The sequence below is a fragment of the Tateyamaria algicola genome (genome assembly GCF_047715485.1).
Classification (GTDB): domain Bacteria; phylum Pseudomonadota; class Alphaproteobacteria; order Rhodobacterales; family Rhodobacteraceae; genus Tateyamaria.
In genome coordinates, this window is the sequence record NZ_CP180422.1 from 445,895 (window position 1) to 667,129 (window position 221,235).

The following is a 221,235-nucleotide window of genomic DNA, read 5'->3' on the forward strand; positions in this document are numbered from 1 at the left end:
CGCAGAGCGGGGTCGGACGGCAGCAGGCTGTGCGGGTGGTCGGAATGATCATGGGGCATGGGCGCGATCATGGGGTGGTGCGGGCGCAATTGTCCAGACCCCCAAAGCGCCACTTGCCCCGCACCGGAAACTTGCATAGATACCGCCCATCGCGCAGCTACAGGGCAAACCTCCCGCATGGAAAACGTCGTTCTCATCGTCCACCTGATCCTCGCCCTCGGCCTTATCGCCGTGGTGCTGATGCAGCGCTCCGAAGGGGGCGGTCTGGGCATGGGTGGCGGCGGTGGCGGCGCGATGACGGGCCGGGCCGCGGCCACGGCGCTGTCCAAGGTGACATGGGTGCTGGCGATTGCCTTCATCATCACCTCGATCACCCTGACCATCATCGCCGCACAGAACGCATCGGGAACCTCCGTGATCGACCAATTGGGCATCACGCCGCCTGCGCAGAACGCGCCGGCCGACGACCTGATCCCGCCGGGTGGCGACCTGCTGCCGCCCTCGACAGGCGACAACGCGCCGCTGGTTCCCAGCGCCGACTAACGAAATCTTGAGGGCAATCAAGCGGCTACAACATCATGTTGCGGCCACCTTGCCCCATGCAACCGAATCCTGTTAAACTGAGGTCCCGTGGGGAACGTATATTTGCGTGTCCTGCATCCGGGCCTTGAGCCTGACTGAACCACGGGGGACTGCACCAAATGGCGCGCTACATTTTCATCACCGGCGGCGTTGTATCATCGCTGGGCAAGGGCCTTGCCTCGGCCGCCCTCGGCGCACTTTTGCAGGCGCGTGGCTTTTCAGTGCGCCTGCGCAAGCTGGACCCCTATCTGAACGTCGATCCCGGCACCATGTCGCCCTTTGAACATGGTGAGGTGTTCGTGACGGATGACGGGGCTGAAACCGACCTCGACCTTGGCCATTACGAACGCTTTACCGGCGTGGCGGCGCGCAAGACCGATTCCGTGTCTTCGGGCCGCGTCTACTCCACCGTGCTCGAGAAAGAGCGGCGCGGCGACTACCTGGGCAAGACGATCCAGGTGATCCCCCACGTCACGAACGAGATCAAGGATTTCATCAACATCGGGGATGACGAGGTCGACTTCATGCTCTGCGAGATCGGCGGCACCGTCGGCGATATCGAGGGCCTGCCTTTCTTCGAAGCGATCCGCCAGTTTTCTCAGGACAAACCACGCGGCCAGTGCATCTTCATGCACCTGACCTTGCTGCCTTACATCAAGGCATCGGGCGAGTTGAAAACCAAACCCACGCAGCACTCGGTCAAGGAACTGCGCTCCATCGGTATCGCGCCCGACATCCTCGTCTGCCGATCCGAGGGGCCAATCCCGGTCAAGGAACGTGAAAAACTCGCCCTGTTCTGCAATGTGCGGCCCGAGTCGGTGATCGCGGCACAAGACCTCTCCACCATCTACGACGCCCCCCTCGCCTATCACCGCGAGGGCATGGACCAGGCCGTTCTCGACGCCTTCCAGATCAGCCCGGCGCCCAAGCCGGATCTGACCAAGTGGGAAGATGTCAGCGACCGCATTCACAACGCCGAGGGCGAAGTGAAGGTCGCCATCGTCGGCAAATACACCCAGCTTGAAGACGCCTATAAGTCGATTGCCGAGGCGCTGACCCATGGCGGCATGGCCAACCGAGTCCGGGTCAAGGTTGAATGGGTCGATGCAGAGCTGTTCGACAAGGAAGACGCCGCCCCACATCTCGACGGGTTTCACGCGATCCTCGTGCCGGGCGGCTTTGGCGAACGCGGCACCGAAGGCAAGATCAAGGCCGCCCAGTTCGCGCGCACCCACAAGGTGCCCTATTTGGGCATCTGTCTGGGCATGCAGATGGCGGTGATCGAGGCGGCGCGCAACGTCGCGGGCCTCAAATCCGCAGGGTCCGAAGAATTCGACCACGAGGCGGGTAAGAAACGGTTCGAACCGGTGGTCTATCACCTCAAGGAATGGGTGCAGGGCAATCACAAGGTCGAACGCAAGGTGGGCGACGACAAGGGCGGCACCATGCGGCTGGGGGCGTATGACGCGGTACTGAGTGACGGGTCCAAAGTGGCGGAGGTCTATGGGACCACGGCCATCGACGAACGCCACCGCCACCGTTACGAGGTCGACATCAAGTATCGCAAACAGCTTGAAACGGCCGGGCTTTGCTTTTCCGGCATGTCGCCGGATGGCCGCCTGCCAGAGATTGTGGAGTGGCCCGACCATCCGTGGTTTATCGGGGTTCAGTTCCACCCCGAACTGAAATCCAAACCCTTCGACCCGCATCCGCTGTTCCAGGACTTCGTGCGGGCAGCCCGGGACAATTCCCGACTGGTCTAAGGTGCACACGGGTGCGTGCAATGTTGGTGTGAACCACTGAACCGGAAAGCGGCATGGCGCGCTATGTGGTGACAGGAGCATCTGGGCGGATCGGCAGCGCAATTGTTCGGCTGCTGAGCGCTGATCATCACAGCGTGATCGGGGTCGACAGGGTGGCCTCTGCGCACACAAAGGCCATTGGCGACATCCGCGATCTGGGCTTCATGGCGCGTGTCAGTACAGGGGCGGATGCCGTGATCCACACGGCTGCCCTGCACGCACCACACGTGCCTGTCACCTCTGAAAAAGAGTTCGTGCAGATCAATGTGGACGGCACGGACACCGTCCTGAAGGCCATGCAGGCCAACGGCGTCAAACGCATGGTGTTCACCAGCACGACAGCGCTCTTCGGCTACGCATCGCAACAGGACGCCCGCGCCAGCTGGATCGACGAAACCACACGGCCCAGACCACGCACCATCTATCACCGCACTAAGATCGAAGCGGAACAGATGCTACACGCAGCGGCAAATGCGGATTTGACCGTGCGGATCATCAGAATGTCGCGTTGCTTTCCCGAACCGGCCCCCCTGATGGCGCTCTACCGTCTGCACCGCGGCGTGGATGCGCGCGACGTGGCGCAGGCACATGTCCGCGCACTCAAACAAGATGGTGCAGCGTGCGACGTCTTCATCATCTCCGCGCGCACCCCCTTTCACAAAAGCGATGCCGAGGCGCTTTGGTCAGACGCGGCAAGTGTCGTGCACCTGCGGGCACCGGATGTCGCAAAGGCGTACGCCCAACGCGGCTGGGACCTGCCCCAACGGATCGACCGTGTGTATGACAGCGCGCGCGCCCAGGCCGAGCTGGGTTGGCAGGCAGAGTACGGCGCGCATGCGGTCCTCGACCAGCTCGACGCAGGAAGCCCGGAAGTATTGATGCCCGATGCTGCGGGCAGCGCGATACAGGAATAGTCAGCCCGATAATGTCGCGCGCGCCGTTTGTCGGATCACGACCCCGTGACAGCGGTTTATCTCGCGTGATACGCTCTTACCTCAGTCTCGACACGCCAAACCGGGAGACTTGTATCATGCCTCACTTGCCCCGCCGCACCGTTCTGGCCACCGGCGCCGCAGCGCTGCTTGCCCCCACAACCGGCCTTTTGCCTGTCCGCGCCCAAGGGGTCGCGCCCACGCCAACCATGCGGGGCGGGGCCAACAATTACCGCCCCGGCGCACCCATCGTCGAGCGCATCGGCGGCGGGGGTTTTCTGATGACGGGCACCGTGCGCCGCGCCGGCGACGGCGCGCCCCTGCCCGGCCTGCGCATCCAGATGTGGGCACACACGACCGAAGGACATGAACGTGACGCGCGTAGCCACGGCGCCACGCTGACGGATGCCAACGGGGTCTTCCGGATGGACATGCCCCAGATCGTCCCCGCCTTCGGGCAGGCCCACGGGCACCTCACCTATGACAGCGACTATGGGACAGGCGGGTTCAAGACCGTCTTTTTGCGGCCCGTGATGCGCAGCGCGTCGGACACGTCCCTCGACGTCGCCTTTGTCCTCGAACCGGTCTGACCGGCCTGCGGTGCCCCTGACATCACAACTGCGCACCGCCCTGATCTGGGCCGCACTCGGGCTGGCCATGCTGGCCCCGCTTGTGGCCGCCGCGGCCAGCCCCTTCTGGCCTGGCGCGACGCGATCTACATCGCGTCCGGCTTTGCCGGCATCTTTGCAATGACGCTTTTGCTGTTGCAGCCGCTTCTGGCGGCGGGCGATCTGCCGGGGATCACCGGCGGGCGGGCGCGCCGGGTTCACCGCGCGACGGGGGTCCTTCTTCTGGGTGCGGTGCTGGTTCATGTGGGGGGCCTCTGGATCACCAGCCCGCCGGATGTGGTTGATGCGCTGCTTTACGCGTCGCCCACACCATTTTCGGCCTGGGGTGTGACGGCGATGTGGGCGATGTTCTGTGCCGCCGCCCTCGCATTGTCGCGGCGGCGCTTGCCCTTTCGGCCTGCAACGTGGCGCAGCGGGCATGTGCTGTTGGCCACTGCCGTCGCCCTCACCACCGTGCTGCATGCCGCACTGATCGACGGCACGATGGAACGGGTGACCAAGATCGGCCTCAGCGCTTTGGTACTTCTGGCGACAGGGCGTGTGATCTACCTCAAGTTTATCCTGCCAGCCCGCCGGCGGCGCGGCTGACGCATACGCTTTTTCCGATGCTTTCCGAGCCAATGCACCATCACCCCCTCACATGGTGTTCGGGAGATGAGAGGCCGTTGGCGCCGATTCGCACCAATTGCCGTTAATCGTTGCGCGCAGGCTGCATTGCGATACACCCGGGCGCATGCTCAGCTATCAACATATCTACCACGCTGGAAATCTCGCGGATGTGCATAAGCACAGCCTGCTGGCCTGGATGCTCGACTACCTCACGGCCAAGGACAAACCCGTCAGCTACATCGAGACACATGGGGGCCGCGCCCTATACGATCTGACTGCAGAAGAGGCGCTGAAAACCGGGGAGGCCGCGCAAGGCATCAACCGGGTCAAACACTGGTTCGCGCCCGATCACCCTTACATCAAATCCCTGCGCCAAACCACTGAGCAGGCAGGCGAAAATGCCTATCCGGGTTCTCCGCTGATCGCCACACAGCGGCTGCGCGACACCGACACAATCACCATAGCCGAGCTGCACCCGCGCGAGCACAACGCGCTGGAACTGGCGCTGCCCTCCGCCACGTGTCGCCAAGTCGATGGCTTTGACATGGCCCATTCCATGCTGCCGCCCACACCGCGCCGGGGCCTCATGCTGATCGACCCGAGTTTCGAGGTGAAGGACGACTATGGCACTATACCCGCCCATATCAGGAAGTACGCGCGCGCCTGGAATGTGGGCATCATCATGCTCTGGTATCCGATCCTGACATCAAGCGCGCACGCCAACATGCTGAAAACGCTTGCCAAAGATCACCCCGATGCCCTGCGCCACGAGGTCCGCTTTCCCCCTGCGCGCCCCGGTCATGGCATGGTCGGCTCGGGCCTGTTCATCATTCGACCGCCCTTTGGTCTTGCAGCAGAGGCCGCAAAACTGAAAACTCGCTTTGATGCATTAAACTAAAGGCAATTACCCGTGTTCGAACGCCTCTTTCCCAAACGTCCAAAGGAGACGACACCCCTGCCCGAACCCACGCCGCAACTCGCGCTTGGCGCATTGCTGGTGCGGATCGCCATGGCCGACCGCGACTATCAGGCCGCCGAAGTGGGGGCGATCGACAAGATCCTGTCGGGTACTTTCGACCTCAAGCCGCTGGAGGCGGCCAAGCTGCGCGCCACCTGCGAAGCGCTGGAGCGGCACGCCCCCGGCACACCGGAATTCGCGGATATCCTCAGGGAAACAGTGCCTTACGCAGATCGTCTTGGGCTGGCGCTGGCGATGTGGCAGGTGCTGCTGGCAGATGGTGAGCACGCCGCCATCGAAGAGAGCACGCTCCACCAGATCGAGGCGGCCATGGGGATTACGCCCGAAGACAGCGCAGCCATCAAATCACGGGCGCTTGGCTAACCCAAGCTTAACGCATATATGCCAATCATGTTTCAAGACTTGCTCAAACGGTTGATTCAACCCGATCCCGCCCCCCTCAAAGACGCCGATGCCCGACTGGCCTTGACGGCCCTGCTGGTGCGTGTGGCCCGGTCCGACAACGACTACAGTCAGGACGAACGCGACCGTATCGATCAGATCACGCGCGACCGCTACAACCTGAACACTCCAGACGCCACCGCCCTGCGCGGAGAGGCGGAGGCCATGGAGGCCGAGGCCCCCGACACGGTACGCTTTACCCGCGCCATCAAGGATGCGGTCGCATACGAGGACAGGGTCGCCGTGATCGAGGCGCTGTGGAAGGTCGTTCTGGCCGATGGCCAACGCGCTCAGGAAGAGGATGCCCTGCTGCGTCTGGTCGCGAGCCTTCTGGGCGTCTCCGACCCCGACAGTGCAAAGGCACGACAACGGGTGACTGGGTGACAGCATCCTTTGGCATGTATGACATGCCGCATGCCAGCGCTGCATATGACCGTTTGTGGCAATCCATCCGTGCAGAGCTGGGCGCGGGCCCTGAAAAACTGAACCGAACCAATGACTTGTGGACCCAGTGGCACAGCCGCGATCTGGTCGTCTCGCAAACCTGCGGCCTGCCCTTTCGCGCCCGGCTGTACTCCGAGGTGACGCTTGTGGGCACGCCTGATTACGGGCTGCGGGACTGTCCGCCGGGCTATTACTACAGTTACATCATCCGCCGCCGCGGCGAGGGGCGCAGTCTGCGTGATCTGGCGCGGTTCGGCACTATCGCCTTCAACGATCCCCTGTCGCAATCGGGCTGGGCCGCGCCCGTCGCGCATCTGGCACAACACGGCCTGCGCCCGGTCGAGACGATGGAAACGGGCGCGCACATCGCCTCGGCCCGTGCCGTGCAACAGGGGCACGCCGACTATACCGCCATTGACGTGATCACCTACCAGATGTGGAACCAGGCCGACCCGGAGGTCTTTCACGGGCTGGAAGCGTTTGTGCGCACCGAACCGACCCCGGCTCTGCCCCTGATCACCGCGCGCGCACGCGATCCCAAACCCATTGCGCGCGCCGTTACAAACGCCATCGGGGCGATGTCGGATGCAGATCGCGATATCCTGCACCTCAGGGGGCTGATCCAGATCGACGAAGACACCTACCGCGCCCTGCCCATCCCGCCACTGCCCTGATCAAACCGGCATCACTTGGCGTCAAATTGGGCATTTGCCCGTCCAATCCGTCGATTTGCCCGTGGACATGGCCCACAATTTGCGCCCTTATACCCGCTGACCAAACCAGCGCAGCGTGCCCCTTGACCGACCAACCCGTTATCGAGATCCGCAATCTTCACAAGGCCTATGGCGCCCTCGAAGTGCTCAAAGGCGTTGATATCGCGGCCAAGCGGGGGGATGTGGTTTCGCTCATCGGCTCATCCGGTTCCGGCAAATCCACGCTGCTACGCTGTTGCAACCTGCTTGAGGACAGCCAGCAGGGCGAGATGCTGTTCAAGGGCGAGCCTGTGACATGGAAAGGCGCCGATCATGGCCGTCGCCCGTCAGACCCCACACAGGTGCTGCGCATCCGCACTAACCTGTCCATGGTGTTTCAGCAGTTCAACCTGTGGGCCCACATGACCATCCTGCAAAACGTGATGGAGGCGCCGGTCACCGTGCTGCGCTGCGATCCGGCCGAGGTCGAAACATCCGCCCGCGCCTATCTGGACAAGGTGGGGATCGGCGACAAGTGCGACGTCTATCCCGCGCAGCTATCAGGCGGGCAGCAGCAGCGCGCCGCCATCGCGCGCGCGCTCTGCATGGAGCCCGAGGCGCTGCTGTTTGACGAGCCGACCAGCGCGCTCGACCCCGAGTTGGAACAGGAAGTTGTGCGCGTGATCAAGGACTTGGCCGCCGAAGGACGTACCATGCTGATTGTCACCCATGACATGAAACTGGCCGCTGATGTGTCTGACCACGTGGTCTTTCTCCATCAAGGGCTGATCGAAGAACAAGGGGCGCCCGAACAGCTGTTTGGCGCACCCAAATCCGAACGTCTGCGGGGGTTCCTCTCTGCCACCCACGCCGCGTAACCAAAACAAATAAACGGGAGTAAACACTCATGAAATCCATTCTCTTCAGCACAGTTGCCGTTGCCATGACGGCTACATTCGCCCTTGCCGACGGCCACTCCGTCGTGCGCATGGGCACCGAGGGCGCCTACCCTCCTTACAACTTCATCAACGACGCCGGCGAAGTCGACGGGTTCGAGCGCGACCTGGGCGATGCCCTGTGCGAGCGTGCCGAACTGACCTGCGAGTGGGTCAAGAACGACTGGGACAGCATCATTCCCAACCTCGTGTCTTCCAACTACGACACGATCATGGCCGGGATGAGCATCACGGACGAGCGTGACGAAGTCATCGACTTTACCCAGGATTACTTCCCCCACCGCCTCGGCCTATGTTGCCGCATCTGACGGCGCGGACTGGGAAGGTGGCGTTGTGGCCGCACAGACCGCAACCATCCAAGCCGGTTACATCGCTGAAGGTGGCGCAACGCTGGTTGAATTCGCCACACCCGAAGAAACCGTGGCCGCCGTGCGCAACGGCGAAGCCGACGCCGTCTTTGCCGACCGCGACTATCTGGCCCCCCTGGTCGAAGCCTCGGGCGGTGAACTGGTGTTCCTTGGCCCCGACGTGCCCCTTGGTGGCGGCATCGGCATGGGTCTGCGTGAATCCGACACCGAGCTGAAGGAAAAGTTCGACGCCGTGATCACAGAAATGAAGGCCGACGGCTCGCTGAACGAACTGCTGGTCAAGTGGTTCGGCGAAGAAACGGCCCAGTACTGATATGCGACGGGGGCGGGTCACGGGCCCGCCCCCTTTTCGCACTGTTGCGCCATGTGGCATCTCAACGACAGCTTTGACACCTCCGCCGGGCGCGTGGCCGCAGGCAGCGCCGGGACGGGTCCAGCCCTTGTGCTGGCCCATGGGTGGCCGTGGTCGTCGTTCAGCTGGCACAGGGTGATCCCGACACTCGCCGCGCACTACACGGTGCATTGGTATGACATGCCGGGCTTTGGCCGCTCTGACCCGAGCGGGCCTCGCAGTCTTGGGTTGGACACCCAAGGGCAGGTGTTTGGCGAGATTCTTGACCATTGGGGCCTCGATCAACCTGTTGTCATCGCACATGATTTTGGTGGTGCAGTCAGCCTGCGGGCGCATCTTCTGCACGGGCGCGACTATGCCAGCTGGGTCATGTTCAACGTTGTGGCCATGCGCCCCTGGGGCTCTGCCTTCTTTGACCATGTGGGCCGACACACCGAGGCCTTCCTGGGCCTGCCCGATCATATCCATGCGGCGGTTGTCGGCGCTTACATCGATGGCGCACTGGCCAACCCCATCGCGCCCGAAGATCGCGAAGCCCTGATTGCACCCTGGCTCGGCACCGCAGGCAAGGCGGCGTTTTACGCTCAATTCGGCCTTGCGGATGAGGCATTCACCGCCGCGTTCGAGCCCATGCTGCCAGACATCCGCTGCCCGGTCTCGATCCTTTGGGGCACGGCCGATCCATGGATACCGCTGGCGCGCGGGCAGGCACTGGCGGACGCCGTTGGCTTGCCCCTGTCCCCGCTTGATGGGCTGGGGCATCTGCCGCAGCTGGAAGACGCGGCGCGGATGTCTGCCGCCCTCGCCTCTGCATTAAGGGCCGTCTGATGTTCTCTTATTGCACCGAGCCTGATCTTCTCAGCACATTCCGATGGCTGACCTGCTACCTGACGACGGGCGTGCATTTTTCATTCTACCTCAGCTTCCTCAAGGTCATCGGCATTCTTGCCGTCACCGCCCCCGTGGCGCTGGCCTTCGGCTTTGGCGGGGCGATGGCGGCGCGCTCGTCGATCCTGCCGCTGTCGTGGTTCGGCAAGGGCTATATCGCCATCGTGCGCGGCGTGCCCGACATCGCCTTTTTCCTCTTTTTCGTGATCGCGCTGGATCAGGGGTTCGAGTGGTTGCGCCATCAGGTCCTGTGCCCCGACTGGACTGACCCGGTCCGGCAAGGCAACGATTTTCTTGTCTGCCCGCAGGCCAAACTGCCGCTGGGCACCGCCCCACAGGCGGTGCACCAAACTTACGCGTTCGGCCTTGCCGTCATCACCTTCGCGCTGGTCTTTGGCGCCTTTGCCGCCAACGTGATCTTTGGGGCGATGCGCGCCGTGCCCAAGGCGCAACTGGAAACGGCCGAAGCCTACGGTATGTCCCCGCGCCAGACCTTCTGGCGCATCCTTGTGCCGCAAATGTGGGTTTTTGCCCTGCCCGGCCTGTCGAACCTGTGGCAGGTGCTGATCAAGGCAACGCCGCTGCTGTTCCTGCTGGGGATCGAGGATGTGGTGTATTGGGCGCGTGAGTTGGGCGGGACCAAGACCGCCCGTTTCACAGCCTATCCCCACGGGGATTGGCGTATGTGGTACTTCCTCGCATTGCTGGTGTTCTACCTGTTCATGACATGGGGGTCGGAAAAGATCCTCGGCCGCCTCATGTCCCGCCTGACACGCGGACAAGCCACAAGCGGCGGTGAGGCACAGCGCAAAGGGGCGGTCGCATGAGTTGCGTCCAGACCATACAGGACTATGCCCTTCGGTCGGTCGGGATCGGAGAGCGGCTGTTGCCGCGCAGCGATTTCACCTTATGCGAACAGGTCGTGCTGATCGGATCGGGCATGATCTGGAACGTCTATTTCGGCGCAATGGCACTGGCCACAGGCTTTTTCCTTGCGACCGCCATTGCCATGGCCAAGGGCGCGGCAAACCCGTGGATCCGCAAACCGGCGGACTGGTTCATCTTTCTGTTTCGCGGCTCGCCGCTGTTCATCCAGTTCTTCTTTGCCTACTTCCTGTTTCTGAGCCTCAAGGGCGTCTACCCGTTCTTTTCGCCCTTTACGGCGGCATGGCTCGGTGCGCTGATCGTGTTGTTCCTGAACACCGCCGCCTACTCGGCGCAGATCTTTTATGGCGCACTGCAATCCATCCCCAAGGGCGAGGTCGAGGCGGCGGATGCCTATGGCCTGTCGGGCTGGTCGCGGTTTCGCCGGATCGTGTGGCCGACAATGCTGCGCCTTGCCTGGCCCGCCTACACGAACGAGGCGATCTTTCTCTTTCACGCCACCACGCTGGTCTATTTTTCGGGCTTTCCGGCATGGCAGCAGCGGGGCGATGCGCTCTACTATGCGAGCTATTTCGCGGACAAGACGTTCAACCCGTTCATCCCCTACCCGATCCTCGCGGCGTACTTCATCTTGCTGACGCTGGTCATCATCGGTGCCTTTGGCCTGGTCAACACGCGGCTGAACCGCCATCTGCCCGCCAACACGCGCCAGAAGATGAAGCTGCGGCTGAACCTGATACGGTGAAGATTTCAATGCCTCCGGCGGGCATATTTCCTGGAACAATGAAAGACACGTGATGCACGATTGGCTGGTCGACAACCCCGAAATCCGCGCCATCCGGGTGGCCGCCGCCGATCTCAACGGGGTGGCGCGGGGCAAGCGCATGCCGGTGCGCTTTGCCGACAAGGTGACGCGGGACGGCACGCGCTTTCCCTTGTCTGTCCTCAACCTCGACATCTGGGGCGAGGATATCGAGGACAGCCCGCTGGTGCTGGAATCCGGCGATCGGGATGGTGTTCTGCACCCGACAGAGCGCGGGTTTGTGCCGATGCCATGGCTCGACACACCCACGGGGCTGTTGCCGATCTGGATGTATCACGAGGATGGCCGCCCCTTTCTGGGCGATCCGCGTCATGCGCTCGCGACCGTCGAAAAACGATTTAAAGACAAGGGCCTGACGCCCGTTGTTGCGGTAGAGCTTGAATTCTTTCTGATCGATGATGCAGGCACCCGGTTGCGCGTGCCGCCCTCGCCACGCTCGGGCAAGCGCCGGGTGGCGGGTGACATCCTGTCGATGCGGGCGCTGGATGCCTTCGATGATTTCTTTACCGAGCTTTATGACGCCTGCGAGGCGATGGACATCCCCGCCGATACCGCCATTTCCGAGGCCGGGCTGGGGCAGTTCGAGATTAACCTGATGCATCAGGCCAATGCGTTGAAGGCGGCCGATGATGCCTGGCTGTTCAAGATGCTGGTGAAGGGCATGGCGCGCAAACACGGCTTTGCCGCGTCCTTCATGGCCAAACCTTACGAGGACTACGCGGGCTCTGGTTTGCATATGCATTTCTCGGTGCTGGACACGGACGGGAACAACGTCTTTGACGATGGGACAGAGGCAGGCAGCGATCTGTTGCGCCACGCGATCCACGGCTGTCTGCAGGGCATGCCCGGATCAACGTTGATCTTTGCGCCCCACGCCAATTCCTATGCCCGTTTCGTGCCCGGCGCCCATGCGCCCACCGGGATCGCCTGGGCCTATGAAAACCGGACTGCGGCGATCCGCGTGCCTTCGGGCCCCGCGCCCGCGCGCCGGATCGAACATCGCCTCGCCGGGGGTGACGTGAATCCGTACCTATCCATCGCCGCCGTGCTGGGCGCGGCGCTGACGGGTATCGATGATGCAACCGACCCACCCGCCCCGATCACCGGCAACGCCTATGCGCAGGACCTACCGCAGGTGCCCGGCACGTGGGAGGCCGCGATTGACGCTTTTGAAACCTGTCCTCGTACCGCCCGCATCTTTGATGCCGAGTTGATCCGCAACATGGTCATGACCAAGCGGCAGGAGGCGCGCGAGATGGTGGACCTGAGTGCGGATGAGCAAACCGAAATCTACCTCGACACCGTCTAGGGCGCGCATTATCGTCGCCCCGTAACACTCAGGTGATCCATGAAAATCGGCATTCTGCAAACCGGCCACGCCCCCGACGAAGTTCTGGGGCCGATGGGGGATTATGACGCCATGTTCGCGCGGCTCTTGGGCGGGCACGGCTTTGTCTTTCAGACGTTTAACGTGGTCGATATGGACTTTCCCGATGGGCCCGAGGTCTGCGACGGCTGGCTGATCACCGGTTCCAAACACGGGGCCTATGACGATCTGCCCTTTATCCTGCCGCTTGAAGATCTGATCCGCGCCATTCACGCCGCTGACCGCCCGCTTGTTGGCATCTGCTTTGGCCATCAGATCATCGCGCAAGCCATGGGCGGCAAGGTGGTGAAATGGGATCAGGGCTGGTCGGTCGGGCGCAAGGAATACTCCTATCGCGGGCAACCCATTGCCCTGAACGCCTGGCATCAGGACCAGGTCGTTGACGTGCCCGAAGGGGCCGAAGTCATCGCCTCGAACGACTTTTGCGCAAACGCTGCGCTCGTCTATGGGGACCGTATGTTGACGATCCAGCCTCATCCTGAATTCGGTGCCGACATGGTCGAGGCCCTGGCCACACACCGCGGTCCCGGTGTCGTGCCCGACGACCGGCTGGACGCAGCGCGCGCGAGCCTCGACACGCCCATAGATCAATCCGACATCGCTGCCGATATGGCCGCCTTTCTCAAGCGAGGAGCCTGAGCCATGAGCAATCCCCTGATCCCGGGTCTGCCCGAAGCGGCACAGCTTTACCTCGAGGGCAAGCGGCTGGATGAGGTCGAATGCATCATCTCGGACTTGCCGGGCATTGCGCGGGGCAAGGCCGTGCCCGCCTCGAAATTCGCCAAGCAGGACTATTTCCACCTGCCTGACAGCATCTTTTACCAGACCATCACCGGCGATTGGGGCGAGGCGGCGGACGAGGACGGGTTCATAGAAAAAGACATGATCCTGAAGCCGGACATGACCACCGCAACCGCCGCGCCGTGGACCGGCGACTGGACCTTGCAGGTGATCCACGACGCCTATGACCGCAAGGGCGCGCCGGTGCCGTTCAGCCCGCGCAACGTGCTGAAACGGGTGGTTAAACTCTATCACGAAAAAGGCTGGACACCGGTGGTCGCGCCCGAAATGGAATTTTTTCTGATCGCCCGCAACCTTGATCCGGCGCAGGAAATCAAGCCGATGACCGGCCGTTCGGGCCGCCCGGCGGCGGCGCGGCAGGCTTATTCCATGACGGCCGTGGACGAATTCGGACCCGTCATTGACGACATTTATGACTTTGCCGAGGCACAGGGGTTCGAGATCGACGGCATCACGCAGGAAGGCGGCGCGGGGCAGTTGGAAATCAACCTGCGCCACGGCGATCCGGTCAAGCTGGCGGACGAGGTGTTCTATTTCAAGCGGCTTATCCGCGAGGCGGCGTTGCGCCATGACTGTTTTGCCACCTTCATGGCCAAACCGATCGAGGACGAGCCCGGCTCGGCCATGCACATCCACCACTCGATCCTGGATAGCGAGGCGGGGCAGAATATCTTTGTCGGCCCGCAGGGCGGCGACACGGATGCGTTCTTTCACTTCATCGCAGGCTTGCAAAACCACCTGCCTGCCGCGCTCGCCGTCATGGCACCCTTCGTCAATTCCTATCGCCGCTACGTCAAGGATCACGCCGCGCCAATCAACCTTGCCTGGGGGCGTGACAACCGCACCACCGGCATCCGCATTCCCCTGTCGGATGCGCAATCGCGGCGCGTGGAAAACCGGATCGCGGGGATGGATTGCAATCCCTATCTCGGCATCGCCGCCTCGCTGGCCTGCGGTTATCTGGGCCTCGTGCAGGAAGAACGCCCGTCGGCCCAGTTCAAGGGCGACGCCTATGAAGGCGACGGCGATATCCCCCGCGTGCTCGGCTCTGCCCTTGATCTGTTCGATGAAGCCTCCGATCTGCACGAGGTGCTGGGCACGGATTTTGCCCGCGTCTATTCCATCGTGAAGCGCGCCGAATATGACGAGTTCCTGCAAGTCATCTCGCCGTGGGAGCGCGAGCATCTGCTGCTGAACGTCTAAGGGCCGGGCCGACCCTGCGGGGCGCATATTTGTCGGAACAATGAAGATGAACCTGCTCTATTCAAACGACAAGACGGCGACTTATCCGGACAGTTGGTATGCGGCGACGGCTGACATTGCGCCAGAGCGTCCGGCCTTGCGGGGTGAAGTGCGGGCAGATGTCTGTGTGGTTGGTGCGGGCTATACCGGCCTGTCCGCAGCGCTGCACCTCGCACAGGCCGGTCGGCGCGTGGTGGTTGTCGAGGCGCATCGCGCAGGTTTTGGGGCCTCCGGGCGCAATGGTGGGCAATTGGGCTCGGGTCAGCGGGTGGAACAGCCCTATCTGGAAAAGATGGTGGGCAAGGAGGATGCGGCCAGGTTCTGGGACTTGGGGCAAGAGGCCAAGGCCCTCGTCAAATCGCTGATCGCGGCCCATGACATCGACTGCCATTTGCGCCCCGGCATTGCGTGGACGGCAGAGACGGCTGGCGATGTGGACGATCTGCACCGTTATGCTGGGCACATGGATCAGCACTATGGCTACAAGGTCGACGTGCTGGACGCGGATGCGTTTCGAGCCATCTGCCCTTCGCCTGCCTACAAGGGTGGGGTGCTTGACTGGGATGCGGCCCATCTGCACCCGTTGCGCTTGGCCCTGGGTCTGGCCCGTGCTGCCGAAACAGCAGGCGCCATCATCCACGAGCGCAGCGCTGTGCATGACATCACCTATGGCGCCCCTGCCTGCGTGCGCACCGACGCCGGTGTGATCACCGCCGACCACGTGATCCTTGCCTGCAACGGTTATCTCGGCGGGCTCGACTGCAAGGTTGCGGCGCGCGTCATGCCGATCAACAACTTCATCGCCGCCACAGCCCCGCTGGAAGAACCCGAACGTGTGCTTGCTCGCGACATCGCCGTCTCCGACAGCCGATTTGTGGTCAACTATTTCCGCCTCAGCAATGACAACCGCCTGCTGTTCGGGGGCGGCGAAAGCTATGGCTACCGCTTTCCAGCCGACATCGCATCGCTGGTGCGCAGGCCGATGACGGAGATTTTTCCCCACCTGGCAGAGACGCCCATCGACTATGCCTGGGGCGGCACGCTGGCCATCACGATGAAACGCCTGCCGTATCTGGCAAGGCCTGCGCCCAACATCCTGTCCGCTTCTGGCTATTCCGGTCATGGCGTCGGCACCGCCACCCATGCCGGGCAATTGATGGCCAATGCCGTCGCCGGGCAATCCGACGGGTTCGACACCATGGCCGCGATCCCCACAGCGCCCTTTCCCGGTGGCACCGCCCTGCGCAGCCCGCTCCTGGCGCTTGCCATGACATGGTACAGCCTGCGCGACCGTCTCGGCCTCTGAGCCAGCGCAAACACATCGCACAACCGGCATAGACCCGCGCTTTTGTCACAAAACCGTTTCCTTTTCTCGCTAACGGATTTAGAAAAACAAAAACCGAGCATAAGGAATCTGAAATATGACCCTGCCTGACATGCACAGTGCCGAAGCCATTCCCGCCGACGCGCGCGCCGAAATCGACCGCCTGCTGAGCTCCGGTGACCTCTTCCGCTACACCGCTGCGGCCGATGCGCCCGTGTCCCTGCTCGAGGCTGAGTTTGCCGAGATGATGGGCAGCAAATTCGCCCTCGCCGTCTCGTCCTGCTCTGCTGCGCTGTTCCTGTCGCTGAAGGCGCTGAATCTGCCACGCGATGCGCGCGTGCTGATCCCCGGGTTTACCTTCGCCGCTGTGCCATCCTCGGTCATGCATGCGGACTGCCTGCCGGTGCTGTGCGAGGTGGGCGAAAACTACCGCATCGACATCGACGACTTCATCGCCAAGCTGCCAGAGGTGAGTGCTGTGATCGTCAGCCACATGCGCGGCCACACGTCGGACATGGATGCGATCATGTCACTATGTGATGCCGCCGGTGTTCCGGTCATCGAAGATGCCGCACACTCGCTCGGCACAACGTGGAACGGGCAGAAAATCGGCACGATGGGCAAGATCGGCTGCTTTTCCTTCCAGTCCTACAAGATGATCAACGCGGGCGAAGGCGGGATCATGATCACAGACGATGCTGACCTGGTTGCGCGCGCCATCATCATGTCCGGCGCGTACGAGCATAACTGGAAAAAGCACCCCGTTCTGCAAGACGCCTTTGCCGCGCACCAGAACCGCCTGCCGCTTTACAACCTGCGCCTGTCCAACCTCAGCGCCGCCGTGATCCGCCCGCAACTGCCTCACCTCGCGCGGCGTGTAACGGACGGGCGGCGCAACCATGACCACGTGGCCAACCTGCTGGAACAAAGCCTGCATATCCATGTCCCCGCCCCGCTCAAGGGCGAGGTGCGCGCACCGGACTCGATCCAGTTCAACCTTGTCGACATGAATGATACCGAGGTCGAGGCCTTTGTCGCCGCCGCAGGGGCGGACGGGGTCAAGGTGCAGGTCTTTGGCGCCAGCGCGGACAATGCCCGCGCCTTCTGGAACTGGCAGTTCATCCCCGACCTGCCCGAATTGCCGCAAACCCGCAAAATGCTTATGCGCGCCTGCGACGTGCGCCTGCCCGTCCACCTGCCCACTGACACGCTGAACACCGTGGCCGATGTGCTGCTGCACGCGGTCGCATCAGCCACCGAGCCGGAACAGGCCTACGGCACCTGAGCCATTCTTCTGACCAAAAATACCACGGGGGAGGCCGCAGGCCGGGGGCAGAGCCCCCATTCCCAACGGCCCCAACCGGCGCTAGCCTGCGGTCATGACAGACCTTTCACATGGGGCCGCCTGGATGGGCGGCCAGATCATCCCCATCGCCGATGCCGCGATCCCGGTCACCGATTGGGGCCTGACCCATTGTGACATCGCTTATGACGTAGTGCCAGTCTGGCAGGGCGCCTTCTTCCGGCTGGACGACTACGTCGCGCGGTTCATCGCCTCGCTCACCGCCGGGCGCTACCAGATCGACATGAATCACGGCCAGATTTGTGACGCGCTCCACCAGATGGTCGCCGCAACAAGCCTGCAAGACGCCTATGTCGCCATGGTCGCCGCGCGTGGTCGCAACCCCGTGCCGGGCAGCCGCGATCCCCGCGACTGCGCCAACCACTTCTACGCCTGGTGCGTGCCCTATGTGCATATTGTCAAACCCGAGGTCGCCCAACTGGGTACCTCAGTCTGGATCGCCAAATCCGTACGCCGCATCCCTGCCGACAGCGTGGACCCCAGGGTCAAGAACTACCATTGGGGCGACTTCACATCGGGCCTGTTCGAGGCGAAGGACCGCGGATACGAAACCACCCTGCTGCTGGATCACGCGGGCAATGTGACCGAGGGGCCGGGGTTCAACGTGTTTGCAGTGTTCGGGGACCGCGTCGTGACATCGGATCACGGCGTGTTGCACGGCATCACCCGGCGCACCGTTCTGGACATGTGCGCAGAGGCCGGGCTCACCACCGAAACCCGCCCCCTGCCCTTGAACGAGTTCTGGGAGGCGGACGAGGTCTTCCTCTCCTCATCCGGTGGGGGCGTGATCCCGGTTGCGAAAGTGGACGACCGGCACTTTTCCAACGGCACTGCCGGGCCTGTCGCCACGGATTTGCGCAAACGCTATTTCGACTGGATCATGCGCGATGCGCACCGCACGCCAGTAAGACGCAGCTCGCTGCGCCCGGCCACGCCAGCCGCTTCGCGGTGAAACCCGGTAAGGCGCACCTGATGGTGCGCCTGCACTGATCAGGACAGTTTGGACAGCTTGTCCTGCAACTCGGCCAGCTGCTTCTTGATGGCATCAAGGTCCTCGCCGCCCTCTTTCTCTTCAGGCTCCCCCGACCCGCCGGTCCAAGGGGCAGACATGCCGCCGGTCATGGCCTTCATAAAGGCCTCCTGCTGCGCCTGCATCAACTCGAACCCCGGCATCTTCGCCATCGGGTTCATCGCGCTCATGTTCTCGATCGCCTTGCTCTGACCATCGCGCAACATCTCGAAGGAGGCCTGCAAGAACTGCGGAACCACGGACGCCCCACCGCCCATGTAGCTGCGCACAAGGTCATTCAGCACATCCACCGGCAACACGCTTTCGCCCCGGCTCTCATGCTCTGCTATGATCTGCAACAGATACTGGCGCGTCAGGTCATCTCCGGTTTTCAGATCGACAATCTGAACCTCGCGCCCATCCCGGATAAAGCCGGAGATATCCTCGAGCGTCACATAATCGCTGGTTTCGGTGTTATACAGCCGTCGGCTCGCATACCGCTTGATCAACAAGGGTGCTGGTTTCTCTGTCACGTGCCTGATCTCCCCGATGCCGCGTGCTGCATTGCAGCTTAGGCGCGGCGCGGGGAAAAAGAAAGGGTGTGTGCAGATGCGGCAAATCAGGCACGGGCCGCCGGGATTGCATACGCATCCGTGCGCTCGCAAACGGCGTCCCGAATTGCTGCCTCCACCGGCGTTGCACGAAACGCGGGCAAGGCGCGGCGCAGTTTGGCACCGTCGATGACATGCGGCCGCCGCCAGATGTACCGCATCTCCAGCGTTTCACGCATCAGCGGCGACCACAGGGCCATCACGCGCACGGCGAACCACGGCAATCGCGACACGCGCATCGGCTTGCCCACCGCCCGCGCCACCTGATCGACCAGCGCGGCACCGGTCAGCCCGTACCCTTCAAACCCGAACTCCTCGTATCCGGAAAACTGCGCACGCCGCTCTGCCAGGCCAGCCATAGCCCGCGCCATATCGGGCAGGTAGGCCCAGGCATGCGGCTGATCGAGGGGGCCGGGATACATCATCTTGCCCTGCTGTGCCTTGGGCGCGATGTAGCTTTCAAACCAGTTGCCGGTTTGTGCCGCTTCGATGAAATCGCCGCCACGCAGAACGATGGTACGCACGTCGCTGTCACGATAGGCGCGCTCCATACGGATACGAATGCCAGCCTTGCGCGTATCAGCGAGCCAGGGCGTGTCCTCGCGCAGCACGGGCGGCAAATCCGCCCCGTAGTTGTAGACATTACCGGGGATCATCACCGTCGCCCCTGCTGCACGCGCTGCCGCGATCACCGCTTGCGTAACGCGCGGCACGACCTTGGCCCAATGATGATAGGGCGGGTTTACCGCGTTCACGATCACATCGTGACCCGCGCAGGCGCGCATCACAGCCCCCGCATCCGTGGCGTCCACATCGACAGAGCCCGGTCCGCTCAGCCCACGGCCCGCGCAGGTCACATCCCACCCGGCCGCACCAAAGGCCTGCGCCGCAGCCCGTCCAAACCGACCCTTGGCACCCAAGATAATCACCGATCCCATGTTCTAGCTCCTGTGGTTGTTTGATCTTCCCCCTATCTAGCTCACATCTTTTCAAATAGGATTTGTCATATTCTGAAACTTGCAATTCGGAAATGAATAGATGAGCCAACCCGACTGGTCCCAGATCCAATCCTTTGCCGCCGTTGCCGAGCACGGATCGCTTTCCGCCGCGGCCCGCGCGCAAGGCAGCAGCCAGCCCACGCTCAGCCGCCACATCGCCCAGTTGGAGGCAACGTTGGGCACGCGCCTGTTCGAGCGCAAGAGCGGCGGCATGGTGTTGACCGACGAGGGCGCTGACCTGTTGGCGCATGCTACGGCCATGGCCGATGCGGCCGCGCGTTTCAGCACGGACCGGGACCGGCACGGCAAAGAGGTCGCGGGTACGGTTCGGCTGACGGCGAGCCATGTCGTGGCGAACTTCATCTTGCCGCCTATCCTGTGCGATCTGCACGCGGCCTATCCGGGGCTTGAGATCGAGGTTCTTGCCTCGGACACCACCGAAAACCTGTTGCGGCGCGAGGCTGACATCGCGCTGCGCATGTACCGCCCGACCCAGCCAGACGTGATCGCGAAGCACGTGGCCGACCTGCCGCTTGGTGCCTATGCGGCCCCCAGCTATATCGACACGCACGGCGCACCCGCCACGCTTGATGATTTTGCGCGGCACAGCATCATCGGTTACGACCGCAGCCCCCTGATCATCGACGGTTTTGCCAAGCGCGGAGTCAAGGTGGGCCGGGATTTCTTTGCCTTTCGCAGCGACGATCAGGTGCTGTGCTGGCACATGGTGGTTGCAGGCTACGGCATCGGTTTTGGCCAGCGCCGCGTCGGTGACGCGGACCCCCGCGTGGTGCGCATTTCAGGGGATGAGGATGTCGGGGCCATGCCGCTGTGGCTGACAGCGCATTCCGACCTGCGGCGCATTCCCCGCATACGGCGTGTCTATGACTGGCTGGCCAGACACCTTGCCCAATAGGCAACAAAAAAGGCGGGCCCGACTGGGGCCCGCCAAAGTCATCGCACCGTTTCAGGGAGGAAAGATGGCGCGATATGTCGTAAGCGATTACTTCGCAGCAGCGGCCTTCTTGGCAGCAGCTGTCATGTCGCCTGTGGCTTTTTTCACGGCGGCAGATGCGTCTTCGCTCATGTCCTTGCCTGCGGCCATCATCAGCTCGACAGTGTCCATTTGCACTTTCTTGGCAACTTCGGCGAAGGCGGCCATGTGCTCGGCTGTCACTTCAGCGTAGGACGACGCGAAGTCGGTCATCGCTTTGGCGTAGTCGGCAGGCTCTGCCTTGGCTTTGGACATGTCGGCCATTTTGGCCAGTGTCTCTTTTGTCCACTTGGACGAGATTTCTGTCGATTTCTCGGCGGCGTCGATGGCCACTGTGCTCAGTTTCTCGTTGAGCGATGTCGCTGTTTTGAACGCGTCTTCCATGGCGGCTGTGTCCACCGGGAACGAACCCATTACGTCTTTGAACATCGCTGTCATGTCTTGTGTCTTAGCCATTGTCTTCAATCCTTTTGATCGCTGTGGGATCATCCCCACGTTTCTGCGTCTGGAATTGAATATACATGCTGCACCGCAGCATTTCAAGACTTTTGCTGCGCTGCGGCAAAAAGCACTCATACACGGAAAGCGTGAATAATATCAGGGCCTTGCCTTGACGGAAACGTATGTTCCGGGGGCGTCACACAGGACGGGATGGGCAGAATCGCCCGGCTCCCGGGCGGGCACTTGGGCCCCTGCCCGCTTTTTCAGCCAGGCGCCCCAGCGCGGCCACCAGGATCCTTCGTGGAAATCCGCACCCTCCTGCCAGGCCTGATAATCGAGGCTCAGATCGGTGTTGGTGTAGTGCCCATACTTGTTCTTGCTGGGCGGGTTCACGATGCCCGCGATATGGCCCGACTGGGTCATGATAAAGGTCTTGTCCTTTGAGCCCATCTGCTGCACGCCGCGATAGCTGTCCTTCCACGGGGCGATGTGATCGGTCTCGCACGCAATGGCGCAGAGCGGCACGTCGATATCACCCAGTGTCAGGTGGTGACCCATCAGGTCAAACCCGCCCTCGGCCAGTTCGTTGCGCTGGCACAACCCGCGCAGATATTGCATCGCCATCTTGGCAGGCAGGTTGGCCCCGTCCCCGTTCCAGTAGAGCAGATCGAAGGCGGGCGGCGTTTCCCCCATCATGTAGCTTTTGACGGCAGGCCCGTAGACCAGATCGTTCGAGCGCAGGAAGGTGAAGGTGCGGGCCATGATGACGCTCGGCAGGATACCCTTGTCTGCACACTCCGCCTCTATCCCGTCGATGAAGTCGTCCGTCAGGAAGGGTGTGAATTCGCCCTGATCGCCGAAATCCGTGAGTGCCGTAAAGAAGGTGGCCGACTTGATCGACTTGTCCTTCTTCTGTTTGAGCAGGCTGAGCGTCAGGGACAGGGTTGTGCCCGCAATACAGTAGCCGATGGCGTTGACCTGTTTTTCCCCAGTGATCGCCTTGGCCTCGCGGATGGCGGCCAGATAGCCGTCCTGGATATAGTCCTCCAGCCCGACCCCGGCATAGGCGGCATCCGGGTTGACCCAAGAGACGACGAACAGCGTGTGCCCCTGCTCCACGATCCATTTGACGAGGGAATTCTGCGCCTTGAGGTCGAGGATATAGTACTTGTTGATCCATGGCGGAAACAGCACGACCGGCGTCTTGCGCACGGTCTCGGTCGTCGGGCTGTACTGGATCAGCTCCATCATGCGGTTGCGATAGATGACCTTGCCCGGCGAGGTGGCGATGTTTCCACCCAGCTCGAACGCGCTCTCGTCCGCCAGCTTTACAATCAACTCGCCATTGTTGGCCTCGAGATCGGCAATCAGGTTTTCCAGCCCCTTGACCAGCGACTGCCCCTCTGTCGCGACCGCCTTTTCCAGCGCATCCGGGTTGGTGGCCAGAAAGTTGGTGGGCGACATCATGTCGACGATCTGTCGCGAGAAATAGGCCAGGCGCTGCTTTTCGATCGGGTCCAGATCGCTGACATCGGCCACGGCCTGATGCACGGCGTCCGCGTTGATGAGATACTGCTGCTTGACGTAGTTGAAATAAGGGTGCGTGTCCCACAGCGGATTGGCAAAGCGGCGGTCCTTGGGGCCGGGATCGGCCGGGGCCTGCAACTTGCCGGAGGCCAGCGCCTGCCGGGCCTCGACGAAATGGGTCACGGATTTCGACCAGAACTGCAACTGGTGCTCCAGCACCTTGGCCGGATCGCGAAACGCCTCGTGCCAATAGGCGGTCGCGGCCTTGGCGAACAGCTCCTGATTCGGCCCGTCCAGTGCCGCGTTATGCGTGCTGCGGTGCGTCAAAACCTGGGTGAGTCGCTGCGTCAACTCCTCAACTTTACGGAGATTTGTGTTCAATTTGTCGAGGTTTTCGCCCGAGACCACACCATCGGTTGTGTCGTTGGTTGTCATATTAACGTCTTCCTCGTAGTGTTCGCACGTGCAGCATCTGCTCAAGCCACAGTTGCCGCGTATGTATGGTCGCATGTTTCAGGGGGCAAAGCGACAAACCGTCCGATGTGTAAAGTTTCACACACCGGGCCCCTAGGGTACGAAGGAAATGCAATGCGCTATATGGCAAGCTACGACTTCATGGAAACCATGCGGAACACCAACCAATGGCTTGGTGCGACCGCACAGGCACTTGGGGCCTACCCCGCCTTTTCGATGATCCCGAACCCCGCGATCGAATGGATGCGCGCCTGGGGCGAGGTGACCGAGCGCACGTTCCAACGCATGGTGGTCAAACCCGATTGGAACATCCCCTCTTTCACCGCCGAAGATGGCAAGGATCACCTTGTCAGCATCGACATGGTGGTGCCCGGCGCCTTTGGCGATCTGATCCATTTCAACGTCACGGGGCGCAAACCGCGCAAGCGCAAGGTGCTGCTGGTTGCGCCCATGTCGGGGCACTACGCGACGCTGCTGCGTTCGACCGTGATGTCGCTGATGCCCGATTGCGAAGTTTACGTGACCGATTGGCACAATGCGCGCGATATTCCTGTCAGCGCGGGCAAGTTCGATGTCGAGGATTATACGCTCTACCTTGTGGACTACATGCGCCACCTTGGTCCCGACACCCATGTGATCGCCGTCTGCCAGCCTGCGCCTCTGACACTTGCCGCCACGGCCTACCTGGCCGAGGAAGACCCGGCCGCACAGCCTCGCTCGCTTACCCTGATCGGTGGCCCGATTGATCCGGATGCGAACGCCACCGACGTCACAGACTTTGGCCGGCGCGTCACCATGGGTCAGCTTGAGGAAATGATGATCCAGCGGGTCGGCTTCAAATATCCGGGTGTGGGCCGCATGGTCTATCCCGGCCTGTTGCAGCTTGCCTCGTTCATGTCGATGAACAGCGAAAAGCACAGCCAGGCCTTTTCCGACCAGATCAGCGCGGTCGCCCGCGGCACAGCCGCAGATCACGACAAGCACAACAACTTCTACGACGAATATCTGGCCGTCATGGACATGACGGCGGAATTCTACCTGTCCACGGTCGAGCGTGTTTTCAAACGCGCCGAAATCGCCAAGAATATCTTCACAGTGGCTGGAAAGCGCGTGGACATGGGCAAGATCACAACCGTGGCTGTGAAAACCGTCGAAGGGGCGAATGACGATATCTCTGCCCCCGGCCAATGTGTCGCCGCGCTGGATCTGTGCACGGGCCTGCCCGACAGCAAAAAGGCCAGCCATGTCGAACCTGACGCGGGCCATTACGGTATCTTTGCCGGGCGCAGCTGGCGCAACAACATCCGCCCACTGGTGCTGGATTTCATCGACGCCAATTCGCCGAAACCGTCAAAGAAGGCGGCCAACAAAAACAAGGCTGCCTGATCCATGGCAGGCGATGATCTTCCCTTCGCCTGCGACTGCGGCAAACTGCGCGGCACACTGTTGGGCATCAGCCCACGCAGCGGCAACCGCATCGACTGTTTTTGCAGCGATTGCCGGGCCGCCGAACTCTATGGCAACCAACCCGATCCCGCGCCGGGGCCTGTGAAAATCTTCCAGACCACCCCGGACCGGGTCCGCTTTGATGCGGGCCTCGACCAACTGGCGGTGTTTTCCTTTTCGGACACAGGCATCCTGCGTTGGCAGGCGCGTTGTTGCGGGGCGTTGCTGTTCAACACGCTGCGCACGCCGAAGGTCTACTTTGCCGCCTTCCGGACCGACCGCTTGGAGGATGACAGTGTGCTTGGGCCCGTGCGCACCCGCGCCTTTGTCAGCAAGCCGAATGGCAAGACAGGCCATGAAGGGTTCGCCAACGCGTTCTTCAACCTCGCCAAACAGGCCATTCCTGCGCGGCTGACGGGGCGCTGGAAAAAGACACCATTCTTTGACGTCAGTACCGGAGCGCCGGTACGGGATGTGCACGTGGTCACCGCCTCGGAACGGGCTGCCCTCGAAAGCTGACGCCGCTCCCCCTGCCCCTACCGCAGGATCAAGGGTTGTTTCATCCAGTCGCGCAGCGCCTGCGTCGTCTCGTCCGGCATCTCGAGCGTGGGCAGGTGGCCTGCATGTTCAAGCACTTTCAGTTCCGCGCCGTGGATCAGTTCTGCCATGAACGTGTGCCGCTTGACCGGACACAGCGCATCATGTGCGCCGCACAGGATCAGGGTCGGCACTTTGCACTTTCGCAAGGTGCCCTGCTGATCGCGGCGGCGCTGCAAGGCGCGCGATTGGCGGATGAACACCTCGGGGCCCAGCGCATCGGCCATGTCCATGACCAAGTCCATGATTTCATTGCGATAGGGGCCGGGCGCGAGGTAGTGCGGCTTCATCTCTTCACGCATCACATCCAGCATCTGACCGGTGCGCACCTTGACGATCTGCGGCTCGCGCGCTGCGGCAACTTGCGGTGTTTCGGCCAGCGGGTTGGTGTCCATCAACGCCAGCCGCGTGATGCGATCCGGCGCGCGGCGCAATATCTCCATCGCCACGATCCCGCCCATGGACAGGCCCGCCAGCGCAAAGCGTTGGGGCAGTTCATCCAGCAGGCCGCTCGCGATCTCCTCGATCCGCTCGCCGCGTGTAACCGGTGACACCATAACGGAAAAATCCGGCGAAAGCGCCGCAATCTGCGGGCCGAACAGCCGCGCATCGCACATCATGCCGGGAAGGAATACCAAGGGCTCAGCCATGCCCCTGCCTCGCGTTCAACGCCATCTGCTGCCTGCCATTTTGCCTTTGGCGCACAATGGCTTACCCTGCCCTGCCCGGCAAGCCCCTGTTCGCGGTTTCAGCTTTTGATCTGGTCCCAGAACAGGGCCAGATGGCGGCTGACGATCTCATTATAGCGATCCGTCTGCTTGAGTTTGGCCAACCCCGCGTTGAAGCGATACAAATGCGCGGTTCCCCGCCAATGTTTTTTCGAGATCAGCACATGCAGCCCCTCGACCGACAGGGGCCGAGACAAGGGGGCGACCTGATCGGTCAGACCCATCTCGAACATCTTCTGCACGCCCAGAAACTCGTTCAGCGCCACGGCATCGACATCCCCTGCGAGCAGCATGTTGAAACAGTCATCCGGCGTCGCCGGTGTCTCGAGGCTGACCAGGCCGTTCGTTAGCCACTGCCGGTCCGCGCGGTCCAGATCATGGGTAAAGTAGCCCGCCGGGCGGCACAGCGTCTTGCCATGCAGATCGGCGTCTGTCTCAAAGGTCAGCAGATCATCGCTCCTTGAAAACAGCAGGATAACCAGATCAACGAGCGGATCGGAAAAGTGGAAGTTGGCGCAGCGTTCGTGGCCCGGGTTGCCTGCGCAATCAGGCTTGTACCATGGAAACCCCATATCGAATTCCTTGGAATCGAGCATCGGGAACAGGTGTTTGGACCAATCGTTTTCCCATGTCACCGAATAGGTCACAGGGTTTGGTGTCGCCTCGAGTGCTGCGTTGACCAACTCGGTCAGCATCCCCTGCCCCGGCCAGTCCAGATCGGTGAACGGGGCGTAGTTTGACCCGGTCACCAGCTTCATCTCTGCATCCGTATCCGGCTGTTGCAGCGGCGTTGGATCGGGCGCGCGCACCGCATCCTCGGGGCATGGAATGGCCAGCACCGTACCTGGCGCCAGATCCAGCAGGCTGCCGCCCTGAATGTCGGGGTTGTTGTAAAAGATCAGCGACCACCGCGAGAGGTCGCCCAACTGCTCTTCGGCAATCGAGAACAGCGTGTCACCCGGGCTGACGACCAGCGAGGGCTGGCAGGCCAAAGCCGCAGTGTTGATCCCCAACCCTGCGGCCACGCTCAGTAAGATCGTGCGAAACATCGCGCCCCTCCTCAGAAGTCGGCCCAGATTTTCGTCATGTGACGGTCGATGACCTGCTGGTAGGCGCCGGACGCCTTGATCGCATCCAGCCCGCCATTGATGGTCGAGAGCAGCGCGTCGGCCTCGGGGTGGTCTTTGTGCACAAGCACGTGCAGACCCTCGATCGAGATGGGCCGCCCCTGCACCACCTCGACCTGATCCTTGAGGTTCAGCGACTTGATCGCGGCGCGCCCGGTGAATTCGTTCATGGCCACCGCGTCGACCTCGCCCGCGACCAGCATCTCGAAACAGGCCGCGACAGTCGTTGGCTGCTTGAGGGTGATCTTGCCGTCACTGATCCAGCGCCGGTCGGCACGGTCCAGATCATGGGTGAAGTATCCGGCGGGGCGGCACAGGGTTTTCCCTTCGATGTCCGCGTCTTGCGCGAAGGGCACGGGCCGCGTCTTGTCCACGAACAGCAGGATCAGCATCTCGAACATCGGGTCCGAGAAATGAAAATTCGCGCAGCGATAGTTGTCTGGTGAGCCAGCGCAATCCGGTTTGTACCACGGGAATGCCATATCCATCATCGCTGCGGTCATCAGCGGATCAAGGTGCGAGGACCAATCATTCACCCAATGCACGCGGTATGCATCGCCAACGGCGGACTGGCGCATGGCCGTATTCACGACATCCGTGATAAGCCCTTCGTTTTCCAACGATTTATCTGTGAAAGGCGCAAAGTCACCGGCTGTCACCAGATTGACCGTCTGTTCCAGCTTGCGGCGCGTGGCAGGTGTCGCGGTGGGCGTGGCTGCGGCCGCAACCGGTGTCGCTGTCACCCCGCCTTCCAACCCGACGGGCAGCCCATCAATACAGCCCAGGCGCAGCCGCATCCCGATCCGCAGCGCGTTCGGGTCTTCGCCGATCACGGAGAGGTTGTTGCGGTGCACTTCGGTCCATGTGGAGACGTTTTTGTACTGTCTGTCTGCGATCAGCGACAGGCTGTCCCCGCGTTCAACCGTGTAAATGCCGCCGCAGGATTGCGCGGCTGCAGATACCGCCGACAACGCCAAGGCAAGGACGGCCCCTCCCAAGAATCGTTTCATGAATCCTTCCCCCAGATCGGATTTGGGGGAAAATCCCTTATTTAGCTGGGCATCGTCAACGTCTAAACAATATATTGTGGATAAGTATATATGTTGACAGGTCCCCCACAGGCGCCTGCCGTCAGGGATAAGCGATTCCCCTGAAAGTTGGGAAATCGGCGTAGCGTTTTGCGCGCGCTTCCCTTGGCTCACGCGGTGCATCCCCCCGGCGCAACAGCAAACCCTTGGGCGCGATGTAGCTGCCGATCATGCGGTGCGGTATGGGCCGCCAATCGAGGTTGAAGGCACAGAGTTTCGGAAAAAACCACATGCCGGAATAGGGCAGATGGTCGTGGATCCACCACGCGATGTCACGCCAGTCGCGCCCCTGTTCGTACTGATCGGTGAACCACGGGATGGCCAGCGACGTGCCCGCAATCGCGGCATCGCCGGTGCCCCAATCCCAGATGTGACACTCGATCGGATTGTCGTTACGTGCGCAGTTCAGCTTGTTGTCATTGCCGTATTGATTCAGCTCGGGCGAGCGATAGCCCGAGCGGATGGCCAGCCTGCCGAACGTCTCTTCCAGCGGGTCCAACAGTTCCGTGCACAGCATGCGCCCATTGGCAATGGCAAGGTCAGGATCACGCGGTACGTTCCTGATCTGATGGTAGTTTCCGATTTCCGAGTACAGGAAATCGCGCATGTAAAAGTGTTTCGACAGCCGCACGCGGCCCAGGTTTTCAAGGCTCCACATGCTGGCCGGGCGGCGCATCAGGCAGCCCCGTTCCAGAATACATCCCGCGCAGGGTTGAGCAACCTGGCACCCGCAGCTCGCGCAAAGACCGGAAGGGGTGCGGCATCCGCCTTGGCCCCGACGCTTTTGGCCGGGGTCACAGCACGCGGAGTGATCAGGGAAAGACATCGCTCCATCACTGCCCCTTCAGCCCACGCACCCAGTCGAGCATCCCGGTCACAGCGGCCTCCGTCTGGCCCGGCGACATGATATCGCCTGCGATCACGTGGGCTTGCACGTCATCACTAGCCCCCATTGTCGGGTTTACGACAGTCGTCGGACCGCCCCAGGATGCTGCGATTTGCGCAGAGATATCGGGGCGCACAACCGCGTCCTCTTTCGCAAACCAGAACAGCGCGGGAAGGGTTTGGGCAGAATGATCCATCGCAACCGTTGCATCAATCAGTGCCGCCATAGGCATGACCGCGACACTTGGGTATTCGGTCGTCCAATAGGTGCCATGCTCTGCGTTGCGCGGCTCAAAACTGCGTCGCGCCCCGGCGAGTGGCGGCAACCAATAGCGCGCAGCCGGCCAGCTGAGCAGCTTTGCCACAGGGTTGTTCAGCCCGAAGTTGGGCGACACGAACACCAGCCCGGCGACGTCCTGCATCATGTCGGCGTCCTGTGCTGCCGCGGCCACCAGCGTGCCACCAGTCGAGGTGCCCATGACCAGCACCTTTTGGCCCGCAATGCGCGCCGCTGACAGGCCCTCGGCCAGATCATCGATCCAGCCCTGTACGGAACCGTCCGCCATGGCATCAGCCCCGCGCCCATGCCCCTTTAGGCGGGTGTAGATCAGATTTGCGCCCAGCGCCTCGGCCACTTGGTCGGGCACCGGGCGGATTTCTTCGGATGTGGCGGAAAACCCGTGCACATACAGGATCGCCCATTCGGTCTGCGCGCCGGGTTCGCCTGCCCAGACAACCCGCTTTTCGACGCCGGGCGTAATATCGTCATAGGCGCCTTCGGCTCGCGCGAAATGAGCATCAAGATCCGGATCAACCGTCGCGGCATCCGCACGCGGCGTCAGCGTTGCATCCTCGTAGGGGCCAAATGCCCACAAGGCTCCGACCACAGCCGCCAGAGCAAGCAGCACCCGGCCCAGCATTTTTCCGAACCATCTCATGCGCTTGCCCCCAATACTTCACTGATCGCCGTTTCGATCAGCCCCAAGCAGGGGCCGTCGGAAAACCGGTGATCCGCATCCTTGACCAACAACAGGCGCATGTCCGGGCTATCGGCATGTTCCAGCAGGCGTACCGCCGTTTCAGTGCTCACCGCCGTGTCCGCAGTGCCCTGAAGACAACGCACCGGGAACGGCAGCGGCAGGGGTGCGCGCAGGACCAGTTGCTTGCGCCCATCCTCGATCAAGCGTTTTGTGATGATGTAGGGCTCCATGTAATCCGAGGGCATTTCGACCTGCCCGTCGCGGGCGAGCGCCGCCTTTTGTGCATCCGTGAAAGACTCCCAATAGCCGTCTTCTGTAAAGTCGGGTGCGGCGGCGATGGTGACCAACCCCGCCACGCGGTCAGGATGCGCCCGCGCAAACAGCAGCGCCTGCCAGCCCCCCATGGAACTGCCCACAACGATCAAGGGACCCGAGGTGAGATTTGCCAGCGCCTCGGCCGTATCTTCGGCCCAGTCACCGATGCACCCCTCTTCGAATGCGCCCGAGCTTTCGCCATGCCCGGAATAGTCAAAACGCAGAAAACCGCGGCCTTGCGCCTTGCACCACGCCTCCAGATGCACGGCCTTGGTGCCCATCATGTCCGATTTCAGCCCGCCGAGGAACACGACCCACGGGCCCGTACCTTCGCTGCGATGATAGGCCAGCCGCCGCCCGGCTGATGTCTCCAGATAATCTGGCCCGCTCATGGCCACCTCCCCCGTCGTTTTGCGGGATCATGCGCGGTGCCTCAAACACTGTCCATCCTGACGCTGGGGGATTTCTATAGGTGACCATCTTGTCACGTGACTAAAGAATCACATATAGAGGAGATATGGATACCCTGTTCAAAGCCCTCGCCGACCCGGCCCGCCGCACCTTGCTGGACAGTCTGCGCGACACCGATGGCCAGACCCTGCAGGACCTGGCCGGCCAGCTGGACATGACCCGGTTCGGGGTCATGAAACATCTCGGCGTGCTGGAAGAGGCAGGGTTGATCACCACGAAGAAGGTGGGGCGCTTCAAGCATCACTACCTCAACGCCCTGCCCTTGCAGCAGGCCATAGACCGCTGGATCGAGCCTCTGCTCGTCAAACCGGCGGCCCGAGCAGTCCTGGACCTCAAAGCTCAGCTCGAAGGAGACACACCCATGTCGAAACCCGATTTCGTAATGCAGACCTTTATCAAAACCACCCAAGACCGCCTGTGGGACGCTCTGTCGGACGAAAAAAACGTCGCGCATTACCATTTCATGGCCAGCCACGCGACGCGCGATGGCGACCGCACAACCCTGTTCCTGCCTGACGGGACCGAGTTGATGTCGAACGTGATCCTGAAAACCGACCCCAAAAGCCGGATGGAGTGCACGTTCGAGCCCAATTGGGACGGCGGCGGCGCCCCCAGCCGCGTGGTTTACCTCGTGAAACCCGAGGGCGATTTCGTCTGCCTGACAATCGAACATTACGACCTGACCTTCCCGGTTGTGGCAGGCGAAGGTGTGGCCGATGGCTGGGCGCGGTGGGCGGCAGGTCTGAAGACCTGGCTCGAAACCGGCGCCGATGCGCATTTCGGCTCAATGCGTCAGGGCTGACCTGCTTTCTCACTTTGCCAGATAAACTCCGGGGGTGCGCATCAGCGCGTGGGGGCTGGCCCCCTCCTCCGATGCAATGGAACGCGACACATGACCACTGAACTGACCTATCTGACCCTGACACTCCTTCTCGCTGCGTCGATGTGGATTCCCTACATCGTGGGCGTGAACATGCACCCCCAGACCGGCATCGACGACTTTGAACGCCCCCCGGCGCTGACCGGCTTTCCCCCTTGGGTGCACCGATCCCACCGGGCCCATCTGAACCTGATCGAAGCGGCCATGCCCTTTGCCGCGCTGATCCTGCTGGCCCACATGCTCGGGGTCTCGACAATGGTAACCGTGTGGGCGGCTGCTGCATTCTTCTGGCTGCGTGTGATCCATGCGGCGGGCATGGTGTCGGGCGTTGCGCGCTTTCCGCTGCGCCCGATCATCTTCAGCCTCAGCTGGATATGCACGCTGGCGATTGGAATTCAGCTATTGCTTGCCTGATCCGGCTTGACCATCGCCGCACCGCGCGGCAGGGTCTGACCATGACACGGATGACACGCATTCAGTATTACCCGCAGGCGCATACTTCGCGTGCCTGTGCTGTGTCCGTTTCCTGACCCCACCCGCCGCGCCCGCGGCACTGTCTTGTGATCCCCTTGCCGCGTGCCAAGGAGAGACCCCATGACCATCCAGACCCGCCTGATCCAACCCGACGATCTGCCACAGCTGCACCAGATGATCTGTGCTTTGGCCACGCATCACGGCGATACGCCTGACATAAACCCCAACCGCCTCAAGGAGGACGTGTTGGGGCCTTGCCCCTGGTACACGGTGATCGTGGCGCAGGACGCAGACGTCACGCTGTTGGGCTATGCCGCCCTGCAGGCGCGCGGCCAGTTGCAATACGGGGCGCGGGGCATGGACATGCACCATTTGTTTGTGAGGAAGTCAGCGCGCGGAATGGGCATCGGTGCCGCCTTGGTTGCCGCGGCGCAAGCGCATTGCCGCGAAAACCGGTGCGCGTTTCTGACAGTGGGCACCCATCCTGACAATGTGTACGCCGCACGCTTCTACGAGCGGCGCGGCTTTACCCGCCGAGACGGCGCGAGCCCGCGCCTTTTCGTCAGGCTGGATCAGCCACCGACATAGGTGCCTTTGGCCGGGCGGAAAAACGTCTTTTGATTGTGCAACCGGCCCAGCAGGTCGTGGATTTGGAGGACTTCCTCATCCGCGGCCCGTGCCTTGATATCGGCTTGTGTCTTGGCGAGTTTCGAGGCACGCAAAGCGTCCTCGATCAGGTCCAGATCTTCGACAGACAGTTCGAATGTGGTGTTGTACTTGGGCACTGCGCGTTCCTCTAGCAACCAGAAGTTTCCGATAGTGAACTTACCTGCAAAATAGGCGTTCCTGCCCCAAGGTCCACCCCAAAACGTCGCAAAATGACCGGCAGATGTCGGTTTTTCGGCATGCCGTTGTATGCGATGCAACGCCCTCGTCTCTTTTGCCCAAAGCTGCATCACCATGCTTGACGAATGGGCGGCAGGGTGCCAAATCGCGCCCACACACTTACCCGCAACCGGGCGTTCCGTGGGCGCCAAATTGACGAGGATGCCGATATGGCCCAAATCTCTCTGACTTTCCCCGATGGTAATGCGCGCGACTACGAGGCCGGAATCACCCCTGCCGCCGTCGCGATGAGTATTTCCAAATCCCTGTCCAAAAAGGCGATCAGCGCGACCGTGAATGGTCAGCACTGGGATCTCGCGTGGCCGATCGAGGCAGACGCCCAGATCGCCATCCACACCATGCAGGACGAGGAACAGGCCAACGAACTGGTGCGCCACGACCTCGCGCACATCATGGCCCGCGCCGTGCAGGAAATCTGGCCTGATACGCAGGTCACCATCGGCCCTGTGATCAAGGATGGCTGGTATTACGACTTTGACCGGGCCGAACCGTTCACCCCCGAAGACCTCGGCGTGATCGAAAAGAAGATGAAAGAGATTATCAACAAGCGCGATCCCGTCCGCACCGAGGTGTGGGAGCGCGATGTGGCGATCCAATACTACAAGGACCGGGGCGAGCCCTATAAGGTCGAGCTGATCGACGCCATTCCGGGCGACGAGCCGCTGCGCATGTACTGGCACGGCGACTGGCTGGACTTGTGCCGCGGCCCGCACCTGCAACATACCGGCCAGGTGCCCGGCGATGCGTTCAAGCTGATGTCGATTGCCGGTGCCTATTGGCGCGGGGATTCCAGCCGCGCCATGCTGCAACGCATCTACGGCGTCGCCTTCACCGGCAAGGAAAAGCTGCGCGCGCATCTGAACATGCTGGAAGAAGCGGCCAAACGCGACCATCGCAAGCTGGGCCGCGAGATGAACCTGTTCCACATGCAGGAAGAGGCGCCGGGCCAGATCTTCTGGCACCCAAACGGCTGGTCGATCTATACCGGCCTGCAAGAGTACATGCGCCGCAAACAGCGTGCGGGCGGCTATCAGGAGATCAACACCCCGCAGGTCGTGGACCGCAAGCTGTGGGAGGCCTCGGGCCACTGGGACAAGTACCAGGAGCACATGTTCATCGTCGAGGTCGAAGAAGAACATGCCAAGGAAAAGGCCGTTAACGCGCTGAAGCCGATGAACTGCCCATGCCACGTGCAGGTGTTCAATCAGGGCCTGAAATCCTATCGCGACCTGCCGCTGCGGCTGGCCGAATTCGGGTCATGTTCGCGCTATGAACCTTCGGGTGCGCTGCATGGCATCATGCGCGTGCGCGGTTTCACGCAGGATGATGGCCACATCTTCTGCACCGAAGACCAGATCGAAGCGGAATGCGCCAAGTTCATCAATTACCTCGCCGAGGTCTATGCCGACCTGGGCTTCGAGAAGTTCGAGATCAAATTCGCCACGCGCCCCGAAAAGCGCGTTGGCAGCGATGAAAGCTGGGATCACGTCGAAGGCGCACTTGAGAGCGCGATCAAGGCGACCGGTCGCGAGTTCACACCGGAGCCGGGGGATGGCGCGTTTTACGGCCCCAAGCTGGACTTTTACCTGACCGATGCCATCGGCCGGGTCTGGCAATGCGGCACCTTTCAGGTGGATCCGAACCTGCCCGAGCGGCTGGGTGCGACGTACATCGCGCCTGATGGGTCGAAACAGCGCCCCTTCATGCTGCACCGCGCCTGCCTTGGCTCGTTCGAACGCTTTATCGGCATCCTGATCGAGGAACACGCAGGCAAACTGCCATTCTGGCTGGCCCCGCGTCAGGTGGTTGTGGCGTCGATCATTTCGGATGCCGACGACTATGTGGCCGAAGTGGTCGAAACCTTGCGCGCCGCAGGTGTGCGGGCCGAGGCCGACACCCGCAACGAAAAGATCAACTACAAGGTCCGCGAACATTCGGTCGGCAAGGTGCCCGTCATTCTGGCCGTGGGTGCCCGCGAGGTCGAGGAACGCACGCTGTCTGTCCGCCGATTGGGGGAAAAGCAGACAAGCGTGCAAGCCCTTGGCGATGTGGTCGACGCCCTGCGTATCGAGGCGACACCGCCCGACATGCACTGAGCCGCAGGGCTGAAACACTTTACCGATGATACTGCAACAAACGGGCCGGATTTCGCGTAAATCCGGCCCGAATTCTAACAACTCATAACGGCTCTGTGACACACAGGCTCGTGAGTGGTAACTCTGTGTCATCGCGCCCTATCTAAGGGCCACCACTGTTCTGTAACCGATATCCAAAAGGGAAGCTGAAGATGTCGAACACCATGAAAACTGTTGCTATCGTTGGCGCCGTTGCCGCTGCTTTGACCGCACAATCCGCCTCCACCGCCGAAGCCGCTGGCAAAGAGAAATGCTATGGCATCTCGCTGGCGGGCGCGAATGACTGTGCCGCCGGTCCCGGCACCACATGTGCGGGCACCTCGACCGTTGACTATCAGGGCAACGCCTGGACGCTGGTCGATGCGGGCACATGCACCGAAATCGAACTGCCCGCGATGGCGGATGGCACCGCGCGCGTCGGGTCGCTCGAAGAGCTGAACCGCGACCTGCCTGCCTAAATCCCAAGGGCGCGCGCCGGGCCAAACCCTGCCCGGCGCTGCCCCAACCACCACACCGGAAGCCTTGACATGCTGGACGCGACCCTGACCCCGCCCCGCCTGCCCGCCGCCCCCGGTGTTGGCTACAAGGCGCAGCATTTCGCAGACCTTCGCGCCGCCCCAGGCCCGGTCAAGTGGCTGGAAATACACGCAGAAAACTACATGGGTGATGGCGGGCGACCGCATGCGCAACTGCGCGCCCTGCGCGAGGATTTTGCCATCTCGGTCCACGGTGTGGGCCTGTCGATCGGTGGTGAAGGGCGCCTGGACCAAGCGCACCTTGCGCGCCTGAAACATCTGGTGGAGTGGCTGAACCCCGCCAGCTTTTCCGAACATCTGGCCTGGTCGACGCATGGTGCCGAGTTCCTCGATGATCTGCTGCCCCTGCCCTACACCGACGCCACGCTTGCACGTGTCGCGGACCATATTGACGAGGTGCAAGAGACATTGGGCCGCCGCATGCTGTTGGAAAACCCCTCCAGCTACCTCGCCTTTGCAGAGAGCACGTGGAGCGAGACCGATTTCCTCGCTGAACTGGTGCGCCGCACGGGCTGCGGACTGCTGCTTGATGTGAACAACGTGTTCATCTCGGCCACCAATCTTGGCTACACCCCAACCGGCTACCTCGACGCCTACCCCCTTGGCGCCGTTGGAGAAATCCATGTCGGTGGCCATGATGAGGACAGCGACGACCACGGTGCGCCCTTGTTGATCGACAGCCACGGGCAGGCAACAGCCGATCCGGTCTGGGACCTGCTGGATCATGCACTCGGCGCGACCGGCCCTGCGCCGGTGTTGGTCGAATGGGATAATGACGTGCCCGACTGGACAACGTTGCGAGCCGAGGCCGACCGCGCCGCCCACGCGCTTGGCGCGATTGCAGCAGGCTGATCTCATGCCCGCCGATCAATCCCAGTTTCGCGCGGCATTGCTTGACCCCGACCACCCCGTGCCGCCCGGCCTGACGAACGGGTCTGGCCAGCCCACCACCAAGCGGTTCAACGTCTATCGCAACAATGTCACCGTCGCGCTGACAGAGGCGCTCCGGTCCGCCTTCCCCATACTGGCCAAGCTGATCGGGACAGAGAATTTCGACCACCTCGCGCGGCTCTTTGCCCGCACGCACCCGCCCACCTCTCCGCTGATGATGCATTACGGCGTTGAAATGCCTACATTTCTGGACGGGTTCGCACCGCTGGCCCATATCGGCTACTTGTCGGATGTCGCGCGACTGGAACTGGCGATGCGCCGATCCTATCACGCAGCCGACGCCACGCCCTTTGATGCCACACGGCTTGGCAGTGTCGCGCCCGAAGTCTTGATGGCGTCACGCCTGCACCTAGCGCCGAGCGTCCAACTGATCCCTTCGGCCTGGCCGCTCTATGACATCTGGCGCTTCAACACCGTGTCCGGCGCAGACAAACCACGCGCAATCGCGCAGCCCGTGCTGATCACCCGTGCCGAGTTTGATCCGGTCCCCCACGGGATCACCCCTGCGCAAGCGGCCTGGATCAGCGCCACCATGAACGACGCCACACTGGCAAATGCCCAGGACGCGGCAAGCGCGCTTGCGCCCGACTTTGACCTCTCTGCCCTGCTCACGCTGCTGATCCAGCACGGGGGCATCACCGATTTCACGACCCCAAAGGACTGACCCATGACTGCCTTGACCCGCCTGCATGACGCCATTTTCGCACCGCTCGAACGGCAGGAGTGGATCCTGCCAACGCTGGCCCGCTTTCTGTTCGCGGCCGTGCTGGCGGTCTATTTCTGGGTGTCGGGCATGACCAAGCTGGGCGACGGGGTGTTCGGAATTTTCCAGCCCTCGCTTGGTGCCTATGCCCAGATCTTTCCAAGGGCGATGGAGGCGGCAGGCTACGACATCACGCAATTGACGCTGTATCACTGGGCGGTCGTGACACTGGGCACACTTGCTGAATTCATCCTGCCCGTCCTGATCATCATCGGTCTGCTGACGCGCCTTGCGTCGCTGGGCATGATCGGATTCATCGTCGTGCAATCGCTGACGGACCTCAACGGCCACGGGCGCTGGGGCGACGGATTGGTGCTGGGCGCGTGGTTCGACGCACCTTCAAACAGCCTGATCATGGACCAACGCGCGCTCTGGGTGTTCCTGCTGCTGCTGTTGGTGATCAAGGGGGCCGGGCCGCTGTCGTTCGACCGTGCCCTCAGCCCCCGCAAAGAGGACTAGGAGACGCCCAAGGCCGCCTGCACATCCTTGGTCCAGCCCAGATGCATGGTGGCACCGTCCACGATCAACGGGCGCTTCATCAGCGTCGGATGGGCCGCCAGCAACGCGGCGGGTTCCCCGCCCCGCTCTGCCTCGCTCAGCCCGCGCCACGTGGTTGACCGTGTGTTGACCAACGCATCGCCAAACGCGGCGCGCGCAGCCTCCATGACATCAGCAGGCACACCTTCGGCACGCACATCGACAAATCGCGCCTGCGGCAAAGCCTTGATGGCCTTGCGGCAGGTGTCGCAGGTTTTCAAACCGTACATTTCCATACCATCCCTCACAATTTCGTTGAATTAAGCAGCATGATCGGCGGATTGCATCCCACTCATCTTGATTTTCGCGCCACAAGATCAATCTTTTAACTGCGGCGGTACATGAGGCGATAGTTAGCATGTGCAGGCGTGGTGACGACCCCCCTTGTGGGGCAGACTTCAATGCAAAAGGAGGCACGGGATATGCCAACTGGCACCGTGAAGTGGTTCAACACCACAAAAGGTTACGGATTTATCGCTCCTGATGAAGGCGGCAAAGACGTTTTTGTTCACATTTCAGCAGTAGAGCGATCCGGTCTGACCGGACTTGCCGACAATCAGAAGGTCGGTTTCGAATTGCTCGAAGGGCGCGATGGGCGCCAAATGGCCGGCGATCTGAAACTGCTCTGATCGCACACACACCAATTTTGCGGCGCAGGACATTTTGCCTTGCGCCGCAGTTCGTGCCGTCATGGCAGGATCAGATTTAGTTACAGCCCTTGGTGCCAACCGGGCAGTTGGACTGGCGCGCATGGTAGACGCGTTTCGCCTTGTGCCGCTTCTTGGCTACCGGATGCGCCATCACTTGCTGATAGCTCATCGACTGGTTCGGACGGCCGCAGCAAATCACCCCATCCATCGTCACAGGTTGCAGACCCGCAGGGCAAAAGTTGTGGCTGCTATGGTAGCTGTAAATCTTTGGCCCGTTCGCCAGCGCCGAAACTGTCCCCAGTACGGTCAAAGCGGCCGCAGCGGCAATCACTCGTGTGAAACGCATATCTTCCCTCGTCTTGTCAACTTACCACGAAATCTATGGGTCCAACTTGCCTTTGGGTCGGTCACAAGTCCAGAAAATTTGCGCGATCTCGGCAGCGCACGCATGATTTACTCTTAATTGTCTCAATTGTGTCTAGTCTGGAAACACATCCACAGGCGTCGGAGGCCAGGTGATGACTGAACTGTTGCGTATCATGGTGTTGTACTATTCCTGCGACATGGCGGCCGCCGTTCAGCCGTTGACCCCGGACGAGGCCGCGCGCTGCATCGCCCATTACCGCGAAATCAAACGCCATTTCGCCCAGGGTGAGACAGGCCCCCGCGCCAATGTCACAGGTTATCTGGGGTTCAAGACCTGGGAAGCGGAAAACGCTGCATTGGTAGCAGACTTACGCGCCCGCTCTGCCCGTTAGGCCGGGTTTTCAAGCGCCGTCCAGTGATCGCCCATCGCGACAATGCAGGACGTACCGGTCGCATAACGCACGACCATGGTCCAACTGCCCCGCTCATCGGTCCACACCTCCATCACCTGTTCCGGGCCGCGCAAACCCGACGCAGTGCGGGTCGTGCCGAGTTGTTGTTCAAGCCGGCTCTGCATCTGCTGGGACGGCGCGCAGATCACCTCGGCGATCGGATTGGCCGCCACGGGTGTCGCCAAGAGCATCAGGAAAAGCGTGAATCGCGTCATGCCCCGAGCGTAACAGTTTTATGACAGCATGTGGATAACTAAGCGTGTGCACTATCACCAATTCTGGCAGACAGCCGCGCAAATCCGCGAAACCGCACGCGCCCACCGTGGATGCGGGTGGTGATCGTGTAGTCCGGGAAACGGGCCAGGAACCGCGATAGCGCCACGCGGCCCTCGAGGCGGGCGAGGGTCAGACCGACGCAGACATGGGGCCCACCGGCAAAGGCGAGGTGGCGATTGGGTTTGCGCGTGATGTCGAAATTCGATGGTTCATCAAAGGCTTGGGGGTCGCGATTGGCTGCGCCGATGCAGAGGTGCAGGTTGGTGCCTTTGGGGATGGAGACGCCCCCGATCTCGGTATCCTGCGCCACTTCGCGGTTGCCGAACTGGTTGGGGGAGGCCATGCGCAAGACCTCCTCTACACAGGTGTCGATCAGGGCTGGATCGCGCGTAAGTCGTTGTTTTTGTGATGGATTGTCGTGCAGCAGGGCGAGGCCATTGCCGATGAGATTGGTGGTGGTTTCGTGGCCTGCGTTCAGGATGAAGATGCAGTTCTGGATCAGCTCGATTTCGGAGAGTTGTCCACTGGCGTCGCCCGCGATCAGGCGGGTCAGGACATCCGTTTCGGGATCGCCGGGATGGGTACGGCGATGGGCGATAAGGCATTGTAAATACTCCTTGAATTCCTTGACGGCCTTGTTCCCCCGCGCCATCTGGTCGGGAGTCAGGGTCGGTTCGAGGGCGCCGAGGATGGCGAGGGACCAGTCGCGCAGGGGGGCGCGGTCAGCGAGGGGGATGTCGAGGAGGTTGCCGATGATCTGGATGGGGATCTGGGCGGCGAAATCTTCAATTAAATCAGCGTCTTGGGGGAGGTTGTCGAGCAGCGCATCGACGGTCGTGATCAGGCCGGGTTCGAGGCGGTGGATGGCGCGGGGCGTGAGGGCGGCGGACATGATGCGGCGCACACGGGTGTGCAGCGGCGGATCGTTGAAGACGAGGGAGGTGGTGTGGTGCTCGTAGAGCGGACTGCCGGTCCCGAATTTCGGTTTAAAAACAATACGTTTGTCGGAGGTGAAGGTGGCGGTGTCCTTGTAGATACGCTCAAGATCGGCGTGGCGGGACAGCAGGATGGAGCCGTCTGGCTGGGGGCAAATGGGGGCCTCGGCCAGCAGACGGTCATAATGTGGGAACGGGTTTTCGTGGAAGCCCTCGGGCAGGTTCTGGAGGTCTAGCATGGATGGGTTCACGACCGCTTGGGGGTGCGGGCGCTGTGTTAACCCCCGCTTTGGGGCCGAGTTTAGCCGCAGAATGGGCCCCGTCACGTGCGAAAATGTGTAGTTTGGGTGGGGATGTGTACGTTTTCAAAAGGGGGTAATGGGGGGATTTTGGCCGGATTTTCGAGTTCTGTGCAGATTTGGGGGGAAAGTGTACGTTTTTGAAAATGTTGGCAGAAATCGGCCCAGGAAAGGGTTAATCCGCTGCGATATGTCGCGGTGTTTGAGGGGTGTGTTGGGGTGAAACCTCACCCTACGGCACGTGGACATGCTCCGGTAGGGCGGGATTTCATCCCGCCATGCGACGGTGATTGTGCGCCCGAAGCCGTGACAGCGCCGGACCGCGGGGTGGCGCAGCGACGGTGCTGCAGCGCGGTTTATGGCTGTCATGTTGATGAGTTTGGTGGGTCGGTGTGCTGGTGTCGACGTTGCGCCGGCCCGGGCGGGGTGATTGCCGGTTCACGCAGTGACAAACGATCCGGCGGATCGTTTGAGGCAATCACGGGCGGAGCCCCGGGGTCGGCGCTTGCACGGCGGCCTTTGGCTTTGATTCCACTCACCAATTAGTTCTGGAAAGTAAAATTTTGCTTTTTTAGTGTAGAACAAATAGAATCTACTCCCGGGAACAGAGTTGCTTCTGTAATCCCCATAAGACGGAGATTTGAAAGCGCAACGTGCGCTTCCGAACGTGGAATATCAAACGCTGTCAAGAACTCACCGGTGTAGTGCTCTAGTTGCAAAAGATGCATTTCTACATCCTCAATATTGGTTAGCGTCAAGACAGCCTGCTGCGGTACAGCCCTTTCGTTTTCGATGGACAAAGCTTCGACAATTGAGAAGTGAGGAGCCTGAAATGTTAAGTTATTATACTGCTGGACTGACTTTCTGTAATGCTCACTTTCAAAACAGAATATACGTACACAGTCATTGCCGGAACCCTTAGCATCTCTAAACGCAAAATAGGCGGCAATAAAAGGTGACAGCGTCCAGTCCAACAGAGGCGTGGGGTATCCGTGATGCTGTACCAGATTCATAAACGCACCAGTCTCAATCGCATTACCCAGATTGAATACATGCTTAGTTCTGGCACTAAGTGCACGATGCAGTTGAGGAATATCCTCATCAAAATAGCGCTTCAGATCACGTCGAGCCGTTCTATGGAATCCGGACTTGAGTGACCAAGGCGCGCCTTGTCCGCGGTATACCTTACCGTTTGATGGGTTGCTGGTAATGTGGTCCATGAAGCTTTGCCATGTATCAACTTGTTCCACTTTCGAAATTCTAGAAAGAGATGGCGTAATGCTCTTAGTCAATACACCAGTTCCGTACGATCCGACCGATGTTTTCCATTTCAATTGGATAGTGTTTTCGCCTGTTACCTGGATAACTCCTTCTACTTTCGTTGGAAAATCTATATCAGGGAACTCTTTGTGCAACTCTGCCCAAGATGGCACATAGCCTGTTCCAGCCAGAAAGTGGCTAGCTGGGGCACTTACTTCGGCAGCAGATACGTTATCGTCAATGTCGATGGGCGCACATGAAGCGGGAATGGATCGGTCGTCTGGATAAAGATAGATAAGACCCCGGAGCCGAGACCCAACCTTATCTAGATCCATTACAATTCTGCCTTCCGGCTCACCTTCACTCGACCCTATCCACTGGCCGTACAGTGAACCGGGATACTCGGCACTCAACCAATAACCCCCATAAACTCCCGCCATTCCCCCTTGGACATGCCGGAATTCTCCTGCGTTACCTCTTCACCTTTCAACATCCGCTGCACACACGCAATAGCTGTGGCACTTAATGTCGCGCCGCCCATCCGGTAATCCTCGAACGCCTTATACGCCGCGGGCACCCAATCCTTGACCACTTCGCAGATCGCATCGGCGTAGACGCGGATTTCGTATTGGGCGTGGGCGTCGGCGCGCAGGCGCAGGAAATGGAAGAGGTTGTGCAAATCCACTTTCCAATACCATTGGGTGTAGATGTTGGCGGGCAGGTTCATGCGGGCGAGTTCGCGGGCGAGGCCCTGTTGGTCGTCCTGGCCGATCATCTCTTCGTAATGATCATAGGCGCGGTTGCTGTCGGATTTGAGGATTTCGAGGACGCGGGCGGCCTCGGCCCCTTGCAGTGTTTCCCCCCGGCCCTGGTTGTTGATCACGGATTGCGCGGCGAGCGCGTCCGGTTCGGGGATGTAGAATTCGCGGTCGAGGATGGAGTAGCGGGCGGAGTATTCGTTGACGTTGGCGGTGCGGTGGCGGATCCACTGGCGCGCAACGAACACGGGCAGTTTGACGTGCAGCTTGATCTCGCACATCTCGAAGGGGGTCGAGTGCCAGTGGCGCATGAGGTAGCGGATCAGCCCCTCGTCATTCTGGACGGATTTGGTGCCTTTTCCATAGCTTACACGGGCCGCCTGACAGATCGCTGAATCGTCGCCCATGTAGTCGATGACGCGGATGAAGCCGTGGTCGAGCACGTCATGGGCGCGGTAGAGGTGCGCCTCCATTCCCGGAACGGTGGCGCGCAGGGTGGGCTGGGGATTGGCGCGCAGGTCTTCGATTTCGGCAAGCTGGTCGGGGCTGAGCGGCATGGGTGGCGTCCTTTATCCACAGAATCTATCAGGGCCCCACCTTATATTGGGGATTGGCCCGCGTGAACCACTATATAGGGGTCGTTTTTTGGCAACGGTTCCCGTGTGCGTCGAAGCGGTAGCGTCAAGATTTCGTTGACTTTTGCGGGTTTGGGGCGGAGTCTTGCCGTAAAAGAGGCAGACACATAAACCGCAAAAGGTTTTTCAGGCATGAAACGGACAGCAGCAGTTTGCGCGCTCGCTATTTTGGCGGCTGCGTGCGGGGACGGTAACCCGTTCACCGAAGAAGAGGTGGTTACAACACCGACGACTCCGACCACACCGACCCCCACGACCCCCAGTGTACCGGACAATATTCTGAACGATCTGGAGAGCATCAGCTTTAACGCCGATGACAACACGCTGACCGTGACGGGCCTGACCCAGGACGGTGTGCCGCTGGTGAACGAGTATCGCCATGTGGCTGCGACCTTTGCCCCGGGATTTGAGACGTTTACGGGCCAGAATGACCCGATTGGCCGGCATGCGACGGCCTTTGTCGCCAGCCGCGACGGCGGGATGCAGGCAGGCGTTGTGATGACGGGCCCGCAGTTCAACCGCTTTTTCGGCGGCACCTTTTTCGAGCGCACGGGCGAATATGAGGCCCCGACCGCCCCCGAGAGCCGGTTCGACGTGACCTATGTGGGCAATTATGCGGGTGGTCTGAACTCTGCCGGGCCGGTCACCGATCTGTTCCCGATCATCGGCACGGTCGACCCGGACGTCGATTTGCCCACCCAGACCGCCTATGTGCGCGGCCTGATGTTCGTGAACGTCGATCTGAACGACATGTCCGTCGAGGGCGAGATTTACAACCGGACGGCTGTGTTCGGATCCGATGGTGCGGGTGGTTTCGCCCCGCGTTCGACCATTCCCGGCTTCATTGGCTCACCCGACATCTTTCTGGTCGATGGCACATTGACCGAAGACGGCACATTCAGTGGCAACCTCGAGGTCGATGGCCAGGTCGGCGAGGACATCGGCGACTTTTCCGGTGTGATCGGTGGCCCGGGCGGTGCATCGATCGTGGGCGGGACCACGCTTGAGAACTACGACGACCGCTTTGAAAACGAGATCGAATACGGTGTTTTCGTGCTGGACCTGTGCACCGCGGCGAGCACGGACCCTATCTGCATCAACGCGTTCACGCCCTGATCCATGTATCGCGATGGGTGTTCCATCCCTGCCGCGCGGGCGGTGTGTCACACCGTGCGCGCGCTGGCTGTCGGGCTGTGCCTGACGGCCCCTTCGGTCCTGGCCGATCCGGCCGCCGCATCCGAGCCGAGCACCACGATCACGCTGGAGGATGCCCGCCTTGTCGCGCGGCAGGCGCTTTATGCCGGGCGGTTTGATCTGGCCCGGCAACTGGCGATGGCGCTGTTGGACGCGGATCCGGAGGATGCCTATGCCTACGGTGTTCTGGCCGCCGCCCACAGCCAGTTGAACGACCCGCGCCTGGCCCGCGCCGCGGCCCGCCTGTCCTACAAGTACAGCGAGACGCCGGACCAGAAATTCGGCGCGGCCCGAACCGCCGCCAGCATCGCCTATCAGCAAGAACGCCCGACCGTGTCACAGGCCTGGCTGCGTCTGGCGGCCACCCATGCCGACAGCGAACAACAGGACAAGGCCCTGGCCGAGGATTACAGCCGCGTGCGGTCGGCCAATCCGCTGAGTTTCAACATCAACCTCTCTGTCGCCCCCTCTGACAACGTCAACAACGGCACCGACAACGTGCTGGAGGTGGTGAACGGCATTCCGACCTACGGCTTTTTCGGGGGCGGATCGCGCGCCCTGTCCGGGGTGGTCACGACCCTGGACACGAGCCTGCGCTATCGCCTGTTCAGCGGACAGAACGCGCGCACCACGGCCACGGGGCGGGTCTATACCCGCCGGGTCGAGTTGTCGGACGAGGCCGAGGCCATGCTGCGTCGGCTGGATGACGAGGATTTCGCCTCGACCTATGTGGAGGCGGGCGTGAACCACCTGTTCGGTGCGGGCAAGCGCGGCAACACGATCACCGTGGGCGGGGCCGTGGGGGCCAGTTGGTCGGGGGGCGACCGGTCCTACGACTTTACCAAGCTGTCACTGGCCCGTGGTCTGCGTCTGTCCCCGTCAAGCTACCTGTCCCTGTCCGGCATCGCCGAGCGGCGCCACTCGACCATTTCGAACCTGCGCGACGTGGATGTGACGACCCTAGCCGCCACGTTCAGTCACAGGCTGGAAAGCGGGGGGCGGTTCAGCCTTGGCGTCACGGTGCAGGATGTGCGCGGCGACTTTGTCAATGCCGACTACCAGACCGCCAGTTTCCGCGCGAGTTACACGTTTGGCCAGTCGCTGGGCCCGGCGCGGGTCACCACGGGCATGACGTTGGGCTACACCGACTACGATGTCTATCGCGTGGCACGCCCTGTGGCCGGGGGGCGCGAGGATCAGTCGATTTACGGCGACGTCTCATTCTTTTTTGCCGATTACGACTTTGCCGGGTTTGCGCCGCGTTTGCAGGTGCGCACCGGCAGCCGGACCTCGAACGTGAACCGTTTCGAGATCGACGAGACGACGATCACGCTGGGCATTCAATCAAAGTTCTGAGAGGCGCTGGCCCCCGCGCACGGTATGCTAGGGTCATCCGGACCGCATATAGCAAGGGAGACGCGCAATGGCGCTGACATATCTGCACACCATGGTCCGGGTAAAGGATCTGGACGCCTCGATGGCCTTTTACAAACTGCTGGGTCTGGAAGAAACACGCCGCCATGACAGCGAGGGCGGGCGGTTTTCCCTGATTTTCATGGCGCCTCCAGGCCAGCCGGACTGCCCGATTGAGCTGACATATAACTGGGATGGCGATGAGGGGCTGCCGGACGACAGCCGCCATTTTGGGCATCTGGCCTATCGCGTCGACAATATTTACGAGACTTGTCAGCACCTTATGGACAATGGCGTGACCATCAACCGCCCGCCGCGCGACGGGCATATGGCCTTTGTCCGCTCGCCCGACAACGTGTCGATCGAGCTGCTGCAAGCCGGGGATAACCTGCCCCCCGCCGAGCCCTGGGCCAGCATGGAAAACACCGGCCATTGGTAAGGGGCGCGGCCATATTGGCCACGTGCCTGGCTGCATCTCCGGCGGCGGCCTGTCGTCTGGCGCTTTTGCTGGCGCTGGATGTGTCGTCGTCGGTCGATGCGGATGAGGATGCTTTGCAGCGGGGCGGATTGGTGTCTGCCCTGACGGCCCCCGAGGTGCGCGCCGCCTTTTTCGCCAACGATCTGCCGGTGGCGTTGGCGGTTTACGAGTGGTCGGGCCGCTACAATCAGGAAGTTGTGCTGGACTGGACGCTGATCGACAGTCCCGCCGCCCTGCTCTCGGCAGCCGAGACTGTGGCCGCAAGCAAGCGCAGCCATAACGAATTTCCGACCGCCATGGGATATGCGCTGGGATATGGCGCCGAGATGCTGGCCCGCGCGCCGCAGTGTTTGTACAAGACCATCGACATGGCAGGCGACGGGCAGAACAACGAGGGGTTCGGCCCCAAACTGGCCTATCGCGAGTTCGCCTTTGACGATGTGACGGTGAACGGGCTGGTGGTGAACGCGGCTGAGTTCACATCCGAGACCATGCTGATCGAATTCTATCGGCGCGAGGTGTTGCGCGGCCCCGGTGCCTTTCTGGAAGTGGCGCAGGGGTTCGAGGATTACGAGCGCGCGATGCGCCGCAAGCTGGAGCGCGAGTTGACACCGCCGGTGATCGGGGCGCTGCCCGACGGGACGCGGGGTGTGCGCGCAGGGCGGCAAGAGGGATGAGGCGCGCGCGTCTGTTGCCCGCCCTTGCCTTGTGCGTTTTGGGTGGTGCGCTTGAGGCCGGGTGCCGACAGGCGCTGGCCCTGGGGCTGGATGTGTCCGGGTCGGTCGATGCGCGGGAGTACCGCTTGCAGATGGATGGGCTGGCTGCGGCGCTCGACAGCCCGAAGGTGCGCCAGGCGCTGCTGATGCTGCCGGACACGCCGGTGGAATTGCTGGTCTATGAGTGGAGCGGGCCGGAAGACCCGACCGTGATCCTGCCCTGGACCGCGATCACCAGCGCCCCTGTGCTGAATGCCGTGATAGGTGAATTGCGCGCAACCGAGCGGCGGCAGGCGACACCGGGCACCGCGCTGGGGCTGGCAATGCGCGAAGGGGTGGCGCATTTGCAGGACCGCGCGGAGTGTTGGAAGCTAACGCTGGATTTGTCGGGGGATGGGAAATCCAACCTCGGGCCCCGCCCGGTGGATATCAAACCCGAGGTGGAAGACACCGGGATCACCATCAATGCGCTGGTGATCGGGGCAGATGCGCCCGCCCTTGGTGATATTCGGCAAGCAGAGATTTCAGGGCTGTCCGCCTATTTCCACGCCAATGTCATCGTGGGCTCAGACAGTTTCGTGGAAACGGCCCTTGGTTTTGAAGACTACGCCGATGCGATGGCGCGCAAACTTGAGCGCGAACTGGAAACGCTAATCCTCGGCGAGGCGGCGCAAGGTGAGCGCCCCTAGTAGATGTAGCGGATCTGATCCGTCCAATACCGCTCCATCCGTTTGAGCGAGGCGGTGATGTCGATGATCCCTTCGGGACCAAGCACGCCCTTGGCCTGCAACCCTTCGGCATGGCGCCCGAAGAGTTCGGCCACCACATCGCGGATATGCCGCCCTTTTTCGGTCAGCTTGACCCGGACCGAGCGGCGGTCAATCTCGCACCGCTGGTGGTGCATGTAGCCCATTTCCACCAGTTTCTTGAGGTTGTAGCTGACATTGGAGCCCTGGTAGTACCCACGGCTTTTCAATTCGCCCGCAGTTACCTCGTTGTCGCCGATGTTGAACAACAGCAGCGCCTGCACCGCGTTGATTTCCAACACGCCCACACGCTCGAATTCGTCCTTGATCACGTCCAGCAGCAGCCGGTGCAACCGTTCGACCAGTGACAAGGCCTCAAGATACCCGATCATGAAGCCAGCGTCTTTTCTCGTGCCTTCGACCGAACCAGGGATCTGGCTGATCGGGTCCTGAATGCTCATCCGCGTTCTCCGACATTTCTGCTCGGGACAGAAAATGCGCGTGATTCGGAAATATTCAGTTAAACGCTGTGGATATCGCCCTATTCGCCCTGAAACGTGAGGGAAATATCTGAAATCATGGCGGAAAACCGATCCGGTGCAGGTTCCTGCCCCGTCACCCAGCGATAGAGATCCTGATCGTTTTCGGCCAACAGCGCGTCATAGGTGTCGAGCGTATCGCCGTCCATTTGCGCCAGATTGCGCGCCGCATAGGCCGTCAGGATCAGGTCCATTTCCTTGATCCCGCGCCGCATGGAGCGCATGTGCAGCCGTTTCAGGCGGTGTTCGCGCAACTCCTCAGGCATTGTTGGCCGTTTCGAGCGCGGCGCGCAGGCGCTTTTCCAGACGCCCGACCTGTTCGGCCCGCGACAGCAAATCGGCGCGCAGATCGCGCACTTCGGTCAGGATATCGCGCATCTCGAGGCTCATCGGCTCGCCTTCACCCGGTGCGCTGACGCCTTCGCCCTCGCCGTTGATCAGCCACATCATCGAAACATTGAGCAGCCCGGCCAGGATCGACAGGCGGTTGGCGCGCGGTTCGCTCAGGTCATTTTCCCAGGCGCGCATGGTGGCCACACGCACGCCAAGACGCTTGGCCAGTTGCTTTTGCGTCATGCCCGCCTGTTCGCGCGCGCCTGCAACCCGGTCCCCGAATGTTGACGCCTCGGCGCTGTACCAGTCCTGGTTATCGTCCATGCGTAAACTCCTCGTGTTGCAAATGCTTGCCCGTGGCTCGCCCCACCCCTATGACAGACCGCGCAGACATTCCAGCCAACCGAGGCCAATATGACATTCCTTTCCGCGACACTTGACCGCGTCAAACCGTCTCCGACCGTCGCACTGACAGGTCACGTGGCCGCCCTCAAAGCCCAGGGCAAGGACATTATCGGCCTTGGCGCGGGCGAGCCCGATTTCGACACGCCCCAGAACATCAAGGACGCCGCCGTGGTGGCCATTGCCCTTGGCAAGACGAAGTACACGCCCGTGGACGGCATCCCGGAGCTGAAACAGGCCATCGTGGACAAATTCAAGCGGGACAATGGCTTGGACTATACCCCGGCACAGGTCACCGTGGGTACGGGCGGCAAGCAGATCCTCTATAACGCGCTGATGGCGACGCTGAACGAGGGCGACGAGGTTGTCATCCCCGCCCCCTACTGGGTCAGCTACCCGGACATGGTGCTGCTGGCCGGTGGCACGCCCGTCATCGCCGAAGCCTCGTTGCAGACCGGGTTCAAGCTGACCGCCGATCAGCTGGAATCCGCCATCACCGACAAGACGAAGTGGCTGATCTTCAACTCGCCCTCGAACCCGACGGGCGCTGGTTACACCCGGGAAGAGCTGAAAGAGATCACCGATGTGCTGATGCGCCACCCGCATGTCTGGGTGATGACGGATGATATGTACGAACACCTTGTCTATGACGATTTCGAATTTACGACACCCGCACAGATCGAGCCGCGCCTTTATGACCGCACCCTGACTGTGAACGGCGTCAGCAAGGCCTATGCCATGACCGGTTGGCGCATCGGCTATGCCGCAGGCCCCGAAGAGGTGATCAAGGCGATGCGCAAGGTACAGTCGCAATCGACCTCGAACCCCTGTTCGATCAGCCAGTATGCAGCCCTTGAGGCGCTGAACGGACCGCAGGACTTCATCGCGCCCAACAACGCGGTGTTCAAGCGCCGCCGCGATCTGGTCGTGGACATGCTGAACGCCGCCGAGGGCATTTCCTGCCCGGTTCCGGACGGGGCATTCTATGTTTATCCGTCCATTGCAGGCTGCATCGGCAAGACATCCGCAGGTGGGGCCGAGATCGCCGATGACGCGGCCTTTGCCACTGCATTGCTGGAGGAAACCGGCGTTGCCGTGGTCTTTGGTGCCGCGTTCGGGCTATCGCCCAACTTTCGTGTCAGCTACGCTACGTCCGATGAGGCCCTGAAAGAGGCCTGTACCCGCATTCAGACGTTCTGTGCCGGGCTAAAATAACGAGGGGATTATGGGCGCGGAGCTTCCTGACTACTACTTCCGTGTGCGCGAAAACGGCGCGGCCGTGTTTCGTGTGGACACGGAGAACCGGCAGCGCCGGATCGAGATGGACCAGATCGCGGTGATCAACATCCGCAATGGCGAGATCAAGCCGCATGGCGACCGCACCCTGTCCGAGGATGATCTGGCGCGCATCAAGGCCTGGATGGCCGAGCGCGCCGACATCCTGGCCCATCGCGACATCGACGACATCCACCGCGCGGTGGACTATCTGAACCTCACCACCCAATGGGCGCAGTCGCGTGCCAGCGAGGCGCAGCTTGAGGATGTGACGGATGCGTTGCTGCTGGCGATGCACGATTTGCGCTCGGTCCTGGTGCGCAAGAAGGCCGATCGCCTGATGAGCGGCCAAAGCGGGAAATAGCAATCCCGTCCGCCCCCGTCTGGCATAGGCGGATCGCAACTTAGATTATGTTCGCAAACGGGCCTGTTTTGACGGGTTTCCGCCGACACAACGGCGCAGCCTTGTTGGTGCTTGGTCGCTGGGGATGGGCGTGGCAGCGGGATGGATGACACATCAAGCATCAGGAGAGTCACCATGCCAGCCACCGCCAGCACCACCGACGGACTTGAAACCATCGCCCGCCTTGTCGAGATCGACCCCGGGTTGACCGCCAATATCTATCCCGAGGACATCCAGGCCGGGGCGGATGCCGCGCGTCTGATGAATGACGTGATCGAAGAGGCGCTCGACGCCACCGGCGTCAATGATGACAGCAAGCTGACGCCCGGCGACCTTTACACCCTGTCGGCCTATATCCGGGCGGATGCGGACCTTTATGCCCAGTTCCTCGAGGGTCACGGCGATGACGAGGGCAACCTCGAGACCGGGTTTCACCGGGTGCAGGGGGATGGCGGCGCGTTCATCTTTCAGGGTCGCGATTTCATCGACACGGTGGCGGACGCGATCTACCACGTCGGCTTTGCCATTGTGGATGGCCGGTTTCAGAACGAGGACGGCAATGCCAATGAAACGGTCGAGGATGTGGCCGGGTGGATGAACTACTATGTGAACGGCCACAACCGCGTTTATGGCACCGACGCGGGCGAGACGCTGCATTCGGGCCATTACAGCTTTGCCCTGGCCGATGCCCATGACGAGATTTTCGAGGCTGGCGCCGGGGACGACCGCATCTGGGCGGGCATGGGCAATGACTGGGTCTATGCCGGAACGGGCAACGACCGTTCGGGCGGTGGCGAGGGCAATGACCGCCTTTACGGGCAGGAGGGCGACGACCATCTGAGCGGCCAGGAAGGCGCGGACCGCCTCTATGGCGGCGCAGGCAACGACACGCTGGGCGGTGGCACCGGCGCGGACCGCGCCGAGGGCGGCACGGGCGAAGACAAGCTTTATGGCGATGCGGGCAACGACACCCTGTGGGGCGGCGCGCAGGACGACACGGTCAGCGGCGGCAGCGGCAATGACGTGCTGGCCGGAGAGGGCGGCGCGGATCGCATCTGGGGCGGCGGCGGCAGCGACCGCATCTATGGCGGCACCGGCGATGACAGCGTGGACGGAGGATCATCCGCAGACCGCATCTGGCTGAGTGACGGAGACGACGACGCCTATGGCGGCAGCGGGCGCGACCGGATCGAGGGCGGCGACGGCAATGATGACATCAACGGCGGCACTGGCGCGGACATGCTCTATGGCGATGCGGGCAACGACTCTTTGATCGGTCAGGAGGGCGCGGATTCCCTTTATGGCGGCATCGGCAACGACACCTTGCGCGGCGGAGACGACGATGACCGTCTGTCCGGCAGCGCGGGCAGTGACAGTCTGCGCGGCGATGCGGGCGATGACTCCCTCTTCGGTGGCAGCGGTGCGGATGATCTGAATGGCGGCGACGGGCGCGATGTACTGTCAGGCGGCAGCGGCAACGATGTCGTGTCGGGCGGGGACGGCGAAGACCGCGTTGCGGGCGGATCGGGCGCGGATGAAATCCTCGACTACGAGTCCGTCGAGGCGCGCGATGTCTTTGTCTTCAACGTTGGCGACAGCGGCACAACGGCGGCGACGATGGATGTGATCAAGGGCTTTACCTCGATCATCGACAAGATCGACCTGACCGATTTTGGCGGCCTGACCTTTGTCACCGGCACGACCTTTTCCGGCACGGGCGCGGAGGTGCTGTTTGACGGGGATTACGTCCAGATCGACAGCGACGGCGACGGCACCGTCAACGAGATGATCGAGCTGGAATGGGTGAACGCGGTGGAGGCGGCCGATTTCATCCTTTGACCCGCACGGCACGGTCCACCCCGGTTACGGGGTGGACACCGCCTCGGCCTGTGCCGCCCCGTTGAGGCGCGGCAGAGAGACCATCCAGAACCGCATCATCAGCGCCACCCCGGCAAAGGCGAGGCCCAGCACGAGGCCGAGCCAGACGCCGACCCCTTCCCATCCCAGCACAAAGCCCAGGAAGTAGGAGGCAGGCATCCCAATCAGCCAGTAGGACACGCCCGCCAGCACCATGGGCACCTTGGTGTCCTGCACCCCGCGCAGCAGCCCCAGCGCGATCACCTGCGCCCCGTCCACCAGTTGGAACAGCGCGGCCAGCGCCAGCAGCACGACGCCGATGGCCATGATCTCGTCACGCGCATCGACATCGCGCCCGATGAACAGCGCAACCAGAGGCTCGGGCATCGACACGAACAGCACGATGGTGGCCAGCGCCATGGCAATGGAGAGCACCGTCACCGTCTGCGCCCCGCGCACGAGGTGATCCAGATCGTGCCGCCCAAGTGCGTTGCCCGCCCGGATCGTGGCCACGTTGGACAGCCCCAGATGCACCATGAAGGTGATCGAGGCCAGTTGCAGGGCGATGCCGTGGGCGGCCTGGGGCACCTCGCCCAGCCACCCCATCATGAAGGCGGAGGCGGCAAAGAGGCCAACCTCGCTCAGGCTCGTCAGCCCGATGGGCCAGCCCAGGCGGAAGACGCGGCCCAGCATCTCCCAATCCACCCGCCAGAGCCGTTGGAACAGGCTGTGTTCGGGCAGGGTCACAACCGCGTAGACCCAAACCCCCACCAGCATCACGAATTGTGTGCACAGCGACGCGATGGCCGCGCCGCGAATGCCAAGCTCGGGCGCGCCCCAGTAGCCGAAGATGAAGACATAGTTCGCAACCACGTTGATCACCGCACCCGCAAGCGTGATCCAGAACACGATCTGCGTGCGTTCCAGCGCGGCGAGGTAGCTTTTGATGGTCATCACGATCAGCGCCGGGATGATCCCCCAGCCCGCGATGCGCAGGTACTGGCTGCCCAGCTCGGCCACGGCCTCGGTCTGCCCCAGCGCCAGCAGGATCGGTTCCGACCAGATCATCAGCGGCATGGACAGCGCGGCAAAACCGAGGCTGAGCCACAGCCCCATGCGCGTGGCGCGCCGCACGTTCACCTCGTCCCCTTCAGCGGCAAAGGCGGCCACCATGGGCATCACCGCCCAGGCAAAGCCCGACCCCATCAGGAACAGCACAAAGAACCACGATCCAGCCGCTGTCAAAGCGGCCAGTTCGACAACCCCGTACCAGCCCAGCATCATGGTATCGGTCACCCCGATGGCGACCTGCCCCAGATGCCCGCCGATCAACGGCAGGCCAAGCACCAGAGACGCCCGCGCATGGGCGGGATAAGAGATTCGGGATGTGGACATCCCTCACCCTTACGCCTGCTTTTTGGGCAAAGAAAGCCCCCCATGTGCAGGAAAGTGCGAAGGGTGGCGGGATGTCACCCTTGGGGCTTGATCCGGGTAGTTGGCCTTAGATCAGCGGCAGCAAAAGGGTGACCGCCACCAGCGCGATGAGGCCGCCTGCCACCACTTCGACCAGCGCCATGGCCCGCGCGGCCCCTGCCCCGCTCAAGCCCGACAGCGCCGAGGCGCGCGCGCTGACGGCGGCGATGGCCACCAGCACGGTGACACTGGCCGTGCCCAACCCCATCACCAGCGCACCCGCAATCCCGGCCCAAGGAATGCCGAGGCCAAAGCACAGGATCAGCAGGAACACGGCCCCTGTGCAGGGACGGATCGCGATAGAGCCGACTATGGCCGCCGCATCGCGCCAGGACGTGACCGAGGCCGCCTGATCGACGCTGGGGCCGTGGGCGTGTCCGCATGTGTGACATGTGCCGTGTTCATCGACGGCATGGGCGTGGACGTGGGCATGTGTCCTGCTCGACCAGACCCGGCGCGCGCCGCGCAAGGCAAGCCAGAGCCCGACCAGCGCAATCGCACCGTAGCTGGCCGGGGCCAGCACCTTGTCAGCCGTATCCGTCATCTCGGCCCGCCCCCAGCCCAGCACGAAGGCGCCCAGCGCCACCAGCAGGATTGCCGCAAGCGCTTGCGCGATGGAGGAGGCAAGCGCGAGGCCCGACAACCGCCAGGCCGTGACACGTTCTGCCGCGCCGTAGCCGCCAATCACCAGCTTGCCATGTCCGGGACCCGCAGCATGAAAGAAGCCATATGCCGCACACAGCCCCATCAGGGCCATCCACGCCCCCGGCTCGCCCGCGCGCACGGCGCGCAGCCCCTGGGCCAATGCATTCTGGGTTTCGCGTTGCTGCGCGGCGGCCCAGACCGAGATGTCAGACATGCCACCAAAGCCGAACAGCCAGAGCAGCGCGGCGGCAGCGGCCACAAGGACGCCGATCCTCAGCCCGCGCAAGACAGGGTCACCGTGTCGGCAAAGGCTTCGCCCACTTCCGGGTACCCTTCCTCAAGATCGCTGGATGGGGTGACGTAGAGCAGTTCTTCGACCAGCGTGTAGGCCGCGTCGAGGTCTGCGGGGATCTGGGTCGCACGACAGGGCCCATCGATCTGCACCTCGCCCACGAGGGTGTAGGCGGTGTAGAACGTGGGATCGAACGCCTTGATCACCACCCCGTCAGCGGGGGCGGAGGCCGGGCGGAAATGCGTCGATGTGATCTGGCCATTGGTGACCTCGACGCCGCGCCCTTCGGGTGCGCCAAGTTTCACCGGTGTGCCGTTGCGGGTGGCGTAGCTGTCGCCCTCGAACCCGTCGATCCATTGCAGATCGAACCCGTCCAGTCGCGCCAGTTCGTTTGGATCAAGCGCGCCGTCGCCGTCATTGTCGAGCCCGTAGTCCGACAGCAGCAGGAGCGAGTAGAAATCATCGTAGGTCCAGCTGACCTCGACCCCCTGGAACGTGCCATCGTTGCCCACCACCACGCGCAACTGCGTGTCCACGAAGACATGCGGATGTGCCACCCCGACGATGGGGGCGGCGGCAAGGCCAAGGGCGAGGGCAAGGGTCGCACGCAATTGCATGGGGCAGATGTAGTGAGTGGCGGCGGGTGGCTCAACCCTATAAGGGTGACAGGGCGCATGTGAGCGCAAGATTGCGGACCGACCGGATGATGGATCACCGCTTGATCCCGGCCACACCCCTCTGTCACACTGCTGGCGTAGACGGTGAAGTGTTGCCCGCGCCCTGTTCGTTATCGGCCAAACAAAGGAAGACCCCGAATGACACCGCATACTGCGCCGTCTCTTGCCCTTGCTGCCGCGCTGGCGCTGAGCGCCCCGGCCGCTGTCGCAGGGCCTTCGAACCCGATTGACCGCATTCGATCGGACGCCCCCGCATTGGCCCCATACGGCAGCCACCCGATTGGCGTGCAGACACTGAACGTGACCATCCCCGACAGCATTGATGTGCTGAACATCGATGGCAAGGACGAACCCCGCTATGACCGCCCGCTGACGCTGGAAGTGTGGTATCCCGCCGCGACCACCGCAGGCCGCGGCGGCACCTACCGCGCCATGTTGCGTGACGGTGCGACCGAGGTCACCCTGACCGGACGTGCGGTGCGCGACGCCGAACCAGCCCCCGAGGGGCGCTATCCGCTGATCGTGATCAGCCACGGCTACCCCGGCAACCGCTTTCTGATGAGCCATCTGGGCGAAAACCTCGCCTCCAAGGGTTATGTCACCGTGTCCATCGACCATACGGACAGCACCTATTCGGATCAGGCGGCCTTTGGCTCGACCCTGTTGAACCGCCCCCTCGACCAGGCCTTTGTGGTGGATCACATGGCCAGCCTTGCCGGGCCCTTGGGCGACATTGTCGATGCCACGTCCACCGGTGTGATCGGGTATTCCATGGGCGGCTATGGTGCCCTGATCCTGGGCGGTGCGGGCGTCACCGAAGCCTCGACCGAGTTCAGTTGGGGCACGCCCAACGGGCTGCTGGAACAGCACCTCGCCATGTCCGAAAGCCACGAGGCCCTGATGGATCCGCGCATCAAGGCCGTCATCGCGATCGGTCCCTGGGGCAACAATGCGGGCTTTTGGGACGCCAACGGGCTGGCCGGATTGCGGGTGCCGACGATGCTGATGGCGGGCGGTGCGGACGACGTGTCGGTCTATGACGCAATCCGCCAGATTTTCGACGGGGCCGTGGGCGCGGACCGGCATTTGCTGACCTTTGACCACGCCAACCACAATGCCGCTGCCCCCATCCCGGCCCCCGCAGAAAGCTGGGCACCGGTCGAGAACCTCGATTTCGCCCCGTTCGAACATTACGCCGACCCGGTCTGGGACACGACGCGGATGAACAACATCGCCCAGCACTTTGCCACCGCCTTCATGGACCTGCACCTGAAGGGTGACCCGGAAAAGGCCAGCTACTTCAACCTGTTGCCTGTGGCAGGTGATGGTCTTGTCGATCTGGACGAGAACGGGCAGCCGACCGAGGACCACACCTATTGGAAGGGCTTTCCTGCGCGCACGGCCAAGGGCCTGCGGTTCGAGACCAAGGCGCGGAACGAGTGATGCGCGTGCGCACGCAGGATCTGGGCGGTCACCCTTTCACCATCCGGGAATGGGGGGACGAGGGCCTGCCCAAGCTGCTGATGCTGCACGGATTTCCTGAATATGGCGGCGCGTGGGACGACCTGGCCACGTTGCTGTCGGACCGGTTCCACTGCATCGCCCCGGATCAGCGCGGATATGGCGCCAGCTATGCGCCCCAAGAGGTCGACGCCTACGCCATGCCCGAACTGGTGGGCGACATGACCGCCCTGATCGGAGAAGACGGCCCGCTGGTCGTGATGGGCCACGACTGGGGCGCATCCGTGGCCTATGCGCTGGCGATGTTCCGCCCTGACCTGGTGCGCCGCCTGATCATTGCCAACGGAGTCCATCCGGTGCCGTTCCAGCGGGCCATGGCCTCGGGCGGGCCGCAATCGGAGGCATCCCAATACATCAATCGCCTGCGCAGCCCCGGATCGGAGGATGTGCTGGAAGCCGATGATTTTGCCCGGCTGATGCAGTTGTTTTCGGCCCATATGGACAACAGCTGGCTGACCGGCGACCGGCTGGAGGCCTACAAGGCCGTGTGGCGGCAATCGGGCCTGCGCGGCATGATCAACTGGTATCGCGCCACCCCTCTGGTCGTGGCTGATCCGGGCAAGCCGATCGACATGCCCGACCTGCCGCTGGAGCGCTTGAACGTCACCTGCCCGCACCTTTTGATCTGGGGCGATGGCGACACCGCGCTCTTGCCCGATCTCGACCGAGGGGCTGGAGGAATTTGCCCCCGATCTGACCCGCGTGGACGTGCCCGGAGCCGATCACTGGCTGCTGCATCAGCGCCCCGAAGAGATTGCAGGCATCATCCGCGACTGGATCGACTAGACGCACGCCCCCTTCACAGGTGCCTCCTTTCGCGTCATAGTCGCATCCATTCAAAACGGACTGATTGCTGTGAGCTTTAGATACGACATCGCACTGGCGGCCAAGATGGTCGAAGCGTCTTATGACCTGTTCGACCGCAACCCGGACCCCAACAATTCGCTGATCCCCCATATCAAGGGCAAGCTGGATCGCAACGATGTGCAGGCGGCCTATCTGACGAACGGTGTGCTGCTGATCCCGGGATCGAATTCGATCAAGGACTATGCCAAGTTCAACCTGCGTGTCCTGAACTTTGGCGGGCGCAGGTTTCGCCTGAACGATACGCTGACCCAGAAATGGGGATCGAACGTGACCTGGCATCAGGGGTTCCTGCACCATGCCAAGGTTGTCGCCGACTGGCTGCGGCGCAACGGCTATCGCCCGAAATACGTGATGGGGCATTCGCTGGGGGCTGCGGCCACGCAGATCCTTGTGCGCACCCATGACATCCACGGCATTGCCTTTGCCGCGCCGCGCGTGACGCGGGGCACGGCGATCCCGCCCCCGGCCTCGAAATGCCTGTGTCTGAACCGCAAGGATGACAGCGTGTGCGATCTGCCCTCGTCCTTTCAGCATCTGGGCAACATCCATGTGGGCGAAGGCGACCGCAGATTCCTGCGCTTTGACCACAAAATGGCGCGCTACCGCGAAATGGTGGCGGCGCAACAGGCAGCGGGTCATCTGGGCTCTCACTGGCCTGCGCGCTGACGCACACGCGCCCTTCCCCCTTTGCACTGCTCTGGCATACTCTGCCCCAACCAACAAAAAGAGCAGCTGCCATGACAGACCTTTTGAGCGGGGCCAAGTCGGCCTCGGACTATGACGCCTCTTCCATCCAGGTGCTGGAGGATATGGAGCATGTCCGCCTGCGCCCCGGCATGTATATCGGGGGCAAGGATGACCGCGCGCTGCACCATATGGTCGCCGAAATCATCGACAACTCGATGGACGAGGCGGTGGCGGGCCATGCCACCTGGATCGAGGTCGAGCTGCACGAGAACGGCCATGTGTCGGTGCGCGACAACGGGCGCGGCATCCCCGTGGGCCCCCACCCCAAGGACCCGAGCAAGACCGCGCTCGAGATCATCTTTTGCACGCTGAACGCGGGCGGCAAGTTTTCCGGGGATTCCTATGAGACATCCGGCGGTCTGCACGGCGTTGGCAGTTCGGTCGTGAACGCATTGTCGGACCATTTGCGGGTCGAGGTGGCGCGCAACAAGGAACTGTTTGCGATGGAGTTTTCGCGCGGTGTGCCGCAGGCCCCGCTGGCCAAGATCGGCGCCGCCCCGAACCGGCGCGGCACCTCTGTCACCTTCCACCCGGACGCAGAGATTTTCGGCTCTCTCAAGCTGAAGCCTGCGCGGCTGTTCAAGATGGCGCGGTCAAAGGCCTACCTGTTTTCGGGCGTGGAAATCCGCTGGAAAACGGCGATCAATGACGGCGAGACACCGCAAGAGGCGACGTTCCACTTTCCCGGTGGTCTGGCCGACTACCTGACCGAAGCCATGGGCGGGGCCACCACCTATGCCGATGCGCCCTTTGCCGGGTCGGTGAGTTTCGAGAAGTTCAAGGTGCCGGGCAAGGTCGAATGGGCGATCAACTGGACGCCGGCGCGGGATGGGTTCATCCAATCCTATTGCAACACCGTGCCGACACCCGAGGGTGGGACGCACGAGGCCGGGTTCTGGGCCGCGATCCTGAAGGGCATCAAGGCTTACGGCGAGTTGGTCAACAACAAGAAGGCCAGCACCATCACCCGCGAGGACCTGATCACCGGGGCGGGCGCGCTGGTGTCCTGTTTCATCCGCGAGCCTGAGTTCGTTGGCCAGACCAAGGATCGGCTTGCCACCGTCGATGCGCAGCGCATGGTCGAGAATTCGGTGCGCGACCACTTTGACAACTGGCTGGCGGCGGATACGAAATCCGCCGGGGCCATTCTGGACTTTCTGGTGCTGCGCGCCGAGGAACGGCTGCGCCGCAGGGCCGAGAAGGAAACACAACGCAAGTCCGCCACTAAGAAACTGCGCCTCCCCGGTAAACTGGTGGACTGCGCCAACTCAACGCGCGACGGCACGGAATTGTTCATCGTGGAGGGGGATTCCGCCGGTGGGTCGGCGAAAATGGCCCGCGATCGCAAGACCCAAGCGCTGTTGCCCCTGCGCGGCAAGATCCTGAACGTGCTGGGGGCGGCCTCGTCCAAGCTCGGTTCGAACGCGGAGATTTCCGATTTGACTCAGGCCCTTGGCGTCGGGTTGGGGACCAAGTTCAACATCGACGACCTGCGCTATGACAAGGTCATCATCATGACCGATGCGGATGTGGACGGCGCGCATATTGCCGCCCTGCTGATGACGTTCTTTTACACACAGATGCGCCCCATGATCGATGCAGGCCACCTGTATCTGGCCTGCCCGCCCCTGTTCCGCCTGACCCAGGGCGCGCGCCGGGTCTATTGCCTGGACGAGGTGGAAAAGAACGCGCTGATGGAGAAAGGTCTGGGCGGAAAGGGCAAGATCGACGTGTCCCGTTTCAAGGGCTTGGGCGAGATGGACGCGAAGGATCTGAAAGACACCACGATGAACCCCGCGACCCGCAAACTGATCCGGGTGTCGATTGATGATGACGAACCTGGGGAGACCAGCGATCTGGTCGAGCGTTTGATGGGGAAGAAGCCGGAGATGCGGTTTCAGTATATCCAGGAGAATGCGCGGTTCGTGGAGGAGTTGGATGTTTGAATGAGGCTGCGTCTTTAGCAAACGAGCTGCATCGAACAGATTGGCTAGAGTACATTTCGGCACTTGGGCCAATGCTAATTGCGACTTTCATTGCTTACATCGCGTACCAACAATGGGTGGTGAACAAAACCACCCTTCGCGAAAAGCTGTTTGAACGCAGGCTTAAAGTATTCGATGAAACTCATGACTTTCTTGCGCACGTGATGCGTAACGGGAACTGCGAAGATGATGCCCTTGTCCGGTTCGGCGGGACAGAACACCGAGCACGTTTCCTGTTTGGACCTGAAATCCAAGAGCGGCTTCAGTCCGGTAGGAAAGATGCGGTACAAATTCAATATCTTCAGAAGGTCTGGGACAAGCCGGAAAACAGCGCTACGCGTGCCGAAATGATAGAACAAAACGGTTAGCTTCTGATGAAGCTGACAGAAGAACTCGGAACAATTCCGAAGCTGTTTGATCCATATCTTGGGTTTGGGAATACAAGGTCGTAAGGCGAAAGTTCGAGCCGCGCCATCGTTGGGCCACGGTGCGGCGATCTGACCGGTCAGCTACAGCGCTTTATGGCTGCCACGTACATCTTCGCTCAGAGCAATGCGCCAATGCCAACCATATCGCCGTGCCGGGGGGCGGCCCGGCGATGGGGCGGCGGCCTTTGGCCTTGATTCCGCCCTCGGGTGTAGCAGCGACGGCTGGCGAGGTGGTCTATCGCGCTGTGCTTGAAAAGCGCTGACCCTCTCGTGCATTGCTTTGCAATACGCTGCCGGGTGACGCGCCCGCTTTGCGGACGCTTACAAAAAAGCGGAGGCTTTCGCCTCCGCCGGTACTCACTAACAAAACCACCGGACCAATGTGTCGTCCGTGTCCCCTTCCTTATGCCCTCCAAATGGTTAACCAGCGTTTACCAAATCGGGGCATCTCGGGGGCAATTCAGCGGCGGCGGGCAGGCACATAAGGGGGGACACATGCGCACCACCCGCCGCCGACAGGGTTGCCCGCGCGTGACGTCCAGACATCGCGCGGGCAACATCTCAGGCGGCCCTTAAACCGCCACGCCAACCACGGCCCACAGGCTCATCATGGCGGCGAACCCAAATACGGTGGGAATGATCACCTTTTCCATCTCGTCTCTCCTTTCCAGGCAGGCCGACAATCCGTGAGTGGTGGCCTGCGGTGCGTGCCGCGAAGGTCATCCTCCGCGATCATGGTTAAGACGTGGGGGACCCAAAGCGGCACATCCAGCCCCTGCCCCATCACCTCTGATCACGCCCGCGCGACGGGCTTGCCAGCGCCGCCCCGTCCCGGCAGGGTGGTGAAATGATCGAACTGACTGATGTACAACGTTTTCTTGACGACAGCTTTGCCCCTTGGGTGCTGGCCCTGTCGCCGACCGTCACAAGCGCCGGCGCGGCAGGCGTTACCCTCGACATCCCCATCACGGCTGACATCGCGCGCGTGGGCGGCATCGTGTCAGGCCAGGCGCTGGCCACCCTTGCCGACACGGCCATGGTGCTGGCGGCGGGTGCGCATCTGGGGCGGATGGTGCCGGTGGCGACCGTGACGCTCGACACCCAATTCCTGCGCCCCGGATCGGGTGAGACCATACGGGCAGAGGCCGAGATCACGCGTGCGGGCCGCGCCCTGATCTTTGCCCGCTGCACCCTGAGCGCGCTGCCAGCGGGCAAGCCCGTTGCGCTTGCCACCGCCACTTTTGCGGCACCGGGCTGATCCTCACGCATTCTCGTCTTGAACCCAGTGTCAATCTGCCCCCTACTGCGCCCATGATCCTGCGCCTGTTCCTGATCCTGACCCTGATTGCCGGGTGCGGCCGTCCGCTGACCGAGGCCGAGATCGCCTTTACCCGCACCATCCACGGCGATGCGCTGGATGTGAAGCGGGTGCGCCTTGTCAACGGATCGCCCACGCGCGCGGTCACGTTTCGCCGCAAGGCCCGCCCCCGCACCACCTGTCGCGAGTTGATCCTGCCCCCGCCCAAGGACGAAATTGTGACCGCCAAGCCTGCGGCCGTGGCGCTGTGGACCCATGTGCTGTTCGACAAGGACTGGTATCTGGAGGACTACGTTCCCGACTATCCGGGCGAGATCAACCTGATCGCCGCCATGCTGCTGGCCCATGAGCTTACCCATGTCTGGCAGTGGCAGAACCGCGAGGTGACGGGCTATTCCCCGCTCAAGGCCGCGACCGAGCATCGGTTCGGCACCGACCCCTATCTGTTTGATATCGCAGGCGATCGGAAGTTTTCTGACTTTGGGTTTGAGCAGCAAGGCTCCATCGTCGAGGAATTCGTGTGCTGCCGGGCACTGGCCCCGCAAGCGCCGCGCACCCAACGTCTGCACGCCCTGATCGCCGAGGCGATGCCGGTGGCTGCCCTGCCCCAGTCCCGCCAACATGATGTGCGCCTGCCCTGGGACGGGGTCGAGGTGAACGGCATTTGCGGCTGACGTGACATGCCATGGCGGGCGGCCCTGTCGCCTGGCCTGCAATGAGGAGGAGCCGAGATGGCCCAATATGCGCTGATCATGCTTTTGGCGGGGGTTGGCATCCCGATCCTTGCGGCCCTGAACGCAGCCCTTGGCACACGGCTTGGCAGCCCTGCCGCAGCGGCAGTCGTGTTGTTCCTGATTGCCCTGACGGCCTCGGCCCTCGTCTTTGCCGCCACGGGGGCGCAAGGCATGGCGCGGTTGGCTGCGGCCCCGAAGCACCTGTTTCTCGCCGGTGTGCTGATTGCGTTCTACGTGCTGTCCATCACCTATATCGCGCCCCATTTCGGGGTCGGGAATGCCGTGTTCTTCGTGTTGCTGGGCCAGTTGATCAGCGCCGCGGCCATTGATCATTTTGGCCTGTTTGGCGCGCAGGCCACGGCCCTTGGCGCGGCGCGCATCGGTGGGATTGCCCTGATGGCGGCGGGTGTGTGGCTGACGCAGCAGGCCTAGCGCGCCGCCCTCAGGCGGGCAGCGCAGCCAGGTCTTGTGCCTGCGCCCAGGCGGCTGGATCCACCTCGACCGGGTCATTCAAAACGTGGTGCTGCCCGGGCAGCCGCGCGCCTTCATCCTCGCCCACAAGCGCGGAGAGGGCCGTCAGCCGGTCGGTAAACGTGTCAGAGGTGCTTGGGTCGATCAGGATGTAGTATTGCCCCAGATCATGTGGCGGCCCGTCCGGAGCCTTGAGCGGTTTCACATCGCGGCTGAGCACGCCTCCGGCCATGCCTGCGGTCAACAGCTCGGCCATCAGCCCGAACCCCCAGCCCTTGTAGCCGCCCATGGACACGAGCGAGCCCCTGAGTGCCGCCTCGGGGTCTGTGGTGGGCTGGCCGTCCGCATCCAGCGCCCAGCCTTCGGGGATGGATGTGCCTGCGGCCTTGGCCATGGTGATCTTGCCCAGGGCGACGGTGGTGGTGGACTGATCGAACTGCATCGCCAACCCGCCGTTGCCATCGGGTACGGAAAACGCAATCGGGTTGGTGCCGATCATGCGGCTTTTGCCACCGGGAGGTGCGACGATGGGCGAGGCATTGGTCATGCCCAGCCCGATCAGTCCGGCCTGGGCGATCTGTTCTGTGAAGTACCCCAGCGACGTACAGGTATGGGCGTGCCCCACGGCCAGGGTTGCCACACCGAACTGCCGCGCGGCATCGAGCGCGGGGGCCAGCCCGTAGGCAAAGGCGGGTTGGGCAAAGCCCATCAGCGCGTCCACATGGATCGCAGCCGGGCGCAGCGCGCTGACCACGGGCACCACGTCCCCCTGCACGCGGCCCGTGCGCAACTGCAAACAGTAGCTTTCCAGGTAGTAGAGCCCGCAAATGCGGTTGCCAGCGGCCTCGGCGCGGGCGGTGGCGCGGGCCACCTCGGCAGCGGCAAAAGCCCCGGCGCCATGACGCATCAGTGCGGCCTGTACGGTACGTTCAATTTCGGCCAAGGCAACGGCTGGCATCTTGTCTTTCTCCCGCGGCAAGGGCCGCGACGTAAAGTCAGAGCAAAATCATGGCGTTGCGTCAAGCGGTCGTTGATGATCCGGGCGTTTCGATCAGGATGTGGGACGGATTGATCGGGTCTGTCACCCCCGCCAGCAGCACGGCCGCACCCGAGGACAGGCTGACCACGATGCCTTGGGCCGTTGGCGTCTGTCCCAATACGGTGACGTCGCTGGTGTCTTCGGCCTCGATCACCAGAAAGTCTTCGGCATCGTCGAAATCGCCCACTGTGACCGTGTCGTTCACGTCCGGGCGCAGCGCAAAGATGTCGACCCCCTCGCCGCCAGTGGCGATGTCGCCCACGCCCAGCACCAGCGTGTCATCGCCCAGCCCCCCATCGAGGCTGTCGATATCCGTGTCCGAGGCTGCGCCGGGATCAGTGCCGGTAGACAGGATCAGATCGTCGCCCGCAGCACCGACGAGCGTGTCGGCCCCCGCGCCGCCCGCAATCGTGTCGTCCTGCGCATCGCCCGTGGCGCTGTCATCGCCCCCTTGCAGATCGGCGTTCAGCGCCTGGTCCGGGCCTGGCGCGGTCAGCGTCTCGGCACTGTCGGTGCCCGTGAAGGTTTGGGTATCACCTGCGGCGGCCTCGACACTGTCTTCGCCCTCGCCTGCGGTGACTGTGTCTTCGCCCTCTGCGCTTGTCACCGTGTCGTCGGCGACAGGTGTGTCCGGTGTTGGGGTGGGATCGGCGTCGATGATGGTGATCGCGTCATCCGCAACCGGCTCTGTCAGGCCGGACAGCAGAACCGTCGCGCCACTGTCGAAGGAGACGACAACGCCGTCGGTTGTGACGGTCTGGCCCAGCAGGGTCACAGGGGTGCCCGTGGCCTGTTCGACCACCAGCACATCCTCGGATGCATCGAAATCGGTGATCTCGATGGCGCCGGTTTCGCCGTCATCAAAGGTAAAGCTGTCCGCGCCCGTGCCCCCGGTGCCGATATCCGCGTCCGACAGGAACAACACGTCGTCGCCGTCGCCACCGACCAACGTATCTGCGGCGCCGTCAATGGTCGCGCCCGCAGCACCGCCAATCAACGTGTCATCGCCTTGCGAGCCAAGCAGTTCGTCCGCGCCCGCGCCCCCGATCAGGCTGTCATCGCCCTCGCCACCGTCAACGCGGTCATCGCCGGTGCCGCCGTCCTGGGTGTCGTTGCCCAGATTACCACTGACATTGTCCGCACCCGCGCCTCCGATCAGGGAGTCGTCGCCATTGCGCCCTTGCAGCACGTCATCGCCGTCGCCCCCGTCGACGATGTCGTCGCCGTCAAACCCGTTGAGCGTGTCGTTGCCACCCAGCCCGCTGATCGTGTCGTTGAAGAGCGTGCCCAGCAGGTTGTCATCGTCCGTGTCACTGCCGGTCAGTTCGGACCCGGCTGTGCCGGGATCAACTGTGTCTTCGCCGGTGTCTTCGGGTGTGCTGGAGGATGTTGCGGTATCATCGCCGCTATCCAGTACGGCGATAAGGGGCCCCAATCCGATGATCAAAAGGGTGAGAAGCGGGGACATGAAATAACCTGTGGCAGCAATTGTTAACCCTGTTGCCGTACCACAGCGTCGGCGCATCACCCAACTCGGATGACAAAACACTCTGTTTCCAATTGCGACCCAAAGTGGTCAGGCAGCCGCCAATCGCCCTGCATCCAGCCGTACGGTTCTGTCCATACGCGCAGCCAGATCGAGGTTGTGCGTGGCGATCAGCGCCGACAGGCCCGTATCGCGCACCAGCGACATCAGCGCGCCAAAGACCTGATCGGACGTGTCGGGATCAAGGTTGCCCGTCGGCTCATCCGCCAGCAGCAGCTTGGGCGCATTGGCCAGCGCCCGGCAAAAGGCCACGCGCTGCTGTTCGCCACCCGACAGTTCCGCCGGTCTGTGCCCGGCGCGATGTGCCACGCCGACGCGGTCCAGCAACATGCGCGCGCGCTCTTCGGCTGCGGATTTGGCGGTGCCGTTGCTGAGTTGCGGGAGCGCGATGTTTTCCAGCGCAGAGAATTCCGGCAGCAGGTGGTGGAACTGGTAGATGAACCCCACATCCGCGCGCCGCGCCAATGTGCGCCGCCGGTCGGACTTGCCCGTCAGGTTTTGCCCGGCCAGTGACACCGTGCCCGCATCGGGCGTGTCCAGCAGACCTGCGATGTGCAGCAGCGTCGACTTGCCCGCACCGGAGGGGGCGACAAGGGCGACGACCTCGCCCGGCTCTACCGTCAGGTCTACGCCGCGCAGCACATCCACCTGACCCGGCAGACCCGGATTGTAGGTCTTGGTGATGCCCGACAGGGCCAGCACAGGATCACTCATAGCGCAGCGCCTCGACAGGGTTCATGCGTGCCGCGCGCCGCGCGGGAAAGATCGTCACGACAAAGGACAGGCCCAGCGACAGGGCCACGGCACTCAGCACATCGTCCAGATGCAGTTGCGCGGGCAGCGCATAGATCCCCCGGATCGACGGATCCCAGACCCCGCCGCCCATCACGTAGTTCACAAAGGAAAACAGCGGGTCGATGTAGATCGCGAACAGGCAGCCCAGGATCACGCCCATGGCGGTGCCGATGATGCCCGTGAACGCCCCGCAGATGAAAAACACCCGCAGGATCGACCCCTCTGTCAGCCCCATCGTGCGCAGGATACCGATATCGCGCCCCTTGTTCTTGACCAGCATGATCAGCCCCGAGACGATGTTCATCGCCGCGATCAGCACGAGGATCGACAGGATGATGAACATCACGTTGTCCTCGACCTCGAGCGCGCGCAGAAAGCCCCCCGAGGCGTCGCGCCATGTCCAGACCTGCGCCCGTTCTCCTGCCGTTTGCAGGATCGCGGGCAGGTAGCTGTCGACGGCTTCGGCGTCTTCGACCATCACCTCGATCTCGTCCACGACGCCCTCGCGGTTGAAGAACGACTGCGCCTCGGCCAGCGGCAGGTAGACCCGCACGCGGTCAATGTCATAGCGCCCGGCGGAAAAGATGTAGGTGACCTCGTAGGCGTTGATGCGGGGGCTGGTGCCAAAGGCCGTCTTGACCCCGTTGGGCGAGATCAGCTTGATCCGGTCGCCCACCTGCACGCCCAGTTCCTGCGCGACGCCGGACCCGATGGCGACACCCTGGTCAAAGCGGGCGATGTCCCCTTCCGAGGTTTCGGGATCGGCGATGCGCGGCAGCCCGGCCAGATCCTCGGCCCGCATCCCGAACACCTGCACGCCCGCATTGCGGCTGCGCAGATTGGCCATGACCTGCCCGCGCACCAGTGGCGCGCTGCGCGTCACGCCGGGCACTGCGGCAAGCGCCTCGGCCTTGGCCTCGTAGTCCGCGATGGTGCGATCAATGCGCCCCGTCTCGGTCACTTCGCCAATCTGGTAGACGGTGACATGGGCATTGGCCCCCAGGATCGTGTCGACAAATTCGGCCCGAAAGCCCGAGCGCACGGCCAGCGTGGCAATCAGGGCAAAGACGGCCAGCGTGATGCCGATCAGGCTGATCCAGGTCATGGTGCTGACCCCGCCCTCGGCGCGGCGGGCGCGCAGATAACGCCAGGCGATCATCCATTCAAACGGGGCAAAGGGGGCTGTTGGGGCGGCCATTTTTTGGCTCCTGCTCGGGGCGTTGATCACAAGTGGCGGGGCATGCGCGGCGCGTCAAGCCCTTGAGGCGGTCCGCCGCCGCCCGAAGGGCCACAGGATCACGCGGATCAGGGCCCAGATCGTGGCCAGCCCTGCAAGGAAGCCCGATGCAGCAAAGACCAGGCCGGGCATGTTGAGCGGCACGGCAGGTTCGTAAACGGCCAGGGCGGCGCGCGCCACATCGCGATCGCGCATCCGCGTGGCATGATAGGCCCGCATGAAGGGGCCGGCGGTTTCCAGAACCGTCAAATCCGCGCTTAACCTGTCGTGACGCGCAAAGGTGCGTTCCATGTCGCTGCGACGTCGCTCCAGAAAGGCGGTGCCCGCCATTTGCGCCAGTGCCGCCTCTCGGTCCAAACCAGCCGCCTGCGCCGAGGCGTCGAAATCCGCGACCACTTGGCCCAGCGCGTCCACGGCGCCGCCAAGGCGTTGCGTGTATTGCTGCGAGAATTCCGGGAATTGCGAGGCAGACGCCGCACCCAGAACACCGCCCGCAAGGACCAGCGCCCGCACGATCATTGGAATGGCCCATAGGCTGCGCGGCTCATCACGCGGTCAAGCTCTTGTCGGGCCGCGTCATCGACGCAGCCGTTGTATCCCAGCACGGCCGTCCATTCGCCGCCCCATGTCACCGCGAAGGCCCCGATGTTGAAGCGGGACGGGAAACACAGCGCGCCGAAATGCCAGAAGTTGAAAGTGCCGTCATCCGCACGGTTCTTGCGAAAGGCCGTGCCGAGACCGTAATACACCTCCGTCCCGTCCAGTGCGACATGGGGGTAGGCAAAAGGGTCCCGCCCCGTCGATGTCTGGGGTCCGAACCAATGGCTGTGCACACGCGCAAGATCGCGCGGTGACACGGCCCATCCGCCCCAACTGATGAACCCGCCGCTGCGTGGCGAGGCTTGCCCGCGCGCGCCTGCCGGTTCCAGCACATAGCGTTGGCAAATCTCTTCATATGTTCCGTCTGCGCTGGCTTCGATCACGAGGCCCAGCAGGGCGTAGTTGACGTTGTTATAGGCAAACACGCCGGGCTTGCCGACAGGTGCCTTCATCATGGTCAGTACCACGTCGGCGCGATCCCCTTCGGTGTCGAGCCAGAGGAACATCAGCCCCTGGGTGATGTCCGTGACGATGCCGCTGGTATGGGTGACGAGCGACCCAATGCTCACATCCGGGCCCTGCCCCAACACGTCGCGCACGCTGTCGTCGAACGCCAGTTGCCCACTGTCTGACAAGGCCGCCGCACAGAGCCCGGTGATGGACTTGCTGACACTTGCCAGCTCGATGGGCGCCGAGGCATTGCCGATGGCCGTCGCAGGCACCCCCCGATAGGCCAAAGCGCCCGTGCCCGTGATCTCGTGGCGCACCAGCCAGTCCGCATAGGCGGACCGCATCGCCGTCATCCGATCGGCATCCTGCGCGGCGGCCATGACCGGCAGCAGCATCAGGATCAGGACTGTTCGAACGCTTGCCTGCATTGCGTCCACTCTATCACGGGGCGCGGTTCAATGGCGCGCGTAAATCTCCGCCACGCGCTTGACAGCGTCTTCGGGCGGCAGTTCTTCGCTGACGCCAGTACGGCGCGAGGTCAGTTCAACCACTCCGTTCTTGAGGCCACGCGGGCCGACGGTGATGCGCCAGGGCAGGCCGATCAGATCCATCGTGGCAAATTTGCCCCCCGCACGCTCGTCACGGTCGTCATAGAGCGGCTCGAGCCCCAGCGCGGTGAGGCTTTGGTAGAGTGCATCGCAGGCGCCATCGGCCTCTGCATCGCCCTGCTTGAGGTTCACGATCCCGCAGTGGAACGGTGTGACGCCCTCGGGCCAGATGATGCCCTTGTCGTCATGGCTCGCCTCGATGATGGCGCCCAGCAGGCGGCTGACACCGATGCCGTGGCTGCCCATGTGGATCGGCACCTGCTTGCCATCGGGGCCTTGCACGACCGCGTTCAAGGGCTCGGAATACTTGGTGCCAAAATAGAAGATCTGGCCCACCTCAATCCCGCGCGCCACGCGACGCCGCTCTTCGGGAATCGCGTTGAACAGGGCCTCGTCATGGGTTTCGTCGGTGCGGGCATAGAGGTTGGTGAACTCCTCCATCACACCGGCACATTGGGCGCGGTCATCAAAGTCGATGTCGCGGTCGCCAAAGGTCAGGTCGGTGACCTTGCTGTCATAAAACACCTCGCTTTCGCCGGTGTCGGCCAGCACCAGGAACTCGTGCGTGTCGTCGCCGCCAATGGGTCCGCTGTCAGCGCGCATCGGGATGGCCTTGAGGCCCATCCGCTCGTAGGTGCGCAGGTAGGTGACCAGGTGGCGGTTATAGGCGTGCAGCGCATCTTCCTTGGTCAGATCAAAGTTGTAGCCGTCCTTCATCAGGAACTCGCGTCCCCGCATCACGCCAAAACGCGGGCGGATCTCGTCACGGAACTTCCACTGAATCTGATACATGGTCAGCGGCAGATCCTTGTAGCTGCCGACATGGGCGCGGAAGATGTCCGTGATCAGCTCTTCGGCGGTAGGCGTGAACAGCATGTCACGCTCGTGACGATCCTTGAAGCGCAGCATCTCCGCCCCATAGGCATCATAGCGCCCGCTTTCCCGCCACAGATCGGCGGACTGGATGGTGGGCATGAGCATGGGCATGTGGCCCGCGCGCTGCTGTTCCTCATGCACGATGTTCTCGATCTTGCGCAGCACCTTGAAGCCCATCGGCAGCCACGAATAGATGCCTGCGCTGGCCTGCTTGATCATCCCGGCGCGCAGCATCAGCCGGTGGCTGACAATCTGCGCCTCGCTGGGGTTTTCCTTGAGAACGGGCAGAAAATAACGGCTCAAACGCATTGCGCGGCACTCCATCAGACGTTTCGTCCTGATTAGGCCAAAGGCGCAGGCCCCGCAACGTCCCTTCTCTGTTCTTGAAAAATCCCGGGGGTTTGGGGGCAGAGCCCCCATTCCACAATCAAATCATGCGCGCGCCAGCGCTCAATTTGGGAAGTTGCGCGACACCATGGGGGTTGCGGCGCGTGCCAAAACCCCGCATCTCTAGGCCCATGCGCAATCCGGAGTGACCATGGCCCTGCCCGTCCGCGAACAGTTCAAATATTGGGGGATCGCTGCGGCGATCTTTTTCGTTCTGCTCTATGCTTTGGGCGACCAGTTGCTGCCCTTCTTTCTGGGTGCGGCCATTGCCTATTTCCTGGATCCGGTCGCCGACTGGCTCGAGGCCAAGGGGTGCAGCCGTGCCTTGGCCACTGCCCTGATCACGGTCAGCGCGGTCATCATCTTTGTCATTCTGGCGCTGCTGGTGATCCCGACGCTGGTGGAACAAGCGATCCAACTGTTCAACGCCGCCCCCGAAATCGCGCGCAATATCGGCACGTTCCTGTCCGAACGCTTTCCTAGCCTGCTGGATGAAGGCTCGACCATCCGCCAGTCGCTGAACGGGTTGGGCCAGACCATTTCCGAACGCGGCGGTCAGTTGCTGAACTCGGCCCTCACATCGGCGGCCAGCCTGATCAATGTGGTGGTGCTGTTCGTGATCGTGCCGGTGGTGGCCGTCTATCTGCTGCTCGACTGGGATCGCATGATCGCGCGGGTCAACGACCTGCTGCCGCTTGACCACGCGCCGGTCATCCGCCGTCTTGCGGGCGAGATTGATGCAACGCTGGCCGGGTTCATCCGGGGCATGGGCACAGTCTGCCTGATCCTCGGCACCTATTATGCCATCGCGCTGATGGTCGTGGGGCTGCAATTCGGCCTTGTGGTGGGTTTTGTCGCTGGTTTGCTGACCTTTATCCCTTATGTCGGCGCGTTGGTGGGCGGCGCGCTGGCCATTGGCCTTGCCTTCTTCCAGTTCTGGGGCGAGTGGCACTGGATCGCCGCTGTCGCCATCATCTTCGTGATTGGGCAGGTGGCCGAGGGCAATGTTCTGACCCCGAAACTCGTGGGCAACAGCGTTGGCCTGCACCCCGTCTGGCTGATCCTGTCACTGTCCGTCTTCGGCGCTCTTTTTGGTTTTGTCGGCATGCTTGTGGCCGTGCCCATGGCTGCGGCCCTGGGCGTGCTCGTCCGCTTCCTGATCGAGCTTTATCGCGACAGCCGTCTATACCTTGGCCTAGCCGCCGAGCAGGATGATGAGCCCGAGGCCAAGGCCGGAGAGTAGCATCATGGCCACGCAGTTGGGATTTGACCTGCCAGCGCGCGCCGCGCTGGGGCGTGACGATTTCATGGTCGCGCCCTCGAATGCCGTTGCGCTGGCGATGGTGGAAAACTGGCGCAACTGGCCCCTGCACAAGCTGGTGCTGACCGGTCCGCCCGGTGCGGGCAAGACACATCTGGCCCATGTCTGGGCCAACGAGAGCGGCGCGCGTATCGTTGACGCACGCGACCTGGGCACCGCTGACATCACGAACCTTGCCCAACAGCCTGTCGCGGTCGAGGACGTCGATACAATCGCCCAGGACACCGAGGCGCAGACCGCTCTCTTTCACCTTCACAACATCCTGCAAGTGGCGCACCTGCCCCTTCTGATGACGGGCACGCACGCGCCGAACCTGTGGCAATTGTCCCTGCCCGATCTGCAAAGCCGGGTGGATGCGGCCGGCCACGGCGCCGTCGATGCCCCTGATGACAGCCTATTGGCCGCCGTGATCGCCAAGCTGTTTGCCGACCGTCAACTGACCCCGCGCCCGGATGTCATCCCCTATCTCGTGACCCATATGGAACGCAGCTTTGACGCCGCACGCCGGATTGTGAGCGATCTGGACGCCACCAGCCTTGCGCGGAAAAGGCCCGTGACGCGGGCGCTGGCGGCCGAGGTGCTGGACAAGGGCACCACCTCTGAGGGATAAACGTCACTCAACCGTCACACCTGATTGACATAAGCCCCACATGACAAACGCAGATTTCCTTGCCTCGCCTTTCCCCGACGCCATTGATCTGCCCGAACTGGACACCACCGGTCCGGGCCGTTTCTTCAACCGCGAGCTCAGCTGGCTCGGGTTCAACTGGCGTGTTCTGGAAGAGGCGGAAAATCCGCGTGTACCGCTGCTGGAACGGCTGCGGTTCCTGTCGATCTCGGCAGGCAACCTCGATGAATTCTATACCGTGCGCGTCGCGGGCCTGCGCGAACTGGCCATTGCGGGCAACACGACACCCGCCGCGGACGGGCTGACCCCGGCCGAACAACTGGTCCTCATCAACGAGGATGCGCGCAAGCTGATCACAAGCCAGACCCGTGTTCTGGCAAGCCTGACCACGGCAATGGAAGCCGAAGGCATTTCGATCCTGATGGCGCAGGATCTGACGGATGCAGACATTGCGCATCTTGATGACGTGTTCCTGAGCCAGGTCTTCGCGGTCCTGTCCCCGCTGGCGATTGACCCTGCGCACCCGTTCCCCTTTATCCCGAACACAGGCTACGCGCTTGCCCTCCAGCTCGAGCGCAAGTCAGACAAGCGCAGCTTGCAGGCCCTGTTGCCGATCCCCGCACAGATCGACCGTTTCATCGCCCTGCCCGGCCCCGGCCAGCGGTTCCTGCCGCTCGAAGAGTTGCTGGTGATCCACATCCCCAACCTGTTCCCGGGCTACAAGCTCAAGTCGCATTTCGGGTTCCGGGTGCTGCGCGACAGCGACCTCGAAGTCGAGGAAGAGGCCGAAGACCTTGTGCGCGAGTTCGAAGTCGCCCTGAAACGCCGTCGGCGCGGCGAGGTTGTGCGTCTGACCCATTCAGCGGGCGCGCCCGAGGCCCTCAAGGCTGTCATCATGGAAGAACTGGGCGTCAGCGACGCCGAGGTGATCGAAGTGGACGGCATGATCGGCATGTCCGATCTGGGCGAACTGGTGCTGGATGACCGCCCCGATCTGCTCTGGCCCCAGTTTACCCCACGCGTGCCTGAACGGGTCACGGATCACGAAGGCGACATGCTGACCGCCATCCGTCAGAAGGACATGCTGCTGCACCACCCCTACGAGACATTCGATATGGTGGTCCGCTTTCTTCAGCAGGCGGCGCGCGATCCAAATGTGGTCGCGATCAAGCAGACGCTGTACCGCACGTCCAAGAAGTCGCCCATCGTCGAGGCGCTGTGCGAGGCGGCCGAAGACGGCAAATCCGTCACGGCACTGGTCGAACTCAAGGCCCGCTTTGACGAGGCCGCAAACATCCGCCAGTCCCGCCGCTTGGAACGCGCAGGCGCGCATGTGGTCTATGGCTTTCTCGACCTCAAGACGCATGCCAAGATCAGCACCGTGGTGCGACGCGAGGGCAAGAACCTGGTCACCTACACACATTATGGCACCGGCAACTATCACCCGATCACGGCGCGCATCTACACCGATGTGTCGCTGTTCACCTGCGATCCCAAGCTGGGGCGAGACGCCACCAAGGTGTTCAACTATCTCTCGGGCTATGCGCCGCCCGAAGGGCTCGACAACCTTGCGATCTCGCCCACGACCCTCAAGGCGCGCCTGCTGGACATGATCGCCGCCGAGGCCGAGCATGCCCGCGCCGGCAAGACGGGTGAAATCTGGGCCAAGATGAATTCACTCATCGACAGCGAAGTCATCGACGCCCTTTATGCCGCCGGACAGGCAGGCGTGAAAATCAGCCTCGTGATCCGCGGGATTTGCGGTCTGCGTCCGGGCATCAAGGGCTTTTCCGACAACATCCGGGTCAAATCCATCGTGGGCCGGTTCCTCGAACACTCGCGCATCGTCTGTTTTGGCAACGGCCACGGGCTGCCCTCGAAAAAGGCGCGTGTCTTCATCTCGTCCGCGGACTGGATGGGGCGCAACCTGAACCGGCGCGTCGAAACGCTGATCGAGATCGAAAACGCCACCGTCAAGGCGCAGATCGTGAGCCAGGTCATGGCCGCCAACCTCGCCGATGTGGCGCAGAGCTGGGTCATGGGGCCAAGTGGCGAATTCATCCGCCCCGATCTGCGCGAAGGCACGTTCGCATTCAACTGCCACCGCTTTTTCATGGAAAACCCGTCGCTGTCGGGGCGCGGGTCGGCCGGTGCATCAGACGTGCCAAAACTGACCCATACAGAAGACTGAGACGCACCCGAGGGTCGGTGGGTGGGCGCCTTTGCCGACAGGCAAACAGTGCCACCCGCCGTGCCTCGCGCATTGACCCAAGGCCCGTGCTGGTCCATCACTTGAACACTGCATGCACCACGGGGGGTCCATGAACGCTTTGATCGAGCCGCGGCCGGAGACCGGTCTTTTTGGTCGTCCGCTGTTTGAGGATCCATCCGCGCGGGCGCTGGCCCGTGTGGGCGTGGTCGATGTGGGGTCGAACTCGGTTCGCCTTGTGGTCTTTGACGGCGCGGCGCGCTCGCCCGCATATTTCTACAACGAAAAGATCATGTGCGCCCTTGGCGCGGGCCTGTCCGACACCGGGCATCTGAACCCCGAAGGCCGCGTGCGCGCCCTGAACGCGTTGATCCGTTTCCAGCGGCTGGCCGAGGGGATGGGCCTGTCCCACCTTACCGTCGTGGCCACCGCCGCCGTGCGTGATGCCAGCGATGGCCCCGCCTTTTGCGCGGATGTGCTGCGCGACACCGGCCTGACCGTGCGCGTGATCGACGGGCAGGAGGAAGCGCGCCTGTCCGCCCAGGGCGTTCTGCTCGGCTGGCCCGGCTCTTACGGTCTTGTCTGTGATATCGGCGGGTCGTCCATGGAGCTGGCCGAGATCTCGGGCGGGGATGTCGGGCGGCGCGTGACCTCGGACCTTGGTCCGCTGAAGCTGCAAACCGTGAAGGGTGGCAAGAAGGGGCGCACCGCCCACATCAAGGCCACGATGGAGCGTTTGCAGGCCGAAATGGGCACGCAGCGCGACCGTCTGTTCCTGGTTGGTGGATCGTGGCGCGCCATCGCGCGGGTCGACATGCACCGGCAGGGCTATCCCCTGCACGTGCTGCACGAATACCGCATGTCTGCCAAATCCGTGCAGCGCACTGCCAAATTCATCGCCGAGCATGACGATCACGAGGCGCTGCGCAGCGCCTGTGGCATCTCGTCGGCGCGCATGGCGCTGGTGCCGCTGGCTGCCGAGGTTCTGTCCCGCCTCGTGAAATCCTTCCGCCCCATCGACATCGCCATTTCCAGCTACGGCATCCGCGAGGGGATGCTTTACGAACAGATGCCCCAACGCCTGCGCGACCGCGACCCGCTGATCGAGGCCTGCCGCTTCATCGAGGCCAAGGACGCCCGCATGCCGGGATTTGGCAAGCTGTTGTTCCAGTTCATCGAGCCGCTGTTCAAATCCGCCCCTTTCCACCGCAAGCGCCTGATCAAGGCGGCGTGCCTTCTGCATGATGTCAGCTGGCGCGCCCATCCCGATTACCGGGCCGAAGTCTGTTTCGACAACGCCACCCGCGCCAACCTGGGCGGGCTGAAACATTCCGAGCGTATCTTCCTCGGCCTGTCCCTCATGCACCGCTACACCAACAAGCGCGATGGCACCCATTTCGAAAACCTCTATGATCTGATCGACGAAAAGACACAGAATGACGCAGAAATCCTGGGCAAGGCCATGCGCTTTGGCGCCATGCTGTGGATGGAAAAGGATGCGGATCGTGGCGAATTCCGCTGGTTCCCGAAAAAGAAACATCTCGAACTGCACCTGTCGCCCGATGCAATGCCGCTGTTTGGCGAGGTGGCAGAGGCGCGGCTGAACTCGCTTGCCGCCTCTCTGCATGCGGATGTGGAGGTCAAGCGCCGCCGCCGCTAGATGTCGATCTGTTCGTCCGGGTCAGGCGTTGCGGGAACATCCTCTTTGGGGGGCTTGCGCCGGATGATGATATCGCCATTCTCCAGCATCTCGGGCGGGTGATAGACGCTCCAGTCCTCGACCTCATCCAGCAAACCACGCAAGGCTGGCCCCATCTGCGCCATGAAATCGCGCATGGGCGGGCCGAACTCTTCCGCCATGCCCTTGAGGTCGCCCAAGGTGGGCTCCATCTCGCGCATCAGGCCTTCCATAAGCATCTGCGCGCCTCGCTCCATCAAGGACAGGCCCGTGTCACTGTCATCCAGCGGTACGTCCCCTTCCTGCGCAAGGGCGGGTGTGGCAAGGCATAGGCACAAGACAACTGGCAGATGTTTCATGACCCCAATATGGGGGATCAGAGGTCAATATCCAAGCTCACCGGGAAATGGTCCGACGCCGTGACCAGTGCGTCGCGCAAGGCCGGGCGCGTCCAGCAATCGGGATCATCAAGTGGATGCCAGATGCGCCAGTGCGGTTTTTTGGCGGCCAGTTCCGGCGACACCATGATGTAGTCCAGCAGCGCCTGCAGAAACCGCTGTTCCGGCCTGATCCAGAACCGGGCCGTCGTCGGCGTGGCGCCCAGGCGGCGCTGCAAGGCCTGGCGCGCATGGGGGTCAAACAGGGCTGTGTCGCCTTCCCCCAGAATGATCTCGACCGAGGAGCGGCCGAACAGGTCCTCGTATTCATCAAGGCCCGGGCCGTCGTTCAGATCGCCCATCAGCATCAGCGGCGTGCCCTCGGCCAGATGCGCGGCAATGCGGGCGCGCAGCCAGATGGCTTGCGCCAACTGCTTGCGCCGGTTCGCGATCGAGATGCGCATGACCTCGTCCCGCGTCGTTGCCCCATGCGGCGCCTTGGATTTCAGATGCGCACCGATCATGCGAAACTGCGCACCAGTCGTCGTCTCGACCGCCAGCTCAAGCGGTGGTTTGGAAAACACCACCGTGTCTTCGGTCGCATCAATGTCGAGGTCGATGGCAAAGCTGCCGTCAAAACGCGGTGCATCCGCGTGGATTTGAGGATCGTGGCGCACCTGCAGCACGTCCGGGTCATAAAGCAGTGCAATTTCCTGCTGGGTATCGTTTGCAAACCCGACAATCGCCCGGCGCGCCCGAATGCCTGCATGGGCCGCAAAACCGATCAACGCCTGCGCGCTGCTGCGCGTGCCGTTTTCATCGGGAGCCTCGATGATCATCACGGCATCCGCATCAAGCGTGCGGAACACGTGTACCAAGGCCGCAATCTGGTCTTCGCGGGTAATGTTGTAGCGTCCCGACCACTCATTGTCGTCCAGCAGATGGCCATCCTTGCCGAACAGGCTGTTCATCCATTCGACGTTGTAGGTGGCCAGCCGCATCAGGCCCGCCCGCTTTGCACGTCGTCCCACGCCCTGTTGATGTCGATCATCCGCTTTTCGGCAAGGCGCACCGCCTCTTCGGGCACGCCGCGCGCGATCATGGCGTCAGGGTGGTTCTCGCGCACCAGCTTGCGCCAGGCGGCGCGGATGTCGGCAAGGTCTGCGTCCGGCTGCACCCCCAGAACCGTGTAGGGATCGGGTGCTGCATCCGGCACGAAACGCGCCCGCAAGCCCCGGAAATCCGCATCGGCCATGCCAAAGATATGGGCCACTTCCTCGAGGAACGCATCCTCGTTCGGGTGATAGAATCCGTCCGCCATGGCGATGTGGAACAGACCTTCGAGCAGGTCGGTCAACGTCTCGGGCTGGCTGGCAAACATTGCGTGGATGCGGGTTGCGTATTCTTCGAACCCTGCCACGTCCTGCCGGGCGAGGTTGAAGACCTTGGCTGCACCCGCTTCGTCCTCGGCGGCGATATGGAACACTTCGCGAAAGGCCGTGACCTCGTCGCGGGTGACGTGCCCATCGGCCTTGGCCATCTTGGCGCCCAGCGCAATGACGGCAATGGCAAAGGCCACGCTGCGCTCGGGCGGGGCGCGCAGCTTGTCGAAAATGGCCGCCAGCCCCTCTCCGGCAGAGAGGGCGGCAAGCGCGTCGGATATGCGGGTCCAAAGTGACATGTGATCAGCTTATAAGGAATTGTCAGACAAGGCGTTAGCACCCTTCGCCGCACCGAGATGCTTTTGCATCAGGATCAGGTCCAGCCACTGACCGGCCTTGCGCCCCACCTCGGGCATATGCGCAACCGTGTCAAAGCCGAGGGCCGCGTGAAAGGCCACCGCACCGGGGTTCGCCGCACTGATGCCCGCCACCATCACGTGGCGGTTGTCACTGCGCGCTTTGTCCATCAGCGCGTGCATCACCGCGCGGCCCAGCCCCTGCCCTTGCGCCTGCGGTGCCAGCAAAACGGTGTGTTCCACCGTGTCAGCATATCCCGGACCACCCCGAAACGGGCCATAGGTGGCAAAGCCGCCCTGTTCGGGCAGCACCAGAACCGGTTGCGTCGCCACGATATCGGCGACTTGCGCGGTGGTCTTGAGGTCGGTGGTGAAGGTCACCAGCGTATCGGCGATCACTGCGTTCCAGATGTCCGCGATCCATTTGGCATCTTCAACGCGCGCAGGTCGGATCACAGGCTCCGGTCTCCGTGCGGGGTGGAAAATTCTGCGTGCATGGCGACCGGACCGACCTCTATGGCCACACGATCATCGGCCATGTGCTGCGCAAAGGCTGCGGCAAAGGCCGCGCCGTCGGGGTGAGTCAGGGTAAAACGTTTCAGACGCACGCCTGTCGGGGTCAGTTTCCCTGCGGGATGCACATCCGAGGGCCACTCGATCAGTGCGGGCCAGAGGTTGTCATAAGGCGTCGTACCCGCCTCTGATACGGCCATCCGCCACGCAAGATCACCGCGCCGCACGGCGACCGGCGCACCGGCACCGTCGGGGGACGCGGCCAGGGCCGCCTCCATATCCTCTACCGCGCAGGCCCAGTTGGACAGGCGCGCCGGGCCGGAAAACTGGTCCAGATCATACCAGCGGGCACGGGTCGGCGGGGCAACGGCGGGATTTGGGGCAATCGCCTCAAGATAGAGCCCATCCTCAAGCCCCATCAGGGCGTTGTGGGTGTGAAAGACTTCGTGTGCGCCACCGGCCTGCATTGCAACGCCAAGCGCCTCTTCGACATGGGCCTGGGCACTGGCCAGGTCGCGCCCGCCCACCACCAGATGATCAAATTTCATGATGTCCGCCGCTCCATCCCAGATCTCGCCTGTCACCTCTCATCATATGCAGGCCGGGTGCACAAACTGAATAGTGAATACGGTTGCGTATGGCTCCGCAAAGCACCGAAACCTGTCGTTGCGTCAATGCTTTGGCCTGAAACGAAGAATTCTTCGGCACGGATTACAACAGGTGGTGGGTGAACAATCGTTGACACACAGATTTGGGGATGCAACTGTTGGTTGGCGGATTTCCGCGCATACCTTTTTAACTCGATTGGCCAATGTTTTCAGGTTTGTTTTTTTGAGTTTGTCCGGCCAGTCCAACGACGGAGTTCGTCATGAGACTATCCTTTTCCACCCTTTTGAAGTCCGGTGCTGCAGCCTTGGCCATGACGGTCGGCCTGACAGTCGCACCGCAAAAAGCAGAAGCCCAGACTGAGCCTTTCCTGGGTCAGATCATGTTCTTTGGGGGCAACTTCTGTCCACGCGGATGGTCGGCGACCAATGGTCAGCTTTTGGCAATCTCGCAGTATTCCGCTTTGTTTTCAATTCTCGGCACCATGTATGGTGGCGACGGGCGCACAACCTTCGGATTGCCTGAAACACGCGGCCGCGCCATGGTTGGCGTTGGCACGGGCCCCGGCCTGTCGCCAGTGGGATACGGCCAGCGCTATGGCGCGGAAGACGCACAAATCACCAATCCCCAAAGCATTCCATCGCACAGCCACGCATTGCGCGCCGTTGGCCGCGAAGGGACGAAACCCGGCCCCGGCAGTGACTACCTCGCAGAAAGCTCGGATCCGGATATCGTGAAAATCTACCATGACGGTCCGCCAAACCGTACGATGGACCCAGGCTCGATCGAACCGTTCGGTTCCAGCGTGCCCTTCCCGGTGATGACGCCCCGGATCGGGATCCAAACCTGCATCGCATTGCAAGGTGTCTATCCGTCGCGCAACTGATCCGCGCCACATGATGAAAAAGGGGCCTCGCGGGGCCCCTTTTTTGCGCGTTGCCTAGGCCCGGACGTCGCGAATGATGCCAAGGATGTCCTGCGCAGCCGACGGGATGTTCGTGCCCGGGCCAAAGATCGCCTTGACCCCGGCATCATAGAGGAACTGGTAATCCTGCTGCGGGATCACACCGCCACAGATCACGATGATATCCTCGGCCCCTGCATCCTTGAGGGCCTGCACCAGTTGCGGCGCCAAGGTCTTGTGCCCGGCGGCCTGCGACGAGATGCCGATCACGTGCACATCGTTGTCAACGGCATCCTGCGCGGCCTCGGCCGGCGTCTGGAACAGCGGTCCCACATCCACGTCAAAGCCGATATCAGCAAAGGCGGTAGCGATCACCTTGGCGCCGCGGTCATGGCCGTCCTGCCCCATCTTGACGACGAGCATGCGCGGGCGCCGCCCCTCGGTCTCGGCGAAGTCTTCGACCGACTTCTGGATCGCGGCAAAGCCCTCGTCGCCCTCATAGGCAGCGCCGTACACTCCAGCCAGCGTCTTGACCTCAGCCCGGTGACGCCCGAACACCTTTTCCATTGCCATGCTGATCTCTCCCACCGAGGCGCGTGCGCGCGCAGCTTCGACTGCCATTTCCAACAGGTTGCCCGACGCCGCTGCCGCATCACTGAGGGCCGCAAGGGCCGCCTGACAGGCCGCTTCGTCGCGCGTGTCACGGATGCTGTTCAGCCGCGCGATCTGACTGTCGCGCACGGCGGCGTTGTCGATATCGAGGATGTCGATCTCGTCCTCTTTTTCGAGGCGGAACTTGTTCACGCCCACGATCACCTCATCGCCCTTGTCGATCAGCGCCTGACGGGTCGCTGCGGCTTCTTCGATGCGCAGCTTGGGCATGCCGGAGGCGACTGCCTTGGTCATGCCGCCCATCTCTTCGACCTCTTCGATCAGCGTCCACGCGGCCTCGGCCAGATCATGGGTCAGCTTTTCGACGTAGTAGGAGCCTGCCAGCGGATCGACCACATTGGTCACGCCGGTTTCATTTTGCAGGATCAGCTGCGTGTTGCGCGCGATCCGTGACGAGAATTGTGTCGGCAAAGCAATGGCTTCGTCGAACGAGTTCGTGTGCAGCGACTGCGTGCCGCCAAGAACGGCGCTCATCGCCTCGAACGCGGTGCGCACGACGTTGTTGTAGGGGTCCTGCTCTTGCAGGCTCACGCCCGAAGTCTGGCAATGGGTGCGCAGCATGGAGGATTTCGGATTCTTTGGCTCGAACTCGGACATGATGCGGTGCCAGAGCAGGCGCGCCGCGCGCAGCTTGGCCGCCTCCATGAAGAAATTCATGCCGATGGCAAAGAAGAAGGACAGACGCCCCGCGAACGCATCCACGTCCATGCCCCGCGCAATGGCCGCGCGCACATATTCGCGCCCATCCGCAAGGGTAAAGGCCAGCTCTTGCACGAGGTTCGCCCCCGCCTCTTGCATGTGGTAGCCCGAGATGCTGATCGAGTTGAACTTGGGCATCTCGGCGCTGGTGTATTCGATGATGTCCGCAATGATCCGCATCGAAGGTTCGGGCGGGTAGATGTAGGTGTTGCGCACCATGAATTCTTTCAGAATGTCGTTCTGAATGGTGCCCGACAGCTTGGCCTTGTCCACGCCCTGTTCTTCGCCTGCGACGATGAAGCTGGCGAGGATCGGGATCACGGCGCCGTTCATGGTCATCGACACGCTGACCTTGTCGAGCGGGATACCGTCAAACAGGATCTTCATGTCCTCGACACTGTCAATGGCCACACCGGCCTTGCCCACGTCGCCCTGCACCCGCTCGTGATCGCTGTCATAGCCGCGGTGCGTGGCCAGATCGAAGGCGACCGACACACCTTGCTGACCCGCATCCAGCGCGCGGCGGTAAAAGGCGTTGGATTCTTCGGCCGTGGAAAAGCCTGCATATTGGCGGATCGTCCAGGGACGGCCCGCATACATCGTGGCCTTGACCCCGCGCGTGAACGGCGCCTCGCCCGGAATGGTGCCCAGATGGCTCACATCGGCCAGGTCATCCTCGGTGTAGATCGGGGCAACCTCGATCCCCTCGAGGGTGTTCCACTTCAGATCATCGACGGGCCTGCCGCGCAGTTCCGCCTCAGCGCGGGCGCGCCATGCGTCTTTCTTGGCTGTCATTGTGTTGTCCTCTTGTCGGTGGACCTTGTGGCAGGGTGTGCCCCGCGCGTGTCTGGTCCAGGTTCTCTGTCAGTGTTGCCAACCCGTTGGCACCGGCCAGCAGCCAGTGCATGTCGTCGGCATAGGCCTCGCGCAGTTGCGCGCGGGCGGTTTGGTCAAAGGGTGTCCAGCGTTCCGACGTATCGGCCACGTGGCTTGTGTCTTCGTTCCGGGCGTCGAGGATGTCGCGCAAATCCTGCGCGCTCGGGCCACGGTTCAGCCAGCGCGACACGGGTTCGCGGGGGGCCGTGACACCGGTGCATGCGCCCAGCATCAGATCGGGCCGCGCCGCGCTTTTCTCGAACGGGATCACCTCGATCCGCGCCTTGGCCACCGCGCAGGACACATCCCCAATCACATCGCGCCATGTGCGCGTGCTGTCGGCAATATCGGCGCAAGCGGCGTGATCCGGCACCGCGTGCCCGCGCGACACGCCGTAGGCGGCCGCCGATGCCCAGTAGTGATCCAGCGCGCGCACCGACATCACCATCTTGTCGATGCGGCCGTCAAAGGCGCAGTTGTAGCGCGCCATGCGCTCGCCTGCGTCGGGGTACAGTTTGCGCTTGCGCAGGTTCATGCGGACAGAGCCGAGCATGTTCTCGTCACTGACCAGCAGCGTTTCAACGCCGTTGCGTTCGGCCCGGTCCAGTTGCAACAGGATACGCCCACGCGCCCGGCGCGCCGCGTCTGCCCCCAGGCCCGGCACAGGCTGAATGCCCGCAAACAGCCCCTTGCGCGTGCGCGCGGGCCCCCAGAACCCGATGCGATTTCTCTGCAACGCCTCTGCGTGATGCCGGATATAGGCCTGAAAGCTGGTTGTGGCGGTGCGATGCGCCCCGATGTGCAGGATAACTTTCATCTGTGCCCTCTTGCGGATCATGCGCACCTTGCGCGCTCTTTGATCTCGCATGTGAGGGCTTGCCGAGCGATTAAAGCTAAAATTGATGTCTCTGCCCGTCGCAATTGGCGAAAAAGCGGCTACATTACCCCCAGCAGGAGAGTATATGAAACACGCATTACCCTTTGTTCTTGCAGGGCTTTTGGGCGGCTCACTGGCCGCTGCCCAAGGCGATCTGCCCCCCAGCGCATCCGTCTTTCTTGACGGAAACACAGCCGATTTGAGCGAATTTGTATGGGAAAAACGCCCCATCATCGTATTCGCGGACAGCCCGAACGACCCCAACTTCGGTCTGCAGATGGACAATCTGGAAAAGCAGATGGAAGAGCTGGCCAAGCGGGATGTTGTGGTGTTGACCGACACCGATCCAAATGGCGAAGGACCGCTGCGGCAGAAACTGCGCCCGCGCGGCTTCATGCTGGTGCTGATCGGCAAGGATGGCGCGGTCAAGCTGCGCAAACCCTTCCCGTGGGACGTGCGCGAGATCAGCCGCACCATCGACAAAATGCCCATCCGGCAACGCGAAATCCGCGAACGGCGCGGGGCAAGCGACAGCTGAAGGCCGACATCATCGAATGTCAGGCGACGCGGGCGCAAGGGCGCGACATCACGGCAAACAGATGCAAAACGATCCGCTTGCGGGGTGTGGATACACAGATCACCCCCCGCAATCCGACTGCTTATGCCCTGCGTAGATGTCACTCGAACTCCATGATCACATCGTCAACGGCAAGGCTATCGCCTGCCCCGGCGTTGATCTTGGCCACCACGCCCTTCTTCTCGGCGCGCAGGATGTTTTCCATCTTCATCGCCTCGACGGTACACAGCGCCTGACCTTCCTGCACTTCGTCGCCCTCGGCCACGTCCACTTTGACGATCAGGCCGGGCATCGGGCAGAGCAGCATCTTGGACGTATCTGGCGGCGTCTTTTCCGGCATCAGCCGGGCCAGTTCGGCCTGACGGGGCGTGCGCACATGGACCTTGAGGTCGGCACCGCGTGTGCGGATGCGGAAGCCACCCGACACCTTGCCGACCTTCAGCACCAGCGGCGCGCCATCCACGGTCATTTCCGCCAGTTGATCCCCCGGCGTCCAGGCACCTGACACACGCATGTCGGTGCCGTCCTCAAAGGTGACAGTGGCACCGTCATGGTCCGCAGCGATGCTGACGTCATAGGACTGCCCGTCAATGGCGACATTCCAGTCCGAGCCGACCTTACGTTCGTGGTTGTCCATGCGGCCCGACACCCGCGCCCGGCGGATTTCGGCAACACGGTGCATCGCGGAGCAGGCGGCAGACACGCGGCGCAGATCGATTTCGGGCAGCGTCACCCCTTCGAACCCGTCAGGATACTGTTCGGCGATGAAGGCGGTGGTCATGCTTCCATCCACAAAGATCGGGTGATCCATGACCGCACTCAGGAACGGCAAGTTGTGACCGATGCCCTCGACCTCGAAACTGTCGAGCGCGACGCGCATCGCTTCGATTGCCGCCGCACGATCAGGGCCCCATGTGCACAGCTTGGCGATCATGGGGTCGTAATACATACTGATCTCGCCCCCCTCGTAAACGCCGGTGTCATTGCGCACGGCTGTCGGACCAGCAGGCGCATCGCCCTGCCATTTGCCGCTGTCCAGCAGCGGGCCAGCGGCCACCTCCATCGGGGGGCGGTAGCGGGTCAGACGGCCAATCGAGGGCAGGAAGCCGCGATAGGGATCCTCGGCATAAAGCCGGTTTTCAATGGCCCAACCGTTCAGCGTGACATCGTCCTGGGTGATGCTCAGCGGCTCGCCCGCCGCCACGCGGATCATCTGTTCGACCAGATCGACCCCGGTGATCAGCTCGGTCACAGGGTGTTCCACCTGCAAACGTGTGTTCATTTCGAGGAAGTAGAAATTTTTGTCGCCGTCCACGATGAACTCGACGGTGCCCGCGCTGGCATAGCCTACGGCCTTGGCCAGCGCGACGGATTGTTCACCCATTGCCTTGCGGGTCGCCTCATCCAGGAAGGGCGATGGCGCTTCTTCGACAACCTTCTGGTTACGGCGCTGGATCGAACATTCGCGCTCGCCCAGGTAGATGCCGTTGCCATGGGTGTCGCAGAGCACCTGGATTTCGATGTGACGGGGCTGGGTTACGAATTTCTCGATAAAGATACGGTCGTCGCCAAAGGAATTGGCCGCCTCGTTCTTGGACGACTGGAACCCCTCGCGCGCTTCCTCGTCGTTCCAGGCGATGCGCATGCCCTTGCCGCCGCCACCAGCAGAGGCCTTGAGCATCACGGGATAGCCAATCTCGTTCGAGATCTTGACCGCCTCGTCCGCGTCCTCGATCAGGCCCATATAGCCGGGCACGGTAGACACATTGGCCTCTTGTGCGATCTTCTTGGACGTAATCTTGTCGCCCATGGACTCGATGGCTCCCTTGGGCGGACCGACAAAGGCGACGCCCGCCTCTTCCAACGCTTCGGCAAATTTGGCGTTCTCCGACAGAAAGCCATAGCCGGGATGCACGGCCTCGGCCCCGGACTGCTTGATCGCCTCCATCACCTTGTCGATGACGATATAGGACTGGTTGGCGGGCGGCGGACCGATGTGGACCGCCTCGTCCGCCATCTGGACATGCAGCGCCTTGGCATCGGCATCCGAATAGACGGCAACGGTGGGAATGCCCATCTTGCGGGCGGTCTTGATAACACGGCAGGCGATTTCGCCCCGGTTGGCAATTAGAAGCTTCTTGAACATGGGGCCTCACTGGTGGTTCGTGGTCTGAAACACAAAACACCGCCCTGCCGGTTGGCAGGACGGTGCGTGCAATAGATGGACGTCCGGACAGCCGGACGGGTCAGGGTGTTAGCAATTGGCGATGTCGAGTTCGCAGGCAAGCACATTGGCGCCTGCACCGATGGCCGCGCCGGATATAACACTGCCACTGGTGACGGCTGCCGCACCTGCGCCAACGGCGCCGCCGATGATGGCCTGTTCACCCGGGGTGTCGCCACAGGCCGCAAGGCCAAGAAGGGCAACAGTGGCCAGAGTAAGTGTTTTGGTCCGCATGATCCGTCTCCTGTATTGATCTCGGTCGAGATGAGACCAACCGGGTTCGAGATCAATGGTTCCATGACCACGGCCCCAACCTGCGCAAACCGCCGCCCAAAACGGGCCATGCGGGCGCGTATTTGCCGACCATGCGGCACAGAACGATCACGACTGCGTGCAAAGAAAAAGACGGGCAGCATAACGTCGCGAAACGCATGCTGCCCGCCAGGGGAAGGGGTACGGAAATGGTACACAGCGACGGGATAAACCTGGGGAACCGCCGCTGTAACACCACACTCACATGACGCAGCGCCGGATTCATAGCGCGTTTTCAACTGACGTGTAAAATGAGCCGGGTTTCGCCAAATCCGGGAACTTCTGGGCGAATTTGCGCCGATGAAGCCAACAAGCATCAGGGCCACTCCCCGTCAAAAGCGTCCGGAAAGGAGGCGCGCGCCACCGCTTCGTCGATGACCAGCAACGCCTCGTAATCGGCAGGATCAAAGGGATCGGTCGCAGGGATGACTTCGCGCCCGAACAGCCAGGACAGGCGGCCCGCATCGAGATTGCCCCGCTCGAACGGTTCATCCCCGAAATGCGCCCAAAGCGCTGCGAAAAAGGCCGCATCAGCCCGTTTGTCCGGCGGACGCCGGTCGGCAAAACGCTCGCGCCGGGTCAGCGGCGTCACCCCTTTGGGGTTGGGTCGGCGGATGGTAAATTGGAAATCTGTGCCGGTCAGACGACCGGGGAACCCGCGATGTTTCAGCATGCGCTGCCCCCCGCGAAAAGGGGTGTCAGGGCGGACGCAAACGTCCGCCCTGCTGAATTACTTGAACTTGCCCGTGTGGACAGGCTCTTGGCTGATGGGCTCGGGCTCAACGACCACAAACTCTTCGGTGTTGTTGTTGCGGCCACAGGCTGCAACCAGAACCATGAGGCTAACCATGCCCAATACTTTGATGCTCTTCGACATCTGTCTCTCCTGTAATCAACAATTGAACGCACGTCACCGCACGCCCTCTGCGAGGTAAGGTGGTCTTGGGGACCCCTCGCGCACCGTATACGTGATTTGGCGCCAAAAAGAAACGGCGCGACAAAGGCTTGCGCGAGTTGTGGCCACAATGCCGCAGCGACAACCAGACGGCTAAATATGGGTGAAGTCATCAGAATGCCTCCCAGATACAGGCATCATCCTGGATGCGGAAGGCTTCGATGAACTGCGTGGCGTTGGGATCGGCCTGCCCAAACGCCACGGCCCGGTCCATCAATGTGATGACAATCACATCCGGCGCAAGGTTATGTTGCGCCAGATACGGGCGCGCCGTTGTCTCGCACAAATGGGTGAAATCGGCCTCTGCATCGGCCCAGGTGATGTCGCCCCCGTCGCGCGCGATTTGCGGCGCAAGAAAGCGGAAGCGCAGCCAGCTTTCGCTGCCCACCGTGTCGATCAGCACCTCGCTCAATGTCAGGGATTGCCCCGATGGGACGTCCTGCGCCCAGACGGGCGTGGCCACGAAAGCCAGCGTAGCGCAGCCCCGGACCCAGCGCTGTTTCCAGCTGCGGGCTCCTCCCTCCGGGGCTGCTGTGCGTGCGGTGATAACCCGTCGCACTGTTCTACGCGGCGAAATACGCGTCCGTCGGGGCGTCATGGTGCATCTTCTTCTTGCGTTGTAAAGGCCGCAGGTGAGGTGATTTCAATCAATTCCATATCGTCGGAGTGGCGCACCTCTCGGTGCACGATGCCGGGGGGCTGCAAGACGCAGGAGCCTGCGCGCAACACATGCTCGCCCTGCCCCTCATATTCGAACACCACCCAGCCCTGGGTCACATAGACAAGCTGGAACTCAAGGTCGTGGCTGTGCCAGGTTGCCGGGCTTTCCATCCCCGGCACGGCGCGGATCACGTGGGCCCCGAACTTGCCGTCTGTCGCCTCGGGAATGCCCATGTGGCGGTATTCAAAGAACGGGCGCAGGCCCGCCCCCTCGAACGCGCTGCTGTCGGCATGGGAAATGGCAAAGGCCTGATTTTTCCAAGGGCTCATATCGCACCCCCTGCATGGCGTATCCAGCGCGCGCGATTTGCAGGGTCCTCGAGAACACCCCGCGCCCGTGCAAACAGCGCATCCGCGATGGGGCGCGGGGCGCGCCCACCTGCCGTCACCGCCCAGCCCTCGGGCACGGGATCAAGCCGCACGACGGGCGAGAACCCCCGCACCTGTCGCAGGGCGCGCCACAGGTCCTGCCGGATCTGATGGGCCAGGCGCACAGGATCGACACGCGGCAGCACGGATTGCACGGCCAGTTCCAGGCGTGGCGGCAACTGGCGGCACAGGGTCAGGCTGTCGCCTTCGCGCAGGATATGCCAGCGCGCGCTCATGGGCGGCGCGCCACGCAATCAATCTCGACCAGCGCGCCCACCGCCAGGGCCGTGACGCCGACTGTCGTGCGCGCAGGGCGGCGGTCTTCGGGAAAGTAGGTCTGATAGGTGGCGTTGAACCCGGCATAGTCGCGCTCAAACGCGGTGAGGTACGCCCGACACTGCACCACGTGGGACAGATCGAGGCCAACACCGTTCAACACGATCTCGAGGTTCTGCATCACCCGCCGCGTCTGCGCTTCGACTCCTTGCGGCAAGGGTGCATCCGGCGCATCCGGGTCCGTTGGCATCTGCCCGGTCAGGATCACCCAGCCGTCACTCTCCACCGCGTGGGAGAACGGGGCAACGGGGCGCGGGCCGCCTGTGATCATGTGGAACTCAGGCACTACGCACCCCACGGTCTGACACCGTCTGGCAAAGGTTCAGCGGCAACACCCCCGCCCTTGCTGGCCGCGACAGGCCCAATGCAGCTCCAAAGCAATTTTGCGGCGCTGCGATCATCGGAAGTAATTTACGCTGCGACACGACTTGCTCATATACGCCGTCTGATTTGCAAATCTGGACTTCCGAAGAAGATGTTTGTGTTTGGAAGGGTTCGGAACATCCGGCCAGATCATCTGCACGACGATCGACTTTGGGTTGCCGTTCGGCACTGACTTAATCGCTGCATCAGAGAACAATGTGCACACCTCTTTCATGCGCGGCGTACTCACCCGCCATTTCGGGTTGAATTGCCCGAACATCGCAACCCCGATTGTGGCCGCTCCGCGCGTATTGGTTTTGGATATCTGACCATCACGCAAGACTGACCTTTTGATGGTGGATTCTCCGGCTCCCAACAGGCAACCAGATGAACCGTCGCTAAGTTTAAAGCTCTGCTTGCCACGGCAAACGGACTGCTGCTGCGCCATCGCAGGCAACGCCAGACACATCAGCACAATCGCCAGAAGGTATCGCGCACATCCTACTGTACTCGCTTTAGACATCACCTGTTGCGCCCCCTAAAGCGGAATGTTGTCGTGCTTCTTCCACGGCATCTGCACCGACTTGCGGCGCAACGATGCAAAGGCGCGGCTGACGCGTTTGCGGGTGCTGCGGGGCTGGATCACCTCGTCGATGAACCCGCGTTCGGCCGCGACAAACGGGTTGGCAAAGCGGTCTTCGTAATCTGCCGTGTGCTGTGCAATCTTGTCGGCATCGCCCAGGTCGGCGCGGTGGATGATCTCGGTCGCGCCCTTGGCGCCCATCACCGCAATCTCGGCCGTGGGCCAGGCATAGTTGAAATCGCCCCGCAAATGCTTGGACGACATCACCACATAAGCCCCGCCATAGGCCTTGCGGGTGATGACCGTCACCTTGGGCACCGTTGCCTCGCCATAGGCGAACAGCAACTTGGCCCCGTGCTTGATCACGCCACCATATTCCTGCGTGGTGCCGGGCAGAAAGCCGGGCACGTCGATCAGCGTCAGGATCGGGATGTCGAAACAGTCACAGAACCGCACAAAGCGTGCCGCCTTGCGCGCGCTGTCGATGTCCAGAACACCGGCCAGCACCATGGGCTGGTTCGCGACCACGCCGACGGTCTGCCCCTCAAGACGGATGAAGCCGGTGATGATGTTCTTGGCAAACTCCGCCTGCAATTCGTAAAAATCGCCCTCGTCGGCCAGCTTTCCAATCAGCTCTTTCATGTCATAGGGCGAGTTGGGGTTGTCCGGCACCAATGTGTCGAGGCTCGTCTCGACCCGCGCAGGATCGTCAAAGAACGGGCGCACGGGCGGCTTTTCCCGGTTGTTGAGCGGCAGGAAATCAACAAGGCGGCGCACTTCGGCCAGCGCCTCGACATCGTTTTCGAAGGCGGCGTCGGCGACCGAGGATTTCTTGGTATGGGTCGTGGCCCCGCCCAACTCCTCGGCTGTCACTTGTTCGTTGGTCACGGTCTTGACCACGTCGGGGCCGGTCACGAACATGTAAGAACTGTCTTTGACCATGAAGATGAAATCGGTCATTGCCGGGCTATAGACAGCGCCCCCCGCACACGGCCCCATGATCACGCTGATCTGGGGCACCACGCCCGAGGCCTGGATGTTGCGTTGGAACACTTCGCCGTAGCCGGCGAGGCTGTCGACACCTTCCTGAATGCGCGCGCCGCCGGAATCGTTGATGCCGATCACGGGCGCACCATTCTCCATCGCCATATCCATGATCTTGCAGATCTTGGTCGCGTGGGTGGCCGAGACAGAGCCGCCCAGCACCGTGAAATCCTGGCTGAACACATAGACCATGCGCCCGTTGATCGTGCCCCAGCCGGTCACAACCCCGTCGCCCGCAGGCTTTTGCGCGTCCATCCCGAAATCGGTGCAGCGATGGGTGACGAACATGTCGAACTCTTCGAACGACCCCTCGTCCAGCAGCAGGTCAATCCGCTCGCGTGCGGTCAGCTTGCCCCGCGCGTGCTGCGCATCGATCCGCTTTTGGCCGCCACCCAGACGCGCTTGCTCACGCCGCGCTTCCAACTCGGTCAGGATATCTTTCATGCTGTCCCCGCTTTTTGGTTTGGCGCACCATACATGGGGCGCGCACGGGGGTGAATGGCCGTTTCGCATATTTGCAAATTGTTTTCCAATACATCACTGCAAACTGCAAATCAGCAAAGCACAAGTATCCGTGCATAACTGCACTGGACAGTTCAGTTTCACAGGCCTACCTCCGATGGTATGCAAGCGCCGCCCAAGGTCCGCTTTCTGGACCGCACAACACCGCCCCACATTTCGACACTGATCCTTTTGGCCGGGGTATCGGCGATGGTCATGAACATGTTCCTGCCCAGCCTGCCGAACATGACCGCCTATTTCGAGACGGATTACAGCTTGATGCAGCTGTCGGTCGCGCTCTATCTGGCGATGTCCGCAGTCATGCAGACCGTGATCGGTCCGGTGTCCGACAACCTGGGTCGGCGCAAGGTGCTGATGTGGGGGATTGGCCTGTTCATGCTCGCCACATTGGGCTGTATCTACGCCCCCAACGCCCAGGTTTTTCTGGCCTTGCGCATGTGTCAGGCGGTGATTGCCGTGGCCATGGTGCTCAGCCGCGCGGTGATCAGGGACCTTTACGATCAGGATCACTCTGCCTCCATGATCGGCTATGTGACGATGGGCATGGCTGTGGTCCCAATGGTCTCCCCCTTCCTTGGCGGTTTGCTGGAAGAGGCGTTTGGCTGGAAATCCGTCTTCTGGTTCTTCTTTGTCATCGGCGGCCTGCTGTTGTGGCTGGTCTATGCGGATGTTGGCGAAACCGCGCGCCCCTCGTCCAAATCCTTGATCGGGCAGTTCCGCGAATATCCTGAACTCCTGCGCTCGCCGCGCTTCTGGGGTTACTCGCTGGCGGCGGCTTTCTGTTCGGGCTCTTTCTTTGCCTATCTCGGTGGTGCGCCCTTTGTCGGCACCGAGGTCTTCGGGATGAGCCCCTCTGTGCTGGGCTTCTACTTTGGCGCGCCTGCCATTGGCTATTTCATCGGCAACGGGCTGAGCGGGCGGTATGCAACCCGGTTCGGGGTGAACCGCCTTGTGCTCTGGGGGTCCATCGCCAACGCCTTTGGCACGTTCGTGTCCCTTGCGATCTTTGCCGTCGGGATCGGCACTCCGATTACGTTTTTCGGGATGATGACCTTTGTCGGTCTCGGCAACGGCCTGGTTATTCCAAACGCAACGGCGGGCATGCTGTCCGTGCGCCCGCACCTTGCAGGCACGGCGTCGGGCCTTGGCGGGGCGATCATGATCGGGGGCGGTGCAGCACTGTCCGCACTTGCAGGCTTCCTGCTGACCCCGGAAACCGGAGCGTTCCCCCTGCTTTACATCATGTGCGCCACTGGCATTTGCGCCCTGCTGGCCATCGGCGCGGTGTACCGGCGCGAACGGCGCCTTGCGCGCACGGCTTTGCAAACCTAGCCTGTCCGTACTGCAAACCTGCAAATACGGAATCACATGGCCGCCCCAAAACTCTATGCCGGTGCCAAGCTGCGCGAGGTGCGCACGCGCGTTGGCCTGACGCAAAAGGACTTTGCCGCCAAGCTTGGCGTCTCCCTGCCCTATCTCAACCAGATGGAAAACAACAACCGCCCCGTCAGCACATCAGTGGTGCTGAGCCTTGCGCAGGAGTTCGGGCTGGATGTGACCGAGCTCAGCTCGGGCGATGGCGAACGGCTGGTGTCGGACATGCGCGAGGCGCTGGCTGACCCCGTGTTCTCGGGCGATATGCCCCCGCTGGCGGATCTGCGCCTTGCCGCCTCCAACGCGCCTGCACTGGCGCACGCGTTTCTAGACCTGCACCGCGCCTATCGCCAGACCCATGAACGCCTTGCCTCGCTGGACGAGGCATTGGGGCGCGAAGACGCCCGCGCACGGCCCTCTCCGTGGGAGGAGGTGCGCGATTTTTTCCACTACTGTGACAACTACATCGACGCGGTGGACCGCGCCGCCGAACACTTTGCTACAGCCGAAGGACGGCACAACAACATCCGTGTCGCCGCCGTAGCGGCCCTGTCAAACGCGGGCGTCACCGTTTCATTTGACGACACCGACACGCTGCGCCGCTTTGATCCCGAAACGCGCAGCCTGCACATTTCGACCCGCGCCACGCCGCCCAGCCAGACCTTTCAGATGCTGCTGCAAGTGGCCCTGATCCGTCAGAACGCGCTGCTGGATGCTACGCTCGATCTTGCGCGGTTCCAGACCACCGAGGCGCGCGCCATCGCCAAGATCGGGCTTGCCAACTATTTCGCAGGGGCCGCCCTGATGCCCTACGCCGCCTTCCAAAAGGCGGCCCAGACCACGCGGCACGATCTGGAACAGCTCGCCACCGGCTTTGGCGCGTCCATCGAACAGGTCTGTCATCGCCTCTCGACCCTCCAGCGCCCCGGGGCCAAGGGCATCCCCTTCTTCTTCGTGCGCGTCGATCAGGCGGGCACGATCACCAAGCGCCACTCGGCCACCCGGCTGCAATTTGCCCGCTTTGGCGGGGCCTGCCCGCTGTGGAACGTGCACCGCGCCTTTGAACAGCCCGGGCAATTCCTGCGCCAGTTGGCCGAAACGCCGGACGGGGTGCGCTATATCAGCCTTGCACGAGATGTGTCGAAAACCGGCGGGCGCTTTGACGCGCCTGTACGCCGCTATGCGATTGCGCTGGGATGCGAGGTGAAACACGCCCCCGACCTCGTCTATGCCGACGGGATGGACATCGCGCGCGATCACGCGTTCGAGCCTATCGGGATTTCCTGCCGTATCTGCGAACGTAAGCATTGCCACCAGCGGTCGGTGCCCCCGCTTGAGCGGCAATTGTCGGTCGATCCCGACACGCGCGAGGTGCTGCCCTACACGGTCAACTAAAGCGTTTCGACTTTATGTCGAGACACCCGGCATCGCTTTTCGCGTTCGACCGAAGGGAGAGGCAGCGAACAAGCGATTCAAGGTTAAGTCCAAACGCTCTAACGCCGCGCGGCCCGCCAGCCCGCGGCCTGCGCTTCTGTGGGCGAACAGAACCAGCGCTCGCCCCGTGCGAGGTTGATGCCCGTCTGCTCGTAATACTCCTGTCCGGGGACGTGAAATATCTGCCCGTTCTTGGAAATGTTGCCCTTGATCCGGCAGTCGGGATCGATGGGAATGCGCCCCTTGGCCCGGGTCTTGCGGAATTGCGCGGGGGATTGCACGCGAAACCCGTGCAGGCCGCGATCACTGACATAGGCCGCTTTTTCATCCAGATCGTAATCCATGCCGTAGCGGCGATAGGCAAAGGCCCAGCCCTGCGCGACAATCTCTTGGCCCATATCCACGCCCGCCGCATCGCATTTGGCCACGATGCGCCCGTACTTGTCGGTGTCGATGGCCGCGCAACGCGCCGCCCGACCACTAAAGCGATCCACCACCTGCTGCGTCGCCCAGGCCCCGCAGGCAAAGGGCAATCCGTGTTCGGTGACACAGGTCTGATCCTGTTCGGGGGCGTCAATGGCATGCAGACGGATGCGTGTGGCGCCCACATCAACCGTGTCCGCATCGATCACGCGGATTGTCCCGGATACATCGGCAAAGGAAAACAGAGGCGTGCAAATCAGAACAAGAATAGAACAAAGTCTTAACATGCCCCCTACTTGGTAAGGATGCGTTAAGAAATCAATGTCTTTCGGCGGGTATACTTAACGCTGCGCCGTCTCCCACTCCGGATGCACCCAGGGCATGTCATTGCTCCGCGCCAGCGCATCGCGGCCCAAGATATGATCGCTCATCTTCTCTCCGGTCATGATGGATGGGCCATTGAGGTTGCCATTGGTGATGCGGGGAAAAACGGAACTGTCCACCACGCGCAAGGCATCGACACCGATGACACGGCCCTGCGGGTCCACCACCGACATCGGGTCATCCACCGCCCCCATTTTGCAGGTACCACAAGGATGGTAGGCGCTTTCGGCATGTTCACGGATGAAACCATCCAGTTCACTGTCGCTTTGCAGCGCCGCCCCCGGCTGGATCTCGTGTTTGACGAAGGGCGCAAAGGCCTCTTGCGCAAAGATCTCGCGGGTCAGCCGGATGCAGGTGCGGAAATCCTCCCAATCCTGCGCGGTGCTCATGTAGTTGAACCGGATGACCGGATCGTCTGCGGGGTTGGCGGAGCGCAACGTGACCGCCCCGCGCGAGGGCGAGCGCATGGGCCCGGTATGGGCTTGAAACCCGTGCCCCTCGGCGGCTGCCTTGCCGTCATAGCGCACGGCGATGGGCAGGAAGTGGTACTGGACATCGGGATAGGGCACGCCCGCCCTGCTGCGAATGAAGGCCGCACTTTCGAACTGGTTCGACGCACCAAGGCCCCGGCGCAGGAACAGCCATTGCGCCCCGATCACCGCCTTGGACAGCAGGTTCCAGTGTTTATAGAGGGTGATGGGCTGTTTCGACGCCATCTGAATGTAAAGCTCAAGGTGGTCTTGCAGGTTGGCCCCCACACCAGGGCGGTCGGCCACCACGTCGATGCCATGTTCGGCCAGATGCTGCGCAGGGCCGATCCCCGACAGCATCAATATCTTGGGTGAGTTGATCGAGGATGCGGCCAAGATCACTTCGCGGCGCGCCTTGATCACCCGGCCCCCGGCCAGGGCGACACCTACCGCGTGCCCGTCCTCAATCACGACACGCTCGACCAGCCCGCGCACCAGATCGCAATTGGCCCGCTTGAGGGCCGGGCGCAGATAGGCATTGGCGGCCGACCAGCGCGTGCCCTTGTGCACGGTCTGCTCCATCGGGCCAAAGCCTTCCTGCTGCTGGCCGTTATAGTCGTCGGTCACCTGATATCCCGCCTGCGCGCCCGCTGTCACAAAGGCGGAAAACAGCGGATTGTCGCGAGGCCCGCGCGACACATGCAGGGGCCCATCCGTGCCACGCCAATCCGCGTCGCCCCCGTGGCCACCATCGTGCCAGCTTTCCATCCGTTTGAAATAGGGCTGCACGTCAGCATAGGCCCAGCCATCCGCCCCCGCATCGGCCCAATGGTCATAATCCATCGCGTGTCCGCGCACATAGACCATCCCGTTGATCGAGGACGAACCGCCGATCACCTTGCCGCGCGGACAGACCAGACGGCGGCCCCCCAGATGCGGCTCGGGCTCGGACATATAGCCCCAGTCATAGCGCTTCATGTTCATCGGATAGGACAAGGCCGCAGGCATCTGGATGAAGGGGCCCGCATCCGTGCCGCCATGCTCGATCACCAGCACCGACTGGCCCGCCTCGGCCAACCGGTAGGCCACTGCGCACCCGGCGCTTCCCGCGCCCACAATCACAAAATCCGCTTCCATCACGTTCCCGCCTTCTCGTGATTCCTCAAAGGGTCAAGACGGGCCAGAGGCCCCCGCGCCTTGCGCGGCTTGGTCTTGAGGCTTTGGGGAATCGCATCTCATCCTTGATGAGGTGTCTTGAGGCGCAAATCGCGCCCTCAAGCACCTCTCAGCAAAAATCCATTTCTCTCAACACACGCGACATCCCAATGGCGCGCCGCCCTTTTTGGCGCGCGGGGTGGGTGGGCGGGCGCGTGCCAAAAAGGGCGTCCCGACCTCTCAACCCGCGCGTCAAAACGGGGCCTCCAGATCGCCCATGCGCACATAGACCGACTTCAACTGGCTGTAATGTTCAATCGCGGCCTTCGAATTCTCGCGCCCCACGCCCGACTGTTTCGAGCCACCAAAGGGGGCCTCGACCGGCGCATCGTTATAGGTGTTGATGTAGCAGGTGCCCGCTTCGAACTCGGCGGCCACCCGGTGCGCGCGCGCCAGGTCGCGGGTGAACACGCCTGCCGCCAGACCGAATTCGGTCGCATTGGCGCGCGGCATCACCTCCGCTTCGTCCTCGAAATCGAGCACAGCCATCACGGGGCCAAAAATCTCTTCGCGCGCGATGGTCATCTCGTCGGTCACATCGGCAAAAACTGTGGGTTCCAGGTAAAACCCCTCCCGCTCGAGCCGCTTGCCGCCATAGACCAGCCGCGCGCCTTCGTCCTGCCCCTTGGCGATATAGCCTTGCACGATTTCCATCTGGCGCGCACTGACCATGGGACCAAAGGAGGTCGCAGGATCCTGCGGATCACCGATCACCGCGTCCGCCAGACGCTCGGCCAGACGGGTCAGAAACGCCTCCTTGATGCCTTTTTGCACAAAGACGCGCGTGCCGTTGGAACAGACCTGCCCCGAGGAATAGAAGTTGCCAAGGATCGCGCCCGACACCGCGTTTTCCACATCTGCATCATCAAAGACGATCATCGGGGATTTGCCGCCCAGCTCCATCGTCACGTGTTTGATGCCCGCGGCCGCAGCGGCATAGACCTTGCGCCCCGTCGGCACCGAGCCGGTCAGCGACACCTTGTCGACACGTGCATCCGTGACCAGCGCCGCGCCCACATCGCCCAGCCCCTGGATCACGTTGTAGACCCCTGCAGGCGCGCCGGCCTCGTGCAAAATCTCGGCCACTTTCAATGCGCAAAGCGGCGTCGTTTCCGATGGTTTGAACACCATCGTATTGCCACAGGCCAGTGCGGGCGCGCCCTTCCAACTCGCGATCTGGGTGGGATAGTTCCACGCGCCGATCCCGACGCAGACACCCAGAGGCTCCCGGCGGGTATAGACCCAATCCTCGCCCAGCTGGATATGCTCGCCTGTCAGGGTCGCGGCCATGCCGCCGAAATACTCCAGTGCATCCGCCCCGCTGGTCGCATCCACGACTGAAGTCTCCTGATAGGGCTTGCCGGTGTCATAGGTCTCCAGCACCGACAGATCATGGTTGCGCGCGCGCATGATGTCGGCGGCGCGCCGCAGGATGCGGCCCCGTTCCGTGCCCGTCATCACAGCCCATGCGGCCTGCGCGGCGCGTGCGGCGCTCAGGGCCTGGTCGATGATCGCGGGCGTGGCGGAATGCACGCGGCCGATCACGGCGCCGGTCGCGGGATAGATCACGTCGATCGGTGAGCCATCCGTGTCTTCGACATATTGGCCGCCAATGAAATGGCTGGCGGTGGGTTGGGTTGGGTAGGTCATGATCGCCTCCGGCGGGCATATTTGTGGAACAATGAAGAGGTCATTCGCCTCTTGGAAAGCGTTGGTTTTCTTCAAGAACGTTGAGGTCCATGTGATTGCGCATGAAGCGTTCGGACGCTTTTTGCAGGGGCTGGTAGTCCCACGGGTAATACCCCCCTCGCGCAGCGCCTCGTAGACAACCCAGCGGCGGGCCTGAGACGCACGGACATCAGCGTCAAAGCGGGCAAGGTCCCAGCGCGCATCGGCCTTGGCCTGTAGTTGCGCCAGCGTGCCCTGATGGGCTGGTACATCTGCAAGGTTGGTCAACTCGTGCGGGTCCGCCTCGAGGTCGAACAGCTGGTCGGGATCAAGTGCGCAGCGGTTGTATTTCCACTTGCCATAGCGCAGCGACACCATCGGGGCGTAGGATGCCTCGGCCGCATATTCCATCGCGACAGGTTCCGTGCGCGCAACTCCCTGCCCTTGCGGGACAAGCGATTGCCCGGTGGTCCAGGACGCGACCTCGGACATGTCCACGCCTGCCAGATCACACAGGGTCGGGCAGACGTCGATGTTGGACACAGGGTCTGCCACCAGTCCCGGCGTCATCGACGGGGCCGCGATCATCAGCGGCACCCGGGCCGAACCCTCGTAGAACGACATTTTGAACCACAGCCCCCGCGCGCCCAGCATGTCGCCGTGATCGGACACGAACAGGATGATCGCCTCTTGCCGCGTGCCCTCCAGCGCCTCCAGCACCTCGCCGATCTTGTCATCGAGGTAAGAGATATTGGCGAAATAGGCGCGACGCGAGCGTCGGATATCCTCGTCGGAGATGTTGAAGTTGTCGCGGTCATTGGCATCGAGGATGCGCTGTGAATGCGGGTCCTGATCCTCGTAAGGGATTGGGCCGACCTCGGGCATCAGGTGGTCGCGGTCCTCATAGAGGTCCCAGTACTTTTTGCGCGCCACGTAAGGGTCGTGGGGATGGGTAAAGCTGACCGTCAGGCACCACGGCCGCGCATCATGCCCGCGCCCGAGGTCATAGAGCTTGCGCGTGGCGTGATAGGCCACCTCGTCATCATATTCGAGCTGGTTCGTGATCTCGGCGACGCCCGCGCCCGTGACGGACCCCATGTTGTGATACCACCAGTCGATCCGCTCGCCCGGTTTGCGATAGTCCGGCGTCCAGCCGAAATCGGGCGGATAGACATCCGTCGTCAGCCGTTCTTCGAACCCGTGCAACTGGTCGGGACCAACAAAGTGCATCTTGCCAGACAGACAGGTCTGGTAGCCCGCGCGGCGCAGGTGGTGGGCATAGGTCGGGATGGACGAGGCGAACTCGGCCGCATTGTCATAGACCCCCGTCGCACTGGGCAACTGGCCAGACATGAACGCCGCCCGCCCCGGCGCACAGAGCGGCGAGGCCGTGTAGGCATTGCGAAACCTGGTTGACCGAGCCGCCAGCTTCTTGAGGTTGGGGGCGTGCAGCCAGTCCGCCGGACCGTCGGGGAACAACGTGCCGTTCAACTGGTCGACCATGAAGATCAGGATGTTGGACTGGCTCATGCGTGCGCTCCGGTCAGGGTATCAAGGGCGCGTTGTGCCGTGGCCTTGGCCGCCTCGACCGAGGCTTCCGCATCCAGCGCCGCGCGCAGGTACAGCCCGTCGATCAACGCGCCCAGCATCTCGGCATCGCCGCGCGGATCGCGGCTGAGCGGGCGCAACGCGTCCGTCAGGTTCGAGCGCAAGCGGCGCTGGTAGAGGCGCAGCAGGCGGTGGGTGTCGGGTTGCGTCGTGGCCTGCGCGTAAAGGGTCATCCACGCACTGACCGTGGCCGGATCAAAGCACGAGGGTGCGAAACTGGCCGCAATCAGCGCCTCGGCACGGGCGCGCGGCGTGTTGGCTGCGCGCAGGCCGGCCACGACTTCGACACCGAAATCACGCAGGATCTGGCGCATGGCTGCGAGAAATATCTGATCCTTGCCGCCGAAATAGTGATGCGCAAGGGCGGTGGACATGCCCGCTCGCTTGGCGATCTGCCCAACGGTGACATCCAGCGAACCAGCTGCGCCTATTTCGGCAATCGTGGCCTCAACCAATGCGGCCCGCCGAATGGGTTCCATCCCGAGTTTTGGCACGTCTCATTCCCCCGTTTCGCAACGGCGCGAAACGTGGCGGTTTTTTATTGATCCGTCAATCAATAAAAACTCAGAGCTTGGTCGCAGGGCTCGGCGGGGTGATGGGCGTACGTTTCAACACCGCCTCGCGCCATGTGATATAGGTGACTGAGGCGAGGATCAGCGCGCCGCCCAGCACCACCCAGACATCCACCGGCTCGGCAAAGACAAGGGCGCCCAGCAGCACCGCCCAAACCAGTTGCAAAAACGTGATCGGCTGTGTGACGGTGACAGGTGCAGCGGCAAAGGCCAGGGTCATGGTGTAGTGCCCTGCGGTCGCAAAACAGGCGACGGCGAACAGCAGGCCCAGATCGCCCCACGTCGGCGTGACCCAATCGGCCAGCGCAAAAGGCGCAAGCCCAATGGTGACAAAGATCGACAGCATCGCCACAACGACCGCCGGTTTCACCTCGTCCGCCATGATCTTAGCCAGCAGGTAGGATCCCGCAAAGGTCACGGCACAAAACAGCATCGCGATATGGCCCGGCGCGACCTCTCTGAACCCGGGGCGCAGGATCACGGCGGTGCCGATCAGGGCCACAGCGATGGCCGCAATCCGGCGCGCCGCCAACCGCTCGCCCAGAAACAGGGCGGCACCAATGCTGACATAGACCGGGGCGAGGTAGTTCATCGCCGTCACTTCGGCGATGGGAATGCGCGTCATCGCATAAAACCACAGGATCACGCCGCCCGCATGAAAGGCCCCGCGCAAGGTGAACAGACGCCATTGGCGCGGCGTCAGATGCGCCGCGCGCACCGCAGGCAGCATGGGCAGCAGGAACACAAGACCCAGCAGGTAGCGCAGGAATGCCGCCTCTGCCGGGGGCACGCGTGGCCCCATGTATTTAACCAGCGCCGTCACCGCGACAAAGCAAAAGCCCGTCATCAGCATCCAGAAGATTCCCTTTAGTGGGTTTTGCGCGGCGCGTTCCATGACCGCATCAATGCGGGGTGCGCGCGGCGCATGCAAGCCTTGTCAGGCACCCTTCAAAGAAACAGCAATTTCAACGCGATGGCCCACATGGTCAGGGCGATGATCCCATCCAGCACACGCCACGCCCCCGGCTTCGTGAACAGCGGGCCCAACAGGCGCGCGCCGTAACCGAGGCTAAAGAAGAACACGAAACTGGCCAGCACGGCCCCGGTGCCGAACAGCAAGCGATCCGGGTACTGGGCCGAGATCGAACCAACCAGCACAACGGTGTCCAGATAGACATGCGGGTTCAGCCAGGTCAGCGCCAGAACGGTCAGGACCGCACTGCGCAGCGATTGCACCTCTTGCCCGCCGGTCTCAAGCGCCGCACCACCGCGCCAGGCAGAGCGGGCATTGCGCCAGCCATACCACAGCAGGAACGTCGCCCCACCATAGCGCATGGCCTGCTCGAACCAGGGCACCGCCTCGGCCAATGCACCAAAACCCGCCACACCGGCAGCAATCAAAATCGCGTCAGACAGCGCACAGGTCAGGCACACCCAGAACACATGCGCGCGCCGCAATCCCTGACGCAGCACAAAGGCATTTTGTGCCCCGATCGCCAAAATCAACGACAGAGACAGGAAGAATCCCGGAACGAATGAGATCATGATGCGGCCTGTGAATTACAACGTAACGTGCCTAGTCGCGTGAAGGTCGAAGGGCAAGCATGCACGAGCTATACGTTTTTTGCACAGCAGGTTTGCGAAAACAAACGGCGCAATTTGCTTGAGCCATACCCATCTAGTTGCCATAGAGAACAACCCACGAACCAAGGGCCTCGGCAACAAGAGGCCTACTGCCGGCAAATGTCACCTGACGCAGGTATCACGTTGATCTGATCTTTGATGATTGGCGTATCTCTTTGCAGACCCCATATGCTGGTCAACGATAACAAGGAAGCAATCCAATGCTTGACGACACACACACCGTTGATCTGACCAAGCAGGACCTTGAGCTGATCGAAGCCGCTTTGCAGACGCAGGAAAAGATCCTGTCCGTCCAGAGCCGCGCGGGCGGCAGTGCCGCGCGCACGCGCCTCAATGATCTCAAGGGCCTGATGCGCCGCCTGCGCCGTCAGACCCCCGCGCCCCAAGGGGCCACCGGCGGCAGCTGGAGCCAGGTCGCGCGACAACTGTTTTTCTGATCTCAGGGAAACAGCCCGAAGGCAAGATCAAACGCCGCGCCTGGCGACAGGGCGGCGTTTTGCTTTCTTAAAGAGAGACCTTAGCGGGTACCCCGCTGAACACCGCCTAACCGGCGATCAGGACATCAGCCTGTCTCAAGCCGAAACTTCAAGAACCGCTCACCGTCATAGTCGATGTCGCCAATTTGCCGGGCGCCCAACCGGTCCAGTGCACCCAGTTTTTTCCGCGAGGGCGGCAAAAGGAACGTCACATAGGGAATCCGGTCGTCCGCAATTGCGAATTCAAGTGCCTTGGCCGCAATACGCGCGCCCAATCCAAACGCATCGGGCCGCAAAACCAGACCGAAATCCCATTCATCGCCCTCTTTCTGAAAACCGCCCCATCCGACATAGCGGCCATCGGCCAGAAACGCCCAGTGGCCCAGACCATCGCGGCGCCAGCACGCTTCCTTATGCGCCACAAAACTGTCCACGGCCGCCGCGTCCCACGCAAAGGTCAAAAGCGGCATATGCTCGGCCACGCGGGGGCCCGACATATGGGCCTGTATTTCGCCCGGGTCTATCTCGGGCAACCGGGCAAAGGTGATCTGATGTTTCAACGACGACATCCTTTACAGCCCGCCGCGCCCCCGGGGGCGCGCCTCACCCGTCCAGCTGGGCCATCACCTCGTCGCTGGCTTCAAAGTTGGTGGTGACATTCTGCACGTCATCATCATCTTCCAGCGCATCGATCAGCTTCATCAGCTTCTGCATGCCGTCCAGGTCCATCTCGGTCGTGGTGGTGGGGCGCCACACGAGCTTCGTGCTCTCGCTCTCGCCCAACTCCGCCTCCAGCGCGTTGGACACCTCGTTCAGGTCCGTGTCCGCACACCAGATCACGTGCCCGTCCTCAGTGCTTTCCACGTCATCGGCCCCGGCCTCGATCGCCGCCATCATGACGGTATCGGCATCTCCCACCTCAACCGGATAGCTCACCGCGCCCTTGCGGTCGAACATGAACCCGACACTGCCGGTTTCGCCCAGGTTGCCGCCATTCTTGGTAAAGGTCGAGCGCACGGTCGACGCGGTGCGGTTGCGGTTGTCGGTCATCGCCTCGACGATGACGGCCACACCGTTGGGGCCGTAGCCCTCATAGCGGATTTCCTCGTAATCCTCGCCCTCACCGGCAATGGATTTCTTGATCGCGCGGTCGATATTGTCCTTGGGCATCGACTGCCCCTTGGCCTCTTTGACAGCAAGACGCAGGCGCGGGTTCTTGTCGGGGTCAGGGTCGCCCATCTTGGCGGCGATGGTGATTTCCTTGGACAGCTTGGAAAACAGCTTGGCCCGGATCTTGTCCTGACGCCCCTTGCGGTGCTGGATGTTTGCCCATTTTGAATGGCCTGCCATGAAAGCCTCCTGTCTGCTGACATGTGCGAAACATGTGCGGAAATTTCGTTCCGCGTTGCTATAGGACAAGGGCGCAGGGCGGGGCAAGTCCGGCCTGTGCGGTCACGCAGGGCCCATGCGCGTGGCCCCTGCCCTCAAATGCCATAGCTTGATCCGGGCAAGCAGCACGGAGCGCGACACATGGGCGTGATGATCAAAGGCACCTACAAGGTCGATGACCCCGGCCCCGATACAGTGGCAAGCGGCGCCTATGAGCGCGCGAAATCCACCTTGCGCAACTGGATCACGCCCGACGGCCCCTTTAAGCCCGATCCAGGGCGCTACCACCTCTTTGTCGCCTGGAATTGCCCCTGGGCCCACCGCACGCTACTGGTGCGTGCCGTGCTGGGGCTGGTGAACGCCATCACCATCAGCATCGCCAAACCCCGCCGCACCGATCAGGGCTGGGTGTTTGACGCGGACGGTGCATACACCGACACACTCCTTGGCGCGCAGGCGGTGCACGCGGTCTATGCCCGCCAATCCCCGCCCTATACGGGGCGCATCACCGTACCCGTGCTCTGGGACAAGAAAACCGAACAGATCGTCTCGAACGAAAGTGCAGATATCGTGCGCATGCTGGCGCTGGCCTTCGATCCAGCCCGACGATTGGTGCCCAAAGACCACGAGGCCGAGGTCGACAATTGGAACGCACTCATCCACCCGCGCATCAACAACGGCGTCTACCGCGCAGGCTTCGCCCGCACGCAAGAGGCCTATGACAGCGCGGTCACCGACCTCTTTGCCGCACTGGACGAGGTCGAGGCCCATCTCGGCACCCACACCACCCTGGTCGGCAACCGCGTGAGCGAGGCGGACCTGCGCCTCTTTCCCACCCTCGCCCGCTTCGATGTTGCTTATCACTACGCCTTCAAATGCAATCTCGCCAAACTCAGCGATTACCCCAACCTGTGGGACTATGCCCGCGCGCTCCATGCCTTGCCGGGCGTGGCAGACACGGTCAAACCGGAGATCTACAAAGCGGGCTATTTCTCTCCATCCGAATTGCGCAACCCGCTCGGCATCATCCCAAAAGGGCCAAAGGTCGACTGGTCCCGCCTAAGCACGCGCACACTTGCCCTTCCCACATCTTCTTCTGACTGAAAATACCATGGGGGAGTCCGCAGGACGGGGGCAAAGCCCCCTGAAAAATAGTATCGCCGCAAGGCGTCCTTCGGATCACTGCAAGGTGCGATACCCCGCTCCCAAACCACGCCACCGCAGCTCAGGGTGCATCACCCGGCGATCTCGAAAATCGGCGCAACAAAAACAACTGGCCCCCCCTGACCCCGCTCCCTAGGGTGCGGGCATGACCACAGACCAGATTATCCTCTTTTCCCTGTTCGGTGCCGTCTTCGGCCTTCTGCTCTGGGGCAAGTTCCGCTATGACATCGTCGCCTTCTCCGCGCTCATGATTGGGGTGGTGCTGGGCGTCGTGCCCAGCGCGGATGCCTTCTCCGGTTTCGGGCACCCGGCAACGCTTGTGGTTGCGCTGGTGCTGGTCGTGTCGGCGGGCCTCGTGCGCTCAGGCGCCGTGTTCCTGATTACCCGCACGCTGGTCGATGCCAGTCGGTCGCTGGGGGCGCATATCACCCTGATGGGCGCCATTGGCGGGGTGCTCTCGGCCTTCATGAACAACGTGGCCGCCCTTGCCCTGCTCATGCCCGTCGACATTCAGACTGCGCGAAAAGCCGGGCGAAACCCCGGGCTCAGCCTCATGCCGCTCAGCTTTGCCACGATCCTCGGGGGCATGGTCACGCTGATCGGCACACCGCCCAACATCATCATCGCCACGATCCGGCAGGACGCGCTCGGCGAACCCTTCCGCATGTTCGATTTCGCCCCGGTGGGCGGCGTGGCCGCCATCGCGGGCCTGCTCTTTGTCGCGCTGATCGGCTGGCGCCTGATCCCTGCGCGCGAGGACGGCGCAGGCGCGGTCGAGGATCTGTCCCAATACATCGCCGAACTGACCGTGCCCGAAGGCTCGAAACTGATCGGCAAACGCGTGGGCGAGCTGGAGGAAGACGCGGAACAGGCGGACGTCGCCATCATCGGCCTGATCCGCGACGGCCAGCGCCGCTATGGCCGCGCCCGCAATGCAGTGCTGCAGGCCGATGACGCGCTGGTGCTCGAGGCAACGCCCGACGCGCTCGACGAATTCCGCGCGGCCCTCAGCCTTGCCATGGCCGATGCCAAGCGAGAGGAACAGCTGAAAGCGGCAGGTGAAGGCGTCGAGATCATTGAAGTTGTGGTGACGGATCAATCCCGTCTGATCGGACGCACAGCGCAAACGGTGGGGCTCAGCTGGCGGCAGTCGACCGTGCTGATGGGCATCTCGCGCCAAGGCAAACGCATCACCCAGCAAATCCGCAAAACGCCAATAAGGGCCGGGGACATCCTGCTGCTGCTGGTGCCGCGCGACACTGGCCCTGACGTGACGCAATGGCTTGGCACCCTGCCCCTGGCCGAGCGCGGGCTGTCGGTCACCGCCGATGAAAAGGTCTGGCTCGCAATCGGTCTGTTCGGGGCCGCCGTGCTCGCGGCGAGCGTCGGCCTGCTCTACCTGCCCATCGCGCTGGGGCTTGTGGTCGTGGCCTATGTCCTGTCGAAAATCGTCCCCCTGTCCGAACTCTACACCCATATCGAATGGCCTGTCGTGGTGTTGCTCGGCTCCATGATCCCGCTTGGCGCCGCGCTGGAAACCTCCGGCGGGACCGAGCTGATCTCGGGCTGGTTGATCACCCTGACCCAAGGGCTGCCCGCCTGGGCCGTGCTGACCGTGCTGATGGTCGTGACGATGAGCCTGTCGGACGTGCTCAACAACACGGCCACCACCATCGTTGCAGCCCCTGTCGGCATCCAGATGGCACAGACGCTTGGCGTCTCGCCCGACCCGTTCCTGATGGCAGTGGCAGTGGCCGCGTCCTCGGCCTTCCTCACCCCCATCGGGCACAAGAACAACACGCTGATCCTCGGCCCCGGCGGCTACCAGTTTGGTGACTATTGGCGCATCGGCCTGCCGCTGGAAGTGATCGTGATCGCCGTGTCCATCCCCGCCATCCTGCTGTTCTGGCCGCTTTGAGGCTGGGCGGTGACGGAAACCGACTTCGGTTTCCGGCCCGTTTTCCGAAGTCGGAAAACGCCCTGACCAAGCGTCAACGTTGCGCCAAACGGGCGCCCGCGCCTAACCTGCCCCGCAGGGAGAGACGAAAATGGACATATTGATCGACGTTGTATTGCCGCTGTCGCTGGCAATCATCATGCTGAGCCTCGGGGTGGGCCTCACCTTTGGTGACTTTGGCCGCGTGCTGCGCATGCCGCGCGCCTTTGCAATCGGGGCCGTAGCGCAGGTTTTGCTATTGCCGCTGGTCACTTACGTGACTGTGCGCGCCTTTGGGCTGGGCACCGAGATCGCCGTCGGCTTCATGCTGCTCAGCTTTTGTCCCGGCGGGGTTACCTCGAACATGGTGTCGCGCCTGGCGCGTGGCGATGTGGCGCTATCGGTGTCCCTGACGGCAGTGATCAGCCTGCTCAGCATCCTGACGGTGCCGATCCTTGCAGCCTGGGCCGTTGTGCATTTCATGGGCGATGCCGCCCCCGCCGTCTCTGTGACCGAACTTGCCGTCGCCATGTTCCTCATCACCACGCTTCCTGTCCTGCTCGGGGTTCTGTTTCGCCATTTCGCCGCCCAGACCGCGATGCGGATCGAACCCTATCTGACCCGGCTCGCCACGGTGCTCTTTGTCGTGATCGTCCTTGCCGCGCTCGCCAGCAACTGGTCGCTCTTTCTCGAGAACCTCGCGAGCCTTGGCCCCGCACTGATCGTGCTGAACGCGATCCTGCTCATCCTTGGCCTTGCTTTCGCACGGGCCGCGGCCCTGGCTTGGGATCAGGCCAAGACGATCTCGATCGAGACTGGCATCCAGAACGCCACGCTGGGGATCACGCTGGCTGCGCTGATTTCCGGTCAGGCCGACGGGTTCAGCGCCATGGCCTTGCCCTCGGCCGTTTACGGGATCACCATGTATCTTGTCGCCGCGCCATTCGTGGCGTGGTTTCGCAACCGCTAAGAGGCAACCATGGACCAAGCTGACGCCATCGTCGTAGGATCGGGCCTCTCGGGCCTTGCTGCCGCCGCAGAACTGGGCGACCGGGGCAAAAAGGTCATCATCGTCGATCAGGAGCCCCGCAGTTTCCTCGGCGGTCAGGCCTTCTGGTCGCTGGGCGGTCTGTTCATGATCGACACACCCGAACAGCGGCGCATGGGCATCCGCGACAGCCGCGATCTGGCCCTGAACGACTGGATGGGCAGTGCGCAGTTCGACCGGGACGAAGACGCCTGGCCGCGCAAATGGGCCGAGGCCTATCTGGACTTTGCCGCAGGCGAAATGCGCCCCTGGCTGCACGACATGGGCCTGCGCTGGTTCCCGGTGGTCGGCTGGGCCGAGCGTGGCGGCAGTTTCGCGGATGGCCACGGCAACTCCGTCCCGCGCTTTCACATCACATGGGGTACCGGCCCCGGCATCATCGAGCATTTCGTACGCCGCTGCGAAGAGCATGAGAAAGCGGGGCTGATCCAGTTCCACTTTCGCCACCAGGTCGACCGGATCGACATGGAGAACGGCGCCGCCAAGGGAGTCAGCGGCACGCTGCTGGCTGACGACAGCGCCGAACGCGGCCAAAAAACCAACCGCGACACCGTGGGCGATTTCGCCCTGCGCGCACCGTCCGTCATCGTGACCTCCGGCGGCATCGGCGGCAATTTCGAGATGGTGCGCAAGGTCTGGCCGACCGACCGTCTGGGCCCCGCACCCAAGGAGATGGTGGCCGGTGTGCCCGCCCACGTAGATGGCCGCATGATCGCGATTTCCGAGGATGCGGGCGGGCATGTGATCAACGGCGACCGGATGTGGCACTATACCGAAGGGGTCAAGAACTGGGATCCGATCTGGCCCAGCCACGGCATACGTATCCTGCCGGGGCCGTCCTCGATGTGGTTCGATGCGACAGGCAACCGCTTTGCACCCCCTGCCCTGCCCGGCTTTGACAGCATGGGCACACTGCGCGAGATCCTCGCCACCGGCTACGACTACAGTTGGTTCGTGCTGACCCAAAAGGTCATCAAGAAGGAATTCGCGCTGTCAGGGTCCGAACAGAACCCCGATTTCACATCCAAGAAATGGATCGAGGTCATCCGCCAGCGCATCCTGTCCGGGGCCAAGGCCACGGCACCGGTCGAGGCGTTCAAGGAAAAGGGCGAGGATTTCGTCGTCGCCAACGACCTCACAACCCTCGTCAACGGCATGAACCAGGTCGCGGGCGGCAACCTGATCGATGAGGCCAAGCTGCGTGCCCAGATCGAGGCGCGCGACGCGCAAGTCGACAATCCGTTTTCCAAGGATGCCCAGATGATGGCCATCCACGCCGCACGCAACTACCGCGGAGACAAGCTGATCCGCACGGCCAAGCCGCACAAGTTTCTCGATCCGGCCAATGGCCCGCTGATCGCCGTGAAACTGCATATCCTGACGCGCAAGACACTGGGCGGGCTGCAAACAAACCTCGACAGTCAGATGATCGGGGCCGATGGGCACACCGTTCCCGGGCTGTTTGCAGCAGGCGAAGTTGCCGGGTTCGGGGGCGGCGGATACCACGGCTACAACGCGCTTGAGGGGACGTTCCTGGGCGGATGCATATTCTCGGGGCGCAACGCGGGGCGTTCTGACAGCATCGCCTGACCCTCGCCAGACCCAAAAAAATTGACACAAAATCTTTGCGAAATGTGGTCGTTCGCGGACGGTGAACGCTTGATTAACCACTATGAGTTGAATATTTGTTGACAGCTCAAGGAAACAATACAGATCACACGCATGGGCCAGCAGAGCAAATTTGACCACATCAATCCCGATGCCACCTCGATGCGGCAATTGGGCTATCAAAACCCCGAACGCTCGGCGGTGCTGATGTCGTGCAGCCTGGACTGCATCAAGTTGATGACCCCGGACGGCATCATCTCGTATATGAGCCACAACGGCATGTGCGCGATGGAGGTCGACGACCTCGACGCCGTTACGGGACAGCCGTGGTGGGCGTTCTGGCCCGACGTGCAGCAAGACACGATTCGCGCAGCAGTCAGTTCTGCGCGGGCTGGCAAGATCGTGAACTTTATCGCCGATTGCCCCACAGCGCGTGGCACCGATGCGCGTTGGGACGTGACCGTTCAGGGCGTGTTCGAGGAAGACGGTGCCTTGCGCGAGATCATCGCCGTGTCGCGCCGCACGAGCGAACCTTTGCGCGACCTGTCAACATACTGACGGTCACAGCGGCCAAATGAACGGGATCACAGCCGAGGCCAACAACCCAACGCTCAGGTTCAGCGGGATACCGACCCGCATGAAATCCGTAAACTTGTATCCCCCGGGACCATAGACCAGCATGTTGGTCTGATAGCCGATGGGCGTCGCGAACGAGGCCGAGGCCGCGACCATCACCGCCACAACCAGCGGGCGCGGATCAATGCCAAGTGCCGTTGCGAGGCCAATCGCGATCGGCGTCACCACCACGGCCACGGCGTTGTTGCTGACCAGTTCCGTCAACACAGACGTCAGCAGGTAGATCGCCCATATGATCAAGAAGGGCGGCAATGTGCCGAGCCACGGGGCAATCACCTCGACGATCAAAGCGACCGCGCCCGATGCCTCAAGCGCCGCCCCAATCGCCAGCATGGAAAAGATCAGCGCCAGCAAGCGCCCATCGACAAAGGAAAACGCCTCGTCCGCGTCGATGCAGCGGGTGACTAGCACCAGCGCTACGGCCAGCACCGACAGCATGAAGATCGGGGCGACACCAAGGGCCGCCAAAACGACGATGCCCAAAAGGGCCACCAAGGCAATTGGGGCGTGGCTGCGCCGGAACGCGCGTTGCGAGGGTTTGGAGACGTCGACCATGTCCATGTCTGCCGCCAGACGCTGGATGTCTTCGGGCGCCCCTTCAAGCAGCAGCGTGTCACCGATCCGCACAACCAACTCGTCCAGTTGCCGCCCGATGTTCTGGTTCCGCCTGTGCACCGCCAACGGATAGACGCCATAGCGCCGCCGCAGCCGCAACGCGCCCAATGACCGGCCCACCATCCTGCATCCGGGCGTGATCAACACCTCGACTGTTGTGGTTTCGACTGCACCCACCTGGTCCAGACGCTTGAGTTCCTTGTTGCGCTGCAGGCTCAGCAATTCTGTCATTTGCGTGCGCAGGACCACACGGTCACCCACTTTCAACTCGACCCCCGACAGGTTGCGCCGCAACGATTGATCCCCGCGCACGACGTCGATCAGGCGGACACCTTCGCGCTTGAACAGCTGCACGCCGGTGACTTCGCGCCCCACAAGGTTCGAGTCCGGGGGAATGACCGCCTCGGTAAAGAACTTCATGCGGCTGCGATCACTCAGCAACCCGGCCATGCTATCGCGGTCGGGCAGCAGCATCGGCCCGAAGAACCGCAGATAGATCATGCCCCAGATCACAAGGATGATGCCCAGCGGCGTGACCTCGAAAATCGTGAAGGGCTCCAACCCCTGCGTGCGCGCGACACCGTCCACAAGCAGGTTGGTCGACGTCCCGATCAGGGTCAGCGTACCCCCGAGGATGGCGGCATAACTCAGCGGGATCAGCATCTTGGACGGCGAAACACCCATCGTCTTGGCCAGCTGGATGAACACCGGGATCATCACGACCACCACGGGCGTATTGGACACGATGGCCGAACTGATGATCACAAAGGCCATCAGCAGCACAATCGCGATGACGGGATTGGTGCGCGCCTGACGGTCCGCAAGACCCGTAAACGCCTCAAGCGCGCCCGTGCGTACCAGTGCGCCCATGATGATGAACATCGCTGCAATGGTCCAAGGTGCGGGATTCGACAGCACGGCAACCGCATTGTCATAGGGCAACGCGCCCGAGATCAGCATCAGCCCCACACCGGCAATCGCCACGACTTCGGCGGGAAAGCTTTCGCGCAGGAACAGCACGAACATGATCAGAACAACCGTCAAGGTGAGAACGGCATTGCCCGTCTCGGAAAGCTCAATCAAACCCATGGGCGGTTCTTTGCTGTGGCTCGCATCAGCGGCCACTGTCCCCCATCACGGCAGGGGCTTCAAGCGATGCTTTGCGCGGTTGCACCAGGTACATGCCCACCAAAAGCAGTGCCAGGGCGCCCCAGATGACCGCCGGATAGGCCTCGTCCAGGATCAGCTTGGCCCAGAAAATGCCAAACAGCGTGACGAGATAGCTAATCTGCACCGCAAAGACGGGCCCGGCCCGCCCCACCAGCCAGACATAGCCCGCATAGACCAGCACATGCGATGTCGAACTGAGGACGAGCGCCCATTCCGGCGCACCAAAGGAGATGCGCGGATCGATCCACTGACCGCTTGCCAGCGCCAGCGGCAAGGCCAGCACCGACCCCACCAGCGACGCCCCCCACAGCACCTGAATGGGGTCCAGCCCCGCCGTGCCCCAGCGGGCCACGTAATTGCCCTCGAATGCATAAAACAGGCCTGAAACGAGGCCAACCAGCAGCCAGATCGTGGGGATCGCCCCCGACATGTCCGCGCCCGGCAGAACAAGCAGCATCACCGCGCTCAGGCCAGCCACCAGCCCGGTAAAGCGGCGCCATTCGAACCGGTCCAGTGCCAGCAGCAGCGCAACGGGAAAGGCCCAGATCGGGATCATCGACAACAGCAGCGACATGACCCCGGCTGGCAGATGGACCGCCGCCTGATAGCTGGCGGAGTTCGGCAGGAGTGAGCCAATCAGCGCAATCACCACGTAGACCCGCAGCTGCGCCCGCCCCAGGGGCAAGCGCGTGCCGCGCAGGACTGAAATCACCGACATCACGATCACGCCGATGGCCAGTTGCCAGAAAATCAGGCCGAAATGCCTGTATCCTGTGCTGACCGCGATCTTGGTCAGCGGCATGGTCAGCCCCCACCCCGCACCCAGCAGGATCAGAACGCCCACATAGGTCAGGCGGTCGCGCTGTGTCACGGCCCGGCTGGAGCCAGCAGCCCGCCCTGGCGCACCATTTCGATCCGGGTGGCGTGGCCTGCATCATCCGTCTCGACATAGACGCCCGACAACGTGGCCGGACCAAGCGCGGGGGCAAAACGCTCCTTCGGCATCCCGGTGATGAACCGGCGCAGCGGCTCATCGCGCTGCATCCCGATGACCGAGTTGTAGTCGCCGCACATGCCTGCATCGGTGAGGTACGCACAGCCCTTGGACAGGATCATCGCATCGGCCGTCGGCACATGCGTATGCGTGCCCACCATCAGGGTGGCGCGCCCGTCGCACCAATGGCCCATGGCCATCTTCTCGGATGTCGCCTCGCAATGGAAATCGACGATCACAGCGTCTGCCTGCCCGCCAAGGGGATGGGCGCGAAACACGGTTTCGAGCGCGGAAAACGGATCGTCAAAGGGGCGCTTCATGAACACCTGGCCCAGCGCTTGTGCCACCAGAACCTTTTTGCCACCGCGTGCTGTAAACAGGCGCGCGCCCTTGCCCGGCGATGCCTTGGAAAAGTTCAGGGGGCGGATGATGCGCGGTTCGGCCTCGATGAATTGCAACATGTCCTTCTGGTCAAAGGCGTGATCGCCGAGCGTGATGCAGTCGGCCCCCGCCTCCAGCAGCGCCTTGGCATGTGCGCCCGACAGCCCCATGCCCGAGGTCGCATTCTCGCCATTGACCACGACGAAATCGAGGTTCCAGTCATTGCGCAGGCGGGGCAGATGATCGGCAACCGCATGACGGCCCGCCCGGCCCATCACGTCACCCAGAAAGAGAATGTTCATGCTTTCCCATATGCCGCCCAGCGCGCAAACGGCAAGCGCAAAGACGCAGCATGGCGCTCCTCATCTTGCCAGACAAACTCCGGGGGTGGCGCGTCAGCGCAAGGGGCTGGCCCCCTGCCGACCTCGATCACCTCGGTGTCGGTGACGATCATGTCCAGTGGCTGATCCGTCGCCTCAAGCGGCAATGCAGGCGCTTCCTGCGCGCCATAGGCGAACCCGATGGCCAGGGTCGCGCGGCGCGCGCGCAACCTCTCTAGCGTGCGGTCATAAAACCCGCCGCCATAGCCCAACCGCCCGCCTGCCCGCGTAAAGGCCACGAGGGGCACGATCACGATCTCGGGGTCCAGAAAGTCATCCACGTCCGGCACCCGCGCCCCGAATGGGCCGTCGCACAGCGCGCCCTCGGGCGTCCAGCGCGAGAACTCCAAGGGTTGGCCTGCGCCGATGATCACCGGCACGCAGACAGGCCCATGTGCGGCGGCCTCGGCCATTGCGGGCAAGGGGTCAATCTCGGACCGGATCGGCATGTAGCCCGACAGGGGCACTCCGCGATAGCCCGCCAACACCGAGGACAGCAAGCCACAGGCCCCGCCCGCATCCAGATCAAAGGCCGCCTTGCGCGCGGCAAAGGCGGCCTTGCGTGCGGCCGCTTTCGCCTCATCCAAGCCCATAACGCGCCCCCATGGGTCGGTGGGCGGGGCGAATTTGCCAAGGGCAAACAGCGCCTGACCAGCGACACGTCATAGCAGCACCAGTGCGGCAAGCCCCAGGAAGGCAAAGAAACCCACAACATCCGTCACCGTCGTAACGAACGCACCAGAGGCCAATGCCGGGTCCACGCCCAAACGATCCAGCACCACGGGGATAACCGTACCCGCCAGGCCAGCCACCACCATGTTCACAACCATCGCTGCTGCAATCACATAGCCGAGCGCGGGCGAGCCGAACCAGATGACGCCCACAACCCCCATCACGACGGCAAAGACCATGCCGTTGATCAGGCCCACCAGAACCTCGCGCCGGATCACGCGCCAGACATTGGCCCCGGTCAAATCCTTGGTCGCCAGCGCGCGCACCGCGACCGTCAGCGACTGAGTGCCCGCATTCCCGCCCATGGACGCCACGATCGGCATCAGCACGGCCAGCGCCACAAGCTGCGCGATCGCCGCCTCGAACTGGGCAATCACCAGCGAGGCGAGAATGGAGGTGACAAGGTTCACCATCAACCAGGGCAAGCGCCGCCGCGTGGTCTCGCGCACATTGTCCGACAGGGCGGATTCTTCGCCCACACCGGCCAGACGCAGGATGTCTTCCTCGTGTTCTTCATCCAGCACGGCCATCGCGTCATCTATGGTGATCAGACCGATCAGCCGCCCCTCGTCATCGACAACCGGGGCCGAAATCAGGTGATACTGGTTGAACGCATAGGCCACGTCACTTTCGGCCTGCGTGGCGGGGATGACCTGAAACGTCTCTTCGACCAGATCGCTCAGCCGCACGTCGCGGCGCGAGCGCATCAACTTGCCCAGGGTCACATTGCCGATGGGGTGCAAGCGCGGATCGACCAGCACGATGTGATAGAACTGCTTGGGCAATTCGTCCTCATCCGCGCTGCGCAGCCTGTCGATGGCCTCGCCCACCGTCCAGTGTTCGGGCGCCATGACCACTTCGCGCTGCATGAGGCGCCCGGCGGAGTATTCGGGAAAGGCCAGTGCCTGCTCGACCATCGCGCGGTCTGAATCTTCGAGCGCGTCGAGGATCTGCTCTTGCTGGGCGTCGTCCAGATCCTCGATCAGGTCGACCACGTCGTCGCTGTCCAGATCGCGCACCGCGTCGGCCAGAATGGTCGGCTTCAGGACACCGATCACCTCTTCACGGATCGATTCGTCGAGTTCGGACAGGATGTCGCCGTCAAATTCCCGGTCATAGAGGCGGATCAGGCGCGAGCGGTCAAAGGCGTTGATCTGTTCCAGAAGGTCCGCAATGTCCGCCGCGTGCAGCGGTTCCATAAGCGCGGTCAGTTGATCACGATCCTCGATATCGACGGCGTAGAGGATGGCAGAGACATCTTTGCGCTCAAGCACATAGGCGTTGTCGTCGCCTTGCGGGTCCATCACATCACTCTCGTCTGACATGAGACCCCTCCGTTCTGCCCAAGACCTGCGCGCAGACCATAGGACGCGCCCCGGCCAGTGACAATGGGCACCAAATTCGCTTTGCGCCCCCGCAGCCGTGCGGCCATAAAGCATGCATGACCACCCGACATCTCCTTACCGGCCATGTGCTGCAGTATTCCGGCAATCCGTTTGTTGAGCCTTGGGAAAATGCTGTCAAAATCCTCGAAAACAGCGCCGTTTTGATCCAAGACGGCACAGTGCGGGCCGTAGGCAACGCAGCTTTTGTCGAGGGTGCCGACGTCGTGCACCATGACCACCGCGGGCGGCTCATCATGCCCGGATTTGTGGACGCCCACGCACACTACCCGCAGACGGCCATCATCGCCTCTTGGGGCAAGCGCCTGATCGACTGGCTGAACACCTACACGTTCCCCGAGGAAATGCGGCTGAGCGACCCCGCCTATGCCGATCAGATTGCCAATCGTTACCTCGATCTGGTGCTGGATCACGGGACCACCAGCGTGGCGAGCTTTTGCACGATCCACCCGGCCAGCGTCGATGCGATTTTCTCGGCCGCTGCCACGCGCGGGATGGCGGTTGTTGCCGGCAAGACGTGCATGGATCGCAATGCGCCCCAAGGTTTGCGCGATACCGCACAGACGGCCCATGATGACAGCGAGGCGCTGCTGACGCGCTGGCACCGCAAGGACCGGGCCGTCTATGCCATCACGCCGCGATTTTCGCCCACCTCCACGCCCGAACAGCTTGAGGCGCTTGGTGCACTTTGGGCCACGCATCCAGACGCGCTGATGCAGACCCATCTCAGCGAGCAGGTGGATGAGGTGGCGTGGATGCGCGATCTTTATCCCGGCGCGCGCGACTATCTGGACACCTACGAGGCGCATGGGTTGTTGGGCGCGCGTGGGGTTTATGGTCACGCCATCCACCTGACGGGCCGCGAAATCGACCGGCTGCGTGAGGTGGGGGCAAGCCTGGTGCATTGCCCCACATCGAACACCTTCATCGGGTCGGGCCTCTTTGATCTGATGGGGTTGGCGCGCGCAGGCCAAACCGTTGGCCTTGCGACCGACACCGGCGGCGGGTCGTCCTTTTCCATGCTGCGCACGATGGCGGCCGCCTATGAGATCGCGCAATTGCGTGGAGACGCGGTACATGCCGCCCAGCTTTTGTGGTTGGCGACGACGGGTTCGGCAACCGCGCTGCACCGCGCAGATGAAATCGGCGCGCTTGCTCCGGGTTTGGCTGCTGACATCTGCGTGCTTGACCTGGCCTCAACCCAGGCCATTGCACAGCGGGCGCGCGAGGCGGGAGACATCTGGGATGCCGTATTCCCGACCATCATGATGGGCGATGATCGCGCCGTGGCCGAAGTCTGGGTGAACGGCCAGCCTTTGCGCGGCGGAAAATGACTTCATTTTCCGGCCCGTTTTCCGAAGTCGGAAAACGTCACCGCTCAGCAAGGGGCCGCGAGCACCATGACCCAGCGATTGCCCTCGACGCGCGCTACACCGACCGCTTGTGCCTTGCGGTGCAGGATGTTCTTGCGATGCCCGCGCGATCCCATCCATGCCGCCATCACAGCCGCCAGAGATGTTTGCCCCATCGCGATGTTTTCCGCACCAAAGCAATAGGCGTAGCCAACCCGGCCTAACCGCGCGCCGATATCCGACCCGTCCGACCCCGTGTGATCAAAGAACCCGCGGGCGGCCATATCCGCACCATGTGCCTGCGCTGCCGCCTCCAGCCGCGCATCATAGACCAGCGCTGACCGCCCCTGAGCTGCACGTTCCGCGTTCACGGCCGCCAAGACCTCGGGATTGGCCGCACCCATCCCGGCCCAGCACAGGCTCACCATAATCGCCCGGATCATCCACATCACATCGCCTCGCTCAAATCGCGTGCCAGCGCATTCTGGCGCGCCACCACCGTGTCCAGATCGATTGTGGTGACATGCCCATCCCGCACGATCTGCTGCCCTTCGACAAAAAGATCGCGCACGGTCGTCGGCCCGGCCAGCAGCAGCGCCGCCGGATCCCAACTGCCTGACGACGCGACGCCTGAGACATCCCAGACGGCGAGATCGGCGCGTGCGCCGACCTGCACCCGACCACAATCGGGACGGCCCAACACGTCCGCACCGCCGCGCGTTGCGATCTCCAGCGCTTCATGCGGTGACATCGCATCGGCCCCTTCAGCCACGCGTTGCAACAACATGGCCTGCCGGGCCTCGGCGACCAGATTGCCTGCATCGTTGCTGGCGGACCCATCCACGCCCAAGCCCACGGGCACCCCCGCATAGCGCATGGCCCGCACCGGGGCGATGCCCGATCCAAGCCGGCAATTGGAACAGGGGCAATGCGCCACGCCCGTGCCCGTGCGCGCGAACAGGTCGATTTCGGCGCGGTCGAGCTTGACGCAATGCGCGTGCCACACATCTGTCCCGACCCAGCCCAGATCTTGCACGTATTGCCCCGGACGACAGCCGAACTTGGCCAGCGAATAGGCGATATCCTCGTCATTCTCAGCCAGATGGGTGTGCATCATCACGCCCTTGTCACGGGCCAACAGGGCTGCGTCGCGCATCAAGTCGCGGCTTACGGAAAAGGGCGAACATGGCGCGACGCCAACCCGGCACATGGACCCCGGGGCGGGATCGTGGAAGGCGTCAATCACGCGGATGCAGTCCTCGAGGATCGCGGCCTCGCTCTCGACCAGATCATCCGGGGGCAACCCGCCGTCACTGACGCCGATGCTCATCGCGCCGCGGGTCGGGTGAAAACGCAGGCCAACCTCTGCCGCCGCAGCGATCGTGTCGTCCAAACGCGCGCCATTGGGATAAAGATAAAGGTGATCGGAGATCAGGGTGCAGCCCGATAGGGCCAGTTCCGCAAGCCCGACTTGGGCCGAGACAAACATGTGTTCGCCCGTAAAGCGCGCCCAGATCGGGTACAACGTCTTCAACCAGCCAAACAGCAGGGCGTTTTGCGCCGCCGGCACGGCACGTGTCAGTGTCTGGTAGAGGTGGTGATGGGTGTTGACGAGGCCCGGCGTGACAACACATTGCGCGGCCTCGACAACCGCGCCATCCGTGCGCAGATCGACGCCAATCTCGGCAATCACTCCGTCACGGATCAGGATATCTGCGTCCCGCAACACCCGGCGGTCATCATCCATCGTCACCACGTGACTGGCGCGCCGGATCAGGCAACTCGTCATATGGTGTCCGCCAGAATGTCCAAGGCCGCGCGGTGGACATCCGCGTTTGCTGCGGCCAGAGCGCGCCCGCCATCATGCACCGGGCGCCCCTCCCAATCCGTCACAATGCCACCTGCGGCCTCGATCAGCGCGATGGGCGCCTGGATGTCATAGCTGTTCAATCCAGCTTCGATCACCAGATCAACCTGCCCTGCGGCGACCAGCGCGTAGGCATAACAATCCATCCCGTAGCGCACCAATTTGACGTGGCGCGCGACAGCCTCAAAACCCGCGCGGTCCTGTGCGGTGCCAACCTCCGGGAAGGTGGTGAACAGGATCGCGTCATTCAGCGTCGATGTCGCACGCGTGGTGATGGCGTGCAATCCGCCAGGGCCGTTCAGTTGCGCCTGCCCTGCCGCACCGACAAAGCGTTCGCCGATATAGGGCTGATCGATCATGCCCAACACCGGACCGCCCTCGGGGCCCACCGCGATCAACACGCCCCAGGTGGGTGTGCCCGCAACAAAGCCGCGGGTGCCGTCAATGGGATCAAGAACCCAGGTCAGACCGCTGGAGCCAGGTTGGCGGCCGAACTCTTCACCCAGAATGCCATCTTGCGGGCGTTCTTCCGCCAGCACGGCGCGCATCGCCTGCTCTGCCGCGCGGTCAGCAACGGTTACGGGGTCATAACCGCCCTGCAACTTGTTTTCGGTGTTCAGCGCGGTGCCGCGAAAGTAGGGCAAGATCGCCGTGCGCGCCGCATCCGCCATCGCGTGGGCGACGCTGGTCAACTCTTGAATGTCGTAAGTCATGTTTCAGCGGTGCCAGAGGACGCATGGCAACGCAAGCCCTCACGACGGCCGTATCGCGCAATGCTGCACAGGTCTTAACCTTTAGGCGACGTCGCTGAGAACGCGCGCCAGTTCAAACAGGCGGCGGCGCTGATTTTCGGGAATGGCGTAGTAGGTGCGCACCAACTCCATCGCTTCTTTGTCGCTCAGCATATCCTGAGGCGCATCGCTGCGTGCGCCGTCAAACTGTGCACCATTCTCCTGGATACCTTCAAAGAAGAAGGCAACAGGAACGCCCATGGCCTCACCGATATCCCACAGGCGGGACGCGCTCACGCGGTTTGCACCTGTTTCGTACTTCTGAATCTGCTGGAACTTGATGCCCACGAGGTCGGCCAGCTTTTGCTGTGTCATTCCGATCAGCCAGCGCCGTTGACGAATGCGCTTTCCAACATGAACGTCGACCAAATGTGCCATCGGGTGTCCTTCTTTCTGTTGCCGCGCTTGAAACCTGAAGACGGCATGTCTTCGCTGCTGTAACAGAAGACCACACGCGCCAGCCTCCTTCAGGTTGTGCACACGTTACGCGCAGCACACGTGCATTTCAACGAAAACCACCCGCATGACGCGAGTTGCGCACCGTCGCACACCAATTTGTTTGCTACGAAATAGTTAATACTTTTTTTAATTTTTTCAAAAGGTTGGCGAAAAACCAGTCGGGCCGCATAGGGCAGAATCGGTGTTTGTGTGCCTGCAATCAACACCTTAGCGGTGGTGAAACGCGCTGCAATCAGCGGCAGAGTGCAACGCGTTTTCTGCGATCAAAGTCGCTATCGGGTGATCCGGACGGCACAATCCTGTTTTCGCGGATTTTCGCCAATTTGGTCCAAAAATTCAGTCTTTCGATCCGAATCGCCCTGTTTCACAGCTTGGAAACCGCGCGCAACTGCACGGGTTCCGGCGCTTGAAAGGCCCGCCGCAATAGCGACACCAGCGCATCATGCACCTCACTGGATGCACCCGTGGCCCCGTAGAGGTTGATCCGATGCGCCGGCAGATCGGGCAAGCTGCCGCCGTGGTCGATCTTGTCGAGATGCGGCGGCTCGGTGCCTTCGATCATCGTGTGCACGGCCAGATCGGCGCTCACGGTGGCCTCGATCGTGCGGTCGCTTTCGGTTTCGACCACCACGTCCCAGGGAATACCCGCCTCGTCCAACTGCTCGACCACACGCGGGCGGAAGGTGCATTGACGACCAAAGGCCAGCTTGAGCGGACGTTGGCGCCACGCCGAACCGCCCGGGGCGCCAATCCAGACCAGCGGTTTGGTACAAAGCTCTTCGCCGCCGCTATCAATGCCGGTCTCGGTTGTCAGGATGACATCACATGCTCCCTTTGCGAATTCGGACTTGAGCCTGAGTGTGTTGGAGCTGTCGAGTTGCACCTTTACCCGCGGAAACGCAGCGTGGAACTGTTTCAACACGCGGGGAATGGCCGGATAGACGATGTCATGGGGCACACCCAACGCGATCTCGCCCTCGTAGGCCTGATCGGTCAGCCGCGTGATCACCTCGTCGTTCAGGGCCACCATCCGGCGGGCATAGACCAGCAACTGCTCGCCCGAGGCCGTGAGGGCAATCGTCCGGCCCGACCGGTCAAACAGATCAAGGCCCAGCAGTTCCTCAAGCCGTTTCAGCTGCATCGACACGGCAGATTGCGTCAAATGCAGAAATCCGGCGGCGCGTGTGACGCCACCGCTTTCAGCGACGGCAACAAACGAGCGCAGGGTCGTTATGTCCAAATTTCTCATATCAACGTTCCTGATGTATTAGGCCACAAACATTCGTTTTCAAAATGTGGCATGGCTTGTCATATACATCAAGAGCTTTGATGAAAGCCTGACAAACCATCACTTCCGCCAAAGGAGAAACACCATGGCCGCCACTGATTACACCACCCGCACCACCCGTATGGCGGCGCCCGCTGCGCCCCGCTTTTCCTTGTGGACAATGATTGCCGTGTGGCGCTCGCGTCGCGCGCTGGCGCACCTCGATGCCCGCGCGCTCGATGATATCGGCGTCAACCGCGACCGCGCCGCGGCAGAAGCCGCAAAACCCATCTGGGACGTGCCGTCCACATGGCGCCTGTAAGAGACGGAGACCGGACTGCGACAAAAAGCACCGATTTATGACAAAAACAGTCGGAATGTTGCAGTCCGGACCCGCTTAAACGTCGAAAAAACCTTGAAACACTGGTCACCTGACACGATATTTGACGCAATGCGGGCGTAAATCCGCGCCCGGTGGCATTCCCACCGTAATTTGTATCAATTTGGAGGTCATAATGGCTGAGTTGAATACGATCCGGTCTACGGCTGGAGTACAAGCCGCCCAGATCGACGCTGGGCTTCGTGCCCACATGAACAAAGTCTACGGCACAATGTCCGTGGGCATGCTGATCACTGGCGCAGCTGCCTGGGCCATTGCCGGGCTGGCTGTGACATCCGATCCGACCAATGCAACCATGGCACTGCGCGATGGCCAGTATCTGACCGGTCTGGGTGAGCTGCTTTATGCCACGCCGCTGCGCTGGGTTGTGATGTTCGCCCCCCTTGCCTTCATCCTGTTCGGCTGGGGCGCACTGATGCGCCGCGGCTCGGCTGCGGCCGTGCAACTGGGCTTCTTCATCTTTGCGGCCGTCATGGGCGTCTCGATGAGCTCGATCTTCCTGGTCTACACACCCTACTCGATCACGCAGACGTTCCTGATCACCGCGATCGCCTTTGCGGGTCTCAGTCTTTGGGGGTACACCACCAAGAAAGACCTGAGTGGTATGGGCACCTTCCTCATCATGGGTGTGATCGGCCTGATCGTGGCGATGATCATCAACCTGTTCCTGCAGTCCGGTCCGATGATGTACGCGATCTCGATGATCGGTATCCTGATCTTTGCCGGTCTGACCGCGTTCTACACGCAGGACATCAAGAACACCTATGTGGCGCATGCGGCACATGGCGATCAGGAATGGCTGGACAAGGCCGCCTCTGACGGCGCGCTGAGCCTCTACATCTCGTTCCTGAACATGTTCCAGTTCCTGCTGATGTTCATGGGCCAACAAGAGTAGCGTGCATCGCGATACGCTGAAACGACAGGGGCCGGTCATTGCGACCGGCCCTTTTTCATTCGAAAGGAGCGCACATGACCGTTGTCAAACGCGGCACCGCCGAGCGTGATGCGGGCGGGGAAGGCTCAACACTCGGCCCCTACTCTGCCGAGTTGATCAGCGACACCGCTGGCCTCAGCCAGTTCGGCGCCTTCATCGAAGAACTGCCGCCCGGCTCCCACTCGTCACATGCGCACTGGCATCAGGCAGAAGACGAAATGGTGCTGATCCTGACAGGCTCCATCATGCTGATCGAAGACGGGGTTGAAACCGAATTGACCGCAGGCGACGCCGCCTGCTGGCGGGCAGGCGATCCCGTCGGCCACACCATGCACAACCGCAGCAAAGAACCCGCGCGCTACGTGGTAATCGGAACGCGTGCGCCATCCGACTGCGTCACCTATCCCGACCTCGACAGGGTACTGCATCGCGACCACGCCACCGGCACACGCCGTTACACCACACTGGATGGCGCGCCCGCAGACGCACCAGGCTAAAGGTCACGCATCATGCGCAGGGACGGAAAAGAGATGCCGCCCTGCAGCGTCACATCCATCGGACCAAGCGTCTCGAAACCTACAGCCTGATAGAACCGCTCTGCCGTCAGGGTGGCCCAGCACTCCATCCGTGTCATCCCCGCCGCCCGCGCCTCGGCAAAGCTGCGCTCCATCAGGGCGCGCCCCACACCCCGGCGCAAGGCGCGGTCATCTGTCACCACGTGGCGGATATGGCCAAGGCCCGCGACTTTGCGATCCGGTGTCCAGCCGCCAGCACCCAGAATGGCGCCGCCCTCGTCCGCCACGTAATACGTACCGCACGTCAGCAGTTGTGGCTGTGCGCGGCTGATGATGGGCAGCGCAGTCACCAGCACCGACGGCGGATAATCCGCTTTCAGCAGCTTGGGATAGGTCCGCGCCAGCAGCGCATCCACGGCGGCCATGTCGGCCTTGGTCGAGGGTCGGATCAGCATGGCAGGTGCTCCAGAAACAGGCGCACCTGCGCGCGGGTCGTCAGATGGTGCAGCGTGACGCCGTCATGCGCCCCGGCCATCAGCTGTAGCAGGCGGTCGCGGTTGCTGTTACGCGTGCGCCAAATCCAGCGGTAGAAATCCAGCGTTTCGCCGTGAAACCCCTCCGGGCAGCCATCGGGCAAATCCGGGCGCGTCCGGCCCCAGTGCATCACCATCCGTCTGGTCACGCGCCACAGGCGCAATGACACCGGCAGGTCGATCCATATGAACGTATCCGCACGCGACAGGCGGTGGGCCTGCGTGGTCGAAAACCCACCCTCGAAAATCCACGCATCCCTGTTTTCCACCTCCAGCGCCATGGCCTTGCGCGCCGCAGTCGGGCGCGGCTGCCATCCCGGTTGCCAGTGGATGTGGTCCATGTGGTAAACGGGCAGGCCCGTGCGCGCACCCAAGGCCCGCGCCAGCGTGCTCTTGCCCGACCCGGAACCGCCTACGATCATCACCCGTTTCATGCATCCTCCCTCGGCGCGCCGCGGCGCAGATCGTAGATGTAACTCTTGTCACCCTTGGCGGTGACCCAGACGGTGGCTGGCGGTTCAGCGGGTTGATCCGCAACGTCAATGTCCCACACCCGCCCGACCAGCGCCCCCGTGAGCGGATCGCGCATGACCCAGCCCAGGGTATCCTCCCACGTGATGGTAAGGTCCGGGCGGTCGGCCCGGCGATAGACCCGTGCCGCCTTCGGATCAGCGGCAAATCGGTAGATCAAGCCGTCCATGCGGCGGATCAGGTGAAACTCGGCCATGTCATGCCCTCACAACGAAAAGGCCGCGTCCTTGCGGCGCGGCCTTTGAAATAGCGAAGAAGAGGCGATCTTACTTGATCTTGCCTTCCTTGTATTCCACGTGCTTGCGCGCCACGGGATCATACTTCCGTACGACCATCTTTTCGGTCATGGTGCGTGCATTCTTCTTGGTCACATAGAAGTGGCCGGTGCCTGCGGTCGAGTTCAGGCGGATCTTGATCGTGGTTGGCTTGGCCATCGGTGTGCTCTCCTGCATCGCCGGGTAAGCCAAAGTGGCCCGCCAGCGGGAAATTCGTAATGAGCGCCGCTTGTACCCGCACGGCCCCCTGAGTCAACCCCAACTTGGCGCCTTTGGCGCAGGGCCGGTGGATTTTGCCCACCCGCCCTTTGTGCGCCGCCCAAGGCGGGCCTTGATCGGTCCGACCCGTGTCAAAGTGAAGAGGCGCGCGGAGGGGCTGTAAGCCGGATTCTGTCTAGGGCGGTTGCCCGCCCCGAGATGACCATTCCTCTTGAGATGCTGTTACCAACACCCCTCTAGCTGCCAACCCGGACCTGCTGGGGCAAAAGCAGCCCCGTTGCTTGCGCAACACGCGGTCCCTATTTGGCATTGCTCCCGGTGGGGCTTGCCGTGCCCGGTCTGTTGCCAGCCCGGCGGTGGGCTCTTACCCCACCGTTTCACCCTTACCGATCCTGAGACCGGCGGTTTGTTTTCTGTGGCGCTTTCCGTCGGGTTGCCCCGCCCGGGTGTTACCCGGCACCGTTTCTTCTTGGAGTCCGGACTTTCCTCTCAGGGTATTGACCTCAGCCAATGCCCCAAGCGGCCATCCGCCCCTCCGCGCAAGCGTCGCCTTACGGGGTGCAGGTGGGGCGCGTCAATGGGGGCGGCGCGCCTGGGGCAGATTCGGGAGCCTCCGGCAGGGATTTTTTGGGAACAGAGAAGGGGCGAACCAGCGCTTAACTCTACCGGGCTGTGCGCCCCAGAGGGGTGAAATCCGCACCTGTCAAAGGGCCGGTCGCAAATGCGCGGTAGCGCAAGCGCACGGCTGCGAGCCGCGTGGCATGGTCGGCCTCAGCCGTGTAGCCCGCGTGTCGTGCAACCTGGTCAAAGTGGTCGGGGTCGGGATCTGGCGGGGCAAGGTCCGTGCCGCGCCGCTTGGCAAGCCCCGACGCCTCGAGCCGGGGCCAGTCAAACCACGGGCCTGGATCGAACTTGCGACCGGGCGCCATGTCGGAATGGCCGATTACATTTTGCGGCGGGATATCCCAAGCGGCCATCATCCGTGCCAGCAGCACCTCAAGGCTGTGCATCAACGCCTCGGTAAAGGGGCCCTGCCCGTCATTGTCCAGCTCAATCCCGATCGAGCGCGAGTTGATGTCGCGCAATCCACACCACTCGCCCGCCCCCGCATGCCACGCGCGCATCCCCTCGCCCACCAATTGGATGACGCGCCCCGTCTTGCAGACTACATAGTGGGCTGACACCTCGCATGCGGGATCACACAACCGGTCTATCGCAGCCTCTGCCGAGGCCATCGCCGTGTAGTGCAGCACGACATATCGGGGGGTCAAACCGTCCCGGCGTGGTCCGCAATTGGGTGAAGGATGCTGGTGGATCTCCACCGGGAGTTACCCGCCAGAGGCGCGCCGAAACGGTGCCGGGTCCCAGCCACAGGCATATCCATCGCCGTCCGGGTCGATCCCACGCCGATCCCGTTCGGGACCACCCCGCGCCAGAAAGTCGATCTGTGCCTCATCGGCCGAGTTGTATTCTGCGCAGTTGCGCTGGAACTTGGACGGTGAGGCCAGGCTGAGACGACGATGCACCCGCGTGCCTTTGGGATGGTTTGTGCTGAGCGCGTATTGCACAACGTTGGGCTGCGCCCCTTCGGTGCGCGAGGGCAAGGCGGTGGGCTGAACCACCTGGTATTGCTGGCGATTGGCCTGAATGCGCGCCGCATCGCTTTCGATGGACTGGCGCGATGCCACCGCGTCAAAGTCGTTTTCGTCCGAAATCCCCGGGTTGTTCAGGATCACAGGCGCTGCGTTGGACGGGCTGGCATTCAGCACGGACTGACCGGAATTGCCTTGCGCCGCCGCCGTATCGTTCTGACGGGCAATCTGCGCCAATTCTGCATCCAACCCCTGGGGGTCAGAAACCGCGCGCGACGTTGTGCGCGTCGCGGAGGTGGCCGTTGCTGCCGTCGTGCTGGAGGACGTCACGGGGGCGCCGGTGGCGGGTGGCAGCGTCTGTGCGCCAACCGCAGGGGCCGCCGGTACAGTTGAGGATGTCAGTTCTGCGGCGCGCGCCTCGCGCTCGGCCAATGTGTTTGGATTGTCAAACCCCACGCCGCGACCCGGATCGACGATACCGGCCCCACTGTCGGGTATGGCGGGTTGGCACGCGGCAAGCGCGACAACGCCGCCCAGTGCAAGGAAACTACGGAAACTCATCATCTGCTCTACCCTTTTTGGGTGCTGTTTGACGCCGTTTACCACCATTTCTGCGGCTTGGCCACAAAACCGGCGCGGGCCTCGAGGGCGTAAGCGGTGTTCAGCAAATCCCCTTCTTCCCATGGGCGGCCAATCAACTGCAGACCGAGCGGCAGGCCATTGGCATCCGTCCCCGCAGGGACAGCGATACCCGGCAGGCCCGCCATGTTCACCGTCACGGTGAATACGTCGTTCAGATACATCTGCACCGGATCGTCCCATGCCTCACCCAGACCAAAGGCTGCCGACGGGGTCGCAGGTGTCAGGATCGCGTCGATCCCTTGGGCGAACACATCCTCAAAATCCTTCTTGATCAGCGTGCGCACCTTGCGCGCCCGATTGTAATAGGCGTCATAGAACCCGGCAGAGAGCACATAGGTGCCGATCATCACCCGGCGCTGCACTTCGGCCCCGAACCCCTCGGCGCGGGTCTTTTCGTACATCTCGGTGATGCCATCGCCCTGATCCAGCTTGGCGCGGTGGCCATAACGCACACCGTCATAGCGCGCGAGGTTGCTGGACGCCTCGGCGGGCGCGATCACATAGTAGGCAGGCAGCGCGTACTTGGTATGAGGCAGCGAAATATCGACAAGCTCGGCCCCGGCATCCGCCAGCATCTCACGCCCTTGTGTCCAAAGCGTTTCAATCTCGTCCGGCATCCCGTCCATGCGATACTCGGCTGGAATACCGATCTTCTTGCCCTTGATGTCACCGGTCAGCATCGCCTCGAAATTCGGGACAGGCAGGTCGGCGCTGGTGCTGTCCTTGGGATCGTGACTGCACATCGCCTCGAGCATGATGGCCGCATCACGTACTGATTTGGTCATTGGCCCGGCCTGGTCGAGGGACGAGGCAAAGGCCACGATACCCCAGCGCGAACAGCGTCCATAGGTCGGCTTGATCCCCGTGATGCCGGTGAAGGCCGCAGGCTGGCGGATCGACCCACCCGTATCCGTGCCGGTCGCAGCCAGGCACAGATCCGCCGCAACGGCAGAGGCCGAGCCGCCCGAAGAGCCACCCGGCGTCAGAGCGGCCTCATCATTGCCGCGCCGCCACGGGTTGATTGCATTGCCATAGACAGAGGTTTCGTTGGACGAGCCCATGGCGAATTCGTCCATGTTCAACTTGCCCAGCATCACGGCACCCGCATCCAGCAGATTGCCACTGACCGTGCTTTCATATTCCGGCAGGAATCCTTCCAGAATGCGCGAACCCGCCTGGCTCGGCACGCCCTTGGTGCAGAACAGATCCTTGATGCCGATGGGCAGGCCGCACATCGCAGGCGCATCGCCCGCCTTGATCCGCGTGTCCGCCGCCGCTGCCTGATGGCGGGCGATGTCGGGTGTGTTGTGCACAAAGGCGTTCAGCGCCCCGGCCTCATCAATGGCCCCCAGACACGCATCCGTCAGCTCGACGCTTGTCACGTCACCGGCGCGCAGCGCATCGCGCGCCTCGGCCAGACCCAGTTTGTTCAACTCACCCATTATTCAACCACCTTCGGCACGGCAAAGAACCCCTCGCGCGCATCCGGCGCATTCGACAGAACCTTTTCCTGTTGGCTCCCGTCCGTCACCTCGTCCACACGACGTTTCAGCCGTTGGGGGGTCACGGATGTCATGGGCTCGACCCCCTCGACATCGACCTCGCCCAGCTGTTCGATAAAGCCGAGGATCGTGTTGAATTCAGACGCCAAGGCGGGCAAGCGGTCTTCTTCCACCTTGATGCGGGCCAGTTTCGCGACACGCGCGGCAGTGGTTTCGTCGATGGACATGGGCACCCTCGAATTTGTTTCGTTCGGCTTTAGCGCGCAGGCCCGGGGCCTTCAAGCCTGTGGGCACGGCAATATGTCACGTAAACAGCGATCATCCAGCCCAGCATCACGGCATTCAGCAGGTGCCAGCCAAAATGCGTGCCTACGGGCAGCTGTGCACACAGGCTTTCATCTAAGCTGCGCGCCAAAAGCGAGAGGATCAAAATCCCCGCACCAATCACGAACCCCCGCGCCAATTGCGGATGGCGCGACCACAGAAAGACTGCGTAAATCACGATCAGCACCGGCACGGGCACATATCCCGCCGAGACGCCGAGGATGGGCACCCGCTCCCACAAAGGTACGGTGAGGGCGGCGTAAGGCAGAAACAGCGCGGTGGCGATCAGGGCCACCCACCACGGCAGACCCAAAACATCACGGTTGATGGCAAAGAGATAGAGCAGGATAAACAACGCAATCGGGGTCACATCGGCAATCGCCGCCCAGACCTGCGCATGGGTGTGAAACAGGTAACTGCCCACACCGATACACCCGAGTATCACGCACAAAGCCCGCGCAATCGGCACACCGCGACTGCGCCGCCACATGATCAGCGCCGCGATGACAAAGGCCAGATTGGTGACAGCGTTCACAGGCTCGGCCCAGTAGCCCGGCCCCAACCGCTCGCAATATCCGTCAATCTCGCGCAGCATTTCCATTCCCGGCAAATACCCCCTTGCTCTGCACATTCAAGAGCTGCGGTCCTCCTTCTCTGTTCCAAAAAATCCCCGCCGGAGGCTCCCGCACCACGCCACACGCGCTACACTCGATCACAGGAGGACATGTTTCATGAACATCATCTGGCTTGGACACGGCAGCTTTCGCATCGAAATCGGGGATCAGGTGCTGCTGATCGACCCGTGGATCAACGGGAACCCGATGCTGGACGCCGATCAGGTACCCGCCGCTATCGCGGATGCCACACAGATCGCGGTGACGCACGGCCACTTCGATCATACGCAGGACGTTGCGGAGTTGAGCAAGGATACGGGCCTGCCCGTCTCAGGCATCTACGAGTTGGCGCAATACATGTACGGCCAGGGCGCGGTGGAGGGGCATGCCTACAACCGGGGCGGCACCGTGGAATTCGGGAATGTGTCCGTGACGCTGGTGCCCGCATCGCACTCTTCTTCCATCGTGGTGGAGGGGCGCGCGGCCTATATGGGCCAAGAATGCGGGCTGATCATCCGGGGCGAAGGCAAGTGCCTGTACCTGTCGGGCGATACTGACATCATGGCCGACATGGACTGGATCGGGGACTACTACAAACCCAGCATCGGCATATTGTCAGCCGGTGGATACTTCACCATGGACATGGCCGGCGCGGCCTATGCGGCCAAACGGTACTTCCAGTTCGACACCGTGATCCCTTGCCACTACCAGACCTTTCCGCTGCTCGAACAATCCGCGCAGGTCTTGATCGATGGTTTGCCGGGCGTGGATGTCATCGAACCCGAACCGATGACACCCATCGCGCTCTGATCCCGGCGGTGCGCGGAAAATGACTTCATTTTCCGGCCGTTTTCTGACTTCAGAAAACGCCTAGCGGCGCGCGGCAAAGAAATCCCGCAGCAAGCGCTCTGCCTCACCTGCGGCAATGCCGTCATAGACCTCGGGTGCGTGATGGGATTGCGAATGCGAAAACACCCGCGCCCCATGCAAGACCCCGCCGGACTTTGGATCGGAGGCCGCAAAATACAGGCGCGCAATCCTTGCCGCTGCCAGCGCCGCCGCACACATCGCGCAAGGTTCCAGCGTCACATAGAGATCATGGCCCAACAGCCGCTCGGACCCTGCGGACGCGCAGGCCGCACGCACCGCCAGCATCTCGGCATGGGCGGTGGGGTCGTGCAACTCCCGCGTCCGGTTCCCGGCGCGTGCCACCACGTCACCGGCAGGCGAAACCACAACCGCCCCCACGGGCACCTCACCTCGGGCGCCTGCCGACCGCGCCTCTTCCAGCGCCTGATCCATGAACGAGCGAAACTCCATACCGCTCACGTGCCACGGCCACGCCCCCTTCCGCAAGGTCCGCCAATCCGCTAGAGCCACCCGCATGAGCACAGACACACCAAAGGGCGACCGCATCGCCAAGGTCCTGGCCCGCGCAGGCCTTGCCAGCCGACGCGGCGCCGAAGCCATGATTGCCGCAGGCCGCGTCAGCGTGAATGGCAAGCGCATCGACAGCGCCGCGCTGAACGTGACGGATGCAGACAGGATAACGGTGGACGGCAAAGCGCTTGCCCCGCCGGAGCCTGAGCGGATGTGGCTGTACCACAAGCCCGCTGGCCTTGTGACCACGGATGCCGACGAAAAGGGGCGGCGCACGATCTATGATGCACTCCCCGAGGACATGCCCCGCGTGATGTCCGTGGGGCGGCTCGACATCAACTCCGAAGGATTGCTGCTGCTGACCAATGACGGCGGCATCAAGCGCAAGCTCGAACTGCCCAGCACTGGCTGGATGCGCCGCTACCGGGTGCGTATCAACGGACGGCCCACCGACCCACAACTCGACCCCTTGCGCAAGGGTGTCACGGTCGAGGGCGAGCGGTTCCAGCCCATGCAGATCACGCTGGACCGCCAACAGGGCGCGAATGCCTGGCTGACCGTGGGCCTGCGCGAGGGCAAGAACCGCGAAATCCGCCGCGCCATGGAAAGCATCGGCCTTGTCGTGAACCGCCTGATCCGCATCAGCTACGGCCCCTTCCAACTGGGCGAATTGAAAGCCGGAGACGTCGAGGAAGTGCGCCGCCGAATCCTACGCGACCAACTGGGCCTCGAAGCCGAAGAACAACACACAGGCACCGCCAAAAAAGCGCCCCGCGTGTCGCGACCACCGCGCAAGCCATCCTCGCGCACCAGCTCAGCCAAGCCAGCAACATCCCCAAAGGGCCGCCCAAACGGGCGCAAACGCTGAATTTTTCCCCCTTGCGCCCACACATCACCGTTACAATCTTGAGGCAAGCGACCAGCATAGCGGGTTCAAGGGGTGACATGACCAGAGGCGAGACGACAACACGTGGCGAAATCGCGCATATGCGCCGAACGGGGGCAGACTGCTGCGCCTCTAGTGCCGCATCTGCAAACGCCCTATAGTCGCACCAGCCAACCGGGGACGATAATGCAACCAACCGCCTTTCAAAAGATCGCCTATGCCGTTCTTATCGCGCTGATGTTCGGCGTGACGACCGGCCTGCTGGGAGGGCTCTGAGCAATGGCGCAACGTTATGGTGGCAAGTACAGCCCCGATGGGTCCGATGACGGCACCAAGGCGCCCGAGCGCGGCGCCTTTGACCGCGCGCGCGTAGATCCGGTGGGCGCACGCGCCAACATCCTGTTTTTGCCCGCGATCCCCATGGTCTTTCTCGGCCTGAATGACGGCGCCATCGGCATGACGCTGGCCCTGGTGTCCGCTGGTATCCTGACGCTCGCCGCCTGGCTGCTGCGCGGCGGGTTGCAGGCCGAGGCCGCCTATCTCGACCGCAAGGTCGCGCGCCGTCCCGCCGTGCCGCGCAAGCTGTTTTCCTCTGTCCTGACCGGCATTGGCATCGCCATCGCGGCCTACCGGTCGGAGCCGGGCCTGATCGCACCGCTGCTCTTTGGCCTTGCGGCAGGTGGTCTGCACATGGCCGCCTTTGGCATCGACCCGCTGAAAGACAAGGGCATGGAAGGCATCGACACCTTTCAGCAAGACCGCGTGGCCCGGGTCGTGGACGAGGCCGAAAGCTACCTGCGCGCCATGACCGATGCGATGAAACGCGCCGAAGATCGCAAGATGGAGCTGAAGCTGGAGCAGTTCCAGACCGTCGCGCGCGATCTGATCCGCACGGTCGAGGAAGACCCCCGTGATCTGACCGCCGCGCGCAAGTATCTGGGCGTCTACCTGATGGGTGCGCGCGATGCGACGGTCAAGTTTGCCGACATCTACGCCCGCACCCGCGACACGCAGGCCCGCACCGACTATGCCGCCCTGCTCGACGATCTGGGCGACAACTTTGCCGCGCGCACGCAAAAGCTGCTGGTTGATGATCGCAGTGACCTCAACATCGAAATCGACGTGTTGCGCGACCGCCTGCAACGCGAAGGGGTGCGCATCGCACCCTCGACAGACACATAAACAGTAAGGTGATTGAACATGTCTGAAACAGTCCGCCAAAAGGCTGAAACCGCCCTCGCCCAGGTCGAGGAAGTGACGGCCGTCGTACTGGCCGAACCGACAGAGGCCACCGCCATCGTGCCACTGGCCGAGGCCGACGCGCCCGTGGGTGCCGAGATACGCGCCCGCATGGACGAGATCGACATGGGCGACACCAATTCCATCGTGTCCTTCGGCTCTGCCGCGCAGGCAGAGTTGCAGACGATTTCCCAGGCCATGCTGCAAGACGTGCGCAACAAGGATGTGGGCCCTGCCGGTGACAGCCTGCGCTCCATCGTGACGACGATCCGGGGCTTTTCCATCTCGGAACTCGATGTGCGCCGGGACCGTTCGTGGTGGGAAAAACTAATTGGGCGCGCCGCCCCCTTTGCCAAGTTCACGGCCAAGTTCGAAACCGTGCAGGGCCAGATCGACAAGATCACCGACAACCTGCTGTCCCATGAACACACGCTGCTCAAGGACATCAAATCGCTCGATCTGCTCTATGAAAAGACGCTGCAGTTCTACGACGAACTCGCCCTATACATCGCCGCGGGCGAGGAAAAGATCAAAGAGCTGGACGACACCGTCATCCCCGGCAAGGAAAAGGATGTCGAGGCCGCAGCCGAGGACGACAAGGTCATGGTGGCGCAAGAGTTGCGTGACCTGCGCGCCGCGCGCGATGATCTGGAACGCCGGGTGCATGACCTCAAACTGACCCGTCAGGTAACGATGCAATCGCTGCCCTCAATCCGGCTGGTACAGGAAAACGACAAGTCCCTCGTGACCAAGATAAACTCGACGCTGGTCAACACCGTGCCGCTTTGGGAAACGCAACTGGCGCAGGCCGTCACCATCCAGCGCAGCGCCGAAGCGGCCGCCGCCGTGCGCGACGCCAATGATCTGACCAACGAGCTTTTGACCGCGAACGCGGCCAACCTGCGCGAAAGCAACAAGGCCATCCGCACCGAGATGGAGCGCGGCGTGTTCGACATCGAAGCGGTCAAGAAGGCCAATGCCGACCTGATCGGCACGATCGAGGATTCCTTGCGCATCGCGGACGAAGGCAAGGCCAAGCGCGCTGCCGCCGAAGAGGACCTCAAGAAAATGGAAGCCGACCTGCGCGACACCCTGGCCTCGGCCAAGGCGCGCAAAGACGGGGTTGGCGACACTGCCGGCACCGCCGTGCCCGGCTGACGATCACGTGCTGCGGACAGGCGTCACAAAGAGGGGAACGTTCTGGGGCGGTCTTGCCGCCCTCACCCTTCTTGCGGCCTGCGATCTGTTCAACCCGGTCGAGCCTGTTTTGACACCGCGCGTGCGCCCGGCGGGGCTGGTGCAGCCCCCTGCCCCCACGGTGCAACCCACATCCGAGGCCAGCGCATCCCTGCGCCGCTACCTCACGCAGGTGCAATCCAGCCAGCTGACCGCCGGGCTTTTGCGTCAGGATGGCGGTGGGCCTGACACGCCGTTCACGGCCTCGATGCTCGCGCGCAACTTTGAACAGATCGTGTTCTTCAACGAATACGCGAGCGGCGGCCAGAGCGTGGGCGTGTCCGGGCAATTGCGCCGCTGGTCCGCCCCTGTGCGCATCGGCGTCGAATTCGGCGCCTCCGTTCCGCCCAGCCAGCGGGCACGCGATATGGCGGATGTGCGCACCTATGCCAGCAGGCTCGCGCGCAGCACAGGGCACCCGGTTTCGGTCGGGTCCAACCCGAATTTCCTCGTCTTCTTTGTCGGGGAAGACGACCGCGCAGCCACGCTCAACCAAAGGGCCACCCGCCTGCCCGGCGTGACCACGATCAACCTCGCGCCCGTGCGAAACCTGCCTGAAGACGCCTATTGCGCCGTGGCGGCCTATGCCTCGGGTGCGAACCGGTCGACCTACACGGCTGCGGTGGCCGTGATCCGTGCGGAAAACCCGGACTTGCTGCGCTTGTCCTGCATCCACGAGGAACTGGCACAGGGTCTTGGCCTGGCCAATGACAGCCCCGATGCACGCCCGTCGATCTTCAACGATGACGACGAATTCGCGCTGCTGACAGACCATGACGAGCTGCTCTTGCGCATGCTCTATGATCCCAGCCTGCAACCGGGCCAATCCATGGCCGATGCACGCGCCACCGTGAATCAACTGGCGCTCAAGGCGCTTGGGCAAAACGGCCCCTCATGACCGCCTTGCCCGCCATCCCGCGCGCATGCCCACACAGTGCGCCAATCCGCATTCGGGGACGTACGGACTGCGCGCATACCACGCGCCCGTCCCCCCACTCAGCCTGACAAAAGGAGACCCCAAAATGGGTATTTTCGACTTCCTCTCCGGTGAATTCATCGACGTCATCCACTGGGTGGACGACTCCCGTGACACCATGGTCTGGCGGTTTGAACGCGAGGGGCACGAGATCAAGTACGGTGCCAAGCTGACCGTCCGCGAAGGGCAAGCGGCGGTGTTCGTGCACGAAGGGCAGCTGGCGGATGTCTTCACCCCCGGTCTCTACATGCTCGAGACCAACAACATGCCGATCATGACGACGCTCCAGCACTGGGATCACGGCTTCAAAAGCCCGTTCAAATCCGAGGTTTATTTCGTCAATACCACCCGGTTCAACGATCTCAAATGGGGCACCAAGAACCCGATCATCTGCCGCGACCCGGAATTCGGGCCTGTGCGCCTGCGCGCCTTCGGCACCTATTCGGTCAAGGTGGCGGACCCGGCCAAGTTCCTGGTCGAGATCGTCGGCACCGACGGCGAATTCACGATGGACGAGATCAGCTACCAGATCCGCAACATCATCGTGCAGGAAATGTCGCGCAGCCTCGCCAAATCGGGCATCCCCGTGCTCGACATGGCCGCCAACACGCGCGAACTGGGCCAGATCGTGGCCAAGGAAATCACCGCACAGATCGCAGATTACGGCCTGATGCTGCCCGAGCTTTACATCGAAAACATCTCGCTGCCCCCAGCGGTCGAGGCGGTGATGGACAAGCGCTCTTCGATGGGTGTCATCGGAAACCTGAACGAATACATGCAATTCCAGGCCGCCGAGGCGCTGGGTCGTGAGGGCGGTGATGCCAGTGGCGCGATGCAGGCGGGCCTTGGCGCTGCCATGGGCATGCAAATGGGGCAGATGGCCTCCTCTGGCCCCTGGGGCGCGCAACCGGCCCGCGGCGCGGCCACTCCGCCGCCTCCCCCGGTCGAACATGTCTGGCACGTCGCCGAAAACGGCGAGACCAAGGGCCCGTTTTCCAAGGCGCAGTTGGGTCGCATGGCCGCAGCGGGAGAGTTGAGCCGCGAAAGCTATGTCTGGACAGCGGGACAGGACGGCTGGATGAAGGCCGAGGACGTGACCGAACTGGCGCAGCTGTTCACCATTCTGCCCCCACCACCCCCACCGGGCGTCTAATTCTCAGGACATGTGGCAGGTGCCGCGCAGCGCGTGGGCGGCCCTTTTTCAGGCGTCGCCGCTTACGTCCTGCCCGCACTAAAGAGCGCGCCGAGGATGGCAAGCACTGCGCCCATCAGAGTTGCAGCCGTCACCGCCCCCAGACCAAAGGCCGCCAGCAGGCCCATCGCCACAAGCGGCGTGAGAAAGGCGAGGCTTGAAAGCGTCGCGGCCGATCCCTGACGGGTGGCCTTGTCCCAAAACACGTTTGCCACGGTGAACGGACCAATCCCCATCAGAACGATCGCACACCATTCCGCCTGCGTCGGCCAATAGGCAGGCTCAAGGACGAGGTGCGCCGCCAGTGCACTTGCGCCCGCAAGCCCGAGGGATGGCCCGATCACATCCGTCTCGACCCGCGCAAGTGATCGGCCAACCGAGTAAATGGCAAAGGTCAACGCACCGCAAACGCCCAGCAGCACGCCCATGCCGTCCAGATTGCCGCCCATATGCGGCGACAGCGCGACCGCGACACCGACAAACCCACACCCAATGCCCACCATCTGACGCAGAGAAGGCGAGCGCCGGTGCAGCAGGGATGCAAGCGCAACAAGGAAGACGGGCCAGAGATAGTGGACCACATTGGCCTCTGCCGGTCCGATCCGCGCAATGGCGGCCAGATAGAATGCGTTGTTGCCCATCAATCCGATGGCCACGAACAGCAGCGTGCGCAATGGCACAGAGGTGAACGTGCGCACCGCGCCGCGGCGCACGGCCAGTCCGAACGAAAGCATGCAGCCGACCAGAGCCGACGCCCCCAGAACGAGAAACGGTGGCGCCTGTTGCGTGATTGTTCCCAGCGCGGGCCAGCTTGCCCACAAGACAACTGCCCCCCCGACAAGCGCATAGGCCCTCGCGTTCGGTCCGCCGGAAAATCCTGACCGCACCCAGGCGTCAAGCCATCCGAACACACGATGATGCGCTGCGCGCGATCCGACCACGGTTTGCATGGGTACAGTCTCCGGCTGAGGTCAGGATGACGATGCCGGTTTGGAGTGCGTCCCGCAAGGTGTGGCCAGCAAAGGGCTGTTCAAGGGTTCAGCAAGGGCTCCTGAAAATCACGCACCGATCATGTTGATCTCATCAAATTGCGCCGTGGCCTGCATCCGCTCTTGCCACGTCTGCACTGCGGGGCGCTTGGGCAGGGTCGCGGCCCCCTCGGGCGTTGCCGCGAAGTAAAACAGAATAGGGGCGACAAACAGGTCCGCGAGGGTCAGCTGATCTCCACAAAAGAAAGCCCGTCCCGCCAGTGCCGCATCCAGAACATCCAGTTGGTGTTCGATGGCGGGCAATGTTTGCGCGATCAGCGCCTCATCCGGGTCCAGCCCACGCATGGGCTTGACGAAGCGTTCGGCGACACAGCAGCCAACGATCCTGACATAGAGATAATCATTGGTCACGCTGATCCATTGCATCATGCGCGCCCGGTCGGCGGGCGTGCCGGGCTGCAACGCCGGGCCGGCAAAGGCTGCGTCAACATAGGTCGCAATGGCCAGGGTCTCGAAGATGCGGACAGTGCCGTGATGCATCACCGGCATCTTGCGAAACGGGTGCTCATCAACATAGCTGTCACTGCGGAAATCCACGGGCTGCAATTGGTAAGGCACGCCTTTGTTGGCGCATACCATCAGGGCGGTGCGCACATAGCTGCTGGGCGACAGGCCCAGTATCGTGACCTCAGACATCGCTGCCCTCTTTGCCGAGTGAGCGACAAAATCGGTGAATACGGTTCCAAGGATCTGACGCCAGCCGCCATCATAGCGTTTGGAGATTTCAGCGGCGTCGTCGCCCAGCGCCTCCCACCCCGAATGCACCAGGCGCACGGTTGTCTTGCCCTCGCCCTTTGGTTCAAAGGCGATGGCAACTTGCGTGGCTTTCTCGACCGTTCTGCCGACATACCAGGCCAGTTCGATCCCATGCGGAGGATCAAACGCGGTCACATGCCCCCAGACAAAACGCTCTCCGTCCGCAGACGTTTCGATGATCTGGCCGCCGAGCTTCGGCTCCATCACCACCATGCCGTTGGAAAGAGAAAACGGATCCATGGGCCACCATGCGTCAATGCGGCGGACAAAAGTGTCAAAGGCCGCGTCTTGCGCCGCATCGACAACGGTTTCTATCGTGATCGGGTCAAGCATCGCGTGGCGGCTCCTCTGCCAGTGACTTGAGGGACGTTTGCCAGTGCTGTTGGAGGTAGCTGCGCAAGGCGCCCAGCTGCGCCTCTTCCAGATGATACACCCGGCGTGTGCCCTGCGGTGTGGCCCCCACCAGCCCCGCATCCCGCAGCACCTTGAGGTGCTGTGACATCACCGGTTGCGACGTGTCGAACCGATGGGTCAGGTCGCGCACGGTCGAGGGGGTGTTCTGCAACGCATCAAGGATTTTCTGGCGCAACGGGTGCGCGAGGGCGGCAAACTGATCTTCATAAGGCATTCCTTATATTAGACATACCTTATGATTCAGGCCAAGCAAATTCTGCGCACCGCGATCTTTTCACTCTTTGCGACGGTGAGGTTGACGTCCTCGAGTGCACGGTTGGTCCCGCACCACCAATGCACATTCCTCACTTCTACGACAGCGGGCGTTCTGCGGCAGTTACGATGATCTCGACCTTCAGCACGTCGCGCGCCAGCCGCGCTTCGCCGCAGGCCCGTGCGGGGGCATGACCCTCTGGCACCCATGCATCCCAGACGGCGTTCATTTCCGCAAAGTCGGCCATATCGGCCAGCCATATCGTGGCCTGCAGGATATGGGATCGGTCCGACCCGGCCTCGGCCAGCAGCGCATCGACGCGCGACAGGCAGTCCTGCGTCTGTTCGGTCACCGTCTCGCCTGCGCCGACCTGCCCACACAGGTAGACGATGCCGTTATGCTTGACGATCTTGCTCATCCGGGCGCTCGTATGCAGGCGTTTAATCATGCGAATTCTCCGATCAGGTTGCGCGCATTGAGCGCCGCTGAAATTTCGTCGAGTATGGCCGGGGCGTCAATCGCGGCGGGCAGGTGGATGTCGATCACCCGCTCCAATGCGTTGAGATCGTAGGCGAGCAAGTCGCCAGGCATGGCCATCGAGAGGGATTGATCGTGTTCCAAAGATACTAAGTCCCAGGCTCAGACGTCATAGACCAGTCGAAACCCCTGATGGGCGGTCGAACTGTCCGCTGATGTCCCGCTGCGCGCAGCGATACGGTAGCGAAAACAGTACGAGAGATGGCACAGGAACGACCCCCCTTGTTCAGCTTGAATCCAACCTTGCCCGCATGGGCGGCCATCACCGATTTCTTCAGCGACTTCACTTTGAAGGGTTGCGCCGTCCATTCCCAGACATTGCCGACCATGTTGTAGAGGCCATAGCCGTTGGGCGCATAGGATTTGGCCGGGGCGGTGCCCGCAAACCCATCAAGCCCAAGGTCGGTATGGGGAAACTGCCCCTGCCAGATATTGCAGGGAAAGTGGTCGAGATCGTTGGGCGCATCCGCCCCCCAGGGAAAGGGTACGTCGCCCAGACCGCCGCGCGCTGCGTGTTCCCACTCTGCCTCTGTCGGCAGGCGCCCCCCGGCCCAGTCCGCAAAGGCGCGCGCGTCGTTCCAGGTGATGTGGACAGCCGGGTGGTCGGAGTCCCACGCCCCTGCACTGCCCGGCCCGTGGATCGCGCGCCAATGGGCGCCCTTGATCACCCGCCACCACGGTGCCCCGGCCACCGCCTGACTTGGTGGCGCGTCCTCGGGCAGAAAGTTCACGAAGACGAAGGAGTCGCCAATCCGCTCGGCCTCGGTGACATAGCCGGTCGCCTCCACAAATGCGGCAAAGCGGGCATTGGTGACTGTGGTTGCATCCATTTGGAAAGGCTTGATCTTTTGCCGCCGCAGCGGCCCTTCGCCATCGACAGGCAAAACGGGCGCATCGGTGCCGATCAGCGCGGTGCCACCGGGGATGTCGACACGCTCTGAGGTGTCTGTCAGATGCGTCTGCGTCAGGGCCTCGAGGGTCGCCGGATCAGCACCGCCTACGCGCGCAGGCAGGCAACAGGCCTTTCTCACGAGGCAGCGGCCATGGCCCCAATCGCATCCAGTGCGGCCTGGCCCACGGCAATGTCCTGATCCGGGCTGCCGGACCCGACGCCGATGCCTCCAACCAGATCAGCGCCCACATAGATCGGCAATCCGCCCCCCAGGCCCGTGACCTCGCCTTGCGTCGCGGCGGCAATGTGGGGGCGCACGGCCTCGGGTATCGCAGCGCTTGGTGCGCCGATCGAGGCGGCTGTGCGCGCCTTGGACCGCGCGCTTTTGCGGCTGAGGTATTTCGCGCCCGTCATGCGGATTTCACCAAGCAACTCACCGCTGGCATCCACGATCACGACACATTGCGGCTGGCCCATGCCCTCAGCCTCTGCGATGGCGGCGGTCAGCATAGCCATGACGGCTGAATGGGTGAGGCTTTGCGTGCTGCGCGTGACCTCCATCACCGTGCCCCGTTCACGTTGAGGTACACGGAGTAAAGCGAAGACGTCGCCGTGATGAACAACCGGTTCAGCTTGGGGCCGCCAAAGCAGACGTTGGACACGATCTCGGGAATGTGGATCTTACCGATCAGCTTGCCCGTTGCATCGAGGCAATGCACACCATCTGCCGCCGACGACCAGATGCGCCCATCGCGATCCAAGCGGAAGCCGTCAAAGAACCCGTTGGTGCAATCGGCAAAATGCGTACCCTCACCCAAACTCTTGCCATCTGTTGCCACGGAATGACGGCGAATATGCGCAGGCCCACCCGGATCATGGGTGCCGCCGGTATCGGCAATGAACAACTCGGTCTCATCCAATGAAAACGCAAGACCATTGGGTTTGACATAGTCGGTGGCAACCGTTGCAATCTCTTCGCTTTCTGGGTCCCAGCGATAGACATAGCAGGCACCGATCTCGCTCTCGGCCCGGTCCCCTTCATAGTCCATCATGATGCCGTAGCTGGGATCGGTGAACCAGATCGAGCCGTCGGATTTCACCACCACATCATTGGGCGAATTCAGCCGCTTGCCCTGATAGCTGTCCGCGATCACCTTGATCGAGCCGTCATGCTCGGTGCGCGTCACGCGGCGCGCCAGATGCTCGCAGGACACAAGGCGCCCCTGCCCGTCCACCGTGTGCCCGTTGGTGTTGTCGGAGGGCGCGCGGAACACCGATACGGAGCCGTCCGTTTCGTCCCAGCGCATCATGCGGTTGTTGGGAATGTCGGACCACACGACATAGCGCCCCGCGGGGAACCATGCAGGCCCCTCGACCCAGCGACACCCTTCTGCCAAACGCTCCACCCGGGCATGGCCGATGAAACAGGCCTCGAAACTGGGGTCCAGAACCTCGAACCCGGTCCCGTCGATCACTCCATACATCCTCGTCCCCCTTCACATGTGTTGCATGCAAGGTGGCCCGATGGTGCGGCAATTGCAAACGGGTTACGTGCGGTCGCTCGCATAGTGGGACATCATGATGTCCACGCTGGCATCCACGATCACGGCCATCTCGGCGTCCGACAGAATCTCGGCCCCGAAAATGACCGGCCAGAAGGCCTTGGCCTTGATCAGCGCCACGAATTCATCCGCCGCGACATCCGGGTCGGGCACGCGCAATTGCCCATCCGCATCCGCGTCCCGCAGCATCGCGGCAAAGACGGCCTTCTTGTCGATCTTGCCCTGCGCTGCACTCGCCATCTCGGGATTGCGCAAGGTTTCGCTGATCAGCATCCGCGCCATCGCCATCGCGTCCGGCGAGGTCAGGATCTCACCCTCTGCCGTAGCAAGGGCGTGCAACTGATCCCGCACGGGGCGGCCCGGCACGTAAGAAATGTCGAGCGTGTCCGCCATCCTTTCCGACATCACATCGACAATGGACAGGAACAGATTTTCCTTGCTTTCGAAATACTTGTAAACGGTCCGTTTGGACACGCCCGCCCGCGCCGACACCTGATCCATACTGGCCGCGGCAAACCCCTTTTCCTGGAATTCGCGCACGCCCGCATCGATGATCTGCGCGCGTTTCGAACATCTGATGTCGCCAATCGGGTCCATGGGCACGGGTGTGGCGCATTCTGCAAGCGGCGTCAAACGGGCGCGCACACCCCCTTGTGTAAACTCGCAAGTTTACCTGTCCAAGCCTTTGCCGTACCCTACAGTCAATGGTTGTGCGACTCGCGCAATATGTTCCGCCAGGGAGACCCAGCATGACAATTTCACTGACATTGAACGGCAAGACACACGAGGTCGAGGCAGAGCCCGGCACACCCCTGTTGTGGGTGATCCGGGACGAGCTGAAGATGACGGGCACCAAGTTCGGCTGCGGGGTCGCCTCTTGCGGGGCCTGCACGGTGCACCTTGACGGCACGCCGGTGCGGTCCTGCCAGACCTATATCGAGGACGTCGAAGGCGCCGAAATCACCACGATCGAAGCGATGAGCGCAGACAAGATCGGGGCCGCTGTCCAGCAGGCCTGGATCGAACTGGACGTCGTGCAATGCGGCTACTGCCAGTCAGGCCAGATCATGTCGGCGGTGGGCCTTTTGTCGGAAAACCCTACACCGACAGCCGATGAAATCGACGACTACATGTGGGGCAACGCGTGCCGCTGCGCCACCTATCAACGCATCCGCGCTGGCATCCAGCGCGCATCCGAAATTCTGGAGGCATAAGCGATGACCATCAACACATCCCGCCGTGGTTTCCTCAAAGGTGCCGCCGCTGCCGGTGCCGTCCTGATGGTCGGCATCCGCCCCGATGGCGCGCTTGCTGCCACGGGTACGACCAACCTGAACCCCTTCGTCAAGATCAGCGCGGATGGCACCGTCACCGCCATCGTCAAACACTTTGAAAAGGGCCAAGGGCCTGCGACCGGCCTGTCCACCCTCATTGCCGAGGAAATCGGCCTGCGCATGGACCAGATCGACTACGCCTTCGCGCCGTCCAACCCGCAGCTTTACAACAACACGCTGTTCGGCCCGTTCCAGGGCACAGGCGGATCGACCGCCATGGCCAATTCCTACCTGCAATACCGCCAAGCCGGTGCCGCCGCGCGCGAGATGCTGTTGCAGGCCGCCGCGCAAACATGGGGGGTCGAGGCTGACAGCCTGTCGCTGCAAGACGGCGTGATCACCGGGGCGGATCAGTCCGCACCTTTGGGTGAGTTTGTCGAACTGGCGTCTACGCTTGAGGCGCCGGCAGAGCCACGGCTCAAGGACCCGTCCGAGTTCCGCCTGATCGGCAACCCGGACGTGCGCCGCCTCGACAGCGCGATCAAGGGCAATGGCACGGCCATGTTCGCCATGGACCTCAACCTGCCCAACCAGATGGTTGCCATGATTGCCCGCCCCGAACAACAACGCGCCACCGCCGTCAGCTTTGACGACAGCGCCGCGCGCGAGGTCAAGGGCTTCATCAACGCAGCCATCCTGCCCAATCAGGCGGGCGTGGTGGTCTATGCAGAAAACACATGGGCCGCGATGCAGGCCCGTGACGCGCTGAGCGTTGAATGGGACACATCGAACGCAGAAAGCCGCAGCTCGGACCAGATCGAGGCCGAAATCCGCGCCGCACTCGAGGCCGAGCCGACCTATAACGTCAACCAGGCCGATGTCGCCGCCACCCGCGCCGCTATCGACGGGGCGGCCACGGTGGTCGAGGACACGTTCTACTTCCCCCTTCTCGCACATGCCCCGATGGAGCCGCTGAACTGCACCATCGAGGCCACCGAAGATGGCGGCATTCTGCTGCATGACGGCTGCCAGTTCCCCACGGGGCCGCACATGGCCATGGCCGAAATCTTTCAGCTGCCGATGGAGAAAATCCAGATCAACACGATGCTCGCGGGCGGCTCCTTTGGTCGGCGCGCCACGCCAACGGCGGATTACCAGGTCGAGGCATCGCTGGCCTTTGTCCTCACCGACCGCACGCGCCCCGTGCATCTGGTCTGGTCGCGCGAGGATGATCTGCGCTCGGGCTACTACCGCCCGGCCTTTGGCCACAAGGTGCGCGTCGGTCTGGACGAGGCGGGCAATATCGTCGGCTGGGAACACCGCATCGCGGGCCAGTCGATCATGAAAGGCACCGCCTTCGAAGACTTCAGCGTCCGCGACGGCGTCGATCATTCCTCGGTCGAGGGCACCTATGACAGCCCCTACCAGATCCCCGGCGCGGCCTTTGGCCTGACGGACACGGAAAAGGCGACCAGCACACTGTGGTGGCGCGCCGTGGGTCACACGCACACGGCCTATGTGATGGAAACCATGATGGACATGGCCGCCACGGCCAGCGGGCAGGACCCGGTCGATTTCCGCCTGAAATATCTCGCCGGGGACGGTGCCGATCAACAGCGCAAGGCAGGCGTGTTGCGCCTTGCCGCGGAAAAGGCCAGTTGGGGCAGCGCGCCCGAGGGGCGCAGCCAGGGTGTCGCCGTGCACAAATCCTTTGGCAGCTACGTCGCCGAGGTGGTCGAGATTTCGGGCAATGCCGAAGACGGTGTGCGCATCGAAAAGGTTACCTGCGCCGTCGATTGCGGCGTGGCCGTGAATCCGGATGTGATCAAGGCCCAGATGGAGGGCGGGATCGGCTACGGCATCGGGCACAATATGCGCGACCAGATCACCCTGACGGACGGGGTCGTGGATCAGTTCAACTTCCCCGATTACGAGCCGCTGCGCATCAGCGACATCAAGGAGATCGAGGTGCATATCGTCCCCTCAGCCGAGGCACCCACAGGCGTCGGCGAACCGGGTACACCACCCGCAGCCCCGGCACTGGCCAACGCCATTGCGGCGGCCAGCAACAACATGCGCGTCGCGACCCTGCCCATGGACGACAACGGCGTGTCCTTCGCCTGATGATGTAACGGGTTCGGGCGACACAGCCCGGACCCACCCTGCCCTTGTGCTTTGCCGCGCCATCGTGATGATGCGCCAACCGCATGCACAGGAGCCCACACATGTCCACCGCCCACCGTACTGCCGTCATCGGCCTTGGCTCGATGGGCTATGGCATGGCTTTGTCCTGCCTCGCGGCGGGCCACACGACCTTTGGCTACGACATTGCAAAGGCCCAGATGGACCGCTTTCGCGCGGATGGGGGCAGTGACGGCGCATTGGGTGACGTCGCCCCGACTCTGAAGGCAGTCATCGTTGTCGTCCTAAACGCAGCGCAGACCGAAACGGTCCTGTTCGGCAAGGCTGGTGTCGTGCCCTTGATGAAACCCGGCGCAGTTGTCATGGCCTGCGCCACCGTCGCGCCCGACTTTGCCCGCGAAATGGAGGCGCGGTGCGCCGCGCACGATGTCCACTACCTCGACGCGCCAATCTCGGGTGGGTCACTCAAGGCCGCGCAAGGCGCGCTGTCGGTCATGGCCGCTGGCACCCCCGCCGCCTTCGCCGCCGCACGCCCGGTGCTGGATGCCACCGCCGAAACCGTCTTTGAACTCGGCGATGCGGCAGGCCCCGGATCAGCCATGAAAGCGGTCAACCAACTGCTCGCCGGTGTCCACATCGCGACCATGGCCGAGGCGTTGACCTTTGGCATGACCCAAGGTGTGGCCCCTGCGCAATTTGTCGACGTCATCTCGAAATGCGCAGGCACCAGCTGGATGCTGGAAAACCGCGCGCCCCATATCGTGGCCGGGGATTACACGCCGCACAGTTCGGTCAACATCTGGCCCAAGGATCTGGGCATCGTGCTCGACATCGCAAAGTCTGCCCAGTTCTCCGTCCCCATCACAGCCGCCGCCATGCAGCAATACCTGGCCGCCGCAGGCATGGGGCTCGGGAGTGAGGATGACGCAGCCGTGGCCAAGGTCTATGCCCGCAACGCAGGGCTGACCCTGCCGGGGGAAACAGCATGAAATTCTCAGCCAATCTCGGCTTTCTCTGGAACGACCGCCCGCTGCCAGACGCGATCCACGCCGCCAAAGCTGCGGGCTTCGATGCAGTCGAATGCCACTGGCCCTATGACACCCCGGCGGCAAAGGTGCGCGCGGCCCTTGACGCCACGGGCCTGCCGATGCTGGGCCTCAACACCAGGCGCGGGGATGTGGCGGGCGGCGAAAACGGGCTGGCCGCCCTGCCCGGTCGCGAGGCGGAGGCGCGCGACGCCATCACGCAAGCGATTGATTATGCAGAGATCGTCGACGCGGGTGCGATCCACGTCATGTGCGGCTTTGCCAGCGGAGCCGACGCGCACGCGACGTTTCTGGGCAACCTGCGCCACGCCTGCGCGGCCACCGACAAGACAATCCTGATCGAACCGCTGAACCGCCACGACGCGCCGGGATACTTCCTGCACACCACCGACCAGGCCCGCGCCATCATCGCAGGGGTTGGCGCGTCCAACCTCAAACTGATGTTCGACTGCTACCATGTGGGCCGGACCGAAGGCGATATCCTGACCCGCATCCGCGACCTGTCGGGCATCATCGGGCATATCCAGTTCGCCTCTGTCCCGGATCGCGGCACGCCGGATCATGGCGAGTTGGACTATGCCCATATCTTTGCGCAACTGGCAGACTGGCCCACGCCGCTGGGTGCGGAATACAAACCGGTAGGTGACACGGATGCTACGCTGGACTGGTTGCAGCAGATGCGTTGATCCGGCCAATCGACAGCCAGCTCAGCACGATCATCACCGCCGCCGTCCCCAGACATAGAGGCAAACCGCCGATCTGATAGGTCACGCCCGACAGGACCGTGCCGATCAAGCGGCCCGCAGCGTTGGCCATGTAGTAAAACCCCACATCCATAGTCACCCGCTCTGCGCTGGTGAAGGCGAGGATGAGGTAGGAATGCAAGCTGGAATTGAGCGCGAAGAGCACGCCAAAGATCAGCAAACCGACCACCACCGCCACGGTCAGCCATACCGCTGGTCCATCCGCCAACCATGCCGCCACGGCCAGCGCCGCAGGCACTACGCACAGCGTGCCCACCCAGAACCTGGCCGACGCGGCCAACTCCGCCTCTGAGCGCCCCGCACTGCGCAACAGCGCGGGCGCCTTGGCCTGCACGGCACCATAGAGGATCACCCAGACGGCCATGAAAATGCCGATCATGAAGAAGGCGGCGCGCTGGCCCTCGGGGCTGCCATCACTCAGCACCGAATAGAAATAGATCGGGATGCCCACGACAAACCACACATCGCGTGCACCGAACAGGAACACTCGTGCCGCACTCAGCCAGTTCACGCGCGGGTTCTTTGAAAACACCTCTTTGAACTTCGCATCCTTGCGTCCGCCGGGCAGACCCGCAGGCATGCGCACCAGCACGACCACAAGGATCACGGCCAAGACCACCGCCATCCCCAGCACGGAAGGCACAAAGCCAAACAGCGCCAGCGCCCCGGCCCCCAGCAGAAAGCCAAAGCCTTTCACAGCGTTCTTTGACCCCGTCAGCAATGCCACCCAGCGGAACAGCCCGTCGCCCTCGGGAGCCAGCAGCTTGACGGCGGACTTCGACGACATCTTGGCCAGGTCCTTGGCCACGCCCGACAGCCCCTGCACCGCCATGACAAACACAACCGACGCCGCGACTGACCATGCCGGATCAAGCTGCGCCAACGCCAGCAGCGCGACAACCTGCAAGCCCAGCCCGGCATAAAGGGTCGAGGTCAGCCCGAACCGTGCCGCGATCCAGCCTGCGCTCAGGTTCGTCACCACGCCCGCGACTTCGTAAAGGACAAAGAGATAGGCCAGTTGCACCGGCGAAAACCCCAACGTGTTGAAGTGCAACAGCACCAACATGCGCAAGGCCCCATCAGTCAGCATGAACGCCCAATAGGCCGCCGTGACGGCCACATAGGCGGCAAATCCCTCGGGTTTGCTCACAAGGACGCCCCGACCATCTGCGCCACATCGACCAGACGATGCGCATAGCCCCATTCGTTGTCATACCAGGCATAGACCTTCACCTGTGTGCCATTCACCACCATGGTGCTGGGCGCATCCACAATGCTCGAGCGGGGATCATTGGTATAATCCGTCGACACAAGCGGGCGCGTCTCATAGCCCAGAATGCCCTTGAGCGGCCCGTTCGCCGCCGCCTCGAACATCGTATTCACCTCTTCGGCAGTCGTTGCACGCTCGACCTCGAACACGCAGTCGGTCAGCGAGGCATTCAGCAGCGGCACCCGCACCGCGTGGCCGTTCAACTTGCCCGTCAGTTCAGGATAGATCAGCGTGATGGCCGTGGCCGAGCCTGTGGTGGTCGGGATCAGCGAATTCAGGGCCGAGCGCGCGCGGCGCAGATCCTTCGCCGGGCGATCCACGATGGTCTGCGTGTTGGTCACATCATGGATGGTCGTGATCGACCCGTGCTTGATGCCTAAACCCTCATGTATCACCTTCACAACGGGCGCTAAGCAATTGGTTGTACAGGATGCCGCGGTGACAATAGGTTGCCCGGTATAGACCTCGTTGTTGACGCCATAGACGATGTTCGCTGTGTCACCATCCTTGACCGGGGCCGACACGACCACCTTCTTCACACCGGCGGCAAAGTACGGGGCCAGCGCCGACTCGGTCTTGAACACGCCCGTGCAGTCGATCACCACATCGACACCGTCCAGCGGCAAATCCTCGATGTTGCGGGTTCCATAGGCCGGGATGCGCGTGCCGTTAATGGTGATACTCTCCTCATCAGCCGCAAAATCGGCATCCCAACGGCCATGCACCGTGTCGAACTCCAGCAGATGCGCATGCATCGTCGGATCCCCCACGGCGTCGTTGACAAAGGCGATCTCGCAGCCCCGCTCCAACAGCGGCTTCAGTGCCAGTTTTCCGATGCGGCCAAGGCCGTTGAGGGCATATGTGGTCATGTATTTTCTTTCGTCCGGCCGATGGCATCGACTTCATGTTGGAGGGAGGCGCGCGTCAGGGTCTCCATCGGCAGCGCGGCAAAGGCGATGATGCGGTTGCGCATGGCGCCAAAGGTCTGTTGGAACGCGAGACGCTTTTCTGCGTCCGTCCCGCTGGCTTTGACCGGGTCAGGCAGGCCCCAATGGGCCGAAATGGGCTGGCCGTGCCAGGCCGGACATTCCTCGTTCGCGGCGTGATCGCAAACGGTAAACACGAAATCCATCACCGGCGCGTCTACGCCCTGGAATTCCGACACATGCTTGGCCCGCAAGACACTGGTCTCCAGACCCTTTTGCGCCAGCATCTCGACAGCAAAGGGGTTCAATTCCGATTGCGGCCTTGTCCCCGCTGAATAGACGTTGAACCGGTTCCCGGCCTCATGGCGCATGATCGCCTCGGCAAAGATCGACCGGGCCGAGTTGCCGGTGCAGATGAACAGAACGTTTTGCTTGGTCTCAGACATGGGTGCAGTCCTCCCGATGGGGTCGCTCAGCCCGGGCGGGCACAGATCAGGCCGCCCGTTGCAGCAGTCGACGAACAAGGCTGCCACCATCTCCTGCGCCCCTGCCAGATCCACGCCATAGCGCAGCGAATTGCCCGCGCGGCTTTGCGTGATCAGACCGGCACCGTGCAGCGCGGACAGATAGACCGAGGTGGTCGAGGGTTTGAGCCCCAGCACCTCCGCAATCTCGCCCGCGGGCAAGGCATCCGGGCAGCGCCGCACCAGCAGGCGAAACACGGCCATGCGTTGGGGATGACTGAGGGTCGAGAGACGGTCGAGCAGCATGGGCGCATCTATTTCATAGTTTCATGAAATAGATATGACAGCGGCCCACGGACCTCAAGGCAATCAGAGCGGGTGGCGCAAAACTCCGGAAGAGGGCAAGGTTTCACCCTCAATCTCAATATCTTGCGTCGTGTAATTGAACCAGAACATCACATCACCTGCCGCCCTGCGACGCACACCTTCGGGCATATGCGCAACCTCAAGATCGGGCACAAGCGCCTCGATCAACCGCATATGGGCCGAATCGTCACCCCATCCGGCCATGTAGGTCACACGCGGCCCACAACGCACCGCGACAGGTGCCCCATCGGCACTGTGCAGCAGCACATCGCCGCCCCCTTCGATCTGCTCCAGATAGCCCACAACGTGGCCACCGCCCTCCAGCGACACGGGCATGTCGGGCCGGATCGACTGCACCCGCGACACCGCCAGATCACTCCCCGGCCATGCGGGTGGCAAGGGCGTCGGAATGCAGAAATGCGCATCGCGCGCAGCGCTGCGCGGCCCCACGATCACCTGCCCCGCAGCGCCATGAAGCGCGGTCTTCAGATCATCGGGCATGTGCATCATGCCCGGCACCAGCACCAGCTGATACCCCTCAAAATCGCGGGCAGAGGCAGGCAGAATGTCCACCGACAGGCCCAGCTTGCGACAGGCGCGATACCAGTCGAACACAAGGCCAAAGTAACTCAGACCCGCCCCATGCGGCTGCACCGCCCAGGCCGCATCGGCATCGTAATCAAACATCAGCGCCACAGGCGCCTGCGAAACGGACACCTCCGGCGCCTCGGCCAGCTCGGCCATCACTTCCGCCGCCTCGCCAAAGGCCTCGGCCTCTGCCGAATCCGGGCGCAACAGGCCCGCATGCATCTGTTCCTGTGCGAACGGCGCCTGACGCCAGCGGAAATAACACACCGCCTCGGCCCCGTGGGCAAAGGCCTCCCACGTCCACAACCGCACCATGCCGGGCAAGGGCGACGGGTTGTAAGGGGCCCAGTTCACCGGGCCGGGCTGCTGCTCCATCACCCACCAACGGCCACGGCCAACCGCGCGATAAAGGTCATGGTGAAAGGCCTGAAAATCCGGGTCACCCTGACGGGCATAGGCGCGAATGTGATCCTCTGACGCGCCAGAGCGATCCTCGAGAAACCCCAGCGGATAGGAATCCCAGGACGCGATATCGAGGTCAGCCCCAACGGCAAAGTGATCGAAATCCGTCACACGACCCATGTAGTTATGGGCAATCGGGGCCTCGGAATGGGCGCGAATGATGTCTACCTGCGCACGGTTGAACGCCACCACCTGATCGGATGAAAACCGGCGGAACGCGTGGGCATGGGCCGGGTTCACCTCGGTCACGGTCAGGTTGGGCAGGCCGATCTGGTCGAAATCGTCATAGTCCATCGACCAGAACACATTGCCCCAGGCCGCATTCAGCGCATCAATGTCACCGTCATTCCCCGCCCCCGGAAACTGCCCGCGCAGCCAGTCGCGAAAGCCCGCACGCGCCGCATCGGAATAGCTGAGCACCGTGTCATGGCAGCTGTATTCATTGTCCGTCTGCCACGCCGCCACAGCCGGGTTGCGCCCGTAGCGCTTGGCCATCTGTGTGACGATCCGGCGACATTCCTCAAGGTATCCCTGATGCGAAAAACAGTAGTGACGGCGCGAGCCATAACCGCGCACACGCCCCTCGACATCAACGGGCAACATGTCCGGGTGCTTGGCCACAACCCAGGCCGGCGGCGTCGCGGTGGGCGTGCCGAGCACGACCTGCAAGCCCGCCGCGCCCAGCGTCTCGATCGCGCGGTCGAGCCAACCCCAGTCATACTGACCCTCGACAGGCTCCATCCGCTTCCACGCAAATTCGCCAATCCGCACCCATGTGAGGCCCAGATCGGCCATGCGGGCGGCATCCTCGGCCCACTGTTCTTCGGGCCAGTGTTCGGGGTAATAGCATACGCCCAACGTGCGCTTCATAAGATCACCTGATGCTCTTGCTGGCCCTTCACGCCAACGTCCTCGAAAAAGGTCATGCCGCCCTGCGCCTCGTCCACGCCTGTCGCGGCAGAGGTGACAAACAGCGTTGTGCCGTCGGCGCCGCCAAAGGCGGGGCATGTGGTCTGGCTGGCGGGGACCGCAATGTTCCGCAGGTAACGGCCCTCGGGGTCATAACAGGCCACGCGGCCCGCGCCCCACTGCGCATTCCAGAGGTTACCGTCGGCATCCACAACCGCGCCGTCCGGGTTCAACCCGTCCGCGCGCAGGTCCAGAAACACCTCCGGCGCGCCTATTGGCCAGCCGTCACTGTCCAGTGCAACACGTTGGAGACGCTTGGAAAACGTGTCCGTGAAATAGGCCGTCCGCCCGTCCGGTGCGAAACAGATCGCGTTGGAAATGGTGATGTCCGCGAACAGCTTGCGCAGCTCGCCCTTGTGATAGCGATAGATCGCCCCGGCATAGGCTTCGGCGTTGATCCCCATCGTTCCGATCCAGAATCCGCCCTGCGGATCGGCGCGCCCGTCATTGGAGCGGGTCACGGGATTGTCCGCCTCCAGCGCCACCACCAGATCGCGCGCGCCGGTTGAGATGTCAAAGCGCCACAGGCCGCTGGCCGAGGCCATCAGCAGCGTGTCATCGTCTACCCAACCCGCGGCGGATACATGTTCGTCAAAGGACCACGCCTGCCGTGTATCGCCCTTGCAAAACAACTGCTTTCCCAGAATGTCGAACCAGAACAAGGCCTTGCGCCGGGGATGCCATAGCACCCCCTCGCCCAGTGCGCACGGATGCGCGTCAAAGACGTCCATCACGCGCCTGCGTCATAGGCCGCAACCATGTCCGCCGCGCGGCTGGCCACATCCGCCACCGACATGCCCGGCTTGTAGAGGGCCGAGCCGATGCCGAACCCGGTGATCCCGGCGGCAAACCATTCGGTGAAATTCGCAGGGCCCACGCCGCCCACCGCATAGGTCTTGGTGCCCTTGGGCAGCACCGCGCCAATGGCCTTCAGGCCCTCGATCCCGAGCAGAGAGGCCGGGAACAGTTTCAGCCCGTCCGCTCCGGCATACAGCGCGGCAAAGCACTCGGTCGGCGTCATCACACCGGGAAAGGACAGCATGCCCGCCTGTTTCGTGGCGACAATCACACTGGCATTCGCATCCGGGGACACGACCATGTGTGCACCCATCTGGTGCAAACGATCCACATCCGTCACGTCCAACACAGTGCCCGCACCGATCATCGCCGCGTCGCCATGTTTGTCGAGCATTTGGCCAATACTATCAAAGGCATCCGGCGAATTCAGCGGCACTTCGATCCGGGTGATGCCGGCATCCATCAGGGCATCGGCGACGGGCAAAGCCTCGGCCGGGGTGATCCCGCGCAGGATGGCAATGATCTCTCGGCTCATGCGGCCTCTCCGTATATCTGGGTGTAGGCGGCGGTCAGGCCCGCCAATGTCATCTCTTCGGCGCCCGCCATGTGGGTGGGCACACCTTGCGCCACAAGGGCAGTAATATAGGCGCGGCTCAACGCCTCGGCCCCGATCATCGCGACCTGCTGGCCCAGCCAATAGGGCTTCATCGCCGCCAGTTCCGCCCCGATCAGCAGACCCGACAGGCGCGCGCGGGCTGCATCGGGGTTCAGACCATCGAGCAGGCTTTCGGCGCGCAGCGAAAACAGCGAGGCGGCCAGCGCCTCGGGTTTCGAGATCGCCTGATCCACACCCGCATCGAAACTGCCCTTGTCCCAGCCACCGCCGACCGAATGGCGCAGCACCGACTGGGTGGACAGCAGCGCAAACATCTCGCCCGTCATCGCGGTGCGGAAACTCACGATCTCGCCTGCGCTCACATGCACCCACTTGGTGTGGGTGCCGGGCAGGCAGATGACGCCGTCAAAACCGGGATAGGTGGCAAGGTACCCGGCGATCTGCGTTTCCTCGCCGCGCATGACATCCGCAGGTTTGGCCTGTTTCACGCCCGGCAGAATGCGCACGTTCAGACCGACATCAGGCACCTGAACAGCCTCGGCAGCGGCAGGCGGCGGACAGGGTGTGGCCGTGTACGTCGCCTCGGCCCAGCCCTGGCGTGATCCGACCATGCCGCAGCACAGGACCGGCACGGGCAACACATCGCCCACCAGTGCACGCAAGGCAGGCTCGAACCCGTCACGCTCCAGCGTGCCCATGCCCTGCCCCGACTGGCGGCGATCCACAACGGTGCCATCGCGGCGCATCAGCCACGCGCGCAGCTGCGTCGTGCCCCAATCCACCGCAATCCACGCCACATCCGACATCAGCCCGTCACCGCCACACCGCCATCCACAACCATCGCCTGCCCGGTCATCATCCGGCTGGTATCCGACGCCAGGAACAGCACCGCCCCCACGATATCACGCGGCTCCAGATGCTCTTTCAGGCATTGCCGCTCCATATGCGCCGCCAACCCCTCGGGCGTCGCCCATTTGTCCAGCTGCTTTTCCGTCAGCACCCAGCCGGGCGCCAACGCGTTCACGCGGATCTTGTCCGGCCCGAACTCGCGCGCCAGCGACCGGGTCATGCCGTTGATGCCCGAATTCGACCCGGTATAGATCGGATAGCCCGCATTCCCCATCATGTAGCTGATGGACGAGAAATTGATGATCGAACCACCCCCAGCGGCCTGCATCCCCGGGATCACCGCCTGACAGGCAAAGAAATACGCCTTGAAGTTGATGGCGATCATCCAGTCCCAGAACTCTGAATCCACCTCGGCTGTCGTGTGACGCTTGTCATTGGCCGCGTTGTTCACAAGCGTGGTGATCGGGCCATGGGCCTCAGCCGCCTGCGCGATACAGGACTTGAGCAGCTCCGTATCGGTGATGTCGCATTGCATGAACAACGGGCGCACGCCGTGCTTCTGCTCCATCTCGTCGCAAAACTCCGTGGCGTCTGACCGCCCGACAATCGCAACCTGCGCACCCTGCTCCAGAAACCCCTCGGTCAGCGAGGCGCCAATGCCCGCGCCACCCCCCGTGATGAACACCGATGCGCCCTGCAAGTCGTGGAATGTAGCAGTCTCTTTCATAGCTCAACTCTCTTACTGCGGGTCTCAGGCAAGGTCGCCCTTGATCACCCACATACGTTCCGGAAAACTCCACGGCAGCGTCAGGCCATGGTACATCAAATACGACCCGCTCACCACGAGCGGCCCGTTCTTCAGCGCATTTTGACCGCGCGACAGATGGCCCACCTCGTCCCGGTTCACCAGCTCGATGCGATACTTGGCCTCCGGGGTCAGCCGGGTCAGGCGCAAGGGGCGCGGCGCGATCTGATCAGAGGTCGCAGCCTTGCCCGCAAAGACAACGAACTGGCCGCCGCCCTCTTCCAGATGCTGTTCGGCAAAAATGGACGGATCGGCGCTGTCCAGACGCAGGATATCCGCGCCGTTCAGCCAGTCGCGATTGTATTTCCACCAGCTCGTGACATCCGTCAGAACCTTGGCCTCGTGATCGGTCAACTCGCGCGGGTCCATCTCGAACCCCATGTGGCGCTGTGCGGCCACCCAGGCCCGGAACGAAATGTCCAGCGTGCGCCCGGACGTGTGGCACGTGCGCGGGCCGACATGGCTGCCGGTGACGGCCATGGGCAGAAAGATCGAGGCGTTGTGCTGCATGCGCAACCGCTCGACCGCATCGTTTGAATCGCTCAGCCAGACACGCTGGGTACGCTCCATGATGCCGAAATCAATGCGGCCACCGCCCGACGCACAGCTTTCGATCTCCACATGCGGAAACTCGCGCCGCAACCGATCCAGAAGCGTATATGATCCGCGTGTCTGCGCCGCATCGGGCATGGGCAGCACGCGGTTGTGGTCCCATTTGACGTATTCGATGTCATGCTTGCCCAGGATATCGCTGATGCGCGCAAACAGGAAAGATTGCACCGCAGGCAGCGCCATATTCAGCGCCATCTGCTGGCGCCCCATGATCTGATCTTCGCCCCCCAGCGCCCAGTCGGGATGGGCACGAAAGATGTCCGAATTCGGGTTGATCATCTCTGGCTCAAACCAGATGCCGAATGTCATGCCCAGGGATTTCACGTGATCAATCAACGGGGTAAGGCCGTTCGGGTATTTGCGCGGATCAACCTCCCAATCACTCAGGGCTTGCGTGTCGTCGTCGCGGTTCCCGAACCACCCATCATCCAGCACAAAGCGTTCCGCTCCCAGTTTGACGGCGCGTTCGGCGATGTCTTTCAGCTCATCCAGATTGTGGTCGAAATAGACGGCTTCCCAGCAGTTGTAATGCACAGGGCGTGGCGCATCGGGGCGCGGAAAGGTCACGATCCGGTCGCGCAAATGGCGCTGGAAGGCAACGGCGCACCCGTTCAGCCCGTCATCCGAGAACACGGCATACAGCTTGCCCGTGGCAAATTTGGTCTGCGCAGTGCCTTCCACGCGGGCCGCATGGCCGAACTGGATCTGGCGCCGCCCGTCGGGCAGTTCCTCGGCCACCATACGGTGCCCGCCGGACCAGCCGTAGTGGAACGCATAGGTGTGCCCGCTCGCATTCGATGCACCGCGCACCGGCACGATCAGGCCGGGGAAATGTTCGTGCCCCGTGCGGCCTGTGCGGTTCTCGCGATAGCGCATGCCCGGCGACCAGGGCGTGCGGTTCATCTGGAACTCACCACACCAGCGCCCGGCGAAATCGATCATTTCGTCGCTCAGTTGCGGGGCCGGGAACACGGGCGCACTCAGCCAATGCAGGTGCATGGGCCGCTCGGCGTCCAGCTCTGCACTCGCCTCGATGATATGCGTCACCGGATCGAGCGCAAAGCGCGCGCGATAGGTCAGCACACGGTCCTCGTCCATGTAGGTCAGCACCAGCACACCTTCGGCCAGGTCCGCCTGTTCCAGGCAGAACTTGGGCAGAAACGGCGTGCCATCCCCATCGCGGATGATCAGCCCCGGCTGGCCGGGAAAGGACCGCGTGGCCTCCGGACAAATGCTGAGTTCGGGATTCGCATCCAGCATCCCGCCCGTCACATCGAGCGTGTAAGCCTCATAAAGGGTCGTCAGGTCTTCTTCGTCCGGCAGCCGGGGTCCCCAATAGACAACCTCAGCCAGTCGGCCCCTGTCGGAGCCGAGGACCAAAGACTGACGCCCGTCATCGAGGCGCCAACATCTTATCACTTTACAGCCCCCAGGGTCAGACCGGCAATGAAGTGCCGCTGCATCAGGAAGAAACAGGCCACCGGCGGGATGGCCGCCAGCAGCGATGCCGCCGAGACCAGATGCCAGTTGTTTACGAACTGCCCGTTGAGCGCGCGCACACCCGCCGTGATCGGCTTGGCCGCTTCGCCCTGGGTCAGCACGTTGGCCCAGAAGAAGTCGTTCCACACAAAGGTAAAGATCAGCACGGCAAGCGCCGCGATCGCGGGCCGCACAAGGGGCAGCACCACGTACCAGAAGATCTTCCACTCCGCGATCCCCTCGATCCGCGCGGATTCGATCAGGTCAAAGGGCAAGGCCTTGATAAAGTTACGCATAAACAGCGTGCAGAACCCCGTCTGGAACGCCGCATGGAACAGGAACTGCCCGGCGATGGTATCATAAAGCCCCGTTTGCACGGACATATCCCGCACCGGCACCATAAGGATCTGGAAGGGGATAAAGTTACCGGCAACGAACAGAAAGAACAGCGGCAGTGCGACCCGGAACCGGTAGATCGCCAGCGCGTAGCCCGCCAGGCACGCAAGAGCTACGGAAATCATAACGGTGGGTACGGTGATCAGGACCGAGTTCCACATGTATTGCGCAGCCGCAGACTGGGTAAAGACGGCAGTGTAATTTTCAATGATGGCAAACTCGGACGGCCAGCCAAACACGTTGCCCGAGTTGATATCCTTGGCCGACCGGATCGAGGTCAGCAGGATCGCAAGCAGCGGCAGCAGCCACAGGATCAGCGCGAAGGGCAGGAACGCCTGATAGGCAAACCGGGCACCGGGGCCGGATTTCTCGATGGGACGCGGAAACATATCAGCGGCCTCCCTTTTCGTCTTGGTACATGCGCCACAGGAAGTAGCTGATGAAGAACAACATGATGCAGAACAGCACGGTCGCGACGGACGAGCCGTAGCCATAACGCTCGCCATATTCCGAGATCGCGACCTCGTACATGTAATGCGACAGCACGTTGGTGGACCCGAACGGGCCCCCTTGCGTCATGATCGCGATCATGTCGAACGACCGCAGGGCCCCGATCACGGTGACCACAACAGCGATGAAGGTTGCGGGCTTGAGCTGGGGCACAACCACGTACCACAGCATCTTCCAGCCCTTCGCCCCATCCAGACGCGCAGCTTCGATTTGGTCGGCAGCGACGTTGTTGAGGCCAGTGAGATAGAGGATCATGCAATAGGCGATCTGCGGCCAGAGCCCTGCGGCGATGATGCCATAGGTCGCCCATTCCGGGCTCGACAGGATGTCAGGTGCGGGGCGCGAGCAGGTGAAAGTGACGTTGCCGAGGATGTTCGTCGTCTCCTCGCAAAAGATCGCCTTCCACACCGTGCCTACAACGCCGAAATCGGGGTTGTAGAACCAGCCAAAGATCAGGCCGACAACGACCTGAGAGATCACGAAAGGAAAGAAGAACATCGACTTGTAAAACCGCATCCCCGTCACCGTCTGGTTCAGGTAGAGCGCGATGAATAGACCCAACGGCACCGCCAGCATGTAAAGGACAAGCCAGGCAATGTTGTTGCGCAGCGAGGTCCAGAAATTCGGATCATCCCACAGCTTGACGTAGTTTTGCAGGCCGACCCATGTCGCCGTGCTTTCGCCATCTGCAGTATAGAGACCGTTCCATTCGTAAAGCGACAGCCACAGCGATTCAAAGATCGGGATGACAACGTAGATCGCAAAAAAGATCAGGGCGGGGATCAGGAATATCCACGGCGCGATGGCCAGCTTGTTGCGCTTGAGCCAACTTGGCTCAGCGGTCGGATGTTGCACGGCATCGGTCATGGGGCGCGCTCCTGTTGTCGGTTTTTTGAGTGTCCCCGCGGGAACAAAAGATCAACCTGATGAAAATGCTGAAGAAAAGCATTTACAAAGGGTTAATGAAGAAAATGGGGTGGGCACGGATGCCCACCCCAAACAGTCGCTTAGTTGTAGACTTCTTCCTGAACCTGATCGAGGCGCTCAAGCACCGCGTCCATTTTCGAGGTGTCCAGCATGAACTCCTGGAAGCCTTCCATGCCCGCCTTGGCCATGGCCGCAGGCGCGTCACGGTCATAGAACTGCGCGAGGCCCGAGGCACCGTTCAGCAGGGCAAAACCTTCCTGGATGAACTTGTCATCCGAGATGTCGGCCTTGGAGTTGATGGGCAGCTGACCGATGGTCTTGTTCCACTGGGTCTGCACATCGGGGCGCGCAACGAAGGCCAGGAATTTCTTGGCGTCTTCGACGTTCTTGGCGTTGGTCGGGATAAAGAACGCATCCGCAGGTGCTTCTTCCGCGCCGGGGATCGAGGGATCGATCGTGGGGAACGGCATGAAGTCGATCTGCTCTTCGGTCAGACCGGCGTTCTTGTAGCCATCAACCGAGAAGTTGCCCATCACGTACATCGCCGCGTCACCGTTGGCGAAGGGCGCGATGGCGTCCTGCCAGGACATCGAGGCGTGGTTGTCGACAAAGCCACACTCGTTGATCAGCGTTTCCCAGTTCTGGAACGTCGCCTTGATGCGGGGATCGGTGTACTTGATCTCACCCGCGGTCAGTGCGTTGTGCACTTCGTACCCGTTGGTGCGCAGGTTCAGGTAGTCGAACACGCCCGCAGCCGTCCACAGGAACTTGGTCCCGATAGTGAAGGGGGTCACGCCGTTGGCCTTCATCTTGCCACAGGCCGCCAGCAGCTCGTCCCAGGTCTGGGGCTCTTCCAGCTCGAGCAGGTCAAAGATGTCTTTGCGGTAGTAGATGCCCCACTGGTAGTAGCTGTAAGGCACACCCCAGATTTTGCCATCACGCGACATGGTGGGCATGATCGCGGCCAGGTCTTCCTTGAAGCCGTTTTCTTCCCACACGTCATCGACGGGCTGGAACAGGCCCGCATCGACAAAAGGTGCCATGCGGTTGCCGGGATACCAGCTGGTCACGTCAGGCGCGTCGGCCGTCAGAAAGTTCCGAATCGCTGTCTTGTGCGCTTCGCGGTCGTTGATGTTGACGATCACGTTGATGTCGGGGTTTTCCGACTTGAACAGCTCTACCGCGTCCTCAAAGCCCTTCTTGGGGCCTGGGTTGAGGTCGTCGAAGTTGATGACCAGATCGCGCGCAAAGGCCGTGCCAGCCATAGCCGACAGGGCAATCGCCGCAACTGCGGTCTTGATATTCAGGAACATGGTTTCCTCCCTTAGTTCCGTTTCTCCCAGCCCGGAGCTTGTCTCATCGCTCCGGAAACAGAAAGTCAGATTTCTTTTGACTTACAGTCTCGCTTCGTGGAAGTTCCACATAGTGAAACCGAATTCCAACTATTGGAACTATGCGGTGGAGCTGACTGCAGGTCAACAGATTCCTGCAGGAAGGTTTGGGAGGACCACATGAACACGGCAGCGCCCCGATCCGGGGACGGAACCATTGGTAAGGCACTGGAGGTGCTGGACCTTGTTGCGGGGCTCGAACGCCCTGTGCGGTTTTCCGAGCTGCTGTCGCTGTCGTCCCATCCCAAGGCCACATTGTACCGTCTTGTGCAGACCCTGACCAACCTTGGCATGCTGCGTTATGACGTGGATCGCCAGACCTACGCACCCGGTTTGCGCCTTGTCAGCCTGGCCCATGCGGCCTGGCGGCAAAGCTCTCTCGCCCCGATTGCCCGCCCCCATATCGACCGGTTGAGTGAGGCGTTGGGCGAAACCGTGCACCTTGCACAGCTGGATGGCGGGCAGGTTCTGTATGTCGACAAACGCAATGCCGCCGACCCGATCGAGATGTTTTCGCAGGCGGGCAAAGTCGGCCCCGGCTATTGCACCGGCGTGGGCAAGGCGATGCTGGCCTTTCTGAGCGACGAGGCGCGCGAAGTCGCCCTCGCCCAGCAGGCCTGGTTTGCGCACACGGCCCACACCCACACGTCGCGCGATTCGCTGTGTGTCGAGTTCGAAGAGATTCGCGCCGAGGGCGTTGCCTATGACCGCGAAGAACACGAACCGGGCATCATTTGCATCGCCGCCCCCATTCTGGGGCCTGCGGGCCGTTCCATCGGGGCGCTGTCCGTCACCACATCCACCGCACGCAAGTCGCTCGCCGATCTGGCCGAACTTGCGCCGCACCTGCAATCCACCGCGCGCGATATCGCGCAGGCTGCTGCCAACTGGCAGTTTCCAAGTCAATAAAGCACCTGAATTTTTAGGGGGAGAACCATGACCGGCGTCACACTTCAAAAAGCGATCAAACGATACGGGGCCACACAGGTGATCCACGGCGTGGACCTGACCATCGAAGACGGCGAATTCTGCGTCTTTGTCGGCCCGTCGGGCTGTGGCAAGTCCACCTTGCTGCGCATGATCGCGGGGCTGGAGGAAACCAGCGACGGTCAGATCAACATCGGCACGCGCGATGTGACCCACATGGACCCGGCCGAGCGTGGCGTGGCCATGGTGTTCCAGACCTACGCCCTGTACCCGCACATGACGGTCAAGGAGAACATGGGCTTTGGCCTGAAGATGAACGGCGTCGACAAGGAAGAGATCAAGCGCAAGGTCGATGGTGCGTCCAAGATCCTGAAGCTGGACGAGTACCTTGATCGCAAGCCTGCCGCCCTGTCCGGTGGCCAGCGCCAGCGCGTCGCCATTGGCCGCTCGATCGTGCGCGGCCCCGAGGTGTTCCTGTTTGACGAACCGCTGTCCAACCTCGATGCCGAGTTGCGCGTCGACATGCGGGTCGAGATCGCCCGCCTGCACAAGGAGTTGGGCACCACGATGATCTACGTGACCCACGACCAGGTCGAGGCGATGACGCTGGCCGACAAGATCGTAGTGCTGCGCGCCGGTCATATCGAACAGGTCGGCAGCCCCATGACCCTCTACCAGGACCCCGACAACAAGTTCGTGGCGGGTTTCATCGGCTCTCCGGCCATGAACTTTGTGGGTGGTGTGGCCGAGGCGGGTGGCGTGCGCGTCCCGGCCCTGTCGGACGCGGTGATCCCAACATCCGTGGCGCTACCTGCCGCCGGGTCTGCCGTGACCGTGGGCATTCGCCCGCAGGACATGGAACTGACGGCCGCGCCTTCACCGATCAAGCTGGACATCCGCGAGCGCCTTGGCGGCGTTGCCTACGACTACCTCAACACGCCAACGGGCGAGCGGCTGGTGGTTGAAAGCAAGGGTGATCTGGCGATGGAGGAAGGCACCGAAGTCAGTGTGACCTTCGATGAACCCCGCACGATGTTCTTTGATGCGACCAACGAGGCGCGTCTGCGCTAAGTTGTTGCCCTGATTGTTCTGGCCCGCCTGTGCGCTGCATGGGCGGGTTTTTTCGTATCTTGCGGCGCGTGTGGAGAAGATTTTTGGTGGTTGTGGGTAGGTTTTGTCAGAGTCCCGCAAATGAAAACTTGGCGGGAGTTTTTTGAGGATAACTGTGAGTTTTTGTTCGCATATAGCAATTGCAGGACCGCGGCTGGGCAGTTCGAGTTGCATATCGGTACTGTGGATAACATGTGGATAAGCTCGTGTGACACATTCAATGACACACGCAACCCATTCAAAGGAAACAGAAATCAGCCTTGATCGCGCAAGTACTGCATAATCGCCGGGCGGACGTTCATATCGCCCCGATGGCGCGCATCGGCAATGACCTTGCGCACTTCTTCCAGATTTGACCGCCTTAACAGGGACTTGACCGGCCCAATGGAGGCTGGACGCATGGACAGGCTGCGCAATCCGATGGCGGCAAGGCACAGCGCCTCGACGGGACGGCCCGCATCCTCTCCGCAAAAGCTGAGGGCGGTGCCGGTATGGTCGCAGCGCTCCACGATCCGTTCGATAAAGCTGAGGAACGAGACGTTAAGCGTGTCGTAGCGCCGGCGTACCCGCTCGTTTTCGCGGTCGGCGGCAAAGAAGAACTGTTTGAGGTCATTGCCGCCAATGGACAGGAACCCGACCTCTTCAAAGAACTTGGTGGGCGCAAAGGCGAGGCTGGGGGTTTCCAGCATGGCGCCGACATCAATGCTTTCTGGCAGGACGTGGCCAAGACGCCGCTCGCGGTCCATGGCCTTGTCCATCTGCGCGCAGGCCTGCGTGTATTCCTCGTATTGCGCGACAAAGGGGAACATGACGGTCAGGGGCCGGCCGTTGGCGGCACGGATCAGGGCCTGCAACTGCATCTGCATGACCCCAGGCTTGTCCAGGCCAACACGGATCGCGCGCCAGCCCAGCGCCGGGTTCGGCTCGTCATTGGGCTTCATGTAGGGCAAGACCTTGTCCGACCCGATGTCGAGAGTGCGGAACACCACCTTCTTGCCGCCCGCCGCATCCAGCACGCGGGCATAAAGCGCTGACAGTTCCGAGCGTTTGGGCATCTGGTTGCGCACAAGGAACTGCAATTCGGTGCGGAACAAGCCCACACCCTCGGCCCCCGAGCCCACAAGGGACGGCAAATCCGCCATCAGACCGGCATTCATATGCAAGGACACTACGGAGCCGCAAAGCGTTTCCGCCGGTTTGTCCCGGATCGAGGCGTAGCGTTCCACCGCTGCCGCCTGCATCGCCATCTTGTCGCGAAAGGCGGTGACGACAGTGTCATCCGGGCGCAAATGCACGATGCCCTGTTCGCCGTCCACCATCACGTGATCGCCATTCAGCGCCTCGAGCGTGGCGCGTTCGGTGTGCACGATCAGGGGAATCGCCAACGCGCGCGCGACAATCGCGGCGTGACTGCCGACCGATCCGGCCTCCAGAATGATCCCCTTGAGGCTGCGGCCATAATCCAGCAACTCGGCCGGGCCGATATTGCGGGCCACAAGGATCGGATCGGCAGGCATGTCGGCGCCGGTATCGGCGCCCTGCCCCGTCAGAATGCGCAACAGCCGGTTGGACAGATCGTCGAGATCCGCAAGCCGTTCACGCAGGTAGTTGTCACTCGCCTGTCCCATCCGGGCCCGCGCCAGCGATTGTTCCTTTTCCACCGCGGCCTCAGCAGACAGGCCGTTGCTGATATCCTCTTGCATCCGCCGCATCCAGCCCTTGGAGTTGGCAAACATCCGGTAGGCCTCGAGCACCTGCGCCTGTTCCTTGTCGACCGAAGCCAGGGCGAGCATCTTGTCGACGCCCACACGCAACTCCTCGACCGCTTCGGTGAGGCGCTCCAACTCGCGGTGCGGATCATCCGCGATGGGGTTGGTCACAACGACACGGGGTTCGTGCAGCCAGATATGGCCCTCTGCCACCCCTTCCTGCGCAACCGTTCCGCGCAGCATCGAGGGTTGGCTGTGGCGCGCGCCCATGGCGCTGCCCTCGCCCACGAAGGCGCCGAGTTCCGTCATCTCGGCCAGCACCATGGCCACGACTTCGAGGGCATAGATTTCGTCCGCGGAAAACTCGCGCGCCTGTTTGGACTGCACGACCAGCACGCCCAGCGCCTCGCCCAGACGCTGGATCGGGACGCCGAGAAAGCTGGAAAACACCTCTTCGCCCGTTTCGGGCATAAAGCGGAAGCCCTTGGCACTGGGAGCGTTGGCAGTATTGAACACCTGTCGGCGCAAGGCCACGCGGCCTACCAGCCCCTCGCCCAGACGCATGCGTGTCTGGTGGACGGCTTCGGGGTTCAGACCCTCGGTCGCGCACAGTTCCAGCGATTCTTCGTCGCGAAACAGGTAGATAGAGCACACTTCCGACCCGATACTGTCGGCAATCAGATGGGTGATCTTGTCCAACCGCGCCTGGCCCGGGTCATCCCCCGCCATGGCGTCGCGCAAGCGCCCCAGCAGCTTGCGGCTTTCGGTTTCAATGCGGTCGGCCATCGCCGTGCGTCCCCCGGGCGTCCTTGCGATGTCATGTTAGATCACAGCACAGTCCAAAGAGAAACGGCAAAGCGCATGACCCCTGGGCAATTTTCCACCTATAGGGGAATTTTCGATGCACAGGCAGGCGAATGCCGATACATGAGCGTACTGTCAGGCCGCCTTGTCCAACTCGAACGCGTCATGCAGAGCCTGCACCGCCAGTTCCATGTATTTGCGATCAATCAGGACCGAGATCTTGATCTCGGAGGTCGTGATGACCTTGATGTTGATGCCCTCGGCGCTCAAGCACTGGAACATCTTGGCCGCGACGCCTGTGTGGCTGCGCATCCCGATGCCCACGACGCTGACCTTGGCCACATCCGTGTCGGCCACCAGTTCGGCAAAGTTGATGATGCCGCCGGTCTTTGCCTCGTCCATCGCCTTTTCCGCGCGCGCCACCTGGTCGGTGGGGCAGGAAAAGGTCATGTCGGTGCGCCCCTCTTCGGAGATATTCTGCACAATCATGTCCACATTCACGCCCGCATCGCTGAGCGCGGAAAAGATCGTGGCGGCAATACCGGGCCTGTCCGCCACGCTGAGCAGCGTCATCTTGGCCTCGTCACGGGAAAAGGCCACACCGGCCACAACATTGCTTTCCATGATATCCTCCTCGTCGCAGACCAGTGTCCCGGCCTCGTCGGATTGTTCCTCGAAACTGCTCAGCACCCGCAGCTTGACCTTGTAGCGCATCGCCAGCTCGACCGACCGGGTTTGCAGCACCTTGGCCCCGAGCGAGGCCAGTTCCAGCATTTCCTCGAATGCGATACGATCCAGTTTGCGCGCCTTGGGGCTGACCCGTGGGTCAGTGGTGTAGACGCCATCGACATCCGTATAGATGTCGCAACGCTCAGCCCCGAATGCGGCAGCAAAGGCCACGGCGGTCGTGTCCGACCCGCCCCGGCCCAGCGTTGTGATCCGCCCTTCGGGGCTGATGCCCTGGAACCCCGCGACCACGGCCACGCGCATGCCTTCGTCGAATTTGGCCGAGATATTGTCGGTCGGAATTTCCTCGATCCGGGCGCTGGAATGGGCCGATGTGGTTTTCAGCGGCACCTGCCAGCCCTGCCAACTGCGCGCGGGCACGTCCATTTCCTGCAGGGTCAGCGCCATCAGACCGGCGGTCACATTCTCGCCGCTCGACACGACCGCGTCGTATTCGCGCGCATCGAACAGGGGGGACGTTTCGTTGACCCAGCCCACCAGTTCGTTGGTCTTGCCCGACATGGCCGACACGATGACGATCACGTCATAGCCCTTGGCCACTTCGACGCCCACACGCTTGGCAGCGCGCCGAATACGGTCGAGCGTGGCGACGGATGTGCCGCCGAATTTCATCACAAGTACAGGCATGGATCGGCCCCGAAAATCGTTCCGCCTGCCCTTATCCCCCTGCTGGCCCGAGTGCAAGCGCGGGGGTCAGTAGGCGTGCGCCTGACCGTCCCAGGTTTCGAAACAGCCCGTTGTGTCCAGTGACAGCGTGTCGAAGCGTTGTACCAGTCCAGCGACGGATTGGTCGACCGTGATCGCGGCTTCGCTGCCGCCCATGTCCGTTTGTACCCAACCGGGGTGATAGATGCCCACCGCCACCTCGCCCGCGAGGTCTGAGGCGAGGTTCCGCCCCAGGTTCAGCACTGCCGCCTTGGACGCGCGGTAGATATAGCTGCCGCCCGGCGCGCGGGTATGGGACGCCATCTGGGACGAGATGATCGCGATTTTTGGCGCCTCCGCGCTGCGCAAATGGGGCAAGAGCGCCTGAATGGTTAGGAACACGCCCGTCACGTTCGCCGCGAAGGTTTGTGCCCAAAGATCAGGGGCATAGCCCGTGTCAAGCGCCGCCCCTTTATCGAGGTAGACACCGGCATTGCACACCAGCAGATCAACAGGCGTCCCCGCAAGCCGTTCGGCCATGGCCGAGTGATCCGCAGGCTGCGTGACATCCAGCGTGACATCCGCCCCGGCAGAGCGCCCTGTGCCGATCACGTTGTGGCCGGCAGCTGAATAATGCGCGGCAAGACCCGCGCCGATGCCGCGTGTGGCACCCGTGATGACAATGTTCATGGGATCAGTTTGCTTTGCGTGTTGGGATAAAGGGCAATGGGGCGACGGGCACCCCGTCTTCGATCAGGGCCTTGGCCTCTTTGGCATTCGCCTCACCCCAGATCGGGCGGTCAGGCACGTCGCCCAGATGCATGTCGCGCGCTTCCTTGGCGAAGTTTCCACCGACATAGGTTGCGTTCTTTTCGACCTCGGCGCGCATCTTGCTCAGCGCGGCTTCCATTTCGGTGGCCGAGGGTGTCCCCGCCTCTGGCACTTGCGCCTCTGCCTCACGCGCTGTCGCGACGCGCGGTGCCATGATGGCCTTTTCGACATTGGGCGAGGCACACGCCGTGCAGGCCAGATGCCCGGCCGCCGCAAGGCCGTCATAGGCCGCAGCCGAGGCGAACCAACTTTCGAAATCGTGCCCGTTGTCACATTTGAGGGTGTATTTGATCATTGCCCGCTTAACATAATCGCGCCCGCGCCAGACGCAATGGCGCGTGTCAGCGCAGGTAACGCGGATCGAAGTCGCGCAGGATACGCGCCAGTTCGGGCTCGTCCACCATGGCGGCGGCCTTCTTGCGGCTGACCCACTTGCGCTTGCGCTGTCCGACTTCGGGGAACTCGGATGCCAGCGTCTTGACCTTGACCGCATAGACCATGGCCACGCAGGACAGATCATCGTCGTCCTCGATCAGCTTGCTATAGGAAAACATCCCCAGCGGGCGCGGATCCGGGCGCCCCAGCACACCGGCCTCTTCCCACGCCTCGATTGCCGCGCTTTGCGCAGGCGTCTTGCCGTCCTGCGGCCAGCCCTTTGGCACGATCCAGCGGCCGGACCTGCGCGACGTCACAAGCAGGACCTGAACCTTGTCATTCTTGATCCTGTAGCACAGCGCGGCAAATTGCGTGCGGACATCCGTTTTATGTGCACCTGAATATGTCAGAGGCAACTGTTTAATGAATGGGGCGGTCACTGCCCTGGCCCTCCGTTATTGGTGCCAACATACGTCATCCGTGCCAAGAAATCCAGAATCCCCGCTGATTTTTGGCACTTATCCACAGGATCGCGCCCCAATGAGCACAGCTGCGCCGTCGCAAAAGCGCATTTGCCCCTTGAGCCATGTGGCCCGTTGCCCAATAGTGCCCGGGTGATGAAAACCTGCAACTGGATCAAGGGCTTGGCGTTGGTTGTGTGGGCGCTGGTCGCAGCGACCGCAACCTATGGTGCGCCGTTGCGCGTCTTTGCCGCCGCCAGCCTGCAGGGTCCGCTGGATGCCGTTGCGGCAGTTTGGGACGAGGACGTCACGATCAGCTATGCAGGCAGCGGCACGATTGCGCGCCAGATCAGCCTTGGCGCACCGGCAGATGTCGTGATTCTGGCCAATGTGGACTGGGCCGATTGGCTGGTGAGCCAAGGCCATGTGGCCGGTCCGGCCACGACCGTGATCTCGAACCGTCTCGTGGTTGTCGCCCCCGCCGGGCAGCCTGTTCTGGCCCGTGCAGATGCCGAAAACCTGTTGGCCCGTCTCGAAGGCGGTCGGCTGGCGATGGGTCAGCACATGTCGGTGCCCGCAGGCATCTATGCGCAACGCTGGTTGGCCGATATCACCGCGTGGGACGCGCTGCGCCCGCATCTGGCGGAAACCGAAAACGTGCGCGCCGCCCTTGCGCTTGTGGCGCGGGGCGAGGCCCCCCTTGGCATCGTCTATGCCTCTGATGCACAGGCCAGTGCGGCAGTCGACGTAGTCTGGGATGTGCCCAGCGCAGCGCATCCTCCCATCCAGTATCCTGGCCTGTCCCTGACACCCGAAGGGGCCGCATTTCTTGAGCACGTCACCACCCAGACAGAGGCGTTCGTGGCCGCCGGATTTGCGGCCCTGCCATGATGCTGGATGCCGCCGGTTGGGACGCCCTGCGCTTGTCGCTGCTGGTTGGCGTGGTGGCCACGCTGCTGGCGCTGCCTCTCGCCACTTGGATCGCCTGGTTGCTGGCGCGGCGCGACTTTGGGGGAAATCAGCGCTCAATGCCGCCGTGCATCTGCCGCTGGTTCTGCCCCCAGTCGTCACCGGCTACCTGCTGCTAATCGCCTTTGGGCGCACCGGGCCTGCGGGTCGGTTTCTTGAACAGGCCTTCGGCCTTGTCCTTGCCTTTCGCTGGACGGGCGCGGTGCTGGCCGCCATCGTCATGGGTTTTCCCCTGATGGTGCGCGCCATCCGCCTTGCCATCGAGGCGGTGGACCCCAAGATCGAAGAGGCCGCGCGCACGCTCGGCGCGCCCGGCCATGCCGTGTTTCGCACCGTCACCCTGCCCCTGATCCTGCCCGGCATCCTTGCGGGCGGTGTCATGGGCTTTGCCAAGGCCATCGGCGAATTCGGGGCCACCATCACCTTTGTCGCCAACATTCCCGGCGAAACCCAAACCCTGCCTTCGGCCATCTATGCGCTGTTGCAGGTGCCGGGGGGCGAGGATGCGGCGATCACGCTGGTCCTTTGGGCCTGTGTGCTGGCCCTTGGTGCTGTGGTGCTGTCAGAGTGGCTGGCACGGCGCGTTGCGCGCAGGATCGCGGGCACATGACGCTGTCGGTTTCCCTCACCCACCGCTTTGGTGCGCTCACCCTCGATGTCGCGTTCGAGGCCGGGCCGGGTGTCACCGCCCTGTTCGGGCGTTCGGGCGCGGGCAAGACCACGGTTGTGAACGCCGTTGCCGGGCTGTTGCGCCCGGACAGGGCGCAGATTTCACTGGATGGCACCGTTTTCAACGACGCCACGACTTGCCTGCCCCCACACAAGCGCCGCGTCGGCTATGTGTTTCAGGACGCGCGCCTGTTCCCGCATCTGAGCGTGGCGCAAAACCTCGACTATGCGGCTCGGTTCGGCGCGCGGCCCCAGGGGCGCGCCCGTGTGATCGAGATGCTGGGCATCGGCGCGCTGCTGGAGCGCCGCCCTGCCACCCTGTCGGGCGGGGAGCGCCAACGCGTCGCCCTGGGGCGCGCGCTGCTGGCCGATCCGCTGCTGCTGTTGATGGATGAACCTCTGGCCGCCCTCGACGGGCCACGCAAGGCCGAGATCCTGCCCTATCTCGACCGGCTGAAATCCGATGCGGGTGTGCCGATCCTTTATGTCAGCCACGCGGTGGACGAGGTGGCGCGGCTGGCCGATCACATGGTGCTGTTGGCCGATGGGCGGGTGGCGCGCGCCGGGCCGCTGTTTGACGTAATGGCCGACCCTGCCGCCGTGCCCCTGCTGGGCGTGCGCGAGGCGGGGGCTGTGCTGCGTGCACGGGTGATGCACCACGGCGATGATGGGCTGAGCACTTTGGCTGTGGGCACCGGCACGCTGCAACTTCTTGGCGTGCACGCCCCTGTCGGGGCAGAGGTGCGGCTGCGCGTGCTGGCGCAGGATGTGCTGTTGTCGCGCGAAGAGCCGCGAGGGCTGAGCGCGCAGAACATTCTGCCCGTGCGCATCACCGCGATCCGTTCGGGCGATGGGCCGGGGGCCATGATTGCTATGGATGCGGGTGGGGACACGCTGCTTGCGCGTGTGACGGCGCGGGCGGTGACGTCGCTGGGGCTGGAGGTCGGGCAGCACGTTCATGCCATTATCAAGGCCACGTCCGTGTCCCAGATCGCCATCTCGGGCGGCACTACTTCAGCGCCAGCACCTGCGCCCTGAGGCGGGCGACCATGTGATCATGCGGCGCGTCGGTCTCGACCGCGAGGCGGCGCAGTCCGAAATGCACATGGGCAATGTCGGTGTAGTAACTGGTATAGGCATAGTTCGTGGCCGCACCCGCAACGGCACCCAGCACCGGCACGGTCTGGGCGGCCAGTTTCTGGCCCAACACAACGGCCAGACGAGGTGCCACGCGGGTGATCACGGCCTGCATCGCCGCCCCGCTGAGCGCCATGCGCGCGGACAGGAATGCGATGTCGGACCCGTCGTCATGTTCCAGCGGTCCGGCGGCGGCAAAGACCTGCACACAGTCAAAGCGCACCGACTCCGCGCCGGGGTCAAAGCCATGTTCGACCGCAACCCCCTCGATCACGCGCAACAGCAGGGTCGTGGTCACGGGCAGTTCGGCCAGGGCGGTGGGCAAACCGCCAAAGCCACCTGCCGCACCCATGGCGGTGGTCACGGCACTGTTCAGCCACTCGGCCTGATCGGGGACAACCCGGCGCGACGTGGTGGCGGCCTGCATGGCCTGGGTGAGGGCCGCGCTGGTTGCGGCGTTTAGCTGGTCGCGCACAGGTTCGGGCAAACGCTCAAGCAGGCCATCGGCCCCGGTGCCAAGCGTGTTAAGCACCTGGATCCCCAGCCCCCCTGCGGCCTTGTAGCGGCGCGCAAGGCGCTCCAGCTCGACTTCGGGATCGACGGGCGGCGGGGCAAGGATCAGCTCTGTCATGAGGAATAGATTGGGGGCGAAGGCCCCCGTTTCAATGCGCGCGGGTCACTTCCCCCGCCACGGCGTCCCACGCACCCTGCGACAGGGCACGGCCCAGAACACGCGCCGGGTTGGTGGGCGGGGGCATGACGACATCGCTGAGGCGCGAAAACCCAAAGCGGCTGTAATAGGGCGCGTCCCCCACCAGCATCACACGCGCCCAACCGGACCCCACGGCCGCGTCCAGCGATGTCTCGATCAACTGGCCCCCCAGCCCCTCGCCCTGCCGGGTCGGGTGCACGGCCACAGGGCCCAGCAACAGGGCCGTATCCTCGCCAATACGCACCGGCCAATAGCGAATCGCACCGGCCAGAATGCCGTCGCTGTCACGCGCCACATGGCTCAGCCCTGCCACCGATGGCACCCCGTCGCGCAGGCGGTAGGATGACAACGCCTCGCGCCCGGGGGCAAAGCACAGATCGTACAGCGCCTCGACCTCCCACCAGTCATCGGCGGTCTCTTCAGTCAGATGATACATGGGTTCGGGTCGCGCGGTCGGGTTCGGGTCTTCCAAGGGGTGGCCCCCGCCCTAGCATGGGGGTAACCCTTGCGCAAACGCCCCGAAGGAGAGCCCATGTTCTACCGCCCTGCCGATGGCCACGGCCTGCCCCACAACCCCTTCAACGCCCTGATCACGCCCCGCCCGATCGCATGGGTGTCGACACGTGGCGCGGACGGGTCTGACAACCTCGCCCCCTATTCGTTTTTCAACGGCGTGGCTTATGTGCCGCCGCAGGTCATGTTCGCCTCGACCGGGACCAAGACGGACCGGGACGGCACCAAGGACAGCGTCGCCAACATCCGCGAGACAGGCGTGTTCTGCGTCAATGTGGTCGAATACGCGATGAAGGACGCCATGAACCAGACCTCGGGCGACTGGACGGCTGACACGGACGAATTCGACCTCGCCACCATCGAAAAGGCCGCATGTGGAGAGATCGACTGCGCCCGCGTGGCAGCCGCGCCTGCCTCCATGGAGTGTCGCGTCACGCAGATCGTGCAAATCGAGGGCGCGGCCAATTTCGTGGTCTTTGGCGAAGTCGTGGGCATCCACCTGCGCGACGACTGTATTGTCGACGGTGTCTTTGACGTGCTGCGCTATAACCCACTGACGCGGCTGGGCTATCGCGACTATTCGGTGGTGCGGGAGAAATTCAGCCTGAAGCGGCCCGGCGAATGACCTTTCCAGACCCAGGCCGGGCCTATCCCGTGACCTTGCCCGACGGCGCGCATCATCAGGGCACCGTGTTTCTGAACCGGGTGATCGACCACGCCAGTTGGGATATCGGCGATTACACCTATGCCTCGGATTTTGACCCACCGGCCGACTGGGCGGCGCATCTGGCCCCCTACCTGTTCGGGATGGGGCCAGAGCGGTTGCGCATCGGACGCTATTGCCAGATCGCCCATGGCGTCCGCTTTGTCACGTCGGGGGCGAACCATGCCACGGATGGGCTGACCACCTTTCCCTTTCCGATCTTCGATTCGGCACAGATTGGCAGTTTCCAACCCGATACGCGCGATACGGTGATCGGCCACGATATCTGGCTGGGCTATGGCGCGATCATCTGCCCCGGTGCGCGTATCGGCAACGGGGTGATCGTGGGCGCAGGCGCCGTCGTGCGGGGTACGGTGCCGGACTATGCCATCGTTGCGGGCAACCCTGCGCAAGTGGTGCGGATGCGGTTTACCGAGGCTGAAATCGCCACGCTCAACACCCTCGCATGGTGGGATTGGCCTGCGGACCGCGTGCAGGCCGCCGTGCCCGCCTTACTGGCAGGCGATGTGGCTGCCCTTACCCGCGCGTAAGCGTCAAACTGCCGACATCCCGCGCATCGACTTCGCGGCGCGAACATCTGCATGCTAACCTGCCGCCACATCAATCGGTTCAGGAGAATGACCCATGCGCAAAATTTTGACCTTCACGGCAGTGGCTTCGATCTTGGGGCTTTCGGCCTGTGGCGACAACGGCGTTGAACGCGCTGTGGTTGGTGGTGCCATCGGGTGCGCAGCGGGCGAAGTTCTGGCCAACGGGCGCTGTGTCGAAGGGGCCGTGGTCGGTGCCGGTGTCGGCGTTCTGACCAACTAAATCACAGTCTTGCTCAAGGGCTGGCATCGTCCCGGCCCTTGAAATCCATTCGGATCAGTGACCGCCCAGAATGCCGGTGCGCACACCGTAGTCCGTTGCGACCTCGTAGTCGGGGTCATCATCACTGTCCACGATCAGGTGGCCCGCATTTGTCAGCAAGCGGTGGCAGTCATGGGTCAGGTGGCGCAGTTGCACGCGCTTGCCAACCTCCTGATACTTGGCCGCAATCGCCTCGATCGCCTGTAGGGCGGACTGGTCCACGACCCGGCTGTCGGCAAAGTCCACGATCACCTCCAAGGGATCGTTTTCCACATCGAACATCTCGACAAAACCGGTGGCAGAGCCAAAGAACAGCGGCCCCTGCACCTGGTAGACGCGTGCGCCTTCGGGTGTGGTATAGGCCTTGGCGTGAATGCGGCGCGCGTTGTTCCACGCATAGGCCAGCGCAGAGACGATCACCCCGACAACAACCGCGACGGCGAGGTCTTCCATCACCGTGACAACGGTGACGAGCACGATCACGAACGCATCCGTCAACGGCACCTTGCGCAGGATTTTCAACGAGTTCCAGGCGAACGTCCCGATCACCACCATGAACATCACGCCCACCAGCGCGGCCAGCGGGATCAGTTCGATCACGGATGACCCGATCAGGATAAAGCCGAGCAGGAACAGCGCCGCCGACACACCCGCAATGCGCGTGCGCCCGCCCGATTTCACGTTGATCATCGACTGACCGATCATCGCACATCCGCCCATGCCGCCAAAGAATCCCGTGGCTGTGTTCGCCACGCCCTGGGCGATACATTCCTGGCTCGCGCCCCCGCGCTGGTTGGTCAGATCGCCGACCAGGTTCAGGGTCAAAAGGCTCTCGATCAGGCCAATGGCGGCCAGGATCACCGCATAGGGCAGGATGATCTGGATCGTTTCCCATGTCAGCGGAACGGCCGGAATGTGGAACGGGGGCAAGCCGCCCTCGATGCTGGCCAGATCGCCCACACGGGGCACATCGAGGCCGAAACCGATGACAATCGCCGCCACGATCCCGATGCCCGCCAAAGGCGCGGGGATGATGCGTGTCACCCGCGGAGACACCCAGATGATGAACATGGTCAGGCCCACAAGACCAAGCATCAGATAGAGCGGCGTGCCGGTCAGCCAGTCGCCGCCCGCCATGCCGTGACCCGACGCCTCGGCACTGCCGGGCACCTTGAACTGGGTCAATTGTGCGAGGAAAATGACGATCGCGAGGCCATTCACAAAGCCAAGCATAACCGGGTGCGGCACGAGGCGGATGAATTTGCCCCACTGCATCACACCTGCGAAAATCTGCAACAGGCCCATCAGGACAACGGTGGCAAACAGGTATTCGACCCCGTGCTGCGCCACCAGCGCGACCATGACGACGGCCAGGGCGCCCGTGGCCCCGGAAATCATCCCCGGACGCCCGCCAAAAAGCGCCGTGATCAACCCCACCATGAAGGCCGCATAAAGACCGACCAGCGGGTGCACCCCGGCGACAAAGGCAAAGGCCACCGCCTCGGGCACCAGCGCCAGCGCAACCGTCAGGCCCGACAACAGGTCCGTGCGGATCTGTCCGGGGGTCAGCTTTACCTCGCCCGGCGCGATGGAAAAGTCGCCAAACCGTGTCTTGGTGCTCATGTTGGAAAAGTCGAAAAAGGCCATAAAGGCTCCGCCTGCTCTAATGTCGTGGTTGCGCGCCGTCTAACGGATCAGTTCTGGAAAGGCCATGGGGGTGCGGACGCGTGCCAACTCCCTGACGGACCGCGCCCAAAAAGTCACCGTATTCTTTCGTGCACATCGCAGATCGGGGTTAACAAAGGGGCAACTTCGTCTACCGTGACGCCAAGCAGCACCACGGTTCCCACAATGCCAACGATCAAAACCTACCAAGACCTCGCCCAGCACCACCCTACCCCCGCCGAACAGCAACTGATCGACGACAGCCGCGAGGGGCGGCCCTGCATCCTGAACGGGGGCGTGCGGCCCGAGGTGGCGACGCCCGACTGCACCATCCGCGCCAATATCCTGCGCTATCTGATCCTGGGTGGCTGCCCCGACCACAACGTGGACGGGCGCGGCGTGCGTCTCGAAGGGGCTCATGTCACCGGCATTCTCGATCTGGATTACGAAACGACAAGGGGTGCCACGCGCCTGCTGAATTGCAGCTTTGACGACATGATCTTTGCCAATGAGGCGCAGATCGTGTCGCTGATCCTGTCGGGCAGTGCGCTTGAGGGGCTCAAGATGCAAGGTGCCACCATCGGGGGCAACGCGCTGCTGCGCGGGGTGCATGTGCGCGGCATGGTCTCCTTTGCAGGGGCTAATATCGGCGGGCGGCTGGAAATCGTCGACTCGCTGATCGAGGGAAAACGCGGGCGCGCATTCTACGGGCAAAGCATCAGGGTTGATGGCGGCGTATTGCTGCAAGACACCGAAATGCGCGACATGATCTGGCTGACCAAGGCGACGCTGGGCGGCTTCTACTGCGAAGGGTTGGTTTTGACGGCCTCGAACGGTGTCGCCTTGCAGGCCACGAACCTGACCGTGCAGGGCAACGTGTCCTTTGCCGCGCGCAACGTGGACAGCGACAGCGGGCCCAAAGTGTCGGATGGCGCGCGGTTCACGGGCGAAGTGATCCTGTCGGGCGCGGTCATTCACGGGCGGCTCGATCTGAAAAAGGCGCAGTTCAACAACGAGGACGGGCACGCCTTTAACGGGCAGCGCATGCGGGTGACGCAGGACATGATCTGGGAACAGACCGTCGTGCACGCGGGCACGGTCAGCCTGAACGGCGCGCATGTGGTGGAACTGGCCGACAATCCGGCCCATTGGCCGCAAACGCCTGATGGGCTTGTGCTTTTCGGCTTCACCTATGACCGGATCAAGGGCAAGGTCTCTGTCTCGAAAGACCGGCGGGCATGGCTGGAAAACGGCAGCCATTTTGACGCCAAGTTCTTTCCACAGCCCTATTCGCAATACGCCAAGTTCCTGCGCGATGTGGGCCACGATGCCGATGCGCGTGTGATCCTGGAAGAACGCGAGGCTTTCCTGCGGGCTGAACGCCGCCGTCGGTCCGTGGACCCGCGCGAGGTAACAGGGCTAAATGACCTGCAACTGGTGCGCGCGAAACTCTGGGCCTGGTGGGACCGACTGTTCCTTGATCCCGCGTTCAGGCTGGTCATTGGCTATGGTCATGCACCGTTTCGGGCCCTTGGTGTGCTGATCCTGCTGATTGTGCTTTGCGCCCTGCCCTCTTTCATGGCCTATCACGCGGGCGACTTTGCCCCCAACAGCGCGGTTGTTCAGGCCTCTGACGGGTGGCGGGATGCACAGGACGCCGCCAACCCGGCCAAGGCCTGGTCCGCCGCAACCGCCAAGGGGCGCGACTGGGAAACTTTCAGCGCCGGGGCCTATGCGGTCGACGTCGTCATCCCGATCATCGAATTCGGACAAACGGACGCCTGGGCCCCCTCGACCTCGCGCGGGCCGTGGGGCTATCACCTGTGGTGGGCGCGTTGGGTGTTCACTGTTTTGGGCTGGATCATCACCGCCTTGGGCGCTGCGGCCATCACCGGAATCATCCGCCGCGAATGAGGGGGCGTTGCGCATACACGCCCTCGTGCGCGCGGTGGGGGTGTACACGGGGTGAGCGCTTTGTGTACGGATGGTGCACGGGGTGTGACGGGCCTTTTGACCCCGTTTTCCCGCTCGAAAAACTTTGCAAGAGGCCCGCATGACCCAGACCAAAATCGCCGTGATCGGCGGCTCCGGCATCTACGACATCGAAGGGCTGTCCGAGGCGACCTGGGTCAGTGTCGACACGCCCTGGGGCGCACCTTCGGATCAGATTTTGACCGGCAGCCTGAGTGGTGTCGACATGGCCTTTCTGCCCCGCCACGGGCGCGGGCATGTGCATTCCCCCACCTCCGTGCCTTACCGCGCCAATATCGACGCGCTCAAGCGGCTGGGGGTGACGGATGTGATCTCGGTCTCGGCCTGTGGCAGTTTCCGAGAAGAGATGGCGCCGGGTGATTTTGTCGTTGTAGATCAATTCATTGACCGGACATTCGCACGCGAGAAATCCTTTTTCGGCACGGGCTGCGTGGCCCATGTGAGCGTCGCCCACCCCACCTGCCCACGCCTTGGCGCCGCCTGCCTGACTGCCGCGCGCGATGCCGGGATCACAGTGCATGAAAGCGGCACCTATCTGGCGATGGAAGGGCCGCAGTTTTCGACCCTGGCGGAGTCAAAGATGTACCGGGAAAGCTGGGGCGCGGATGTGATTGGCATGACGAACATGCCCGAAGCCAAACTCGCCCGCGAATCCGAGCTGTGCTATGCCTCTGTTGCCATGATCACCGATTATGACAGCTGGCATCCCGATCACGGCGAGGTGGATGTTACCCAGATTATTCAGACACTTATGGGCAATGCCGACAAGGCACGCGACATGGTACGCCGCTTGCCCGCGCTGCTGGGTTCAGACCGCGCACCCTGCCCGCATGGCTGTGACCGCGCCCTGGAATACGCCATTCTGACGGCCCCCGATGCGCGCGACCCTGCGATGATTGCCAAACTGGACGCCGTCGCCGGACGCGTGTTGAATGGCGGCTGACCCGAGCAGGAGAGATACCCCATGACCTTTGACCTTTGGCTGGCCTTCGCGGCCGCCTCGACCGTTTTGCTGGTGATGCCCGGCCCCACGATCATGATGGTGCTGAGCTATGCCCTTACGCAAGGGCGCCGTGTGGCCGTGGCCTCAGCCCTTGGCGTGGCCACGGGGGATCTGATCGCGATGACACTGTCGGTCATCGGGCTCGGCGCGATCTTTCTGACCTCCGCGCTTGCCTTCACCATTCTGAAATGGGTCGGCGCCGCCTACCTTGTCTATCTCGGGGTCAAAATGCTGCTCAGCACGCGCAATGCGGCAACGCCGACCACGCTGCTGGACAAGCCCGCCGGGCAACCGGCAGGCAAGGTTTTTCGCGACCTCACCACGGTGACGGCACTGAACCCGAAATCGAACACCTTCTTCATCGCCTTTGTGCCGCAGTTCATTGACGCAAATGCGGCCTTTGCGCCGCAAGCCGCTGTTCTCATTGCAACATTCGTTGCCATTGCCGGCCTCAACGCGATGGTCTTTGCCCTCGCGGCCAACGCCTTGCGCACCCGCATCACGCGCCCCCGTGTCCAGACCTGGCTGACGCGCGCGGGCGGCAGCACGCTGATCGGTATGGGCATCCTGACCGCCACCCTTCGGAGAGCGACATGAAAACCGTTCAGGACTATATCCGCACCATCGTCGACTTTCCCCATGAAGGGATCATGTTCCGCGATGTAACCACATTGTTTGCCGACCCGCGCGGGTTTCGCATGGCCATCGACCAGATGCTGCACCCTTATGCGGGCATGCAGATCGACAAGGTTGTGGGGCTGGAGGCGCGGGGATTCATCTTGGGCGGCGCCATCGCGCACCAGCTGTCCGTCGGCTTTGTGCCCATCCGCAAGAAGGGCAAGTTGCCCGGGGCCACGATCAGTCAGGCCTACACGCTGGAATATGGTGAGGCGATTGTCGAATTGCATGACGACGCGATCAAGGCCGGTGAGAAGATCCTGCTGGTCGACGACTTGCTGGCCACGGGTGGGACGGCCGAAGCCGGGATCAAGCTGATCGAACGGCTCGGGGGCGAGATCATCTCCTGTGCCTTTGTCATCGACCTGCCCGATCTGGGGGGACGCAAGCGACTTGAGGCGATGGGGATGGATGTGACAGCGCTTTGCGCTTTTGACGGCGCATAGCTTTTTTCGGCACGAAAAAAGGCTGGAAACTGTGTCAGTTTCCGGCCCGCAGAACGGCGCCGGGGTTCATGATGCCCAGCGGGTCGAGCGCGGCCTTGATCGCGCGAATGGCCGCCAGTTTGGCCGGGTCGGCGTAGCGTTCAAGATCATCCACTTTCAGCCGCCCAACCCCATGTTCGGCACTGACTGACCCGCCCATTTCATGCACGAGATCATGCACGATCCGCTTGATCTTGTCCCGTTCAACCAAATGGTCCGCACGTGTTTTGCCGGGCATCGGAAAGACGTTGTAGTGCAGGTTGCCATCGCCCACATGGCCAAAGCAGTTGATGCGGAACTTACCCAACGCGTCGATGCGTACGCCCCCTTCGGCAATGAAATTGGCCAGTGCGCCCAACGGAAGAGAGATGTCATGCGAGCTGACCGAGCCGATGCGGCGGTTAGCCTCCGGGATGCTTTCACGGATGGCCCAGAAATCCGCGCGCTGCGCCTCGCTTTGTGCGATCATGCCATCGGCCACGAGGCCGTCCCCGACGGCACTTTCGAACAGACGTTCAAGCACTGCTGACGGTGCTGCGCCTGCGGACAATCCCAATTCGACCAGCACGCACCACTCCGGCGTGTCCGTCCAGGGGTTGCGCACCGTCTCCATCGTTTCGGACAGAAAATCAAAGCCTTGGCGGTGGATCAGTTCAAAGGCGCTGACGCCCTCGCCCACATGATCGCGCGCAAGGGCCAGCAAGGACAGGGCCGCGGCGGGCGAGTCCACCTGGAACAAGGCGGTGCCGACCTGCATGGGGCGGGCGAACAGTTTCAGCGAGGCGGCGGTGATCACGCCCAACGTGCCTTCGGCGCCGATCAGCAGATGGCGCAGATCGTAACCTGTGTTGTCTTTGCGCAAGCGGCTGAGGCCATGATAAACCTCACCCGAGGGCAACACCGCCTCGACCCCCAGACACAGATCGCGCGCATTGCCATAGCGCAGCACGCCCGTACCGCCCGCATTGGTGCTGAGGTTGCCGCCGATCCGCGCCGACCCTTCCGCAGCCAGTGACAGGGGAAACAGGCGGCCCGCCTCTGAGGCGGCCTGCTGCACATCGGCCAGGATCACGCCCGCCTCGGCGATCAACACGTTTTCCTCAGCGTGGACTGCGCGGATGGCTGTCATCTTGTCGAGCGACAGGATCAGCGGGATCGGCCCGTCGGAGGCGACCTGCCCGCCGACCAGACCGGTGCCGCCGCCGTACGGGATCACGGGCAGGCGCGCCTCCACGGCGGCGCGGATCAGGGTCGCAACCTCGTCCGTGTTGCGGGGATGCGCCACCAGTCCCGCTTGCCCTGTATAGCGCCCCCGGGGTTCTTCGAGGTGACCGGCTTCGGCCTTTGAAAAGCGGTCGGCGGGCAGCGTTTCACGCAAGGCCGCAGCCCGTTCAGGCGTCAGTGAATTCAGCATGATGGACCCTTTGGATTTGGCGGGGATGTGGCATGAAACCAAGCCGGGCGGCAATGGCCATTTGCGGGCTATTCTGCCGGGGCAGACAGCCATGCGGGGCGCAGCACCATGATCGTGGGCCGCGATGGCAACCGGTCAAGCGAGACGTCAAGCGCAGGCCCGCCCACCTCGACCACCTGAAATGTATCGCGCATCCCCGCCAGAAAGGTGTCGAGCGTGTAATCGCCAAACCAGTGCATCGGGATCACGATGGACGAGCGCAATCGGTCTATGATCCGCATCATCGTAGGCAGATCGACAGTCGTGCCGCCATCAACGGCGGCCATGACCACATCCAGGCGGCCAATCGCGGCGTATTGTTCGGCATTGGGTTCATGGTGCAAGTGCCCAAGATGGCCGATACACAGACCCGCCATTTCAAAGATGAAGATCGAGTTGCCGTTGGTCTCCGTCCCGGACCATTGCGACCGGATATCAGTCGACACGTTGCGGACGAGCACTTCGCCCAAGTCGAGGTGGTGATCGATGCCCTCACCGAATGGTCCCCAACCGGGCAGAACGTGCGGGATTGCTGGGTCTGGATTGGCTGTCCAATGGGTTTCGTGCGCGTGGTTCATCGTCACAAGGTCCGGGATCATCGGGGCCGAGCCGGTGAAGCCCGTGAAATCCGTGACCATGTTCAACCCGCCTGCGCTGCGGATCAGGAACGATGCATGGGCGATGTAGTGGATGCGTACCGTCTCGGGCGCGACCTCGGCTGCGTAGCTGGCGCGGTGCAGGTAGGTGCCGCCGTCGATATCTTCGGCCAGTGCAATGCAATGGCTGGGTGTTCGGGTCTGCGCCGTCTGGCCGACAACGATCAGCGGCGACAGGCACAGTGCGAGGCAAAGCAGAATCAAGCGCATGGCGTTAAGGTAGACCGGAGACAGGCGTTTTCAAAACGTCCTGCATAAATTCTGAAGACGCCTTACCCGGCGTCCGTGCGCCCGCGCCGATCCATGCGCAGCGCGGCATAAAGAACATGCGTGCGCCAGCGCCCGTCGATCTGAAGGTAGCTTTGTGCGACACCTTCATATTTGAACCCACAGGTCTCAAGAAGACCGCGAGAGGCGACGTTTTCGGGCAGGCAGGCCGCCTCGATCCGGCTCAGGTCAAGCCGGGTGAAGGCGAAATGCACAACAGCCAGGATCGCCTCGCGCATGTAACCTTGGCGCGCATATGGCCCGCCCGTCCAATAGCCGAGCGTGCCCGCCTGCGCAGGCCCCCGGCGGATGTTGTCGAGCGTGATCGCCCCCATCAGCGCATCGTCCTTGCGCCGCACAAGGAACAGCGGCAAGGCTGACCCCGATGCGACCGAGCGCTGCGCCCAATAGACCCGGTTGGTAAACGCCTTGCGTGTCAGGTGGTCGGTGGCCCAGCTTGGCTCCCACGGAGTCAGGTGATCTGCACTGGCCGCGCGCAGGGCCGCCCAAGGGCGGAAATCGGAATGCGTGGGCGGGCGCAGCGTCATCCGCTCCGTCTCGATCCGCAATTTCCGTTTTGCAAGCAGCATCAGGCGGCGCGGCGCTCCTGCAAGGTGGCGCGGCTGGGAGCCTGATCCACGGGCCCGTAAAGCGCCATGGCCATGGGTGCCGCGGCTGCCATCTGTTCCGCAAAGGCGCGCACATCCGCGACGCTGACCGCGTCAATCATGGCAACCGTTTCATCGAGCGCAGGCACACGATCCCAAATCTGGATCAGCCGCGCCAATCGCTCGGCCCGGTTCGACGGGCTTTCGAGACCCATCAGCAATCCCGCCTTCATCTGCACGCGCGCGCGCTCCACCTCGGCTTGCGACATGTCGGAGGCCGCGCGCTTCATTTCGTCAACCGTGATGGTGGCCAGATCGGCGATCTGGTCGGCAGAGGTGCCCGCATAGATCGTGGTCATGCCGGTGTCGGCATAGGCGCCAGCCTGGGCAAAGATCGTGTAGCACAGGCCACGGTTTTCGCGGATTTCCTGGAACAGGCGGCTCGACATGCCGCCGCCCAATGCGCTGGCATAGATCTGCGCGGTATAGATCGCATCGTCGCGGTAGCCCGGGCTTTCAAAGGCGAGCGCGAAATGCGCCTGCTCCAGCGTCTTGGTCTGGCGCATCTCACCACCAGAAAAGAGGGCCGTGTCCGCCACCAGCAAGGGGCGCGGTGCAAGGTGGCCAAACAGCTCTTCGGCCAGCCGCACGATGGCGTCATGATCGACCGCACCGGCCGCCGAAAGGATCATCTGTTCGGGGCCGTAATGCTGGCCAATGAACCGCGACAGGTCCTCGCGCCCAAAGGCGGAGACACGCTCACTCGGGCCCAGGATCGTGCGACCCAGCGGTTGTTCGGGATAGGCCTGTTCTTGCAACCAGTCAAAGATCACATCGTCGGGCGTGTCGAGCGCCTGACCGATTTCCTGCAGGATCACGCCGCGCTCAACCTCGATCTCGCTGTGATCAAAGACCGGGTTCATCAGGATGTCGGCGATCACGTCCATGGCCAGCGGCACATCGTTCTGCAGAACCCGCGCGTAGTAAGCTGTCACCTCACGGCTGGTATAGGCATTGATGTAGCCACCTACATCCTCAATCGCTTCGGCAATCTGCAGCGCCGTACGACGCTTCGTGCCCTTGAACGCCATATGTTCCAGGAAATGCGCGATGCCGTTCTGATCGGGGGCCTCGTGGCGTGCGCCCGCCCCGACCCAGATGCCGATCGAGGCAGAGGCCAGCCCGGGCATGTTTTCCGTGACAATCCTGAACCCGTTGGAAAGGCGATGTGTTTGTGTGCTCAATACGTTCTCGATCTCAACTCTTACTGCGCGCGATGCGCCGTGATGTGGGCCTTGAGTGCATCCAGATCATTGGGCACACGGGTCAGCCGTTCCGGGCGTTCATACAGGTCCGACATGCGCGGGGGAAGGGGTGGTCTGATGCCGGTGGCGGCTTCCACCGCGTCGGGAAATTTTGCCGGGTGCGCGGTGGCCAGTGTCACCATCGGCGTGCCTGCGGTCCGCTGGATATCGGCCACATGCACACCCACGGCAGAGTGGGGGCAGAGCAGCTCACCGCTTGTCTTCAGCGACGCGGTGATCTGCGCGCTGGTTTCATCCTCGGACACGCGCCCCGAATCGAACGTGTCCTGCAACGCCTGCATTGCGCCCTGGCTTACGTCGAACCCGCCCGCCTTCAACTCGTCCATCAGCTGTGCAATCGCACCGCCATCGCGGTCATAGGCGTCAAAGAGGGCGCGTTCGAAATTTGAACTCACCTGAATGTCCATCGACGGGCTGATCGAGGGGATCGTGTCGCCCTTGTGATAGCCCTGCCCGCTCAGGCAGCGGTGCAGGATGTCGTTCTGATTGGTCGCGACCACCAGCCGGTCGATTGGCAGGCACATGCGTTTGGCGATGTATCCGGCAAAGATGTCACCGAAATTGCCGGTCGGTACGGTAAAGCTGACCTTGCGCTGCGGCGCACCCAGCGCCACGGCGGATGAGAAGTAATAGACGACCTGCGCCAGCACCCGCGCCCAGTTGATAGAATTCACACCAGCCAATTGAACGCCGTCGCGGAAGTCAAAATCGTTGAACATGTCCTTGAGGCGCGCCTGGCAGTCGTCGAAATCCCCATCGAGTGCGAGGGCATGCACGTTGTCCTCGCTCGGCGTTGTCATCTGGCGGCGCTGCACCTCGCTGACGCGGCCATGGGGGTAAAGGATGAAGACATCGACGTTGTCGAGCCCGCGGAACGCCTCAATCGCGGCAGAGCCGGTATCGCCGCTGGTCGCCCCCACGATCGTCACCCGGTCACCGCGCCGGGCAAGCGCTGTCTGAAACAGCTGCCCGATCAACTGCATGGCGAAATCCTTGAACGCCAGCGTGGGCCCGTGGAACAGTTCCAGCAGGAAGTGCCCCTGATCCAGTTGCACCATGGGTGCGCGGGCAGCATGGCCGAACCCGGCATAGGCCTTGTCGATGCAGGCGCGGAATTCGGCATCGGTGAACGTATCACCGACAAAGGGGCGCATCACGGTATAGGCGATGTCCTCGTAAGACTGCCCTTCCATCGCCACGATGGTCGCGTGATCCAGCTGGGGAATTGTCTCTGGCACGTAAAGGCCACCGTCACGGGCCAGCCCGGTCAGCATCGTGTCTTCGAAGGTCAGCGCGGGCGCTTGGCCACGGGTGGAGATATAGCGCATGGGTCAGTCTTTCTGAGCCGGGCTGCGGGGGGTGCGCAGCAAAAAGTAAGCAGTCATGCCCACCCAGATCGCCGCCAGCGAGAACCAGGTGATTGCATATTGCAGGTGATCGTTCGGAATGCGGCTGGTGTCTACAGGGAAAGGTGTCGGCGGCGTGTCTGATGGCGACACATCCTTGGCCACGATCAGGATCGGGGCCGTGCCGAGGGTGGCAGCCATGGCCGGGACGTCGCGGGCGAACCAGATGTTGTTGTCTGTATCGGGCGCGGGCGTGAAGCCGTCGGTTTCCTGCGGCCATTGCAGGTTGCCCGACACGGTGACGACCCCCGCAGGTGGCGCCGCCACGGCATCGCGCGTGCGCACAAAGCCGCGGTCCACCATCACCTTGCGCCCGTCCAACTGCATCGGGCTGATGATGCGATACCCGGCCCCCACGTTCTTTTGCGAAACGAGAACGCGCAACTGCTCCGGTGCGATCTGGCCGGACACGGTGACGTGCAGGTAGGCGTCGCTTTCCGGGTCGGGTGTTGCGGGCAAAGGCATGGGTGGTGCGTCAATGCGCGCCTCGATCCTGGCCAGGATCCCTTCCTTCCAGGCGAGGCGCTGCACCTGCCACACGCCCAGACTGACGAGGATCGCAGTCCCGATCAGGCCGAATGTCAGCAAAAACCAGAGGCGGTTCATGTGCCAATATCCCAGTTTAGACGTGAAAAGCGCGCAGGGGCCCTGCGCGCTTTGATAGCTTTGGCTGGTGCGGGGCGCTAGTGCGCGCCGGGCATCTGTGCCACGCCCCAGATGTAAACGGCGAAGAACAGGAACAGCCACACCACGTCAACGAAGTGCCAGTACCAGGCCGCCGCCTCGAAGCCGATATGCTTTTCCGGGGTAAAGTGCCCCTTCATCGCGCGCAGCAGGCAAACGAACAGGAAGATGGTGCCGATGATCACATGCGCACCGTGGAAGCCGGTTGCCATGAAGAAGGCGGAGAAGAATGTATCCTCGCCGAACTGCCAGCCCTGGTACAGCAGGTACGAGTATTCGTAGCCCTGCAGAATGGTAAAGAACACGCCCAGCACAACCGAGATCGCAAGACCATTGACGACGTCTTTGCGCGCGCCGCCATGCACCAGCGCGTGGTGCGCCCATGTCACGGCACATCCCGACAACAGCAGGATCAGCGTGTTAATCAGCGGCAGGTGGAACGCATCCACGTGATAGATTTCCGGGCGAACGTAGGTCGTGCCCACATATTCACTCATCGGATAGATGCCGTCCTTGAAAAAGGCCCAGAACCACGCGGCAAAGAACATCACTTCAGACATGATGAACAGGATGAACCCGTAGCGCAGGCCGATGCGCACCACCGGTGTGTGATCGCCGATGCGGCTTTCGGACACCACGTCGGCCCACCAGCCGAACATCACATAAAGCACGGCGACAAACCCCATCAGGAACATCCATGGGCCGCTCAGCTCGATGGATTTGAACAGGACGGTCATGCCGCCCGACATCCAGACAACGGCGCCGAACAGCATCGTAAAGCCCGCAAGAGCGCCCAGGAGAGGCCAGGTCGATGGCGCAAGAATGTGATAGTCGTGGTTTTTTGCGTGGGCCATGGGTGACGTCCCTCAGTTCAGGTTAGTGTCTGTTGCCTGCTTGATCGAAGCGTATCCTTCGGGCAGGTCAATTTGGTAAAACGTATAGCTGAGCGTGATCGTATGCACGTATTTTGCGTCGCGATCCGTCACGATCTCCGGGTCGACATAGAAGGTGACCGGCATCTGGACGCGCTCGCCCGGTGCCAGCACCTGCTCTTCAAAGCAGAAGCAGTCGATCTTGGAAAAGAACCCGCCCGCCTCATAAGGTGCTACGTTGTAGCTGGCCGATCCGGCGACGGGTTTGTCCGTCGGGTTGTAGGCCTCGTAGAACGCCAGCCCGGTCTCGCCGATGCGCAATTCCATCTCGCGCACGGTGGGCGTGAATTGCCAGGGCATCGAGCGTTCGAGTGACGCGTCAAAGCGGATCTTGATCGTCTGGTCGAGGATATCGTCGCTGGCGACCTCGCTCACACCCGTGGTGCCGCCAAAGCCTGTGACCCGGCAGAACCAGTCATAAAACGGCACGGACGCCCAGGCGAGGCCACCCATGAACACAACGAGGCTCAGCGTTTGGGCAACGGTTTTCTGGGGACCGGAGAGGTTCTTGAAGAGAGCGGGCAAGCGCATCACTGTCCCTCCTCGATCCGGGGCAGTTCGAAATCGCCGCCGGTGATTTTGACAAATGTCAGGGCCAGGATCAGCACGACAAAGCCTGCGAGCATCAGGCCGACGCCTACATTGCGGCCCTTGCGGCGCTGGTGGATTTCATGTTCGGCGCGGATGCTCATGCCCAGATCCCCCATGCTGCGGGCAGCAATGCCTCGGCCAGGATCGCGCCAAAGTGCAGGAACAGATACCACAGCGACAGGCGGAAGAAGGATTTTTCCACCTTGTAATCATCCGCCTCAGCCTGCACCTCGTCCCGGCGCCAGATGTCATAGGCACCTTTGAGGAACAGCACGTTCAGGATCACGGCCGCCGTCAGATAGACCGGCCCGCCAATCGCCGTGAAGGCCGTGCCAACGGCCAGCGCCACCAGCAGGATTGTGTAGACCAGAATGTGTACCCGCGTGGACTTGCGCCCGTGGGTCACCGTCAGCATCGGCACGCCCGCATCGTCGTAATCGGACCGCATGAACAGGGCCAGCGCCCAGAAATGGGGCGGCGTCCACATGAAGATCAGGGCAAACATCAGCCATGCCTCGACCGACATGGTGCCCGTTGCGATCACCCAGCCGATGACAGGGGGAAAGGCCCCTGCCGCACCACCGATCACGATGTTCTGCGGCGTCGCCCGTTTCAGCCACATCGAGTAGATGACAATGTAGAAGAAGATGGTGAAGGCCAGCAGACCCGCGGCAAGGAAGTTGGCGCTGAGCGCCAGCATCATCACAGACATGCCCGACAGGGCGATGCCCAGAATCTTGGCCTCGTCCGGCGTCACTTTGCCCGCGGGGATGGGGCGTTTGGCCGTGCGGCGCATCACGCCGTCGATATCCGCATCCCACCACATGTTCAGCGCGCCCGAGGCACCGGCCCCGATGGCAACGAACAGGATCGACGCAAAGGCAATGACAGGATGCACGGACACTGGCGCCGCCAGCAGGCCCACAAGGGCCGTGAACACGACAAGCTGCATCACGCGCGGCTTCATCAGGGCGAAATAGTCGCCCAATGACGCTTCGGCCTCGTGTGGCTGGTGCTGAAAGCTGACGTCGGTCATCAGAGCCCTTCGGGTTGGATCAAGGTGAAAGGCGGGGATCCCCCCGCCTTACGCTTTAGTTCGATGCCACGTTGTAGGATTGCGGCGTACCGGCAAATTCGGCCTTGGCGCTGGCCAGCCACTCGGCATAGGCCTCTTCGCTCACGACCTTCACGGTGATGGGCATGTAGGCGTGGGCAATACCGCACAGTTCAGAGCACTGACCGAAATAGATGCCTTCCTTTTCCGCCTCGAACCACAGTTCGGCCAGACGGCCCGGAACGGCGTCTTGCTTGACCCCGAAGGCCGGGATCGTCCAGGCGTGGATCACGTCGGCGCCCGTCACCTGCACAACCACGGTCTTGTTGACCGGGATCACAACAGCATTGTCGGTCGCCAGCAGGAAGTCTTCGCGGCTGTAACCTGCCTCGACCAGTGCGGCTTCAGTCTCGGGCGTCAGGGAGTTGTCACCACCTGTCGCAGGCGCGCCAATCATGTAGCTGTCAAAGGCAAACCCTTCGTCCACATACTCATAGCCCCAGAACCACTGGTAGCCGGTGGCCTTGATGGTCACGTCCGCTTCGGGAATTTCCTGTTGGTGGAACAGCGTGGGCAACGAGAACGCGCCGATGAACACCAGGATCACGATCGGAATGACCGTCCATGCAATCTCGACCGGGGTGTTGTGGGTAAAGGACGCAGGCTCGGGGTTGCGCTTGCGGTTGTAGCGGATGATGACCCAGGCCAGCAATGCGGTCACGAACAGTGTGATCGCGGTGATGACCACGAGGATCATGCCATCGAGCCATTGCAGGCGGCGGGCCACTTCGGTGGCGGCGGGCTGAAAGCCCATGGCACCGTCCACGGGGCGGCCAATCACCTCGAGCCCATCCTGGGCCCAGGCTGGGGCGGCTGCGACAAGCGCAGCAAGCGCGCCCGAAATCGAGAGAAGCTTTTTCATCTGGTCGTCCTGATCTTGCTGGATCGATTATGCGTTCGGAGAAAGGCCTTTGCGCGCACCGCTTCCGCCTCCCGTTGTATTGTTGCGACTTACAATCATATCTTTACCCCAAGATAAAGACTTAAGGGGCGCGTCAAACGGACGCTTGCAGCAGAAAATGCGGCCCCGCACACATCAGGAGACTGCCATGACCGACACCCCCTTTGCCCCGCTGGACACAGAGGTGGACCGCGATACGGCGCTCGCCGTTTTGCGCGATGCGACTGCGGGGGCGGACGACGGCGAACTGTTCTTTGAACGCCGCCGGTCCGAGGCGTTGGTCTATGATGACGGGCGCCTCAAGACCGCCAGCTATGATGCAGCACAGGGGTTTGGCCTGCGCGCCGTGCGCGGGGAAGTCGCCGGTTACGCCCACTCGACCGAGATCAGCGAGGCCGCGTTGCGCCGCGCCTGCGAAACCGCGCGCCTGGCCGTGGGCGATGGTGGCGGCACGCTGGCGGATGCGCCCAAGTCGACCAATCGCCACCTCTATACCGGCGACGATCCCATTGCCGGGGCCACGTTCCCGGTCAAGCTGGAGACGCTAAAAGAAGTCGATGCGTTTCTGCGCGACCTTGATTCGCGTGTGGTGCAGGTATCGGCCTCCCTCGCGGCCTCGTTGCAAGAGGTCGAGATTCTGCGGCCCGAAGGTCAATCCGTGCGCGATGCGCGCCCCATGACCCGCCTCAACATCTCGGTCATCGTGGAACAGAATGGACGACGCGAGAGCGGCTCGGCCGGAGGTGGCGGGCGTGTCGGTCTTGATGGTCTGATTGATCGCGCGGACTGGCAGGCCAAGGCGCGCGAAGCGTTGCGCGTGGCGGTCGTGAACCTCGAGGCGGTCCCTGCCCCCGCAGGTGTGATGGATGTCGTCCTTGGCCCCGGCTGGCCCGGCATTCTGCTGCACGAGGCGATTGGCCATGGGCTGGAAGGGGATTTCAATCGCAAGGGCAGCTCGGCCTTTGCCGGGTTGATGGGCGAACGCATTGCGGCGCCCGGCGTGACGGTGCTGGATGACGGCACGATCCCAGACCGGCGCGGTTCCATCACCGTGGATGACGAAGGCACGCCCTCGGGCAAGAACGTGTTGATCGAGAATGGCGTGCTGGTCGGCTACATGCAGGACCGCCAGAACGCGCGGTTGATGGGCGTGCCTGCCACCGGAAACGGGCGGCGTCAAAGCTATGTGCACGCGCCGATGCCGCGCATGACCAACACATACATGCTGGGCGGAACTGTCGAACCCGGCGACATCGTGGCCGATTTGCAGGACGGTATCTATGCGGTGGGCTTTGGCGGCGGGCAGGTCGATATCACCAACGGCAAGTTCGTGTTTTCCTGTACCGAGGCGTACCGCGTTGAAAACGGCAAGGTGGGCGCACCGGTCAAGGGCGCGACGCTGATCGGGGACGGGGCAACGGCGCTGAAACAGATCCGCGCCATCGGCAACGACATGAAGCTGGACCCAGGAATGGGCAATTGCGGCAAGGCGGGCCAGTGGGTGCCGGTGGGCGTGGGACAGCCGACTCTGATGATTGGCGGGCTGACGGTGGGCGGATCTGCCGCCTGATTCTGCGCGGCTTGTCCGGGATTGCGCGCGGCACTCGGCGCGCGGCCTCGCTATTTTGGGGGAGGTTCGGCGCCGCCCTTTTGTACCACCTTTGTTCTTTGCGCATTTTCCGAGCGGTAAATTGGGTGTGAAATCAATGTGTCCACCGATTTAGTCGAATTGGAAAATGACTGTTCATGCGTTGTTAACCTTGCCGATTCTATAACAATCCCAGCAACGGACGGAGCCTCGGATGACTGAAAAGGATACCCATCCTTCTTCCACTCACCCCCCACTCCCACCCACCTCGGAAGATGACCAGTTCATGCGTCTTCGTCTGTTGCGGTCCCGCCGGGTCGGCGTTTCGACGTATAAACGTCTGCTGATTGAACACGGCACCGCGCAAAATGCGCTGGCCGCGCTACCCGAGGTAGCGCGCGCCGCCGGTGTTCAAGCCTATGAAATTTGCCCCGAAGGTGTCGTGATCGCCGAGCTCAAGGCCGCGCGGCGCATTGGCGCGCGCCTTGTTGCGCAAGGGTCTGCGAACTACCCCGCAGCCTTGAACGAATTGCGCGACGCACCGCCGTTCCTTTGGGTGCTGGGCGACATGGCCACCTTGCAAAAACCAATGATCGCACTGGTCGGCGCGCGCAACGCCTCGTCCCTTGGCACCCGCATGGCCCGTGCGCTGGCCCGCGATCTGGGCGACGCGGGCTATGTCATCGTCTCGGGCCTCGCCCGGGGTATTGACGCTGCCGCCCATCTGGCATCGCTGGACACGGGCACTATCGCTGTGCAGGCGGGTGGGGTCGACACGATCTACCCGGCTGAGAACGCGCAACTGGCCGAAAGCATTGCGCAGCAAGGCGCGCGCGTCAGCGAACAGCCCATGGGATTGCAGCCGATGGCGCGTCATTTCCCCGCACGCAATCGCATCATCTCCGGCCTTGCCCGCGCGACCGTGGTTGTCGAGGCGGCCGCCAAGTCCGGCAGCCTGATCACGGCGCGCGATGCCCTTGATCTGGGGCGCGATGTGCTCGCCGTTCCGGGCCATCCGATGGATGCACGCGCCTCGGGCTGCAACATGCTGATCCGCGACGGGGCGACATTGGTGCGCAATGCGGATGACGTGCTGGAAGCGCTCGCGCCGCTGGCGCCGACCTCGCCAGAACTGCCACTTGCACCGCCTGCGCAGGTCCCGCAAGACCGCCGCACGCTACAGGACACCGCGCGCCTGCACCAGCAAATCCTGTCGCGCCTCGGCCCCTCGCCCCTGGCCGAAGATCAGCTGATCCGCGACCTCGGCGCACCAACGGCGACAGTCGCACCGGTGCTTGTGGAACTCGAACTCGATGGCAGCATCGACCGGGCCCCCGGCGGCCTGCTGACCCGCGCCAGTTGAGCGCACCCGACCGGGGTCGGTTGACATTCCGCTCTTGCACCCCACATCTTGCGCCGCCATAGAGCACGTCAATTTCCCCGTTAGAGGTTCGCCTGTTTAATGCCAGTCGTCGTTGTCGAATCCCCAGCCAAAGCCAAGACAATCAACAAGTATCTGGGCGACGACTATACCGTTCTGGCCAGTTACGGCCACGTACGTGACCTGCCGCCCAAGGACGGATCAGTCGATCCCGACAACGATTTCGACATGCTGTGGGAGGTGGCCAGCGACAGCAAGAAGCACGTCAAGGCCATCGCCGACGCGCTGAAAGATGACAATGCGCTGATCCTCGCCACCGACCCCGACCGCGAGGGCGAGGCGATCAGCTGGCACCTGCAAGAGGCGCTGACCAAACGCAAGTCGATCAAGAAGGACACGCCGGTCAGCCGCGTCACCTTCAACGCAATCACCAAGGCCGCCGTGACCGAGGCCATGGCGAACGCCCGCCAGGTCGACATGCCCTTGGTCGAGGCGTACCTCGCCCGCCGTGCGCTCGACTATCTTGTCGGGTTCAACCTCTCTCCGGTCTTGTGGCGTAAACTGCCTGGCGCGAAATCCGCCGGGCGCGTCCAATCCGTCTGCCTGCGCATCCTGACCGAGCGCGAGATGGAGATCGAGGCCTTCCGCAACCGCGAATACTGGTCGGTCAAGGCGGTCCTCGCCTCCCCCCGTGGTCAGGAATACGAGGCCCGGCTTGTCAGCCTCGCGGGCAAAAAGCTCGACAAGTACGACCTCGAAAACCAGACACAGGCCGAAATGGCCGAGCAGGCGATCACCAGCCGCGATCTGAAAATCCAGTCGGTCGAGGCCAAACCCGCCTCCCGCAACCCCTCTGCCCCGTTCATGACCTCGACCTTGCAACAAGAGGCGAGCCGCAAGTTCGGCATGGGCGCGCGCCAGACCATGAGTTCGGCACAGCGCCTCTACGAGGCAGGCTACATTACCTATATGCGGACCGACGGGATCGACATGGCGCCCGAGGCGGTGACCATGGCACGCGACGCGATCAAGGATCGCTATGGCGCTGAATACGTGCCCGCCCAGCCCCGCATGTACAAGAACAAGGCCAAGAACGCGCAAGAAGCGCACGAATGTATCCGTCCCACCGACATGGCGCGCGACGCGGCCAGCCTGAAGATCACCGATGATGACCAACGCAAGCTCTATGATCTGATCTGGAAACGCACGCTTGCCTGCCAGATGGAAGGCGCGCGGCTCGAACGCACCACGGTCGAAATCGGCAGCGATGATGGTCAAGTGACATTGCGTGCCACCGGTCAGGTGGTGCTGTTTGACGGTTTCCTGCGCGTCTACGAAGAAGGGCGCGATGACGAGGTCGTGGATGATGACGACAAGCGTCTGCCGCAGCTGAGCGAGGGCGAAAAGGCCGATAAACGCTCCGTTACGCCTGAACAGCACTTTACCCAGCCCCCGCCCCGCTACACCGAGGCGACGCTGGTCAAGCGGATGGAAGAATTGGGCATCGGCCGCCCCTCGACCTATGCCAGCATCGTCACGACCATTCAGGACCGTGGCTATGTGCGCAAGGATCGCAACCGGCTGATCCCCGAGGACAAGGGGCGCTTGGTTATCGCCTTCCTCGAAAACTACTTCCGCCGCTATGTGGGTTACGACTTTACCGCCGACCTCGAGGGGCAGCTCGATGACGTCAGCGCAGGCGATCGCGACTACAAGGACGTGCTGGGCCGATTCTGGCAGGATTTCAGCGCCGCGATTGCCGAAACCAGCGAATTGCGCATTACCGAAGTGCTGGAAAAGATCAACGAGGTGCTGGAACCACATCTGTTCCCGGCCAATGAAGATGGCAGCGACCCACGCCTGTGTCCGAATTGCGGACTTGGCCGCTTGTCCATGCGCACCGCGCGCTCAGGCGGGGCCTTCATCGGCTGTTCGAACTACCCCGAGTGCCGCTATACCCGCGCCTTTGGCCCACCCGGTGCCGAGGATGACAGTGGCATCCCGCCTGAGGGCAAGCTGCTGGGCGAAGATGCGGGCGACAAGATATATGCGTTCAAAGGCCGGTTCGGTCCCTACGTCCAGCGCGGCGAAGTCACGGACGACAACAAGAAACCGCCACGCCAATCCATCCCCAAGGAATGGCCGCCCACCGAGGTGGACCTGGAACAGGCCGTGCGCCTGTTGTCCCTGCCCCGCGAATTGGGACCCCACCCCGAAGACGGGATCATGGTCTGGGCCAATATCGGGCGTTACGGGCCTTACCTGAAGCACGCGGCATCTACATCGGATCGCGGCGGCACCAATGCCAACCTCGAAGGCATCGAAGAGGTGTTTACCGTCGGTATGAACCGCGCCGTGCAATTGCTGGCCGAAAAGGTCGCCAGCCGGGGCGGGCGCGGCGTGGCCGCCAAACCGCTGCACGAATTGGGCGAACACCCCGATGAAGGCGGCCCCGTCAACGTGATGAAGGGCAAATACGGCCCTTACGTCAAATGGGGCAAGGTCAACGCCACCATCCCCAAAGGCACCGAACCCGAAGCCGTGACCATGGAGATGGCCGTTCAGCTGATTGCGGAAAAAGCGCCGGCGAAAAAGAAGCCTGCCCGCAAGAAGGCCGCGCCCAAGAAAAAAGCGGCCACCAAGAAAGCGTCCTGACCCGCGACAGGTTGACGCCGCGTGACGCAGTATACCGCCGTATACCCTGCGTCTGCGTTGACTTTATTGCGGTGTGTGCCAAATATCTGCTTGTGCGTGGAATTCGCTCTCCTTTTTGGGGAGCCTTGAGGGATCACCAATGAAAAAGATTTACGGCTCTGCAGCCGAGGCTCTTGATGGGCTGTTGTTTGATGGCATGTTCATTGCCGCGGGCGGCTTTGGGTTGTGCGGCATTCCGGAATTGCTGCTGGACGCGATCAAAGAGGCCGGGACGAAAGATCTGACCTTTGCCTCCAACAATGCGGGCGTGGACGACTTCGGTATTGGCATTTTATTGCAAACCCGTCAGGTCAAGAAAATGATCTCGTCCTATGTGGGCGAAAATGCCGAATTCATGCGCCAATACCTGTCGGGTGAGCTGGAACTGGAATTCAATCCCCAGGGCACACTGGCCGAACGGATGCGTGCAGGCGGCTGCGGCATCCCCGGCTTCTACACCAAGACCGGCGTGGGCACCGTGATCGCCGATGGGAAAGAGCACAAGGATTTCAACGGCGAGACCTATATCATGGAGGAAGGCATCTTTGCCGACCTCGCCATCGTCAAGGCCTGGAAGGCTGACGAGACCGGGAACCTCGTGTTCCGCAAGACAGCCCGAAACTTCAACCCACCCGCTGCGATGTGTGGTAAGGTCTGTGTGGTCGAGGTCGAGGAGATCGTACCCACAGGCAGCCTGGACCCCGACACGATCCACCTGCCGGGCATCTATGTCCACCGTCTGATCCAGGGCGACCACGAAAAGCGCATCGAACAACGCACAACGCGCGCCGCTTAAAGGAGCCAGGCCATGCCTGACACCATTGAACAACTGCTGCAGGACGACAAATCCTTCGAGGGCTTCTCGCGGGCGCAAATCTCGATGCTCGTGACCAATCCCCATCTCGAGGACAATCCGATCGTCTATGTAAACCAGGCCTTTACCCGGGCCACGGGTTATGCGCGTTCAGCCTCTATCGGGCGCAATTGCCGGTTTCTGCAGGGCGAAGGCACGAACAAGGCCGATGTGGACCGTCTGCGCGCCGGTATCGAAGCCGAGGAAAGCGTCAGCGTCGATATCGTGAACTACCGCGCCAATGGCGAGCCGTTCCTGAACCGCCTGATCGTCGCACCCGTGCATGACGATGCGGGCAAGACGCAGTATTTTGTGGGCATCCAGAAAGAGCTGCGCCAGGGCGAGATGTCCGCCGGCGCCGAAGAAATCCATGCCCAGCTGATCGAGATCCAGAACCGGGTCGCCTCGGACCTGTCAATGATCATCGGCATGATCCGCCAGCAAACCAGCGCCTCCTCGGTGCCCGAAGACTTTGCGGCCCTCAGCCGCCGGATCGAGACACTGCAACTGCTTTATGAAGAGATGAAGCTGAGCGACCAGCAATCCAACCGTGACGGCATCCAGATGGGCAGCTACCTGTCGCGCCTTGCCGCCGCGATCGCGCATGTCGAGGGACGCTCGGGCATCCGCCTGTCCTTGCAGGTCGAACCGCTGGAAGTGCCCATCGAGACGGCAACGCGTGTTGGCCTTGTCTTGTCCGAGTTGATGACCAACGCCTTCCAACACGCCTTCGACCGGATTGAAACGGGCCTGGTCGAAGTACGGATGAGCCAGCTTAGCGCAGGCGGCCTGCGCCTGATCGTGTCGGACGATGGCGTCGGTGTACCGGCGGAAATGAACTGGCCCGATCCCCGCACCATGGGCGGACGCATCGTGTCCGGCCTGATCGAGGGGCTCGAGGGCACCTTGCATCTCGGCCGCGGCGCGGCTGGCAGTTTTATCACCATAGACGTGCCTGCTGGCGCGACCCTTGTAGACGAATAAGGAACGACATGCCCTGGGATCGCAATCAAATGGCGGCGCGCGCCGCTAAAGAGTTGGAAGATGGCTGGTACGTAAATCTCGGCATCGGAATCCCGACGCTGGTGTCCAACTACATCCCCGAGGGGATCGAGGTGACGCTGCAATCGGAAAACGGCATGCTGGGCATGGGCCCCTTCCCCGTTGAAGGCACCGAAGATGCCGACCTGATCAACGCGGGCAAGCAGACAATCACCGAACTGCCGCAGACGGCCTATTTCGACAGCGCCCAGTCCTTTGGCATGATCCGGGGCGGCAAGATCGCGATGGCGATCCTGGGTGCGATGGAAGTGGCAGAGAACGGTGACCTCGCCAACTGGATGATTCCGGGCAAGCTGGTCAAGGGCATGGGCGGCGCGATGGACCTTGTCGCGGGCGTCGGCCGCGTGGTCGTCGTGATGGACCACACCAACAAGCACGGCGACAGCAAGGTGCTCAAGGAATGCACGCTGCCGCTGACGGGCAAGGGCGTGGTGGATCGCATCATCACCAACCTCGGTGTGCTGGACGTGGTCGAGGGCGGGCTCAAGATCGTCGAGACTGCAGATGGAGTCAGCGAGGACGAATTGCGCGCCGCAACCCAAGCCACCCTTGTCTGACGCAGAGATCACCCGCGAAGAAGGCGAGACCAAGGGCCGCTACGTCCTGGTCATGGATGGGCACGAGGCCGAACTGACCTATTCCATCCTCTCGCCCCACACGCGCATTGCTGATCATACTGGCGTGCCGGATGCCCTCCGCGGCACCGGCGCGGGCCTGCGCCTGGTGGAACGGCTGGTGGCCGATGCGCGGGCAGAAGGCTGGAAGATCGTCCCGCTCTGCCCCTTTGTGAACAGGCAGCGGGCCAAGCACCCCGATTGGGCTGACGCGTTCAACGTCTGAGCGGAGACGTTTTCCGAAGTCGGAAAACGGCCCGGAATTTTTCTGAAAATTCCGCCCGCCTCAGTTCAACGCCGCGAACACGCACCCATCGGTGACCAGTTCCGGGGGTGTGATGCACAGCCCCCGCGCCAATTGAAAGGTCGCAAGCACCTTGGGAACATAGTCGCGCGTCTCGGCAAAGGGGGGCACGCCCTGATGCTTGCGCACCGATCCCTCGCCCGCATTGTACCCGGCCAGCACAAGGACGGGATCGCGATCGAATGTGCCCATCAGCCAATTCAGGTATTTCACACCGCCCGCAATGTTCTGCGCGGGTTCAAAACTGTCGGTCACACCGAACCGGCTTGCGGTGTCGGGCATCAACTGCATCAACCCCTGCGCCCCTGCCCGGCTCTCTGCATCTTCGCGCCCGCCCGACTCGACCATCATCACCGCCAGCACCAGCGCGGGCGACACCTCGGTCCCGATAGTCGCCTTGAGGATGTCGATGCCACGCGCCTGCGCCAGCGCCTGCATCTGCTGAAGGCGTGGCACGGGCACCGGTGCCTCGGCCCGGGCCAAGGCGCGCATCGCCAGATCAAGCCGCCCCGGACCCGCATCCGCCAGATCAGGCGAAACATCCTGCCAGAACCAATCAAAGCGCGTTGCGGGCGGTGCAGCGGCCACAGCAGTCTGTGACGGTGCAGAAGGTGCCGGGGCCTGTTCTTGCGCAGCCGGGTCAATCTGAATGGTGATCCGCTTTTTCACGCCCGCCTTGGGCGGTTTCACCCGTTTGGCTGAAAAATCCTTGAATGGCGGGGGATCCTGGGCCGCCAAAGGCCCAAAACCAAGCGCCAGCACAAAACTGGCCAACCAAATCACTGATTTCATCACTGCTGCTCGCTTTTCGCCGTCGGTTCTTTGACCGAATTGTTGCCAGTATCGCAAAAAACGGCCCCTCGGGCCAGCATCGGTGATCTGAAAGATGGCGATATTGCCATATTTGCACACCGGTTTGATGAAAATTGTGTAGACCGAGAATTTCCCGAGAAAAATTATACATTAAAATCATATGCTTAGAACATTTATTCAAAGTTTCTGCACCCGGACGTGAAAAGCCCAATTTGCCGCCAAATTCGTGCCCCAATCAAACGGCTATATAGCGTCATACCAAGTCGGACACGGGCCAATGAGAGAGAAACGGCCCACACTACGGACGACAAGGTTGAAACGTAAAATCTACTGATCCTTTGGAGGGACACTACCATGATGAAATTTATCAAAAACTTCCGTAAAGACGAAAACGGTGCCGTGACTGTTGACTGGGTTGTTCTGACAGCCGCCGTCGTTGGTCTGGCCGTTGCAGCTTACACGTCCATCGAAACTGGTGCGACCGAGCTGACAGCCGACACCGACACGTTCCTGCAGAACCAAGACCCTAACTAAGTTGGTCTGATCTGACAGAGTAACAAGACTTTGGGGCCGCGACCGATCCTGGACGCGGCCCTTTGATTTGAAAACGGTCGTTACGGGGACCTTTGAGTAGAGGTTAAAGATGAAAACGTATTTCAACAGGTTCTTGCGCAACGAAAACGGTGCGGTCACCGTGGATTGGGTTGTATTGACAGCCGCGATCGTCGCCTTGGCAGTGGCCCTGGTCATTGCACTCACAAATGGCTCTGTAGGTGTGTCCGCCGGCGTCGAGGAGTTCATGACCAACTGGTCATTCTGATAACGTCTCACACGACACCCAACGAACAGCGCGATTACCCTGGCCCCGCCGGGGTTTTAGCATGTCTGGCACAGCGCACGCGGATTTGCCCCAAACCGACCCCACTCGCACCCTAATATCGCCACATTCAGGCGTCACAAATGATCGCGAGAGGCTCCCACCCTTCCGGTGAACAAGAGCCCAACCTAGAGGTACTGAAATGCGAATGGTTTTCGGATTGGTGCTACTTGCCGGGATCGCCCTGGCCGGTGGTGCCGTATACATGGCCAAGAACTACATCGGGCAATATCAGACCGCACTGGCCAAAGAACGGGCCCAGCGTGAAAAGATTGTGCCGACGATTCCGGTCTACGTGGCCGAACGGCCGCTGAAATACGGTGAAGCCCTGACGATGGAGGATGTACGGTCGGTCGATTGGCCCGAAAACGCCATCCCCGAAGGCGCGTTCACCGAAGACAACCCCCTCTTTGACGAGGGCGTGACCGCTGCGCGTGTTGTGCTGCGCTCGATGGAAAAGGACGAGGCGATCCTGGCCGTCAAGGTCACCGCCCCCGGTGAAGAGGCTGGCCTGACGTCGCGCCTCGAGCGCGGGATGCGTGCCTTTGCGATCAAGGTTGACGTGGCCTCGGGCGTGTCCGGCTTCTTGCGTCCGGGCGACCGCGTCGATGTCTACTGGACAGGTCGCGTGGATCAATCGCTCAGCCAAACGCGCGGCGAAGTGACCAAGCTGATCGAACCGGGCGTCAAGTTGATTGCCATCGACCAGAACGCCGCGGGCGATCTGGATGGTGCGATCATCGCCCAGACCGTGACCGTCGCGGTCGAGCCGTCGCAAGTGGCAACATTGGCCCAGGCCCAGTCGACCGGACGCCTTGCGCTGTCCCTTGTCGGGGCCGAGGACGACACGATCGCCGGCGCAATCGAGGTAGACCAGCGCGCATTGCTTGGCATCGCCACACAAGAGGTCAAAGCCGAAGTGGAAGAAGAGAAGACCTGTTCCATTCGCACCCGTCGCGGGGCGGAAGTGGTCGAAATCCCGATCCCCTGCACCAACTGATCTCGAAAATTCAACAACTTATCCCGGCGTCACCCTTTGGTGGCGCCGGTCTCGTTTTGGGCGTGTTGCCGGTTATCCACATAAATAAAACCCGTGAACCCATTGATTCTTGCAAAAAAATCGAAATTACCGCAGAGTGCTGTGAAATACGGGCGAACGACCCGTAACCATCGCGGGCATCAAGACCCGACACCGAGGCGTGATCAAAAAGGCAGGTCACATGAACATTGACGGAATTTTCAAAGCAGCCCTTCTCGGGTTGTCTCTTGCTGTAAGCCCGCTGGCCCTGAGCTCTGCTCAGGCCGATAACTTGCGCGTGGTGCGAAAGGCGACTGAATCGACACTCAGCGTCCCGATGAACCGGGCCGTGGTGGTCGAAAGTGACACGCCCTTTGCGGAACTCAGCATCGCCAACCCGGCCATTGCCGATATCTCGTCGCTCAGCGACCGCACTATATATGTGCTGGGCAAGGCACCGGGCCTGACCACCCTGACCCTTCTGGATGCCAATGGCCGCCTGATCACGAATGTGAACGTGCGCGTGGCAGCCGACATCTCGGAATTCAAGGAACGCCTGCGGCAGATCCTGCCCGGCGAAAAGATCGAAGTGCGCACCGCCAATGACGGGATTGTCCTGTCCGGTGTCGTCTCGTCCACCGCGCGCCTGCAACGCGCGCTGGATCTGGCCGAACGTTACGCCGAAGGGCGCGTGTCCAATCTGATGAGCGTCGGCGGCGTCCAGCAGGTTATGCTGAAAGTGCGCTTTGCCGAGATGAACCGCTCTGTTTCTAAGTCGCTCAGCTCTTCGCTGTCGCTCAACGGCTCGATTTTCTCGGGCGACGTGGGCTTGAACGGCGGTACAGGCACGACGAACAGCTCGGGCGGCGTGGCCAACAGCCTCGGCGGCAACATTCCCGGCACAAACGAAAACGCAGGCGCCATCCTGTTCGGCTTTAACGCGGGCAACACCCAGGTGGGCCTGCTGATCGAAGCCCTTGAAACCAAGGGCGTTGTGCGCACCCTGGCCGAACCAAACCTTGTCGCCCTGTCCGGGCAAGAGGCCAAGTTCCTGGCCGGTGGCGAATACCCCGTGCCTGTCAGCCAGGACAACGGCGTCATCACCATCGAATTCAAACCCTTCGGCATCGAGCTCAACTTTATCCCCCGCGTGGTGGACAAGGATCTGATCAACCTCGAGCTTGAGGCGGCGGTCTCCGCCATCGACCCCACCAACGGTTTCGCCGTCAACGGGTTCGAAATCGACGCCTTCTCGCGCCGCGAAACCTCGACAACCGTGGAAATGCGGGACGGAGAGAGCTTTGCCATCGCGGGCCTGCTCGAAGACAATTTCGACGATAACTCCAGCCAGCTTCCCTGGCTTGGGGATGTCCCGATCCTCGGCACACTGTTCCGCTCGGCCTCTTACCAGCGCAACCAGACGGAACTGGTGATCATCATCACCGCGCATCTGGTCTCGCCCGTACGGGGTGACGTGTTGGCGCTGCCCACCGATCGCATCAAGCCGCCCACCGAAAAAGACCTGTTTCTGTACGGTCGCACCGCCGCTGGCACGCGCGTTCCCAACAAAGGCGCTGCAGGCGAGGTTGCCAAACAGGACTTCTCCGGCTCATATGGCTACGTGTTGGATTAAGGACAGGGTTCATGAAACCGATCATCTCCGTCGCATTGGCTAGCAGTCTCGCGCTTTCTGCGTGTGGCCCGTCCAGCGACCCGGTCTATACCCAGTTCTACCGCGAATCCGGTGCCTTGGTGGATACGGGCCAGTTTGGCAACGCAACCGCCAACAATACCCTGATCATGACGGGCGAGCGTCAGTATACGTTTGACCTGGCCAACCGCTTCGCCTCCGAAGTCATCACGACAGTCAATTTTGCCTTTAATTCCGCGACCTTGGACGCAGGCGCGCAGGATGCGCTGCGCGAACAGGCCCGCTGGATCCGCCAATTCCCCGAAGTCCGCTTCCGGGTCTACGGACATACGGATGCGGTTGGATCGGCAGGCTATAACAAGCGCCTCGGCCTCGCCCGCGCCAAGGCCGTGGTGCATTTCCTGAGCACGCAAGGCATCAGCCGCTCGCGCCTCGAGGCCGTGGCCTCGTTCGGGGAAACCCAGCCCCTGATCGTCACCCAGGGACGCGAACGCCGCAATCGGCGCACCGTGACCGAGGTCAGCGGCTTTGTGAAATCGAACCCCACCGTGCTTGACGGCAAGTACGCCCAGATCATCTATCGCGACTATATCAAGTCCGGCGAGGCCCCGAGCCAGCTGACCGGTATCGTCGGTGCGGACCTCCGCACAGAACAATAAAACACCCAAAATCGCATAAGGGGCCCGCAGACAATCATGCCTGCGGGCCCCTTATCGTTCCAAGATACCAAACAATTGGAGTTTTTTAGCCCAAATCTCGCCTGAATTGCCTGCGACAACCTCCCCTAAGGATAGGTATGCCCGGACACTTTGACCGGGCGTGGGTACCGCAGCAACAGGATGTAAAAGCGTCTGTTTTGCCTGTGTGACCCTTGAATAAAGGACGAGTGGGCAATGAGCAGCGTAATGCCACAACCAGAGACATCGCCAATCGCGGCATGCACCATCAGCCGCGATGTTCAGAACTTTGATCTGTTGATCGAGGATATGGAAGGCGCGTTGGGCGAGGCTTGGGGTGATCTTGGGTTCGCGGAGGCGCTGGCATTCTTCAACCAGCCCGAGGCGGAGTCGATGGAATTCGTCGCCCTTGCGCTGGATGACGCGGACGAGGACAACCTTGTCCTGATGGGTGAAATCATCACCCAGGCCAAATCGCGCAACATCAAGGTGATCCTGATCGCCGAAGACGTCACACCCGCCTCGCTGCACCAGTTGCTGCGACAGGGCGCGGACGAATTTGTCCCCTACCCCCTGCCCGAGGGCGAATTGCAGCAGGCCATCGACCGTCTGCGCGCCGCCTCACAGCCACAACCGGCTGAAACCGAGCGCACGGCGCAATTGACCTCGGGCACCAACAAACAAGGGGCGGTTCTGGTCGCGCACGGCGTGGCCGGCGGCACCGGGTCGACCACCCTGGCGGTGAACCTGGCTTGGGAACTGGCCTTGCTCAGTTCAGGCGACAGCCCCAGTGTCTGCCTTCTGGACCTAGACTTGCAGTTCGGTTCCGCCTCGACCTATCTCGACTTGCCGCGCCGCGAGGCCGTGTTCGAGATGCTATCAGACACCGAAAGCATGGATGACGAGATCTTTGGCCAATCGCTGCTGACCTTCGAGGAAAAGCTGCAGGTGCTGACGGCACCCTCGGACATGATCCCGCTGGACCTGATCACGCCCGAAGACATCGGCCGCGTGATCGACATGGCCCGCGCGCATTTCGACTATGTCGTGATCGACATGCCCTCGACACTGGTGCAGTGGACCGAAACGGTTCTGTCCTCGGCCCATATCTACTTTACCACGCTCGAGCTTGATCTGCGTTCGGCCCAGAACACGCTGCGCTTCAAACGTGCCCTTCAATCCGAAGAGCTGCCAATTGAAAAACTGCGTTATGTGCTGAACCGTGCACCGAAATTTACGGATTTGGGTGGTAAGGCTCGGGTCAAGCGACTGGGCGAAAGCCTCGACATCTCCATCGAAGTGCAACTGCCCGATGGCGGCAAACCGATCACCCAGTGTGCCGATCACGGTCTGCCGCTGGCGACCTCGGCTGCCAAAAACCCGCTGCGCCGCGAAATCGCCAAACTGGCGGCTTCCATCCATGAATTGAGCGAGGACCAGGCCAAGGCGGCCTGATCTGACAACCCAGGGGTTTCCCGATGTTCTCGAAGTACAAAAAGCAGCACCCGCACCCGCCGCAGCACCCGCGCCCGTGGCCGAAGTTCCTGCGCCGGATGCACCGAAAAAGATTGCGCGCAAGGCGAACGCCTCTGTGGCCACGGTCATGCCGATGGACAAAGAGCGCAAGAAGAAGGAGCGGATGGGCGAGATCAAACTCGAACTCCACCGCGCGCTGCTCGACAACCTGAATCTCGCGGCCCTCGAAACCGCGAGCGAGAATGATCTGCGCCAGGAAATCAACGCCATCGCGGGCGAAGTGCTGGAAGAGAAAAACATCATCCTCAACCGCGAGGATCGCCAGACCCTGAACCAGGAGCTGTTCGACGAGGTGATGGGCCTCGGCCCGCTCGAAACCCTGCTCAAGGACGAAACGGTCAACGATATTCTGGTGAACGGTCCGCAACAGATCTTTGTGGAACGCTCGGGCAAGCTGGAACTGACGGACATCACGTTCAAGGACGAACGCCACCTTCTGCGCATCATCGACAAGATCGTGTCGGCGGTGGGTCGGCGCGTGGACGAATCCAACCCTTACGTGGACGCCCGCCTGAAAGACGGCTCGCGTTTCAACGCCATGGTGCCGCCCATCGCGGTGGACGGCAGCCTTGTCTCCATTCGTAAGTTCAAAAAGGACAAGCTGGGCATTGATGATCTGGTGAACTTCGGTGCCTTTACCGAGGAAATGGCCGCCTATCTTCAGGCCGCCGTCGCCACACGGCTGAATGTCATCGTGTCGGGCGGTACTGGGTCCGGGAAAACGACCACGCTCAATGCGCTGTCTTCTTTCATCGACAATGCCGAACGGATCCTCACGATCGAGGACACGGCGGAACTCCAGCTGCAACAGACCCATGTGGGCCGGATGGAAAGCCGCCCGCCCAACGTGGAAGGCAAGGGCGAGGTCAGCCCAAGGGACTGTCTGAAAAACGCACTCAGGATGCGCCCCGACCGCATCATCGTCGGCGAGACGCGCGGCGAGGAGGTCATCGACATGCTCCAGGCCATGAATACCGGCCACGACGGCTCGATGACCACGATCCACGCCAACTCGGCCCGTGATGGCGTCAGCCGTCTGGAAAACATGATCGCCATGGCGGGCATCGAAATGCCGCTCAAGGCCGTGCGCTCGCAGATTTCCTCGGCTGTGAACCTGATCGTGCAGGCCTCGCGTCTGCAGGACGGCTCGCGCCGCATGACCTCGATCACCGAGATCACGGGCATGGAGGGCGACGTGATTTCCATGCAGGAAGTGTTCCGCTTCCAGCGCGTGGGCCTCACGCCCGACAACAAGATCATCGGTCATTTCACCGCCACCGGCGTGCGCTCGCACTATTCTGAACGCTTCCGCATGTGGGGCTATGACCTGCCGTCGTCCATCTACGAACCCATCGCCGCCGAGTAAGGAACCGAACAAATGAGTGCAGAACCCATCATTTACGGCCTGATCTTTGTCGGTGTCCTGGTGCTGGTCGAAGGGATCTATCTGGTCGCCTTCGGCAAATCCATCAGCCTCAACAGCCGCGTGAACCGCCGCCTCGAGATGTTGAACAAGGCCGGTGGCCGCCGCGAGGAAGTGCTCGACCAGCTGCGCAAGGAAATGCAGCAGCACATGGGCGCGCGCTCCATCCCGCTCTATTCCCTGCTGGCCGACCGCGCGCAAAAGGCGGCCATCGCCTTTACCCCGCAACAGCTGATCATGATCATGGGTGGCCTGTCGGTCGTGGCCTTTGTCGGCCTCAGCGTCGGCACCGAAACAGACACACCCGTACGGGCCTTGCTGTCGGTCGTGATTGGCATTGGTGCCGTGTTCTTCTGGGTCTCGTCCAAGGCCAGCAAGCGCCTTGCCATGATCGAAGAACAATTGCCCGACGCCGTGGAACTCATGGTGCGTTCGTTGCGCGTGGGTCACCCGTTCAGCTCGGCCATCCAGATCGTCGCCAAAGAGGTGCAAGACCCCCTGGCTTCGGAATTCGGACTTATCGCGGACGAATCCGCCTTTGGCCGCGACGTGGGCGAAAGCCTCAAGGACATGGCCGAACGGCTGGACATGCAGGATTTGCGCTTTCTCGCCGTGGCGGTAACGATCCAGCAGCAATCGGGCGGTAACCTCGCCGAGATCCTGATGGGTCTGGCCAAGGTGATCCGCGCCCGCTTTCGCCTGTTCCGCCGGGTCAAGGCGATCACGGCCGAGGCCAAGTGGTCGGGCAAGTTCCTGTCCGCCTTCCCCCTCGTGGCGCTGGTCGTCATCAACGTGGGCGACCCGCATTACTACGATGACGTGCGCGATCACGCCTACTTCATCCCTGCCTGTTTCGTTGTCGGCATCTTTCTGTGTGTGAACCTCTGGGTCATGCGCGTGCTGACAAACATCAAAGTCTGAGGAGGCGATCATGGACGCCCTGCTGCAACCCATCACTGATATCCTCGGCCCGCTCGGGCCCATCGTCATCGCCGGTGTGCTCGGGCTGATGATGGTCGTGGTCGTCATCATCATGATGATGCGCCAGCCCGAAGACCCGCTGACCAAGCTGAAGAAATCCAGCAAGGCGGCCGCCGCCGGTGGTCCCCAAAAGGAACGCCTGCGCCAGGGTGCACGCAACGAACAGTTGGAGCGGTTCTCCAACTTCCTCGAACCCCAGGACGTGGCCGAACTGACCAAGCGCCAGTTGATGCTTCGCCAGGCCGGTTACCAGTCGCGCGACGCCGTGCGCATGTTCCACGCGGCCCAGTTCATTCTGGGAGTGCTTGGGCTGATCGGCGGCGTGATCTATACGAACTTCATCGTCGGCACAGACGAGATGACCACGCAAAAGATCATCATGTGGACCGTGGGCCCGGGTGGCGTGGGCTATTACATCCCGCAATACTGGATCACCAAGCGGGTGGAAGAGCGCAAACAGCAGATCACCCAGGGTTTCCCCGACTCCCTCGACATGATGCTTGTCTGCGTCGAGGCGGGCCAGTCGCTTGACCAGTCCATCACCCGTGTTGCGGGCGAATTGCGGGCCTCTTTCCCGGCGCTTGCAGACGAATTCCAGGTCGTCAGCTACGAAATGAAGGCGGGCAAGGACAAGGTGACCGTGCTGAACGACATGGGCGAACGGTGCGGCGTGCAGGACGTGGCCAGCTTTGTGACCGTGCTGGTGCAATCGGCCAGCTTCGGTACCTCCATCGCCGAAGCGCTGCGGGTCTATGCGGGTGAAATGCGCGACAAGCGCGTGATGCGCGCCGAAGAAGCGGCAAACAAGTTGCCAACCAAGATGACCCTTGCCACTATGATGCTCACGGTGCCGCCGCTCCTGATCATCCTTGTGGGTCCCTCGGTGCACGGCATTACCCAGCTGGGCAATATGGGCAACTAAACGACCTTATGAAAAACGGCATCTGGGCCCTGCCCACAGCCTTTCTGACACTCAGTCTTGCCGCCTGTTCTTCAGGCGGCATTGACGTGTCTCAAACCGGCCCGTTCGCGCCCGGGATCGACCGCAGCGGCGAGGCTGTGGATGGGGTCGAAGTGGGCCACCGCCTGATCGCCGCCGGCGAATATGAACTGGCCATCAAGGCGTTCAACCGGGCCGCACTGGACCGCGGCGGCATCGACGCCGAAATCCTGTCGGGCCTCGGCAGTGCCAATCTGGGGCTTGGGCGTCTGGGCCAGGCGGAAAAGCTGCTGCGGCGGGCCACAACCGAATACGATCCCTACCCCGAAGACCTCAACAATCTCGGCGTTGTGCTGATCGAACAGGGCCAAACCGGCGAAGCCATCCAGATTTTGCGCCGCGCCTTCGCCCTGGATGACGGAGAAAGCACACTTATCAGGGATAATTTGCGCTTGGCACTCGCAAAATCTGAAAATTCTGCTAGCGTTGCACCCAACGAGAACCAGTTCAAACTGGTCCGCAGAGGCAGCAGTGACTTTCTCATTAGCACGGCTGGCTGATCGACGCGCACATTGCGCGCGGTAATTGAGGGCGCGCCGCAGGGCGCATAGGAATGCGACCGGGCACATAAGCACGGCGCAAACGAGCAGGAAAAGGACGCAAACATGCGCCACCCCGTTTTTTTGGCCGTCTCGCTGGCAGGCGCATTGGCCTTGTCCGCGTGCGCGCAGAAATCAGCAGATGAAACCGTCGAACGCGCGTTCCAGGATGTGAACGTTGTCGATGAATCCGACCTCAACGACGTGATGCTGACCGTGGCCGACCCGAACGAGGCCGTCTCGTATTTCCAGCGCACCGCCGCCGAGAACCCCGATCGCATTGACGTCCAGCGCGGGCTTGCCACGTCGCTGGTGCGCGCCAAGCGCTATTCCGAAGCCGCACCGGCCTATGCCAAGGTCGTCAAACTGGACGGCGCCACCAATGACGACCGGGTCGATTACGCGGACGCCCTGCTGCGTGCGGGTGACTGGGCCAGTGCGGAATCCGAACTCGACAAGGTGCCGCCCACGTTCGAGACCTTCAAACGCTACCGTCTGGAGGCGCTGATCGCCGACAGCAACAAGGAATGGAAAAAGGCCGACAGTTTCTATGAAACCGCCGTGGGCCTCACCACGCGCCCCTCGGGTGTGCTGAACAACTGGGGCTACTCCAAACTGACACGCGGCGATTTCAAGGATGCCGAGCGGTTGTTCGTCGACGCCATCCGTCAGGATCCCGCCCTTTTCACAGCCAAGAACAACCTGATCCTCGCCCGCGGCGCGCAACGCAACTACTCCCTGCCCGTCGTGCCGATGGATCAGACCGAACGCGCGCAACTGCTGCACACGCTGGGCCTGACAGCCGTCAAACAGGGTGACGTCCAGACCGGCAAGGGCCTCTTGCGCGAAGCCATCGAAACACATCCCCAGCACTTCGAGGCCGCCGTGCGCTCGCTGCGCGCGCTCGAAAACAGCGGGTGAGGTGATGGCCCTGTCTGCGCAGGCCGCGCTTTGGTTCCTGCCGTTCCTCGTGCCGTTGTGCCTTTATGTCGCCTACACGGATCTTGCCAGCATGCGGATCACCAACTGGACCGTGCTGGCGATGGCCGCCGTGTTCGTGGTGATGGGCCCGTTCCTGTTCCCGATGGATGCTTACCTCTGGCAGCTGGCGCAACTGGGCATCGTGCTGGTGGTCTGCATGATCCTCAACGCCGCAGGTGCCATGGGCGCGGGTGATGCGAAATTCCTCGCCGCCGCCGCACCCTATGTGGCCTTGGGCGATGTGCGCCTGATCATGGCGCTCTTTGCCGCCGTCCTGCTGGCCGCATACGCCGCACACCGCATTGCCAAACACACGCCTCTGCACAAACTCGCCCCGAACTGGGACAGTTGGCGCCAGAAGGCCAAGAAATTTCCCATGGGCTTTGCCCTCGGCCCCACCCTCGCGCTTTATCTTGCGCTGGCCTCCGTGCACGGGTCTTGACCCCTTTGGGCCATATTTTGGCCGAAAAACCCGGCTACGGTGGCCCAAACAACAAGCAGTAGCAGGCCAGCCACATGAATATGCAAGTCTCTGACGTGATTGCACCCCCCGCGCCCAAGCGGATACAGGACATGAAATTGCCTGTCGTCATGATGCGCGACATCCTGCTGAAAACGGTGTTCCGCAAGAATCTCGACATGGTGTCCGACCTGTCCCCGGCGCTGTGCCTGCCGATCCCGGTGGTGCAGGAACTGATCGACATGTGCCGTGACCAGCGGCTGATGGAGGCGACCGGCACGCTCAACGCCAACAATGGCAACGAAATGGGCTATCAGCTGACAGATGGCGGCAAGGCCCGCGCGCTCGACGCGCTGTCCCAGTCCGAATATTTCGGCGCCATGCCCGTCCCGCTCGACGTCTACCGCGAACAGGTCAAGCGCCAGTCGATCCGCAACATCATGGTCACACGCCAGCAATTGACGGGGGCCATGGGCCACCTCGTGCTGCCCGATGATCTGCTCGACCAACTTGGGCCCGCCGTCTCGGCCGGGCGCTCGATCCTGATGTACGGCCCCCCGGCAACGGCAAATCCTCGATTTCGAACGGCATCCGCGACGCGCTGGGTGACAATGTCTATGTGCCCCGCGCCATCGAATATGCAGGCCAGGTGATCACCGTCTTTGACCCCATCGTGCACATGGTCGCGCAAGAGGAAGCACCCGACACAACCTCGCTGCGCAAGCGCACGCCCTACGACCAGCGCTATGTCAAATGCGAACGCCCGACCGTGATTACCGGGGGCGAACTCAGCCTCGACATGCTCGATCTGGTCTATAACCCCACGGCAAAAACCTACCAGGCCCCGCTGCAACTCAAATCCACCGGCGGCATCTTTATCGTTGACGATCTTGGCCGCCAGGCCGAACCGCCCCAGGCGCTCGTCAACCGCTGGATCGTGCCGCTCGAAGAATCCAAGGACATCCTCGCCCTGCAATCTGGCGAAAAATTCGAGGTGCCCTTCGACACGCTCGTTGTCTTCTCGACCAACTTCCACCCGAATGAAATCTTTGACCAGGCCGCGCTCCGCCGGATCTTCTTCAAGATCAAGATCGACGGGCCGAACCAGGCCAACTTCCTGAAAATCTTTGCCATGGTCGCCAAGAAAAAGGGGATGGCCCTGAACGAAGAGGCGCTGATCCACCTGCTCAAGGTCAAGTACCCGACCATCGACAACATCTACGCCAACTATCAGCCCAACTTCCTCGTGGATCAGATGGTGGCGATCTGTAACTTCGAAGGCATCCCCCTGCAAATGCGCCCCGATCTGATCGACCGCGCATGGGCCAACATGTTCGTCAAGGACGAACATATCGTCAAATGATCGGGCTGGCGGGCTGTGGCCGCATGGGGGCACCCATGCTGGCGGCCCTGCGTGATGGCGGCACACAGGCCCGCGGCTTTGATGTGGTGGACAAGGGCGCGGATCACATCACGACCAACATCATGGCCTTCGCGCCGCGCCTTGAAACGCTGTTCAGCGTCGTGCGCGACACGGACGAAACGGATGCGCTGCTGTTTGATCAGCAAAACCTGATCCAGACGGCCCCCGACCTGCGCCGCATCTTCATCTGTTCCACCCTGTCGCCGCGCTATGTGCGCGATCTGCGCGCGCGCATCCCCGGTCACATCACGCTGATCGACGCGCCCATGTCCGGTGCGCAGGTGGCTGCCGAAAATCGCGCCCTTTCCTTCATGCTGGGCGGAGATCAGAGTGACATCGACGACGCGATCCCCCTCCTTGCCCTCATGGGCCAGCATTTCCACCACATGGGCGATTACGGCGCGGGCATGCAGGCCAAGGTTCTGAACAACCTGCTCGCCGCCTCGCACACGGCCATGACCCGGCTGGTGCTCGACTGGGCGGATCAGGCGCAGCTTGACCAGGACAAGCTGCTGGGGCTCATCAACACGTCCTCGGGACAGAACTGGCTGGCCTCAGGCTATCACGACATCGAATTTGCGCGCGACGGCTACGCGCCAAACAACTCCATCGGCATATTGGTCAAGGACATCGCCGCAGCGCTGGATGCCGTCCCGCCCGGGGCCAACACGGCGCTGCCCGAAACAATCCAGAGCGCAATTCGCAACCTCACCCCGCGCCGCTAGCCCACTGCACGTTGCGTTAACCCCGCCACACAGCATTTACGTCAATGAATATTGGGTAAATCAGGCACGGCTCACCGACCGTCTTCATTGTTCCAAAAATATTGCCGGGGTTTGGGGCAGCGCCCCAATCCGACACTTCCACCCAGCGCATCGCCCGCTACATTGGGCACATGACCACCCTCCCCCAAACCTTCCAGGACTGGTTCGCCGCCAAGGGCTGGTCCATCCACCCCCACCAGCAGGCCATGCTCGACCGGTCGCGTGACCCCGCCCTGCTACTGATCGCCCCGACGGGTGGGGGCAAGACACTGGCCGGCTTCCTGCCCACGCTGGTCGACCTCGCCGACCAACTACACGAGGGGATGCACACGCTCTACATCTCCCCGCTCAAGGCCTTGGCCTCTGATATCAAACGCAATTTACGCACACCCGTGGACGAGATGGGCCTCGACATCCGGATCGAGGACCGCACCGGCGACACCTCGCAGACGCAAAAGAAACGTCAACGCGCCGACCCGCCGCATATCCTGCTGACCACACCGGAATCCCTCGCGCTGCTCACCTCATACGAGGACGCACCGCGCATGTTCGCGGGCCTCAAGCGCGTGGTGGTCGATGAAATCCACGCGCTGGCCGAAAGCAAGCGGGGCGATCAGCTGTTCCTCGCACTCGCACGCCTGCAAACGCTCTGCCCCGACCTGCGCCGCGTGGGTCTGTCCGCCACGGTCGAGGACCCCGCCGCCATCGCCCACCTGCTGGCCAAGCACCCTGATCCTTGCGACATCCTGCACGCCGATCCCGGCCCGGCCCCCGACATCCAGATGCTGGTGACCGAAGAGGCCCCGCCCTGGTCCGGCTCGGGCGGGAAGTACGCCATCCCTGCCGTGCTCGAACAGGTAAAGGCCCATAAAACCACACTTATCTTCCACAACACCCGCGCGCAGGCCGAGCTTTATTTTCACAACATCTGGCTCGCCAATGATGAGGGACTGCCCATCGGCATCCACCATGGCAGCCTCGACCGACAGCAGCGCGAAAAGGTCGAACAGGCCATGGTTGACGGGCAGCTCAAGGCCATCGTGTGCACGGGCACGCTCGATCTTGGCATCGACTGGGGCGATGTGGATCTGATCATCCAGGTCGGTGCGCCCAAGAACGTCAAGCGGCTGGTGCAGCGGATCGGGCGCGCCAATCACCGCTACAACGCGCCGTCCAAGGCGCTGCTGGTGCCCGCGAACCGGTTCGAAGTCGTCGAATGCGTCGCCGCGCTCGACGCGGTGAAAGCGGGCGCGCTTGACGGCGACCCGCGCGGACCGGGGCCGCGCGACGTGCTCTGCCAGCACATCCTGATCACGGCCTGCGCCGGGCCCTTTCACGCCGACACGCTCTACGCAGAAGTGACCAGCGCCGGGGTCTACAGCGCGCTGACCAGGGCAGAATTCGACGCCTGCCTCGATTTCTGCGCTACGGGCGGCTACGCCCTGCGCGCCTATGATCAGTGGCAGCGGTTGCTGCAACGCCCCGACGGATTGTGGCAATTGCGCGATCCACGCGCGACCCAGCGCATCCGCATGAATATCGGCACGATCCAGGACACCGACACGCTCAAGGTTCGTTTCAAGGGCCGGGGCGGCAAGCCCTTGGGCGAGATCGAGGAAGGCTTTGCCGCTACCCTCACCCCCGGCGACACGTTCCTGATCGGCGGACAGATCGTGCGCTATGACTCTTTGCGCGAAATGACCGTGCAGGTGACCCGCGACGCGGCCAAAAAGCCCAAGATCGCCACCTTTCTGGGCACCAAATTCGCCACCTCCACCCAGCTCAGCCATCGCATCATCGAGATGTTCCAACAGGAGACCTGGCCCGACCTGCCGCCCCACACCGCCGACTGGCTGACTCTGCAACGCGAGGTCTCGCGCCTGCCCGAACCGGGGCGGCTGCTGATCGAAAGCTTTCCGCATGACAACCGCATTCACACCGCCGTCTATGGCTTTGCCGGGCGTAACGCCATGCAAACACTGGGGCTTTTGCTCACCAAGCGGATGGAGGAAACGGGGCTCAACCCCCTCGGCTTCCTTGCCACGGACTATGCCACGCTAATCTGGGGGCTGGACAAGATCACCGATCCGGCACCGCTATTCGACATCAATGCCCTTCGCAACGGGTTGGACACGTGGCTCGCAGGCAATGCGGTGATGAAACGCACCTTCCGCGCATCGGCCACCATCGCCGGGCTGATCGAACGCAACCTTCCCTCAAACCGCAAGACCGGGCGGCAGGCCACGTTCAGTTCGGACATCCTTTATGACACGCTGGCCAAATACGATCCCGACCACCTCATGCTCGACATCACGCGGCAAGAGGCGATGCGCGGCCTCGTCGACTTTGGCCGGATCGAAGAGATGTGCGCCCGCATCGGCGACCGGATCGACCTGATTGAACACAACCGCGTCACGCCGCTGGCGGCGCCTTTGATGCTGGAAGTCGGGCGCGTGCCGATCAAGGGGCTGGCCGAGGAAAAACTGCTCGCCGAAGAGGCCGAGCGGCTGATGAGCACGGCGGGCCTGCCCCCAGAACCCAAGAAACGGGAATGGCGCGTGCCCTTCTGAAACGGGGGGCGGAGGACACCTCCGCCTTACTTTTGCACTGGCCAAATCGCGCCCGCGCAGACTAAGAACAAATTATGAACGTTATCGAATTGACCCTGGCGGGGGCCCGCCTGCATGCGCTTGGCTCAGGCGGACTGTTCTGGCCCGATCAAAACCTGCTCTGTATCTCCGATCTGCACCTGGGCAAGTCCGAGCGGATCGCGCGGCGTGGCGGCAGCCAGCTGCCGCCTTACGAGACTCGCGACACGCTTAATCGCCTGGCCTCCGACCTCGAACAGACCGGCGCACGTACAGTTGTGTGCCTCGGCGACAGCTTTGATGACCTCGCCGCCGCCCGTGCCCTGCCCGAAGACGAACGGCTCTGGATCACCAGGCTACAGGCCGGGCGCCGTTGGGTCTGGATCGAGGGCAACCACGACCCCGGCCCCATCGAATTCGGCGGCACCCATCTGGCCGAACTGCCCATCGGCGCGCTCACCTTTCGCCACATCGCCAAAGCGGGGTCCAGCGGTGAAGTCTCGGGGCACTACCACCCCAAAGCGACGTTGCAAACGCGGGCGCGGGCCATCTCGCGGCCCGCTTTCCTGATCGACAGCGACCGGCTGATCCTGCCGGCCTATGGCACCTACACGGGCGGCTTGCGCAGCCATGATACGGTGCTGGCCCGGCTTATGCGCCCCGATGCCAGCGCCATCCTGACCGGGGCCAAGCCGGTCCAGGTGCCCATGCCGCGTTAAGCGGTCAGGCCGTCCGGCTCTGCCAGACCATTGGCGCGGCAGCAGGCGGTGACCGTGTTGGCCAACAGGCACGCGATGGTCATGGGGCCGACACCGCCGGGCACGGGTGTGATCGCACCCGCCACGTCGGCGCAGCTGTCATAGTGGCAATCACCCACAAGACGCGTCTTGCCCTCGCCCTTTTCCGGCGCATCGATGCGGTTGATGCCCACATCGATCACGGTCGCGCCGGGCTTGATCCATTCGCCTGTCACCATCTCGGGGCGGCCCACGGCGGCGACCACGATATCGGCGGTGCGGGTGATGTCCTGGATGTTCTTGGTGCGGCTATGGGCAATCGTGACGGTACAGCTGTCGCCCAGCAGCAACTGCGCCATCGGCTTGCCCACGATGTTCGAGCGGCCAATCACGACCGCATTGAGGCCCGACAGGCTGCCGTGATGGTCACGCAGCATCATCAGCGACCCCAGCGGTGTACAAGGCACCATCGACTTTTGGCCAGTGCCCAAAAGACCGACATTCGAGATATGGAACCCGTCCACATCCTTGGCCGGCGCGATGGAGTTGATGACCAGATCCTCGTTCAGATGACCGGGCAAGGGCAGTTGCACCAGAATGCCATGCACGGCCGGGTCGTTGTTCAGATCATCGATCAGGGCCAGCAAGTCGGCCTCTGACGTATCCACATCCAGTTTGTGCTCGATCGAGTTCATGCCAACCTCGACCGTCATCTTGCCCTTGGAACGCACATAGACCTGGCTGGCCGGGTCCTCGCCCACAAGCACCACGGCAAGGCCGGGTGTGATGCCGTGATCGTCCTTCAGACGGGTCACATGTTCGGCCACCTGACCGCGTACTTTAGCCGCAAAGGCCTTGCCATCAATAATTGTCGCGGTCATGTCAGTCCGGTCTCCTTCAGTCTCGGTAAAAGTTCACCTGATGCGCCCATGTTTCGCCATCGCTGATCACCAGCGTGTCGAATTCCATGAGTTGCAGCAGGTCGTAAAAGGTGGCGACGAATTCCAGGCCCTGGTCCTTGAAAAACGCGTTGTTGCGCATGTTCGATGTCATCTGGGCCAGAACGGCGCGGGCACGATAGATCGTGCTGAACACGTCGTCATCCAGCGCGATCACGTTCAGATGCCGGGCATCCGCCCCCTTGGCAAAGAACACGAAACGCGGGCTTTCGGGGGCGGCCAGTTGCGCCGCCGTCAGGTTGGTCACGAATTCGACCCGCACGCCCTTGTTGGCGGCTGGCCCTTCGCGGATGAGGCGCGTGAACTCTTCCTGGGATGACACATCGGGATAGTAATAGCCCTCATAACGATCCTGGGCGGTCGCCGCGGATGTGGTCACAATCAGGGCGATCAGCAGGGCAAACAGTCTGGTCATGGGATATCCTCCAGTTTCTGGAGACCACGCTGATCATCGCGCGCTTCTGGGTCAATTTGTTTTCAGCCCCGTCGTGCAAACGTGACGGGGCTGACAGGTCTTGTGATGTGGGCTTAGAACAGCCCTTCGATCTGGCCGTCGTCGTTCAGGTGGATGCTCTCGGCCGAGGGCACGCGGGGCAGGCCCGGCATCGTCATGATCTCACCACAGACGGCCACGATGAACCCGGCACCGGCCGACAGGCGCACTTCACGCACAGGGACGGAGAAGCCCGTGGGCGCACCGCGCAAGGTCGGATCGGTCGAGAACGAGTACTGCGTTTTCGCCATGCAGACCGGCAGATCGCCATAGCCCTGCTGCTCCCACAGCTTGAGCTGATCGCGGATCTTCTGATCCATCAGCGCCTCGTCCGCGCGGTAGATACGCTTGGCAATGGTCTGGATCTTGTCGGCCAGCGACATCTCGTCTGGATAGATGGGCGCAAAGTTTGCCGTGCCCGCATCGGCGAGTTCGGCGACCTTGGTGGCCAGATCGGCAGACCCTTCGCTGCCCAGTTCCCAGTGACGCGACAGGATGGCCTCGGCCCCCTGCTCGGCCACGAAGTCCTTGACCGCCTGCACTTCGGCATCGGTGTCGGTGACAAAGTGGTTGATGGCCACGACGACCGGCACGCCAAAGGATTTGAGGTTCTCGATATGTCTCCCGAGGTTTGGGCAGCCCTTCTTGACCGCGTCCACGTTCTCGGCACCCAGATCGGCCTTGGCCACGCCACCGTTCATCTTCATCGCGCGCACGGTGGCGACGCAGACCACGACCGACGGGGCCAGGCCCGCCTTGCGGCACTTGATGTTCATGAACTTCTCGGCACCCAGATCGGCGCCAAAGCCCGCCTCGGTCACCACGTAGTCGGCCAGTTTCAGGGCCGTGGTGGTCGCGATGACAGAGTTGCAGCCGTGCGCGATGTTGGCAAAGGGGCCGCCATGCACGAAGGCCGGGTTGTTTTCCAGCGTCTGCACGAGGTTGGGCTGCATCGCGTCCTTCAACAGGACGGTCATGGCGCCATCGGCCTTGATATCGCGGGCAAAGACGGGGCTGCGGTCGCGGCGATAGGCCACGATCATGTCGCCCAGACGCTTTTGCAGGTCCTTGAGGTCCTTGGCGAGGCAGAGGATCGCCATGACTTCGGAGGCCACGGTGATGTCGAAACCCGCCTCGCGCGGGAAGCCGTTGGCCACACCGCCAAGCGAGGCGGTGATCTGGCGCAGGGCACGGTCATTCATGTCGACCACGCGGCGCCACACGACGCGGCGGGTGTCGATTTCCAGCTCGTTGCCCCAGTAGATGTGGTTGTCGATCATGGCCGACAGGAGCGAGTGGGCGGAAGTGATGGCGTGGAAGTCACCGGTAAAGTGCAGGTTCATCTCTTCCATCGGCACGATCTGCGCGTAGCCGCCCCCGGCGGCCCCACCCTTCATGCCAAAGTTCGGACCGAGCGAGGCCTCGCGGATACAGACGCAGGCGTTCTTGCCGATGCGGTTCAGACCATCGCCCAGACCCACGGTTGTCGTGGTCTTGCCCTCACCCGCAGGGGTGGGGTTGATGGCGGTGACGAGGATCAGCTTGCCATCCGCACGGTCCTGGACCGAGTTGATGAAAGACTGGCTCACCTTGGCCTTGTCGTGGCCATAGGGCAGCAGATCGGCACTTTCGATGCCCAGCTTGGCACCGATCTCCTGGATCGGTTTCTTGTGCGCCTCGCGCGCGATTTCGATGTCGGATTTATAGGCCATGATGCTCCCCGCAAAGTCCTGATGGGTGGGTCTGTCGTGGCCTGCATACAGCCCCATGCCCAGAGGGCATGCGCGCGATTCCGACATTTCAGCGATGTTGAGCGGCCCAATGCGGCACGCGGGTTTCATTTCGGAAACGGGCAGCCCGCAGCGCGAACAACGTTTCGCGCCTCGGCGGTAGGGCGGACGAGACGTCCGCCTTACGCAGTCAGCCCCTGAGGGTAAGGCGCAGCTTGCTGCGCCCAGCCCCACTGTCGCAGGGGCGGAGGATACCTCCGCCTTACTCGGCAGCCTCCACCGCGTAAGGCGCATCCCGATGCGCCCACACCCGCTGGTCCGGCACGTGCAACGTCAACGTATCGCCAACGGTCAGCGCGCCGCCATGCTCGATCCAGGCCGTCACGCCGCGCCGCCCTTTGGCCGCTGGTTTGTACAGTTTG

At 62.4% G+C, this 221,235-nt stretch carries 228 protein-coding genes, 1 other RNA gene and 7 pseudogenes (2 of these 236 only partly in view); 112 read left to right on the plus strand and 124 right to left on the minus strand.

Annotation, left to right across the window (positions count from 1 at the left end; translation table 11 throughout):
* Positions 1-59, minus strand: partial view of a nitrile hydratase subunit alpha gene (gene nthA / locus ACMHLQ_RS04550; RefSeq protein ID WP_415405354.1) — the start only. Its footprint begins 553 nt before the window's first position; only the first 59 of its 612 coding nucleotides appear in the window; its start codon is at positions 57-59; its stop codon lies off the left edge, out of view.
* Positions 60-177: 118 nt separating this feature from the next.
* On the opposite strand from nthA, the gene secG reads away from it, so the two are divergent.
* From secG to ACMHLQ_RS04650, 20 genes and pseudogenes are all read left to right on the plus strand, one after another.
* Positions 178-543: a preprotein translocase subunit SecG gene (secG, locus tag ACMHLQ_RS04555; RefSeq protein ID WP_415403617.1), complete on the plus strand. Its 366-nt coding sequence runs from the start codon at positions 178-180 to the stop codon at positions 541-543.
* 158 nt (positions 544-701) lie between these two features.
* Positions 702-2,345: a CTP synthase gene (locus ACMHLQ_RS04560; protein ID WP_415403618.1), complete on the plus strand. Its 1,644-nt coding sequence runs from the start codon at positions 702-704 to the stop codon at positions 2,343-2,345.
* Positions 2,346-2,398: 53 nt separating this feature from the next.
* A complete protein-coding gene (locus ACMHLQ_RS04565) occupies positions 2,399-3,298 on the plus strand; it encodes an NAD-dependent epimerase/dehydratase family protein (RefSeq protein ID WP_415403619.1) in 900 nt (299 codons plus the stop codon).
* Positions 3,299-3,414: 116 nt separating this feature from the next.
* A complete protein-coding gene (locus tag ACMHLQ_RS04570) occupies positions 3,415-3,906 on the plus strand; it encodes a Twin-arginine translocation pathway signal (protein ID WP_415403620.1) in 492 nt (163 codons plus the stop codon).
* A gap of 159 nt (positions 3,907-4,065) precedes the next feature.
* On the plus strand, positions 4,066-4,533 hold the full coding sequence (locus ACMHLQ_RS04575) for a ferric reductase-like transmembrane domain-containing protein (RefSeq protein WP_415403621.1): 468 nt from the start codon (positions 4,066-4,068) through the stop codon (positions 4,531-4,533).
* Positions 4,534-4,678: 145 nt separating this feature from the next.
* The gene (gene rlmJ / locus ACMHLQ_RS04580; RefSeq protein WP_415403622.1) at positions 4,679-5,452 is read left to right on the plus strand and encodes a 23S rRNA (adenine(2030)-N(6))-methyltransferase RlmJ; all 774 of its coding nucleotides are present in this window, start codon (positions 4,679-4,681) and stop codon (positions 5,450-5,452) included.
* A 12-nt stretch (positions 5,453-5,464) separates the two neighbouring features.
* Positions 5,465-5,896 carry a TerB family tellurite resistance protein gene (locus ACMHLQ_RS04585; RefSeq protein WP_415403623.1) on the plus strand — a complete coding sequence of 144 codons (432 nt, stop codon included), beginning with the start codon at positions 5,465-5,467 and terminating at the stop codon, positions 5,894-5,896.
* 27 nt (positions 5,897-5,923) lie between these two features.
* A complete protein-coding gene (locus tag ACMHLQ_RS04590) occupies positions 5,924-6,358 on the plus strand; it encodes a TerB family tellurite resistance protein (RefSeq protein ID WP_415403624.1) in 435 nt (144 codons plus the stop codon).
* Positions 6,355-7,092: a phosphate/phosphite/phosphonate ABC transporter substrate-binding protein gene (locus ACMHLQ_RS04595; protein WP_415403625.1), complete on the plus strand. Its 738-nt coding sequence runs from the start codon at positions 6,355-6,357 to the stop codon at positions 7,090-7,092. The genes ACMHLQ_RS04590 and ACMHLQ_RS04595 overlap by 4 nt, the downstream gene beginning before the upstream one ends.
* Before the next feature lie 122 nt (positions 7,093-7,214).
* The gene (locus tag ACMHLQ_RS04600; RefSeq protein WP_415403626.1) at positions 7,215-7,988 is read left to right on the plus strand and encodes an ABC transporter ATP-binding protein; all 774 of its coding nucleotides are present in this window, start codon (positions 7,215-7,217) and stop codon (positions 7,986-7,988) included.
* 29 nt (positions 7,989-8,017) lie between these two features.
* A pseudogene (locus tag ACMHLQ_RS04605) lies at positions 8,018-8,747 on the plus strand (transporter substrate-binding domain-containing protein).
* A 51-nt stretch (positions 8,748-8,798) separates the two neighbouring features.
* Positions 8,799-9,614 carry an alpha/beta fold hydrolase gene (locus ACMHLQ_RS04610; RefSeq protein WP_415403627.1) on the plus strand — a complete coding sequence of 272 codons (816 nt, stop codon included), beginning with the start codon at positions 8,799-8,801 and terminating at the stop codon, positions 9,612-9,614.
* Positions 9,614-10,501 carry an ABC transporter permease gene (locus ACMHLQ_RS04615; protein WP_415403628.1) on the plus strand — a complete coding sequence of 296 codons (888 nt, stop codon included), beginning with the start codon at positions 9,614-9,616 and terminating at the stop codon, positions 10,499-10,501. The genes ACMHLQ_RS04610 and ACMHLQ_RS04615 overlap by 1 nt, the downstream gene beginning before the upstream one ends.
* The gene (locus tag ACMHLQ_RS04620) at positions 10,498-11,304 is read left to right on the plus strand and encodes an ABC transporter permease (protein ID WP_415403629.1); all 807 of its coding nucleotides are present in this window, start codon (positions 10,498-10,500) and stop codon (positions 11,302-11,304) included. The genes ACMHLQ_RS04615 and ACMHLQ_RS04620 overlap by 4 nt, the downstream gene beginning before the upstream one ends.
* Positions 11,305-11,356: 52 nt before the next feature.
* Positions 11,357-12,691 carry a glutamine synthetase family protein gene (locus tag ACMHLQ_RS04625; RefSeq protein WP_415403630.1) on the plus strand — a complete coding sequence of 445 codons (1,335 nt, stop codon included), beginning with the start codon at positions 11,357-11,359 and terminating at the stop codon, positions 12,689-12,691.
* A gap of 39 nt (positions 12,692-12,730) precedes the next feature.
* Positions 12,731-13,408 (plus strand): type 1 glutamine amidotransferase, encoded by a 678-nt coding sequence (locus ACMHLQ_RS04630; RefSeq protein WP_415403631.1) that lies wholly within the window; start codon positions 12,731-12,733, stop codon positions 13,406-13,408.
* Between the two features lie 3 nt (positions 13,409-13,411).
* Positions 13,412-14,773, plus strand: a complete 1,362-nt coding sequence (locus ACMHLQ_RS04635) for a glutamine synthetase family protein (protein WP_415403632.1) — start codon at positions 13,412-13,414, stop codon at positions 14,771-14,773.
* A gap of 46 nt (positions 14,774-14,819) precedes the next feature.
* Positions 14,820-16,118, plus strand: coding sequence for an NAD(P)/FAD-dependent oxidoreductase (locus tag ACMHLQ_RS04640; protein ID WP_415405355.1), 1,299 nt, complete (start codon positions 14,820-14,822; stop codon positions 16,116-16,118).
* Positions 16,119-16,233: 115 nt separating this feature from the next.
* Positions 16,234-17,421, plus strand: coding sequence for a DegT/DnrJ/EryC1/StrS family aminotransferase (locus ACMHLQ_RS04645; RefSeq protein ID WP_415403633.1), 1,188 nt, complete (start codon positions 16,234-16,236; stop codon positions 17,419-17,421).
* A gap of 94 nt (positions 17,422-17,515) precedes the next feature.
* A complete protein-coding gene (locus ACMHLQ_RS04650) occupies positions 17,516-18,451 on the plus strand; it encodes an aminotransferase class IV (RefSeq protein WP_415403634.1) in 936 nt (311 codons plus the stop codon).
* Positions 18,452-18,489: 38 nt separating this feature from the next.
* On the opposite strand, the gene phaR is transcribed toward ACMHLQ_RS04650, so the two are convergent.
* Together phaR and ACMHLQ_RS04660 are read right to left on the minus strand one after the other, a co-directional pair.
* Positions 18,490-19,041: a polyhydroxyalkanoate synthesis repressor PhaR gene (gene phaR, locus ACMHLQ_RS04655; RefSeq protein ID WP_415403635.1), complete on the minus strand. Its 552-nt coding sequence runs from the start codon at positions 19,039-19,041 to the stop codon at positions 18,490-18,492.
* An 86-nt stretch (positions 19,042-19,127) separates the two neighbouring features.
* Positions 19,128-20,057: an NAD-dependent epimerase/dehydratase family protein gene (locus ACMHLQ_RS04660; RefSeq protein ID WP_415403636.1), complete on the minus strand. Its 930-nt coding sequence runs from the start codon at positions 20,055-20,057 to the stop codon at positions 19,128-19,130.
* Between the two features lie 100 nt (positions 20,058-20,157).
* On the opposite strand from ACMHLQ_RS04660, the gene ACMHLQ_RS04665 reads away from it, so the two are divergent.
* Entirely contained in the window at positions 20,158-21,033 is an 876-nt protein-coding gene (locus tag ACMHLQ_RS04665) for a LysR family transcriptional regulator (protein ID WP_415403637.1), read from the plus strand.
* Between the two features lie 87 nt (positions 21,034-21,120).
* Here the strand turns inward: ACMHLQ_RS04665 and ACMHLQ_RS04670 are convergent, their stop codons facing one another.
* Positions 21,121-21,567, minus strand: a complete 447-nt coding sequence (locus ACMHLQ_RS04670) for a phasin family protein (protein ID WP_415403638.1) — start codon at positions 21,565-21,567, stop codon at positions 21,121-21,123.
* Between the two features lie 141 nt (positions 21,568-21,708).
* Positions 21,709-23,514 carry a PHA/PHB synthase family protein gene (locus tag ACMHLQ_RS04675; protein ID WP_415403639.1) on the minus strand — a complete coding sequence of 602 codons (1,806 nt, stop codon included), beginning with the start codon at positions 23,512-23,514 and terminating at the stop codon, positions 21,709-21,711.
* 153 nt (positions 23,515-23,667) lie between these two features.
* Between ACMHLQ_RS04675 and phaZ the strand changes: the two genes are divergently transcribed.
* Positions 23,668-24,939: a polyhydroxyalkanoate depolymerase gene (gene phaZ / locus ACMHLQ_RS04680; RefSeq protein ID WP_415403640.1), complete on the plus strand. Its 1,272-nt coding sequence runs from the start codon at positions 23,668-23,670 to the stop codon at positions 24,937-24,939.
* Positions 24,940-24,942: 3 nt separating this feature from the next.
* Positions 24,943-25,518: a DUF6151 family protein gene (locus tag ACMHLQ_RS04685; RefSeq protein WP_415403641.1), complete on the plus strand. Its 576-nt coding sequence runs from the start codon at positions 24,943-24,945 to the stop codon at positions 25,516-25,518.
* 17 nt (positions 25,519-25,535) lie between these two features.
* On the opposite strand, the gene ACMHLQ_RS04690 is transcribed toward ACMHLQ_RS04685, so the two are convergent.
* The 7 genes from ACMHLQ_RS04690 to ACMHLQ_RS04720 all read right to left on the minus strand — a co-directional run bounded on the left by ACMHLQ_RS04690 (position 25,536) and on the right by ACMHLQ_RS04720 (position 31,111).
* Complete coding sequence (locus ACMHLQ_RS04690) at positions 25,536-26,246, minus strand: alpha/beta fold hydrolase (RefSeq protein WP_415403642.1); 711 nt, start codon at positions 26,244-26,246, stop codon at positions 25,536-25,538.
* 98 nt (positions 26,247-26,344) lie between these two features.
* Complete coding sequence (locus ACMHLQ_RS04695) at positions 26,345-27,373, minus strand: ABC transporter substrate-binding protein (protein WP_415403643.1); 1,029 nt, start codon at positions 27,371-27,373, stop codon at positions 26,345-26,347.
* An 11-nt stretch (positions 27,374-27,384) separates the two neighbouring features.
* The gene (locus ACMHLQ_RS04700; protein ID WP_415403644.1) at positions 27,385-28,461 is read right to left on the minus strand and encodes a peptidoglycan-binding protein LysM; all 1,077 of its coding nucleotides are present in this window, start codon (positions 28,459-28,461) and stop codon (positions 27,385-27,387) included.
* A 121-nt stretch (positions 28,462-28,582) separates the two neighbouring features.
* Complete coding sequence (locus ACMHLQ_RS04705) at positions 28,583-29,197, minus strand: hypothetical protein (RefSeq protein ID WP_415405356.1); 615 nt, start codon at positions 29,195-29,197, stop codon at positions 28,583-28,585.
* 17 nt (positions 29,198-29,214) lie between these two features.
* The gene (locus ACMHLQ_RS04710) at positions 29,215-29,373 is read right to left on the minus strand and encodes a hypothetical protein (protein ID WP_415403645.1); all 159 of its coding nucleotides are present in this window, start codon (positions 29,371-29,373) and stop codon (positions 29,215-29,217) included.
* The gene (locus ACMHLQ_RS04715) at positions 29,373-30,362 is read right to left on the minus strand and encodes an alpha/beta hydrolase (RefSeq protein WP_415403646.1); all 990 of its coding nucleotides are present in this window, start codon (positions 30,360-30,362) and stop codon (positions 29,373-29,375) included. The genes ACMHLQ_RS04710 and ACMHLQ_RS04715 overlap by 1 nt, the downstream gene beginning before the upstream one ends.
* Entirely contained in the window at positions 30,359-31,111 is a 753-nt protein-coding gene (locus tag ACMHLQ_RS04720; protein WP_415403647.1) for an alpha/beta fold hydrolase, read from the minus strand. Before ACMHLQ_RS04720 ends, ACMHLQ_RS04715 begins: the two co-directional genes overlap by 4 nt.
* Before the next feature lie 125 nt (positions 31,112-31,236).
* Here ACMHLQ_RS04720 and ACMHLQ_RS04725 point away from each other — a divergent pair, with 125 nt between their 5' ends.
* The 3 genes from ACMHLQ_RS04725 to ACMHLQ_RS04735 all read left to right on the plus strand — a co-directional run bounded on the left by ACMHLQ_RS04725 (position 31,237) and on the right by ACMHLQ_RS04735 (position 33,132).
* The gene (locus ACMHLQ_RS04725; RefSeq protein ID WP_415403648.1) at positions 31,237-31,992 is read left to right on the plus strand and encodes an ArsR/SmtB family transcription factor; all 756 of its coding nucleotides are present in this window, start codon (positions 31,237-31,239) and stop codon (positions 31,990-31,992) included.
* A 90-nt stretch (positions 31,993-32,082) separates the two neighbouring features.
* Positions 32,083-32,484, plus strand: a complete 402-nt coding sequence (locus ACMHLQ_RS04730) for an MAPEG family protein (protein WP_415403649.1) — start codon at positions 32,083-32,085, stop codon at positions 32,482-32,484.
* Positions 32,485-32,664: 180 nt separating this feature from the next.
* Positions 32,665-33,132 (plus strand): GNAT family N-acetyltransferase, encoded by a 468-nt coding sequence (locus tag ACMHLQ_RS04735; RefSeq protein WP_415403650.1) that lies wholly within the window; start codon positions 32,665-32,667, stop codon positions 33,130-33,132.
* On the opposite strand, the gene ACMHLQ_RS04740 is transcribed toward ACMHLQ_RS04735, so the two are convergent.
* A complete protein-coding gene (locus ACMHLQ_RS04740; protein ID WP_415403651.1) occupies positions 33,117-33,329 on the minus strand; it encodes a hypothetical protein in 213 nt (70 codons plus the stop codon). The two genes, ACMHLQ_RS04735 and ACMHLQ_RS04740, sit on opposite strands and share 16 nt — an antisense overlap.
* A gap of 270 nt (positions 33,330-33,599) precedes the next feature.
* Between ACMHLQ_RS04740 and thrS the strand changes: the two genes are divergently transcribed.
* From thrS to ACMHLQ_RS04765, 5 genes are all read left to right on the plus strand, one after another.
* Entirely contained in the window at positions 33,600-35,546 is a 1,947-nt protein-coding gene (gene thrS / locus ACMHLQ_RS04745; protein ID WP_415403652.1) for a threonine--tRNA ligase, read from the plus strand.
* Positions 35,547-35,737: 191 nt separating this feature from the next.
* Positions 35,738-36,043, plus strand: coding sequence for a DUF2282 domain-containing protein (locus ACMHLQ_RS04750; RefSeq protein ID WP_415403653.1), 306 nt, complete (start codon positions 35,738-35,740; stop codon positions 36,041-36,043).
* Between the two features lie 69 nt (positions 36,044-36,112).
* Complete coding sequence (locus tag ACMHLQ_RS04755) at positions 36,113-36,973, plus strand: DUF692 domain-containing protein (protein WP_415403654.1); 861 nt, start codon at positions 36,113-36,115, stop codon at positions 36,971-36,973.
* Between the two features lie 4 nt (positions 36,974-36,977).
* Positions 36,978-37,736: a putative DNA-binding domain-containing protein gene (locus ACMHLQ_RS04760; RefSeq protein ID WP_415403655.1), complete on the plus strand. Its 759-nt coding sequence runs from the start codon at positions 36,978-36,980 to the stop codon at positions 37,734-37,736.
* 3 nt (positions 37,737-37,739) lie between these two features.
* Positions 37,740-38,294 (plus strand): DoxX family protein, encoded by a 555-nt coding sequence (locus ACMHLQ_RS04765; protein ID WP_415403656.1) that lies wholly within the window; start codon positions 37,740-37,742, stop codon positions 38,292-38,294.
* Here the strand turns inward: ACMHLQ_RS04765 and ACMHLQ_RS04770 are convergent.
* Positions 38,291-38,608 carry an arsenate reductase family protein gene (locus ACMHLQ_RS04770; RefSeq protein ID WP_415403657.1) on the minus strand — a complete coding sequence of 106 codons (318 nt, stop codon included), beginning with the start codon at positions 38,606-38,608 and terminating at the stop codon, positions 38,291-38,293. The genes ACMHLQ_RS04765 and ACMHLQ_RS04770 overlap by 4 nt on opposite strands.
* A gap of 186 nt (positions 38,609-38,794) precedes the next feature.
* On the opposite strand from ACMHLQ_RS04770, the gene ACMHLQ_RS04775 reads away from it, so the two are divergent.
* A complete protein-coding gene (locus tag ACMHLQ_RS04775) occupies positions 38,795-39,001 on the plus strand; it encodes a cold-shock protein (protein WP_415403658.1) in 207 nt (68 codons plus the stop codon).
* Between the two features lie 76 nt (positions 39,002-39,077).
* Here the strand turns inward: ACMHLQ_RS04775 and ACMHLQ_RS04780 are convergent, their stop codons facing one another.
* Positions 39,078-39,368, minus strand: a complete 291-nt coding sequence (locus ACMHLQ_RS04780) for a hypothetical protein (protein WP_415403659.1) — start codon at positions 39,366-39,368, stop codon at positions 39,078-39,080.
* Between the two features lie 172 nt (positions 39,369-39,540).
* On the opposite strand from ACMHLQ_RS04780, the gene ACMHLQ_RS04785 reads away from it, so the two are divergent.
* Positions 39,541-39,780: a hypothetical protein gene (locus ACMHLQ_RS04785; protein ID WP_415403660.1), complete on the plus strand. Its 240-nt coding sequence runs from the start codon at positions 39,541-39,543 to the stop codon at positions 39,778-39,780.
* Here ACMHLQ_RS04785 and ACMHLQ_RS04790 read toward each other — a convergent pair.
* The 4 genes from ACMHLQ_RS04790 to thyX form a co-directional block, all read right to left on the minus strand.
* Positions 39,777-40,055, minus strand: a complete 279-nt coding sequence (locus tag ACMHLQ_RS04790) for a hypothetical protein (RefSeq protein WP_415403661.1) — start codon at positions 40,053-40,055, stop codon at positions 39,777-39,779. The two genes, ACMHLQ_RS04785 and ACMHLQ_RS04790, sit on opposite strands and share 4 nt — an antisense overlap.
* Before the next feature lie 38 nt (positions 40,056-40,093).
* Positions 40,094-41,290 (minus strand): cytochrome P450, encoded by a 1,197-nt coding sequence (locus tag ACMHLQ_RS04795; protein WP_415403662.1) that lies wholly within the window; start codon positions 41,288-41,290, stop codon positions 40,094-40,096.
* Between the two features lie 602 nt (positions 41,291-41,892).
* Positions 41,893-43,050 carry an FRG domain-containing protein gene (locus tag ACMHLQ_RS04800; protein WP_415403663.1) on the minus strand — a complete coding sequence of 386 codons (1,158 nt, stop codon included), beginning with the start codon at positions 43,048-43,050 and terminating at the stop codon, positions 41,893-41,895.
* Positions 43,020-43,925 carry an FAD-dependent thymidylate synthase gene (thyX, locus tag ACMHLQ_RS04805; RefSeq protein ID WP_415403664.1) on the minus strand — a complete coding sequence of 302 codons (906 nt, stop codon included), beginning with the start codon at positions 43,923-43,925 and terminating at the stop codon, positions 43,020-43,022. Before thyX ends, ACMHLQ_RS04800 begins: the two co-directional genes overlap by 31 nt.
* A 210-nt stretch (positions 43,926-44,135) precedes the next feature.
* Here thyX and ACMHLQ_RS04810 point away from each other — a divergent pair, with 210 nt between their 5' ends.
* The 5 genes and pseudogenes from ACMHLQ_RS04810 to ACMHLQ_RS04830 form a co-directional block, all read left to right on the plus strand.
* The gene (locus ACMHLQ_RS04810) at positions 44,136-45,119 is read left to right on the plus strand and encodes a hypothetical protein (RefSeq protein ID WP_415403665.1); all 984 of its coding nucleotides are present in this window, start codon (positions 44,136-44,138) and stop codon (positions 45,117-45,119) included.
* 3 nt (positions 45,120-45,122) lie between these two features.
* Positions 45,123-46,553, plus strand: coding sequence for a hypothetical protein (locus ACMHLQ_RS04815; protein ID WP_415403666.1), 1,431 nt, complete (start codon positions 45,123-45,125; stop codon positions 46,551-46,553).
* 67 nt (positions 46,554-46,620) lie between these two features.
* Positions 46,621-47,049, plus strand: a complete 429-nt coding sequence (locus tag ACMHLQ_RS04820) for a VOC family protein (RefSeq protein WP_415403667.1) — start codon at positions 46,621-46,623, stop codon at positions 47,047-47,049.
* Positions 47,043-47,765, plus strand: coding sequence for a DUF1194 domain-containing protein (locus ACMHLQ_RS04825; protein ID WP_415403668.1), 723 nt, complete (start codon positions 47,043-47,045; stop codon positions 47,763-47,765). The genes ACMHLQ_RS04820 and ACMHLQ_RS04825 overlap by 7 nt, the downstream gene beginning before the upstream one ends.
* Positions 47,762-48,394 (plus strand): annotated as a pseudogene (locus tag ACMHLQ_RS04830) (DUF1194 domain-containing protein); the annotation flags it as partial. The gene ACMHLQ_RS04825 and the pseudogene ACMHLQ_RS04830, both read left to right, overlap by 4 nt.
* 95 nt (positions 48,395-48,489) lie before the next feature.
* Here ACMHLQ_RS04830 and ACMHLQ_RS04835 read toward each other — a convergent pair.
* The 3 genes from ACMHLQ_RS04835 to ACMHLQ_RS04845 form a co-directional block, all read right to left on the minus strand.
* Positions 48,490-49,011: a MarR family winged helix-turn-helix transcriptional regulator gene (locus ACMHLQ_RS04835; protein ID WP_415403669.1), complete on the minus strand. Its 522-nt coding sequence runs from the start codon at positions 49,009-49,011 to the stop codon at positions 48,490-48,492.
* Between the two features lie 80 nt (positions 49,012-49,091).
* On the minus strand, positions 49,092-49,355 hold the full coding sequence (locus tag ACMHLQ_RS04840) for a succinate dehydrogenase assembly factor 2 (protein ID WP_415403670.1): 264 nt from the start codon (positions 49,353-49,355) through the stop codon (positions 49,092-49,094).
* Positions 49,348-49,746: a helix-turn-helix domain-containing protein gene (locus ACMHLQ_RS04845; RefSeq protein ID WP_415403671.1), complete on the minus strand. Its 399-nt coding sequence runs from the start codon at positions 49,744-49,746 to the stop codon at positions 49,348-49,350. Before ACMHLQ_RS04845 ends, ACMHLQ_RS04840 begins: the two co-directional genes overlap by 8 nt.
* Before the next feature lie 90 nt (positions 49,747-49,836).
* Here ACMHLQ_RS04845 and ACMHLQ_RS04850 point away from each other — a divergent pair, with 90 nt between their 5' ends.
* The 3 genes from ACMHLQ_RS04850 (at position 49,837) to ACMHLQ_RS04860 (ending at position 53,341) form a co-directional block, all read left to right on the plus strand.
* The gene (locus ACMHLQ_RS04850) at positions 49,837-51,039 is read left to right on the plus strand and encodes a pyridoxal phosphate-dependent aminotransferase (RefSeq protein ID WP_415403672.1); all 1,203 of its coding nucleotides are present in this window, start codon (positions 49,837-49,839) and stop codon (positions 51,037-51,039) included.
* 10 nt (positions 51,040-51,049) lie between these two features.
* On the plus strand, positions 51,050-51,463 hold the full coding sequence (locus ACMHLQ_RS04855; protein ID WP_415403673.1) for a hypothetical protein: 414 nt from the start codon (positions 51,050-51,052) through the stop codon (positions 51,461-51,463).
* A gap of 174 nt (positions 51,464-51,637) precedes the next feature.
* Positions 51,638-53,341: a calcium-binding protein gene (locus ACMHLQ_RS04860; RefSeq protein ID WP_415403674.1), complete on the plus strand. Its 1,704-nt coding sequence runs from the start codon at positions 51,638-51,640 to the stop codon at positions 53,339-53,341.
* A 24-nt stretch (positions 53,342-53,365) separates the two neighbouring features.
* Here ACMHLQ_RS04860 and ACMHLQ_RS04865 read toward each other — a convergent pair whose 3' ends face one another.
* From ACMHLQ_RS04865 to ACMHLQ_RS04875, 3 genes are all read right to left on the minus strand, one after another.
* A complete protein-coding gene (locus ACMHLQ_RS04865) occupies positions 53,366-54,754 on the minus strand; it encodes an MATE family efflux transporter (protein ID WP_415403675.1) in 1,389 nt (462 codons plus the stop codon).
* A 106-nt stretch (positions 54,755-54,860) separates the two neighbouring features.
* A complete protein-coding gene (locus tag ACMHLQ_RS04870; RefSeq protein ID WP_415403676.1) occupies positions 54,861-55,763 on the minus strand; it encodes a nickel/cobalt transporter in 903 nt (300 codons plus the stop codon).
* Positions 55,751-56,386, minus strand: coding sequence for a DUF1007 family protein (locus tag ACMHLQ_RS04875; protein WP_415403677.1), 636 nt, complete (start codon positions 56,384-56,386; stop codon positions 55,751-55,753). Before ACMHLQ_RS04875 ends, ACMHLQ_RS04870 begins: the two co-directional genes overlap by 13 nt.
* Positions 56,387-56,584: 198 nt before the next feature.
* Here ACMHLQ_RS04875 and ACMHLQ_RS04880 point away from each other — a divergent pair, with 198 nt between their 5' ends.
* The 8 genes from ACMHLQ_RS04880 (at position 56,585) to ACMHLQ_RS04915 (ending at position 64,478) form a co-directional block, all read left to right on the plus strand.
* Positions 56,585-57,889, plus strand: coding sequence for an alpha/beta hydrolase family protein (locus tag ACMHLQ_RS04880; protein WP_415403678.1), 1,305 nt, complete (start codon positions 56,585-56,587; stop codon positions 57,887-57,889).
* Positions 57,889-58,833, plus strand: coding sequence for an alpha/beta fold hydrolase (locus tag ACMHLQ_RS04885; RefSeq protein WP_415403679.1), 945 nt, complete (start codon positions 57,889-57,891; stop codon positions 58,831-58,833). Before ACMHLQ_RS04880 ends, ACMHLQ_RS04885 begins: the two co-directional genes overlap by 1 nt.
* A complete protein-coding gene (locus ACMHLQ_RS04890) occupies positions 58,823-59,500 on the plus strand; it encodes a hypothetical protein (RefSeq protein ID WP_415403680.1) in 678 nt (225 codons plus the stop codon). The genes ACMHLQ_RS04885 and ACMHLQ_RS04890 overlap by 11 nt, the downstream gene beginning before the upstream one ends.
* Before the next feature lie 71 nt (positions 59,501-59,571).
* Positions 59,572-61,527 (plus strand): DNA gyrase/topoisomerase IV subunit B, encoded by a 1,956-nt coding sequence (locus tag ACMHLQ_RS04895; RefSeq protein WP_415403681.1) that lies wholly within the window; start codon positions 59,572-59,574, stop codon positions 61,525-61,527.
* Positions 61,524-61,934, plus strand: coding sequence for a hypothetical protein (locus tag ACMHLQ_RS04900; protein ID WP_415403682.1), 411 nt, complete (start codon positions 61,524-61,526; stop codon positions 61,932-61,934). Before ACMHLQ_RS04895 ends, ACMHLQ_RS04900 begins: the two co-directional genes overlap by 4 nt.
* Before the next feature lie 907 nt (positions 61,935-62,841).
* On the plus strand, positions 62,842-63,252 hold the full coding sequence (locus tag ACMHLQ_RS04905; protein WP_415403683.1) for a PaaI family thioesterase: 411 nt from the start codon (positions 62,842-62,844) through the stop codon (positions 63,250-63,252).
* A 53-nt stretch (positions 63,253-63,305) separates the two neighbouring features.
* Entirely contained in the window at positions 63,306-63,986 is a 681-nt protein-coding gene (locus ACMHLQ_RS04910; protein WP_415403684.1) for a hypothetical protein, read from the plus strand.
* Between the two features lie 57 nt (positions 63,987-64,043).
* Positions 64,044-64,478 (plus strand): DMT family transporter, encoded by a 435-nt coding sequence (locus tag ACMHLQ_RS04915; RefSeq protein ID WP_415403685.1) that lies wholly within the window; start codon positions 64,044-64,046, stop codon positions 64,476-64,478.
* A gap of 10 nt (positions 64,479-64,488) precedes the next feature.
* Here the strand turns inward: ACMHLQ_RS04915 and ACMHLQ_RS04920 are convergent, their stop codons facing one another.
* From ACMHLQ_RS04920 to proS, 7 genes are all read right to left on the minus strand, one after another.
* A complete protein-coding gene (locus ACMHLQ_RS04920) occupies positions 64,489-65,475 on the minus strand; it encodes an Ldh family oxidoreductase (protein WP_415403686.1) in 987 nt (328 codons plus the stop codon).
* A gap of 61 nt (positions 65,476-65,536) precedes the next feature.
* Positions 65,537-67,024, minus strand: a complete 1,488-nt coding sequence (locus tag ACMHLQ_RS04925; protein ID WP_415403687.1) for a calcium-binding protein — start codon at positions 67,022-67,024, stop codon at positions 65,537-65,539.
* Positions 67,025-67,132: 108 nt separating this feature from the next.
* Positions 67,133-67,816 carry an ABC transporter ATP-binding protein gene (locus ACMHLQ_RS04930; protein ID WP_415403688.1) on the minus strand — a complete coding sequence of 228 codons (684 nt, stop codon included), beginning with the start codon at positions 67,814-67,816 and terminating at the stop codon, positions 67,133-67,135.
* Positions 67,809-69,095, minus strand: a complete 1,287-nt coding sequence (locus ACMHLQ_RS04935; protein WP_415403689.1) for a lipoprotein-releasing ABC transporter permease subunit — start codon at positions 69,093-69,095, stop codon at positions 67,809-67,811. The genes ACMHLQ_RS04930 and ACMHLQ_RS04935 overlap by 8 nt, the downstream gene beginning before the upstream one ends.
* A gap of 54 nt (positions 69,096-69,149) precedes the next feature.
* On the minus strand, positions 69,150-69,653 hold the full coding sequence (locus ACMHLQ_RS04940) for a DUF2937 family protein (protein WP_415403690.1): 504 nt from the start codon (positions 69,651-69,653) through the stop codon (positions 69,150-69,152).
* Positions 69,650-70,612, minus strand: a complete 963-nt coding sequence (locus ACMHLQ_RS04945; protein ID WP_415403691.1) for a serine hydrolase domain-containing protein — start codon at positions 70,610-70,612, stop codon at positions 69,650-69,652. Before ACMHLQ_RS04945 ends, ACMHLQ_RS04940 begins: the two co-directional genes overlap by 4 nt.
* A gap of 27 nt (positions 70,613-70,639) precedes the next feature.
* Positions 70,640-71,977 (minus strand): proline--tRNA ligase, encoded by a 1,338-nt coding sequence (gene proS / locus ACMHLQ_RS04950; RefSeq protein ID WP_415403692.1) that lies wholly within the window; start codon positions 71,975-71,977, stop codon positions 70,640-70,642.
* A gap of 229 nt (positions 71,978-72,206) precedes the next feature.
* Between proS and ACMHLQ_RS04955 the strand changes: the two genes are divergently transcribed.
* From ACMHLQ_RS04955 to ACMHLQ_RS04970, 4 genes are all read left to right on the plus strand, one after another.
* Complete coding sequence (locus ACMHLQ_RS04955) at positions 72,207-73,298, plus strand: AI-2E family transporter (protein ID WP_415403693.1); 1,092 nt, start codon at positions 72,207-72,209, stop codon at positions 73,296-73,298.
* Positions 73,299-73,302: 4 nt separating this feature from the next.
* A complete protein-coding gene (locus tag ACMHLQ_RS04960) occupies positions 73,303-73,986 on the plus strand; it encodes a chromosomal replication initiator DnaA (RefSeq protein WP_415403694.1) in 684 nt (227 codons plus the stop codon).
* Between the two features lie 40 nt (positions 73,987-74,026).
* Positions 74,027-76,195 (plus strand): RNA degradosome polyphosphate kinase, encoded by a 2,169-nt coding sequence (locus tag ACMHLQ_RS04965; protein ID WP_415403695.1) that lies wholly within the window; start codon positions 74,027-74,029, stop codon positions 76,193-76,195.
* Between the two features lie 130 nt (positions 76,196-76,325).
* Positions 76,326-77,873: a Ppx/GppA family phosphatase gene (locus tag ACMHLQ_RS04970; protein ID WP_415403696.1), complete on the plus strand. Its 1,548-nt coding sequence runs from the start codon at positions 76,326-76,328 to the stop codon at positions 77,871-77,873.
* Here the strand turns inward: ACMHLQ_RS04970 and ACMHLQ_RS04975 are convergent.
* From ACMHLQ_RS04975 to ACMHLQ_RS04995, 5 genes are read right to left on the minus strand one after another with little or no spacing between them, the layout of a single operon-like run.
* Positions 77,870-78,250: a hypothetical protein gene (locus tag ACMHLQ_RS04975; protein ID WP_415403697.1), complete on the minus strand. Its 381-nt coding sequence runs from the start codon at positions 78,248-78,250 to the stop codon at positions 77,870-77,872. The genes ACMHLQ_RS04970 and ACMHLQ_RS04975 overlap by 4 nt on opposite strands.
* Before the next feature lie 17 nt (positions 78,251-78,267).
* On the minus strand, positions 78,268-79,269 hold the full coding sequence (locus tag ACMHLQ_RS04980; protein WP_415405357.1) for an endonuclease/exonuclease/phosphatase family protein: 1,002 nt from the start codon (positions 79,267-79,269) through the stop codon (positions 78,268-78,270).
* Positions 79,269-79,949, minus strand: coding sequence for a TerB family tellurite resistance protein (locus ACMHLQ_RS04985; RefSeq protein ID WP_415403698.1), 681 nt, complete (start codon positions 79,947-79,949; stop codon positions 79,269-79,271). The genes ACMHLQ_RS04980 and ACMHLQ_RS04985 overlap by 1 nt, the downstream gene beginning before the upstream one ends.
* A 9-nt stretch (positions 79,950-79,958) precedes the next feature.
* Positions 79,959-80,462, minus strand: a complete 504-nt coding sequence (locus tag ACMHLQ_RS04990; protein ID WP_415403699.1) for a GNAT family N-acetyltransferase — start codon at positions 80,460-80,462, stop codon at positions 79,959-79,961.
* Positions 80,459-81,067, minus strand: coding sequence for a VOC family protein (locus ACMHLQ_RS04995; RefSeq protein ID WP_415403700.1), 609 nt, complete (start codon positions 81,065-81,067; stop codon positions 80,459-80,461). Before ACMHLQ_RS04995 ends, ACMHLQ_RS04990 begins: the two co-directional genes overlap by 4 nt.
* 320 nt (positions 81,068-81,387) lie before the next feature.
* Between ACMHLQ_RS04995 and ACMHLQ_RS05000 the strand changes: the two genes are divergently transcribed.
* On the plus strand, positions 81,388-82,011 hold the full coding sequence (locus ACMHLQ_RS05000) for a phage tail protein (protein WP_415403701.1): 624 nt from the start codon (positions 81,388-81,390) through the stop codon (positions 82,009-82,011).
* 54 nt (positions 82,012-82,065) lie between these two features.
* Here ACMHLQ_RS05000 and scpA read toward each other — a convergent pair whose 3' ends face one another.
* Positions 82,066-84,195, minus strand: a complete 2,130-nt coding sequence (gene scpA, locus ACMHLQ_RS05005) for a methylmalonyl-CoA mutase (protein ID WP_415403702.1) — start codon at positions 84,193-84,195, stop codon at positions 82,066-82,068.
* Positions 84,158-85,114 carry a hypothetical protein gene (locus ACMHLQ_RS05010; protein WP_415403703.1) on the minus strand — a complete coding sequence of 319 codons (957 nt, stop codon included), beginning with the start codon at positions 85,112-85,114 and terminating at the stop codon, positions 84,158-84,160. The genes scpA and ACMHLQ_RS05010 overlap by 38 nt, the downstream gene beginning before the upstream one ends.
* Positions 85,115-85,238: 124 nt before the next feature.
* Here ACMHLQ_RS05010 and ACMHLQ_RS05015 point away from each other — a divergent pair, with 124 nt between their 5' ends.
* Positions 85,239-85,691: a DUF4174 domain-containing protein gene (locus ACMHLQ_RS05015; RefSeq protein ID WP_415403704.1), complete on the plus strand. Its 453-nt coding sequence runs from the start codon at positions 85,239-85,241 to the stop codon at positions 85,689-85,691.
* Positions 85,692-85,830: 139 nt separating this feature from the next.
* Here ACMHLQ_RS05015 and ACMHLQ_RS05020 read toward each other — a convergent pair whose 3' ends face one another.
* The 10 genes from ACMHLQ_RS05020 to ACMHLQ_RS05065 form a co-directional block, all read right to left on the minus strand.
* Positions 85,831-87,876 (minus strand): acetyl-CoA carboxylase biotin carboxylase subunit, encoded by a 2,046-nt coding sequence (locus ACMHLQ_RS05020; protein ID WP_415403705.1) that lies wholly within the window; start codon positions 87,874-87,876, stop codon positions 85,831-85,833.
* A 108-nt stretch (positions 87,877-87,984) separates the two neighbouring features.
* Positions 87,985-88,188: a hypothetical protein gene (locus ACMHLQ_RS05025; RefSeq protein ID WP_415403706.1), complete on the minus strand. Its 204-nt coding sequence runs from the start codon at positions 88,186-88,188 to the stop codon at positions 87,985-87,987.
* Between the two features lie 394 nt (positions 88,189-88,582).
* The gene (locus ACMHLQ_RS05030; RefSeq protein ID WP_415403707.1) at positions 88,583-88,939 is read right to left on the minus strand and encodes a hypothetical protein; all 357 of its coding nucleotides are present in this window, start codon (positions 88,937-88,939) and stop codon (positions 88,583-88,585) included.
* A 57-nt stretch (positions 88,940-88,996) separates the two neighbouring features.
* Entirely contained in the window at positions 88,997-89,143 is a 147-nt protein-coding gene (locus tag ACMHLQ_RS05035) for a hypothetical protein (RefSeq protein WP_415403708.1), read from the minus strand.
* 190 nt (positions 89,144-89,333) lie between these two features.
* A complete protein-coding gene (locus tag ACMHLQ_RS05040; protein WP_415403709.1) occupies positions 89,334-89,684 on the minus strand; it encodes a DUF6497 family protein in 351 nt (116 codons plus the stop codon).
* 131 nt (positions 89,685-89,815) lie between these two features.
* The gene (locus ACMHLQ_RS05045; protein WP_415403710.1) at positions 89,816-90,211 is read right to left on the minus strand and encodes a cupin domain-containing protein; all 396 of its coding nucleotides are present in this window, start codon (positions 90,209-90,211) and stop codon (positions 89,816-89,818) included.
* Entirely contained in the window at positions 90,208-90,546 is a 339-nt protein-coding gene (locus tag ACMHLQ_RS05050; RefSeq protein WP_415403711.1) for a hypothetical protein, read from the minus strand. The genes ACMHLQ_RS05045 and ACMHLQ_RS05050 overlap by 4 nt, the downstream gene beginning before the upstream one ends.
* Positions 90,543-90,932, minus strand: coding sequence for a RidA family protein (locus ACMHLQ_RS05055; protein WP_415403712.1), 390 nt, complete (start codon positions 90,930-90,932; stop codon positions 90,543-90,545). The genes ACMHLQ_RS05050 and ACMHLQ_RS05055 overlap by 4 nt, the downstream gene beginning before the upstream one ends.
* A gap of 111 nt (positions 90,933-91,043) precedes the next feature.
* On the minus strand, positions 91,044-91,532 hold the full coding sequence (locus tag ACMHLQ_RS05060) for a hypothetical protein (RefSeq protein WP_415403713.1): 489 nt from the start codon (positions 91,530-91,532) through the stop codon (positions 91,044-91,046).
* A gap of 15 nt (positions 91,533-91,547) precedes the next feature.
* The gene (locus ACMHLQ_RS05065; RefSeq protein WP_415403714.1) at positions 91,548-93,080 is read right to left on the minus strand and encodes an acyl-CoA carboxylase subunit beta; all 1,533 of its coding nucleotides are present in this window, start codon (positions 93,078-93,080) and stop codon (positions 91,548-91,550) included.
* A 180-nt stretch (positions 93,081-93,260) separates the two neighbouring features.
* On the opposite strand from ACMHLQ_RS05065, the gene ACMHLQ_RS05070 reads away from it, so the two are divergent.
* Together ACMHLQ_RS05070 and ACMHLQ_RS05075 are read left to right on the plus strand one after the other, a co-directional pair.
* The gene (locus ACMHLQ_RS05070) at positions 93,261-94,490 is read left to right on the plus strand and encodes a multidrug effflux MFS transporter (RefSeq protein WP_415403715.1); all 1,230 of its coding nucleotides are present in this window, start codon (positions 93,261-93,263) and stop codon (positions 94,488-94,490) included.
* A gap of 36 nt (positions 94,491-94,526) precedes the next feature.
* Positions 94,527-95,927, plus strand: coding sequence for a helix-turn-helix domain-containing protein (locus ACMHLQ_RS05075; protein WP_415403716.1), 1,401 nt, complete (start codon positions 94,527-94,529; stop codon positions 95,925-95,927).
* Between the two features lie 98 nt (positions 95,928-96,025).
* Here the strand turns inward: ACMHLQ_RS05075 and ACMHLQ_RS05080 are convergent, their stop codons facing one another.
* The 7 genes and pseudogenes from ACMHLQ_RS05080 to ACMHLQ_RS05110 all read right to left on the minus strand — a co-directional run bounded on the left by ACMHLQ_RS05080 (position 96,026) and on the right by ACMHLQ_RS05110 (position 103,851).
* Positions 96,026-96,598 carry a thermonuclease family protein gene (locus tag ACMHLQ_RS05080; protein ID WP_415403717.1) on the minus strand — a complete coding sequence of 191 codons (573 nt, stop codon included), beginning with the start codon at positions 96,596-96,598 and terminating at the stop codon, positions 96,026-96,028.
* Between the two features lie 132 nt (positions 96,599-96,730).
* A complete protein-coding gene (betA, locus tag ACMHLQ_RS05085; RefSeq protein WP_415403718.1) occupies positions 96,731-98,380 on the minus strand; it encodes a choline dehydrogenase in 1,650 nt (549 codons plus the stop codon).
* Between the two features lie 270 nt (positions 98,381-98,650).
* Entirely contained in the window at positions 98,651-100,108 is a 1,458-nt protein-coding gene (betB, locus tag ACMHLQ_RS05090) for a betaine-aldehyde dehydrogenase (protein ID WP_415403719.1), read from the minus strand.
* Between the two features lie 40 nt (positions 100,109-100,148).
* Positions 100,149-101,656: pseudogene (gene betC, locus ACMHLQ_RS05095) on the minus strand (choline-sulfatase).
* The gene (betI, locus tag ACMHLQ_RS05100; RefSeq protein ID WP_415403720.1) at positions 101,653-102,228 is read right to left on the minus strand and encodes a choline-responsive transcriptional repressor BetI; all 576 of its coding nucleotides are present in this window, start codon (positions 102,226-102,228) and stop codon (positions 101,653-101,655) included. The pseudogene betC and the gene betI overlap by 4 nt, the downstream one beginning before the upstream one ends.
* A gap of 70 nt (positions 102,229-102,298) precedes the next feature.
* The gene (locus ACMHLQ_RS05105) at positions 102,299-103,159 is read right to left on the minus strand and encodes a DMT family transporter (RefSeq protein ID WP_415403721.1); all 861 of its coding nucleotides are present in this window, start codon (positions 103,157-103,159) and stop codon (positions 102,299-102,301) included.
* Positions 103,160-103,254: 95 nt separating this feature from the next.
* Entirely contained in the window at positions 103,255-103,851 is a 597-nt protein-coding gene (locus ACMHLQ_RS05110; RefSeq protein WP_415403722.1) for a LysE/ArgO family amino acid transporter, read from the minus strand.
* A 299-nt stretch (positions 103,852-104,150) separates the two neighbouring features.
* Here ACMHLQ_RS05110 and ACMHLQ_RS05115 point away from each other — a divergent pair, with 299 nt between their 5' ends.
* Positions 104,151-104,387, plus strand: coding sequence for a hypothetical protein (locus tag ACMHLQ_RS05115; protein ID WP_415403723.1), 237 nt, complete (start codon positions 104,151-104,153; stop codon positions 104,385-104,387).
* 125 nt (positions 104,388-104,512) lie between these two features.
* Here the strand turns inward: ACMHLQ_RS05115 and ACMHLQ_RS05120 are convergent, their stop codons facing one another.
* Positions 104,513-104,923 carry a hypothetical protein gene (locus ACMHLQ_RS05120; protein WP_415405358.1) on the minus strand — a complete coding sequence of 137 codons (411 nt, stop codon included), beginning with the start codon at positions 104,921-104,923 and terminating at the stop codon, positions 104,513-104,515.
* Positions 104,924-105,029: 106 nt separating this feature from the next.
* The gene (locus ACMHLQ_RS05125) at positions 105,030-105,776 is read right to left on the minus strand and encodes a YebC/PmpR family DNA-binding transcriptional regulator (protein ID WP_415403724.1); all 747 of its coding nucleotides are present in this window, start codon (positions 105,774-105,776) and stop codon (positions 105,030-105,032) included.
* A gap of 180 nt (positions 105,777-105,956) precedes the next feature.
* Here ACMHLQ_RS05125 and ACMHLQ_RS05130 point away from each other — a divergent pair, with 180 nt between their 5' ends.
* The 5 genes from ACMHLQ_RS05130 to ACMHLQ_RS05150 all read left to right on the plus strand — a co-directional run bounded on the left by ACMHLQ_RS05130 (position 105,957) and on the right by ACMHLQ_RS05150 (position 112,129).
* Complete coding sequence (locus ACMHLQ_RS05130) at positions 105,957-106,919, plus strand: glutathione S-transferase family protein (RefSeq protein WP_415403725.1); 963 nt, start codon at positions 105,957-105,959, stop codon at positions 106,917-106,919.
* A 205-nt stretch (positions 106,920-107,124) separates the two neighbouring features.
* Positions 107,125-108,897 (plus strand): SLC13 family permease, encoded by a 1,773-nt coding sequence (locus ACMHLQ_RS05135; protein WP_415403726.1) that lies wholly within the window; start codon positions 107,125-107,127, stop codon positions 108,895-108,897.
* A gap of 130 nt (positions 108,898-109,027) precedes the next feature.
* The gene (locus ACMHLQ_RS05140; protein WP_415403727.1) at positions 109,028-109,885 is read left to right on the plus strand and encodes a bile acid:sodium symporter family protein; all 858 of its coding nucleotides are present in this window, start codon (positions 109,028-109,030) and stop codon (positions 109,883-109,885) included.
* 9 nt (positions 109,886-109,894) lie between these two features.
* Positions 109,895-111,553, plus strand: coding sequence for an FAD-binding dehydrogenase (locus ACMHLQ_RS05145; RefSeq protein ID WP_415403728.1), 1,659 nt, complete (start codon positions 109,895-109,897; stop codon positions 111,551-111,553).
* Positions 111,554-111,685: 132 nt separating this feature from the next.
* Positions 111,686-112,129: a PAS domain-containing protein gene (locus tag ACMHLQ_RS05150; protein WP_415403729.1), complete on the plus strand. Its 444-nt coding sequence runs from the start codon at positions 111,686-111,688 to the stop codon at positions 112,127-112,129.
* Positions 112,130-112,132: 3 nt separating this feature from the next.
* Here the strand turns inward: ACMHLQ_RS05150 and ACMHLQ_RS05155 are convergent, their stop codons facing one another.
* From ACMHLQ_RS05155 to mgtE, 5 genes and pseudogenes are all read right to left on the minus strand, one after another.
* Positions 112,133-113,911, minus strand: coding sequence for an SLC13 family permease (locus tag ACMHLQ_RS05155; protein ID WP_415403730.1), 1,779 nt, complete (start codon positions 113,909-113,911; stop codon positions 112,133-112,135).
* Positions 113,912-113,936: 25 nt separating this feature from the next.
* Positions 113,937-114,863: a DMT family transporter gene (locus ACMHLQ_RS05160; RefSeq protein ID WP_415403731.1), complete on the minus strand. Its 927-nt coding sequence runs from the start codon at positions 114,861-114,863 to the stop codon at positions 113,937-113,939.
* Entirely contained in the window at positions 114,860-115,669 is an 810-nt protein-coding gene (locus tag ACMHLQ_RS05165) for a TIGR00282 family metallophosphoesterase (protein WP_415403732.1), read from the minus strand. Before ACMHLQ_RS05165 ends, ACMHLQ_RS05160 begins: the two co-directional genes overlap by 4 nt.
* A 122-nt stretch (positions 115,670-115,791) precedes the next feature.
* A pseudogene (locus ACMHLQ_RS05170) lies at positions 115,792-116,340 on the minus strand (5-formyltetrahydrofolate cyclo-ligase); the annotation flags it as partial.
* A gap of 69 nt (positions 116,341-116,409) precedes the next feature.
* On the minus strand, positions 116,410-117,804 hold the full coding sequence (gene mgtE, locus ACMHLQ_RS05175) for a magnesium transporter (protein ID WP_415403733.1): 1,395 nt from the start codon (positions 117,802-117,804) through the stop codon (positions 116,410-116,412).
* Between the two features lie 116 nt (positions 117,805-117,920).
* Here mgtE and guaD point away from each other — a divergent pair, with 116 nt between their 5' ends.
* Positions 117,921-119,216 carry a guanine deaminase gene (gene guaD / locus ACMHLQ_RS05180; RefSeq protein ID WP_415403734.1) on the plus strand — a complete coding sequence of 432 codons (1,296 nt, stop codon included), beginning with the start codon at positions 117,921-117,923 and terminating at the stop codon, positions 119,214-119,216.
* 44 nt (positions 119,217-119,260) lie between these two features.
* Here guaD and ACMHLQ_RS05185 read toward each other — a convergent pair whose 3' ends face one another.
* The 5 genes from ACMHLQ_RS05185 to ACMHLQ_RS05205 form a co-directional block, all read right to left on the minus strand.
* On the minus strand, positions 119,261-119,677 hold the full coding sequence (locus ACMHLQ_RS05185; RefSeq protein ID WP_415403735.1) for a CAP domain-containing protein: 417 nt from the start codon (positions 119,675-119,677) through the stop codon (positions 119,261-119,263).
* Between the two features lie 5 nt (positions 119,678-119,682).
* Positions 119,683-121,023, minus strand: a complete 1,341-nt coding sequence (locus ACMHLQ_RS05190; RefSeq protein WP_415403736.1) for an 8-oxoguanine deaminase — start codon at positions 121,021-121,023, stop codon at positions 119,683-119,685.
* Complete coding sequence (hisN, locus tag ACMHLQ_RS05195; protein WP_415403737.1) at positions 121,020-121,814, minus strand: histidinol-phosphatase; 795 nt, start codon at positions 121,812-121,814, stop codon at positions 121,020-121,022. Before hisN ends, ACMHLQ_RS05190 begins: the two co-directional genes overlap by 4 nt.
* 81 nt (positions 121,815-121,895) lie before the next feature.
* Positions 121,896-122,270: a helix-turn-helix domain-containing protein gene (locus ACMHLQ_RS05200; protein WP_415405359.1), complete on the minus strand. Its 375-nt coding sequence runs from the start codon at positions 122,268-122,270 to the stop codon at positions 121,896-121,898.
* Positions 122,271-122,715: 445 nt separating this feature from the next.
* On the minus strand, positions 122,716-123,600 hold the full coding sequence (locus ACMHLQ_RS05205) for a LysR family transcriptional regulator (protein WP_415403738.1): 885 nt from the start codon (positions 123,598-123,600) through the stop codon (positions 122,716-122,718).
* A gap of 124 nt (positions 123,601-123,724) precedes the next feature.
* Between ACMHLQ_RS05205 and ACMHLQ_RS05210 the strand changes: the two genes are divergently transcribed.
* The 3 genes from ACMHLQ_RS05210 (at position 123,725) to ACMHLQ_RS05220 (ending at position 125,449) form a co-directional block, all read left to right on the plus strand.
* Positions 123,725-123,940, plus strand: a complete 216-nt coding sequence (locus ACMHLQ_RS05210; protein WP_415403739.1) for a DUF1127 domain-containing protein — start codon at positions 123,725-123,727, stop codon at positions 123,938-123,940.
* Positions 123,941-124,133: 193 nt separating this feature from the next.
* On the plus strand, positions 124,134-124,913 hold the full coding sequence (locus tag ACMHLQ_RS05215) for a Bax inhibitor-1 family protein (RefSeq protein WP_415403740.1): 780 nt from the start codon (positions 124,134-124,136) through the stop codon (positions 124,911-124,913).
* A 74-nt stretch (positions 124,914-124,987) separates the two neighbouring features.
* Positions 124,988-125,449, plus strand: coding sequence for a cupin domain-containing protein (locus tag ACMHLQ_RS05220; protein WP_415403741.1), 462 nt, complete (start codon positions 124,988-124,990; stop codon positions 125,447-125,449).
* On the opposite strand, the gene ACMHLQ_RS05225 is transcribed toward ACMHLQ_RS05220, so the two are convergent.
* The 10 genes from ACMHLQ_RS05225 to ACMHLQ_RS05270 all read right to left on the minus strand — a co-directional run bounded on the left by ACMHLQ_RS05225 (position 125,446) and on the right by ACMHLQ_RS05270 (position 131,686).
* Positions 125,446-125,922 (minus strand): GNAT family N-acetyltransferase, encoded by a 477-nt coding sequence (locus tag ACMHLQ_RS05225; protein ID WP_415403742.1) that lies wholly within the window; start codon positions 125,920-125,922, stop codon positions 125,446-125,448. The genes ACMHLQ_RS05220 and ACMHLQ_RS05225 overlap by 4 nt on opposite strands.
* Complete coding sequence (locus ACMHLQ_RS05230) at positions 125,916-126,434, minus strand: AAA family ATPase (RefSeq protein ID WP_415403743.1); 519 nt, start codon at positions 126,432-126,434, stop codon at positions 125,916-125,918. Before ACMHLQ_RS05230 ends, ACMHLQ_RS05225 begins: the two co-directional genes overlap by 7 nt.
* Positions 126,431-126,727: a hypothetical protein gene (locus ACMHLQ_RS05235; RefSeq protein WP_415403744.1), complete on the minus strand. Its 297-nt coding sequence runs from the start codon at positions 126,725-126,727 to the stop codon at positions 126,431-126,433. Before ACMHLQ_RS05235 ends, ACMHLQ_RS05230 begins: the two co-directional genes overlap by 4 nt.
* A gap of 70 nt (positions 126,728-126,797) precedes the next feature.
* Entirely contained in the window at positions 126,798-126,965 is a 168-nt protein-coding gene (rpmG, locus tag ACMHLQ_RS05240) for a 50S ribosomal protein L33 (RefSeq protein ID WP_039682682.1), read from the minus strand.
* 204 nt (positions 126,966-127,169) lie between these two features.
* Positions 127,170-127,564, minus strand: an RNA gene (gene rnpB / locus ACMHLQ_RS05245) — RNase P RNA component class A.
* Between the two features lie 123 nt (positions 127,565-127,687).
* On the minus strand, positions 127,688-128,278 hold the full coding sequence (locus tag ACMHLQ_RS05250) for an N-acetylmuramoyl-L-alanine amidase (RefSeq protein ID WP_415403745.1): 591 nt from the start codon (positions 128,276-128,278) through the stop codon (positions 127,688-127,690).
* A gap of 75 nt (positions 128,279-128,353) precedes the next feature.
* A complete protein-coding gene (locus ACMHLQ_RS05255) occupies positions 128,354-129,181 on the minus strand; it encodes a hypothetical protein (RefSeq protein ID WP_415403746.1) in 828 nt (275 codons plus the stop codon).
* A gap of 35 nt (positions 129,182-129,216) precedes the next feature.
* Positions 129,217-130,701 carry an Asp-tRNA(Asn)/Glu-tRNA(Gln) amidotransferase subunit GatA gene (gene gatA, locus ACMHLQ_RS05260; RefSeq protein WP_415403747.1) on the minus strand — a complete coding sequence of 495 codons (1,485 nt, stop codon included), beginning with the start codon at positions 130,699-130,701 and terminating at the stop codon, positions 129,217-129,219.
* Positions 130,701-130,988 carry an Asp-tRNA(Asn)/Glu-tRNA(Gln) amidotransferase subunit GatC gene (gatC, locus tag ACMHLQ_RS05265; RefSeq protein WP_415403748.1) on the minus strand — a complete coding sequence of 96 codons (288 nt, stop codon included), beginning with the start codon at positions 130,986-130,988 and terminating at the stop codon, positions 130,701-130,703. Before gatC ends, gatA begins: the two co-directional genes overlap by 1 nt.
* Before the next feature lie 29 nt (positions 130,989-131,017).
* Positions 131,018-131,686 carry a ceramidase domain-containing protein gene (locus tag ACMHLQ_RS05270; RefSeq protein ID WP_415403749.1) on the minus strand — a complete coding sequence of 223 codons (669 nt, stop codon included), beginning with the start codon at positions 131,684-131,686 and terminating at the stop codon, positions 131,018-131,020.
* A gap of 130 nt (positions 131,687-131,816) precedes the next feature.
* Between ACMHLQ_RS05270 and ACMHLQ_RS05275 the strand changes: the two genes are divergently transcribed.
* Positions 131,817-132,509, plus strand: coding sequence for a metal-dependent hydrolase (locus tag ACMHLQ_RS05275; RefSeq protein ID WP_415403750.1), 693 nt, complete (start codon positions 131,817-131,819; stop codon positions 132,507-132,509).
* Positions 132,510-132,569: 60 nt separating this feature from the next.
* Here the strand turns inward: ACMHLQ_RS05275 and ACMHLQ_RS05280 are convergent, their stop codons facing one another.
* Positions 132,570-133,019, minus strand: coding sequence for a nucleoside deaminase (locus ACMHLQ_RS05280; protein ID WP_415403751.1), 450 nt, complete (start codon positions 133,017-133,019; stop codon positions 132,570-132,572).
* A gap of 64 nt (positions 133,020-133,083) precedes the next feature.
* Here ACMHLQ_RS05280 and ACMHLQ_RS05285 point away from each other — a divergent pair, with 64 nt between their 5' ends.
* From ACMHLQ_RS05285 to ACMHLQ_RS05305, 5 genes are all read left to right on the plus strand, one after another.
* Positions 133,084-133,947 (plus strand): pseudouridine synthase, encoded by an 864-nt coding sequence (locus tag ACMHLQ_RS05285; protein ID WP_415403752.1) that lies wholly within the window; start codon positions 133,084-133,086, stop codon positions 133,945-133,947.
* 297 nt (positions 133,948-134,244) lie between these two features.
* Positions 134,245-135,147, plus strand: a complete 903-nt coding sequence (locus tag ACMHLQ_RS05290; RefSeq protein ID WP_415403753.1) for a 5-bromo-4-chloroindolyl phosphate hydrolysis family protein — start codon at positions 134,245-134,247, stop codon at positions 135,145-135,147.
* A gap of 18 nt (positions 135,148-135,165) precedes the next feature.
* Positions 135,166-136,362 (plus strand): toxic anion resistance protein, encoded by a 1,197-nt coding sequence (locus ACMHLQ_RS05295; protein ID WP_415403754.1) that lies wholly within the window; start codon positions 135,166-135,168, stop codon positions 136,360-136,362.
* A gap of 10 nt (positions 136,363-136,372) precedes the next feature.
* Entirely contained in the window at positions 136,373-137,338 is a 966-nt protein-coding gene (locus ACMHLQ_RS05300) for a DUF2927 domain-containing protein (protein WP_415405230.1), read from the plus strand.
* Between the two features lie 124 nt (positions 137,339-137,462).
* Positions 137,463-138,569: an SPFH domain-containing protein gene (locus ACMHLQ_RS05305; protein WP_415403755.1), complete on the plus strand. Its 1,107-nt coding sequence runs from the start codon at positions 137,463-137,465 to the stop codon at positions 138,567-138,569.
* A 62-nt stretch (positions 138,570-138,631) separates the two neighbouring features.
* Here the strand turns inward: ACMHLQ_RS05305 and ACMHLQ_RS05310 are convergent, their stop codons facing one another.
* The 9 genes and pseudogenes from ACMHLQ_RS05310 to ACMHLQ_RS05350 all read right to left on the minus strand — a co-directional run bounded on the left by ACMHLQ_RS05310 (position 138,632) and on the right by ACMHLQ_RS05350 (position 144,716).
* Positions 138,632-139,558, minus strand: coding sequence for a DMT family transporter (locus ACMHLQ_RS05310; RefSeq protein WP_415403756.1), 927 nt, complete (start codon positions 139,556-139,558; stop codon positions 138,632-138,634).
* 108 nt (positions 139,559-139,666) lie between these two features.
* Entirely contained in the window at positions 139,667-140,746 is a 1,080-nt protein-coding gene (locus ACMHLQ_RS05315) for a glutathione binding-like protein (RefSeq protein ID WP_415403757.1), read from the minus strand.
* The gene (locus ACMHLQ_RS05320; RefSeq protein ID WP_415403758.1) at positions 140,739-141,041 is read right to left on the minus strand and encodes an ArsR/SmtB family transcription factor; all 303 of its coding nucleotides are present in this window, start codon (positions 141,039-141,041) and stop codon (positions 140,739-140,741) included. The genes ACMHLQ_RS05315 and ACMHLQ_RS05320 overlap by 8 nt, the downstream gene beginning before the upstream one ends.
* Positions 141,042-141,177: 136 nt before the next feature.
* A complete protein-coding gene (locus ACMHLQ_RS05325) occupies positions 141,178-141,528 on the minus strand; it encodes a RidA family protein (RefSeq protein WP_415403759.1) in 351 nt (116 codons plus the stop codon).
* On the minus strand, positions 141,525-141,671 hold the full coding sequence (locus ACMHLQ_RS05330) for a hypothetical protein (protein ID WP_415403760.1): 147 nt from the start codon (positions 141,669-141,671) through the stop codon (positions 141,525-141,527). Before ACMHLQ_RS05330 ends, ACMHLQ_RS05325 begins: the two co-directional genes overlap by 4 nt.
* A 48-nt stretch (positions 141,672-141,719) precedes the next feature.
* Positions 141,720-142,648, minus strand: a pseudogene (locus ACMHLQ_RS05335) (formylglycine-generating enzyme family protein).
* A complete protein-coding gene (locus ACMHLQ_RS05340) occupies positions 142,645-143,070 on the minus strand; it encodes a GlcG/HbpS family heme-binding protein (RefSeq protein WP_415403761.1) in 426 nt (141 codons plus the stop codon). Before ACMHLQ_RS05340 ends, ACMHLQ_RS05335 begins: the two are co-directional and overlap by 4 nt.
* Positions 143,070-143,993 carry an SMP-30/gluconolactonase/LRE family protein gene (locus tag ACMHLQ_RS05345; RefSeq protein ID WP_415403762.1) on the minus strand — a complete coding sequence of 308 codons (924 nt, stop codon included), beginning with the start codon at positions 143,991-143,993 and terminating at the stop codon, positions 143,070-143,072. Before ACMHLQ_RS05345 ends, ACMHLQ_RS05340 begins: the two co-directional genes overlap by 1 nt.
* Positions 143,994-144,056: 63 nt before the next feature.
* Positions 144,057-144,716, minus strand: coding sequence for a TetR/AcrR family transcriptional regulator (locus ACMHLQ_RS05350; protein WP_415403763.1), 660 nt, complete (start codon positions 144,714-144,716; stop codon positions 144,057-144,059).
* A gap of 104 nt (positions 144,717-144,820) precedes the next feature.
* Between ACMHLQ_RS05350 and ACMHLQ_RS05355 the strand changes: the two genes are divergently transcribed.
* From ACMHLQ_RS05355 to ACMHLQ_RS05370, 4 genes are all read left to right on the plus strand, one after another.
* The gene (locus ACMHLQ_RS05355; RefSeq protein ID WP_415403764.1) at positions 144,821-145,285 is read left to right on the plus strand and encodes a (2Fe-2S)-binding protein; all 465 of its coding nucleotides are present in this window, start codon (positions 144,821-144,823) and stop codon (positions 145,283-145,285) included.
* Positions 145,286-145,288: 3 nt separating this feature from the next.
* Complete coding sequence (locus ACMHLQ_RS05360) at positions 145,289-147,469, plus strand: molybdopterin cofactor-binding domain-containing protein (RefSeq protein ID WP_415403765.1); 2,181 nt, start codon at positions 145,289-145,291, stop codon at positions 147,467-147,469.
* A 101-nt stretch (positions 147,470-147,570) separates the two neighbouring features.
* Positions 147,571-148,476 carry an L-threonate dehydrogenase gene (gene ltnD, locus ACMHLQ_RS05365; protein WP_415403766.1) on the plus strand — a complete coding sequence of 302 codons (906 nt, stop codon included), beginning with the start codon at positions 147,571-147,573 and terminating at the stop codon, positions 148,474-148,476.
* A complete protein-coding gene (locus ACMHLQ_RS05370; protein ID WP_415403767.1) occupies positions 148,473-149,219 on the plus strand; it encodes a hydroxypyruvate isomerase family protein in 747 nt (248 codons plus the stop codon). The genes ltnD and ACMHLQ_RS05370 overlap by 4 nt, the downstream gene beginning before the upstream one ends.
* Here the strand turns inward: ACMHLQ_RS05370 and arsJ are convergent.
* The 12 genes from arsJ to ACMHLQ_RS05430 form a co-directional block, all read right to left on the minus strand.
* Positions 149,188-150,447 carry an organoarsenical effux MFS transporter ArsJ gene (gene arsJ / locus ACMHLQ_RS05375; RefSeq protein WP_415403768.1) on the minus strand — a complete coding sequence of 420 codons (1,260 nt, stop codon included), beginning with the start codon at positions 150,445-150,447 and terminating at the stop codon, positions 149,188-149,190. The two genes, ACMHLQ_RS05370 and arsJ, sit on opposite strands and share 32 nt — an antisense overlap.
* Positions 150,444-151,436, minus strand: a complete 993-nt coding sequence (locus tag ACMHLQ_RS05380) for an ArsJ-associated glyceraldehyde-3-phosphate dehydrogenase (RefSeq protein ID WP_415403769.1) — start codon at positions 151,434-151,436, stop codon at positions 150,444-150,446. The genes arsJ and ACMHLQ_RS05380 overlap by 4 nt, the downstream gene beginning before the upstream one ends.
* Complete coding sequence (locus tag ACMHLQ_RS05385; RefSeq protein ID WP_415403770.1) at positions 151,433-152,263, minus strand: helix-turn-helix domain-containing protein; 831 nt, start codon at positions 152,261-152,263, stop codon at positions 151,433-151,435. Before ACMHLQ_RS05385 ends, ACMHLQ_RS05380 begins: the two co-directional genes overlap by 4 nt.
* Before the next feature lie 63 nt (positions 152,264-152,326).
* Positions 152,327-154,243: a beta-galactosidase gene (locus ACMHLQ_RS05390; RefSeq protein WP_415403771.1), complete on the minus strand. Its 1,917-nt coding sequence runs from the start codon at positions 154,241-154,243 to the stop codon at positions 152,327-152,329.
* A complete protein-coding gene (locus ACMHLQ_RS05395; protein ID WP_415403772.1) occupies positions 154,240-155,073 on the minus strand; it encodes an SMP-30/gluconolactonase/LRE family protein in 834 nt (277 codons plus the stop codon). Before ACMHLQ_RS05395 ends, ACMHLQ_RS05390 begins: the two co-directional genes overlap by 4 nt.
* Positions 155,073-155,675, minus strand: a complete 603-nt coding sequence (locus tag ACMHLQ_RS05400) for a 2-dehydro-3-deoxy-6-phosphogalactonate aldolase (protein ID WP_415403773.1) — start codon at positions 155,673-155,675, stop codon at positions 155,073-155,075. The genes ACMHLQ_RS05395 and ACMHLQ_RS05400 overlap by 1 nt, the downstream gene beginning before the upstream one ends.
* On the minus strand, positions 155,672-156,562 hold the full coding sequence (locus ACMHLQ_RS05405; protein WP_415403774.1) for a 2-dehydro-3-deoxygalactonokinase: 891 nt from the start codon (positions 156,560-156,562) through the stop codon (positions 155,672-155,674). The genes ACMHLQ_RS05400 and ACMHLQ_RS05405 overlap by 4 nt, the downstream gene beginning before the upstream one ends.
* Positions 156,562-157,332, minus strand: a complete 771-nt coding sequence (locus ACMHLQ_RS05410) for an SDR family NAD(P)-dependent oxidoreductase (RefSeq protein ID WP_415403775.1) — start codon at positions 157,330-157,332, stop codon at positions 156,562-156,564. The genes ACMHLQ_RS05405 and ACMHLQ_RS05410 overlap by 1 nt, the downstream gene beginning before the upstream one ends.
* Positions 157,333-157,356: 24 nt before the next feature.
* Positions 157,357-159,441 carry an alpha-galactosidase gene (locus ACMHLQ_RS05415; protein ID WP_415403776.1) on the minus strand — a complete coding sequence of 695 codons (2,085 nt, stop codon included), beginning with the start codon at positions 159,439-159,441 and terminating at the stop codon, positions 157,357-157,359.
* Positions 159,438-160,286: a carbohydrate ABC transporter permease gene (locus tag ACMHLQ_RS05420; RefSeq protein ID WP_415403777.1), complete on the minus strand. Its 849-nt coding sequence runs from the start codon at positions 160,284-160,286 to the stop codon at positions 159,438-159,440. Before ACMHLQ_RS05420 ends, ACMHLQ_RS05415 begins: the two co-directional genes overlap by 4 nt.
* A gap of 1 nt (position 160,287) precedes the next feature.
* Positions 160,288-161,274: a carbohydrate ABC transporter permease gene (locus ACMHLQ_RS05425; protein WP_415403778.1), complete on the minus strand. Its 987-nt coding sequence runs from the start codon at positions 161,272-161,274 to the stop codon at positions 160,288-160,290.
* A 140-nt stretch (positions 161,275-161,414) separates the two neighbouring features.
* On the minus strand, positions 161,415-162,647 hold the full coding sequence (locus ACMHLQ_RS05430) for an ABC transporter substrate-binding protein (protein ID WP_415403779.1): 1,233 nt from the start codon (positions 162,645-162,647) through the stop codon (positions 161,415-161,417).
* 198 nt (positions 162,648-162,845) lie between these two features.
* Here ACMHLQ_RS05430 and ACMHLQ_RS05435 point away from each other — a divergent pair, with 198 nt between their 5' ends.
* Complete coding sequence (locus ACMHLQ_RS05435) at positions 162,846-163,634, plus strand: IclR family transcriptional regulator (RefSeq protein ID WP_415403780.1); 789 nt, start codon at positions 162,846-162,848, stop codon at positions 163,632-163,634.
* A gap of 27 nt (positions 163,635-163,661) precedes the next feature.
* Positions 163,662-164,723, plus strand: a complete 1,062-nt coding sequence (locus ACMHLQ_RS05440; RefSeq protein ID WP_415403781.1) for an ABC transporter ATP-binding protein — start codon at positions 163,662-163,664, stop codon at positions 164,721-164,723.
* Between the two features lie 293 nt (positions 164,724-165,016).
* On the opposite strand, the gene ptsP is transcribed toward ACMHLQ_RS05440, so the two are convergent.
* The 5 genes from ptsP to ACMHLQ_RS05465 all read right to left on the minus strand — a co-directional run bounded on the left by ptsP (position 165,017) and on the right by ACMHLQ_RS05465 (position 170,298).
* Positions 165,017-167,257 carry a phosphoenolpyruvate--protein phosphotransferase gene (gene ptsP / locus ACMHLQ_RS05445; protein ID WP_415403782.1) on the minus strand — a complete coding sequence of 747 codons (2,241 nt, stop codon included), beginning with the start codon at positions 167,255-167,257 and terminating at the stop codon, positions 165,017-165,019.
* Between the two features lie 153 nt (positions 167,258-167,410).
* Positions 167,411-168,649 (minus strand): aspartate kinase, encoded by a 1,239-nt coding sequence (locus ACMHLQ_RS05450; protein WP_415403783.1) that lies wholly within the window; start codon positions 168,647-168,649, stop codon positions 167,411-167,413.
* 66 nt (positions 168,650-168,715) lie between these two features.
* Positions 168,716-169,357 carry an SDR family NAD(P)-dependent oxidoreductase gene (locus ACMHLQ_RS05455; protein WP_415403784.1) on the minus strand — a complete coding sequence of 214 codons (642 nt, stop codon included), beginning with the start codon at positions 169,355-169,357 and terminating at the stop codon, positions 168,716-168,718.
* A 4-nt stretch (positions 169,358-169,361) separates the two neighbouring features.
* Positions 169,362-169,793, minus strand: coding sequence for a DUF1178 family protein (locus tag ACMHLQ_RS05460; protein WP_415403785.1), 432 nt, complete (start codon positions 169,791-169,793; stop codon positions 169,362-169,364).
* A gap of 46 nt (positions 169,794-169,839) precedes the next feature.
* Positions 169,840-170,298 carry an NUDIX hydrolase gene (locus ACMHLQ_RS05465; RefSeq protein WP_415405231.1) on the minus strand — a complete coding sequence of 153 codons (459 nt, stop codon included), beginning with the start codon at positions 170,296-170,298 and terminating at the stop codon, positions 169,840-169,842.
* A gap of 192 nt (positions 170,299-170,490) precedes the next feature.
* Here ACMHLQ_RS05465 and modA point away from each other — a divergent pair, with 192 nt between their 5' ends.
* The 3 genes and pseudogenes from modA to modC all read left to right on the plus strand — a co-directional run bounded on the left by modA (position 170,491) and on the right by modC (position 173,010).
* A complete protein-coding gene (gene modA / locus ACMHLQ_RS05470) occupies positions 170,491-171,225 on the plus strand; it encodes a molybdate ABC transporter substrate-binding protein (protein ID WP_415403786.1) in 735 nt (244 codons plus the stop codon).
* Positions 171,222-171,913, plus strand: a pseudogene (gene modB / locus ACMHLQ_RS05475) (molybdate ABC transporter permease subunit). The gene modA and the pseudogene modB overlap by 4 nt, the downstream one beginning before the upstream one ends.
* Positions 171,910-173,010 carry a molybdenum ABC transporter ATP-binding protein gene (modC, locus tag ACMHLQ_RS05480; RefSeq protein WP_415403787.1) on the plus strand — a complete coding sequence of 367 codons (1,101 nt, stop codon included), beginning with the start codon at positions 171,910-171,912 and terminating at the stop codon, positions 173,008-173,010. Before modB ends, modC begins: the two are co-directional and overlap by 4 nt.
* On the opposite strand, the gene ACMHLQ_RS05485 is transcribed toward modC, so the two are convergent.
* Together ACMHLQ_RS05485 and ACMHLQ_RS05490 are read right to left on the minus strand one after the other, a co-directional pair.
* Positions 172,982-173,740 (minus strand): EcsC family protein, encoded by a 759-nt coding sequence (locus tag ACMHLQ_RS05485; protein WP_415403788.1) that lies wholly within the window; start codon positions 173,738-173,740, stop codon positions 172,982-172,984. The genes modC and ACMHLQ_RS05485 overlap by 29 nt on opposite strands.
* A 31-nt stretch (positions 173,741-173,771) precedes the next feature.
* A complete protein-coding gene (locus ACMHLQ_RS05490) occupies positions 173,772-174,257 on the minus strand; it encodes a GNAT family N-acetyltransferase (protein WP_415403789.1) in 486 nt (161 codons plus the stop codon).
* 96 nt (positions 174,258-174,353) lie between these two features.
* On the opposite strand from ACMHLQ_RS05490, the gene ACMHLQ_RS05495 reads away from it, so the two are divergent.
* From ACMHLQ_RS05495 to ACMHLQ_RS05505, 3 genes are all read left to right on the plus strand, one after another.
* Positions 174,354-174,959 (plus strand): flavin reductase family protein, encoded by a 606-nt coding sequence (locus ACMHLQ_RS05495; RefSeq protein WP_415403790.1) that lies wholly within the window; start codon positions 174,354-174,356, stop codon positions 174,957-174,959.
* On the plus strand, positions 174,956-175,588 hold the full coding sequence (locus ACMHLQ_RS05500; protein ID WP_415403791.1) for a CatB-related O-acetyltransferase: 633 nt from the start codon (positions 174,956-174,958) through the stop codon (positions 175,586-175,588). The genes ACMHLQ_RS05495 and ACMHLQ_RS05500 overlap by 4 nt, the downstream gene beginning before the upstream one ends.
* Positions 175,589-175,682: 94 nt before the next feature.
* Positions 175,683-175,868 carry a hypothetical protein gene (locus ACMHLQ_RS05505; RefSeq protein ID WP_415403792.1) on the plus strand — a complete coding sequence of 62 codons (186 nt, stop codon included), beginning with the start codon at positions 175,683-175,685 and terminating at the stop codon, positions 175,866-175,868.
* 54 nt (positions 175,869-175,922) lie between these two features.
* On the opposite strand, the gene ACMHLQ_RS05510 is transcribed toward ACMHLQ_RS05505, so the two are convergent.
* Positions 175,923-177,530: a SulP family inorganic anion transporter gene (locus tag ACMHLQ_RS05510; protein WP_415405232.1), complete on the minus strand. Its 1,608-nt coding sequence runs from the start codon at positions 177,528-177,530 to the stop codon at positions 175,923-175,925.
* Between the two features lie 228 nt (positions 177,531-177,758).
* Here ACMHLQ_RS05510 and ACMHLQ_RS05515 point away from each other — a divergent pair, with 228 nt between their 5' ends.
* The 4 genes from ACMHLQ_RS05515 to ACMHLQ_RS05530 all read left to right on the plus strand — a co-directional run bounded on the left by ACMHLQ_RS05515 (position 177,759) and on the right by ACMHLQ_RS05530 (position 181,691).
* Entirely contained in the window at positions 177,759-179,486 is a 1,728-nt protein-coding gene (locus ACMHLQ_RS05515) for a hypothetical protein (protein WP_415403793.1), read from the plus strand.
* Positions 179,487-179,625: 139 nt separating this feature from the next.
* Complete coding sequence (locus ACMHLQ_RS05520; RefSeq protein ID WP_415403794.1) at positions 179,626-180,507, plus strand: S-methyl-5'-thioadenosine phosphorylase; 882 nt, start codon at positions 179,626-179,628, stop codon at positions 180,505-180,507.
* A 21-nt stretch (positions 180,508-180,528) separates the two neighbouring features.
* The gene (locus tag ACMHLQ_RS05525; protein WP_415403795.1) at positions 180,529-181,164 is read left to right on the plus strand and encodes a LysE family translocator; all 636 of its coding nucleotides are present in this window, start codon (positions 180,529-180,531) and stop codon (positions 181,162-181,164) included.
* Positions 181,161-181,691, plus strand: coding sequence for an adenine phosphoribosyltransferase (locus ACMHLQ_RS05530; RefSeq protein WP_415403796.1), 531 nt, complete (start codon positions 181,161-181,163; stop codon positions 181,689-181,691). The genes ACMHLQ_RS05525 and ACMHLQ_RS05530 overlap by 4 nt, the downstream gene beginning before the upstream one ends.
* A gap of 34 nt (positions 181,692-181,725) precedes the next feature.
* Here the strand turns inward: ACMHLQ_RS05530 and ACMHLQ_RS05535 are convergent, their stop codons facing one another.
* From ACMHLQ_RS05535 to coxB, 11 genes are all read right to left on the minus strand, one after another.
* On the minus strand, positions 181,726-183,144 hold the full coding sequence (locus ACMHLQ_RS05535; RefSeq protein ID WP_415403797.1) for an FAD-binding oxidoreductase: 1,419 nt from the start codon (positions 183,142-183,144) through the stop codon (positions 181,726-181,728).
* Between the two features lie 68 nt (positions 183,145-183,212).
* Positions 183,213-184,049 carry an MBL fold metallo-hydrolase gene (locus ACMHLQ_RS05540; protein WP_415403798.1) on the minus strand — a complete coding sequence of 279 codons (837 nt, stop codon included), beginning with the start codon at positions 184,047-184,049 and terminating at the stop codon, positions 183,213-183,215.
* Positions 184,050-184,111: 62 nt separating this feature from the next.
* Entirely contained in the window at positions 184,112-184,696 is a 585-nt protein-coding gene (locus ACMHLQ_RS05545; RefSeq protein WP_415403799.1) for a GNAT family N-acetyltransferase, read from the minus strand.
* Positions 184,696-185,904 (minus strand): M16 family metallopeptidase, encoded by a 1,209-nt coding sequence (locus ACMHLQ_RS05550; protein WP_415405233.1) that lies wholly within the window; start codon positions 185,902-185,904, stop codon positions 184,696-184,698. Before ACMHLQ_RS05550 ends, ACMHLQ_RS05545 begins: the two co-directional genes overlap by 1 nt.
* Positions 185,905-185,978: 74 nt before the next feature.
* Positions 185,979-187,367 (minus strand): threonine synthase, encoded by a 1,389-nt coding sequence (gene thrC / locus ACMHLQ_RS05555; RefSeq protein WP_415403800.1) that lies wholly within the window; start codon positions 187,365-187,367, stop codon positions 185,979-185,981.
* Positions 187,368-187,370: 3 nt separating this feature from the next.
* Positions 187,371-188,051 carry an SURF1 family protein gene (locus tag ACMHLQ_RS05560; protein ID WP_415403801.1) on the minus strand — a complete coding sequence of 227 codons (681 nt, stop codon included), beginning with the start codon at positions 188,049-188,051 and terminating at the stop codon, positions 187,371-187,373.
* A 77-nt stretch (positions 188,052-188,128) separates the two neighbouring features.
* On the minus strand, positions 188,129-188,983 hold the full coding sequence (locus tag ACMHLQ_RS05565; RefSeq protein ID WP_415403802.1) for a cytochrome c oxidase subunit 3: 855 nt from the start codon (positions 188,981-188,983) through the stop codon (positions 188,129-188,131).
* 12 nt (positions 188,984-188,995) lie between these two features.
* Positions 188,996-189,592 carry a cytochrome c oxidase assembly protein gene (locus tag ACMHLQ_RS05570; protein WP_415403803.1) on the minus strand — a complete coding sequence of 199 codons (597 nt, stop codon included), beginning with the start codon at positions 189,590-189,592 and terminating at the stop codon, positions 188,996-188,998.
* Positions 189,592-189,753, minus strand: a complete 162-nt coding sequence (locus ACMHLQ_RS05575) for a cytochrome C oxidase assembly protein (protein ID WP_415403804.1) — start codon at positions 189,751-189,753, stop codon at positions 189,592-189,594. Before ACMHLQ_RS05575 ends, ACMHLQ_RS05570 begins: the two co-directional genes overlap by 1 nt.
* Positions 189,750-190,688, minus strand: a complete 939-nt coding sequence (locus ACMHLQ_RS05580; RefSeq protein WP_415403805.1) for a heme o synthase — start codon at positions 190,686-190,688, stop codon at positions 189,750-189,752. Before ACMHLQ_RS05580 ends, ACMHLQ_RS05575 begins: the two co-directional genes overlap by 4 nt.
* 55 nt (positions 190,689-190,743) lie before the next feature.
* Positions 190,744-191,628, minus strand: a complete 885-nt coding sequence (gene coxB / locus ACMHLQ_RS05585; protein ID WP_415403806.1) for a cytochrome c oxidase subunit II — start codon at positions 191,626-191,628, stop codon at positions 190,744-190,746.
* Positions 191,629-191,815: 187 nt separating this feature from the next.
* On the opposite strand from coxB, the gene tldD reads away from it, so the two are divergent.
* From tldD to ACMHLQ_RS05620, 7 genes are all read left to right on the plus strand, one after another.
* Positions 191,816-193,237 (plus strand): metalloprotease TldD, encoded by a 1,422-nt coding sequence (tldD, locus tag ACMHLQ_RS05590; RefSeq protein ID WP_415403807.1) that lies wholly within the window; start codon positions 191,816-191,818, stop codon positions 193,235-193,237.
* A 232-nt stretch (positions 193,238-193,469) separates the two neighbouring features.
* On the plus strand, positions 193,470-194,618 hold the full coding sequence (dprA, locus tag ACMHLQ_RS05595) for a DNA-processing protein DprA (RefSeq protein ID WP_415403808.1): 1,149 nt from the start codon (positions 193,470-193,472) through the stop codon (positions 194,616-194,618).
* A gap of 99 nt (positions 194,619-194,717) precedes the next feature.
* Entirely contained in the window at positions 194,718-197,291 is a 2,574-nt protein-coding gene (topA, locus tag ACMHLQ_RS05600) for a type I DNA topoisomerase (RefSeq protein ID WP_415403809.1), read from the plus strand.
* 139 nt (positions 197,292-197,430) lie between these two features.
* On the plus strand, positions 197,431-198,126 hold the full coding sequence (locus tag ACMHLQ_RS05605) for a CoA transferase subunit A (protein ID WP_415403810.1): 696 nt from the start codon (positions 197,431-197,433) through the stop codon (positions 198,124-198,126).
* 12 nt (positions 198,127-198,138) lie between these two features.
* Positions 198,139-199,167 (plus strand): PAS domain-containing protein, encoded by a 1,029-nt coding sequence (locus ACMHLQ_RS05610; protein WP_415403811.1) that lies wholly within the window; start codon positions 198,139-198,141, stop codon positions 199,165-199,167.
* A gap of 8 nt (positions 199,168-199,175) precedes the next feature.
* Positions 199,176-199,802 (plus strand): 3-oxoacid CoA-transferase subunit B, encoded by a 627-nt coding sequence (locus ACMHLQ_RS05615; protein WP_415403812.1) that lies wholly within the window; start codon positions 199,176-199,178, stop codon positions 199,800-199,802.
* 52 nt (positions 199,803-199,854) lie between these two features.
* On the plus strand, positions 199,855-200,085 hold the full coding sequence (locus tag ACMHLQ_RS05620; RefSeq protein WP_415405234.1) for a GNAT family N-acetyltransferase: 231 nt from the start codon (positions 199,855-199,857) through the stop codon (positions 200,083-200,085).
* Between the two features lie 60 nt (positions 200,086-200,145).
* Here ACMHLQ_RS05620 and ACMHLQ_RS05625 read toward each other — a convergent pair whose 3' ends face one another.
* Positions 200,146-200,955: a lytic transglycosylase domain-containing protein gene (locus tag ACMHLQ_RS05625; protein ID WP_415403813.1), complete on the minus strand. Its 810-nt coding sequence runs from the start codon at positions 200,953-200,955 to the stop codon at positions 200,146-200,148.
* 375 nt (positions 200,956-201,330) lie between these two features.
* Between ACMHLQ_RS05625 and ACMHLQ_RS05630 the strand changes: the two genes are divergently transcribed.
* The 16 genes and pseudogenes from ACMHLQ_RS05630 to pdeM all read left to right on the plus strand — a co-directional run bounded on the left by ACMHLQ_RS05630 (position 201,331) and on the right by pdeM (position 217,613).
* On the plus strand, positions 201,331-201,510 hold the full coding sequence (locus tag ACMHLQ_RS05630; protein ID WP_415403814.1) for a hypothetical protein: 180 nt from the start codon (positions 201,331-201,333) through the stop codon (positions 201,508-201,510).
* Positions 201,511-201,619: 109 nt separating this feature from the next.
* On the plus strand, positions 201,620-201,796 hold the full coding sequence (locus tag ACMHLQ_RS05635) for a hypothetical protein (RefSeq protein ID WP_415403815.1): 177 nt from the start codon (positions 201,620-201,622) through the stop codon (positions 201,794-201,796).
* Between the two features lie 199 nt (positions 201,797-201,995).
* The gene (gene cpaB / locus ACMHLQ_RS05640; RefSeq protein ID WP_415403816.1) at positions 201,996-202,853 is read left to right on the plus strand and encodes a Flp pilus assembly protein CpaB; all 858 of its coding nucleotides are present in this window, start codon (positions 201,996-201,998) and stop codon (positions 202,851-202,853) included.
* Positions 202,854-203,073: 220 nt separating this feature from the next.
* Entirely contained in the window at positions 203,074-204,504 is a 1,431-nt protein-coding gene (locus ACMHLQ_RS05645; protein ID WP_415403817.1) for a type II and III secretion system protein family protein, read from the plus strand.
* Positions 204,505-204,515: 11 nt separating this feature from the next.
* Positions 204,516-205,181: an OmpA family protein gene (locus ACMHLQ_RS05650; protein ID WP_415403818.1), complete on the plus strand. Its 666-nt coding sequence runs from the start codon at positions 204,516-204,518 to the stop codon at positions 205,179-205,181.
* A gap of 234 nt (positions 205,182-205,415) precedes the next feature.
* Positions 205,416-206,654 (plus strand): AAA family ATPase, encoded by a 1,239-nt coding sequence (locus tag ACMHLQ_RS05655; protein WP_415403819.1) that lies wholly within the window; start codon positions 205,416-205,418, stop codon positions 206,652-206,654.
* Positions 206,655-206,730: 76 nt separating this feature from the next.
* Positions 206,731-208,101, plus strand: coding sequence for a CpaF family protein (locus tag ACMHLQ_RS05660; RefSeq protein WP_415403820.1), 1,371 nt, complete (start codon positions 206,731-206,733; stop codon positions 208,099-208,101).
* 12 nt (positions 208,102-208,113) lie between these two features.
* Complete coding sequence (locus tag ACMHLQ_RS05665; protein ID WP_415403821.1) at positions 208,114-209,079, plus strand: type II secretion system F family protein; 966 nt, start codon at positions 208,114-208,116, stop codon at positions 209,077-209,079.
* Positions 209,080-209,089: 10 nt separating this feature from the next.
* Entirely contained in the window at positions 209,090-210,061 is a 972-nt protein-coding gene (locus ACMHLQ_RS05670) for a type II secretion system F family protein (protein ID WP_415403822.1), read from the plus strand.
* Between the two features lie 8 nt (positions 210,062-210,069).
* A complete protein-coding gene (locus ACMHLQ_RS05675) occupies positions 210,070-210,639 on the plus strand; it encodes a tetratricopeptide repeat protein (protein ID WP_415403823.1) in 570 nt (189 codons plus the stop codon).
* Between the two features lie 105 nt (positions 210,640-210,744).
* A complete protein-coding gene (locus ACMHLQ_RS05680; protein ID WP_415403824.1) occupies positions 210,745-211,599 on the plus strand; it encodes a tetratricopeptide repeat protein in 855 nt (284 codons plus the stop codon).
* 4 nt (positions 211,600-211,603) lie between these two features.
* On the plus strand, positions 211,604-212,101 hold the full coding sequence (locus ACMHLQ_RS05685; protein WP_415403825.1) for a prepilin peptidase: 498 nt from the start codon (positions 211,604-211,606) through the stop codon (positions 212,099-212,101).
* 74 nt (positions 212,102-212,175) lie between these two features.
* A pseudogene (locus ACMHLQ_RS05690) lies at positions 212,176-213,482 on the plus strand (ATPase).
* Entirely contained in the window at positions 213,479-214,267 is a 789-nt protein-coding gene (locus tag ACMHLQ_RS05695; protein WP_415403826.1) for an NAD(P)-dependent oxidoreductase, read from the plus strand. The pseudogene ACMHLQ_RS05690 and the gene ACMHLQ_RS05695 overlap by 4 nt, the downstream one beginning before the upstream one ends.
* 170 nt (positions 214,268-214,437) lie before the next feature.
* Positions 214,438-216,876, plus strand: a complete 2,439-nt coding sequence (locus ACMHLQ_RS05700; RefSeq protein WP_415403827.1) for a ligase-associated DNA damage response DEXH box helicase — start codon at positions 214,438-214,440, stop codon at positions 216,874-216,876.
* A gap of 74 nt (positions 216,877-216,950) precedes the next feature.
* Positions 216,951-217,613 (plus strand): ligase-associated DNA damage response endonuclease PdeM, encoded by a 663-nt coding sequence (gene pdeM, locus ACMHLQ_RS05705; RefSeq protein WP_415403828.1) that lies wholly within the window; start codon positions 216,951-216,953, stop codon positions 217,611-217,613.
* Here the strand turns inward: pdeM and folD are convergent.
* The 4 genes from folD to ACMHLQ_RS05725 form a co-directional block, all read right to left on the minus strand.
* Positions 217,610-218,512, minus strand: coding sequence for a bifunctional methylenetetrahydrofolate dehydrogenase/methenyltetrahydrofolate cyclohydrolase FolD (gene folD, locus ACMHLQ_RS05710; protein WP_415403829.1), 903 nt, complete (start codon positions 218,510-218,512; stop codon positions 217,610-217,612). The genes pdeM and folD overlap by 4 nt on opposite strands.
* A gap of 16 nt (positions 218,513-218,528) precedes the next feature.
* Positions 218,529-219,005 carry a hypothetical protein gene (locus ACMHLQ_RS05715; RefSeq protein ID WP_415403830.1) on the minus strand — a complete coding sequence of 159 codons (477 nt, stop codon included), beginning with the start codon at positions 219,003-219,005 and terminating at the stop codon, positions 218,529-218,531.
* Between the two features lie 113 nt (positions 219,006-219,118).
* Positions 219,119-220,795, minus strand: a complete 1,677-nt coding sequence (locus tag ACMHLQ_RS05720; protein ID WP_415403831.1) for a formate--tetrahydrofolate ligase — start codon at positions 220,793-220,795, stop codon at positions 219,119-219,121.
* 280 nt (positions 220,796-221,075) lie between these two features.
* Positions 221,076-221,235: the 3' portion of an MOSC domain-containing protein gene (locus tag ACMHLQ_RS05725; protein WP_415403832.1), read on the minus strand. Its footprint extends 452 nt past the window's final position; 160 of the gene's 612 nt are visible here — the last part of the coding sequence; the start codon falls outside the window, past its right edge; its stop codon occupies positions 221,076-221,078.

What these genes read in the sequence shown, in the direction of transcription:
- secG (WP_415403617.1), top strand. Translation starts at nt 178, where the DNA reads ATGGAAAACGTCGTTCTCATCGTCCACCTGATCCTCGCCCTCGGCCTT.
- ACMHLQ_RS04560 (WP_415403618.1), top strand. Translation starts at nt 702, where the DNA reads ATGGCGCGCTACATTTTCATCACCGGCGGCGTTGTATCATCGCTGGGC.
- ACMHLQ_RS04565 (WP_415403619.1), top strand. Translation starts at nt 2,399, where the DNA reads ATGGCGCGCTATGTGGTGACAGGAGCATCTGGGCGGATCGGCAGCGCA.
- ACMHLQ_RS04570 (WP_415403620.1), top strand. Translation starts at nt 3,415, where the DNA reads ATGCCTCACTTGCCCCGCCGCACCGTTCTGGCCACCGGCGCCGCAGCG.
- ACMHLQ_RS04575 (WP_415403621.1), top strand. Translation starts at nt 4,066, where the DNA reads ATGACGCTTTTGCTGTTGCAGCCGCTTCTGGCGGCGGGCGATCTGCCG.
- rlmJ (WP_415403622.1), top strand. Translation starts at nt 4,679, where the DNA reads ATGCTCAGCTATCAACATATCTACCACGCTGGAAATCTCGCGGATGTG.
- ACMHLQ_RS04590 (WP_415403624.1), top strand. Translation starts at nt 5,924, where the DNA reads ATGTTTCAAGACTTGCTCAAACGGTTGATTCAACCCGATCCCGCCCCC.
- ACMHLQ_RS04610 (WP_415403627.1), top strand. Translation starts at nt 8,799, where the DNA reads ATGTGGCATCTCAACGACAGCTTTGACACCTCCGCCGGGCGCGTGGCC.
- ACMHLQ_RS04615 (WP_415403628.1), top strand. Translation starts at nt 9,614, where the DNA reads ATGTTCTCTTATTGCACCGAGCCTGATCTTCTCAGCACATTCCGATGG.
- ACMHLQ_RS04620 (WP_415403629.1), top strand. Translation starts at nt 10,498, where the DNA reads ATGAGTTGCGTCCAGACCATACAGGACTATGCCCTTCGGTCGGTCGGG.
- ACMHLQ_RS04625 (WP_415403630.1), top strand. Translation starts at nt 11,357, where the DNA reads ATGCACGATTGGCTGGTCGACAACCCCGAAATCCGCGCCATCCGGGTG.
- ACMHLQ_RS04630 (WP_415403631.1), top strand. Translation starts at nt 12,731, where the DNA reads ATGAAAATCGGCATTCTGCAAACCGGCCACGCCCCCGACGAAGTTCTG.
- ACMHLQ_RS04635 (WP_415403632.1), top strand. Translation starts at nt 13,412, where the DNA reads ATGAGCAATCCCCTGATCCCGGGTCTGCCCGAAGCGGCACAGCTTTAC.
- ACMHLQ_RS04640 (WP_415405355.1), top strand. Translation starts at nt 14,820, where the DNA reads ATGAACCTGCTCTATTCAAACGACAAGACGGCGACTTATCCGGACAGT.
- ACMHLQ_RS04645 (WP_415403633.1), top strand. Translation starts at nt 16,234, where the DNA reads ATGACCCTGCCTGACATGCACAGTGCCGAAGCCATTCCCGCCGACGCG.
- ACMHLQ_RS04650 (WP_415403634.1), top strand. Translation starts at nt 17,516, where the DNA reads ATGACAGACCTTTCACATGGGGCCGCCTGGATGGGCGGCCAGATCATC.
- ACMHLQ_RS04660 (WP_415403636.1), bottom strand. Translation starts at nt 20,057, where the DNA reads ATGGGATCGGTGATTATCTTGGGTGCCAAGGGTCGGTTTGGACGGGCT.
- ACMHLQ_RS04665 (WP_415403637.1), top strand. Translation starts at nt 20,158, where the DNA reads ATGAGCCAACCCGACTGGTCCCAGATCCAATCCTTTGCCGCCGTTGCC.
- ACMHLQ_RS04670 (WP_415403638.1), bottom strand. Translation starts at nt 21,567, where the DNA reads ATGGCTAAGACACAAGACATGACAGCGATGTTCAAAGACGTAATGGGT.
- ACMHLQ_RS04675 (WP_415403639.1), bottom strand. Translation starts at nt 23,514, where the DNA reads ATGACAACCAACGACACAACCGATGGTGTGGTCTCGGGCGAAAACCTC.
- phaZ (WP_415403640.1), top strand. Translation starts at nt 23,668, where the DNA reads ATGCGCTATATGGCAAGCTACGACTTCATGGAAACCATGCGGAACACC.
- ACMHLQ_RS04685 (WP_415403641.1), top strand. Translation starts at nt 24,943, where the DNA reads ATGGCAGGCGATGATCTTCCCTTCGCCTGCGACTGCGGCAAACTGCGC.
- ACMHLQ_RS04690 (WP_415403642.1), bottom strand. Translation starts at nt 26,246, where the DNA reads ATGGCTGAGCCCTTGGTATTCCTTCCCGGCATGATGTGCGATGCGCGG.
- ACMHLQ_RS04695 (WP_415403643.1), bottom strand. Translation starts at nt 27,373, where the DNA reads ATGTTTCGCACGATCTTACTGAGCGTGGCCGCAGGGTTGGGGATCAAC.
- ACMHLQ_RS04700 (WP_415403644.1), bottom strand. Translation starts at nt 28,461, where the DNA reads ATGAAACGATTCTTGGGAGGGGCCGTCCTTGCCTTGGCGTTGTCGGCG.
- ACMHLQ_RS04705 (WP_415405356.1), bottom strand. Translation starts at nt 29,197, where the DNA reads ATGTGGAGCCTTGAAAACCTGGGCCGCGTGCGGCTGTCGAAACACTTT.
- ACMHLQ_RS04710 (WP_415403645.1), bottom strand. Translation starts at nt 29,373, where the DNA reads ATGGAGCGATGTCTTTCCCTGATCACTCCGCGTGCTGTGACCCCGGCC.
- ACMHLQ_RS04715 (WP_415403646.1), bottom strand. Translation starts at nt 30,362, where the DNA reads ATGAGATGGTTCGGAAAAATGCTGGGCCGGGTGCTGCTTGCTCTGGCG.
- ACMHLQ_RS04720 (WP_415403647.1), bottom strand. Translation starts at nt 31,111, where the DNA reads ATGAGCGGGCCAGATTATCTGGAGACATCAGCCGGGCGGCGGCTGGCC.
- ACMHLQ_RS04725 (WP_415403648.1), top strand. Translation starts at nt 31,237, where the DNA reads ATGGATACCCTGTTCAAAGCCCTCGCCGACCCGGCCCGCCGCACCTTG.
- ACMHLQ_RS04730 (WP_415403649.1), top strand. Translation starts at nt 32,083, where the DNA reads ATGACCACTGAACTGACCTATCTGACCCTGACACTCCTTCTCGCTGCG.
- ACMHLQ_RS04735 (WP_415403650.1), top strand. Translation starts at nt 32,665, where the DNA reads ATGACCATCCAGACCCGCCTGATCCAACCCGACGATCTGCCACAGCTG.
- thrS (WP_415403652.1), top strand. Translation starts at nt 33,600, where the DNA reads ATGGCCCAAATCTCTCTGACTTTCCCCGATGGTAATGCGCGCGACTAC.
- ACMHLQ_RS04750 (WP_415403653.1), top strand. Translation starts at nt 35,738, where the DNA reads ATGTCGAACACCATGAAAACTGTTGCTATCGTTGGCGCCGTTGCCGCT.
- ACMHLQ_RS04755 (WP_415403654.1), top strand. Translation starts at nt 36,113, where the DNA reads ATGCTGGACGCGACCCTGACCCCGCCCCGCCTGCCCGCCGCCCCCGGT.
- ACMHLQ_RS04760 (WP_415403655.1), top strand. Translation starts at nt 36,978, where the DNA reads ATGCCCGCCGATCAATCCCAGTTTCGCGCGGCATTGCTTGACCCCGAC.
- ACMHLQ_RS04765 (WP_415403656.1), top strand. Translation starts at nt 37,740, where the DNA reads ATGACTGCCTTGACCCGCCTGCATGACGCCATTTTCGCACCGCTCGAA.
- ACMHLQ_RS04770 (WP_415403657.1), bottom strand. Translation starts at nt 38,608, where the DNA reads ATGGAAATGTACGGTTTGAAAACCTGCGACACCTGCCGCAAGGCCATC.
- ACMHLQ_RS04775 (WP_415403658.1), top strand. Translation starts at nt 38,795, where the DNA reads ATGCCAACTGGCACCGTGAAGTGGTTCAACACCACAAAAGGTTACGGA.
- ACMHLQ_RS04780 (WP_415403659.1), bottom strand. Translation starts at nt 39,368, where the DNA reads ATGCGTTTCACACGAGTGATTGCCGCTGCGGCCGCTTTGACCGTACTG.
- ACMHLQ_RS04785 (WP_415403660.1), top strand. Translation starts at nt 39,541, where the DNA reads ATGACTGAACTGTTGCGTATCATGGTGTTGTACTATTCCTGCGACATG.
- ACMHLQ_RS04790 (WP_415403661.1), bottom strand. Translation starts at nt 40,055, where the DNA reads ATGACGCGATTCACGCTTTTCCTGATGCTCTTGGCGACACCCGTGGCG.
- ACMHLQ_RS04795 (WP_415403662.1), bottom strand. Translation starts at nt 41,290, where the DNA reads ATGCTAGACCTCCAGAACCTGCCCGAGGGCTTCCACGAAAACCCGTTC.
- ACMHLQ_RS04800 (WP_415403663.1), bottom strand. Translation starts at nt 43,050, where the DNA reads ATGGCGGGAGTTTATGGGGGTTATTGGTTGAGTGCCGAGTATCCCGGT.
- thyX (WP_415403664.1), bottom strand. Translation starts at nt 43,925, where the DNA reads ATGCCGCTCAGCCCCGACCAGCTTGCCGAAATCGAAGACCTGCGCGCC.
- ACMHLQ_RS04810 (WP_415403665.1), top strand. Translation starts at nt 44,136, where the DNA reads ATGAAACGGACAGCAGCAGTTTGCGCGCTCGCTATTTTGGCGGCTGCG.
- ACMHLQ_RS04815 (WP_415403666.1), top strand. Translation starts at nt 45,123, where the DNA reads ATGTATCGCGATGGGTGTTCCATCCCTGCCGCGCGGGCGGTGTGTCAC.
- ACMHLQ_RS04820 (WP_415403667.1), top strand. Translation starts at nt 46,621, where the DNA reads ATGGCGCTGACATATCTGCACACCATGGTCCGGGTAAAGGATCTGGAC.
- ACMHLQ_RS04835 (WP_415403669.1), bottom strand. Translation starts at nt 49,011, where the DNA reads ATGAGCATTCAGGACCCGATCAGCCAGATCCCTGGTTCGGTCGAAGGC.
- ACMHLQ_RS04840 (WP_415403670.1), bottom strand. Translation starts at nt 49,355, where the DNA reads ATGCCTGAGGAGTTGCGCGAACACCGCCTGAAACGGCTGCACATGCGC.
- ACMHLQ_RS04845 (WP_415403671.1), bottom strand. Translation starts at nt 49,746, where the DNA reads ATGGACGATAACCAGGACTGGTACAGCGCCGAGGCGTCAACATTCGGG.
- ACMHLQ_RS04850 (WP_415403672.1), top strand. Translation starts at nt 49,837, where the DNA reads ATGACATTCCTTTCCGCGACACTTGACCGCGTCAAACCGTCTCCGACC.
- ACMHLQ_RS04855 (WP_415403673.1), top strand. Translation starts at nt 51,050, where the DNA reads ATGGGCGCGGAGCTTCCTGACTACTACTTCCGTGTGCGCGAAAACGGC.
- ACMHLQ_RS04860 (WP_415403674.1), top strand. Translation starts at nt 51,638, where the DNA reads ATGCCAGCCACCGCCAGCACCACCGACGGACTTGAAACCATCGCCCGC.
- ACMHLQ_RS04865 (WP_415403675.1), bottom strand. Translation starts at nt 54,754, where the DNA reads ATGTCCACATCCCGAATCTCTTATCCCGCCCATGCGCGGGCGTCTCTG.
- ACMHLQ_RS04875 (WP_415403677.1), bottom strand. Translation starts at nt 56,386, where the DNA reads ATGCAATTGCGTGCGACCCTTGCCCTCGCCCTTGGCCTTGCCGCCGCC.
- ACMHLQ_RS04880 (WP_415403678.1), top strand. Translation starts at nt 56,585, where the DNA reads ATGACACCGCATACTGCGCCGTCTCTTGCCCTTGCTGCCGCGCTGGCG.
- ACMHLQ_RS04885 (WP_415403679.1), top strand. Translation starts at nt 57,889, where the DNA reads ATGCGCGTGCGCACGCAGGATCTGGGCGGTCACCCTTTCACCATCCGG.
- ACMHLQ_RS04895 (WP_415403681.1), top strand. Translation starts at nt 59,572, where the DNA reads ATGACAGACCTTTTGAGCGGGGCCAAGTCGGCCTCGGACTATGACGCC.
- ACMHLQ_RS04905 (WP_415403683.1), top strand. Translation starts at nt 62,842, where the DNA reads ATGATCGAACTGACTGATGTACAACGTTTTCTTGACGACAGCTTTGCC.
- ACMHLQ_RS04910 (WP_415403684.1), top strand. Translation starts at nt 63,306, where the DNA reads ATGATCCTGCGCCTGTTCCTGATCCTGACCCTGATTGCCGGGTGCGGC.
- ACMHLQ_RS04915 (WP_415403685.1), top strand. Translation starts at nt 64,044, where the DNA reads ATGGCCCAATATGCGCTGATCATGCTTTTGGCGGGGGTTGGCATCCCG.
- ACMHLQ_RS04920 (WP_415403686.1), bottom strand. Translation starts at nt 65,475, where the DNA reads ATGCCAGCCGTTGCCTTGGCCGAAATTGAACGTACCGTACAGGCCGCA.
- ACMHLQ_RS04925 (WP_415403687.1), bottom strand. Translation starts at nt 67,024, where the DNA reads ATGTCCCCGCTTCTCACCCTTTTGATCATCGGATTGGGGCCCCTTATC.
- ACMHLQ_RS04930 (WP_415403688.1), bottom strand. Translation starts at nt 67,816, where the DNA reads ATGAGTGATCCTGTGCTGGCCCTGTCGGGCATCACCAAGACCTACAAT.
- ACMHLQ_RS04935 (WP_415403689.1), bottom strand. Translation starts at nt 69,095, where the DNA reads ATGGCCGCCCCAACAGCCCCCTTTGCCCCGTTTGAATGGATGATCGCC.
- ACMHLQ_RS04940 (WP_415403690.1), bottom strand. Translation starts at nt 69,653, where the DNA reads ATGATCGTGCGGGCGCTGGTCCTTGCGGGCGGTGTTCTGGGTGCGGCG.
- ACMHLQ_RS04945 (WP_415403691.1), bottom strand. Translation starts at nt 70,612, where the DNA reads ATGCAGGCAAGCGTTCGAACAGTCCTGATCCTGATGCTGCTGCCGGTC.
- proS (WP_415403692.1), bottom strand. Translation starts at nt 71,977, where the DNA reads ATGCGTTTGAGCCGTTATTTTCTGCCCGTTCTCAAGGAAAACCCCAGC.
- ACMHLQ_RS04955 (WP_415403693.1), top strand. Translation starts at nt 72,207, where the DNA reads ATGGCCCTGCCCGTCCGCGAACAGTTCAAATATTGGGGGATCGCTGCG.
- ACMHLQ_RS04960 (WP_415403694.1), top strand. Translation starts at nt 73,303, where the DNA reads ATGGCCACGCAGTTGGGATTTGACCTGCCAGCGCGCGCCGCGCTGGGG.
- ACMHLQ_RS04965 (WP_415403695.1), top strand. Translation starts at nt 74,027, where the DNA reads ATGACAAACGCAGATTTCCTTGCCTCGCCTTTCCCCGACGCCATTGAT.
- ACMHLQ_RS04970 (WP_415403696.1), top strand. Translation starts at nt 76,326, where the DNA reads ATGAACGCTTTGATCGAGCCGCGGCCGGAGACCGGTCTTTTTGGTCGT.
- ACMHLQ_RS04975 (WP_415403697.1), bottom strand. Translation starts at nt 78,250, where the DNA reads ATGAAACATCTGCCAGTTGTCTTGTGCCTATGCCTTGCCACACCCGCC.
- ACMHLQ_RS04980 (WP_415405357.1), bottom strand. Translation starts at nt 79,269, where the DNA reads ATGCGGCTGGCCACCTACAACGTCGAATGGATGAACAGCCTGTTCGGC.
- ACMHLQ_RS04985 (WP_415403698.1), bottom strand. Translation starts at nt 79,949, where the DNA reads ATGTCACTTTGGACCCGCATATCCGACGCGCTTGCCGCCCTCTCTGCC.
- ACMHLQ_RS04995 (WP_415403700.1), bottom strand. Translation starts at nt 81,067, where the DNA reads ATGAAATTTGATCATCTGGTGGTGGGCGGGCGCGACCTGGCCAGTGCC.
- ACMHLQ_RS05000 (WP_415403701.1), top strand. Translation starts at nt 81,388, where the DNA reads ATGAGACTATCCTTTTCCACCCTTTTGAAGTCCGGTGCTGCAGCCTTG.
- scpA (WP_415403702.1), bottom strand. Translation starts at nt 84,195, where the DNA reads ATGACAGCCAAGAAAGACGCATGGCGCGCCCGCGCTGAGGCGGAACTG.
- ACMHLQ_RS05010 (WP_415403703.1), bottom strand. Translation starts at nt 85,114, where the DNA reads ATGATCCGCAAGAGGGCACAGATGAAAGTTATCCTGCACATCGGGGCG.
- ACMHLQ_RS05015 (WP_415403704.1), top strand. Translation starts at nt 85,239, where the DNA reads ATGAAACACGCATTACCCTTTGTTCTTGCAGGGCTTTTGGGCGGCTCA.
- ACMHLQ_RS05020 (WP_415403705.1), bottom strand. Translation starts at nt 87,876, where the DNA reads ATGTTCAAGAAGCTTCTAATTGCCAACCGGGGCGAAATCGCCTGCCGT.
- ACMHLQ_RS05025 (WP_415403706.1), bottom strand. Translation starts at nt 88,188, where the DNA reads ATGCGGACCAAAACACTTACTCTGGCCACTGTTGCCCTTCTTGGCCTT.
- ACMHLQ_RS05030 (WP_415403707.1), bottom strand. Translation starts at nt 88,939, where the DNA reads ATGCTGAAACATCGCGGGTTCCCCGGTCGTCTGACCGGCACAGATTTC.
- ACMHLQ_RS05035 (WP_415403708.1), bottom strand. Translation starts at nt 89,143, where the DNA reads ATGTCGAAGAGCATCAAAGTATTGGGCATGGTTAGCCTCATGGTTCTG.
- ACMHLQ_RS05045 (WP_415403710.1), bottom strand. Translation starts at nt 90,211, where the DNA reads ATGAGCCCTTGGAAAAATCAGGCCTTTGCCATTTCCCATGCCGACAGC.
- ACMHLQ_RS05050 (WP_415403711.1), bottom strand. Translation starts at nt 90,546, where the DNA reads ATGAGCGCGCGCTGGCATATCCTGCGCGAAGGCGACAGCCTGACCCTG.
- ACMHLQ_RS05060 (WP_415403713.1), bottom strand. Translation starts at nt 91,532, where the DNA reads ATGTCTAAAGCGAGTACAGTAGGATGTGCGCGATACCTTCTGGCGATT.
- ACMHLQ_RS05065 (WP_415403714.1), bottom strand. Translation starts at nt 93,080, where the DNA reads ATGAAAGATATCCTGACCGAGTTGGAAGCGCGGCGTGAGCAAGCGCGT.
- ACMHLQ_RS05070 (WP_415403715.1), top strand. Translation starts at nt 93,261, where the DNA reads ATGCAAGCGCCGCCCAAGGTCCGCTTTCTGGACCGCACAACACCGCCC.
- ACMHLQ_RS05075 (WP_415403716.1), top strand. Translation starts at nt 94,527, where the DNA reads ATGGCCGCCCCAAAACTCTATGCCGGTGCCAAGCTGCGCGAGGTGCGC.
- betA (WP_415403718.1), bottom strand. Translation starts at nt 98,380, where the DNA reads ATGGAAGCGGATTTTGTGATTGTGGGCGCGGGAAGCGCCGGGTGCGCA.
- betB (WP_415403719.1), bottom strand. Translation starts at nt 100,108, where the DNA reads ATGACCTACCCAACCCAACCCACCGCCAGCCATTTCATTGGCGGCCAA.
- ACMHLQ_RS05105 (WP_415403721.1), bottom strand. Translation starts at nt 103,159, where the DNA reads ATGCTGATGACGGGCTTTTGCTTTGTCGCGGTGACGGCGCTGGTTAAA.
- ACMHLQ_RS05110 (WP_415403722.1), bottom strand. Translation starts at nt 103,851, where the DNA reads ATGATCTCATTCGTTCCGGGATTCTTCCTGTCTCTGTCGTTGATTTTG.
- ACMHLQ_RS05115 (WP_415403723.1), top strand. Translation starts at nt 104,151, where the DNA reads ATGCTTGACGACACACACACCGTTGATCTGACCAAGCAGGACCTTGAG.
- ACMHLQ_RS05120 (WP_415405358.1), bottom strand. Translation starts at nt 104,923, where the DNA reads ATGTCGGGCCCCCGCGTGGCCGAGCATATGCCGCTTTTGACCTTTGCG.
- ACMHLQ_RS05125 (WP_415403724.1), bottom strand. Translation starts at nt 105,776, where the DNA reads ATGGCAGGCCATTCAAAATGGGCAAACATCCAGCACCGCAAGGGGCGT.
- ACMHLQ_RS05130 (WP_415403725.1), top strand. Translation starts at nt 105,957, where the DNA reads ATGGGCGTGATGATCAAAGGCACCTACAAGGTCGATGACCCCGGCCCC.
- ACMHLQ_RS05135 (WP_415403726.1), top strand. Translation starts at nt 107,125, where the DNA reads ATGACCACAGACCAGATTATCCTCTTTTCCCTGTTCGGTGCCGTCTTC.
- ACMHLQ_RS05140 (WP_415403727.1), top strand. Translation starts at nt 109,028, where the DNA reads ATGGACATATTGATCGACGTTGTATTGCCGCTGTCGCTGGCAATCATC.
- ACMHLQ_RS05145 (WP_415403728.1), top strand. Translation starts at nt 109,895, where the DNA reads ATGGACCAAGCTGACGCCATCGTCGTAGGATCGGGCCTCTCGGGCCTT.
- ACMHLQ_RS05150 (WP_415403729.1), top strand. Translation starts at nt 111,686, where the DNA reads ATGGGCCAGCAGAGCAAATTTGACCACATCAATCCCGATGCCACCTCG.
- ACMHLQ_RS05155 (WP_415403730.1), bottom strand. Translation starts at nt 113,911, where the DNA reads ATGGGTTTGATTGAGCTTTCCGAGACGGGCAATGCCGTTCTCACCTTG.
- ACMHLQ_RS05165 (WP_415403732.1), bottom strand. Translation starts at nt 115,669, where the DNA reads ATGAACATTCTCTTTCTGGGTGACGTGATGGGCCGGGCGGGCCGTCAT.
- mgtE (WP_415403733.1), bottom strand. Translation starts at nt 117,804, where the DNA reads ATGTCAGACGAGAGTGATGTGATGGACCCGCAAGGCGACGACAACGCC.
- guaD (WP_415403734.1), top strand. Translation starts at nt 117,921, where the DNA reads ATGACCACCCGACATCTCCTTACCGGCCATGTGCTGCAGTATTCCGGC.
- ACMHLQ_RS05185 (WP_415403735.1), bottom strand. Translation starts at nt 119,677, where the DNA reads ATGATCCGGGCGATTATGGTGAGCCTGTGCTGGGCCGGGATGGGTGCG.
- ACMHLQ_RS05190 (WP_415403736.1), bottom strand. Translation starts at nt 121,023, where the DNA reads ATGACGAGTTGCCTGATCCGGCGCGCCAGTCACGTGGTGACGATGGAT.
- hisN (WP_415403737.1), bottom strand. Translation starts at nt 121,814, where the DNA reads ATGACTTACGACATTCAAGAGTTGACCAGCGTCGCCCACGCGATGGCG.
- ACMHLQ_RS05200 (WP_415405359.1), bottom strand. Translation starts at nt 122,270, where the DNA reads ATGGCACATTTGGTCGACGTTCATGTTGGAAAGCGCATTCGTCAACGG.
- ACMHLQ_RS05205 (WP_415403738.1), bottom strand. Translation starts at nt 123,600, where the DNA reads ATGAGAAATTTGGACATAACGACCCTGCGCTCGTTTGTTGCCGTCGCT.
- ACMHLQ_RS05210 (WP_415403739.1), top strand. Translation starts at nt 123,725, where the DNA reads ATGGCCGCCACTGATTACACCACCCGCACCACCCGTATGGCGGCGCCC.
- ACMHLQ_RS05215 (WP_415403740.1), top strand. Translation starts at nt 124,134, where the DNA reads ATGGCTGAGTTGAATACGATCCGGTCTACGGCTGGAGTACAAGCCGCC.
- ACMHLQ_RS05220 (WP_415403741.1), top strand. Translation starts at nt 124,988, where the DNA reads ATGACCGTTGTCAAACGCGGCACCGCCGAGCGTGATGCGGGCGGGGAA.
- ACMHLQ_RS05225 (WP_415403742.1), bottom strand. Translation starts at nt 125,922, where the DNA reads ATGCTGATCCGACCCTCGACCAAGGCCGACATGGCCGCCGTGGATGCG.
- ACMHLQ_RS05230 (WP_415403743.1), bottom strand. Translation starts at nt 126,434, where the DNA reads ATGAAACGGGTGATGATCGTAGGCGGTTCCGGGTCGGGCAAGAGCACG.
- ACMHLQ_RS05235 (WP_415403744.1), bottom strand. Translation starts at nt 126,727, where the DNA reads ATGGCCGAGTTTCACCTGATCCGCCGCATGGACGGCTTGATCTACCGA.
- rpmG (WP_039682682.1), bottom strand. Translation starts at nt 126,965, where the DNA reads ATGGCCAAGCCAACCACGATCAAGATCCGCCTGAACTCGACCGCAGGC.
- ACMHLQ_RS05255 (WP_415403746.1), bottom strand. Translation starts at nt 129,181, where the DNA reads ATGATGAGTTTCCGTAGTTTCCTTGCACTGGGCGGCGTTGTCGCGCTT.
- gatA (WP_415403747.1), bottom strand. Translation starts at nt 130,701, where the DNA reads ATGGGTGAGTTGAACAAACTGGGTCTGGCCGAGGCGCGCGATGCGCTG.
- gatC (WP_415403748.1), bottom strand. Translation starts at nt 130,988, where the DNA reads ATGTCCATCGACGAAACCACTGCCGCGCGTGTCGCGAAACTGGCCCGC.
- ACMHLQ_RS05270 (WP_415403749.1), bottom strand. Translation starts at nt 131,686, where the DNA reads ATGGAAATGCTGCGCGAGATTGACGGATATTGCGAGCGGTTGGGGCCG.
- ACMHLQ_RS05275 (WP_415403750.1), top strand. Translation starts at nt 131,817, where the DNA reads ATGAACATCATCTGGCTTGGACACGGCAGCTTTCGCATCGAAATCGGG.
- ACMHLQ_RS05280 (WP_415403751.1), bottom strand. Translation starts at nt 133,019, where the DNA reads ATGGAGTTTCGCTCGTTCATGGATCAGGCGCTGGAAGAGGCGCGGTCG.
- ACMHLQ_RS05285 (WP_415403752.1), top strand. Translation starts at nt 133,084, where the DNA reads ATGAGCACAGACACACCAAAGGGCGACCGCATCGCCAAGGTCCTGGCC.
- ACMHLQ_RS05290 (WP_415403753.1), top strand. Translation starts at nt 134,245, where the DNA reads ATGGCGCAACGTTATGGTGGCAAGTACAGCCCCGATGGGTCCGATGAC.
- ACMHLQ_RS05295 (WP_415403754.1), top strand. Translation starts at nt 135,166, where the DNA reads ATGTCTGAAACAGTCCGCCAAAAGGCTGAAACCGCCCTCGCCCAGGTC.
- ACMHLQ_RS05305 (WP_415403755.1), top strand. Translation starts at nt 137,463, where the DNA reads ATGGGTATTTTCGACTTCCTCTCCGGTGAATTCATCGACGTCATCCAC.
- ACMHLQ_RS05310 (WP_415403756.1), bottom strand. Translation starts at nt 139,558, where the DNA reads ATGCAAACCGTGGTCGGATCGCGCGCAGCGCATCATCGTGTGTTCGGA.
- ACMHLQ_RS05315 (WP_415403757.1), bottom strand. Translation starts at nt 140,746, where the DNA reads ATGCTTGACCCGATCACGATAGAAACCGTTGTCGATGCGGCGCAAGAC.
- ACMHLQ_RS05320 (WP_415403758.1), bottom strand. Translation starts at nt 141,041, where the DNA reads ATGCCTTATGAAGATCAGTTTGCCGCCCTCGCGCACCCGTTGCGCCAG.
- ACMHLQ_RS05325 (WP_415403759.1), bottom strand. Translation starts at nt 141,528, where the DNA reads ATGATTAAACGCCTGCATACGAGCGCCCGGATGAGCAAGATCGTCAAG.
- ACMHLQ_RS05330 (WP_415403760.1), bottom strand. Translation starts at nt 141,671, where the DNA reads ATGCCTGGCGACTTGCTCGCCTACGATCTCAACGCATTGGAGCGGGTG.
- ACMHLQ_RS05340 (WP_415403761.1), bottom strand. Translation starts at nt 143,070, where the DNA reads ATGGAGGTCACGCGCAGCACGCAAAGCCTCACCCATTCAGCCGTCATG.
- ACMHLQ_RS05345 (WP_415403762.1), bottom strand. Translation starts at nt 143,993, where the DNA reads ATGTATGGAGTGATCGACGGGACCGGGTTCGAGGTTCTGGACCCCAGT.
- ACMHLQ_RS05355 (WP_415403764.1), top strand. Translation starts at nt 144,821, where the DNA reads ATGACAATTTCACTGACATTGAACGGCAAGACACACGAGGTCGAGGCA.
- ACMHLQ_RS05360 (WP_415403765.1), top strand. Translation starts at nt 145,289, where the DNA reads ATGACCATCAACACATCCCGCCGTGGTTTCCTCAAAGGTGCCGCCGCT.
- ltnD (WP_415403766.1), top strand. Translation starts at nt 147,571, where the DNA reads ATGTCCACCGCCCACCGTACTGCCGTCATCGGCCTTGGCTCGATGGGC.
- ACMHLQ_RS05370 (WP_415403767.1), top strand. Translation starts at nt 148,473, where the DNA reads ATGAAATTCTCAGCCAATCTCGGCTTTCTCTGGAACGACCGCCCGCTG.
- ACMHLQ_RS05380 (WP_415403769.1), bottom strand. Translation starts at nt 151,436, where the DNA reads ATGACCACATATGCCCTCAACGGCCTTGGCCGCATCGGAAAACTGGCA.
- ACMHLQ_RS05385 (WP_415403770.1), bottom strand. Translation starts at nt 152,263, where the DNA reads ATGCTGCTCGACCGTCTCTCGACCCTCAGTCATCCCCAACGCATGGCC.
- ACMHLQ_RS05390 (WP_415403771.1), bottom strand. Translation starts at nt 154,243, where the DNA reads ATGAAGCGCACGTTGGGCGTATGCTATTACCCCGAACACTGGCCCGAA.
- ACMHLQ_RS05395 (WP_415403772.1), bottom strand. Translation starts at nt 155,073, where the DNA reads ATGGACGTCTTTGACGCGCATCCGTGCGCACTGGGCGAGGGGGTGCTA.
- ACMHLQ_RS05400 (WP_415403773.1), bottom strand. Translation starts at nt 155,675, where the DNA reads ATGAGCCGAGAGATCATTGCCATCCTGCGCGGGATCACCCCGGCCGAG.
- ACMHLQ_RS05405 (WP_415403774.1), bottom strand. Translation starts at nt 156,562, where the DNA reads ATGTCGGATGTGGCGTGGATTGCGGTGGATTGGGGCACGACGCAGCTG.
- ACMHLQ_RS05410 (WP_415403775.1), bottom strand. Translation starts at nt 157,332, where the DNA reads ATGAAAGAGACTGCTACATTCCACGACTTGCAGGGCGCATCGGTGTTC.
- ACMHLQ_RS05420 (WP_415403777.1), bottom strand. Translation starts at nt 160,286, where the DNA reads ATGTTTCCGCGTCCCATCGAGAAATCCGGCCCCGGTGCCCGGTTTGCC.
- ACMHLQ_RS05425 (WP_415403778.1), bottom strand. Translation starts at nt 161,274, where the DNA reads ATGACCGATGCCGTGCAACATCCGACCGCTGAGCCAAGTTGGCTCAAG.
- ACMHLQ_RS05430 (WP_415403779.1), bottom strand. Translation starts at nt 162,647, where the DNA reads ATGTTCCTGAATATCAAGACCGCAGTTGCGGCGATTGCCCTGTCGGCT.
- ACMHLQ_RS05435 (WP_415403780.1), top strand. Translation starts at nt 162,846, where the DNA reads ATGAACACGGCAGCGCCCCGATCCGGGGACGGAACCATTGGTAAGGCA.
- ACMHLQ_RS05440 (WP_415403781.1), top strand. Translation starts at nt 163,662, where the DNA reads ATGACCGGCGTCACACTTCAAAAAGCGATCAAACGATACGGGGCCACA.
- ptsP (WP_415403782.1), bottom strand. Translation starts at nt 167,257, where the DNA reads ATGGCCGACCGCATTGAAACCGAAAGCCGCAAGCTGCTGGGGCGCTTG.
- ACMHLQ_RS05450 (WP_415403783.1), bottom strand. Translation starts at nt 168,649, where the DNA reads ATGCCTGTACTTGTGATGAAATTCGGCGGCACATCCGTCGCCACGCTC.
- ACMHLQ_RS05455 (WP_415403784.1), bottom strand. Translation starts at nt 169,357, where the DNA reads ATGAACATTGTCATCACGGGTGCCACACGCGGCATCGGCGCGGGTCTT.
- ACMHLQ_RS05460 (WP_415403785.1), bottom strand. Translation starts at nt 169,793, where the DNA reads ATGATCAAATACACCCTCAAATGTGACAACGGGCACGATTTCGAAAGT.
- modA (WP_415403786.1), top strand. Translation starts at nt 170,491, where the DNA reads ATGAAAACCTGCAACTGGATCAAGGGCTTGGCGTTGGTTGTGTGGGCG.
- modC (WP_415403787.1), top strand. Translation starts at nt 171,910, where the DNA reads ATGACGCTGTCGGTTTCCCTCACCCACCGCTTTGGTGCGCTCACCCTC.
- ACMHLQ_RS05485 (WP_415403788.1), bottom strand. Translation starts at nt 173,740, where the DNA reads ATGACAGAGCTGATCCTTGCCCCGCCGCCCGTCGATCCCGAAGTCGAG.
- ACMHLQ_RS05490 (WP_415403789.1), bottom strand. Translation starts at nt 174,257, where the DNA reads ATGTATCATCTGACTGAAGAGACCGCCGATGACTGGTGGGAGGTCGAG.
- ACMHLQ_RS05495 (WP_415403790.1), top strand. Translation starts at nt 174,354, where the DNA reads ATGTTCTACCGCCCTGCCGATGGCCACGGCCTGCCCCACAACCCCTTC.
- ACMHLQ_RS05500 (WP_415403791.1), top strand. Translation starts at nt 174,956, where the DNA reads ATGACCTTTCCAGACCCAGGCCGGGCCTATCCCGTGACCTTGCCCGAC.
- ACMHLQ_RS05505 (WP_415403792.1), top strand. Translation starts at nt 175,683, where the DNA reads ATGCGCAAAATTTTGACCTTCACGGCAGTGGCTTCGATCTTGGGGCTT.
- ACMHLQ_RS05510 (WP_415405232.1), bottom strand. Translation starts at nt 177,530, where the DNA reads ATGAGCACCAAGACACGGTTTGGCGACTTTTCCATCGCGCCGGGCGAG.
- ACMHLQ_RS05515 (WP_415403793.1), top strand. Translation starts at nt 177,759, where the DNA reads ATGCCAACGATCAAAACCTACCAAGACCTCGCCCAGCACCACCCTACC.
- ACMHLQ_RS05520 (WP_415403794.1), top strand. Translation starts at nt 179,626, where the DNA reads ATGACCCAGACCAAAATCGCCGTGATCGGCGGCTCCGGCATCTACGAC.
- ACMHLQ_RS05525 (WP_415403795.1), top strand. Translation starts at nt 180,529, where the DNA reads ATGACCTTTGACCTTTGGCTGGCCTTCGCGGCCGCCTCGACCGTTTTG.
- ACMHLQ_RS05530 (WP_415403796.1), top strand. Translation starts at nt 181,161, where the DNA reads ATGAAAACCGTTCAGGACTATATCCGCACCATCGTCGACTTTCCCCAT.
- ACMHLQ_RS05535 (WP_415403797.1), bottom strand. Translation starts at nt 183,144, where the DNA reads ATGCTGAATTCACTGACGCCTGAACGGGCTGCGGCCTTGCGTGAAACG.
- ACMHLQ_RS05540 (WP_415403798.1), bottom strand. Translation starts at nt 184,049, where the DNA reads ATGCGCTTGATTCTGCTTTGCCTCGCACTGTGCCTGTCGCCGCTGATC.
- ACMHLQ_RS05545 (WP_415403799.1), bottom strand. Translation starts at nt 184,696, where the DNA reads ATGCTGCTTGCAAAACGGAAATTGCGGATCGAGACGGAGCGGATGACG.
- ACMHLQ_RS05550 (WP_415405233.1), bottom strand. Translation starts at nt 185,904, where the DNA reads ATGCCCGGGCTGGCCTCTGCCTCGATCGGCATCTGGGTCGGGGCGGGC.
- thrC (WP_415403800.1), bottom strand. Translation starts at nt 187,367, where the DNA reads ATGCGCTATATCTCCACCCGTGGCCAAGCGCCCGCGCTGACCTTCGAA.
- ACMHLQ_RS05560 (WP_415403801.1), bottom strand. Translation starts at nt 188,051, where the DNA reads ATGAACCGCCTCTGGTTTTTGCTGACATTCGGCCTGATCGGGACTGCG.
- ACMHLQ_RS05565 (WP_415403802.1), bottom strand. Translation starts at nt 188,983, where the DNA reads ATGGCCCACGCAAAAAACCACGACTATCACATTCTTGCGCCATCGACC.
- ACMHLQ_RS05570 (WP_415403803.1), bottom strand. Translation starts at nt 189,592, where the DNA reads ATGCGCTTGCCCGCTCTCTTCAAGAACCTCTCCGGTCCCCAGAAAACC.
- ACMHLQ_RS05575 (WP_415403804.1), bottom strand. Translation starts at nt 189,753, where the DNA reads ATGAGCATCCGCGCCGAACATGAAATCCACCAGCGCCGCAAGGGCCGC.
- ACMHLQ_RS05580 (WP_415403805.1), bottom strand. Translation starts at nt 190,688, where the DNA reads ATGACCGACGTCAGCTTTCAGCACCAGCCACACGAGGCCGAAGCGTCA.
- coxB (WP_415403806.1), bottom strand. Translation starts at nt 191,628, where the DNA reads ATGAAAAAGCTTCTCTCGATTTCGGGCGCGCTTGCTGCGCTTGTCGCA.
- tldD (WP_415403807.1), top strand. Translation starts at nt 191,816, where the DNA reads ATGACCGACACCCCCTTTGCCCCGCTGGACACAGAGGTGGACCGCGAT.
- dprA (WP_415403808.1), top strand. Translation starts at nt 193,470, where the DNA reads ATGACTGAAAAGGATACCCATCCTTCTTCCACTCACCCCCCACTCCCA.
- topA (WP_415403809.1), top strand. Translation starts at nt 194,718, where the DNA reads ATGCCAGTCGTCGTTGTCGAATCCCCAGCCAAAGCCAAGACAATCAAC.
- ACMHLQ_RS05605 (WP_415403810.1), top strand. Translation starts at nt 197,431, where the DNA reads ATGAAAAAGATTTACGGCTCTGCAGCCGAGGCTCTTGATGGGCTGTTG.
- ACMHLQ_RS05610 (WP_415403811.1), top strand. Translation starts at nt 198,139, where the DNA reads ATGCCTGACACCATTGAACAACTGCTGCAGGACGACAAATCCTTCGAG.
- ACMHLQ_RS05615 (WP_415403812.1), top strand. Translation starts at nt 199,176, where the DNA reads ATGCCCTGGGATCGCAATCAAATGGCGGCGCGCGCCGCTAAAGAGTTG.
- ACMHLQ_RS05620 (WP_415405234.1), top strand. Translation starts at nt 199,855, where the DNA reads ATGGATGGGCACGAGGCCGAACTGACCTATTCCATCCTCTCGCCCCAC.
- ACMHLQ_RS05625 (WP_415403813.1), bottom strand. Translation starts at nt 200,955, where the DNA reads ATGAAATCAGTGATTTGGTTGGCCAGTTTTGTGCTGGCGCTTGGTTTT.
- ACMHLQ_RS05630 (WP_415403814.1), top strand. Translation starts at nt 201,331, where the DNA reads ATGATGAAATTTATCAAAAACTTCCGTAAAGACGAAAACGGTGCCGTG.
- ACMHLQ_RS05635 (WP_415403815.1), top strand. Translation starts at nt 201,620, where the DNA reads ATGAAAACGTATTTCAACAGGTTCTTGCGCAACGAAAACGGTGCGGTC.
- cpaB (WP_415403816.1), top strand. Translation starts at nt 201,996, where the DNA reads ATGCGAATGGTTTTCGGATTGGTGCTACTTGCCGGGATCGCCCTGGCC.
- ACMHLQ_RS05645 (WP_415403817.1), top strand. Translation starts at nt 203,074, where the DNA reads ATGAACATTGACGGAATTTTCAAAGCAGCCCTTCTCGGGTTGTCTCTT.
- ACMHLQ_RS05650 (WP_415403818.1), top strand. Translation starts at nt 204,516, where the DNA reads ATGAAACCGATCATCTCCGTCGCATTGGCTAGCAGTCTCGCGCTTTCT.
- ACMHLQ_RS05655 (WP_415403819.1), top strand. Translation starts at nt 205,416, where the DNA reads ATGAGCAGCGTAATGCCACAACCAGAGACATCGCCAATCGCGGCATGC.
- ACMHLQ_RS05665 (WP_415403821.1), top strand. Translation starts at nt 208,114, where the DNA reads ATGAGTGCAGAACCCATCATTTACGGCCTGATCTTTGTCGGTGTCCTG.
- ACMHLQ_RS05670 (WP_415403822.1), top strand. Translation starts at nt 209,090, where the DNA reads ATGGACGCCCTGCTGCAACCCATCACTGATATCCTCGGCCCGCTCGGG.
- ACMHLQ_RS05675 (WP_415403823.1), top strand. Translation starts at nt 210,070, where the DNA reads ATGAAAAACGGCATCTGGGCCCTGCCCACAGCCTTTCTGACACTCAGT.
- ACMHLQ_RS05680 (WP_415403824.1), top strand. Translation starts at nt 210,745, where the DNA reads ATGCGCCACCCCGTTTTTTTGGCCGTCTCGCTGGCAGGCGCATTGGCC.
- ACMHLQ_RS05685 (WP_415403825.1), top strand. Translation starts at nt 211,604, where the DNA reads ATGGCCCTGTCTGCGCAGGCCGCGCTTTGGTTCCTGCCGTTCCTCGTG.
- ACMHLQ_RS05695 (WP_415403826.1), top strand. Translation starts at nt 213,479, where the DNA reads ATGATCGGGCTGGCGGGCTGTGGCCGCATGGGGGCACCCATGCTGGCG.
- ACMHLQ_RS05700 (WP_415403827.1), top strand. Translation starts at nt 214,438, where the DNA reads ATGACCACCCTCCCCCAAACCTTCCAGGACTGGTTCGCCGCCAAGGGC.
- pdeM (WP_415403828.1), top strand. Translation starts at nt 216,951, where the DNA reads ATGAACGTTATCGAATTGACCCTGGCGGGGGCCCGCCTGCATGCGCTT.
- folD (WP_415403829.1), bottom strand. Translation starts at nt 218,512, where the DNA reads ATGACCGCGACAATTATTGATGGCAAGGCCTTTGCGGCTAAAGTACGC.
- ACMHLQ_RS05715 (WP_415403830.1), bottom strand. Translation starts at nt 219,005, where the DNA reads ATGACCAGACTGTTTGCCCTGCTGATCGCCCTGATTGTGACCACATCC.
- ACMHLQ_RS05720 (WP_415403831.1), bottom strand. Translation starts at nt 220,795, where the DNA reads ATGGCCTATAAATCCGACATCGAAATCGCGCGCGAGGCGCACAAGAAA.